The following is a 230,686-nucleotide window of genomic DNA, read 5'->3' as shown; positions in this document are numbered from 1 at the left end:
TCTTTGAGGTCGAGACGCTGAGGCCCTATGCAGCGCGCTGGTTCGACATTGTGGGCATGCCGGTCTATGCGAGCAGGACAGGCGCGACCGGCGAGCTCGGCTTTGAGCTCTGGCTCGATCCGGAAGATGCGCCCATGCTCTGGACGCGTCTCATCGACAAGGGCGCTGAATTCGGTATTGCGGCGACGGGATACGCCTTGCGTGAACTGGCGCGCATCGAGGCGGGCATTCCGCGCGCGGGCCGCGATTATCTGGGAGCCTTCTCGGCGGTGGACGCGGCCGACGCCTCAACGCCCTTCGAGCTTGGACTGGCGTCGCTCGTTGATCTGGAAAATGGGCATTTTACGGGGCGGGATGCGCTGCGCCGCTTGAAGCAGCAGGACCCTCGTCATCTGGTCGTCTCGCTGGCTCTGGACTTCCCCGAACCCGTGCAGTTCTGCGCCGTCGAGCGGCAAGGTGAAATCGACGGGACGGCCACGAGCGTCGTCTTCTCCCCCGCGTTGGGCATCAATCTTGCGCTGGTCCGGCTCAAATACCGGCCGGCACCGGTCGCCCTGAGTGTCGGCGTCGACTTGCGGGAGGGATTGAGCGTTCGCCGTCTGAAAATCCCTGCGCGCCTCCTGACCGAGCCGGTCATCGGCTCTCCCCTGCGCCACGCCGTCCCCGCGCCGCTCCTTGCGGAATATTAATTATTGTGTTCCCTTTCAGGACGTTTTCGGGCGACGGAATTCATTTTGACCGCCGTTTAGCATTGTGAGTGACAGGACGACGTTCCCACCGGTCTACCTTTCCCCTTCGGACCGGAGTTAACCCGTTACTCCTGGTCGGGAGTGGGCGCATCAACCCTCCCGACCGCCTTTTTTCAGGAGGTCGACTTGGGTGGATTCAGGGCGGAATTGATCGCCGGTTTTGCAGCCATTGCGCTGGGCGCCTTGTTGCCATTTGCGGTTCAGGCCGAAGACAGTGCCGCGCCCGCCACGGCCCGCGCCACGGCTCACGATGCCAGGTTCAAGGCTGCGGACACCAATAATGACGGGGTCGTCTCCCAGGCGGAGTTCACCGCCGCAGCGCAAAAGCGGGCGGCCGAACGCGCTCAAATCGCATTCAAGCGCATCGATGCCAATGGCGATGGCAAGGTCACGAAAGCCGAATACGACGCCGCTGGCGCCATGCGGCGTGAGCGTATGAAGGCGCGGCACCACGATGGGGGTGCCGCCAAACCCGATGCGACCGCGCCGAAAGCCGAGTAGGGTTGGCGGGTCCGCAATCATCCTGAGCGGTCTGAATTGACGAAGGGGGCGCGGTCGCTTGAACGACGCGTCAGACGACGAACTGGTAGCGCGCGTGGCGCTTGGCGACGAGGCGGCCTGCAGGCAGCTCGTCGACCGGCATCTCATGCGTATGCTTGCCTTGGCGCGGCGCATGCTCGGTAGCCATGCCGACGCGGAGGAAGTTGCTCAGGAAGTCTTTCTAAGGGTGTGGACTCACGCCTCGCGCTGGGAGCCGGGCAGGGCCCAATTCAGCACCTGGTTGCACAGGGTTGCGACCAATCTCTGCCTCGACCGTCTGCGACGCCACACCACCGACGACATCGATTCCATTCCCGAGCCGCAGAGCGAGGACCCGACGCCGCAAGAGGAACTCGAGCGGCAGGATCTGGCGCGGCGCGTCGATCAGGCGCTGCAGGCCTTGCCGGCGCGGCAAAGGGCGGCTGTCACGCTGACGCATTATCAGGGGCTCTCGAACATCGAGGCCGCTGAAATTCTCAATGTGAGTATCGAAGCGGTTGAATCTCTGTTGGGGAGAGCGCGGAGACAACTTCGTGTTGCTCTTGCGACGGAACGGGATGAGTGGCTACGTAAAAGTGTGGAACAAGGCTGATGAAGGCCGGGGTGAGGCTATGGCGAAACTCGAGATGACATTGGAGCGGTTGGCGGAGATCGCCGGGGCCTATGGCGCCTCGCCGAAGCTGTGGCCAGTGGACGAGCGCCACGCAGCCGAGGCATTGGTGGCGGGCTCTTCGGACGCACGCGCCCTTGTGGCGGAGGCGGGTGACCTCGACCGGCTGCTTGCCATGGCACCGGCTGTGGAGGCTCCTTCTACGGAGCTTCTGTCGCGCATCATGGCGGCCCGTCCCCGCGCGGTGACGGGGCTGATCGTTTCTCGCGAAGAGCGTCGTGCGGGCCTGTGGCGCTCCATCGCTCGCATCGTCTGGCCATACGGCCCGGCCGCCTTCCCGGCGGGTGCGCTCGCGGCTTCCATCATGCTCGGCATCAGCTTTGGTGCTGCCTTGCCGTCGAGCGTCACGGCGGAGGGGCTCACTTCGCTCGGCCTTACGTCAGCGGCGGTGTCCGCATCGGCCTCCGCGGGAACGACCGGAGAGCAGCTCGTTTCCTTCGCCTTGGCCGAAAATGAATATCCTGAGGACTGGAAGAAATGAATGAGTTGCCCGCGAACGAGGCCCAGGCGCGGCTTGCGGAGCGCCGCTGGGTAGGGCCGGCGCTCCTCGTTTCTCTCATCATCAACCTCTTCCTTGTGGGAATGATTGCGGCTGCCCTGATCTTCGGGACCCCGGTGCCGCCCGGTGTGGAACCGGGTCGCGTGCCGGCGCCATTTTTCAAGACGCTGCACAAGGGTGCCGACGGTCTGCCGCCGGGTGACCGCGCGGCCATGCGTAAGATCATGATCGACCAGTTTCCGCTCATCAAACCGCGCCTCGCGGCGCTTGAGACCGCCCGCAGGGAGTTGGCCGATGCGCTAGGCGCGCCGACCTACGATGCGGCCAGGGTTGCGGCCGCTTTCGCGAAGGTCGACACGGTCCAGGCCGAGATCAGTCAGGCGGCGCGCACGGCCATGATTCAGGGCTTTTCCAGACTGACACCCGAGCAGCGCGCCCGGGTTGCGGATTCGATGCGCAGGCGCGCGGAGCATCGTTTTGGCCCGGCAGCAGGCCCGGGCGCACCCGACGGTCCGGATGGCCCGGACGGCCCGAAGCCCTGATTCCGCGCCGCGTGATATGCTTCCGGCTCACCCCGAGTCGAGTATATCGCGCGCGCAAAAATGACCTGGTATCACGAAAGCCTCTATGACGCGTCTTCACCTGCCGGAAGTTTCTGGGAGGACGATACGCCTCCGCTGGCGGCCGGCGTCGATCTGGGGCCGCTGGCGGGCGACGCGCAATGTGACGTCGCGATCATTGGCGGCGGCTACACCGGCCTTTCGGCGGCGCTTCATCTCGCGCGAGATCATCATGTCGATGTGCGGCTCCTCGAGTCGGGGCCGCTCGGCTGGGGCGCGTCGGGCCGCAATGGGGGCTTCTGCTCGCTTCCGCCCAGCAGCCTTGGGTTGTCGGGCCTCATTCGCCGATACGGCGAGGCCGAAGCGCGGCGCTTCATTTCCTCGCAGGTCGATGCCATCGAACTCGTCCGTTCACTTGCCCACGATGAAGGCATAGATTTTCGCCCGCAGGGCGATGGCACGCTGCATGTTGCTCATTCACCCTCGCGTTTCGCGGCGCTTGAGGAAGAGCGCGATCTCCTCGGGGGTAAGTTCGGGGTGCCGGTGGCGCTGCTCTCTCGCGCGGAAGTCGCCGAGACGTCATATGATTCAACCGAGCAATTTGGAGCGCTGCTCAACAAGATCTCCTTCGGTCTTCATCCGCTGAGGTTTGCGCGCGGTCTTGCGGAGGCTGCGGCAAGGCGAGGCGCAAAGCTGCATGGCAACTCTCATGTCGAGCGATGGGAGAAACGGGGCAGCGAACATCACCTCGTGACAAGGGGCGGCACCTTGCGCGCGCGGCGCGTCATCGTTGCGACCAATGGCTTCACTCGCGCGCCCGTCAATCGCATGTTGGCGGATCGCCTCATGCCGGTGCTGTCGAATATCATTGTAACCCGTCCGCTGACGGATGATGAGCTTGCCGCACAGGGGTGGAAGACGGAACGTCCCTGCAGCAACACACGCAATCTCCTCTTCTATTATCGGCTGCTTCCCGATCGCCGGTTTCTCTTCGGCGCGCGCGGCGACCTCACCGGCAAGCCGCAGGACGGTCTGCGGATGCGTGCGCTCCTCGAGCGGCGTCTTGGTGAGGTCTTCACCGCATGGAGAAATATTCCGACGACGCATTACTGGCGCGGCTTTGTCTGCATGACCGGGAGATTGACGCCCGCTATCGGGCAAATGCCCGACGATCCGACCGTCTCTTTCGGTCTTGCCTATCATGGCGATGGGGTTTCCGCTGCGCCGTGGAGCGGGAAAATGCTCGCAGACATGATCGGCGCGGGAATGCCTCTTTCCGAAATTCCCGAGCCTTTCCGCGGAATTCCGCCGCGGATTCCCTTTCCTTCGCTCCGGCGCTGGTATCTCGGGGCCGCTCTCGGCTACTATTGGCTACAGGATAAATAGCCAACAGGTACATGATGAGCGAACGCGAAAAACCGCGCACAGACGGGCGTGCGACATTGGCCGAATTCAAGGCCTTTCTCGCCGAACAGGGTGACATCGATTATCTCGATGCTGTTTTCGTCGACATGTGTGGAACAGTGCGCGGCAAGCGCTTTCCCATCGAGGAAGCCGAGAAGGTGTTCACCTCCGGTGTGCACATGCCGAAGTCGCTCTATTTCTTCGACGTCACGGGTGTAAACGAAGACATTCTCGGCATGGGCTTTTCGGACGGCGATCCGGACGGTCAGGCCTATCCGATTTCCGGTTCCATCGTGCCGGTTCCCTGGGCGTCGATGAAGCAGGCGCAGGTTCTCATGACGATGGAGGAGCGCGACGGCACGCCGCTCAATCTCGAACCGCGCGTGGTGCTTTCCAATGTCGTGGCGAAGCTCGCCGAGATCGGCCTTCACGCGGTAACGGCCTGCGAATTCGAATTCTATGTGCTTGACCGCGAACGTGATCGAAAGGGATTGCCGCAGGCGCCGATCAATCCGGCAACAGGTCAGCGCGAAACCGCGAACGAAGTTTACGGCATCACCGAGCTCGACGGCTTCATGGGCCTGCTCAAGGACATAGATGAAGCTGCGGCGGAACAGGGCGTTCCTGCCTCGGGCGCCACGGCCGAATTCGCGCCCGGCCAGTACGAGATCAATCTCAACCACGAGCACGATGCCGTTCGCGCAGGCGACCATGCGATCATGCTGCGCCATCTCATCGGCGCCATTGCCCGCAAGCACAATTTCATCGCGAGCTTCATGGCGAAGCCTTTCGTGGGGCAGGCGGGCAACGGGCTTCACGTCCATTGCTCCCTTCTCGACGAGAAGGGCAACAACGTCTTCGATAACGGCACCAATGAGGGCAGCGTCAAGCTTCGCCACGCCATCGGCGGGCTGCAGGCGACGTTGGGCGAAGCCATGCCCTTCTTCGCGCCGAACCTCAATTCCTATCGCCGTTTCGAGCCCAACCTCTTCGTGCCGGTGAATCGCGCCTGGGGCTACAACAACCGTTCGGTCGCGTTCCGCGTGCCCGCAGGCTCCCACTCGGCCATGCGCGTCGAACACCGTGTCTCGGGCGCCGACGCCAATCCCTATCTGGTGCTTGCGGCGATCCTCGCAGGCATCCACTACGGTATCGTCAACGAGATTGATCCCGGCGAACCTGCCGAGGGCAATGCCTGCGACAGCATGGACGAGAGCATTCCCTTCTACCTGCCGAGCGCGCTGAAGCGCCTGCGCAACTCGACCATCATCCGCGAATATTTCGGCGACCAATATGTCGACGTCTACGCGGAAACCAAGATGCTCGAATTCGACAAGTTCCAGCGCGCGATCTCGCCGCTGGAATACGACTGGTACCTCTAGGCTTTCTTTCGAGGATTGAAGCCGGCTGCCCAAATCAAGGGCAGCCGGTTTTGTTTTGACCGGTTGATGCTTGCGAAACCCGCACGAATGCGCGGCCTTTCCTTTGGCATATTGCATGCAGTCCCATCGGGAAAACATTTCCTGCGAGGCTGCCAGTGACCCCCGACCATTACATTGTCGATATAGCCGGCGAACCCGTCCGGCTTCCGCTCGTTCCCATCAACGACACATTCGCCATTTCACTGCTCATGGTCATCGACATGGGCGTGCGCTTCGGTGAGCGCATCGGCAAGGCGATGGCGGAGAAAATCCGCGATCTCAAGCCCGACATCATCGTCGGCACGGCGACACTTGGCATTCCGGTGGCGATCGAGGTCTCGCGCGCGCTGGGGCTCGACCAATATGTGATCCTGCAGAAGTCGCCCAAGATTCACCTGAGGGACGCGATGCGGCGTGAGGTCGTGTCGGTCACATCATCCGGCTCGCAGCGCCTACTGCTCGACCGCGCAGCCATTCCCCTCGTCAAGGGCAAGCGTGTCGTGGTCGTGGACGATGTGGTCGCGACCGGCTCAAGCCTTGCCGCCAGCGTGGCGTTGGCGCGCGACGCTGGCGCGGAGATTGTCGGCATCGGCGTCATCCTCACCGAGGGGCACGACTGGAAGGCGCAGTTGGGCGCCGACGCGGCCCTCGTGCAGGGTCTCGGCCATATTCCGCAGTTCGACGTGAAGGACGGCGTCGCGACGCCGAAGCCCGAAACGCTTGCCTAGAGCGGCAGCGTAAAGGTCACCCGCGTGCCGACGCCTTCGGTGCTGTCGATGACGAGCGCGCCGCCATGAAGCTCGACAAGCGAGCGGGAGAGGGCGAGGCCGAGCCCGGTGCCCTTGTGTTTCTTCGAGTGCTGGTTCTCCACCTGCTCGAAGGGGCGGCCGATCTTCGGCAGGGCATGGGCCGGGATGCCGATGCCCGTGTCCTCGACGGCAAGGGCGATGAACTTGTCGTCTGCGCCGCCGCGCATGGTGATGGTGCCGCCCGCAGGCGTGAACTTGATCGCGTTGGACAGAAGGTTGAGCAGCACCTGCTTGATGGCGCGCTTGTCGGCCTCGACCTTCGGAAGCTCTCCGACTTCGTTGACGATTTTCACCGACGCAATTTCGGCGCGGCCGGAGACGAGGCGCATCGACTCCTCGATCACGACGCCAAGGTCGGTCGGCTGCTTTTCCAGCGTCATTCGGCCGGCCTCGATCTTCGACATGTCGAGAATGTCGTTGATGAGTTCGAGGAGGTGCTGGCCGCTTGAGCGGATATCGTGAGCGTATTCCTTGTATTTCGGCGACCCGAGTGCGCCGAACATCTCCGTTTCCATCATCTCCGAGAAGCCGATGATAGCGTTGAGCGGTGTCCGAAGCTCATGGCTCATATTGGCGAGAAATTCGGACTTGGACCGGTTGGCCGATTCCGCGCGCGTCTTTTCAGAGGCGTATTTCTCTGCCAGATCCACAAGCTGCCGCGCCTGATGCTGGAGCTTCAGGCGCGAGGCTTCGAGATCGCGCACCGTCTTTTCGAGGGCCGACTTGTTCTGCGTCAGCGAGGATTCCTGAACCTTGATCGCGGTGATGTCGGTGCCGACATTCACATGGCCGCCGCTATTGGTCGGCCGTTCGCTGATCTGGAGCCAACGCCCCGAGGGAAGAAGGATTTCCCATACCGCTTCCTCGAGCCCGCCGGCGCGCGGCCAGTCGGAGCCGATTCCAGCATCCGCCATCACCTGTTCCAGCGTCGTGCCCGGCGCAAAGCCATCTTCCGGCAGGTTGAGGAACTCGGCAAACTTGCTGTTTGCGGTGACGAGGCGATTGTCGTCATCCCACAGCGCGAAGGCTTCGCCGATGCTTTCGATGGCGTCGCGCAGCCGGTCGGTGGCGCGGCGCTCGCGTTCTTCGGCGAGCTTCTGCTCGGTGATGTCGATGGTGATGCCGACGAGGCGTTCGCCGGCGATGCGCCCGCCGCCCCAGACCTGTCCCTTGGCATGGACCCAGACCCAGCTTCCATCCACATGGCGAAGCCGGAACGTCGTGTCATAGGAACGCGAGGCGCGCGAGGCTGCGCCGATGATCTCGTCGATCGCCGGGCCATCGTCGGGATGCGAGAGAGATTTGATTTCGGCGGGCGAAAGGCGCTTCGAAGGCTGGCGCAGGCCCAGCATGTCGAACATGGCGGACGACCAGTAGACGCGGTTCGCCGTCAGGTCCCAGTCCCAGATGCCGCAGCGCGCGCCGGCAAAGGCCATGTCGAAGCGCAGCTGGTTCTCGACGAGAGCCGTTTCCGCCTCGATCTTCTTCTCGCGCAGCCGCACCAGCAGAAACGCCAGCAGGAAGCCGCCGAGAGAGAGCACGGCAGAAAGGCCGAGGGCGTCGGTATAGCCATCCCGCGCATAAAGCACAGCATTGGCGACGCCGAGCGCGATGCCGAGGATCGCGAGCGCGATGCGCGGCAGCCATCCCGAGGCCAGCGCCGGGCGGCTCCGGGCCATGTGCTGTTGCCAGGCCAGGACTTCCGTTCTCGACGAAGTCGCGTCGGGGATACTCATCTGAACCACGCCGGCGGCTTGCGCCTTCGGCCCCTCATTGCCCGTCGAAACGCCAAGGGGGCCGGGAACCGGGCGCCGAGATGCCCAATCCGATCCACCCGGGGTCGAATCATTCAGTCGATGATTCGGGAGGCCCCGGCCTTTGTCCAGAGATGGCGGCTCGCTTTTTGGCATCCGATGCATTTCAGACTCACTCGCTCTCTGTTCCGGTGCCTCAAGCAAGCGTCTTGCTGGCGATTTCGTAGACGTCGCGGGAAATGCCTTCGGCGCTCGCGATCCGTTCGAGCTGGCGCGACATCAGGCTGCGACGCTTTCGGTCGAACTGCCGCCAGGTCTTGAACGCACCGAGCAGCCGGGCCGCTACCTGCGGGTTGAGCGCGTCGAGTTCGAGCACCTTGTCGGCGACGAGAGCATAGCCTGCGCCGTCAGCCGCATGGAAGCGGACCTGATTGGCGGTGGCGAAGCTGGTGATCAGGGCGCGCACCTTGTTCGGGTTTCGTATGGTAAACACCGGATGGCGCAACAGGCTCCTGACGTCATCGAGAGCGCGGGGAAGCGAGGAGGTCGCCTGGATCGTGAGCCACTTGTCCATGACGAGGTGGTCGTCCTTCCACTGCCTGTAGAAGCTATCGAGAGCCCGTGCGCGATCCGGCACGTCGAGATTGGCGAGAATGCCGAGGGCGGCGATCTGGTCCGTCATGTTGTCGGCACTGTCGAAATGTGCCGAGGCGAGCGCCACGCCCGAACCGTCTGGCAGGCTGGCGAGATAGCCGAGGCACGCATTCCTGAGCGCTCGGCGGCCTGCATCCCCGGCGTCGGGGCTATAGGGCCCTTCGATCCTCATGCGGTCATAGGCGCGCCTCAGCTCATCGCGCACTTCCGATGCGATGGCAATGCGCAGCGTCTCGCGGGCTTCGTGAATGGCATCGACATCGACATCCTTGCCGATCATCTGGGCGATGGCCTGTTCGCTGGGCAGCAGGATCATCTGGGCCACGAAGTCGGGATCGAGCTTCCGGTCGCTCAGAACCTTGCGCATCATCTCCGCAAAGGCCGTTCCGCGCCGCCGTTTGCCGCCCGACCGGATCGCCTCGACATTGGCGATGAGGAGCCCGCTCGCATAGCGCTGCGCCGCTTCCCAGCGATTGAAGGGATCGTTGTCATGCGCCATCAGGAACACGTAGTCGCGTTCCTTGAGGTTGCTCGAAAGCGTCACCGGCGCGGTGAAGCCGCGCAACAGCGAGGGTATGGGCTTTTCCGCGACATTGCGGAAGCGGAAAGTCTGCGTGCGCTCGGTGAGGCTCAGCACGCGTGTCTTCGCGCCGGGCTTTTCCTCGCCGTCGAGCTGCAGCGGCATGTCCTTGCCGTCGGGGCCGACGAGCCCCACCGCGATCGGAATGTGATAGGGCTCTTTCACCGACTGGCCCGGGGTCGCGGCGCAGACCTGCGTCATTTTCAGCGTGTAGGTTTCTCGCGCGCTGTCGTAGCGGCCCGAGACGAGAACTTCCGGCGTGCCGGACTGCGCGTACCAGCGCTTGAACTGGGTGAGGTCGATCTTCGCACCGTCAGCGAGCGCGCCGAGGAAGTCCTCCACTGTCGCCGCTTGGCCATCATGACGTTCGAAATAGAGATCCATGCCCTTGCGGAAGCGCTTCGGCCCCACAAGCGTATGGATCATGCGGCAGAGTTCGGCGCCCTTCTCATAGACGGTCGCCGTGTAGAAGTTGTTGATCTCGATATAGCTGTCGGGCCGGACGGGGTGGGCGAGGGGGCCCTGGTCTTCCGGGAATTGATGGCTGCGAAGCAGGCGCACATCGGCGATCCGCTTCACGGCGCGGGAGCGCATGTCGCTGGTGAATTCCTGATCGCGGAAGACGGTGAGGCCCTCCTTCAGGCAGAGCTGGAACCAGTCGCGGCAGGTAATGCGGTTGCCGGTCCAATTGTGGAAATATTCATGCGCGATGATCGCTTCGATCGAGGCGTAGTCGGCGTCGGTCGCCGTGTCGGGTCGCGCGAGGATGTATTTGTCGTTGAAGACGTTGAGGCCCTTGTTCTCCATCGCGCCCATGTTGAAGCTGCTGACCGCGACGATCATGAAAATATCGAGGTCGTATTCGCGGCCAAAGGCCTCCTCGTCCCAGCGCATGGAGCGCTTCAGCGCTTCCATGGCATAGGCGCAGCGATCCTCGTTGCCCGGCTCGACGAATATGCGCAGCGTGACCTTGCGGCCCGACTTCGTGACGAACTTGTCCTCCACATGGCCGAGGCGGCCCGCGACCAGCGCGAAGAGATAGGCCGGCTTCGGGAAGGGATCGTGCCATTCCGCAAAGTGCCTGCCCCCGCCAAGCTTGCCCGCCTTCACGAGATTGCCATTGGACAGGAGAACCGGCGCTTCCTTTTCATTCGCGACGATGCGCGTCGTGAAGACGGCCATGGCGTCCGGCCGGTCGAGATAATAGGTGATGCGGCGGAAGCCCTGCGCCTCGCATTGCGTGCAATAGATGCCGCTCGAAAGGTAGAGCCCGGTCAGAGCCGTGTTCGCCTCCGGTCCGCAGGTCGTCACCGTTTCGAGGGTGAATTCGCCCGCAGGCAGCTCCGGGATCGTCAGATGGCGCCCGTCCACCTGATAGGCGTTCGGGCTCAGGGTTTCGCCGTTCAGGCGGACTTCGTGCAGCGTCAGCTTTTCGCCGTCGAGCACCAGCGGGCCACCGCCCGAGGCCGGGTTGGCCCTCATTTTCAGCCGCGAATGGACCCGGGTTGCCGCCGGATCGAGCTCGACTTCCAGCGAAACGGTGTCGATCAGATAGGCGGGCGGCGCATAATCCTTGAGGAGGACGGCGCGCGGTTCTTCGGTTCTCATTGGGGTATGGCTCGAATTTGAGGGCAGGGCCTGGCCGGGCCGCCCGGGACATTTGCGACAAGTCTAAAACAATAGCTTCAGATATGGCGAAATTTCGTCGCTTCGCCGGGAGTGGACGCGACGGCACTTGCGCTCAGGGGCGCTTTCCGCCATCAACGGGCACGGCCAATCAGGGATAAAACGATGGACAAAGCGGCTTTCAGGGCGCGCAAGCATCAGGTGCTCGGCGACGCGACCATTCCGGAGCTTCCGAACCATTACAAGGGCAAGGTCCGGGACAATTACGACCTGCCCGACGGCCGCCGCATCATCATCGCTTCGGACCGGCTGAGCGCCTTCGACCGTATTCTGGCTGCCATTCCCTACAAGGGCGAGGTGCTGACCCAGACGGCGCGCTTCTGGTTCGAGGCGACGAAGGATATCTGCCCCAACCACGTCATCGAATATCCCGATCCCAATGTGGTTGTCAGCCGCCGCCTCGACATTCTGCCGGTCGAGATCGTGGTGCGCGACTATCTCGCCGGTACCACGGGCACATCCATCCTGACGCTCTACAAGAAGGGCGAGCGGGAGATGTATGGCATCCGCCTGCCGGACGGGCTTCGCGACAATGAGCGCCTGCCGCACCCGATCATCACGCCGACCTCCAAGGCTGATTACGGCGGGCATGACGAACCGCTCTCCGCGCAGGAGATCGTCTCCAAGGGCATCCTCACGGCGGAGCAGTGGCGTATCCTCGAAACCTATGCGCTCTCGCTCTTTGCGCGTGGTCAGGAGATCGCGGCGACGCGCGGCCTCATCCTCGTCGATACGAAATATGAATTCGGCACGGATGCGCGCGGCCATATCGTGCTCGCCGACGAAATCCACACACCGGACAGCAGCCGTTACTGGCTCGCCTCGTCCTATCAGGAGCGTTTCGAAAAGGGCGAGAAGCCCGAAAGCTTCGACAAGGATTTCGTGCGCAACTGGGTCGCCTCGCGTTGCGATCCCTACAAGGACGAAATCCCGGAGATCCCCGAAGCGCTGATCCTCGACACGGCGGAAGTCTATATCCACGCCTTCGAGACGATCACGGGCCAGACCTTCAAGCTGCCGGAAACCGACGAGCCGGTTCTTGATCGTATCCGGCGGAATCTCGCATCCTATTTCTGAGTTCGCGTCTGTCGTTCAGCGGTCACAACACGCCGAATGCTCGCAGCAGCCACAGAATAACGGCAATGACGACGACGATATTCAGGATTTGTTTGATCTTGCCGTCCATGGGCACGTAGTTGTTGACGAGCCAGAGCAGGACACCGATCACGATCAGAACGACGACGAGCTGAATCAGCGGCATGGAGGTTCTCCTGTTGGAAGGCTCCCCGAGGGGTGGCCTTCTCTTACTGGGCGAGAGTGGCCCCGTCGCTATTTCTTTTCGATCGTAATGCCACCCGGTCCGGCATTGATCTGAACGCCCTCAGGCTGTTTTCGATCCTGATAAAGTTGATAACCGAACACTATGGCCGCAAGTGCGAGTGCGCCGATAATGAGATAGAGAGCGTTGTTGCGGTTCATTTTCTATCCTTCCGCCAACGGCAAACGTGAGCCCCGGCTGTCGACCGATCAGTAGAAAAGCCCGTAGACGACCTGCAGGATATCGCCCGAGTCGGCGTTGATCAGCAGAGCGTCGTCGCCGTAGCGGACCCATTGGCAGTCGTAGGGCGGAATGGTGAGCCCGAACATCCAGTAGTCGTCGATCCAGTAATTGCGGGACCAGAAGATCGACGGCAGCGTTTCGCCGTAGGACCAGCTGCGTTCATACCAGCCATGCGGGCGCTCATAGCGTCCCAGGTTGAAGCGGCGCTGCGCCTGATAGTTGTGGTGATAGTCGTTCGGGTCGTAGTCATGGGGCCGCCCGCTATACGGTCCCGGAGGGTGGCCGACCATGTAGTCGCTCGGGCCTGCATAGGGCTCCGTCGGGCCGAGCGGCTTGCCCTGCCACATGCCGCCGGATTGGCCGCGCGAAAGAACATCGTGTTCGCTGCCTTCCCAGGTCGGTTCTGCCGATTGAAGCTGCGGACCGGAGTTCTGCTGAACAGGATGCCATGGCTCAGTCTGCGTCGGCGTATTCTGACCTGGCCGCTTCTGCAGCATGCCGGGCTTCGTGGCGCCTTTCTGCAGCGGCCCGGTTCGGGCCGGGCCGGTCTGCATCAGCCCGTCGGGAACCATTCCGTTCTGCAGGATTCCGTTGGTCACGCCGCGCTTGCTGTGCTCGGGCTTACCGCGTTGATATTTGTCGCCCGGACGGGAGTCCCGGCGATGGTCCTGCAGAATGTCTGAACCGGCGCGCTTCTCCATGGACCGCTCCGCCTGGCTCTCTGCATCGTTCGGCGGGGCTGCGTGAGCGATCGTGCCCGACAGAGCAAGGCTCGCCAGCATCAGTGGAGCGAGCGCGGGAATGAAGAGCCGGTTCATCGCAGGTCTCCTGTCCGATCGTGCTGTCATAAATGAAAACGCGGTGCCCCGCGGTTACTCGTCCAGCCATGACAGGATCACGCGCCCGGAGACCCGGCGCAATCAAAAGCAGCACCGATGATCCATCCTGGCGCAAGAGGTTGTTCCACGATGAAACCATCTACCGCTCAAAGCACTTTCATGCTGCGCGTATTGGCATATCCTTCGCCGATTGGCTTCCACATGGAGACGTCGAATGGCCGTTGAACGCAAAGTCGCCGTGCTGGTCGGCAGCCTTCGCAAGGAGTCCTTCAACCGCAAGATGGCGGTGGCGCTCGAAAAGCTTGCGCCGCGAAATCTCAAGCTTGGCATTGTCGAGATCGATGGACTGACGCTCTACAATCAGGACCATGATGCCGGCCCGCCCGTGTGCTGGGTCGAGTTCCGCAATCAGATCCGTCCGGCGGATGCGGTGCTATTCGTCACCCCGGAATATAATCGCTCTGTACCCGGCGTTCTGAAGAATGCCATCGATGTCGGATCGCGGCCTTACGGGCACAGCGTGTGGGCGGGGAAGCCTGCGGCGATCGTCAGCGTGTCGCCGGGCGCGATGGGCGGCTTCGGCGCCAATCATCATTTGCGTCAATCGCTGACCTTCCTCGACATGCCAGTGCTGCAGCAGCCGGAAGCCTATATCGGCAACGCGTCGGCGCTTTTCGACGAGAGCGGCGATATCTCGAATGCCGGCACGCGCGATTTCATGACGAAGTTCATGGCCGCTTTCGCCGGCTGGATCGAGAAGACCAAGGGATAGGGCTTCCGGCTCAGGCCGCGTCGATCTTCTTCGTCTGCTCAATGACGGTCCGCGCGTCGCGCGCGAGTACGAGGACTTCTTCCGGCAGGTTTTCCGGATTGCTCGCGGCGTAGTCGACCAGGCGGTTGAGAAGCACCAGGAATTTGGGGCTCGCCGCCATGATCCGGGCCTGCAATTCGACGCGCTCGGGCGCAAAGTCGTATTCCATGCCGGGGACACGCCAGCCGCCGCCTTCTTCCGTATTGGTCATGATGACGGGAAAGGTGCCGGGGAAGGGGTGCGTCGCGCATTCTTCCGCCGAGCGCCACTTGTTCGGCTGGCGGACGACGCGCCATTCTTCCATTGTAGGGTCGATATCGGTCAGCGCGGCGGATTGCTCGGTCTGGAGTTCCGTTGCGGTGAAGTCGCGCCCCAGGCCAACGTCGTAAAAGACGCGGAGAGGCTCGTCGACGTCCTTCACCCATTGCGGTACGACGCGCTCGATCACCGCCCATGTTCCGACGGGCCTGACATAGACGCGCTGATTCTTGTGGAACTGTGCCTTCGCCATGGAATTTACCGATTCAGGGGGGTGGACCTCGTCCCCAGTATGAGGGGCCCCGGTTAGCGATTGCTTAATCTGTATGGCGCGCGGACCGGAGAGTCGATGCAACGGATCGGCACATGTGCAGCGCAACGGCGGACGGCCGGCCCAAGCGGACGCGGCGTCAAACCGGTGCCTCTTTTCACCGCGCCGAATTGCAGGAACAATGCGCGCAAATCGGATACGCGTCGTCACTTTTTGGCGGGGATCCATAAGCCTGACCCGGCCGTAAAACGGGCCCGATCGAGGCGGGGCGGCACCAGCCGCCAGCGCGCGACCGCAGCCTTGAAAAACATGCCAGGCCAAAGATTGCCAGAGGGAACGCCTATGAATTTTGATTTTTCCGACGACCAGAAAATGCTGAAGGAGCAGGTGCGCAAGTACCTGACGGACAAGTGCCCCTATTCGGTGCCGCGCCGCATCCTCGACAGCGACGAGCCCTATGCGAAGGAGGTCTGGAAGGGCCTCGTTGACATGGGCCTCACCGGCACCGCCATCCCGGAGGCTTACGGCGGCCTCGGCCTTGGCGCGCTTGAGCTTTGCGTCATCGCGGAAGAGCTGGGCCGCGCCGTTGCGCCGGTTCCTTTCTCGTCCTCCGTCTATCTCGCCTCCGAAGCGATCAAGCTTTTCGGCACCGAAAAGCAGAAGCAGACCTGGCTGCCCAGGCTCGCCGCCGGTGAGATCATCGGCACCTTCGCGATTTCCGAAGGGCTTCACGCACCGAGCGCCGCGAACATCAAGACGAGCTTCGCGGGCGGCAAGGTCAATGGCGTCAAGACGCCGGTTCCCGATGGCGACATCGCCGACGTCGCGGTCGTTGTGGTCAATGCGGCCGGCAAGGTCGCGCTTGCCATCGTCGATCTGAAGGGTGCGGGCGTTTCGCACGAGGTTCTTCGCACCTTCGACCCGACGCGCAGCCATGCCGAGATTACCTTCAAGGATGCGCCCGCCGAACTCATGGACGGTTCGGGCTGGGATCAGGTCAGCCGTATTCTCGACGGCGCGGCCGTGCTCTTCGCTTTCGAGCAGGTCGGCGGCGCGGAAGCGGCGCTTGAAATGGCGCGCGACTATTCGCTGGAGCGCTATGCCTTCGGTCGTCAGATCGGTTCCTATCAGGCGATCAAGCACAAGCTTGCCGACATGTATGTGAAGAAAGAGATCGCGAAGTCGAATGCCTATTTCGGCGCGATGATGCTCAACGACGAAGGCTCCGAATTGCCGGAAGCGGCCGCCGCCTCGCGCATCGCAGGCTGCGATGCCTATGTCTTCGCCGCGCAGGAGAACCTGCAGACCCATGGCGGCATTGGCTACACATGGGAAGCGAACACGCAGTTCCATTACCGCCGCGCGAAGCTTCTCGCGCTGACGGTGGGCGCCGCCATCCAGTGGAAGGAAAAGCTCGTCGCGCGTCTTGAAGCCAAGAACGCCGCCTGACGCTTTTTACAGACATTCGAAGATCGGAACAGAACCATGGATTTCAACGATACACCGGAAGAAGCCGCCTACCGCGCTCAGGTGCGGGGTTGGCTCGACAAGAACGCCGTTCGCAAGGCCGATGCGAAGGACTTGCCCCTTCCCAAGACCCTCGAAGAGGTGCTGAAGCAGTCGAAGGCCTGGCAGGCAAAGAAGGCCGATGCCGGCTATGCCTGCATCACCTGGCCGAAGGAGTGGGGCGGCGGTGGCGGCACCACGATCCAGAACGTGATCTACGGCCAGGAAGAGTCGAACTACGCTGTTCCCGGCGGCGTCTTCGCCATCGGCCTCGGCATGTGCATTCCGACCGTCATGGCCTGGGGTCCTGAAGACGCGAAGAAGCGCTATGTCGGCCCCGCCGTGCGTGGCGACGAGATCTGGTGCCAGCTCTTCTCCGAGCCCGCGGGTGGCTCCGACGTCGCGGGCCTTCGCACCCGCGCCGAAAAGGATGGCGACGAGTGGGTCATCAACGGCCAGAAGGTCTGGACCTCCGGCGCTCACTACTCCGACTTCGGCATCGTGCTGACGCGTACCGATCCCTCCGTGCCGAAGCACAAGGGCCTGACCATGTTCTATATCGACATGAAGAGCCCGGGCATCGAAGTGCGTCCGATCAAGCAGATGTCGGGCGGCTCGGACTTCAACGAAGTCTTCTTCACCAATGTCCGCGTCAAGGACAGCCAGCGTCTCGGCAATGTCGGCGATGGCTGGAAGGTCGCGTTGACCACGTTGATGAACGAACGTCTCGCCGTTGGTGGCAGCCAGGGCAATGCCGATACCGACGATCTCATTCAGCTTGCGCGCGAGACCGAGATTGCGGGCGAGCCCGCGATCCGCAACGGCGCCGTGCGTGAGCGCATCGCCAACTGGTATGTGCAGGCGCAGGGCCTCAAGTTCACGCGCTTCCGCACGCTCACCGCGCTTTCGCGCGGCGAGACGCCCGGACCGGAAAGCTCGATCTCCAAGATCGTCGCGGCGAACAAGATGCAGGAACTCGGTTCCTTCGGCATGGACCTTCAGGACATGGGCGGCGTCATCCGTGATCGGAGCGTTTCTCCGGCCGAGGGTGCCTATACCGAGCAGTGGATCGGCGCGGCGGGCTACCGCATCGCCGGTGGCACGGACGAAATCCTGCGCAACATCGTTGCCGAGCGCGTTCTCGGCATGCCGCAGGATGTCCGCGTCGACAAGGATCTGCCGTTCAATCAATCGCCCAAGGGCAAGTAATCCCGATCGGCTCCGGAGCAGGCTTCCCGCTTGCTCCGGTCGCCATTCCAACGACAAAAGCCCGCCGGCATCCCGCCAGCGGGCTTTTTTGTGACCTGTTTCGGGAGATAACCGACGAAATGGGCGGCAGCGTCACGGTCTTCAAGGGCTCGCAATTCTGGATGCACAGGCGTCTGTCTGTTGGGCTATAACTGTCGCCGAAAAACCACAGGCGGGCGAACGGTGCGGCGTATTCAGATCTGGCTCGAAACGGCGAAGAGCGATGTTCTCGCCTTGCTGCCGCCGTGGAGCGACCGCCGCGCGCCCTATCTCGTTTTTGCGGGCCTGCTGCTCTTTGCGGCGGCGCTCGCCTATTACCTCGTTTACCTTCAGCCGGTGTCGCAGGGACTTGGGACCATCCGCAGGAGCGGCACGCTTGTGGTCATTACGCGCGTGGCTCCGACGACCTATTACTCCGGCACGCTCGGCGAAACCGGCTACGAATACGATATGGCGCAGGCGCTCGGAAAGGCGCTGGGTGTCAGGGTCGAGTATCGAACCTATGACACCGAGCCTGAGGTGCTCGAGGCGCTTGCGGCAAGGCGCGGCCAGCTTGCCATAGGCCTCGTTGCCACCGAGGCGCGACGCAAGGCATTTGTCGCGGGACCGGATTATCAGACCGTTCGCGAAGTGATCGCCTGCCGCCGCGATATCGCATTGCCCAAAAGGCCGGAAGACCTCGTCGGGCTCAGGATCGCTGTAGCCGAGGGCACAGCCGGCAGCGATGCGATGAACGGTCTCGCCACAAAGACCAAGGGGCTCTCATTTGGCCTGAAGCGGGAGCCAGTCGAAAATATCCTCGCGGCCGTTGCCGATGGCGAACTCGATTGCACGGTCGCAAGTTCGCTCGAACTGCAGATCAACAATCCCTATTATCCGGAACTCGCCGAAGCCTTCGCGATCACGGGCGACCAACCGCTCGCGTGGCTTGCCGCGCCGGGTTCCGAGGATGTGGTCGACTATCTCGCTGACTGGATTGCCGACCTGAAGAAAGCGGGTGAACTCGCGGAGATCGGCCGCCGCTATTTCGGCTTCCTGCCGCCTTTTGACTATGTCGATGTGCGGGCGTTCCGCGACGCGATCAAGACCACCTTGCCCGAGTATGAAAAGGCGATGCGCGACGCGGCTGACAAGACCGGTCTGCCCTGGCAGCTGATTGCCGCGGTCGCCTACCAGGAATCACACTGGAAGTCCGACGCGCGCAGTCACACAGGCGTGCGCGGCATCATGATGCTGACCGAGGATACGGCGGATGCCCTGGGCGTTGCCGATCGGCTCGATCCGATCGCGAGCATTTATGCCGGCGCGCGCTACATAGCCGATATCGAGAAGCGAATTCCCGACTCGGTGCGTGAGCCGGATCGCATATGGTTTGCGCTCGCTGCCTACAATATGGGTTTTGCCCATCTGCAGGACGCGCGTTCGCTCGCGGAACGATTGGGTCTCGACCCTGATAGCTGGACAGGCGTGCGCCGCGCCCTGACGCTGATTCAAAAGCCCGCCTATGCGGAGCATCTGAAATATGGAACCGCGAGAGGCGGGCAGGCGTTACGTTTCGTGCAGCAGGTGCGTGCCTACCGGCACATACTCGAAGCGCCGCGCGGATAATCCGTAGTCTGAAACTGCTGATTTTTCTAGGCTTTTGGGTGCTGTGCGGTCACATACGTAGAATTCCCTATGCGACAACCTGCGCGTCATGTGCGACAGATTGCGCACAGTAAAGCTGCGTCATTTCTACGACACTGTGGCCAACGGGAACGCACCCCATGGTGCGCGGCAATGGAGAAGAAGATGCAAGGCAACAAGACTTCCAAAATCGCAGCCGTGGCAATTGCGGCGCTGCTCGGTACGACCGCTCTGTCGGTACCGGCTTTCGCTGCGGATACGTTTAACGGTAAATCGGCTGGCGACTTTGTTGTCCGTGCGCGCGGCCTCTGGGCGGCCCCGCAGGAAAGCGCCGATGTTTCGATCGGTGGTGACGTCAACGTGGGCAACGACTTCGTTCCCGAAGTCGACTTCAGCTATTTCGTCACCGACAACATCGCCCTCGAACTGATCGCGGGCACGACGAAGCATGATGTGAGCCACACCTCGGGCGCGAATCTCGGTTCGGTCAGGCTGCTGCCGCCGACCCTGACGGTGCAGTACCATCCGCTTCCGAAGGCGCAGCTCAGCCCCTATGTCGGCGCCGGCCTGAACTACACGTTCTTCTATGATGAGGACGCCGGCGATTTCTCCACGATCAAATACGACAACCACATTGGCTATGCGCTTCAGGCCGGTGTGGACTATCAGCTTGGCGGCAACTGGTCGCTCAACCTCGACGTGAAGAAGATCTTCCTCAACACCAACGTCTCCATCAATAACGGCGCCGTGCGCGCTGACGTTGACCTCGATCCGTGGCTTGTCGGTTTCGGCGTCGGCTACCGCTTCTGAAGTTTCAAGAGAGCACTCCTCCTGAACTTGATGGCCTCGCGAGGGAAACCTCGCGGGGCCTTTTCCCTTTCCGGGGGCAGCCGGTGAAACCGACGGGGCGAACAGACCGATTGTCTGCGGCGACCTGTCGCTATATAGAAGGTCTAGGGCGTACACCCTAAACGGACCGCAGAGGCCGCGTATGTGCGCCCAATCGCCAGTTTCAGGGAGCAGAGAAGCCGTGGACGACTTTTTGAGCCAGCCGGGACCCAGAGCAGCCACCGCGCAGAAGCCGCTTCAGATCGCCATTCTCGGCACGGGCATGGGCGGCCTCTGCATGGCCGTCCAGCTTCGCCGGGCCGGCATCGACTCTTTCGTCATGCTCGAAAAGGAAGACGACATCGGCGGCACCTGGCGCGACAACACCTATCCGGGCTCCGGCTGCGACGTGCCCTCGCACCTCTACTCCTTCTCCTTCGAGCCGAAGGTCAACTGGTCGCGCAAGTTCGCGCTCCAGCCGGAAATCCTCGATTACATGAAACATGTGGCGCGGAAGTACGGGTTGCGGCCTTTCATCCGCTTCAACACCGAGGTTGAAGAAGCACGTTTCGACGAAGCCGCTGGCCTGTGGCGCATCCGCACCAAAACGGGCGAGGAGATCACGGCCAATGTCGTCGTCTCGGGGACCGGCCAGCTCAACCGGCCGTTCACGCCACAACTACCGGGAATCGAGTCGTTCGCGGGAAAGGCGTTCCATTCCGCGCGTTGGGACCAGAGCGTCGACCTTCGGGGCAAGAACATCGCGGTCATCGGCAACGGCGCGAGCGCCATCCAGTTCGTGCCGCAGATCGCGCCCAAGGCGAAGAAGCTCACCATCTTCCAGCGCTCGGCGAACTGGATCGTGCCCAAGGCGGATCGTCCCTATACGGATTTCGAGCAGCGGATGTTCCGCCGCTTCCCATGGCTGGTGAAACTCCATCGCCTGCAGATATATCTGCGTCTGGAGCTCAATTATCTAGCCTTCGTTCGCGGTAGTTTCTTTGGCAAGCTTTTCGAGAAAGCGTCGCTGAAGGAGCTTGAAACGCACATCAAGGATCCAGAACTCCGCGCAAAGCTCACACCTGATTATCCTGCGGGCTGCAAACGCATTCTCCTGTCGAACGACTGGTTTCCGACCATGGCGAGGGAGAACGTGGATGTTTCAACCAGCGGCATCGAGAAGGTGACGCCGGACGCCATCGTGACCAAGGACGGCGTATCCCATCCGACCGACGTCATCATCTATTCGACGGGCTTCGTGACCACGACCTTCCTTTCGCCGATGAAGATCGTCGGGCGTAACAATGTCGATCTCAATGTGGCCTGGGCGAATGGTGCAGAGGCGCATCGCGGGGTCGCCATCGCCGGCTTCCCGAATTTCTTCATGCTTTATGGCCCGAACACCAATCTCGGTCACAACTCGATCATCTTCATGATCGAGTGCCAGGTGAACTACATCATGCAGTGCATCGGGGCGCTCCGGAATCCCAAGGTGCGCTATCTGGACGTGAAGAAGGAAGCGGAAGACGCCTTCAATCGCGATCTGCAGGAAGACATGCAGACCACCGTCTGGGCGGCGGGTTGTTCGAGCTGGTACAAGACGGCGGACGGCAAGGTCACCAACAACTGGTCGAGTTTCACGGCCAAATACTGGTGGCAGATGCGCCATCCGGATTTCGCGGAATACAGCTTTGTAGGCTGAACATTGCCGATGGCCGCGAGATGTCGCGGCCATGGACAGGCTTGCGAGAAATAGCGCTCATTGACGGCTGTCTTTTGCCGGGAGTTATGCAAAACTCCCGCGCAAGATGAGTAGCTGGTCCTTGCTTATTTCCCCGATCGTTCCCGACGCCCAAGGCAATGGCCTTGCGCGGCGCGCATGGATGTGGGCGCGCGAACTTTCGCAGGCGGGGGAACTTGTCACGCTCGTGATCGGGAATGCGTATGGCGTCGCCGCGCTCGATGATCCGCGGCTGTCTTTCGTGCCGCAGGCGCCCGGGCGCTCGAAATGGATGAAGACGATTGGCTGGTCCTCGCCGGACCTCGCCGCAGTCCGGAGCGCCTCCGACAGATTCCCGGCCACTCCGCCCGACAGGGTGGTCGTCTTTCGCCTCGGCATCTCGCCGGCGCTCGAAGGATTGCCGGCATCGTGGCTCGATCGCGTTGAGGTCGATCTGGACGATTGGGAGTCTGATCGCTGTTTCAGCCTTGCCGGGCTCGCGCTGCGGAGCGGTTCACTCTTTCGTGCGGCTCAGTTTGCCGCGGGCGGGTTGTTTTACCGAAATCGAGAGAGATGGGCCTTGAGCCGCTTTCCCGTTATGCATGTTTCGGCGGAAAGCGACGCCGCAGCGATGCAGGCGAAATTTGACCCACAAAGGGTGAGGGTAACGCCTAACCGGATTTCCGGCCCGCCCTGTCCGCTGCCAGATCGTCCCGCGAATGGCACTCCGTCGATCCTGTTCGTCGGGACTCTCGGTTATTTGCCCAATCGCGACGCCGTCGAATGGCTCATGAAAAGCATTCAGCCGCGGCTGGCGCGCGTTTTGCCCGGCCTTGCAGTCACCATCGCCGGCGATGCGCCGGAACGCACCGCGGCACGCCTCATCGCATCGGATCTGGACTGGCGAGGGTATGTCGCCGACCTGCGCGATCTCTACGAAGAGGCGACAATCGCCATCGCGCCGTTGCGCGGCGGCAGCGGAACGAAGATCAAGGTTCTGGAGGCGTGGCGCTATCGGCGGGCGGTCGTCGCAACGAGCCATGCCGTCCGGGGCCTTTGCGTCGTTCCGGGGCGGCACGTATTGGTGGCGGATACCACCGGAGAAATGGTCGATGCGTGCCGCCGCCTTATAGAAGATCATTCGTTGCGGGAGCGGATTGCCGCGGAAGGGCACAAGCTGTTCTTGTCGCACTACATGATCTAGCCGGAGAACACTTTTGATCCCCCGCATTATTCATCAGACCTGGAAGACGGATCTCGTTCCACAGGAGTTCCGAACGTGGTGCGATAGCTGGACCGCCTTCAATCCCGGCTGGGACAGGCAGATGTGGTCCGACCGCCGTCTGCTCGAATTCGTAGCCGGCCATTATCCGGAGTTTCTGGATCTCTATTGCTCGCTGCCATCGGGTGTCATGCGCGCCGATGCCGGCCGTTATATGTTGCTGCATCATTTCGGCGGTCTCTATGCCGATATCGATACGGAGTGCCTCGGTTCCCTTGACGCAATTGCGGAGGAGGGGCGCATCGTCCTCAGCCTTGAGCCCTCGACGCATTGGCATCCGATCGCCGCACAGCGAGGCCTGCCGCATCTCATTTTCAACGGGATCATGGCGAGTCCCGCCGGTCATCCGTTCTGGCTGCATGTGCTCGAGCTGATGCGGAAAAATCGCCACGCCCGCAATGTCATCGACGCCACGGGGCCATGCCTCCTCACGGCGGCGCGGCTTTCGTTTCCCGATCAATCCGCAATCCGCCTCGCGCCGTCACCGCTGTTCAACGGTCGCGACAGGCATGGCAACGAGCCGGACGATGACGAAGGAGGGCAACGCCTCGCGCGGCATCATTGGGCAGGAACATGGCTGCACAAGCCGCGCAAGCGGCCGGTCGCGAACTGGTTGAAGAAAGAAGCGCGCCGTGCGCGTCATGTGCTGGCGGGCGGTCCGCGCCTCGATCCGGTCCGCGCGCGGGCGGCGGTTGATCCGAAGGCTGTCGCAGCTGCGCCATCTGCCGGCGTAAATCTCGCTATCCTGATTCCGCTTCGCGATGCCGCGCAGCACATTGCGCCTTGTCTTGCGCAGATTGCGCGACTCGATATTCCGAGAGAGCGGATCAAGCTCGTCTTCTGCGAGGGCGACAGCACAGACGATAGTTGGGAGAGGCTCAACGCCCTGGTGGAGCCGATACGCGCGACCTACCGAGGCGTGGTCCTGCTCCGGAAAGAGGTGGGAACTCAACTCACGCATCGGTTGCGCTGGAAGAACCATGTGCAGAGGGCGCGCCGAGCCGGTCTCGCGAAGGTCCGCAATCACCTGATCGACCACGGGATCGACTCGTCGGACGATTGGGTGCTGTGGATCGACGCCGACGTATGGAGCTATCCCGCCGACATCGTGTCGACATTGAAGGCGACCGGCGCGCGGATCGCGGCGCCTCATTGCGTGACGCGCCATGGTGGACCCTGCTTCGACCAGAACACCTTCATCACAGCCGATGCGAAGCGCGACCATGCCTATTACCGGGATGTGAAGCACGGGCTTTACATGCCGCCGCTGAACCGCGGACGCAGGCTCTATCTAGACGATCTGAGGCATAGCGACATCGTGCCGCTCGACTCGGTGGGGGGCACGATGCTCCTTGTCGACGCAGCCCTCCACCGCGCTGGGCTTCGCTTTCCCGAAATTCCCTATGAGGATCTGATCGAGACGGAAGGTTTGGCCCGCCTTGCGAGAGACCTCGGAATTCCCATTGCCGGGCTGCCGAATGTCGAAATCCTCCATGTTCCCTGGTGAGGGAGGAGGCATCCTGTCCTTTTCCTTGCAATTGGGGCTTTGCGTCGAGGTCCAAATACCCTATTTAACAGCCAACTGGCCGAGTGGCCTGACTAATAACAAAATTTTATGTAAATAAGGCCCGGGCACCCGGGAAAAGCCAGATGCTCGACGACCTCATTGCCATAGCGCTCAAGGCTGGCGCCGCGATCATGCCGATCTACGAACGGTTCGACGCTGCCTCGGTTGCGACCAAGGGGGATGGCTCGCCCGTCACCGCCGCTGACGAGGCCGCAGAAGCTGTGATCCTCGCCGAGCTGGCGCGGGTTGCGCCCGGCATTCCGGTGGTTGCCGAGGAGTCGGTCGCCGCCGGCAAATGCCCTGCAACGGGCAGCCGCTTCTTTCTGGTCGATCCGCTCGATGGCACCAAGGAGTTCATCAGCCGCAACGGCGAGTTCACGGTCAATATCGCGCTGATCGAGAATGGCCGTCCGGTGCTCGGCGTCGTCTACGCGCCGGCCATCGGCGACATCTATGCAGGCGGCGAGGGCCAGGGCGCGCGCGCGGCGAAGGTGGCAAATGGCGTCGTCGGCACGTGGCGGAAGATTGCCGTGCGGGCCTGCACCGGCTCCGGCATCAGCGTACTCGCCAGCCGCTCGCATCTGACCGACGAAACGAAAGCCTTTGTCGAGAAATTCTCCGTCGCCGATTTCGTCTCGGCCGGTTCATCGCTGAAATTCTGCAAGCTTGCGGCGGGCGAAGCCGATCTCTATCCGCGGCTCGGCCGGACGATGGAATGGGACACGGCGGCGGGCGACGCCGTTCTTCGCGCGGCAGAGGGCGGGGTGATGACCATGGACGGCAAGCCGCTCGTCTATGGCAAGCGCAACCAGACGGAAGATGTCGATTTCGCCAACCCGTGGTTCGTCGCCGCGGGCAGCTTCGATCCCTTCGCGACCGTAACCGAATAATGCGTGTAGACGAGGTATCTGTAATGTCTCCCGATCGGAAGTCTCATCTGAAACGGCTGGAGGATGAGAGCATTCACATCATCCGCGAGGTTGCGTCCGAGTTTCGCAATCCGGTGATGCTCTATTCGATCGGCAAGGACAGCTCGGTCATGCTGCACCTCGCCGCGAAAGCATTTTATCCCGCGCCGCCGCCTTTCCCGCTGATGCATGTCGACACGACATGGAAGTTCCGCGAGATGATCCAGTTTCGCGACGAGACGGCGAAGCGTCTGGGGTTCAACCTCATCGTTCACACGAACCAGGAAGGGCTCGCGCAGAACATCAATCCGTTCGATCACGGATCGTCCTACTACACGAATGTGATGAAGACGGATGCGCTGAAGCAGGCACTCACGAAATACGGCTTCGACGCCGCTTTCGGTGGCGCACGCCGCGACGAGGAAAAATCGCGTGCGAAGGAGCGTATCTTTTCCTTCCGTACCGCCAATCATGGCTGGGACCCGAAGAAGCAGCGCCCCGAGCTCTGGAACATCTACAACACGCGCGTTGCGCCGGGTGAATCGATCCGCGTCTTTCCGATCTCGAACTGGACCGAGCTCGACATCTGGCAATACATCATGCTCGAGGACATTCCGATCGTTCCGCTCTATTACGCGGCGAAGCGTCCCGTGGTCGAGCGTGGCGGCCAGCTCATCATGGTCGATGACGAGCGCCTGCCGCTGGAGCCGGGCGAGGTTCCGCAGGAAAAGCTCGTTCGCTTCCGCACGCTGGGCTGCTACCCGCTGACGGCTGCCATCGAAAGCGATGCCGCGACGCTGCCGGAGATCGTGCGCGAAATGCTGATCGCGCGGACATCGGAGCGTTCGGGCCGCCTCATCGACCATGACGAGGCAGGGTCCATGGAGAAGAAGAAGCGCGAGGGGTATTTCTGATGAGTGAGGTCGCTGAAAATCTCTCCGCGCAGGATCTGATCGAATATCTCGCGCAGCAGGAAAACAAGACGCTGCTGCGTTTCCTCACTTGCGGTTCGGTGGATGACGGCAAATCGACGCTGATCGGTCGTCTGCTTTACGACACCAAGCTCCTCTTCGACGACCAGCTCGCGACGTTGGAGCGCGACAGCAAGAAGCACGGGACGGTGGGCGAGGATATCGACTTCGCGTTGCTGGTCGATGGGCTCGAGGCCGAGCGTGAACAGGGCATCACCATCGATGTCGCCTATCGCTTCTTCACGACCGACAAGCGCAAGTTCATCGTCGCCGACACGCCGGGGCATGAGCAATATACGCGCAACATGGCGACCGGCGCTTCGACCGCCGATCTCGCCATTCTGCTCGTCGACGCGCGCAAGGGCATCCTGACGCAGACGCGGCGTCATGCCTTCATCGCCTCGCTGCTCGGCATTCGTCATATCGTTGTTGCGGTGAACAAGATCGACCTTGTCGATTATTCGCAGGACATCTTCGAGAAGATCCGCGACGACTTCGCGGCGTTCGCGAGCAATTTCGGTTTCAAGCAGATTGTCGCGATCCCGCTTTCCGCGCGTTTTGGCGATAACGTCATTGCACGTTCGGACCGCACCCCCTGGTACAAGGGCCCAGCGCTTCTCGATCATCTCGAAACGGTCGAAGTGGAAGACGAGCAGCTTGCGAAGCCTTTCCGCATGGCGGTGCAGTGGGTCAACCGGCCCAATCTCGATTTCCGCGGTTTCTCGGGCACCATTGCGAGCGGCACGGTGCGTCCGGGCGACCGCATCGTGGTCGCGGCGTCCGGCCGGACGAGCACGGTCGCGCGCATCGTCACCGCCGATGGCGATCTCGATGCCGCGGGCGCGGGCGACGCGGTCACGCTGACGCTTGCCGACGAGGTCGACATTTCGCGCGGCGATCTTCTCGTCGCCGCCACCGACCAGCCTGAAGTCGCGGACCAGTTCGCGGCGCATGTGATCTGGATGCACGAGGATCATCTGCTGCCGGGCCGTCCCTATCTCGTCAAGATCGGCACGAAGACGGTGACGGCGCAGGTGACGGAGATCAAGCACAAGATCGACGTCAACACGCTCGATCATCTGGCGGCAAAGGAGCTTGGGCTCAACGAGGTTGCCGTCTGTAACTTTTCGCTGTCTCAGCCCGTCGGCTTCGACGCCTATACGGCCAATCGCGGGACCGGCGCCTTCATCATCGTCGACCGCCTGTCCAATGCGACAGTCGGCGCCGGCATGATCATGTTCGGCCTTCGTCGCGCGACGAATATCCACCTGCAGGCGCTCGACGTGAACAAGGCTGCGCGCGCGAACCTGAAGGGCCAGAAGCCGGTCATTCTCTGGTTCACCGGTCTTTCGGGTGCGGGCAAGTCGACCATCGCGAACATTGTCGAGAAATACCTGCTCGCGCAGGGTCGCCACACCTACATGCTCGACGGTGACAATGTGCGTCACGGTCTCAACCGCGACCTCGGTTTCACCGAAGGCGATCGCGTGGAGAATATCCGCCGCGTCGCGGAAGTCTCGAAGCTGATGATCGACGCGGGCCTGATCGTCCTCGTCTCCTTCATCTCGCCCTTCAGGGCGGAGCGCCGCATGGCGCGCGAACTGGTGGAGGAGGGCGAGTTCATCGAGGTCTTCTGCGATACGCCGCTCGAAGTCGCCGAAAGCCGCGACCCGAAGGGCCTCTACAAGAAGGCGCGCGCCGGGCAGATCAAGAATTTCACCGGCATCGACTCGCCTTACGAGCCGCCGGAGAATCCCGAGATCAGGCTCGAATCCGGCACAAAGTCGGTCGAGCTGCTGGCGGAAGAAGTGATCGCGCTGCTGCGGTCGCGTGGCATCATCGTCTGAGAAGATTTCGGCTCGCATTCGGTTTGAATGCGAGCCGAAATTTCATTTGCATCAGGCGTCGAGGAAACCTTCGAGACGCTTGCGGATGATCACGGTCGCCTCGCTCATGATCCGGTCGATCAGTTCCTTCACAGTCGGAATGTCGTGGATGAGACCCGCGACCATGCCGCAGCTCCAGGCACCTGCATCCATTTCACCCTTCTGCATGATGCGCGGATAGACGCCACCGACGAGTTCGCGAATATCCTCGATGCCGAGGCCTTCGCCCTTGGTGTGCTCGATCTCGACGATCTTCTCGACCGCCGCATTGGTGAGCACGCGCTCCGTGTTGCGGAGATTGCGCATGATGAGGCGCGTGTCGAGTTCCGAAGCAGCGACGATCGCCTTCTTCACATTCTCATGCACAGGGGCTTCCTTGGTGGCGATGAAGCGTGTGCCCATGTTCATGCCTTCCGCGCCGAGCGCCAGCGCCGCGACGAGGCTGCGGGCATCCGCCATGCCGCCCGAGGCGACGAAGGGGATCTTCAGCTCTTCCGCCGCACGGGGCAGAAGGATCATGTTCGGCACATCGTCTTCGCCCGGATGTCCGCCGCATTCGAAGCCGTCGACGCTTACCGCGTCGCAGCCGATCTTCTCGGCCTTCAGCGAATGGCGGACGGAGGTGCATTTGTGGATCACCTTCACGCCGCCGGCCTTCAGCGCGGGCATGTACTGCTCTGGGCTGCGGCCCGCCGTCTCGACCGCCCTCACGCCGCCCTGAATGATCGCGTCGATATATTCGGGATAGGGCGGATTGGCGAAGCCTGGCAGGAAGGTGAGGTTCACACCGAAGGGCTTGTCGGTCATCTCGCGGCAGCGGGCGATTTCCTTCGACAGCGCTTCCGGCGTCGGCTGCGTCAGGCCGGTGATGATGCCGAGGCCACCGGCATTGGAGACGGCGGCCGCCATCTCGGCGAGCCCGACGAAATGCATGCCGCCCTGAATGATCGGATGCTTGATCCCGAAAAGTTCGGTGATACGCGTCTTCATTTTTCTGTTCCTCGTCGTTTCCGTGGCGGCATGTCACCGCGTTCTGATTCATACCTTAAGTTCATTCCCTGAACCTACAAAAGGGTTTGGAATCCCGAGTCTGCGACGCAGCGTCAGGGCCATGTTTCGCGGTGGGTTGGGGCGCCATGCGGCGGGCCGGATGAATCGGCTGGCCCTGCGCCGCCGTCTGGCTAATCTATGCGCCAATCCGGCTGGGAGGCCGGTTCAGAACAAAATGCCTAAGGCATTTCGTCGCCGGTGTCCGGCGGCAGGAGGAGGGTTATATGAGCACTGCGGAAGCGAGCAATGCGTTCCCCGGCTACACGCGGGACAGCATCGACGACGAGGTCGTCAATCCGGAACTTTATGCCAATGAAGATGATATCCATGCGGTGTTCGCGAAGCTGCGCAAGGAAGATCCCGTTCGACTGATGAAGCCGCGCGGTTTCCGGCCTTTCTGGTCGATCACCAAGCATGCCGACATTCAGGAGATCGAGCGCCAGAGCGACAAGTTCGTGAACCGGATGCGCACCTACCTCTCGCCCGTCGAAGGCGAGGAATGGCTGAAAGCTACCGTGGGCGATACGCATCTTTTCCGTACGCTGGTCGATCTCGACGATCCCATTCACTACAAGCTGCGGAATCTCACGCAGAGTTGGTTCATGCCGCCGAACCTCAAGAAGCTCGAAGGGCGGATCGCGGGCCTCGCAAAGGATCATGTCGACCGAATGCAGGAGCTCGGCAGCGAATGCGACTTCGTGAAGGAAGTTGCGCTGTGGTATCCGCTGCGCGTCATCATGCAGCTTCTCGGCGTGCCGAAGGAAGACGAGCCCTTCATGCTGAAGATGACGCAGGAAATCTTCGGCCCCGGCGATCCGGATGTGACGGCCGCGACTGACCACAAGGGCGATGACGATACCGTCGTCTTCAGTGGCGAGCGCGGCCAGAGCGTCGATCTCGCGGCGACGGCCCAGGCGCTGTTCGACTATTTCGGCGCGATCACCGCGGACCGCCGCAAGAATCCGAAGGACGATGTCGCCAGCGTCATCGCCAATGGCATGATCGACGGCCAGCTCATCGGCGACCGCGAAGCGATGAGCTACTACGTCATCGTCGCGACGGCAGGCCACGACACGACAAGCTCGGTGACCTCGGGCGGGCTTCTCCAGCTCATCAAGAATCCGGATCAGATGGCGAAGCTCAAGGGCGATCTTTCCCTGTTGCCGGGTGCGGTCGAAGAATCGATCCGCTGGGTGACGCCGGTGAAACACTTCATGCGCACTGCGATGGAGGACTACACGCTGCGCGGAAAGACCATCAAGGCGGGCGACGGTATCTGTCTCCACTATCCGAGCGGAAACCGCGACGAGGAGGTCTTTGACGAGCCCTTCAAGTTCAAGGTGGATCGCACGCCGAACCGCCAGATCGCCTTTGGCTATGGCGCCCATCTCTGCCTCGGCATGCATCTCGCGCGCATGGAGATCAAGGCGCTCTACAACGAGCTTCTGCCGCGCCTGAAGGATATTGAACTGGCGGGCGAGCCGAAGAACACGCGGGCGAATTTCGTCAGCGGCCTCAAATCGATGCCGGTCCGCTACCGCTTCGCCTGAAAAAAGTCGACAAGGAGAGAGAAATGAAAATAACCGCAGCGGTTGCACGTGGCGCCGATGTCGATTTCAGCATCGAGGAAGTCGAGATCGACGATCCGCGCGCCGATGAGATTCTCGTTCGCGTCGTGGGCGTCGGGCTTTGCCACACTGACCTCGTCTTCAAGGCGGCGGGGCTTCTTGGCCTGCCCGCCGTGCTCGGTCATGAGGGCTCGGGCATTGTCGAAAAGGTCGGCTCCAGCGTCTCCAAGGTGAAGGCGGGCGACCGCGTTGCCATCACCTTCCGTTCCTGCGGCGAATGCGACCGCTGCGAGAAGGGCCAGCCCGCCTATTGCCGCACCATGCCGATGCTGAACTATATCGGCATGCGGCCGGACGGCACCAAGGCGCTGCACAAGGGCGGCGAGGATGTGTCGAGCAACTTCTTCGGTCAGTCCTCCTTTGCAACCTACTGCCTGACCTATGAGCGCAATGTCGTGAAGGTGCCGGAAGGCGTCCCGCTGGAACTTGTCGGCCCGCTCGGCTGCGGCGTTCAGACGGGTGCGGGCGGCATCATCCGTTCGCTCGCCTGCGAGAAGGGCTCCTCGGTGCTGATCCTTGGCGGCGGTGCCGTCGGCCTCAGTGCCGTCATGGGTGCGGTGATTCAGGGTTGCGGCACGATCATCGTGCTGGAGCCGCATGAGGCGCGGCGCAAGATCGCGCTCGAACTTGGCGCAACGCACACGATCGACCCGAAGGCTTCGCCCGATCTCGCCGCGGCGGTGAAGGAGATCCTGCCGTTCGGCGTCGACTATGCCTTCGACACGACGGGCATTCCTGCCGTGGTGAACGCGACGATGAACTGCCTCGGCTCGCATGGCGTCTTCGGCATTGTCGGCGTCTGCCCGCCCGGCACGCCGGTTCCGGGCGATCTCTCCACCGTCATCACCTTCGGCCATACGATCAAAGGCATCATCGAGGGTGACAGCGATCCGGATGTCTTCATCCCGGAGATGATCGAGTATTACAAACAGGGGCGTCTTCCCTTCGACAAACTCATCCGCACCTATCCGCTGTCCGAGATCAACAAGGCTATCGCGGAGCAGCATCATGGCGATTGCGTCAAGGTCGTGCTGCTGACCGGCGCCTGAGAAAGGGCGGGGGGCGCGGCCGTCGCGGCTGTGCCCCCCAACCCCTCGTCAGGTCTGCCTGCAGGGGCGGATACGCTTCGTCCCGCTGTCCGCCGGGGGCCAAAAATGGCGGTTCTCCGCCGGTCCGGCGGGTGCGACGCGATAGACCTTTCTTCCGCCATAAAAATCGGGCACTTGTTTCAGGTCGCGTTTCTGTTCCAGCACGATCCACATCGAATGGCGCATGCTTCCGACACTCGCGCAGGCAGAACTGCGCGGGGATTCGACACCTGTCGTCGGCTGTGTACCGCTCGACAATGCGCGCCATGGGGCGCGTGAACAGGAGATGCGACCATGACGGCGCAGGATGAACGCGCGGCCCCGCGCCTCGATGCGGGCCGCCTGGCGCGTCTGCTCAATCATTATCGTGATGCGAATACCGGGCGCGGAATCTTCGAACTTGCGGTGACGGCCGTACCCTTCGTCATCGCCTGGGGCTTGATGGCGCTCGCCTTCTATCGTGGCTATATCTGGCTCTACGCCCTGCTGATGCTGCCCGCAGCCGGGTTTCTGGTTCGCCTGTTCCTCATCCAGCATGATTGCGGCCATGGCGCCTTCCTGCCGAACCGGGCGGGTAACGACTGGGTCGGCCGTATCATCAGTGTGCTGACACTGACGCCCTATGACCACTGGAAGCGCAGCCACGCCATTCATCACGCAACGGCCGGCAATCTCGACCGGCGCGGCATTGGCGATGTGGATACGCTGACGGTTGAGGAGTACCTCGCACGCTCGCGCTGGGGGCGGCTTCGCTATCGCTTCTATCGGCACCCGATCGTGATGTTCGGAATCGGCCCGATGTATCTCTTTCTTGTGCAGAGCCGCGTGCCCACCGGCTTCATGAGCAAGGGCTGGCGGCCATGGGCGAGTGCCATGTCGACCAACATCGCTATCGCGGTGGCGGCGGGCCTGATGATCTGGGCGGTAGGCTTCTGGCCCTTCATCCTCATCCAACTCCCGGTCGTGCTTCTCGGTGCGACGGCGGGTGTCTGGCTCTTCTTCATTCAGCACCAGTTCGAAGAGACGCAATGGTCGAAGGGCGACAGCTGGCATATGCAGGATGCGGCGCTGCATGGCAGCTCCTACTATGTGCTTCCGCCTGTGCTTCGGTGGTTCTCCGCGAATATCGGCGTGCATCATGTGCATCACCTTTCGAGCCGCATTCCCTATTACCGTCTGCCGGAAGTTCTGCGCGACCATCCGGAACTGCGCGGCGTCGGTCGCGTGACGCTGCTGCAAAGCTTCAAATGCGTGAGCCTCGCCCTTTGGGACGAAAAGCGCCGCCAGCTCATTTCCTTCAGGGATTTGCGCCGGGAATACTCGGCCGCCTGAGTGCGGCGATGCGTTCGGCCTCCGCGAGGTCGGCAGGCGTGTTCACATTGAAGAAGGCCTGCGGATCGTCGATTGAGCGGTGAATTGCGCCGAAGGCCGCCAGGGTTTGCCACACGCTGCGGAAGCTTCCATCCTCGACGCCTTCGCGCAAACGGGACAGGCAGTCGAGCGGCCACAGGGCGCAAAGCCCCTCGATCCCCGCGGCGCTCGTTGCGACGACAGGCCTTGCCGCATGGGGCTCGCGGACGGCGGCGAGCCTTGCGACGAGATTGCGTGGAAGAAACGGCGCGTCGGCGGGAAAGGTTGCGAGCCATTGGGCCGAGCCAAGTTCCGCCGCCCATTCGAGGCCCGCGACGACGCCACCGAGCGGACCGGCATTTCCCGAGAAAGGATCGTGCAGGCAGGCAATGCCCCGGGCCCGCCAGTCTGCATAGGCGTCTGCTGCATCAGCGCGAATATTGATGGCGAGCGCCGAGACCTGCGGTCGGGCGAGGTCCATCACCGCATCGAGAAGCGTAGCCCCGCGAAAGGGCGCGAGCGGCTTTTCCGGGGCGCCTAATCGCGTCCCGCGGCCACCCGCTATGATGATGCCTGCGATATCCAGCTTATGAAGCTCCTGTTACCCATTCGGGTTGATGCAGGTCAATGTAACGCCTCTCCATTTCGGCTGCGATGCTTTTGAAGTGTCACTCAGCTCCGATGTGGTCGCCGCCCATGCCCACTCACAATCCCGATATCGCGCAGGCGCTGGATGATGTGGCCGATCTTCTCGAGCTTCAGAATGCCAATCCCTTCCGCGTGCGCGCCTATCGCAACGCCTCCCGCGTCATTCGCAGTCTCGACACGGAAGTTTCGGTCATGCTTCAGCGTGGCGACGATCTGGCCGAGCTTCCCGGCATAGGTGACGATCTGGCCGAGAAGATCGCAACGCTCGCGAAGTCCGGCCATCTTCCGCTGCTCGACCGCTTGCGGAAAGATATTCCCGCCGTTGCCACCGAATTGCTGAAGCTGCCGGGGCTGGGACCGAAGCGCGTGCGCGCTCTTTGCGAGGAACTCGATCTTCACAATGTCGAGCAGTTGCACCGCGCGCTTCTCGACGGGCGTGTCCGCGCATTGCCGGGATTTGGTGCTACCACGGAAACGAAGCTTCTTCATGCAGTGGAGGCGCGGAGCAAGGCCCCGGCGCGGCTGAAGCTTGCGCTGGCGGAGAGCTATGTCGAACCTCTGCTCGCCTGGCTGCGCGGCGCGCCCGGTATCGAGAAGCTCATCGTCGCGGGCAGCTACCGCCGTTGCCGCGAGACGGTCGGAGACATCGACATCCTTGCCACCGCGCCAAAAGGCGAGCCGGTGGTTGCGCGGTTCACGGCTTATGAAGAAGTCGGAAAGGTGATGGCGGCCGGCACCACCCGCGCGACCATTGCCTTGCAATCCGGTTTGCAGGTCGATCTGCGTGTCGTGCCGCCGCAGAGCTATGGCGCTGCGCTTCATTATTTTACAGGCAGCAAGGCTCACAACATCGCCATTCGCAAAATCGGCCAGAAGCGCGGCCTGAAGATAAATGAATATGGCGTCTTCCGGGGTGAGAAGCGCATCGCCGGCAAGACGGAGGAGGAGGTCTATCGCGCCGTCGATCTACCTTACATCGAGCCCGAGCTTCGCGAGGATCGCGGCGAGATCGAAGCGGCGGCAGCGGGAAAGCTTCCGCATCTGGTGGCGCTGAGCGATCTGCGCGGCGATCTTCATGCCCACACCAATGCGACGGACGGCCATGAGACGCTTGGCGAGATGGCCGAGGCGGCGCGTGCGCGAGGTCTCGAATATCTTGCCATTACCGATCACTCGCGCCATCTCGCCATGACGCATGGTCTCGATACGAAGAGGCTGATGCGGCAGGGCGACGCGATCGACCGCATCAATGCGGAGAAATCCGGGATCACGCTGCTGAAGGGCATCGAGGTCGATATTCTGGAAGACGGAAAGCTCGATCTGCCAGACGAAGTTCTTGGCCATCTCGATTTCGTGATCGGCGCGGTTCACAGCCAGTTCGGACTTTCGCGCGCGAAACAGACCGAACGTATTCTCCGCGCCATGGAGCGTCCGCATTTCACTGTGCTCGCGCATCCGACCGGCAGGCTCATCGAAGAGCGAGAGCCTTATGATGTCGACATGCCGAGGATCATCCGCGCCGCGAAGGAGCGTGGCTGCTTCCTCGAATTGAATGCCCATCCGGACCGGCTCGACCTCACCGACATCCACTGCCGTCTGGCGAAGGAGGAGGGGGTTCTCCTCAGCATCGGAACCGATGCGCACAGGGCGCAGGATCTCGCCTATCTGCGCTTCGGCGTTGCGCAGGCGCGCCGTGGCTGGCTCGAAAAGAGCGACGTGCTGAACACGCGCTCTCTCAAGACGTTGCGGCCGCTTCTTGCGCGCACGATGCGATAGCCTAGTCGCCGACAAAACTCGTCAGTACATCGCCAAGACCGTTATCGAAGCTCGCGACGATGTTGTCGCCTGCCTTGACGGGAAAGGCGCGGACGAATGACCCGGTGAGGATCACGTGACCCGGTTCGAAGGTGACGCCGAATTCGCCGAGCTTGTTCGCAAGCCACGCGACCGATGTCACCGGATTGCCGAGAACGGCCGAGGCAAACCCCTCCTGCTCGACCTTGCCATTGTTGATGATCGAACCCTTCACGCGGCGAACGTCGATGGAATCAAGCGGGCGCGGATTGGCGCCGAGCACGACCGCGCCGCAGGCGGCGAGGTCCGCCACTGTGTCGATCAGGTTCATTCCTGGTTCGCGCGCGAGGCGGAAATCGACGATCTCTATGGCGGGCAGCACGAAGTCCGTGGCGCGGATCACGTCCACGGGCAGGACGCCCGGGCCTTGCAGCGCATGTTTCATCACGAAGGCGATCTCGATCTCGATCATCGGCGAGAAAAAGCGCGAGGCGGGGATTGGCGTGTCTTCCGGGATGAAGAGATCGTCGGTCATCGCGCTGAAGTCGGGCTCCGTCGAGCCCGCCATTTCCTGCATCGGCTTCGATGTGAGACCGACCTTGTAGCCCTTTATGCGGGCGCCGGCCTTCACTTGCCGGGCGACGAACTCTTCCTGAATGCGATAGGAGTCCTCGACCGTGATACCCGGATAGGTCTTGGTGAGAAGACGGATCGGCTGGCGCGTCTCGTAAACCCGGAACAGATCGTCGACGATCTTGCTGCGCGTCGCTTTGTCGAGCATCTCAGTTTCCTTTCGCGGCAGTGCGGACCGTTTCGAGATCCATGCGGGTGGCCATGGTGAGCGCGGCAATATCCGTGGTCACGGAAATCATCTGGAAGCCCTGCGAAATACGCAGCGGTGCGACCTTGGAATTGGAAAGCACTGCGGTCGCGGCGCCGGCCTGTTTCGCGGCTGCGGCCACCTTGGCGATCGCGGCGTCGAAGGCGGGCTTGCCGTCATTGTCTCCCGGGGGAAGGCCAAGGGCGACCGAGAGGTCGAAGGGGCCGACGAAGAGCGCATCGACGCCAGGCACCGCGGCGATCTCCTCGACGGCGGCAAGCGCTTCCGCTGTCTCGATCATCGGGATGACGGCGACGCGGGAATTGGCCTCGCCGAAATAGCCGGGGCCGTCGCGCATACCGACGCGCACCGGGCCGAAGCTGCGGCGTCCCATGGGCGGATAGAGGCAGGCATCGACGGCCTTCCTTGCGTCTTCCACCGTCTGGATCATGGGGATGACGACGCCGAGCGCGCCAGCGTCGAGCACGCGGCCGATGATGCCCGGATCGTTCCAGGGCACACGGACGATCGGAATGGCGGAAGTGAGATCGATGGCGCGGATCATCGAGAGTGCAGTCTCGTAATCCATGCAGCCATGCTGCATGTCGATCAGCACCCAGTCGAAGCCGTTACGCGCCAGCGCCTCGGCCGAAAGCGCGCCCGGCATCATGCACCAGGCGCCAAGTGTTACTTCCCCCGCGCGCCAGCGGGCCTTCAAGGCAGCAGCCATGACAAACCTCCCCAGTCGTCCGCGTAAAATCGCGGAGCGTTATATAACTGAGTGTCATCATAAATGATGAAAGTCAATATGGGCGATGCGGCCCGCGCCTAGTGAGCGACGATGCCCTCGATGGCGAGTTCGAGTCGCGGGCGAAGTCGCTTTATGAATTGCGTCTTGGTGACAATGCCGCTGAGCCAGCCTACGAGGCCGATGTAGTAGATCGCGAAGAGGCTCTCGGCGACGAGAAGCGGGTCGATGTCGAGACGCAGCTTCCCCGCCTTCTGCCCCGCGATGATGAGATCGGCGATCCCGCCATAGATTACCGGCATCAACGCCATGAGGTCGTCATGGCGGGAAGATTTCTCCGGCGGGACGGTGATCTCTCTGATGAGCGCCTTGGCCAGGTCGATATCCCGGGCGTGATAGACGATCATCATGTCGAAGACATGCATGAGCTGGTTGATGAGGCTCGATCCGGCGGGCAGCGTCTTGAACGCTTCCTGCGAGGTCGCAATCATTTCGTCCTTGAAGACCATGACGAGCAGGTCTTCCTTCGACTTTGCATAGAGAAAGAGGGTGCCGGTTCCGATATCGGCCTTTTCGGCAATTTCCTGCGTGGTCGTCTCGGCAAAACCCTTGGTGCCGAAGAGTTCCTTCGCGGCCTCGACGATTCGAGCGAGCTTTTCCTGCTTGTTGCGTTCCCGCCTTCCGGCAGGAACGGCCTCGCGCCTTTCCTCTGCCCCCGCGCGCGCCTCCGAAACCTGCTTTTTCTTACGTTCGACCACCGCTCGCCGCCTCTCCGCACAGAAAGAACCTGAAGCACAACATGTCGGTTGAACCGGCAATGTCAATGCGCCCGACCGCAGCATGCCCCCTTCGACTTGACAGCCTCGGGCGAGTCTATAATCTGAGTGTAGTCATAATTGAGAACCGTCACAACAGCCGGGTCGCGGCGACGTCAGGGAGGCGTCGGCGCGGAAAAAGCGGCGAACGGTCAAAGACTGGAAACGCTCAGGGAGGGAAACATGCCGGCTCGTACCGGGAGGCAGTTCTTGCAGGGCCTCAAGGGGCCTCGCGAGATCTGGATCGGCGCGGATAAGGTTGAGGACATAACGGAGCATCCGGCCTTTGCCGGTGCGGCGCATGGGCTCGCGGGGGTCTTCGACCTTCAGCATCAATTTGCGGATGACTGCCTGATGGCCGACCCGGAAACGGGCGAGGCGATCAATGTCAGCCACATGATTCCGCGTTCGAAGGAAGACATTCTTCGCCGCCACAAGGGGTTGACGCGCATCGCCGAATACACGGTCGGCATCATGGGTCGCTCGCCGGACTACATGAATGTCACCTATGCGGGCTTCGCGGGCCGCGCCGACGAGTGGGGCGCGAATGGCAACGAGCAGGGCGCGGAGAACCTCGTCAACTACCAGAAGTTCCTGCGCCGCAACGACATCTCGCTGACCCATACGATCATCCAGCCGACCATCGACAAGGCGCAGGGCGATGCGCCGAAGCCCGGCAATGACGTCGCGCTGCACAAGGTCGGCGAAACGGAGCATGGCATCGTCGTGCGCGGCGCGCGCATCCTTGCGACGCTCGCGCCCTTTGCCGATGAACTAGCCGTCTATCCCGCCGCGCCGCTGCCGCCCGGTGCGGATGATTATGCGCTCGCCTTCTGCATCCCCATGTCGACGCCGGGGCTCAAGTTCATTTGTCGCGACAGCTGCGCCGGTTCGCGCAATCTGCACGACCACCCGCTGTCCTCGCGTTTCGATGAGCAGGACGCCTTTGTGATCTTCGACGATGTGGAAGTGCCTTGGGACCGGCTCCACATCAACTGCAACCTCCCGGTCTACAATCAGGTGATGACCACGGGCTGGTACCCGAACGTCATGCAGCAGACCATGATCCGGGCGCAGACCAAGCTGGAATTCGCATGGGGGCTCGGCACGCGCATGTGCGAGGCGATCAACGGCCTGCAGCCGCCCGCCATGCAGATGCTCGGCGAAATCTGGACTTTCTCGGAATTCGCCCGCGCCTGCATTCAGTCCGCCGAGGCAAATGCGCATGAATTCGGCAACGGCGTCTGGTTCCCGCAGGGCGCGCCGCTCGTCGCGCTTCGCGCGACGCTGCCGACCTGGTTTCCGCGTGTGAACGAGATCATCCGCCTCCTCGGTTCGCACAACCTGCTCGCTGCGCCGACGGAAGCGCAGCTTGCGGATCCGAATCTCCGTCCGCTCATCGACCAGTTCATGCGCGGAGCGGGTGCCGTTACCGCGCAAGAGCGCGCGCGCATCTTCCGCCTTGCATGGGATTTCGTCGGCAGCGCGCTGGCGAGCCGCGGCGAGCAGTATGAGCGTTTCTATCTCGCGTCCGGTGCACGCAATCAGCAGCTGGCGCAACTTTTGGCGGAGCGCACACGCGCGGACCGTCTCGTCGATCGCTTCCTGAATGAGGGAAGCGAAACCTCGAAGCAGAAGGCAAAGCCTGTGGTGGAGACTGTTTGATGAGTGGAAATATCGCGAAGGTCGCAGGCGTCGAGGTCTCGACCGATCATTATATCAACGGACGGCGCGTCTCCTCGAAGGAGCGGTTCTCGAATTTCTCGCCGGTCGACGGTTCGCATCTCGCGGACGTCGCAGCGGCGGGCAAGCCCGAGGTGGATGAAGCGGTGGCTGCCGCCCGCAAGGCGTTTCCGGCCTGGGCGGCGCTCGGACCGAAGGGACGCCTGCCATATCTCAAGCGCTTTGCCGATGGCATCAGGGCGCGTGCCGCCGAGCTTGCGGCCGTCGAAACGATGGATAACGGCTCGCTGCTTCTCGGCAATGTGCACAGGGGAGTGCCGCGGGCCGCGCAGAACATCGAGTTCTTTGCCGACTGGGCGCTGACGCTTGATGGGCACTCGATCGAGGGGCCGGAAGTCGTCAACCATGTGAAATACGATCCGTCGGGCGTCGCCGCGCTCATCACTCCATGGAACGCGCCGCTGATGCTGACCACGTGGAAGGTGGGCCCGGCACTTGCAGCGGGCAACACCGTTGTCGTCAAGCCGCCGGAGTGGGCGCCGCTCACCTGCTCGCTGATGGCTGACATCGCCCATGCGGCGGGTATTCCCGCGGGCGTCCTCAATGTGGTGCAAGGCATCGGCGAAGTCGCGGGCGATGCGCTGGTCAATCATCCGGATCTCGACCGCATCAGCTTCACCGGCTCGACCGACACCGCCAAGATCATCGGTCAGGCGGCGGCGCGTTCGATCACGCCGATGAGTTCGGAGCTTGGCGGCAAGTCGCCTTTCATTGTCTGCGCCGATGCCGATCTCGATGCGGCGGCCCAGACGGTCGCGGGCCAGTACATGAACGCCGGTCAGGTCTGCCTTGCGGGCACGCGCATTCTGGTCGAGAAATCGATCGAAGAGCCATTCCTCGAAAAGGTTCGCGCGGCCGCAAGTCATATGGTTGTGGGCGATCCGCGCGACAAGGACACGCGCGTCGGGCCCCTCATTCATCCCGAGCATTTCGAGCGCGTCGCGGGCTTCGTCGAACGCGCGAAGAAGGACGGTGCGGTTCCGCTCTGGGGCGGCAGCCGTGCGAATTTCGGCGAGCTCTATTTCCAGCCGACGCTCTTTGCCCATGTGAGCCCGGAACTTGAAATCGCGCAGCGCGAAGTCTTCGGTCCGGTGCTGACCTGGCAGAGCTTCTCCTCGGATGACGAGGCGATCGAGGTCGCGAACAATACGCGTTACGGCCTTGCCGGCACGCTCTTCAGCCGCAACGAGGCGCGTGCCATGAACATCGCCTCGAAGGTGGTTGCCGGTACGCTCTGGGTGAACTGCTTCTTCGTCCGCGATCTCGCGGCGCCATTCGGCGGTTCGCGCGACTCCGGCATCGGTCGCGAAGGCGGCAGCTGGAGCTTCGATTTCTACAGTGACATCAAAAACATTTCGGTCCGCAAGGGATCGTTTGCCTGAGGGGGGAATCATGACGGCAGAAGTCACAGAGCTGGGCTACGTCACGCTCGGCGTCAGCAATCTCGCTGCTTGGGAGCAGTATGCTTCGCAGATCCTGGCCCTTGAGGTGCGCCCGGGCGAGGATGAAAAGACCCGTTATCTCCGGATGGATTATTGGCACCACCGGATCAAGCTGGTCGAGAATCCGGCGGACGACCTGCTGGCCATGGGCCTCCGTCTCGCGGGCGTTCTGGAGTTCCGCGAAATGGCAAGCCGACTCAAGGGAGCGGGTGTCGATGTCAGGATAGGCACCACTGAGGAAGCCGAGGCCCGGCATGTGCTCGAAGTCATGTTCGTGACAGATCCGAACGGATTTGCGATCGAACTCTTTCACGGTCCGCTCGTGCAATATGACCTACCCTTCCATCCGGGCAGGGGGATGCATGGAGGTTTCAAGACCGCGGGTGGGGGGTTCGGTCACATGATGCTGAACCGTCGCGCCGGGTTCGAGGAGCTACATGCATTCTACACGCTGCTCGGGATGCGGGGTGGAGTCGAGTACAAGATCGCGATCCCGGGTATGCCGGAAAAGGTTGAGTTGCTGTTCCTTCACTGCAATACGCGGCAGCATACTCTCGCTTTCGGCGGACCTTCGGAGAAGACGATCAATCATCTGATGTTCGAGATGCAGCGGCTCGAAGATGTCGGGCTAACGCATGACTTCGTGCGCTTGGCGCAACTGCCGGTGATCATCGAACCGGGCAGTCATGCCAACGATCACAACTTCTCCTTCTACTTCAAGAACCCATCCGGCTTCATGAACGAAATCGGATGGGGCGGACGCGAACCGACGGGTCAGTCTGAATATTATCAGCGGGATGCCTACGGTCACGTACCGATTTTCGAGAACATGAAGGGATTCATGGTGCCGGCCTGAAGAGCCTCACCGGGAAAAAGACAGGGAGAAATCAATATGTCCGTTCTAGAAGGCCCGCGCGAGGAATGGCGCCGCATCCTGCATGAGGGCACGCCGAAATGGGTGCGGCCTGAAGGCGATCTGCTGCGGCTTGGCGACGGGCGCACCGTCGCCGATGCCGACGCGACCTATCTGCCGCCTTGCGATCCGACCAAGATCATCTGCATTCATCTGAACTACGACTCGCGTCGCGTCGAGTTCAAGGCGCCGCCGCTCGTCACGCCGACCTATTTCCAGAAGCCGCTCACCGCGCTCAATTCGCATCGCGGCTTTCTCAACCGCCCGGCCGATTGCCAGTATCTCAACTATGAAGGCGAGATCGCGGCCATCGTCGGCAAGCCGATGCGCAATGTCGCGCGCGAGGACGTGTGGGATCATCTGGCGGGCTTCGCCGCGGCAAACGATGTCGGCGCACAGGACTTCCGCGATACCGATGCGGGCTCCATGCTGCGCGTGAAGGGGCATGATGGTTTCTGTCCTGTGGGCCCCGGCATCGTGCGCGGCGTCGATATTCGGGAGCAGACGGTGCGTACCTATATCAACGGCAAGGTCGTGCAGGACGGTCCGGTCAGCGAGATGACCTTTCCGATCGACTACATCTTCGCCGATCTCTCGCGTCACATCACCTTCCTGCCGGGAGACATCGTGCTCACCGGCACGCCGGCCAATTCACGCCCGATGAATATCGGCGACGTGGTCGAGGTCGAGGTGACGAATATCGGCAAGGTAACGAATACGGTGCAGGAAGTGCCCGCGCCGCTGCACAAGGTCGGCCATCAGCCGACGGATACCGAGGCGGTACGTCGCGTCGCGCTCGGACAGTTCTGAAATAACGCTTCGCAAACAAAGAAGCCCGGCAATCTTTCGATTGCCGGGCTTTTCTCTTTTATGGATCGCCGATCAATCGACGCCAATGGCCTTGAGCATGGCGGGCACTTCCGTCCATTCGCGCTCCATCTGGGCGAACATGTGGTCCAGCGCGAAGTTGCGCGGGGCGCTCGCCAGATAGAAGCGCTCGTAGAGTTCGACGCGGCCGCCGAGCGCGGAGCCCGCGAAGTCCCAGGCCGTGCGGAAGAGCTTGGCCCGGTCGCGTGCGCTCATGCCGTTCGAGCCCGGCATATAGGTCTTGATGAGGTGACCGATTTCCGGATTGTCGATGGCGTCGAGCGATGGCGTGGCGAGCAGGTTGTGCGAGCCGATCGTCTTGATCGCGTCATTCGCCTTCACCATCCAGCCGGGCATCATGGCGCGCGTTGCACGGAAGGGGCGATCGTCCGGGAAGAAAGCGCCATTGCCCCAGTCATGGGCGCCCGCCTCTGCCGCCGTGATGGCAGAGCGCGTCAGCTGCGAATAGGCCCAGAGCTCGCCGAGGAGCGCGGCGGTTTCGGGGCGCTTGTCCGCATTGGTCGCCTGCGCCATGCGGGTGCAAAGCTCATAAGCGAATTCGAGCTTCACCGCGGCACGGATGCAGGTCTGCTGCATGATGTTCGCCGCCCAACCGTGGCGCATCAACCCGTTATAGATGTCGAGGTCGCCGTCGATGAAGACGCGCTCATTCGGGATCTCCACATCGTCGAAGATCATGAAGGCGTCCTGCTCGTCGAAGCGCGACGAGAAGGGATGGTCGCCCGCCGATGAGTTGACGCCGTAATGATCGCGGCAAAGCGTGATAAGGCCCTTGGTGTTCATCGGGATGGAGAAAGCGAGCAGCGTATCCGGATTGACGCTCGGCGGCTGCGGCACGCCGGGATAGACAAAGAGCTCATCGGCGAAGGGCCCAAGCGTCGCAAGAATCTTGGCGCCGCGCACCACGATGCTGTCCTTCGTGCGGCGCACGACCTTCAGCGCGCATTCGCCGTTGACGCCCTGCGTATCCGGGATCGACTTGTCGACGACGGGATGGATGATCGTGTGGGTGAGGGAAAGATCGCCTTCGACGACTTCGCGATAGAAGCGGCGCAGCCTGTCGGAATAGGTCTTGTCGCCCTTCGATTCGAAAATGTCGTTGCGAGCGACGAAGCCCGCCAGCGTCACATTCACATAGTCGGGCGTGCGGCCGAGCATACCGACCGAGTAGCGTGCGAAGCGCTCGAAGGCCTTGTGGCGGCGCTGAAGATCTTCGGCGTTGCGCGGCACGATGAGGCTCGCGCTCATCGGCTTGCCGGTTTCGGGGTCGGGGGTGAGGCAGTCTTCGGCATGGGTGTTCTGCCAGTCGAAATATCCGGCCATGCCCTTGAGCGATCCGGCGAAAGCCGGATGGCTCATGATGTCCACTTTCTCATTGCCGAGCCAGACGGTGCGGTCGTCGCGCAAGCCGTCGAGATACTGTTGACCAGTACGTGCCGTCATCGTTTCCTCCCAAGCCCTGTCGGGCGGGCTCCCTATGGTTCAGGCGGCCCTTGGGGCCTATTATGTGAAGCCAAATAATGTGACCTCACATGAATAATGACTGAGCGTAGTCAGTTTTGCAAGGAGGCGGTTCGGTGTTCACGCCGGAAGAATTCGAAATCCTGTTGAGAGAGCGCTTCCGGCAGGAGGGGCCCGGTGTCGACGTCGCCGCGAACAGTGTCATCGTGGGCATGGTGCTGGGGGCCATGCGGGCCGAAGTGGTGCTTGAACAGCAGGTCCATCGGCCGCAGGGACTGACCTGGGCAGGGTTCCGCATGCTCTTCTGCCTGTGGATATGCGGACCGATGAGCACGGGTGACTTGTCGCGCATGCTTTTCACCACTGCGCCAACGGTCTCCAGCGTGCTCAATACGATGGAGGGCAGGGGCTATGTCGAGCGGCGGCGCTCAAGCGAAGACCGCCGACAGGTCTCCGTGCATCTGACGTCCGTGGGTGAAAAGCTCATCGCCCGTGCCTTCCGCGCGCAGCACGTGCTCGAAAAGAAATGGGTGGCGGGTCTGCCGCCTTCCGATGTTGCCGCCTTCCTGCGCGTTATTCGCCATCTGACGGAGAAGGTGCAGGCATCGGCGTGAGTTTTCAGGATTTCTTGATTAAATGGATCGTTCCGGCGATGTTCCGGCCATGAATACGCCGAACCACCGTATTTCCGTTGCGCCCATGATGGACTGGACGGACCGGCACGACCGGTACTTCCTGCGCCTCATCACGCGCCGCGCGCTGCTCTATACGGAGATGGTGACGACGGGCGCCGTCATTCATGGCGACCGCGATCATCTTCTCGGCTTCGATACGAGCGAGCATCCGGTGGCCGTGCAGCTTGGCGGATCGGAGCCTGCCGATCTCGCGGAAGCGGCGAGGATTGCCGAGGGCTACGGCTATGACGAGGTGAACCTCAATGTCGGCTGCCCGTCGGACCGCGTGCAGTCCGGACGCTTCGGCGCCTGCCTCATGCGCGAACCTGCGCTCGTCGCAGAATGCGTCGCGGCGATGCGCAAGGTGGTCTCAATCCCGGTCACGGTCAAATGCCGCATCGGCGTCGACGATCAGGACCCGGCCGTGGCGCTGCCGACGCTTGCGCGGATGGTGAGTGACGAGGGATGCAAGACGTTGATCGTTCATGCGCGGAAAGCATGGCTCGAAGGGCTGAGCCCACGCGAGAACCGCGACATTCCTCCGCTCGAATATGACCGCGCCTATCGGTTGAAGCGCGATATGCCGGACATGGAAATCATCATCAATGGCGGCATCCAGACGCTCGATGAGGCAGCCGCGCATCTCGACCATGTCGATGGCGCGATGCTTGGCCGCGCCGCCTACCAGACGCCCTATGTGCTGGCCGATGTCGACCGGCGTTTCTATGGCGAGACGAAGCCGCCATTGAGTCCGCATGAGGTGCTGGAAGCATTCCTGCCCTACGTCGAAGCGCAGCTTGCTCGTGGCATTCATCTCCATGCCATGTCGCGCCACATTCTGGGAATCTTCCACGGGGCGCCCGGCGCGCGGGCCTTCCGCCGCTATATCTCGGAGAATGCGCCGCGGCACGGCGCGGGTGTGCAGGTTATCCGCGATGCGATGGCGCTGGTGCCTCGCGAGGCGCTTGTCTCAGCGTGAGCCGATGATGGCCCAGGCGCCGCTCGCATTGAGAATGAGCTTGTCGCCTATGCGCAGTTCCGATCTCAGGAAACAGACCGAGCGTCCCTGACGCAGCAATTCGGCGCGGCCTTCGATCCAGTCGCCTTCGCGACCGGCGCCGACGAAATCCATGGTGAGCGTGATGGTGGCGCATGGCGCACCCCCAATTGCGTGGAAGACGAGGCTTCCCATCAACGTGTCGGCGAAGGTCGTGAGCATGCCGCCATGCACCACGCCGAAGGGATTGCAATGCTTGCGTGCGGCACGAAAGCCCCACACGGCCACACCTTCGGGCGCGTCCTGACGCTGGTAGAAGGGACCTGCCAGAGTCTCGAAATTTTCCGTGCCTGAAAAAGCTCCCACGGGCACGAAGCCCGTGGGAATGTCGATGGCCATGTTTGCTCCCCCCGGAGACTGATCAGATCTTCTGGTCGTAGGCGCCCACTTCCGGATTGGCGGAAAGCCGCTTGTCGATCTCGCCGAAGATGCCGCGCATGTTCGCTTCGGAGACCGGGCTTTCAACCACGACGACGAGGCCGGGCTTGTTCGACGAGGCGCGCACGAGGCCCCAGGTGCCGTCTTCCAGCACGACGCGGACGCCGTTCACCGTCACGAGGTCGCGAATCTTCTGGCCGAGGATCGTCTCGCCTTTCGCCTTCATGTCGGTGAAGAGCTTCACCATGCGCTCGACGACTTCATATTTCACTTCGTCGGGGCAGAAGGGCGACATGGTGGGCGAACCCCAAGTCTTCGGCAGCGCCTCGCGCAGTTCCGACATCTTCTTTCCCGGATTGCGGTCGAGCATGTCGCAGATCGCGATGGCCGAGACGAGGCCGTCGTCATAGCCGCGACCGATCGGCGGATTGAAGAAGTAGTGGCCGGACTTCTCGAAGCCGACCAGCGCGTTCAGCTCATGCGCGCGGCGCTTGATATAGGAATGGCCGGTCTTCCAGTAATCGGTCTTTGCGCCATTGGCGATCAGCACCGGATCGGTGAGGAAGAGGCCGGTCGACTTCACGTCGACGACAAATTGCGCATTGGGAAAGCGCGCCGAAAGATCGCGGGCGAGCATGACGCCCACCTTGTCGGCGAAAATTTCCTCGCCCGTATTGTCCACGACGCCGCAGCGGTCGCCGTCGCCGTCGAAGCCGAGGCCGACATCGGCGCCTTCCGCCAGAACCTTGTCGCGAAGGGCATGGAGCATTTCCATATCCTCCGGGTTCGGATTGTAGTTCGGAAAGGTGTAATCGAGCGAGCAGTCGAGCGGGATCACTTCGGCGCCGATGCCTTCGAGAACCTTGGGCGCGAAATAGCCCGCCGTGCCGTTGCCGCAGGCGGCGACGACGCGGAGCTTGCGCGAGATCTTCGGGCGATTGGTCAGATCGGCGATATAGCGCTGGGCCATATCCGTCACCTGAATATATTTGCCGCCTTCGCGCTCCTTGAAGGCGCCGGAGAGAACGATTTCCTTCACGCGGCCCATCTCGTCGGGGCCGAAGGTTAGCGGACGCTGCGCGCCCATCTTCACGCCGGTCCAGCCGTTTTCATTATGGCTCGCCGTCACCATGGCGACGCAGGGCACGTCGAGCGCGAATTGCGAGAAATAGGCGACCGGCGAAAGCGCGAGGCCGATGTCGTGGACTTCGCAGCCGGCCCGCATCAGGCCGATGATGAGCGCCTGCTTGATCGAGACCGAATAGGACCGATAATCCTGCCCGACGGCGATGGCGGGCCGCACACCCATTTCGTGGATCAGCGTTCCGAGGCCGAGGCCGAGCGCCTGCACGCCATTGAGGTTGATCTGCTCGGGATAGAGCCAGCGCGCATCATATTCGCGGAAGCCGGACGGCGAGACGAGCGGCTGCGTCTCGAATTCATAGGTGTTGGGCTTCAGGTCGGCGCGCGGTTTGGGAAACATCCCTCTCTCCTTGATGTCGCATCATGCTCGACTCTTATAGCGGGTCGGCACACTTGTTTGGATGCGGATTTTGGTTTGTTTGTGGCAAAGTCGGGGGTGGTGCGGGCCGCCGCCCGATTTTATTCTTCTTCTCTGATTACTCACGCAGGATCAGGCGGTCGCCCTGAAATTCGAAGCCGCGAAGCGCGTCGAGGAAGCTCATGCCGAGCAGCGACTGGGTGAGCCCGTCGCGCGAAACCGACGCCCTGACATTGCGCATCCTGATACCGGCAATTTCGATCTCGTCGAGTGTCACAGGTGCGGCCATCGCGGTGCCGTTGGCGGTGCTGTAGGGAATGGTATAGGCGAGCTTCGCCGGATCGAATCCGAGCCGCCTTGCATCGTCCGCCGTCAGCGCCACGTCGCTCGCGCCCGTGTCCACCATGAAGCGGACATGGGTGCCGTTGACGAGAGCGTCCGCCACGAAATGTCCCGAAAGGTCGCGCGACAGATAGGCGATGCCGGGCGCGGATTCGATGGCCCGGCTGGGGACCAACTCGCCCATTGTGCGCTGGGCCAGCGTCTTGCCGACGCCCATGAAATCTTCGCGGTAGGAATAGGCGACAATCAGAATGAAGGCGACGGCGATCCAGGCCAATGCCTGCTTCAGCGCGAGGTTCGCGCGGCCGCGCCAGCCGAGGGCGACACTGCCCAGGATCAGCGTGAGCCAGGTGAGGCCGTAAACGAGCTGGATTTGCCGGTTGTCATCCGCAAGCGCGCCGGGAAACCGGCTGTTCAGGAAAAAGAGCAGGGCCACAACAGCCAGCAGAACCAGCGCTGCCCATGTCCATCTATTGTCTCTCATGGTGAGGAGCCTAGTTTGAAGGCGTGACCAATCGTTGAACGCTACACCAGAAACCTTGGCGCCGGGGGCCGTTCGCTCTTGATCGGGATGCATCTTCCCTATATTTACGTCAGAATTGGCAAGCGGTTTTTAAACCTCAGCGAAAAGTCGTAAAATGAGCGACAAGATCGTAAAGCTGGGCGGACGTGTGGCGGAGAATGTTTCCGCGCGCCTCGGCCTGCCTGCTTTCGAGCCCGGTTGGGTCTGGCTCGTCGGCGCGGGGCCGGGCGATCCGGGTCTGCTGACGCTTCATGCCGTGAACTCGCTCAATCAGGCAGATGTCATCGTTTATGACGCGCTGGTGGACGAGGCTGTGCTCGGCCTCGCGAACCCGCGCGCGAAGCTCGAATATTCCGGCAAGCGCGGCGGCAAGCCGAGCCCGAAGCAGCGCGACATCTCGGCACGCCTTGTCGAGCTTGCAAGGCAGGGCAAGCGTGTGCTCCGGCTCAAGGGCGGCGATCCTTTCGTCTTCGGGCGCGGCGGCGAAGAGGCGCTGGCGCTGGTCGATGCGGGCATTCCGTTCCGCGTCGTGCCGGGTGTCACCGCGGGCATCGGCGGCCTTGGCTATGCGGGCATACCGGTGACGCATCGCGATGTGAACCATGCCGTCACCTTCATCACGGGCCATATGGCCGACGGCGAGGTGCCGGAACATCTCGACTGGCCGTCGATCGCCAAGGGCTCGCCCGTCATCGTGCTTTACATGGCGTTGTCGCATCTGCCGCGCATCGCCGATCTTCTCATCGCCAATGGCCGGGCGGCGCATGAACCCGTCGCGCTTGTCCGCAATGCGACGCTGAAGGATCAGGAAGTGCTCGAGACGACGCTGGCGACCGCCGCCGCCGATGTCGAGCGCACGGGCTTCAAGGCGCCTGCGATCATCGTCATTGGCGAAGTTGTGCGGCTGCGCGAAGGTCTCGACTGGCTCGGCGCGCTCGAAGGCCGCATGCTGAAGCGCGATCCGCTGGAAACGCGCGCGACGCGCGACGCGGGCTGATCTTGCTTATCATTCTTGGTGGCCTTCCCGGCGCCGGCAAGACGACCATCGCCCGCGAACTCGCGCGGTCTCTCGAAGCCGTCCACATCCGCATCGACACAATCGAGCACGCTCTGGCGCAATCCGCGCACGGACACGTTACGGGTGAGGAGGGCTACCGAGTCGGTTATGCGCTGGCCGAAGACAACCTCCGTCTTGGTCGAACCGTCATCGCAGATTCCGTCAATCCTATAGAGATAACGCGGGCAGCCTGGCGCGGGGTTGCGGTGCGCGCTGGTGTGCCCTTTGCTGAAATCGAAGTGATCTGTTCTGGCGCCGCTGAACATCGCAGCCGCGTCGAAAGCCGGACGGCGGATATTGTGGGCTTCAAATTGCCGACATGGGCTGAAGTCGAAAAGCGGGACTACCATCCTTGGGAGAGCAAACACATCGTTGTCGATACCGCAGGTCGCAGCGCCGGCGAAGTCGTTGCTGAAATCACCTCGCAGATTGCGAAAGATGCGGGCTAGGCCGCCTGCTTCAAACCGCCCGCTTGCGATTCCAGCCCGCGCCGCCTAAAGAGGGGTTCCACCCTCCAGACGGAAGAACGCCATGACCCTCATCGTCAAAGACAGCAACGGCACGCAGCTCAGTGACGGCGATTCCGTCATGGTCATCAAGGACCTGAAGGTGAAGGGTACGTCCGTGACGCTGAAGCGCGGCACGCTTATCAAGAATATCCGCCTCACCGACGACGAAGACCTGATCGAGTGCAACGCCGAAAAGGTGAAGGGCCTCGTTCTTAGGACTGAATTCCTGAAAAAGGCCTGATCCGTAGTTCTGGATCGCAAGCCCGCCGCTCTGCTAGCTTCTCCGCCGACCATCGAAAGGACCAGCGGATGAGCGACGTGATGAGCGAGGCCCCGAAGCACCGCCGCCTTCTTGATGGCGTCGCGCTTTTTGCGAGCGCATGGCTGCTCGCCTTCGCCGCCGATGGTGTTTTCTCGGCGTTCGACGATCTGTTGACGGGCCTGGCGGCTTTTCATGGACTGACGCTCCTGCGCGGGTTCGTTGCGGTCGTCGTCCTCGCGTTGGCGGCGCTCGTCGCTCTGATCCTCGTCTTCGTGCCGCAGGTGCCGAAGCGCATTTTCGTTCTGCCGGTCGGCTATGCCTTCTGGGCCAATCTCTGGGGCTGGCCGCTCGCTGCAACGGCAGGGCAGCCGCTTTCGAGTCTGCCGCTCGATTTCATCCAGATCGGCCTTGCTGCATTGGCCCTTTATCAGGTCAGGAAGCTGAGCGGGCGCTTTCTGCTTCGCGCCAGCGATCTTCCGATGAAGACGCATCTCGTCCGTCGCACATTCATTGCGCTGGGCGTCATGTTTTTCGGGCTGGTGGTCGCGATGCCGATCATCGGCGCAAAGCTCGTCGCATCGGCAGTAGAAGAGCACACGGGCGGCTATATCGACTTCACGTCGAAGGGTATCGAGGCGCGAGAGTCGACTTTCATTAAAGATGGCAAGACCGTCCGTCTCATCGGCATGATCCATGTCGGCGAAGGGCGCTTCTATCGCGATCTTTTTGCGAGCTTCCCCGCCGACGCGCTGGTGCTGGTCGAGGGTGTCAGCGACGAGACGGGGCTGCTCAGGGGCAAGTTCTCCTACAATCACATCGCCGGCGCGCTTGGTCTTGCCGAACAGTCGGGCATTCAGGCCGAATGGATGGCGAAGAAGGCAGGCGAGGCGCTTCAAAAGCCTGCGCCGAACGCCGGCGCTGCTCCGCAGAGTTCGAACGTGATCCGTGCGGATATCGACATCTCGGACTTCTCCACCAAGACGGTCGATTTTCTCCGCGAGGTTGGCGAGCTCTATAACGCGCCGTCGATCTGGGAAGCTTATCGCCGCATTCAGGCGATGAGCGAACGCTACAGCGACAAGGATGTCGCGGCGATCTATGGCGAGTTGATCGACAAGCGCAATGCGAAGCTGATCGCGACTTTCGACAAGAATGCCCCGGCGAGTGCGACGGTCATCATCCCCTGGGGCGCCGAGCACATGCCTGGCGTCGAGAAGGCCTTGCGCGATCGGGGCTACGCCTTCCAGTCGCGCCGCGCGCTCAATGTCGTGAAGTATGGGGCGTTGCTGTAGCGGCGGGCAGCGTGACGGCAACGCGCAGGCCGCCGAGCGGACCCTTCTCCAACGCAAGCTGGCCGCCATAAGCCTCCACGATGTCACCGACGATCGCGAGGCCGAGGCCCGAGCCGGATTTGGTCTGGTCGAGACGAACGCCACGTTCAAGCACGGCAGTGCGTGACTTTTCAGGTATGCCCGGGCCGTCATCGTCGATCAACAAGGTCGTCGTTTCGCCTTGCGCGGCGGAGGAGAGGCGCACCTTGGTCGCCGCCCACTTGGCGGCATTCTCGACGATATTGCCCAGCAGCTCCGCAAGGTCGTCGGGGTCGATCGCTGCCAGGACATGTGGTGCGATTGCGTTTTCCCACTGCAATGCACTGCCGAGCGGCGTCTTGCGAATGGTCTGAATGAGGCGTTCCGCAAGCGGCGCGACCGGCGTCGCGATGCGCTGGCCGCTCCTGAGGCGGGCCTTTGTCAGCGCGCGTTCGATGTGTCGCCGCATCGTCTCGGCGATCTCCTCGATATTCCGCGCCGTCTCCGCCTCGCCGCGCTCGCGCAATATGCGTGCATCCGCGGCAAGGGCGGTAAGCGGCGTCTTGAGGCCATGGGCGAGGTCGCCCGCGCTGGCGCGCGCCTGCTCCATCGCCTTATCCTGCGCATCGAGCAGATTGTTCACTTCCTCCGTGAGCGGCGTCACCTCCTCGGGGAAGCCGCCGGGCAAGCGTCGCCGATGACCGGACCTGATCGCGCCGACGCCCCGGCGGATTTCTTCCAGCGGACGAAGGCCAAGCTGCACCTGCGCCCAGGCGGCAGCGAGGAGCACCGCGCCGAGAAGGACGAGCGAGGGGATGAGATCGCCCGCGAAGGCGCGCGCCGCCGTTCTCGCTTCCGATGCGTCGATGGCGACGGCGACGCGAAGTGTCCTGTTTTCGCCGGCGGTTCGGTAAGTGATAGAGCGCTCGCGAAGGATGAGCGGCACCTTTCCGGGCCCCTGCAACTCGTGCCGATGGACCGCGCCATTACCGAGCGTGTCGCGGGGAAGCGCGAGCGTCGCATCCCAGAGCGAGCGGGAGCGCAGCAGCGTGCCGCGCGCGTCCTCGCCGACCTGCCAGTAAAGGCCGCTCAGCGGCTGGTTGAAGCGCGGATCGGACAAAGGCGTCGAGATGGTCGCGGCGCCGTCTGGCGAAAAGGTCACGAGGCCTGCGAGCTGGTTCAGATAAGTCTCCAGTTCGCTGTCGATGCGCTGTTCGACATGGCGTTCGAAGAGGTAGACAAGCCCGACACCGGAAATCGCCAGCGCCAGCGCATTCGCGACGAGCGCCATGAAGAGGAGGCGCAGGCGCAGCGAGCGCAGCTTCATGGCGCAGCCTCCGGCACCATGTAGCCGAAGCCGCGCCGCGTCTCGATGAGGTCGACGCCGAGCTTCCGCCGCACGCGGCCCACCATCACCTCGATCGCGTTCGAGTCGCGTTCGAAATCCTGCGCGTAGAGATGCTCGGTCAGTTCGAGTTGCGAGACGACGCGGCCGGCATGATGCATGAGATAGGAGAGGAGGCGATATTCCTGCGGCGAAAGGCTCACCGGCACGCCATTCACGGTGACTTCCATGCGCCGCGTGTCGAGACGCACAGTGCCGTTGACGAGGATGGACGATGCCTGTCCCGCCGCGCGGCGGACGAGGGCGCGCAGGCGCGCGATCAGTTCCTCCATCTGGAAGGGCTTTGGCAGATAGTCGTCGGCGCCCGCGTCGATGCCCTCGACACGCTCGGCCCAGCGTCCCCGCGCGGTGAGGACGAGAACGGGAAAGCGCCGTCCGCCATCGCGCCAGCGCTTCAAAACCGCAAGCCCGTCCATGCCGGGAAGGCCGAGGTCGAGGACGACGGCGTCGAATTCTTCCGTGTCTCCGCGAAACCAGGCTTCCTCGCCATCGGCCTCGCGCTCGACTGTGAAGCCCGCCGCCGTCAGCGCGGTGGCGACGTCGGCCGCGATCCTGTCATCGTCCTCGACGAGAAGAATGCGCATCAGTCGTCCTCCCGCTCGATGATGCGGCCTGTCGCGGCATCGACCTTGATTTCCTCAAGGTGCCCCTTCGCGTCGATGATCCTGAATTCGTAGACCCAGAGCCCGTCGTCGCGCTCGAGCTCGATATGCGAAATCTCGCCCGGTGCTTCGCGGGAAACGGTCGGCATGATTTCTTCGAGCGACTTGATCTCGCCGCGCTCCCGTGCGCGGCGGGCCCGATCGTGGTCATGCTCCTCGATCTGCTGATGCGCGGGCTCGCCGGCGAAGGCCTGCGGCAAGACGGCGCAGAAGGGCGCCGCCACCGCAATCGCCCTCAGGAGTCCCCGCCATTTCGTTCGCTGTTTCATCATTCGTGCAGGATCGCATCCGCTAGCTGACAATTCGCTGACAGCCCCTCTCAGCCTTCTGTCAGCGCCACTCCGTTAGGGTCGCATTCGTCGGGGATCGGAGCGATCCCATCCAACAGGAGAGTTTCACAATGCGTAAGATGCTTCAATTGTCCGCCGTCGTCCTCGCCATGGGTGTGGCTGTTCCCGCCTTCGCCGAGGAAGAGGGCAAAGCGAGCTGTGGCAATGCGCCGCGCGAACAGTGGCTCAGCGAAGACGCCATCAAGGCGAAGGGCACCGCGCTCGGCTATGAGGTTCGCCGCGTGAAGGCCGAGGACGGCTGCTACGAACTCTATGTCATCGACAAGAACGGCGCCAAGGCCGAACTCTACTTCAATCCGGTCACCGGCGAGCGCGTCAACGGCAAGGAAGACGACTGATGTCTCGCGCGCTTGAGACCCTGGACGCCGGCCGCGACACGCGGCCGGCCACCGTCCGCGTCTGGGACCCGCTGGTGCGTATCTTCCACTGGTCGCTGGTGGCGGCCTTTGCGATCGCCTGGGCCACCGGCGACGAGTTGCAGAGCGTTCACGAGACCACGGGCTATGCCATCGCAGCGCTTGTCGCGATCCGCGTCGTCTGGGGCCTCGTCGGCAGCACGCATGCGCGGTTTTCGGACTTCATCTATCGTCCCTCGACGGTGATCCGTTACCTCGTCGACACGATGATGTTCCGCGCGAAGCGTTACATCGGGCACAACCCGGCAGGCGGCGCGATGGTGATGGCGCTCCTCGCCATGCTCGCCGCGCTTTGCGGCACGGGCATCCTGATGACGACCGATGCCTTCTGGGGCGTCGAGTGGGTCGAGGAAGTGCATGAAGCACTCGCGAACCTCGCCCTGATCCTTGTCGGCCTCCACATCGCCGGCGTTTTCGCCGCCAGCATCGAGCACCGGGAAAATCTGGTGCGCGCCATGTTCACCGGCCGCAAACGGGCGGAGTGATGCGAAACATGAAACGGACGCGGCATCGAAATGCCGCGTCCGTATTTGTTTGCGCCGTCCGGATTGCTTTCCCACCCCCTGCAGGACGCATCCACATCACTTGCTGTCATCCCGGCGAAAGCGGGGATCCAGGGGCCGCTTGATTGGGGATGCGAAGATGGACTTCGGATCAGGTCCGGGGTGACGGTTGGGGATGGGTGTTGTGCCTACAACGCCTGCCCGCTCGGATTTTGCTTCATCACCCGATCAAAAACGAAAATCGCCGCGCTCGCCGCGCCCGCAACACCCGCGATCATCAGGAAAAACGCGCCTTTATCCATCGTGCTCCAGAAACTGCCGAGCCAGCCGGCGAGGAAGTTGCCGGTGAAGTTTGTGAGGAACCAGAAGCCCATCAGCATCGAGATGAGGCGGGCAGGCGCGATTTTCGAGACGAAGGAAAGGCCGGTGGGCGAGAGGTAAAGCTCGCCCGTGGTCACGATGGCAAAATAGGCGACGAGCCAGAGGGCGCTCGCCTTGCCGGTTGCGCTCGCTTCCAGGGCGGCGGCGACCATGAGGAGATTGCCGAGCGCGACGCCGAGGCAGCCGAGCGACATCTTGGTGAGTGTCGACGGTTCCGTGCCGCGCCGCGACTGCCGCGCCCAGAGTGCGACGACGAAAGGCGTGAAGGCAAAGATCATGAAAGGGTTCAGCGACAGGAACCATGTCGTCGGAACGTCGCCTTGCCAGAAGAGAAGATTGACCGCGCGGTCGGTGTTTTCATCCGCCCAGAGAGCGATGGTGTTTCCCTGCTGCTCATAGGTCGCCCAGAAGAAGGTGACGAAGACGCAGAGAAGCGCCAGCACGCCGACGGCGCGCCATTCCTCGCTCGTAAGCGGGGTGCGCGGGCTCGACGTTGAGGCCTTTGCGCGCGGCCTCTCTTCGGGAAGATAGGGCGTGCCGAAATGGTAGATCGCAATGGCGATCAGCATGCCGACGCCAGCCGCGCCGAAGCCGTAATGCCAGGCGACGCGCTCGCCCAGCGTGCCGCAGACAAGCGGCGCGAGGAAGGCGCCGAGATTGATGCCGACATAGAAGATCGAATAGGCGCGGTCGCGCCGCGCGTCGCCGGGTGCGTAAAGTGCGCCGACCTGGCTGGAAATATTGGGCTTGAACGCGCCATTGCCGAGGATGAGCGCGAGCAGCGCGAAAAGGAACAGGTGCTCGAAGGCCATCATGAAATGGCCGAGCGCCATCAGCAGCGCGCCGATGATCACCGTGCGGCGATTGCCCAGCCAGCGGTCGGCGATCAAGCCGCCGAGAACGGGCGTGAGATAGACCAGCGCCGTGTAGGAGCCGTAGACCTGCGAGGCGAAAGGCTGCACGTCGAGCGGGCCGAATATCGCTTCGAGCGTGCGATGGAACGCATCGAGGCCGAGCACGCGGTCGCGGTTTTCCGGCAGCAGCAGATATTTGACCATGTAGAGGGTCAGCAGCGCCCGCATGCCGTAATAGGAGAAGCGTTCCCACATCTCCGTGCCGAAAAGGAAGGAGAGCCCCTTCGGGTGGCCGAAGAGTTCGGGACTGCGCGCCGTCATCTGGCGAGTACCGAGGCGATGCGGGCGCAGGCCTCGTCTGGCGCCTTGGCGCGGGGGCCGAGCGCGTCGAGGCGGGCGGGCAGGGTTTTCATGATCGCGCGGCGCTCATCTTCGCCGAGCCGCGACCATTGGGCGATCTCGTCGAGCGACCGGGCACAGCCGGCGCAGAGCCCGGAGGCGGCGTCGATCTCGCAGACATCGATGCAGGGGGAGGAGATGGCTGGCAGGGCGTTCACGTCATTTCCGGGTTCTATCGCGGTCCGGGGCAGGGTATAGGAAGGCACCTCCCAATTCCGAGACAAATATAATGACCCGTCCGCCCTCCGGCCTGCCTTTCGACGATATTCGCGACCTGATCGCGGGACTTCCCGCCGGGGATGATGTGGCGACGGTGACGGCCGCCGCCCATGCAGGCGACCTCGTCGATGCCGGCGGCCTTGGCCGGCTCGAGGAAATCGCCGTCTGGCTTGCCCGCTGGCAGGCGAACCCGAAGCCCGCCGTCGAGCGGCCGCTCGTTGCCATCTTTGCCGCCAATCATCGGGTCGCCTCGCGGGTCTCCGACCTGCCGCAGGCGCGGACGCGCCAGATGGTCGAGCTTTTCGCGGCAGGCGGCGCGGCGGTGAACCAGTTTGCGCTGGCGGCCAATGCTGGGCTGAAGGTCTTCGATCTGGCGCTGGACATGCCGGTGCCGGACATCACGGGCGCGGACGCGCTTTCCGAGCAGGCCTGCGCCGCGACCATGGCCTTTGGCATGGAAGCGATTGCGGGCGGGACCGATCTTCTCTGCGTGGGCGCGGCTGGTGTCGGCAATGGCGCCGTGGCCGCGGCCCTCGCGGCGGCGCTTTTCGGCGGCGAGGCATCGGACTGGACGTCCGATCCGCGCGAACAGGCTGTTGTGGAAGAGGCGCTCGCCTTCCACGGGAATGCGCTGCGCGATCCACTGGAGGCGCTTCGCCGCCTCGGCGGGCGCGAGCTTGCCGCCATTGCGGGCGCGATCCTCGCTGCCCGCTACCAGCGCATTCCGGTGCTGCTCGACGGCTTCGTCGCTTGCGCCGCAGCGGCCGTTCTCTACAGGCAGGACCAGGGCTCGCTCGACCATTGCCTTGCCGCGCATCGTTCCGGCTCGGTGCCGCACGACATATTGCTCGAAGCGCTGGGCAAGGAGCCGCTGCTCGATCTGGGCCTCACGCTGGAGGACGGCACTGGCGCGGCCCTGGCCGTGAACCTCGTCAGGTCAGCGGCGGGCGCGCTTTCCGGCATGGCGACACGGGAGCAGGCGGGTTTCGCCTGAGCGCGATTCGGCCTCTTCCGGCCCCCCTGCCGCAGCGGCGGGCGGGGAGTTTGCGCACAGGAGCCCGTTTCCCGGCGCACAGCCGCCGGCCTTGCAACGGCCCCGTGGGCCGTTAATATCACGGCCAAAATAAGCGGCCGGGCGGGCTGATCGCGCCGGCCCTTTCTCGCGTATAAATCGGCAGTTTTGCGGAAGCAGCGGCTCCGTTTGCCGCCGAACAGGAGGAAGTTTCGATGGATATGAGTTTCTCGCCGCAGGATCTCGCGTTTCGCGACGAAGTCCGCACGTTCATTGCCGAGAATTATCCGAAAGACCTGAAGTCGCGCCGGACGCGTGGCGAGATGACCAAGGAAGAAATCCTCACCTGGCATCGCATCCTCTACAAGAAGGGTTGGGTCGTTCCGCATTGGCCGGTGGAATATGGCGGCACGGGCTGGACGATTACGCAGCGCTATATCTGGAACGAAGAGAATGCGCGCGCCGAGACGCAGCCGCTTCTCCCCTTCGGCCTCTCCATGGTGGGCCCGGTCATCTACACCTTCGGCAATGAAGAGCAGAAGAAGCGCTTCCTGCCGGGCATTCTTTCCGCCGATGTCTGGTGGTGCCAGGGCTATTCGGAGCCGGGCGCCGGTTCGGACCTCGCCGGCCTCAAGACGCGCGCTGTGCGCGAGGGCGACCATTATGTCGTCAACGGCCACAAGATCTGGACGACGCTCGCGCAATATGCCGACTGGATGTTCTGCCTCGTTCGTACCGATCCGAACGCGAAGGCGCAGGAGGGCATCTCCTTCCTTTTGATCGACATGAAGACGCCGGGCATCACCGTTCGCCCCATCATCACGATGGATGGCGCGCATGAGGTCAACGAAGTCTTCCTCGAAGACGTGAAGGTGCCGGCCGAGAACCTCATCGGCGAGGAGAACAAGGGCTGGACCTATGCGAAGTTCCTGCTCGGCAACGAGCGTTCGGGCATCGCCGGCGTTTCGCGCTCCAAGAAGGCGATCGAGCGTCTGAAGTCCATCGCGACCGCCGAACTCGTGGACGGTGAACCGCTCATCAAGACCGACGAGTTCGCGCGCAAGATCGCCGAACTAGAGATCGACCTTGCGGCGCTCGAGGTGACGGAGCTGCGCACGCTGGCCGCCGAAAGCAAGGGCGCGGGACCGGGACCTGAAGCCTCCATCCTCAAGATCAAGGGCACAGAGATCCAGCAGCGCATTACGGAACTGACGCTCGAAGCCGTCGGCAATTACGGCCACGTCAACGTGCCGACCGGCGATCTTACCGGCAATGAATTCGTCGCCGGGCCGGATTACTCGAACGGCGCCGCGCAGAACTATTTCAACATGCGCAAGACCTCGATCTATGGCGGATCGAACGAAATTCAGCACAACATCATCGCAAAAATGGTGCTCGGCCTTTAAAGAGGTCGCAAGCGCCGCATAGAAACCAGACTTAACGGGAAGGGCAAGGACATGGATTTTTCGTTCACTGAGGAGCAGACCCTGCTCCGCAATACGGTGCAGAGCCTGCTGGCCGACAAGTACGACTTCGACACGCGTCGCAAGATCGTGAAGTCGCCCGAAGGCTGGAGCCAGGCGATGTGGCAGCAGTTCGCCGAGCTGGGCCTGCTCGCCGCGCCCTTTTCCGAAGAGCTGGGCGGCCTCGGCGGCGGCAGCATCGAAACCATGATCCTGATGGAAGAGTTCGGCCGTCATCTCGTGGTCGAGCCCTTCGTCGAGACGGTCGTGGTCGCTGGCGGGTTCCTCCGCGAAGGCGGCTCCAAGGAGCAGCAGGAAGCCCATATCCCCGGCATCATCGGCGGTGAGACGGTCTGGGCCTTCGCCTATGCCGAGCCGCAGGGCCGCTACAACCTCGCCGACCTCGTCACCACGGCGAAGAAGGACGGCGCGGGCTACACGATCAACGGCTACAAGGCCGTGGTTCTCGGCGCTCCCTGGGCGCAGAAGCTCATCGTCACCGCGCGCACCTCGGGTGGCCAGCGCGACCGTGACGGCGTTTCGGTCTTCATCGTCGACAAGAACGCCGCTGGCGTCTCGACCCGCGACTATCCGACTGTCGATGGCCGCCGCGCCTCGGAGATCACCTTCGAGAACGTCAAGGTCGGCGCCGACGCGCTGATCGGCGCGGAAGGGAAGGGCCTGCCGCTCGTCGAGAAGATCACCGATCAGGCGATTGCCGCTCTCTCCGCCGAAGCCGTCGGCTGCATGGGAGAGCTCAACAAGGCGACCGTCGAATACTGCAAGACGCGCAAGCAGTTCGGCGTGCCGATCGGCAAGTTCCAGGTTCTCCAGCACCGCATGGTCGACATGTTCATGGCCTATGAGCAGTCGGTTTCCATGACTTACATGGTCAACCTGAAGCTCGATGAGAGCGAAGCCGAGCGCACCAAGGCCGCCGCTGGCGCCAAGGTCCAGATCGGCAAGGCCGGTCGCTTCGTCGGCCAGCAGGCCGTGCAGCTCCATGGCGGCATGGGCATGACCGACGAACTGAATGTCGGCCACTACTTCAAGCGCCTCACCATGATCGACACGCAGTTCGGCAATGTCGACCACCAGCTGAAGCGCTACTCGACCGCTGCCTGAAGTATTCGAGTCTGACTCAAGGGAAAGGCCGTAACTCATGTTACGGCCTTTTCTTTTTGCCCCGAATCTGAGGATTTTGTTGAGAGTCTCGCGCTATCAGGCGGTGGCGCGGCATTCCGACGGCGCAAGCTGGCGGAGGCGGGCGAGGGGGAAAACGGCCTCGGCCTGAGTGCCCTGGCCTAGCGTGCTGCGGAGCTCGAAGCGTCCGCCGTGAGCTGCAAGCAGGCCCTTGACGATCGAGAGGCCGAGGCCCGTGCCCTTGCCGGGTTGGGCAATGCCTGCCGCGCCCTGGGCGAAGGCTTCCATGACCTTGTCGATCTCGGACCCGGCGATGCCCGGCCCTTCATCATGGACCCCGAAGCGAAGGTCACCCGTCGGGTCGAGCCGCGCGATCATCCTGACCGTGGTGTTGGGCGGCGAGAACTTGATCGCATTGGTCAGCAGGTTGATCCAGGTCTGACGCATGGCCCGCGCATCGGCCCGCAGGACAGGCAGGCCGGTATCGAACTCCTCGATCACGTTGACACGCTGGGCCTGCGCGCGGATGTCGAGCAGGCGCTTGCAGTCCCGCGCCAGATAAACGATGTCGACTTCTTCCTCGACGATCTCGAAGCGGCCCGCCTCGATGCGCGACAGGTCGAGAATGTCGTTGATGAGGCCGAGCAGGTGCTGGCCCGACTGGTTGATGTCGTTCGAATATTCCTTGTAGATCGGCTTGGAATGCGTGCCGAAGATCTCCGTCGCCATGACTTCCGAAAAGCCGATGATGGCATTGAGCGGCGTCCTGAGCTCATGACTCATATTGGCGAGGAAGCTCGACTTGGCGCGGTTCGCCTCCTCGGCGCGGGCACGCGCCGCATCCGACTCGCGTTTGGCGCGGAAAAGCTGCTCGATGAGCGCGTTCTTGTCCGACTGAAGATTGGCCGCGCGGAGCATCGTGTTGTTGACGATCCTGGCCAGATGGAAGAGCAGCGCGAGAAACAGGCCGAGCGCGACGAGGAAGGTCAGGTGGGTGGCTTTGCCATAGGCAAGAAAGCGCAGCCCGATTCCACCTGCAACCGGCATCACTGTACAGCAGAAGACCGGGAAGTAGACGATCGTGATGAGTGTCAGAGGCGCCAGCGCCACGGTCATCAGAGCCAGAAGAAAGGTCTGATGGTCGGCATGGTTATGCGGCCAGAGGAAGTAGAGGGCGGAGACGAAGGCCGTGCTGAAGGCGAGCGTCAGCAGTTCGAAGCGGCGGGCCCATCGTCCTGCATCATCGGGTTCAATGTGGCTTTGCAGAAATTCCCGGGCGTTGATGTAGCTCGCTGCCTGCAGCGCAAGCATGACGAGCAGCCATGCGCCGATCTTCCACCACGCCACGTCGTCGCCGAGGCTCAGGCCGAAAGTGGCGACCATGAGCGGGAAAACGAGAGGAATGCTGACCTGTGGCTCCGCCAGCGCGCGAAGCTGGGAAAGGCGGGCTTCCGGCGACATGCGGGAGGGGCGGTAATGGCGCGCGCGCACGAAGGACGCGATCAGCGTTTCCCAATGGAAACCGATCCCACCCCCGGAAGTGCTATCGCCTGCGTGCCGCCTTTTCCGGCCGACACCTTGCGGCGCGTCTTCCACTGCCATGCCCAAACGTCCCTCAATGACGGAAAGCCTGCGCGTTGCAAAAGCTCGCTCGCGGAATCTCCCGCTTTCCGTTTGTGCCAAGGGTCGGCTAAAATTGTTAACAAGCCTTTCCAGCCATTGGTTAACGCAGGCTTTCACGCGGTGTTTCCTGGGGAAGACCGTGGACCAGACAAGTTGCGGGGCAAAGCATCCCGCACCAGCGGAGGACGTCGGATGAGTGAAGCGTTGTTGTTCGAGAAAAAGGGTCATGTGGTCACGCTGACCATCAACCGGCCGGAGAGCCGCAATCCGCTGGGTGCGGCCGACGATCCGGAGAACTTCACGAATGCTGTCGCGCGCATCAATGCGGATCGCGACGTGCGCTGCGTGATCCTGACCGGTGCGGGCAAGGCGTTCTCCGCGGGCGGCAATGTCAAGGCGATGCGGGAGGGCGGCGAAGGCTTCGGCGGACCCGGCACGCATATCCGCGAACGCTACCGCAACGGCATCCACCGCATCGTTCGTGCGGTCTGGAACATCGAGGTGCCGGTCATCGCCGCCGTGAACGGTCCGGCCATTGGGCTCGGCAATGACGTCGCCTGTCTCTGCGACACGCGCATTGCCGCGGACTCGGCGATCTTCGGCGCGACTTTTCTGAAGATCGGCCTGATTCCGGGCGATGGCGGGGCATGGCTCCTGCCGCGCATCATCGGCATGGCGCGGGCGTCCGAGCTTCTTTACACGGGCGACACCATCGACGCGAAGACGGCGAAAGAGTGGGGCCTCGTCTCTGAAGTCGTCCCCGCAGCCGACCTGATGCAGCGTGCGCATGAGGTCGCGAACAAGATTTCGGTCCAGGCGCCCGACGTGCTCCGCATGACCAAGCAGCTGCTGCGCCACGGCATGACGACCAGCTTCGACGCCATCATGGAGCTTTCGGCCTCTATGCAGGCGATCGCCCATCACAGCGCGGACCACAAGGAAGCGCTGGACGCCTTTTTCGAAAAGCGGGCGCCCGTCTACAAGGGCGAATAGCTGTTCAGGAATGAACCGGGGGCCGTTCGTGTGATTTGACGCAGCGTATCAGAGGCGTTGAAGCGGCCCCCCAATGCCACTAAAGTCGCGCCCAATCAATAATTCAATCAGGGAGCTGTAAATGAGCGTCGTAGGCATTGTTGCCACCATCAAGGTGCAGGCGGGCAAGGAAGCGGAATTCGAGAAGATCTTCTCCGATCTGCGCGCCAAGGTCCGCGCCAATGAGGCGGGCAACCTTCAGTACGATTTCTTCAAGATGAAGGACGAGCCGACCTACGTCGTCATGGAGCAGTATGCCTCCGAGCAGGCGATGGCGGAGCACGGCCAGTCCGAGCATTTCAAGGCGGCCGGTCCGGCGCTGGGTACGGTTCTCGCGGGCCGTCCGGCGCTTCAGATCGTCTCCAAGGTCGAATAAGGACACTGCAATGGATCTGTCGTTCAGCAAGGAAGACGAAGCCTTCCGTCAGGAAGTCCGCGCCTTCATCGCGGAAGCCTATACGCCCGAGATGCGCGCCAAGCACGCGCGCTCGAAGCACGGCTACATGGACAAGGCGAGCCATGTGCAGTGGCAGAAGTCGCTCGCGAAGAAGGGCTGGCTCGCGCCGAACTGGCCCAAGGAATATGGCGGGCCGGGCTTCTCCGCCTCGCAGAAGTATATCTTCGACGTGGAGATGGGCGCCGCTGGCGTTCCGCACACCGTTCCCTTCGGCCCGACCATGGTGGCGCCCGTCATCATGAAGTTCGGCACGCCGGAGCAGAAGGCAAAGTATCTGCCGGACATTCTCGAAACGAATGTGCTCTGGTGCCAGGGTTATTCGGAGCCGGGCTCGGGCTCTGACCTCGCCTCGCTCCAGACCAAGGCCGAGAACAAGGGCGACCATTATCTCGTCAACGGTTCCAAGATCTGGACCTCGGTGGCGCAGTGGGCCGACTGGATCTTCTGCCTCGTGCGGACCTCGAAAGAGGGCAAGCCGCAGGAAGGCATTTCCTTCCTGCTCATCGACATGAAGACGCCGGGTGTGAAGGTCGAGCCGCTGGTGCTGCTCGACGGGACGCCCGCGCCGCATCAGGAAGTGAACCAGGTCTTCTTCACCGATGTGAAGGTCCCCATCGGGAACCGCATCGGCGAGGAGAACAAGGGCTGGACCTATGCGAAGTACCTGCTCGAATTCGAGCGCGGCAATCCTTATTCGGCGGGCCTTTATCGCGCGCTGAACAAGGTGCGCAAGCGTGCGAAGGAAACGATCGTCGATGGCCATGCGGTTGCCGACGAGCCTTCGTTCCAGGCGCGTGTCGCCGATCTCGAAGCGCAGATCACGGCGATGGAGTTCACCGAGCTTCGCATCTTCTCGGCGCTTTCGACCGGCGGCAATGTCGGCCCCGAATCCTCGCTTCTGAAGTGCCGTGGCACGGAGCTTCAGCAGGAAGTATCGCAGCTCGCGGTCGAGGTTCTCGGCAGCTACGCGATCCCCTTCGTCGAGGATGGCATGATCGAAACCAATGAGCCTTCGATCGGACCGGAAAACGCCTTCACGACGGCGCCGTACTACTTCTCGCTCCGCAAGGCTTCGATCTATGCGGGCTCGAACGAAGTGCAGCGCAACATCATGGCGAAGGCTGTGCTCGGGCTTTGAGCCAGGCCTCCGACAATGTGACTATAAGACTTGCGAGCGCCGGAGACATTCCGGCGCTCGCGCGCGTTTGGCACGATGCATGGCATTCGAGCCATGCTGCGATTGACCCTGACGTCGCCGCGCGCCGGCCGATCGGGTTCTTCAATGAGCGGATCGGAACGGCGCTGCCGAATTGCGCCGTGGCCGTCGTTGGAGGCGATGTCATCGGCTTTGCGAGCTGGCAGGGCGACAGTATCGGTCAGGTTTTTGTAATGCCCGCCTTTCATGGACGCGGTATCGCGGCGCTGGTGATAGGCGCCGCGGAGGATGCGCTGCGGGATGAGGGCTTCGAGCGCATCACGCTTTTCTGCCGCACGGGAAACGACCGCGCGCGGGCTTTCTACGAAAAGCAGGGCTGGGAAGTCGTCGGCGAGGTGCCGCACGATCTTGGCCACATGGAAGGTCGAAAGCCGGTTACCGTCTGGCGGCTGGAGAAGTCGCTGGACCAGGAATCCCGCTAGCCTTTCGTCATGCCGGACTTGATCCGGCATTCATCGTCCTTCGCGTCGTGGCGCAAAGATGGCCCCCCCGGTCGAGCCCGGGGTGACGGATCTTGTTGGGACGAGGCGCAACAAAAAAGGGAGCCCGGAGGCTCCCCTTAATTCGTCCGTAGACGGCGTTTCTTACTTGCCGCCGGAGGCGAGCTTGAAGAACTTGCCGGTCTGCTCGCCACCCATGAAGTAGGGCGCGGCGTTCGAGAAGTCGGAGATCTTCTCCCAGTTCGCGGCAACCTTCTCGGCGGAGAGGTCGGCACCGCCAAGGAACACGCCTTCGGACTCTTCCATGCGGGCCGCGGCAAAGACGCCGGCGCCGGCGCAGAGGATCATGCCCGTCGGGGCATCTTCCGAAACGAGGAACATCACGCCCGGTGTGACCGATTCCGGCGAGAGCATCTTTTCAGCTTCCGGCGGCATCAGGTCCGAGGTCATGCGCGTATAGGCGACCGGCGCCAGCGCGTTGCAGCGGATATTGTCCTTCTGGCCTTCGAGCTTCAGCGTGTTGATGAAGCCGACGACGCCGAGCTTCGCCGCGCCGTAGTTGGTCTGGCCGAAGTTGCCATAGAGACCGGTCGACGAGGTCGTGACCATGATGCGGCCATAGCCCTGATCGCGCATGATCTGCCAGACGGCCTTGGTCGGCTTCACGGTGCCCATGAGGTGCACGTCGACGACGAGCTGGAAGTCGGCGATTTCCATCTTCGAGAACGACTTGTCGCGAAGAATGCCGGCATTGTTGATGAGGATGTCGATGCGGCCATAGGCGTCCATGGTCTGCTTGACCATGTGGGCGACGCCCGCGTCGTCGGTGACGCTGGAGCCGTTGGCGATGGCTTCGCCGCCGAACGCCTTGATTTCCTCGACGACCTTGTTCGCCGCATCCGACGAACCGCCGGAACCGTCGCGCGAGCCGCCGAGGTCGTTCACGACGACCTTCGCGCCGCGGCGGGCGAGTTCCAGGGCGTGGCTGCGGCCGAGGCCACCGCCGGCGCCGGTGACGATGGCGACCTTGCCGTCAAAACGAATGCTCATGGGTCTAGTCTCCCGTTAGGTGTGTCGCGCCTGAGGCGGCCTTTGGTGCCCTTGGGGTAGGGCCAGTTTCGGGGTGACTTTGTGCATGATGGCCGGTAGGGGGTCAAGGGAGGGCATTGTTGCGCGGATGAACAGGCGTCAGACAGACTTATCCCCGGCCCCCCTGCAGGCCATTATGTTCCGGCCAGCCTGACCGATTCCCGCGAGGGACAACGTTATTGGAGTGAATATGCATCTTCTGTCCCTGCAAAGCGCTTTCGGGCTGGTCGTCATCGTCTGCGCGGCCTGGGCGCTCAGCGAACGCAGGGGCGCCTTTTCGGTTACTCAGGTTGCCGTCGGCGTGGGGCTCCAAATCGCCATTGCGCTCCTGCTGCTCAAGGTACCTGCGACGCGGGGCGCGCTGCTTGCGCTTAACGGGGCGGTGGACGCGCTGACCGAGGCGACGCGCGCAGGCACCGGCTTCGTCTTCGGGTATCTGGGCGGCGGACCGGCCCCCTATGAGGTCAAGAACCCGGCCAATGTCTTTGTGCTCGGATTTCAGGCCCTGCCGCTGGTCGTCGTCATGTCGGCTCTTTCGGCGCTGCTCTGGCACTGGCGCATACTTGGATGGGTGACGCGCGGTTTCGCCTTCCTGCTGCAACGGAGCATGGGACTCGGCGGGGCGGTCGGTCTCGCTTCGGCGTCGACGATGTTTCTCGGCATGGCGGAAGCGCCGCTGCTCATCCGGCCCTATCTCGAACGGCTGACGCGGGCGGAACTCTTCATCATGATGACGGTGGGGCTCGCCAGCGTTTCCGGCACGGTGCTCGTTCTCTATGCGAGCGTTCTCGAGCCGGTGGTGCCGGGCGCGCTGGGGCAGATTCTCGTCGCGTCGCTCATCTCGCTGCCGGCGGGCATTACGATCGCGCGGGTGATGGTGCCGGAGGAGGCGGGCTTCGTGGGCACGGGCGTTGCCGGAGAGGAGCCGCTCGTCGACTACGAGAGCAGCATGGACGCGGTGACGCGGGGCACCGTGGACGGCCTCCACCTGCTGCTCAACATTCTCGCCATGCTTGTCGTGATGGTGGCGCTGGTCGCGCTCATCAACATCATCCTTGGCGCATTTCCCGACGCCGGCGGCGCGCCGCTCACCTTGCAGCGCATGCTGGGCTGGGCCTTCTCGCCGCTCGTATGGCTGATGGGCGTGCCCGCAAGCGAAATGCAGACGGCAGGGCAGCTCATGGGCACAAAGACGATTCTCAACGAGTTCATCGCCTATATCGATCTGGCGCATCTGCCCCAGGGGGCGCTCAGCCCACGCTCCGCGCTGATCATGATCTATGGGCTTTGCGGCTTCGCCAATCTCGGCAGCGTCGGCATTCTGATCGGTGGGCTGACGGCCCTGGTGCCGTCGCGTCGCTCTGACATTGTGACGCTGGGAACGCGGGCCATCGTGTCCGGAACGCTCGCGACGTCGATGACGGGCGCGGTGATCGGTCTCATTACCTGAAGCGAGCCTTGCGAAATACGTTGCCGTGGTTTCCGGGAGGATAGTAACGTCCGTTTACTAACCTTTGGGGAGGCGGGAACAATGAACAAGGGCCAGCACAAGCCCGGCGTGCCGAAGCTCGGCAAATGGGAGCTATTCGCTTATGGGCAACTCGTCGTGCCCATGGCGGTCATCGGGCTTCCGCTCGCGATCTACATTCCGCCTTTCTATTCCGGAACGCTTGGCCTCGATCTCGGCGCCATCGGCGTCATTCTGATGCTCGCGCGGCTGAGCGACGTTTTCGTCGATCCCTTCATCGGCCGCTGGAGCGACCGCACGCATACGCGCTGGGGCAGGCGGCGGCCCTGGGTCATCGTCGGCGTCGGCATCATGATGATCTCGGCGATCATGCTCTTCGTGCCGCAGGGGCAAGTGACGAACCTCTATCTGCTCGGATGGATCTGCGCGATCTATCTCGGCTACACGCTGATCGAGATTCCCTATGGCGCATGGGGTGCGGAGATTTCCGACGACTATCACGAACGCAACCGCATCACCGGCAGCCGCCAGATATTCATGCTGGTCGGGTTGCTGATCGCCATTTCGGTGCCCATCGTTGCAAGCCAGACAGGCAACGGCGCCTCGGCGGCAAGCGCGGCGTCGCGCGGGGCCATGGCGGCGCTTGGGTGGCTCACGGCGGGGTTGTTGCCGGTCTGCCTCGTCATTCTTCTTGTGTCGGTACGGGAGCCTGCGCGAGGGCACAGCACGCCGATTTCGTTTGGCGCTGGCGTGCGCGTGGCAATGCGGAACGGGCCACTGCGCATGATACTTGCGACGGTCATTCTCGGCGCGCTGGCGGGCTCGATCAATGCAGGCGTGGCCGTGCTTTTCTTCGAGCATGTGGCGCAGATGGGCAGCAGCAGCTCCGTGCTGATTTTCGCGCTCTTCGCGGCGGGCGTGGTCGGTTCGCCCTTCTGGGTCGGGATTGGCGGGCGCATCGGCAAGCACAAGGGGATCGGCGTGGCGGGTTTCGTAAGCCTCGCGGCCTTCGCGTTGGTGCCCGTCATCATTTACTGGGTGAAGCCGAATTATCCCGACGCGGTGTTCCCCGCCATGCTCGGCATCACGGTGATACAGGGCTTCACGATTGGCGCGGCACCCATTCTCGGCCAATCGATCCTCGCCGATGTCGTCGATCTCGACACGCTCAAGAGCGGCGAGCAACGCACGGCATTTCTCTTCGCCTTTCTGGCGATGGTCAGGAAGATATTCGAGGCGGCCGGCGTGGGCATTGCGCTGCCCGTGCTTTCCTGGATCGGGTTCGATCCGCAGTCGCACACGAACAGCGCGACGGCGAATTTTGCCCTTACCGCCATGTATTGCCTCGTTCCGCTGGCGCTATGGATCGTCTCGACGACGATCATCTGGAACTATCCGATCACGCATGAACGGCAGGTGCGGCTGCGCGCTGCGCTCGACCGGCGGACGGAGCGGCGGGCCCGGATGCAGGCGGCGGACTAGATACCGAAGGCTTCCGCCAGAAGTTCATAGGAGCGGATGCGGTCTTTCTGGTCGTAGGTGATGGTGAGGATGACGAAATCATCCACGCCATATTCCTCGCCCATGGCAAGGAGCCGCCCGCGCACCTGTGCGGGCGTGCCGACGATGCCGCGGCGTTCGACGGCGCGAAGCATGACCTTTTCATCGTCGGAATACTGATAGGCGAGAGCCTCTTCAACCGAGGGGAAGGCGCCTGCGCGGTTCTGCAGGAGATGCAGCACCCATAGATTTCGCGGCGCGGCGATGCGGCGGGCGTCCTCTTCCGTCTCGGCGACAGTGACCGACACGGCGATGGAGCCATGCGGCGACGACAGATGGCGCGATGGCTTGAACTGGCTGCGATAGAGATCGAGAGGCCCCGTGCCCGCGTCCTGATTGATGAAATGGGCGAAGCAATAATGCATGCCGAAGGAGGCGGCATAGGCCGCGCCGTCGCCGCCGGAACCGAGCATCCAGAGTTCCGGCATTCCGGGCCCGCGCGGCGTCGCGTGGATGCCGCGCCAGGGGTGTGTTTCGGGGAAGCCGCCTGCGTCCCCTGACAGCCCATTCGAGTCTTCGAGGAACTGGATCAGCAACTCGACCTGTTGCGGGAAGACGTCGATCGGATAGGCATTGGGGCCGGGCTGAAGGGCGCGGGCGGTGCGCTGGTCGGAGCCGGGCGCGCGGCCGACGCCGAGATCGATGCGGCCGGGATGGAGCGTCTCGAGAACGCGGAAAAGCTCCGCCACTTTCAGCGAGCTGTAATGCGGCAGCATGACGCCCGCCGAGCCGACACGGATGTGGGCGGTCGCCGCGGCGATGGCGGCGATCATGATCTCCGGCGCGGAGCCCGCGAAGGAGTTGGTGTTGTGGTGCTCGGCAACCCAGTAGCGGCTGTAGCCCAGACGCTCCGCATGGCGCGCAAGGTCGAGCGTGTTCGCCATGGCCTCGGCGGCGGTGCCGCCCTGACGGATCGGGGACTGGTCGAGGACGCTCAATGTGACCATGGCTTTGGCTCCGGCCGCTGCTGCGCGCTAGTGGGATTCAGGCTTCTGCCGGACCCGCTTCACGATGCCGCTGAAATTCAAGAGGACGCGTTCGCCCTCGGCGCTTGCCGTGTAGACGCGGCCGCGAAGGAAAACCATGCTGCCCGTATTCTTCATGACTTCGCCGCGCGCTTCGACAATGTCGCCGGGGAGTCCGGCGGCGGTGAATTCCGCATTGAAGGATACGGTGACTGCGTGGCCGCCGATCACGTCGCGGCCGATGGCGAAGAGCGAGAAATCGGCGAAGGTCATCAGGAGGCCGCCGTGAAGGAAGCCGCCGCCATTGCAATGGGCAGGCGTGGCCTCGAAGGCGCAGCGCACTTCGCCCGTTTCGAGCCTGCGGAAGAAGAACGGACCGGCGCGATCCTCGAAGGGGTCGGTGCCGTCCCAGCTTTCATAACCGGCGAGACGGGGGGGAGGAGTTTTCATGGCAGGCCCTCAAAGCAGCTAGATAGGTCAAGTCTCCGGTTCATAGCAGGCGGAAGGGTTGCGCCGAAGGGGAGAATTGAGGGCGGAACGGGCGATTTTTCCCTATTTTCCGAGGGGCTTTGATCTTTCGGCACCAGCGGCTAAATTCCGCCCCTGCATACCCCCAGAAGAGCGGAGCGAACATGGCCCTCGATGCCGAAACACGCGAACAACTGATCTCCTCCGTCCGTCGCTTCGTCGACGAGCGGCTGCGCCCGATCGAGGACCAGGTGGCGGAGAACGACGCCGTTCCCGCCGGGATCGTCGAGGAAATGAAGGAGCTCGGTCTCTTCGGCATCTCCGTGCCGGTCGAGTATGGCGGGCTGGGGCTCAACATGGAGGAGGAATGCCTTCTCATGTTCGAACTGGGCCGCACCTCGCCAGCCTTCCGCTCCGTCATCGGCACCAATGTCGGTATCGGCAGTCAGGGCATCGTCATGCATGGGCGGCAGGACCAGAAGGAATACTGGCTGCCGAAGATCGCCAGCGGCGAGGTCATCATCAGCTTCGCGCTGACGGAGCCGGAAGCGGGTTCGGACGCGGCCTCGCTCAAGACGACCGCGATCCGCGACGGCGACCATTATGTGGTCAACGGCACGAAGCGCTTCATCACCAATGCCAACAAGGCGCATGCCTTCACGCTGATGGCGCGTACCGACCCCAAGACGCCGGGCGCGAAGGGCGTTTCGGCCTTCGTCATTCCGCGCGACATTCCGGGCATCAGCATCGGCAAGCCCGAGAAGAAGATGGGCCAACAGGGCGCGCATATCTGTGACGTCATCTTCGACAATGCCCGCATTCCGGCGGATTGCCTTCTCGGCGAGACGGAGGGCAAGGGCTTCGTCACCGCGATGCAGGTGCTGGAGCGCGGACGCCTTCACATTTCCGCCGTCTGCATGGGCGTGGCCTCGCGGCTCGTCGAGGACTCGACGAAATACGCCGCCGAGCGCCATCAGTTCGGCGCGCCCATCGGCAATCTGCAACTCGTGCAGGCGATGCTGGCGGATTCGAAGATGGAGCTTTATGCGGGCCGCTGCATGGTCATTGACGCCGCGAAGCGCCGCGACGCGGGCGAGGAAGTTGGAACGGAAAGTTCCTGCACCAAGCTCTTCTGCTCGGAGGCTGTGGGCCGCATCGCCGACCGCGCGGTGCAGATCCATGGCGGCGCGGGCTATGTCGCCGATTACGGCATCGAGCGCTTCTATCGCGACGTTCGCATCTTCCGCATCTATGAAGGCACGAGCCAGGTGCAGCAGGTCATCATCGCACGCAACATGCTGAAGGAAGTTCAGTAGGGCAAATGGGCCGGAGCGCGCTCGACAAGCTCGCAAAGGAAATCCGTGCCTGCCGACTCTGCATTGAAGAGCCGGCAGGCAAAACGCTTCCGCATGAGCCGCGCCCGGTCTTGCGCGTGTCGCAAACGGCGCGGCTTTGCATTGTGGGGCAGGCTCCCGGCACAAGGGTTCACGCATCCGGTACGCCCTTCACCGATCCGAGCGGCGACCGCTTGCGCGACTGGATGGGGGTGAGTTCGGAAGAGTTCTATGACGTCTCCCGCGTCGCCATCGTGCCCATGGGTTTCTGCTTTCCGGGGCTCGACGCCAAGGGTGGCGACCTGCCGCCGCGGCGCGAATGCGCGGGCCATTGGCGGGCGCGGCTTTTCGAACTCATGCCGCAGATAGAATTGACGCTGCTTGTCGGGCAATATGCGCAAAGCTGGCACCTTGGGCCGAGGCGCAAGGCGAGCCTGACTGAAACCGTTGTGGCGTGGCGCGATTATCTTCCTTCCGCCATACCTCTGCCACATCCCTCCTGGCGTAATAATGCCTGGATCAGGAAGCATCCATGGTTCGAAACGGACGTTCTTCCGGCGCTGCGACGAGACGTGCGCCGGCTGATTGGATAAGGCAAATGCGCAAAGCACTGCGGGTGGCGCTCGGATCGGCGCTTGTTCTGGGCGTGACCTTCGGCTGCGCCCCGCGCCTCATGGCGACGGGCGACCCGGTCTATACGCCTCGGATCGAGAGTCAGAATGTCGTGACCTCGGATGGCGCGCGGCTGCCCTTGCGCGTCTGGCCGGCGGCGAGTCCGAAGGCCGTCATCATCGGCGTTCACGGCTTCAACGATTATTCCAATGCCTTCGACATGCCGGGCCAATGGTTTCCGGAGCATGGGATCAGCGTCTATGCCTATGACCAGCGCGGCTTCGGGCGCGCGCCGGGACGCGGGCTCTGGGCGGGCGATGCGCGAATGGCCGACGACCTCAATGCCGTGGTCGCACTGGTCAGGAAAGAGCATCCCGGGGTGCCGGTCTTTCTGCTCGGCGAGAGCATGGGCGGCGGCGTGGTGATGCGCTCTTTCACTTTGCCCAATCCTCCCAAGGTCGATGGCGTCATCCTCGCGGCGCCCGCCGTTTGGGGCTGGCGTGAGATGAACACCTTCTACGACGTCGTGCTCTGGTCGAGCGCACATATGCTGCCGGAAATGACGGTGACCGGGCAGGGGCTCAAGATCAGGCCGTCGGACAATATCGAGATGCTCCGGGCGCTCGGCCGCGATCCACTGGTCATCAAGGAAACGCAGGTTGGAACGATCTATGGCCTCGTCAACCTGATGGACGAGGCGGCTGCGGCCGCGCCGCGCATCAACGTGCCGGTGTTGTTGCTCTATGGCGCGCATGACCAGATCGTGCCGGAACTGCCGGTGGCGCATTCGCTCGCCGAAATGAAGGCGGCGCATGTCGATGTGAATGCCGCCTGCTACGCAAACGGCTATCACATGCTGCTGCGCGATCTGGAGCGGCAGGTCGTGTGGACGGACATCGCCAACTGGATCGACGATCACGATGCGCCGCTCGCCTCGGGCGCGGGCGATCTCAAACCATGTGGCGATATTGCGTCTGCCAGCGAAACGCGTCAGGCGCGGTCGGGCGCGAGTTCCGTCATTCCCTGAGCAGGTTCCTGCGCCGGTTCGTCCTGCCGTTCGCCGATATCGATGTTGAAGCGCGTGGCGATCTCGTGTTCGAGGTCGCGGACGAGATCCGGCACCGCGTTGAGATGCGGCTTCTCTGCCGCGAGAATGGCGCGGAAAAGGCGGCCCTTGAGCTTCGCAAGGTCGATGCCGGAGGCCGCGACATTCGGCGCCGCCGCGCTCGCTACGATGTCGACCAGCCGGTCGGCTGTGTGGAGGCGGCCCCAGAGATAATCGTTTTCACGCGCCCGGCGGCTGAAGAAAGCCGCGAAGTGGCCGAGATCGCGACCCATCAGCGTGGCGCGCGCGCCGCCGGAACGAATGGCCTTGGCGTCTTCGGGGCTGATGCGGTCGATCTGCACCGTATCGACGTCGTCGAGATCGTTCCACTTGTTGAGCGGCAGCGTCAGCACGTCGAAGAAGGGGAAGCCGACAAAGGCGTGGATGAGTTCGAGCCGGACCGCATAAGGCAGATAGCTGCCTGACATGACGGAGATGGTCTGGTCGATCACATGATCCGCGCCGACGAGATCGAGCATCGGGCCGATCTTCCCGAGGAGCTCATCGATGGCGTCCGGCGTTGGCGCACCGTCGCCCAGCATCTGCGAGCAGAGCGCGATGATCTCCGGCGTACGGATGCGGGAGGCCGGGCGCCTGTTCAGCAATTCAAGACATTCATAGAGGTTTGCCTTGAAGGCATCGAGCGCTTCGGTGTGATCGGGTGCGCTGGCCTGCTCTTCATAAAGCTCGTTGAGGCGGCGAATGACGAAGCGCAGACGCCGGATACGGAAACTCAGATCGAAGTCGCGAAGGAAGCGGACCCAAGACGTGGCGGCGGTCGGCGTCTCCATGTGCCCGTCGACGCGTGTCCAGCGGACCGGGAAGATATCGCGCTGATGCGCCCATTCCTCGATTGCGCGCGAAAGCTTCTGGCGGTCGCGCGGCTGGACCACGGTGCCGCTCGCCTCGACGATGAAGTTCGTGAGGCGATCGAGGACCGACATGACCTTCAGCTGAATATAGCCGTCATAGGCGTAGCCCGCCTCAAGCGCGGATTGCGTGTTGGCGAGGTCGCGCCACCGGGCCAGAGCGTGGGGGCTCGGCGAAATCTGGGGGCCGCTCTCGATCACCTCGCGGATGCGCGCGGCGACATGCGGACGCGTCGCGGTGACGATCCGGCGATACTGGCGGACACGTTCGGAAAACTCGTGAACGGACTCCAATTCGTCGCGTACCGGCTGATTGCGCGGAATGTCGGAGAGCGCACCACGGATCGTGTGGAAGAAGCCGGGCGGCATGCCGCCCGCCTCGAGATGGCCGCCTTCCGGATCGGGATCGATATAGACGATGCGGCGGTCGACCTCGCGATAGGCGGGGCGGCCGCGCAACGAGGCGATGGCTTCACCGAAGGGCTTGTTGTTGAGCACGCTGCCATCGATGAAGGACGTATTCACCGGGTCGGCGCCCGAGGCGATCAGGGGCTTGAAATTGCCGCTCAGGAACTCGGCGCGCGTCGGCCAGGAGTCGCCGCGGCGTTCGAGCGCAAGATCGATTTCGCCGATCTCCGCGGGCGGAAATGCACCGGGGAAAGACGATGTCGCGCGCGCGGCGAAGACGAGGCCGGGAACATGGTCGCTGTCGAAATCGGTATCCATCTGTCCGCCGGGGTGCTGGAGATAATCGAACTTCAGCACATGGCGATGCTCGCGCTCACGGATCGAGGAGGGATCGTGCAGCGGAATGTTCTGTGTGTATCCGTAGAAATCGGTAACGGAAACGATGAGCTCGAGCTTGTGGCCGATGGGGAGCAGCGAACCGCCGGGCTGCGCATCCTTCTCCATTGCGCGGCAGGCATCGAGCAGCATGTTCGTCAGCAGCATGCCGGAGAAGGGCGGGTTGAACCAGCGCGAGCGCGTGAAGAGCAGAAGCTTCTGACGCATCTCGGCGTCGGGCGCGAATCGCGTCAGCCAACGGCTGTTGATCGCCCAGAAGACCGGCTTCATGAAGAGCTTGCTCCACTTGCCGGCGATATGTTCCTCGTCCATCAGGGAGAGGATATCCGCCTGTTCGAGCCACATCTTCCTGTGGCCGTCGAGCGAGAGATCGTGGGCAAGCGCGCGGGCGAGAAGGACGCCGTTGATGCCGCCGGCGGAGGCGCCGGCAATCGTGTCGACGAAGACGCGGAGCTCAAGCGTTTCGCCGATGGCGCGAAGCAGCTCGAAATAGATCTCTTCCGTATCGCATTCACGGCCGTTGCCCGGCTCGAGATCGGTGAAGTTCGCCGACTGGCGGCGCTGGCGATCATGTTCACCGTGATAGACGCGGGAGGCGCGCACCAGCTTCAGGATCTCGCGCGAGACGCCATACATGTAGACGGCCAAGGACACTCCGCCGTAGCAGACGAGAGCGAGCCTGAGTTCCTTTTCCTTCATGCGTCGGACCGCGCTGCCCGCAGGTGAGATTGCCTGCGTTGGTTCATCCTGACCGACATTGGTAAAGGAACATTAAGGATGTTGGGAAGGATTTTGTCTCTTTCTGACACCAGCCGAGGCGATTGCCTCCGTCCCGAAGCACAGGCTTGTGACACTTTTAGCGACTTCAGCAAGGTCCTCTTAAATCCCCGCGTGAAATAATGGCTTTTGACCGTGCCAAATTGCTTGGGCGGTGGCTGAGGGCGCATTCGAGTAGCAGCAGGCATGACCTCGGAAGAGCATATTCGTCGCAAGGTGCTTCTTTACTGGATATCGCTGGAGGACAGGCTTTATCTGTTCCGGTGCTCCTTTCCGCTTGCCCTTGCGGTGACGACCATGGCGGCCAGCGGCCTCACCAGCGGCGTCGGCTGGTTCATTGCCGCCATTGCGCTCGACACGGGCACGCTGATCTGGCGCCGCAAGGTGAAGCAGAGCATCGTCGATATCGATACGGAGCGATGCTGGCGCGATGCCGGTCTCTTTCATGTCGCCTCCGTCGCGACCTACACGATAGCGGGTTACAATTGGGTCCTGGCGGAGCCGCATAACTTCGTCGTGACAGCGATCGTCTTTGGCGCAAGCGTGATGACGCATTGCTCATGGACGCCGACGATGCGGCAATGGCCCAATTTCATCGCGCTCGTCATGCCTTTCACGCTCATCGTCTATGCGGCGGACCGGGCGGGCCTGCTGACGGTGCTGTCGGGCGTGCTCTGCCTTGTCCTGCTGGGCACGACCGTCGTCATCATGCATTTCAACAGGCAGAAATATTTCGAGACCTTCGCCCAGCTTCAGGCTGAGGAGGATCTGGCGCACAAGCTCGACGCGGCCTTCGAAACGGCAGTATTCGAGAAGGCTCGGGCCGAGGAAGCAAACCGGATCAAGTCGGATTTCCTTGCCACGATGAGCCATGAAATCCGCACCCCGATGAACGCGATCATGGGGTTTTCGGATCTCATCACGCACATGAGCAAGGAACCGAAAACGCGCGAATATGGCCAATATATTCATGACGCGTCCGTGGGGCTTCTCACCGTGCTCAACGACGTGCTGTTGTTCTCGAAGATAGAAGCCGACAAGATCGATCTCGACGAGCGGCCCACGGAGCTGTCGGCCATCTTCGAGTCGTTGCTCTATTGGCAGGCAATGGCGCGAGAGAAGAACATCAAGCTCAACGTGGACTGCAGCGCCTTGCCGCAGGAGAGCGTGCTTGCTGACGAAGGCAAGCTGCGTCAGGTGCTCACCAATCTCATCTCGAACGCGATCAAGTTCACGCCCTCGGGCGGGCGGGTCGATCTGCGCTGCATGGTGCTGAACCGGCAGCGCGACGCCCTGCGTGTCCGCTTCGAGGTGGAAGATACCGGCATCGGCTTTACCGATGACGTGGCTGCCCGTCTCTTCAAGCCATTCGTGCAGGCCGATGGCGATATCGCAAAGACATATGGCGGCACCGGCCTTGGACTTGCCATCAGCGCCAAGCTGGTGAGCCTGATGCGCGGCGATATCGGGGCGGAGGCAATGCCCGACAAGGGCGCGCGTTTCTGGTTCGAAGTTCCCTTTGCCTTGACGGTGATACCGCTTTCGCGGAGCGCCTGAGACAGGTCACCGGTCGAACCACGGGCCCTCGGGCAATGCGGGAGCCTCGTTCCAGCGCGGCTCCGCGCCTGCGTCCGCGCTGATGAAGACCGCCGTCGCCAGGGTGAACCTGCCGGGCGCATGTCTGCCCTCGAGCAGTGGCAGCAGGGTTTGCGGCCAGACAAGGCTCGTTTGTTGCGCGGGCACACCAATGCCGCCTCTGCGCTCCCCCTGCAGATCGCGAATGCCGCTGAGGCCTGCCCTGCTGCGCACCAGCGTCTGCCATGCGCTCGCCTGGGGCGGAGCCTCGCCACCCGTGCGATCGATTGAAAAGCCGCCTTCGCGCGATATCAGAGGCACGGGGGAGTTGATGCGATGTATGCGGAGGAGCCAGGGTAGATCCGTCGCGATGAGCCATGTCTCGATGGTGACGTCGCCAAGGCGGGCGGACTTCGCGCTCTTCCAGGGTTGCCATATGGAATGAACGAGGCCCGGCTCTATCGCGACAACCCTTGCGTCGCGGCGGATTGCGAACTGGCCCGGTTGATCGGCAAGGGCGAGGGCGAGCATGTTGTCGGGCAGAATGCCGCTCCCGTTTGACGTTGCAGGCGAGACGCTGAAGCCAAAGCGCGAGGAATAGGCGAATTTCCCGTATTTCGCGGCCGCCGAGCGATGCAATGGCGCGGTCTGTCCGCCGGAGAGCGCGACGACGTGAGCGCTGTCCTCGACAATGACCATGCCGGGGTGACGCTGTGCCGACGCGGCGTGGAGCGACGGCGGCGCTTCTTCGGTGGCCCAGAAGGGATGCGTCGCGGGCAGGGCGAGCGGCAGAAAGGCCTTCATCGCCCAGTAGGGCGACTGCGGCGAATTATATTCCTCTCCCATGGCGGGATTTTCATAGGCGTAGCCGATGGTGAGCGCGCCGTGCCCGTTCGCGATGTCGCGCCGCGACCACCAGCGCATGTGACGCAGATAGACTCCCTTGATCTCGCTCCAGGGCAGCGCTTCGACGTCCGCGAAAGCGAGTGCGCCCCAGAAGCCGGCCGGCGCGAAGCGGTAGGTGAGGCTGCGTCCGAAGGGAAGGGCGGCGCCGTCAGCCGCGAACCAGCGCCGGTAATCGGGGGCGAAGAGGCGCGCGCGCGAGCGGAATATCTCGGCGCGCTCAGGGTCGCCGCAGAGACGCGCATGGATCAGCCCATAGAAGTGGAAGGCGAAGGCGATGTAGTGGTCGACCTGATTTCTGGCGCCGTCGCTGTACCAGCCATCTCCGAGATAGAAGCTGTCGAGACGCGTGAGCGCGGCATCCACCGCAGGCTGACTGTATGCTGCGCCGACATGCTTCAGGCCGAGGTTCACCATGACTCGGAAGAAGAGCCAGTTGTTGTCGACGATGCCGACTTCGTTGATGTAGTGGAGCCAGCGCGCGACATTGCGCTTGGCGGCCTCCGGCAGCGGGATCCAGATATGTTCGGGCACGAGGGCCAGAGCGAAGCCGATCGCCGCCATTTCGACCAGCCGTTGATCGCGATTGCGAGGTGGGCCCCAATATTCGCGATGGGATGGGTCGGTGCCGTTGGCGAGGCCTTCGCGGATCATCTCCCAGTAGGGAAATTCATAGCCGCCCGCCGCCAGCGGCGCGATGCCCCAGAGCGGGCGCGCGAAACCTTCGAGTTGCGATGGCACCTCGCCGAAAATGGCATGAGACCGCGCGAGGCGGACGCGCGCGTGGCCGGGGCTGTAGAAGGGCAACAGCGGCCTGAAGAGATCGAGCGCGGCGCGGGCGACGTCGTCGCGTGTCGCCAGCGGATTGCCGGCGAGGGGATTGGGGGACTCCGGGCTCATTCAGACTCGGCCTCTTCGGCAAGCCAGTTGCGGAGGGTTGCCGCGTCGCGCCGCAGCGTTTCCGGATCGTCGCCAGCGACAAATTCGAGCAGGGCATAGCGAGGGCGGCCAGGTGGGGCTGCGAGCGCGCTTACCCGGCGCAGGAGCGGGCGCCAGAAATCGGCGCCTTCCGCGAGAGGGCGCCGTTCGCCGGAGGCACTCCAGCAAAAGACGTGGAGATGAGTGAGATGAGGCGCGATGGCGTCGAGTTCCGCCGCGGCTTCCTCGAGAGTGATACCGGGGCGCGGTTGCCAGTAGGTATGGAGGTTCGGGTGCCGTGCGGCCGCGAGGAGGGCGCGCGATGCCTCTGCGCCATCGTTCAACGTCTGCGGATGAAATTCGAGGGAGAGCGAAATACCCAGACTAGCCGCCTTCGCGGCCATGCCCCGCAGCGCATGGGCCGCGCCGTTCCGGTCTTCCAGACTGGCTTCCGCAGAGGGGATCCCTCTGCGCCCCGCCCATATGCGGATGTTGGGCGCGCCGAGCGCCTGCGCCGCTTCCAGCACATCGGCGAAGTTCTGACCTGTAATATGGCTGCCCGCTTCGACATAGGAGCCGTAGGACACGATTGCGAGGCCTGCATCGCGGCACCGTGCGGCGACGGCGCGGGCGATTGCGCGATCATGCGGTCTCACATGGACATCGGCTCCCCATTCGATGCCCTTCAAGCCGCATTCGGCCGCGAGCGCGATGATGGCGTCCGGCGGCAGGGCGCGAAACGTTACCGAACACAGACCCGGTGTCAGAGCGCTCATGCCTGATGCTCCAGCTCGGAGAGCGCCACGCGGTGTTGCAGCGGCTTGCCCTGAATATAGCGCTCGATCTCGTCGAGGATCATGTCGGTCATGCGCCGGGTTTCGGTTCCCAGCGAGCCGGCGATATGGGGGGTCAGGAACACGTTGGGCAGATCGAACAGTGGCGAGCCGGCAGGCAGTATATCCGGCTCGGTCACGTCGATGATGGCGTCGATGCGGCCGCTCGATGTTTGCTCGATGAGAGCGTCCTGATCGACGATGGCGCCGCGCGCCGTGTTGATGAGCGTCGCGCCGGATCTCATCAGGGCAAGCCGGCGCCGGTCGATCATGCCTGTGCTCTCCGGCAGCAGCGGGGCGTGGATGCTCACCACGTTGGCCGTCTTCATCAGCGTGTCGAGTTCGACGAGCCTGGCGCCGAGCTGCAACGCTTCGGCGGCATCAACCAGGGGATCGAACAGAAGCACTTCGAAGTCGAATGGCTTCAGCAGGGCGATGACGCGCCGCCCGACGCGCGAGGCGCCGACGATGCCGATCGTCTTGCGATAATTGCCGAGACCGGGCGCAAGCTCGGCCCATGCCGAGGCGTGCCGCGCCTCGCGATAGGCGTTCCGTAGCGCAAAGACCTTTTTGTTGGCGAAGAGGATAGCCGCGAGCGTGTATTCGGCGACGGGGAGCGCGTTAGCATCGGCAGCCGAAGTCACGGCAATGTCGCGAGCCCCGATCGCGGAATCGAGAAACGGCTTCACCGAACCCGCCAGATGGGCGACGAGGCGGAGATGCGGCGATGCGGCGAGTTCTGCGGCGCCGAGATGCGGAGCACCCCAGCCGGTGATGAGGATTTCCGTCTGGCTGAGCAGGACACGCGCCGCCGTATCTTCAAATGAAGCGAGAGGATTGGGGGCGAGCAGCGTGACGAGATCGCGCAGCCGGGCGGTGTGCTCCGCGGAAAATGAATCGGCGTGAGCCTTGGGGTCGAAAGCCAGCAATGTCAGGGGCTTGTGCGGCATCGTTGGCTCCGGCGCGGAAGTATCAAGGCTAGGTCTCGGCATTATGCCTTGGAAACGCGCGAGAGGGAGCCTGATTGGATCGAGCTTCCCTTCCGTTGAGCCAGGAGCCCGCGGGCCGGTGTTATTTACTGCGCCTTTATGGTCACGGCCCTTCCGATAATGAGAGCAGATCGCCGCACCTGACGCGGCATATCTTGACTGACCTCATAAATTAGGTGGAATGCACCTAACGATAGATCACATAAGCGAATCAAAAATAGGTGCATGTGGTCTTAGTTGTGCGGATGCCTGTCCGCGCCGAGGAGGAGACGCAAAATCACAAACGGCATCGCAACCGCGCCCGAAAGGGCGTGAGCGCAACCGCGCGCCCTGGACATTGCTTCGTGCGATGGCGTCAGGGGGCTGCGCAAGAGGCCGCCGTTTCAAAGAAAACAAAAATTTGAAATCGCCTCTCGTGTGAGGCGGTCAATAGGGAGAGGAGTAATGAGTAAGGTGAAACGCTTACAACTTCTGGTCATGGCCGGAACGATCGGCTTCGCGGCCGCCGGCGCGCCGGCATTCGCCGAAGGATTCAAGTTCGGCGAGATGGATCTTTCCGTCGACACCACGGTTTCGCTGGGCGTCGGCGTCCGCACGAGCAAGCAGAGCTGCACGAAGATCAGCGGAGAAAATGGCGGCTGCCCGGTCAACCCGAGCGCGCCGGCACCCGCCCATGTCTATAACGACGTGAACCTCGATGATGGCAACGTCAATTTTGGCCAGTGGGATGCCTATTCGGAACGTGTCAAGTTTGTCACTGACGTGCAGGCGAAGTGGCAGAACTACGGCGCCTTCGTCCGTGTGAAGGGCTTCTACGACTATATCGGCGATCAGGTCGCGGGTCAGAGCAGCACCGATTACGGCAAGCGTCCGCTGAGCGATGCGCTGCGCGGCAATGACGCGCATAACGCCGCCGCCTGGGACCTCAGCGTTCTCGACGCCTTCGTCTACGGCAATTTCGACGTCGCCAACGGCCTTCCGCTCAACCTCCGTCTCGGCAAGCAGGTTGTGAACTGGGGTGAGAGCCTCTTCATTCCGGGCGGCATCAACCAGTTCATGTCGGTCGACCTTGGCGCGCTGCGCACGCCGGGCGCGGAGATCAAGGAAGCCCTTCTACCGCAGGAAATGCTCTATGCGTCGCTCGGTCTGCCCAACGACATGAGCCTCGAAGCCTGGGCCGGCTTCAAATGGCGTCAGACGCAGCTCGATCCCGTTGGCACCTATTTCGGTAACGACATCTTCGGACCGGGGGCGCCTATCTGAACATCGCCATCGACGGTCCGGCCAATACCTACTACCAGTTGCCGGTGAAGCCGTCCAAGAAGCCCGGCGATTTCGGTCAGTTCGGCCTGAAGCTCGGCTACAATGCTGACTGGCTGAATGACGGCACGGAGCTCGGCCTCTACTACGTCAATTACGACTCCAATGTTCCGTTCCTCGAATATTCGAACGGAGTGCCCGGTGTGTTGTCGGGCTCAGCGGACACGGCCCAGTATTACCGCGCTCACTATGCCGAAAACATTCAGGTGATCGGCGCGAGCTTCTCGACGGTGCTGGCCGACTTCATCTATGGCACGGCCTTCTCGGGCGAACTGGTGTATCAGCCCAATCTGCCGTTCCAGATCTCGTCGGGCGAAATGCTGCTCGGTCATTGGGGCACGAATACCGGTGGCGCGATTCCCTATGACTCGACGCTTCCTTATGACATGACGCCGGGCGCGTTCCCGGACGGTTTCATCCGGACGGACTCGGTCACGGGTCAGATCGGCACCGTCTCGACGCTTCCGACTTCGGACTCGATCACGAGCGGCCTCGGCGCCGATCTGGTCATCCTGGTCGCGAACTGGGGCTTCCAGTGGATGCCGGGCATTTCGGACGTCAAGCTCAATGCGCTCGCCGCATCGATGTCTGAATTCGTCACGCCGGCGCTCGCCACGCGCAACCCCTACTTCCAGCTATACCATCCGGACCGCTTCTCGCATGGCTACCGCCTGAGCGCGAGCGTCCAGTACAACAACGCTTTCGGTACGGCCATCACGCTCACGCCGCTGGTCCAGTTCGCGCAGGATTTCGGCACCTCGGCCGGCCCGGTCGGACCGGGCTTCCTCGACAACAAGAAGACGCTGTCGCTTGGCGTTCGCGGAACCTACCAGAGCAACTGGAGCGCCGGCGTTCAGTGGACCGCCACGCGCGGCAACGCTGTGCAGAACGCATTCGAAGATCGCGACTTCATGACCTTCGACATCAGCTACGCCTTCTAAGCGAAAGCTGAACAGGAGTTCTACCGCGATCCTCTCATCCGCTAACTGGTCGCGGCAGAAAAAGAAGACCCCGGAAAGAAATTTCCGGGGTCGTTTCTTTGTAATGAGGGATGCCGTTCAATCCGCCCTCAACCGATAGCCAACCCCGGTCTCAGTCAGAATGAGTTGCGGACGGGTGGGGTCAGCTTCGAGTTTTTCACGCAATTGTCTGATGTAGACCCGAAGGTATTGAACGTCCTCGGCGTGTGCCGGTCCCCAGACTTCCTTCAGCAGGAAGCCATGTGTCAGCACTCTGCCTGAATGAGCGACGAGGAGCCTGAGAAGATCATATTCCTTGGCGGAGAGTTTCACCTCGTTGTCGGCAACCGTCACGATCCGACGCACGAGGTCGACCGACAAGGCGCCACTTCGGAAGATCGGAGTCTCGCCCTGGATCTGAAGGCGATGGCGGAGCGCGGTCCTGAGCCTCGCCATGAGCTCTTCCATCCCGAAAGGCTTGGTTATGTAATCGTCGGCGCCGAGATCGAGAGCCCGAACTTTTCCCTGCTCGTCATTGCGGACCGATAGCACGACGATGGGAACCTGGGAGGAAAGACGCAGTCTTTCGATGACGTCGAAGCCTTCGCCGTCCGGCAGCCCCAGATCGAGGATGACGAGGTCCGGCCTTTCCTTTGCGGCGAGCGCTACAGCTTCAACCGCGCTTCCTGTTTCGGAAATGCGATAGCCCTGAGCATTGAGGCTGGTGCGCAAGAAGCGACGGATCTGTGGCTCGTCATCAACGACCAGGATATGCATAGGCACGGTCAAGATTTAGCTTCCATAGATTGACGAACGATTGGAAGGGTAGGAAGGCGAACCGTAAATATTGAGCCGTGGCCATCGGTCCTGTTTGCGGCGCTGATGGTGCCACGAAATGCTTCCACGAAGCCCCTGCAAACTGCAAGGCCAAGTCCTGTGCCTGCGGGACGATTGTCACCTGATCCCGACCGGCGAAACTTGTCGAAGATCGCTTCGATCTCATCGGAAGGAATACCTTCGCCCTCGTCTGTGATGCTGATCGAAATTTCTCCCGTCGCGGCCCGCGCTTCCATGCGAATGGTGCTCCCTGGCGGGGAATATTTTGCAGCATTGTCGAGGAGGTTGAAGAGGACTTGTTCGAGAAGAATGGGATCGGCGGATACCGGCGGCAAATCTCTGGGGATGTCTACCTGGACTTTGTGCCCCGAAAGCATCCGGCCCGCACGCCGAAGTGCTGTCTCGGCGAGTTCGGCAATATCGACTTCGGTCAGCCGGATGTTGAGCGCACCAGATTCGAGCCGCGTGATGTCGAGAAGGTTTCCGACGAAGCGGTTGAGACGTTCCGCCTCGTCCTCAATGGTCGACATGAGGTCATTCCGCTGTGCAGCATCGAAGCGATCGAAATAGGTCCTGAGGCTGGTCACCGCACCGATGATGGAGGCAAGTGGCGTCCTCAGATCGTGCGAGATGGACGTTAGAAGCGTGCTTCGCAGGCGTTCTGTCTCACTCAGCACGCGCGCATTGTCGACATCCTCGGCTAGCTGAATACGTTCGATCGAAACGGCTATCTGATCGAGGAGCGCATCGAGTAGCCGGCGTTCCTCTGCGCTGAAAAGCGGACCTGGCGCTTCCCGATCGAGACCAACGACGGCAAAGGCACCGGCCGTTGTCTTGAGCGGCAGGAAGAGGCGTCTGGCGCCGGGAAGCGTATCCGATGCGCGCCCAGCGGCGCGTTGATGATCGAAGGCCCATCGTGCTGCGGCGAGGTCCGCTTCGTCGGCAACGTCGTCGGGAGGATAGGCCGCCGCCAGAACCATGTGGTTCTCAGCCGGAAAAAGAAACACGACACGCAATTTCAACATTGAAGCGATCTGGAAGGCGGCCGCCCAAAGCAGATCATCAAGGTCGCTGATGCCGGCCAGTTTGCGGCTGAACGCATTCAGGTCAGCCGTTGTTCTTACTTGAGACTGGGCGACGATCACCTGCCGTCTCGTGCGCGCCGTCAGGTTGCTCGTCAGGATTGCTACAATGGTGAAGAACACCAGCGCCAGAATGTTCGCGGGATCTACGATCGTGAACGTATAGAGCGGCGGCAGGAAAAAGAAGTTGTAGACGAGTGTGCTGAGAAGAGATGCATAGAGAGACGGCCAAAGACCGAAATTGACCGCCGAAAACAGAATGGCAGCGAGAAAGACAAGTGAGATGTTCGGCAAGGGTACGAACAGAAGAATAAACCGACCGATACCCAATGCAGCGGCGACCGCAGCACTGCTGACGGCATAGGGATAGAGGTCGAGCGCCTCATCGGTCCTGCGCGTGATGATCTGAGGCTTTTCCCGTTTGCCGGTGACCGGGATTACGTGAATGCCGATGTCATTGGCTTTCGCGATCAAATCACTGACGGTGGATCTACGCCAATACCCTGACAACCTCATCCGCTTTGGTCGCCCCACCACAATCTGGGTCACGTTTGCGTCGCGTGCGTAATCAAGTATCGCGTCGGCTGCGTTCTCTCCAGTCAACGTAACCGTTTCCCCTCCCAGCGATGTAGCCAGGTTATAGGCTTCGGCAATATGAGCGCGCTCCGTCTCGGTCGGCTGATCGCCGCTGGTCGCTTCGACGTGGAGCACCGCCCATGAGGTTTTTAGCCGGTCGGCCGCCCGGCGCGCGTAACGGATAAGTCCGGCGGCGTTCTCGCTGCCGTCGATGCACACAAGAAGACGTTCGTCGGTCGGCCAAGGTCCCGTGATCGCATGAGCTCGCATGTAGCTCAGCATCTGCTCGTCGACGCGCTGCGCGGTGCGCCTGAGCGCCAGCTCCCGCAGGGCGGTGAGGTTGCCGGGAGAGAAATAATGCTTCAGCGCGCGCTGCGCCGCATCGCGCACATAGACTTTGCCTTCATGAAGCCGCTGAATGAGCTCCTGAGGCGTAATGTCGACGACCTCGATTTCGTCCGCGCGGTCTATGATCGAGTCCGGGACGGTTTCACGCACACGTATGCGGGTGATTTGCGCCACCACATCGTTGAGGCTTTCGACATGCTGGACATTGAGCGTTGTATAGACATCGACGCCCGCCGCCAGCAGCTCCTCAACATCCTGATATCGCTTGGGGTGGCGGGAGCCCGGCGCGTTGGTATGCGCCAGCTCATCGACAAGCACCAGCGCGGGTCGGCGCGCGAGCACTGAATCGATATCCATCTCTTCGAGAATGCGACCCTTGTAAGGGATGTGCGCTCGCGGCAGCGTTTCGAGAGCGAGTGCCAGGCGTTCCGTCTCGGCTCGCCCATGGGTCTCGACAATCCCGATCACGACGTCGACGCCCTCGCTCTTTCGCTGAGCGCCGGACGAGAGCATCTCATAGGTCTTGCCGACGCCCGGTGCTGCGCCGAGGAATATCTTGAGCTTGCCGCGACCCTCGAGCGCTGCCTGCTCCAGCAAGGCCTCAGGAGTCGGTCGTCGTGCCTCCTGATCGATGCTGGCCATTCGTCTGTCTGTCCATCATTTTGCAGCCATCTCGTCCAGAGCCAGATTGAGATTCAGGACATTGACGGTCGGTTCGCCGATGATACCGAGCATTCGCGGTTTGGTGAACTGTGCCACGAGGCTCTCGATCCGCTCCTGATCGAGGTGGCGCGCTTTCGCGACACGGGGTACCTGAAAGAGAGCGGCGGCCGGCGTTATGTCGGGATCGAAGCCGCTGGCGGAGGTCGTGACGAGATCGACGGGGACCGGCACAGCAGGGTTTTCGGCTGCGAGTCTGGCCGTCTCTGCCTTGATCCGCTCGATCAAGGCTTTGCTCGTCGGTCCCAGATTGGAGCCCATGGAGTTCGCAGCGTTGTAAGGTTGGGAAATGGTGTTGCCCTTGTCGTCAGTTCCGGTCGTTGCGGACGGCCTTCCGTGGAAATAGCCGGCGCCCACGAAATTCTGACCGATAAGTGTCGAGCCTATCACTTTGCCATCCCGGCTGATCAGGCTCCCCTCGGCCTGATGAGAAAAGAGGAGACCTCCCAGCCTGGTCATGCCCAGCGGATAGGCGAGGCCGGTAAGCAGTGTAAGGAGCAGGAGAAGGACGATTGCGGGGCGAATTTCATTCGACATGACACTTATCCTCAAATGAGGCCGATGGCGGAAATGACGATATCTATGAGCTTGATGCCGACGAAGGGAACGATGACGCCACCTGCGCCATAGACGGCAAGATTGCGCATGAGGAAGGCAGCGGCGCTTCGCGGCGAGTACTGCACGCCGCGGAGCGCGAGCGGGATCAAGGCGATGATGATCAAGGCGTTGAATATGATCGCCGACAGAATGGCGCTTTCCGGCGAGTGCAACCTCATGATGTTGAGGACGCCGAGTGGGGGATAGAAGGCTGCGAACATTGCCGGAATGATAGCGAAGTATTTGGCGACATCATTGGCGATCGAGAAGGTCGTCAGCGTGCCGCGCGTCATCAGAAGCTGTTTCCCGATGGCGACGATTTCGATGAGCTTCGTCGGATCGCTGTCGAGGTCGACCATGTTTCCGGCTTCCCGCGCGGCTTGCGTTCCGGTCTGCATGGCGACCCCCACGTCTGCCTGCGCAAGTGCCGGTGCATCGTTTGTGCCATCGCCGCACATGGCGACGAGCTTTCCCTTCGCCTGTTCTTCGCGAATGAGACGAAGCTTGTCTTCCGGCGTCGCCTGAGCCAGGAAATCGTCGACGCCAGCCTCCGCCGCGATGGCGGCAGCGGTCAACGGGTTGTCGCCCGTGATCATGACGGTGCGGATGCCCATGCGGCGCAGCGCTTCAAATCGCTCCCTGATGCCGCCCTTGATAATGTCCTTGAGATGGATGACGCCGAGAATCCGGTCATCTATCGAGACGGCAAGCGGCGTACCGCCGGAACGCGCCACCCGATCGACAATCTGCTGAAATTCCTTCGAGGGTGCAGCTTTGCCTTGCGGGAGCTTACCGGCGATGAACGCGAGAACGGCATCGGCGGCTCCCTTCCTTATCTGATGGCCGTCGACGTCGACGCCGCTCATTCTGGTCTGCGCGGAGAAGGGTACGAAGTTTGCGCCATGCCCGGCGAGTTCTCTGCCGCGCAGGCCGTATCTCTCCTTGGCAAGGACCACGATAGACCGGCCTTCCGGCGTTTCGTCGCTGAGCGAGGAAAGTTGCGCAGCGTCGGCGAGCTCGGATTCCGCCACGCCGGGAAGCGGGATGAATTCGCTGGCGACGCGGTTTCCGAGCGTGATCGTTCCCGTCTTGTCGAGGAGAAGCGTATCGACGTCCCCCGCGGCCTCGACGGCGCGACCGGACATGGCCAGCACATTGAATTTGACGAGCCGGTCCATGCCCGCGATCCCGATGGCGGACAGAAGTGCGCCGATGGTCGTTGGAATGAGGGTCACGAAGAGCGCGACGAGAACCACGACCGGGATGTGGCCGCCTGCATAGGCCGCAAAGCTTGGAATGCTGGCCGTCGCAAATACGAAGATGATCGTCAACCCGACGAGCAGAATATTCAACGCGATTTCATTCGGCGTCTTCTGCCGCGCGGCTCCTTCGACGAGGTGAATCATACGGTCGAGAAAGGTTGAGCCCTGAGCAGCGGTGATGCGTACCTTGATATGGTCGGAGAGCACGCGCGTACCGCCGGTCACCGCCGAGCGATCGCCGCCGCTTTCGCGGATGACCGGTGCGGATTCGCCCGTGATGGCGGATTCGTCGACCGAGGCGACGCCTTCGATGACCTCGCCGTCGCTTGGGATGAGGTCGCCTGTTTCGACCAGGGTAACGTCGCCGACCTTGAGTTCGGCCGCGGCGACGACCTCGTAGTCACCGCTATCAAGGAGACGTTTTGCGGTCGCGTCGGAGCGTGTCCGACGAAGCGCATCGGCCTGCGCCTTGCCGCGGCCTTCGGCAATCGCTTCCGCGAAGTTGGCGAAGAGAACCGTAAACCAGAGCCAGCCGACAATCTGCGCCGTGAAGTCGATATGACCGGCTCCGATGGCGATGTCCCGGACGAGGATGACGCTGGTGAGCGCGGCCACCGTCTCGACTACGAACATGATCGGGTTCTTGATCAGCGTCCGTGGGTCGAGCTTGACGAAAGAGTCGATGATCGCCTGCTGGACGAGCTCGCCTTCAAACAGGGAGCGGGTGCCGATCTTGTGCGTACCGGGACGATCCGGCGTGTGTAGGAGAGACATGATGAAGCCTCAATAAAGCGTGCCGTTGAGCATGGAGAAATGTTCGACGATCGGTCCCAGGGAGAGCGCCGGGAAGAAGGTGAGGCCGCCGACGACAAGGATGACCGCTACCAGAATGCTGACCCAAAGAGCGCCGTCCGTCGGAAAGGTGCCCGCAGAGGCGGCGATTTTGCGCTTGCGTGCCAGAGACCCGGCGACGGCGAGCATGGGGACGATCATGGCGAAGCGGCCAATCGTCATCGCAAGGCCCAGGGTTACGTTATAGAAGGGTGTGTTGCCCGTGAGGCCGCCGAAAGCGCTTCCATTGTTGCCTGTCGCCGAACTGAAGGCATAAAGGATCTCGCTGAAGCCATGCGGCCCCTGATTGGCGATGCTTGCGACCGCATTCGGAAGCGCGGTGGCGAGCGCCGTGAAACCCAGGATCGAAAATGGCAGGCATATGATCGCGAGCGCCGTCATCTTGACGTCGAAGGCTTCGATCTTCTTGCCGATATATTCCGGTGTGCGACCGACCATCAGGCCGCATATGAAGATGCCGACGATGGCAAAGAGCAGCATGCCGTAGAGGCCTGAACCGGCACCGCCGAAAATGATTTCGCCGAGCTGCATGTTGAGCAGGGGGACCAGTCCACCCAGCGGCGTGAAGCTGTCATGCCAGGCATTTATGGCGCCACAAGATGCATCGGTCGTGACGGTTGCGAAAAGCGCCGAATTGGCGATTCCGAAGCGGACTTCCTTGCCCTCCATGTTGCCGCCGGCCTGAAGTGCGCTTGCAGCCTGATCGACGCCGAGGCTCGTCACGTTCGGATTGCCGACCGCCTCGAAGTGATAGGCGATGAGCGCACCGGCAAGGAAAAGGACACTCATTGCGGTGAACAGGGTCCAGCCCTGGCGTTCGTTGCCTACCATGCGGCCGAAAACATTCGTCAGCGCGGCGCCGATCGAGAAGATCAGGACGAGCTGCACAAGGTTGGTCAGGGCATTCGGATTCTCGAAAGGATGAGCGGAGTTCGCGTTGAAGAAGCCGCCTCCATTGGTGCCCAGCATCTTGATGACCTCCTGGGAGGCCACCGGACCGACGGCGATCGATTGATGCGCACCCTCCAGTGTCGTCGCGTCCACATAGGCGCCGAGCGTCTGCGGCATACCCTGCCAGATGAAGAAGAGGCCGACGACGATGGAAAGCGGCAAAAGGACGTAGAGTGTCGTGCGTGTGAGATCGACCCAGAAGTTGCCGATCCCGTTCGCCGAAACGCGCGCGAAGCCGCGAATGAAGGCGACCGAAAGCGCGATGCCGGTGGCTGCCGAGACGAAATTGTGAACCGTGAGCCCGGCCATCTGAGTGAAATAGCTCAGCGTGGTCTCGCCGCCGTAGTTCTGCCAGTTGGTATTGGTGACGAAGGAGATCGCGGTATTGAAAGCCAGCAGCGGATCAACATTGCCGAAGCCCTGCGGATTGAAAGGCAGATAGGCTTGGAACCGCAGCATTGCGTAGAGGAGAGAGAAGCCCGCAAGACTGAAGAAAAGCATGGCTGCGCCGTAACGGAGCCAATGCTGATCGGATTTCTCGTCGACGCCGGCAAGGCGATAGAAGAGAAGCTCCACGGGACGCAGGACTGGCGTCAGCCATACGGGATCGCCGTTCAGGACGCGCGTCATGTATCCGCCGAGCGGCCGGGTGATAAGGAGGATGATCGCGCAAAAGAGCGCGATCTGAAGAAGACCATTCGCTGTCATGACATGCCTCAGAATTTGTCGGGTCGCGCGAGGACCACGAACAAGTAGCCAAGTATGAAAAGGGCGACGGCTGCCCCAAGGACGAGATCGAAGCTCATGTCGCCCTCACAGCCGATCGCAGAGATGGAGATAGGCGTAGAGCGCTGCAAAAGAGATGAGCGCGATCGCCAGCATGCCGATGTCGAGCATGGTCAATCCTCAAAAGCGTTTTGGTGCGCTGAGCTGACCTCGGATCGGGGTAAAAATTCGAGAGGGATTGATAAGTGTGAAAATAAGAGCGGTATAAATTAATTGGTCGGCGGACAGCGGCTGCAACGGTTTTGAGGCTGTCGGGGACGCCTTTCCGGCGAATGGTGGCCACGTCGCACTCCCGCTGTGATCAAAATGCGATCAGAGGGCTTCGCGGTGCTTCTCGGCGGGGAGCTCGATGCTAGCTATTTGATTTTTATAGCTTATTCAATGGTGGGCGGTACTGGACTCGAACCAGTGACCCCTGCGATGTGAACACAGTGCTCTACCAACTGAGCTAACCGCCCGCGCGGGATTCGGGGTGCCTGGAGGCTGCGCCCGAGCCGGGCCTGTCTATAGGCTTTGGGCGAACCCGAAGTCAAGACGTCTCGGGGTGATGTATCCGCTGCTCGCGGGCTAAGCTGTGTGCCTGGCGGCATCGGGAGCGCGAGAGGGAGGGAATATGGCAGGAGCAGGCATTCGAACAGTGGCAACGCTGGCAAGGCTCGCGGGGCGGGGGCTTCTTCGCGCATTGCGTCCGGAGCCCGCCGGCCCGGAAGGCGGCGCCGGATTTGAGACGGTGTTGAGGGCGCTGGTCGCCGCACCTTCGGTTGCGGCGGAGGTGAGAGAGGTGCGCTTCGTCACGCTTTCCGCGGATGAGAGCGGCTGGCTTGCGGCTGCTTGCGACGTTGCGCCGGGCGATGAGGTGACCGTCATTGCGGCGGGCAATTTCTGGGCCTCGAAGGCGCTCGACATGCGCTTCGGCGCGCGCATCGGCATTTGGCTCCGCGCGGGCGAACATGGTCGCATCCGAAAGACGCGGGGCGCCGCGTCAAGTCTTCGGATGGAGGAAGGCGGGCCGCTCTATCTGGTCGCGAAGCCGCCGGGCGAATGGGCCGATGAGCGGGGCGCCTTCGATCCGGCTTTTCCGCGCGGCGGATTGCCCGGCGCGATCAGCGTGTGCGTCATCACCTGGAAGAGTGGCGCTGCCAAAGGGCTCGAAGCGCTGGCGCAGGCGGGCGACTATGCGGGGCTCGTTGCCGAAGCGCTTGAGGATGCGCGCCATCCCATCGAAGCGCCGGAAGGCTGGAACTATCTCTGGCGTCTGGGCGAGGGCCGCATCTATCGCGCGGCAGAAGGGGACGGCGCGCGCCGCATCTGCTGCCATACGCATGAGGATGTCGGCATCCTCCAGTTTCCCGTCAACTTCCCGCTGACGGAAAGCACGCGCCTCAGGTGGCGCTGGAAGGTCGACAGGCTGCCCTGCGATCTGCCGGAAGATATCCAGCCGACGCATGACTATCTCTCGATCGCGGCCGAATTCGAGAACGGTCAGGACCTCACTTACATGTGGTCGAGTACGCTCGGCGAGGGCACGATCTTCCGCTGTCCGCTTCCCTATTGGGACAAGGTGGAAACGCATTGGGTGTTGCGTTCGGATGCGAGCCGGCTCGGCCAGTGGCTTTCCGAGGAACGGCCGGTAAGGGCCGATTACGCGAAGGCGGTTGGCGTGCCGCCGCAGCGTATCGTGCGCGTCTGGCTTATCGCCGTCAGCGTCTTCCAGCGCGGAACGGGCATTTGCGAATATGCCGATATCGAACTGGTCGACGGCGACCGCGTACTGAAAGTGCTCTAGCGCCAGCCGCTGAAGTGATCGGGCAGCAGCGTTGCGATGGCGCGGGGGAATTCGTCGAAGTGGTCGATGATGACGTCCGCGCCGAGCTCGGTCACGGGCTGGCGCGTGTAGCCGAAGCTGACGCAGATCGAGGGCAGGCCGGCATTCTTCGCCGCGTCGATGTCGGTCTCGCTGTCGCCGACCATGATCGTGGCCTTTCGGTCGCCGCCAAGCAGGCGGATCGCCTCGAAGAGATGTTCGGGATCTGGCTTCTTCACCGAGAGCGTGTCGCCGCCGATGACGACCGGGAAATATTTGTCGATGCCCAGATGCTCGAGAAGCTGACGCGAGAGGCGCTCGACCTTGTTGGTGCAGACTGCGAGCAACACGTCCGCCTCTTCCAGCCGCTGCAGCAGCGAGGCGACGCCGGGCCATAGCTCGGTGTGGTCCGCGATGTGCTCGCTGTAATAGGCGATGAATTCCTCGAAGGTCCGGTCGAGCAGCTCCTCGCTCGCGGCGGGCCCCGTTTCCTTGAAGCCGCGTTCCATCAGCAGCCGCGCGCCGCCGCCGACGAGGTGCCGCACGCGGGATGAAGGTATGCGTGCGCGGCCGTGGCGGGCGAGGATGACATTCATGGTCTCGCAAAGATCGCCGGCCGTGTCGGCAAGCGTTCCGTCGAGATCGAAAAGGAGGGTGGGGCGGGGCATGGTCGACCGGATCGTGTTGTGTCCGGCCTGTCTCGCACGCGCACCGGGCGCTGGCAAGTCTCTCCTTGAAATGCGGCAGGGGGCAACCTGCTTTCAAAGTGGTCCATTCTCCAATCGGCGATAGCAGGGCTTTCCGCCATTATTTTTGCATGACGGTACTTACGCGCTACCAGATGCGGATGGCATGGCCGGATCAGGATGAAGAACTGATCGCGCGGCTGAAGATCGTCTGCTGGCGCGAGGCATATCCGGGCATTCTTCCGCAGCCCATTCTCGATGGTCTCGACCTCGGCCGCTCAGTGGCGGAGTGGGAGCGCGCCTTGCACAGCGGTATTGCGTGGATCGCCGAGCAGGCGGGCGTGCCGATCGGGTTCGGCCATGCGCGAAGAGACGAGGTAACGACGCTTTATGTGCGCAAGGCTGATCATGGTCAGGGCGTCGGCATGGCGCTGCTGCTGCATTGCTTCGACGAAATAGCCTGCCTCGGACATGACCGCGCCCATCTCTGGGTTCTCGAGGAGAACGTCAAGGCGCGCCGCTTCTATGAATGCATGGGCGGGCGGATGGTGGCGCGACGGGCGGTCGGCTACCGTCAGTATCCGGACATCATGGAAGTTCGCTACGAGTTCACTCTCGCCTGACACACAGGCGACGGGCAGACAGGGTGCTAATCCGCTGCCCGGACGCATTCATGCGACCAATCAGCCAGGCCGGAAATCGTTTCGCGATAGCAGGCGAGCGCATTGCGGATGACATTGTCGCGCCAGCTCCTGCGGCGGGGCGCATAATCGTCGCGGATCTCTTCGAGATAGGCCTTTGCTTCCGGCGCGTCGAGGCCGCCTTCGAAACGCAGCCAGCGTTCGAGGATCGACGCGCGGATGGTCTTGGTCGGGCTCGGCTTCTGGCGGGCGGAGCGGAACTCGATGACGGCGCCGGCGAGCCGCGCATGCGGCGCGAGTTGTTCTTCGAGCCCCCAGAACATGATGCCGCGCCGTGTCGGGCGTTTCGATCCCCACATGGAGTTGACCGTTGCGGGGTCGAGAGCGTCTTCACCCCACCAATGCGCGGCGCGCGCGAAATCCGGACCTTGCGGATTCGAGAAGCAGAGATAGATCAGGTCCCCGTCGCCAGCCGGTCCCGAATGCCAGTCGATGTAGGCCACGCGGCGCGCGGTGGCAAGGTCGATCGAGACAATGTGGCGAAGCGTCGTGTTCGACCATTCCGGCTTGAGGCCGCCATAGTGATAGCCGTCGGGATGCGTGTATTGGCCGCGGCTGATCGCATCTTCCAGCGCCCATTGCCCATGTTTCTGGACGAAGCGCGCGCCCGCGCCGACGAGCTTGCTCATCGATTGATCGTCCAGACGCTTCGGACAGAGAAATTTGTGCAACTCGTCGTAGAGCGGATTTTCGGGGTGGGGTGCGCTGTGGTCGAGGAAGTTGCGGTTGAGATCGACGTTGTTTTCCGTGCCCCGGAGGCCCCAGGCGAAGCCGAAGGGGTTGACCGCATGAACGAGCAGCGCGGCCGTGCGCGGCGGGAGGTCGCGGGGGCCGCATGTCGTCATCCAGGCCAGCTGGGCCGCCGACCCCGCGAAGCCCTCGGTTCCATGGGTGCCGGAGATGTTGAGAAGAACGGCTTCGGCGTCTTGGGGGCCGAACCAGGCGGTGTCGAGACAAAGAGCGGAGCCTTTCGGTCCGCGCGCCAGCGGATTCTCGTAGGTCTTGAGCCTGCCGCCAACCTGAATCGCTGTTTCCATGAAGCGCGTGCGGGCTTCTTCATAGGTTTCCGAGAAAAACAGGCCTGCTTCCATGGGCTTTTTCTGTTCCTCTTTCCGGCCTTGGCGCCGGATGGTAACTAAGAGGGCCTTGGAGGTCCGCTCGACGCATCAGTTTGAGCCCGACCCCGTTCAATAAGCAAGCCGCTCCCGAGGAGTTCACCATGAAGCTCGCCGCGCGTCTCAAAGACCAGAGCCTGTTGAAGACACTTTGCTATATCGACGGAAAATGGGTCGGTGAAGGGGCGGCGCAAATCAAGGTTACAGACCCCGCGACCGACGAGGTTATTGCCACGGTCCCGTCGCTGGGCGCGGCCGAGACCCGCGAGGCGCTGAAGGCCGCGGAAAGGGCGCAGAAGGCATGGGGCAGGCGCCCGGCCAAGGAACGCGCCGCGATCCTGCGCCGCTGGTTCGACCTGATGATGGCCAATCAGGACGATCTCGGCGCGATCCTCACGGCAGAACAGGGCAAACCGCTCGCCGAAGGGAAGGGCGAAATCGCCTATGCGGCCTCGTTCATCGAATTCTACAGCGAGGAAGCGAAGCGCGTTTATGGCTCCATCGTGCCGTCGCCTTCGACGGATCGGCAGATCGTCGTGCTGAAGCAGCCGATCGGCGTTTGCGCGGCGATCACGCCGTGGAACTTTCCTTCCGCGATGATCACGCGCAAGGCAGGCCCCGCACTCGCCGCCGGTTGCGCCATGGTGGTGAAGCCCGCTTCGCAGACGCCGCTCTCGGCGCTGGCGCTTGCCGAGCTGGCACACCGCGCGGGCATTCCCGCCGGCGTCTTCAGCGTCGTCACCGGCAAGGCCGGCGAGATCGGCACGGAAATGACGACGAGCGAAATCGTGCGCAAGGTCACGTTCACGGGCTCGACGGAAGTCGGCAAGAAGCTGATGGAACAGTCGGCATCGACCGTAAAGAAAGTGTCGCTGGAACTCGGCGGCAACGCGCCCTTCATCGTGTTCGACGATGCCGATATCGATGCCGCCGTCGAGGGCGCGCTCGGATCGAAATATCGCAATACCGGCCAGACCTGCATCTGCACCAATCGCTTCCTCGTGCAGGACAAGGTCTATGACGCCTTCGTCGAGAAGCTCGCCGCGAAGGTGAGGGCGATGAAGCAGGGCAGCGGCTTCGAAGAGGGCGTGGCGCAGGGCCCGCTCATCGACATGGCTGCCGTCGAGAAGGCTGAGGAGCATGTGGCGGACGCGGTTGCCAAGGGCGGCCGTGTGGTCGTCGGCGGCAAGCGCAGCGCGCTCGGCCACTCCTTCTACGAGCCGACGGTGATCGCCGATGCGAACTCGTCGATGAAGCTCGCGCAGGAGGAAACCTTCGGCCCCGTTGCGCCCGTCTTCCGCTTCAAGACGGAGGACGAGGCGATCGCGCTCGCGAACGATACGCCTTTCGGCCTTGCCTCCTATTTCTACGCCCGCGACATTGGTCGCGTGTGGCGCGTCGCTCAGGCGCTGGAGGCGGGACTTGTCGGCGTCAATGCCGGTCTCATCTCGACCGAGGTGGCGCCTTTCGGCGGATACAAGGAATCGGGCATCGGCCGCGAGGGCGGGCCCTGGGGCATCGAGGAATTCCTCGAAGTGAAATATGTGGCGATGGCGGGGCTGTGAGTAGATGACACCGGCTGAACAGAAGAAGGCGGCGGCGGCCAAGGCAGCCGAATATGTCGAGGACGGCATGAAGCTCGGCATCGGCACGGGCTCGACGGCGGAGGAATTCGTCCGTGTGCTGGCAGAGCGCGTGAAGGGCGGCTTGCGCGTCATTGGCGTACCGACGTCGGAGCGCACGGCGAAGCTCTGCACCGAGCTTGGCGTGCCGCTGACCAATCTCGACGACACGCCGCATCTCGATCTGACCATTGACGGCGCGGACGAGTTCGATCCGGCGCTCCGGCTCATCAAGGGCGGCGGCGGCGCGCTGCTGCGCGAGAAGATCGTGGCAACGGCGTCGGATCGGATGATCGTCATTACGGATGCGACGAAGAAGGTTGCGATGCTCGGCGCCTTTCCGCTGCCGATCGAGGTCATTCCCTTCGGATCGCTCGCCACGGTGCGCCGCGTCGCGGAAGTGGCCCGGGCCCATGGCTGCGAGGGCAAGATCGTTCGCCGCGCGGACAGCTATGGCGAGCCCTTCTTCACGGATTCGAACAATTTCATCTTCGATTGCAGATTCGGCCGCATTCCCGATCCGGATGGCCTCGCGCGTGAGCTGAACCTCATTCCCGGTGTCGTCGAAACCGGATTGTTCATCGGTATCGCCACATTGGCCCTTGTCGGCACGAGTGCGGGTGTCGATATCATAGAGCCGAAATAATTTCAGAGCGCGGCCGGCCATGACCAAATACGACTACGACCTCTTTGTCATCGGCGCGGGCTCGGGTGGTGTGCGGGCGAGCCGCATCGCCGCGAGCCATGGCGCGAAGGTGGCCGTTGCCGAGGAATATCGCGTTGGCGGCACATGCGTCATTCGCGGCTGCGTACCGAAGAAGCTTTTCGTCTATGCGAGCCAGTTCTCCGAGGAATTCGAGGACGCGGAGGGCTTCGGCTGGACGGTCGGCGAGACGCGCTTTTCCTGGGCGAAGCTCATTGCGAACAAGGACAAGGAGATCGACCGGCTCAACGGCATCTATATCCGCAACCTGGAACGCTCCGGCGTCGCCATCATCCAGTCGCGCGCGATCCTGAAGGACGCGCACACGGTACATCTCGTCGGCGAAGGCCGCGACGTGACGGCGGACAAGATACTGATTGCGACCGGTGCGACGCCATTTCTGCCGCATGACGTGAAGGGCATCGAACACGCCATCACGTCGAACGAGGCCTTTCACCTCGAGGAATTGCCGGATCATATCATCGTGGTCGGCGGCGGTTATATCGCGGTGGAATTTACCGGCATCTTCAACGGCCTCGGCGTGAAGACGGCGCTGCTCTATCGCGCCGACAGGATTTTGCGCGGTTTCGACGAAGATCTTCGCGTCGGGCTGATGGACGAGATGCGCAAGAAGGGCGTCGACCTTCGCACGCACGCGCATATCACCGAGATCGAGCGCAAGGGCGGCAAGCTCCATGTGACGCTGAAGGATGGCACGGTGATCGAGACGGGCGCGGTTCACTATGCGACAGGCCGCAAGCCGAATTCGCGCGGGCTGGGGCTTGAGGAGATCGGTGTCAGCATCAGGAAGAACGACGCCATCGAGGTCGATGCCTATTCGCAGACGAGCGTGCCGAACATCTATGCCGTGGGTGACGTGACCGACCGCGCGGCGCTGACGCCAATCGCCATTCGCGAAGGGCAGGCCTTTGCCGAGACGGTCTTCAACAACAATCCGATTGCCGTCGATCACTCGGTCATTCCGACCGCCGTCTTCTCGCAGCCGGAACTCGGCACAGTGGGTCTTACCGAGCACGAGGCGCGGGAGAAGTTCGGCGAGATCGACATCTACAAGACGAGCTTCCGGCCCATGAAGCACACCATGACGGGCCGCGAGGAAAAGACCTTCATGAAGCTCGTGGTCGACCAGAAGTCCGAGCGGGTGCTGGGCGTCCATCTGATGGGGCCTAGCTCCGGCGAGATCATCCAGGCCGTCGGCATCGCCGTCACCATGGGGGCGACCAAGAAGCAGTTCGACCAGACAGTCGCCGTTCACCCCTCGGCGGCGGAGGAACTCGTCACTCTCAAGGAAAAATGGGCGCCGCCGGTCCAAAAGGCCGCCGATTAACCGGTTGTTCCGCTATATCCAGCCGATTCAAGGGCTTAGACTTCCCTTTGGAGGGGTTGTGGCCTATAAAGCCGCCCTCCATATGGAGAGCGAGCGGCGCAGGGCCGGGCGAAGGCGTCCGGATGCGCCTATTCGTGTTTCGGAGTGACGATCATGGCGGAGACCTGGACACCGGATAGCTGGCGGGCAAAGCCCTCCAAGCATCTGCCCATTTACCCGGACGCGGCGGCCCTGCAGGCTGTCGAGGCCCGTTTGCGCTCCTATCCGCCGCTGGTTTTTGCAGGCGAGGCCCGCAACCTGAAGCGTGAACTGGCGGCTGTCTGCGAAGGCCGCGCTTTTCTGCTCCAGGGCGGCGACTGCGCCGAGAGCTTTGCCGAATTCTCTGCCGACAATATTCGCGACACGTTCCGCGTGCTGCTGCAGATGGCGGTCGTGCTGACCTTCGCTGCCGGCTCGCCCATTGTGAAGGTGGGCCGCATCGCCGGTCAGTTCGCGAAGCCGCGTTCGGCGCCCGAGGAGACGATCGGCGGCGTGACGCTGCCGTCCTATCTCGGCGACAACATCAACGGCATCGAGTTCACGGCGGAATCCCGCATCCCCGATCCGGAGCGGCTGCTGCGCGCCTATTCGCAGTCGGCCTCGACGCTGAACCTCATCCGCGCTTTCGCGACCGGCGGCTATGCCGATCTCGATTTCGTGCATCGCTGGAATCTGGGCTTCGTTTCCGACAGCCCGGAAGGCGCGCGCTATGAAGAACTCGCGAACCGCATCACGGAAGCGCTCGACTTCATGCGCGCCTGTGGCGTCAATTCCCAGACGCTGCCACAGCTCCACACGACGGAGTTCTACACGAGCCACGAGGCGCTGCTGCTCGGCTTCGAGCAGGCGATGACGCGCGTCGACTCGACCACGGGCGATTGGTACGACACCTCCGCCCACATGCTCTGGATCGGCGACCGCACGCGTCAGCCCGATCATGGCCATGTCGAGTTCCTGCGCGGCGTGAAGAACCCGATCGGCATGAAGTGCGGTCCGTCGCTGGACCCCGAAGAGCTTCTGCGTCTGACCGACATCCTCAACCCGAAGAACGAGCCGGGGCGCCTGACGCTCATCTGCCGTTTCGGCGCGGAGAATGTCGAGAAGCACCTGCCGGCGCTCATCCATGCGATCAAGCGCGAGGGCAAGAAGGTCGTGTGGTCCTGCGATCCGATGCATGGCAACACGATCAAGGCGTCGAACGGTTACAAGACGCGTCCTGTCGACCGCGTTCTCGCCGAAGTGCAGTCCTTCATGGCTGTGCACCGCGCCGAGGGCACGCATGCCGGCGGCGTCCATTTCGAGATGACCGGCCAGAACGTCACCGAATGCCTCGGCGGCGCGCAGGCCATCACCGAGACGGATCTCGGCGACCGCTACCACACGCATTGCGACCCGCGCCTCAATGCGAGCCAGTCGCTCGAACTCGCCTTCATGATTGCCGAAGGGCTGAAGACCGAACGCGTCAATGCGCAGAAGCTGGCCGTCGGCGCGAAGTGATCTTCGCGTACAGATGAATTGAAAAGGCCCGGTGGAAACGCCGGGCCTTTTTTCTTCTCGTCATGCCGGACCTGATCCGGCATCCATCTTCTTCACGTCGCGGCGCAAAGATGGCCCCCGGGTCAAGCCCGGGGTGACGAATGGTGGTCAACTCACCTTGATGAGCCTGCGCCCATGGTTCTCGCCCTCGAAGAGGCCGATGAAGGCCTTGGCGGAGTTTTCGAGGCCTTCGGAAATATCTTCGGTGTAGACGAGCTTGCCTTCGTGAATCCAGCCGGCCATTTCGGTCTGCGCGGCGCGGAAGTCCTTGAAGTAGTCGAAGACGACGAGGCCTTCCATGCGCAGGCGATGGGTGATGAAACGCGTGACGTTGCGGATGCCATGAAGCTCGTTGTCGGCGCGGTTATATTCGCTGACCTGGCCGGAGACGACGATGCGGCCATGTTCCTTCATGTTGAGGATCGCCGCGTCGAGCATTTCGGCGCCAACATTGTCGAAATAGATGTCGACACCGCCGGGGCAGGTTTCTGCGATGGCAGCGCGGAGATTGCTCGCCTCGCGGTAGTTGATCGTGCGGTCGAAGCCAAGGCTTCGCACATAGTCGCACTTGTCCTTCGAGCCCGCGATGCCGATAACGGTGCAGCCCTTCATCTTCGCGATCTGGCCCGCCGTCGCGCCGACGGGACCGGCGGCTGACGAGATCAGCACCGTGTCGCCTTCTTGCGGGCGTCCAAGATCGAGAAGGCCGAAATAGGAGGTGAGGCCCGGAATGCCGAGAACGCCGATGGCGGCGGTGGGGCGGAGCTTGCCGTGGTAGAGCGCGGGATCGAGCTTCTGGATGCCGCGGCCATTCGACAGCGCGTGGCTCACCCAGCCGAAGCCGCCCGTTACGCGGTCGCCCGGCTTGAACTTCTCGTTGTTCGACACTTCAACAATGCCGACCATGGCGCTGTCGATGGTCTCGCCGAGCGGCAGCGCGGCGGCGTAGCTCGCGCTTGAAAGCCGCGAGCGCATGCCGGGATCGACGGAGTGATATTCGGTGCGGATCAGAAGTTCATGCTCGCCGGGATCGGGCAGGGTGATCTCTTCCAGCCGGAAATTATCGAGCTTCGGTTTGCCCTCCGGGCGCGACGCAAGCACCCAGCGTTTTGCCTTTGTCGGCATGGTTCTCTCCCCCCGTTTGGTCTTCCCCCCGTCATCCTGGCCCGGACAAGCCGGGCCAGGACGTATCGGGAAAACTAGATCGCCTTGTCCGGCCCGATCTTCACGAGCATCTTGCCGACATTGGCGCCCGAGAAGAGGTTGAGGAAGGCCTTGGGCGCGTTCTCGATGCCGTTCTCGACCGTTTCCTGCCAGTGCATCTTGCCGGCTTTTTTGAGCTTGGCCATCTCGGCATAGAAGGCGGGGATGATGTCGAAATGGTTCGAGACGATGAAGCCCTGGAGCTTCAGGCTCTTGCCGACGGCCATGATGAGGTTGGATGGGCCGGGGCGCGGGGCCGTGTCGTTATATTGTTCGATCATGCCGCAGAGTGCGAGGCGGCCGAAGGGGCGCATGTGGTTGATCGCAACTTCCAGATGCTTGCCGCCGACATTCTCGAAATAGACGTCGATGCCCTTCGGGAATGCCGCGCCGACTGCCTTGTCGAGATCGCCGCAGGTCTTGTAGTTGATGGCCTTGTCGATGCCGGCGACCTTTTCGAGCCATTCGCATTTCTCGTCGGAACCCGCCGAGCCCACGACATAGCAGCCATGCGCCTTGGCGAGCTGGCAGACGACCGTGCCGACGGCGCCCGAGGCGGCGGAGACGAAGACCGTCTCGCCATCCTTCAGCTCACCGATCTTCATGAGTCCGGCATAGGCCGTCATGCCCGGCATGCCGAGCGTGCCGAGATAGGCTTCGATGGGCCCGAGCGCGGGATCGACTTTCTGGAAGGCCTCCGCTTTCGCGAGCGCATATTCGCGCCAGCCGAACATGCTCTGCACATAATCGCCGACTGCGAGCTTCGGCGATTTCGAGGCGATCACCTGTCCGATGGCGCCGCCCTGAAGCGCTTCGCCGATCTGGAAAGGGGGGACGTAGCTTTCGCGGTCCATCATGCGGCCGCGCATATAGGGATCGACCGACATCCAGATATTCCGGACGAGGACTTCACCTTCGCCGGGCTGTCCGACTTCAGTGGTTGCGAGTTCGAAATCCGAAGGCTTGGGCGCGCCGACGGGGCGCGACTTCAGACGGATTTCCTTCGAGACGAGGTTGGACATGTTTCTCTCCCAGAATTGTTGTTCCGGGGAGTAAACACGCTTTCCGTGACGTCAGGAAGCCCGCAACGGCAAACAGGGCCTGTTCAGGACTTCCAGCCGCCGCCGAGCGCCACAAAGAGATTGACCGCCGCCGTGTACTGGTTGAGCCGCGCCTGCGCCTCGCTGTCGCGCGCGGTGAGCCAGGCCCGCTGCGCTTCGAGAACCGAAAGGAGGTCGCTCGCGCCGGCCTTGTAGCTTGCCTGCGAAAGGTCGTAGGAGCGCCGCGCCTCGACGGTGGCGACGGTCAGCGAAGACTGGCGGCGGCTATAGGCGTCCGCGCTGGCAAGCGCGTCCTCGACTTCGCCGAAGGCCGTCAGCACCGTCTTGCGATAGGTCGCGGCGAGTTCCGCGTCGCGTGCCTTGGCGGTCTGGAGATTTCCCTCGAGTTCGCCGCCGGAGAAGATCGGCGCGAGGATCGATGCTGCGATGGAACTGCCGTTGGTCGTGCCCAGATTGGCGATCCAGTCTACGCTCTTGCCTGCCGAGAGATCGATGGACGGGAAGAAGGCCGCGCGGGCCGCGCCGATATCGGCGTTGGCAGACTGGAGGTTCGCTTCCGCTTCACGAATGTCGGGGCGGCGTTCGAGCAGCGCCGAGGGCTGGCCGACCGCGACCGCAGGAAGTGTCAGGCCGGTGCCGCTCGCCGTCTTCACGTCGAAACCTTCGGGCGCCTTTCCGAGCAGGATCGCCAGCGCATGCAGATTTGCCGCAAGCTCGGACTCGAGCGGCGGAATGGTCGCCTCGATACCTGCGAGCGCTGTGCGCTGCTGGGACACCTCGAGGCCGGAGGCGGTGCCGAACTGGAAACGTGACTCGACGAGCTTCAGCGTTTCGCGCGCCGCGTCGAGGGACTCGCGCGCAACGGCGAGCCGATCCCTGAGGTTGAGGACATTGAAATAGGTGGTCGCCACCGAAGACTGCACGACGAGGACCGACGCTTCCCTGGCGTAGATGCTGGAACGGAGGCTCGCCTCGGAAGCCTCACTCTGGGCGCGATAAAGGCCCCATAGGTCGAGGGCATAACTCACATTGAGCGCGCCGCTGGCGCCGCGCGTCGATCCCGACTTGTCGCTGGACGTGGTGCGCGAGGCGCTGCCGCTCGCATCCAATGTCGGGAGGAGCGAGGAATTGGTGCTGCGCAGCTGGCCCTGCGCCTGCTCGACGCGGTGAAGCGCGGCAATGATGTCGAGATTTTCCTTCAGCGCCTCGTCCATCAGGCCTTGAAGCTCGGGATCGTTGAAAGAGGACCACCATGTCGAGGAAACCTCGACCGTTCCGGTCTTCGCCGCGGGGCCCGTGAAGGATGCAGGCACGGCCACCGCGGGGCGTTGGTAATCCGGCACCATGGAGCAGGCGGCAAGCGCGGATGAGAGCATCAGAAGCGCGGTGAATGTGGCGAGCGGGCGCCGGGCGGTCAGCATTCGGGAAGTCCTTATTCAGACGAGAGCGCGACCACGGGGTCAAGGCTCGCGGCTTTGCGTGCGGGTAAATAGCCAAATAGGAGGCCGGTGGCAAAGGCGCAAGAGAAGGCGAGCAATGGCGGCGTGATCGAATAGACAACGGAAACGCCGAATGCCTCGCAGAGCATCGCCGTGCCAAGCCCGCCAAGCACCCCGATGATGCCGCCGACGCCGCAGACGACGAGGGCCTCGGTGTTGAATTGCAGCATGATGTCGAGCTGGCGCGCGCCCGTCGCCATGCGTATGCCGATCTCCCGCGTTCGTTCCGTGACGCTGACGAGCATGATGTTCATGACGCCGATGCCGCCGACGATGAGCGAAATCGCAGCGACCGAGCCGAGCAGGATTGTCAGCGTATTCTGAGTGGCTTCCGCCGTTTCGAGGATCGACGCCGTATTGCGGACCTGAAAGTCCTGCGTCTTGTGCCGTGCCGTCAGCAGCGCCGTGATCTTCGCTTCGGTTTCGTCGATGGCAGCGGCGTCCTGCGCTTTCACTGAAATGGTGCTCACATAGCGCTTGCCGAAAAGGCGCATGTAACCGGTGGAGAGCGGCACAAAGGCGATGTCGTCCTGATCGCTGCCGAAGCTCGATGCACCTTTCGCTTCCATGACGCCGACAATCTCGAAGGGCACGTTCTGCACGAGAATATATTTGCCGATCGGGCTTCCGCCGTCGGGGAAGAGACTTTTGACGATGGTCTGTCCGACGACAATGACCGGCGCGTAGCCGTCGAGATCGCTCTTCGTGAAGAAGCCTCCGCTCGCGATATTCCAGTTGCGGACGAGCGGATAGGCGGACCAGGTGCCGGTCACCTGTGTGCGGTAGTCGATATTGCCATAGCGGACGGTGACGGCGGTGGAGCGCTCCGGGGCGGCCGCCTCGACATTGGGGAGCGCGGTGATCGCCGACGCGTCGTCGGGGATGAGCGTTGCTATGTCGCCTGTGGGCCGCATGCCCGGCGCGCCGGGGCGGATCATCAGCAGGTTCGTTCCCATGGCCGAGATGCGATCGAGCACATCCTGCTTCGAGCCGTTGCCGATGGCGAGCATGGCGACCACCGCGCCGACGCCGATGACGACGCCGAGCAGCGTGAGCGCGGTGCGGAAAATATTGGTCCGGAGAGAGCGAAGCGCCATCTTGATCGCCTCACCGAGATCGCCGCGCAGGAATGTCGTCGCCGCGCTCGGGTGCTCCGCCGGTTCATCGAGTTTCAGCGTAACGGTCCGCGAGGGTTCGCGTTCCGTGTCCTCGATCACCCGCCCGTCGGATAGGCGAATGAGGCGGCGGGCATGGGCGGCCACGTTCGCGTCATGGGTGATGAGGATGACGGTCTTGCCTTCGGCATTGAGCGCGGCGAGCAGCGCCAGAACCTCGACGCCACTTTGCGAGTCGAGCGCGCCGGTGGGCTCGTCGGCGAGGACCACGTCGGGATCGTTCATCAGCGCGCGGGCGATGGAGACGCGCTGCTGCTGGCCGCCTGAAAGCTCGTTCGGACGGTGGGCGGCGCGGTCGCCGATGCCGAGCCGCGTGAGCAGGGACTCGGCCCGGCTGACGCGCGCGCCATGCGCCATGCCCGCATAGATCGAGGGAAGCTCGACATTTTCCGTCGCCGTCATCGCGGGGAGCAGATTGTAGCGCTGAAAGACAAAGCCGAATGTGTCGCGGCGCAGCGTCGCCATGTCGTCCGACGAGAGCGTCGCGACATCGACGCCATTGACGAGATAGGTGCCGCTCGACGGCCGGTCGAGACAGCCGAGAATATTCATCAGCGTCGACTTGCCGGAGCCGGATTGGCCCATGATGGCGACGAACTCGCCCCTGCGGATCGTCAGCGACACATCGTCGAGGGCGCGCACTTCCGTTTCGCCCGTCTGGTAGGTCCTGCTGACGTTGCGAATATCGACCAGCGCGGGCGCGGAGCCTTGTGTCATAGCGTGGGCGCCCTGCCGCCGCCGGAACCCGCCTTCCTTGTGCCGCTCGCGCTTTCGGTGCCAGTGACGACAATGTCGCCTTCTTTGAGGCCCGAGACGACTTCCGCCGTGATGCGGTTCATCAGGCCGATCTTCACGTCGCGAGGCGTGGGCCTTCCGCCATCCATCACCATCACGCGATAGGCGCCTGCCTCGCCACTCTTCGCGGGCCTGAGTGCCGCAACGGGAACGATGGGAACATTCTTCGCTTCGCCGAGCAGGAAGAAAACCTGCGCCGTCATGCTCGTCATCAGCGCGTGATCGGCGTTCGCGACGTCGATGAGCGCGTTATAGAGAATGACGTCATTCACCGTTTCGGGCGTCGGCAAAATTTGGCGAACGGTGGAGCGCCATTTGCGGTCGGGCATGCCGAGTGTGGTGAAATAAACGGGCATGCCGACCTTGAGCTTGCCCACATCGGCTTCCGCGACCTGCGCCTTCACCGTCATGGTGGAGAGATCGGCGATCTGGAGGATGGTCGGCGCGGTCTGCCTGTTGTTCAGCGTCTGGCCTTGCAGCGTCGTCTGCGAGGTCACGGTGCCGCTCATGGGCGCGTAGATTTTTGTATAACTCAGATTGGCTTCGTCGCCCTGAAGGGTCGAGTTCGCCTGATCGAGCTGCGCTTTCAGCGAGTCGAGCGAGGCCTGATCCTGCTTGACCGTTGCGGCGCTTGTGTCGGCCGCGTCCTTGCTGATGGCGTTGATTTTCAGCAGGCCCTGATTGCGGCGGTTCTGGATGCTGGAGAGTGCGAGCTGCGCTTCCTGCCGTTTGATCTGCGCTTCGAGGTCGCGGACCTTCGCCTTGTCGGCGGCCACAGTGGACTCATAGACGGTGGGGTCGATCTCGGCGAGAAGGTCGCCCTTGTTCACGTGGTCGCCGATCTGGACATGAACGATCTTCAATTCGCCGGACGCCTGCGCGCCGACATCGACATAGTCCTTGGGTTGGAGCGAACCAAGGGCGGTGACGGTCTGCTCTATGTCGCCGCGGGTGACAGCTTCCGTCTTGAATCGCGTCGCGCCGGTTTCGACCGAGCGGGCATACCAGACAAGCGTCGCCACGATGAGGATGAATAGCGCAGCGAGAACCCATTGCGTCCTTGGGGTCAAATTGCGCCATATGCCGGGCAGGGTGGCAAGCCGCTGCCTTAGTCCTTCGAAATTCATGTGGTCGCATTCCGTCCGGGGAAACTCGACAGGTTATATGCAGTTCAACGTGACAGGCGCATTTCTCCGTCGAGTGGTTCACATCAAAAAGAAGCGGCGGAGGGGACCCCTCCGCCGCATTTCGTTCAGCTCACCCTCACCATGCGCTTGCCGATATTCTCGCCGGCAAGGAGGCCGATAAGCGCTGCGGGCGTATTTTCAAGGCCGGTCAAAATATCTTCACGCACCTTGATCTTGCCTTGCGCGACCCATGACTGGAGGTCGGCCATTGCCTGTTCGCGCTTGTCGTTGAAGTCCGTCAGGATGAAGCCCTGCATGGTGAGGCGTTTCACGACGATGAGGCCGGGAATGCCGCGCGGTCCATGGGCGGGCGGAGCGCCGTCATATTGGGAAACGGCGCCGCAGCAGGCGATGCGTCCGTAAAGGTTCATGTTGAAGAGGCAGGCTTCGAGAATGTCGCCGCCCACATTGTCGAAATAGACGTCGATGCCTTTGGGCGCGGCGGCGCGGAGCGCCTTGCCGACGGCTTCCGTCTTGTAGTTGATGGCGTGGTCGAAGCCGAGTTCGTTCTTCAGCAGCGCGCATTTGTCGTCGCCGCCCGCGATGCCGATAACGGTGCAGCCCTTGAGCTTCGCGATCTGGCCCACGATGGAGCCGACAGACCCGGCGGCAGCCGACACGACCACCGTATCGCCTGCCTTCGGCTTACCCACGTCGAGGAGCCCGTGATAGGCGGTGAGGCCCGCAATGCCATAGACGCTGAGGAGATGACTCAGCGGCTCGATGGCGGGAACCCTCTCAGCGGTGTTCGCGGGAATCGCGGCATATTCCTGCCAGCCCGTATCGGCGAAGACGAGGTCGCCGGTCGAAAAGCCGGGAGCCTTCGACTCGATCACTTCCGAGATGGAGCCGCCCGCCATGACGGTGCCGGACTCGACCGCCGAGCGGTAGGTCGCACCCTGCATCCAGGCGCGGTTTGCGGCGTCGAGCGAGATGAGTTTCACCCGGACGAGCAGTTCGCCCTCCTTCGGGCTCGGAATCTTGCCCTCCACCAGGCTGAAATTCTGCGGGGCAAGCTTGCCCCTGGGCGTTTCGACCAGAAGTATCTGGCGGTTGGTACCCGTTGCCATTCGTCCTCCCAAGGCCCGTTCAGGGCGCGTTAAATGTCGATGGGCGAGCTTACCGGGATTGCGGGAAAGCCGCACCTGTCCAGAGGGTTCCCGCCCGCCTATTGTTCGGCGGGGCCGCAAAGGCTAGAAACGCCTGCCAAGACACGGATTCACGGGACTTATGACCGACAAGCTCCGCATAGCGCTCGCCCAGCTCAATCCCATTGTGGGCGATATTGCCGGGAACCTCGAAAAGGCTGTCGAAGCGCGCCGCACGGCTGCGCTCAAGGACGCCGACGTCGTGATGTTCCCGGAACTCTTCCTTGTTGGCTATCCGCCGGAGGACCTGGTCCTGAAGCCGGCTTTCCAGCGGGCGGCCATGGCCGCGGTCGCAGAGCTGGCCTTGCAGACGGCGGATGGCGGCCCGGCGGTGCTGATCGGCGCGCCCTGGGTGGATGACGGCAAGCTCTACAATGCCTTCCTGCTGCTCGATCATGGCGAGATCAGGGGGCATAGCTTCAAGGTCGATCTGCCGAATTACGGACCCTTCGACGAAAAGCGCGTTTTCACGCCGGGGCCTGCGCCTGGGCCGCTTTCGGTGCGTGGCGTCCGCATCGGCGTTCCGATCTGCGAGGACATCTGGACGCCGGACGTCGTCGAATGCGTTTCCGAGACCGGCGGTGAAATCCTGCTCGTCCCGAACGGATCGCCCTATTGGGCCGACAAGGTGGATGAGCGGCAGAACATCGTCGTCTCGCGCATTCGCGAAAGCGGGCTCCCGCTTGTTTACCTCAACCAGATCGGCGGTCAGGACGAACTTGTCTTCGACGGCGGTTCCTTCGTCGTCAACGCGGATTACTCAGTCGCGGTGCAGATGCCCGCCTGGGAAGAAGCCATCGCCATCACCGACTGGACGCGCACCGATCTCGGCTGGGTCTGCGCGCCCGGCGAAAGGGTGCTGGTCGAGGAGGATCTCGAGTCCGTCTATCTCGCGGTCGTGCAGGGACTTCGCGACTATGTGCGCAAGAACCGCTTTCCGGGCGTCGTGCTCGGCCTTTCGGGCGGTATCGACTCCGCGCTCGTCGCCGCTGTCGCAGTGGATGCGCTGGGCGCCGACAAGGTTCACTGCGTCATGCTGCCTTATCGCTATACGTCGGATGAGAGCATCAAGGACGCGGCGGAATGCGCGAAGCTTCTTGGCGTGCGCTACGACGTCGTGCCGATCGAAGGGCCGGTCGCGGGCTTCACCGATGCATTGGGGCCGCTTTTCGAGGGTACGCAGTCGGGCATCACCGAAGAAAATCTTCAGTCGCGCTCGCGCGGCGTGATCCTGATGGCGATTTCGAACAAGTTCGGTTCGATGCTGCTGACGACGGGCAACAAGTCGGAAGTGTCGGTTGGCTATGCCACGCTTTATGGCGACATGAATGGCGGCTTCAATCCGATCAAGGATCTTTACAAGATGAAGGTCTTTGCGCTGTCTCGCTGGCGCAATGAGCGCAGGCCGAAGAACTGCCTCGGGCCCACAGGCCGCGTGATCCCCGAAAACATCATCACGCGTCCGCCGTCCGCCGAACTTCGCCCGGACCAGAAGGACGAGGACTCGCTGCCGCCATACGAGGTTCTCGACGCGGTTCTCGAATGTCTGGTCGAGAAGGAAATGGCGATCCGCGACATCGTTGCGCTGGGTTATGACCGCGCAGTTGTGAAGCGGGTGGAGCATCTGCTCTATATTTCCGAGTACAAGCGCCGTCAGGCGGCGCCGGGCGTCAAGATCACGCAGCGCAATTTCGGCCGCGATCGCCGCTATCCGATCGTCAACGGTTTCCGCGATGCGGATTGAACGAGCGTAATCATGACCGTCATCGCCCGCTTTGCGCCCAGCCCGACCGGCAAGCTTCATGTCGGCAATATCCGCGCGGCGCTGTTCAGCTGGCTCTATGCGAAGAAGGCCGGCGGAAAATATCTGCTGCGTCTCGACGATACGGACACGGAGCGGTCGACGGAGGAATTTGCCAAGGCGATCGAGACCGATCTCGAATGGCTTGGCCTGAAGCACGATATTTTTGCGAGGCAGTCTGACCGGATCGCCGAGTATGAGTCTGCTGCGGCGGCCTTGAAGGAAGCGGGGCGCCTCTACCCCTGCTACGAAACCGAGGCCGAACTCGATCGCAAGCGCAAGCTTCAGCTCTCACAGAAGAAGCCGCCGGTCTATGACCGCGCTGCGCTGAAGCTGACCGAAGATGAGAGGCGCGCGCTCGAAGCGGAGGGGCGTCGCCCACATTGGCGTTTCAAGCTCGACAGCGAGAAAACGGGCTTCGACGATCTCGTTCAGGGGCATGTGGCGGTCGACGCGGCTTCGCTATCTGACCCGGTGCTGGTGCGCGAGGATGGAAGCTTCCTCTACACGCTGCCCAGTGTCGTCGACGATATCGAGTTCCGGATCACTCATGTCGTTCGCGGCGCCGACCACATCACGAATACCGGCGTGCAGATTCAGATCGCCCGCGCGCTGGGCGCCGAGCCGCCGGTCTATGCGCATTTCTCGCTTCTGCAGGGGCCCGAGGGGCGGCCGCTTTCAAAGCGCGAAGATGCCGCCTTTTCGATAGAGGCGCTGCGCGAAGCGGGTTACGAGCCCATGGCAATCAATTCGCTGCTCGCGCGACTGGGCACTTCGGACGCGCATGAGGCGCTGTTGTCGCTCGATGAGCTTGCTGCGGGTTTCGACATCTCGCATCTCGGCCGCGCCGACATCCGCTTTGAGCCCGCCGAACTCGACAGGATGAATGCGTCGATCCTGCACCTCACGCCATACGAGGCGGCACAGCCACGGCTTGCTGACTCCGGCTGCGATCTCGGCCCCGCGTTCTGGGACGCGGTGAAGCCGAACCTCGCGCGGTTTGCAGATGTGAAGGAGTGGGCGCGGGTCGTCCGGGGACCGATCACGCCGGTGATCGAGGATGCCGACTTTGCCGCGGAAGCCGCCGCCGAACTTCCGGCCGAGCCTTGGGATATCGCGACATGGGGCCTCTGGACCGAGGCGGTGAAGGGGAAGACCGGCCGCAAAGGCAAGGCACTCTTCATGCCGCTCAGGCTCGCGCTTACAGGGCTCGACCATGGACCGGAGCTCAAAAATCTGCTACCTCTCATCGGACGCGAGAGGGCGGAAGCCCGACTTCGTGGCGTAAGTCACTGATAAGGCTTATGTTTTTGTAACGGCGAGACGATGGCACCGAACATGGCGATGAAACGCCCGGCCATTATTGGGATTCTCATTATTCGCGGCTGACAACAGTCTGCCGCCGCCGTACAAGCTCGCTTAAATTCCATGTGAGATAACGGGTCCGGTCGCGGCAGGGTGATGCTGTGCGCGTGATACGGAATATGACCATGAGCAGAGAACGCCTCTATCTCTTCGACACGACGCTCCGCGACGGAGCGCAGACGCAGGGCGTCGACTTCAGCGTCGAGGACAAGCGGCTTATTGCGGGCCTGCTGGATGAGTTGGGCGTCGATTACATTGAAGGCGGCTATCCCGGCGCCAATCCCACCGACACGAGCTTTTTCAGCGAGCGGCCGGCGCTGAAGCGCGCGAAGTTCACGGCTTTCGGCATGACGAAGCGCGCAGGGCGCAGCGCCTCGAACGATCCCGGCCTCGCCGCGATCCTCGATGCGGATACGGACGCCGTCTGCCTCGTTGCCAAGAGCTGGGACTTCCAGGTGAGGGTCGCGCTCGGCATCACCAATGAGGAAAACCTCGAGTCGATCGCGGATAGCGTGAAGGCCATCGCCGCCAGGGGCCGCGAGCCGATGATCGACTGCGAGCATTTCTTCGACGGGTACAAGGCGAACCGCGCCTATGCGCTCTCCTGCATCAGGACGGCGCTGGACGCGGGCGCGCGCTGGGCGGTTCTTTGCGACACCAATGGCGGCACGCTGCCGGACGAGATCGAGCGCATTGTCGGCGAGGTGATTGCTTCCGGCGTCTCCGGCGACCGGCTCGGCATCCATGCGCATAACGACACGGAGAACGCGGTCGCGAATTCGCTCGCCGCGATCCGCGCGGGCGTGCGTCAGGTGCAGGGAACGCTCAACGGGTTGGGCGAGCGTTGCGGGAACGCGAACATGGTATCGCTGATCCCGACGCTGCTTCTGAAGAAGGAATATGCCGACCGCTTCGAAATCGCCGTCAGCCTCGAAAGGCTGAAGACGCTGACGCATGTGTCGCGCACGCTGGAGGAAATCCTCAACCGCGCGCCGAACCGTTATGCGCCTTATGTCGGCGAGAACGCCTTTGCCTCGAAGGCGGGCATCCATGTCTCGGCGATCCTGAAGGACCCCGCGACCTATGAGCATGTGCCGCCGGAAACCGTCGGCAACCAGCGCAAGATCGCGGTTTCCGATCAGGCGGGCCGTTCGAACATCCTTGCCGCGCTTGAAGAGGCCGGCATCAAGATCGATCCAAAGGATTCCCGCGTACAGCGCCTTCTCGACGAGGTGAAGGAGCGCGAGTTCCTCGGCTATTCCTATGACGGCGCTGGCGCGTCCTTCGAACTTCTGGCGCGGCGTCTTCTCGGCGAAGTGCCGGAATACTTCGTGATCGAATCCTTCCGTGTGCTGGTTGAACGTCGTTACAACGCAGTCGGCGAATTCGTCACCGTTTCGGAAGCGACGGTGAAGGTGAATGTGGACGGCGATGTGCTGATTTCTGTGGGCGAGGGCAACGGCCCGGTCAACGCGCTCGATCAGGCGCTGCGCAAGGATCTCGGCAAATATTCGCCCTATATCGAAGACCTGCGCCTTGCTGACTTCAAGGTCCGTATCCTGACGAGCGGCACCGAAGCCATCACCCGCGTCATGATCGAGAGCGCCGATGGCAAGGGCAACCGATGGTTCACCGTCGGCGTCTCGCCCAACATCGTCGACGCCTCGTTCCAGGCGCTTGTCGATTCCATCACCTACAAGCTGCTGCGCGACGGTGCGCCCGCGCCCGTCAAACCGGCCAAAAAGATGGAAGTGCGAGTCTAGTTTTCCGCAGAGCGCAACCTCGCCCGCGCTCCGGTCGGAGCGTCTGGGCGAGGAGGCGAAACAAGGCTCTGCATCATGACGACGACACAAAACGAAACCCTGTCACGCGAGGCCAATCTTGGCGGCCTTGCCGCCGGCGCCGGATATATGTTCTGGGGCCTTTCGGTCATTTTCTACCGGCAGCTCGCGCATGTCGTGCCCTTCGAAATTCTGGCGCACCGCACGCTCTGGAGCATTCTGCTCATTACAGCGTTGATCTTCGGCTTGAGGCGCAGCACGCATCTTCGGGAATTGCTGAGCGACCGCCGGAAGCTGGCGACGCTCGCTCTGAGTGCGCTGTTTCTTGCCTCGAATTGGGGAATCTTCATCTGGGCCATCAATTCGGGCCGTATTCTTGAAACGAGCCTCGGCTATTTCATCAATCCGCTGGTGAGCGTTCTCGCGGGCGTCGTGCTGCTGAGCGAACGTCTGTCGCGCCCACAGGCCGCTGCCATCGCTCTCGCCGCCGCGGCTGTCGGATGGTTCACTTTCTCGCTCGGGTTCCTGCCGTGGATTGCGCTGTTTCTGGCTGCGACCTTCGCGGCCTATGGCTATTTGCGGAAGATCACCCGGGTCGACGCCCTATCGGGGCTACTCATCGAGGTCTTGGTGATGTCGCCCTTCGCGATTGCCTATCTCGCTTATGCCTCGGCACATGGCGGAACGGGCTTTGCGAAGGACGGTTGGCTCACCGATGCATTGCTCGTTGCGACGGGGCCGATGACGACGCTGCCGCTTGTGCTTTTCACTTATGGCGCGCAGCGCGTTCGGCTGACGACGCTTGGGCTACTGCAATATCTCGTGCCGACCATGTCCTTCGTGATTGCCATCTGGGTCTATGGCGAGCCGCTTGGACACGGCCAGATGGTGACCTTCGGCCTCATCTGGATCGGTCTTGCGATCTTCACGATGGACGCGTGGCGGAAGGAGCGGGAGCTTCGCCGCGCTGCGACGATGACAGCGCGTTGAGTCTCAGGGCGTGATGCCGAGTTCGTATTCCCACATACGGGCGGCGTTCTGCCAGTTTAGCGTAACGCGTTCGCACAACGCGCCCTGATGGAGCATCACCCACAGTTCGTCATCGTTGAAAAGACGGATGGCGGCAGCGGCTACTTCTTCATCCGTCCGAGCGATGATGCCATTCACGCCATGCCTTACCCGTTCGCTCAGCGCCCCGATTCCACGCGTTACGACCGGCAGGCCGACGCATTGCGCCTCGGCCGCCGCCAGGCAAAAGGTTTCATCACGTGCACCGGGAAAGATCATCATCCGCGCCGTCCGGTAGAAGGTCGCGAGTTCGGCCATGGACGCGCGCTTGTGGAAGACAACGCCAAATTCTCCAAATCTGGCCATGTCTGGCCCAAGGTGGTCCTCGACATGGCCGAAGATATGGAATTCAGCATCCGGAACCTTGGGAAATATGTGTGTGGTCCAGATATCGAGTGTCTCTTTGAGCCCGCGCTGAGGTTGCGAAACCCACACGGCGATCCTCTTCTGGCCGGAACTCGGCTCGGCGTTTCGAAACACATCCGACACACCGTGATAAATCGTGGATCGTCGGCTGAAGGGCAGCAGGCCGCTTGTTCTCCGCCGTGACACCTCTCCCGCAAACACTGCATGCGGTCGGTATTGGAACAAGGGCCGGATTTGCTTCCTCCGAAACAGGCGCTCGATGATAAGTGGATTGTGAACCCACAACACCTTCTTGGCCTGTTGGGGGGCAACGTCAAAGGCGTGCAGGTCGTTGCTTGAGATGAAGATGTCGGCCGTTTCGCCTTGGATGTTGCCCAACGGAATGTTTTTGAAGCCATTGTGAAAGGTAACGGAGGTCGTTGGTGTGCCCAAGATGACCTCGTGGCCTCGCTCCGCGAGCCTGGAAGCGAGTTCGATGTTTGTGGTTTCGATCCCACCGAGCAGCGACGTATGCAGATCTCGGGCTCTGAAGGCCCTTCGAGTGGCGCTGACCAGAAGGATTTTGGCCATCACATGACGGCCTCGATGCGGGGAAGAATGTCATCCACCTTGTCGACGACGGAATAGATGCTCCTGATCTGCGAGCGTGCGAAGCCCTGCTTGATCATGTGATCGAGCAGCGCGATCAGCGGATCCCAGAAGCCGTTGAGGTTGAGGAACACGATGGGCCGGTTGTGACGGCCGAGCTGCGCCCAGGTCATCATTTCGATGACTTCTTCCAGCGTCCCCACGCCGCCCGGCAGCGCCACGAAGGCGTCGGACCGCTCGAACATCAGCCATTTGCGGGCATGCATGCTGTCGGTGACGATGAACTCGGTAATCTCCTTCAGCTGCACCTCCTTGGTGCAGAGGAAGTCGGGGATGATGCCGGTGACCCGTCCGCCCTCGGCCATGACCGACCGGGCAATGGCGCCCATGACCCCGACACCGCCGCCGCCATAGACGAGGCCGACGCCGGAGCGGGCGAGGATACGGCCGAACTCCTGCCCGGCTTCGACATAGGCAGGCTCATTGCCATTGCTCGAGCCGCAATAAACGCAAACATTCGAAATTGTCATGGGACGAAACCTGAAGGGGGTACGCGGGAACCGGGGAGGTGAGCCGTCATGCTATTCGCGACAAGCCCCGGTTTAAAGCGGTACGTGCCGAAGGACGGTCATGCTGGTGTCGTCCTTGCAGGCTAGAGGGTTGAAAATGTCTGGGCCGGCCGGTTGTGCCGGAATGGGACAGAGCCTTACCATCGGGGATATACGCCCGGGGCAGGAGCCCATTGAGGGCGGATGAATAGGGGATTGAGCAGGATGCGTAACACGGGTTTGGTTGCCGGGGGCGTGGCAGTCGTCCTGGCCCTTCTGGTCGGGGCCTATTTCCTCTTCTTCCGCCATGGCGGCGAAACGACTGCGCCGGCCACTCAGGCGCAGGTCGAGACCAAGGCTCCTGCCGCGGTCGAGGACAAGAGCATTCCGACATTCGATGTCGTGCGCGTGGAACGCGACGGCTCGACGGTCGCCGCAGGCCGCGCCCTGCCGGGGGCCAAGGTCGACCTCAAGGCCAATGGCGAGGTGATCGCCACGGTGGAGGCTGACGGCAATGGCGAATGGGTCATCGCGCTCGACAAGCCGCTGAAGCCCGGCAACATCGTCATCACGCTGACGGCTCACAATCCCGACGGCTCGGTGAAGGACAGCCTCCAGTCGGTTGCCGTCAACGTGCCGGAGCAGAAGGACAAGGTCGCTCTCGTCGTCATGAGCGAACCGGGCAAGGCCAGCCGCGTGCTGCAGGGCCCCGGCGTCGCGTCCGATGCGGGCAGCCTCGTCCTCGAAGCGGTCGACTACGACAAGGACGGCAATCTCATCATTTCCGGCAAGGCGACGCCGCTCTCCACCGTTCGCGTCTATGTCGGCGGCAAGCCGGTGGGAGACGCGACCGCCGATGCGAAGGGCCACTGGGAGCTGCGTCCCACGGTCGAGATCGCGCCGGGCCGCTACGCCCTGCGCGTCGATCAGCTCGACAAGGCGGGCAAGGTCGTCGCCCGGGTGGAACTGCCCTTTGAACGCGGTGCGCCGGACCAGATCGCCGAGGCGCTTCGCAAGGGGCAGGTCATCATCCAGCCGGGCAACAATCTCTGGACCATTGCCCAGCGGCTTTACGGCTCGGGTTTCCGCTACACGGTCATCTACGAGGCTAACAAGGACCAGATTCGCGACCCGAATCTCATCTATCCGGGCCAGGTCTTCGCGACGCCTGCGAAATAGCGGCGTCCGGCCCCGGGACGAAATGTCCCGCCGGGCTTGCCCCGGGGGCAGGAATCCTTATTTAAGGGCGAAGTTTGGCGCCCCGCTTCGGCAGATGGCCGGGGCGGGGCGTTTCCCTGCTGGCAGGATGGCTTGCGTCCCGCCGTCAAACCGAGGACCCTCGCCGCCATGAGGCATTTGAAGTCATCCGGCCCCGAGGGCGGCGCCCATCCGGTTACCGGCGGCGCCGCGCCGGCACAGCACCGGCGCATCGAGACGCTGAGGTCCTTTGCGCCCTATATGTGGCCGAAGGGCAGGCCGGACCTGCGCATGCGCGTCGTCTGGGCGCTTCTGCTGCTTGTTGCCGCGAAGGCGATCACGGTCTATGTGCCGTTCCTCTACCGCGACGCCACAAACGTGCTGGCGCCGAAGGTGGGCACCGGCGCTGTGCTTGCGGTCCCGCTGGGGCTGCTCGTCGCCTATGGCCTCGGCCGCATCATGATGGTGGCGCTCGCCCAGTTGCGCGACGGCGTTTTTGCCAAGGTAAGCCAGAACGCCGTGCGCGAATTGGCGCTGCGTACCTTCCGGCATCTTCACGCGCTATCGCTGCGCTTCCATCTCGAGCGGCGGACGGGCGGCCTCTCGCGCGTCATCGAGCGCGGCACGAAGGCGATCGACCTGCTGCTGCGCTTCTCGATCTTCAATATCATCCCGACCATCATCGAGCTGGCGCTTGTCGGCGTCATCTTCGTCTGGGCCTTCAACGTCTGGTTCGCCGTCGTCACCGGCGTGATGATCGTTCTCTATATCTGGTTCACCTTCGCGGTGACGGAATGGCGCACGCGCTTCCACCGCCAGATGAACTCTCTCGACAGCGAGGCGAACACCAAGGCGATCGATAGCCTGCTGAATTTCGAGACGGTAAAATATTTCAACAATGAGGAGCATGAAGCGTCGCGCTTCGACCGCTCGATGCGCGGTTACGAGGTGGCAGCCGTCAAGACGACGACGTCGCTCTCGATCCTCAATGCCGGTCAGACGGCGATCTTCACCGTTGGCCTTACCATTCTCATGGTGATGGCAGCGCAAGGCGTGGTGAAGGGCACGATGACTATCGGCGATTTCGTCATGGTCAATGCCTATCTCATTCAGCTCTACCAGCCGCTCAACCTGCTCGGCATGGTCTATCGCGAAATCCGTCAGGCCCTGATCGACATGGAGACCATGTTCGATCTGCTCGAAATTCCGACCGAAGTCGCCGACGCGCCCGGCGCCAGGCCACTTGCGGTCCGCGGCGGCGAAATCGTCTTCGAGAACGTCTCCTTTCACTACGACAAGGAGCGCACCATTCTCGATGGCGTTTCATTCCGCGTGCCCGCCGGGCGAACGCTCGCCATCGTCGGCCCTTCGGGCGCGGGCAAGTCCACCATCTCGCGCATCCTTTTCCGCTTCTATGACATTGCCGAGGGCAGGGTGCTGATCGACGGGCAGGACCTGCGCGAGGTTACGCAGGCATCGCTCCGCGCCGCCGTCGGCATGGTTCCGCAGGACACGGTGCTGTTCAACGACAGCATCCGCTACAACATCCGCTATGGACGCCCCGATGCGAGTGACGGCGAGGTCTTCGAGGCCGCGGCGCAGGCGCAGATCGCGGATTTCGTCGCGCGTCTTCCCAAGGGTTTCGACACCATGGTCGGCGAGCGCGGGCTCAAACTTTCGGGCGGCGAGAAGCAGCGCGTGGCCATTGCCCGCACGATCTTGAAGAACCCGCCCATTCTCATTCTCGACGAGGCGACTTCGGCCCTCGACACGCATACCGAGAAGGAGATCCAGGCGGCGCTGAAACGCGTCTCGCAGGACCGCACGACGCTCATCATTGCACATCGTCTTTCCACGGTGGTCGATGCCGATGAGATCATTGTGCTCGATCATGGCCGGATCGCGGAACGCGGGCGGCACGAAGAGCTTCTAGCCCGTGGCGGCAAATATGCCGCCATGTGGAACCGCCAGCGCGAGGCGGATGCGGCCCGCGAGAAGCTCAAGGAAACCGAGGACGAAGGCTCGCCCGAACCCGACGCCGCCATTGATGCGCTTGTCGGCGAAGCGGGTTAGACTGCTCATTCGAGATTGAACCCGAAAGCCGGAAAGAACCTATGGACAGCCTGACCTCAATCCTGGTCCCCATCCATCGCGAAGGCCACCGCTTCGTCATCATCTTCGCGGCGGTGACGGTCGTGCTTTTCCTGATCTGGTATCCGCTGGGCTGGGTGGGCGTCTTTCTTACGCTCTGGTGTCTTTATTTCTTCCGCGATCCGGATCGGGTAACGCCGAAGCGCGAGGGCCTCGTCATCAGCCCTGCCGACGGCGTCGTCAACATGATCACGGAAGCCTCGCCGCCGCCCGAGCTTGGCCTCGGAGACATGCGCCGCACGCGCGTCAGTATCTTCATGAACGTGTTCAACTGTCATGTGAACCGTTCGCCGATGGCGGGCAAGGTGGTGCGTGTCGCCTATCGGCCGGGGCAGTTCCTCAATGCGAGCCTCGACAAGGCAAGCGAGGACAATGAGCGGAACTCGCTGGTCATCGAACGCGCGGATGGACAGCAGATCGTCGTCGTGCAGGTCGCGGGTCTCGTCGCGCGCCGCATCGTATGCGACGTGGCGGAAGGCAAGGCACTCGAAGCCGGCGAGCGCTATGGCATCATCCGTTTCGGCAGCCGCCTCGATGTCTATCTGCCGGAAGGCGCGATCCCGCTCGTGGCCGTCGGCCAGACCGCCATTTCCGGCGAAACCGTGCTTGCGGATTCGATCTCGGTCGAGCCGCACCACATTTGAATAGGCCACCTTTGAACAGGCCACATTTGAACAGGCAAGAGGACGAGCCCATGGCCAATCCCATTCCGCCCTTCGGTCAGCGCCCCGAAAGGGGTCGCGGATTCCGCAGCCGGCGTCCGGGCGGCCACTTCGGGCATATGCCGATCCGCACGATCATTCCGAACGCGCTGACCGTGCTTGCGCTCTGCGCGGGCCTCACGGCGATCCGCTTTGCGCTTGAAGCGAAGTTCGAGGCGGCTGTGGCCGCAATCATCGTCGCCTCGGTGTTCGACGGTCTCGACGGCCGCGTGGCGCGGCTTCTCAACGGTTCGTCGAAATTCGGCGCCGAGCTCGACTCGCTGACCGATTTCGTGAATTTCGGTGTGGCGCCGGTGCTCGTTCTCTATCTCTGGTCGCTGAACGAAATCGGCGGTATCGGCTGGATCGCGGTGCTGGGGTATGCCGTTTGCTGCGCGCTGCGTCTCGCGCGCTTCAATGTGGCGCTGGAAGATCCGGATAAGCCCGCCTGGGCCGGCAATTACTTTGTCGGCGTGCCGGCGCCCGCAGGTGCGCTGCTCGTCATGCTGCCGCTCTATCTGAGTTTCATTGGATGGGAGGGGCTCAATACGTTGCCGCTGCTCATCGCGCTGCATTGTTTCTTCGTCGCCTTTCTGCTGATCAGCCGCATCCCGACCTTTTCAGGCAAGCGGATGGGCATTCGCATCAAGCGCGACATGGTTCTGCCGATTTTGTTGCTGGTCGGTTTTTCCGCAGCGGTGATCCTGAACTATCCCTGGATCGCATTCACTGCGATTGGCGTCGGCTATCTGGCCATGATCCCTGTCAGCGTCATGCGCTACCGCTACCATCAGGCACGCATGGCGAGCACGAATATGCAGGAGGCCGATAACCTTCCCATCGGCTGATTGCCGATGGCGTATCAGTCCCGGTCGGACCGGGGCTGACGCGACGTTTCCTTCTGCGCGGGGCGCAGGGGCGACTGGCGGCGCAGTGCGCCGGACGCGTCGAAGATAGGTTCGATGCGGCGAGGTTGGGCAGCTACTTTGGTCGTCGGGCCTTGCATTTTGTTCTCCGTGGCGTCCTGTGCATCCGAACCGGCTTCCGCGCCTGTCTCCACCCGCTACATCGGTCAGTCGATGGTCATCGGGTCATTGAGTGCGCGTTTAGGGACTCGGTGCATTCGCGCATGGATGAAGATCAGTTTCAGTTTTCGGCTTTCCAGCGCACGGCTCCGCGCCATCCAAAGGTCAGCCTCATCCATTAACATGGCGGCCTTTTCGGGCTGAATTTTGGCATTTTTAAGGTGGCCGTGTAGCGCCTTCCAGGCGGACTGGATGAGCGCGACGTAGGCATCGGTTACATCCTCCATGCCTTTGACCTCGTAGCGCAGGTGGCGGAGCAGCTCGGAGTACTCCTCCATCGTGCAGGGCGAGGGCTTCAGGGGTTCGGCGGTTCGCCAGCTGTCCAGGACGTCGCTCTTTTGGCGGTCGGCCAGAACGAAATCCGTGATCAGCAGCGCTCCGCCATCGACAAGAGCGCGCATTGCCGAGGCGAGGAACTTCTTCCTGTCACGGAAGGAGAAGAGCGCCTCGCGCGCAAAGATGGCGCCATAGCGCTTGTCTCCCAGCGGCTCTGTCTCCGGATTGCCGTTGCGTATCGGTGTCTGCGCCAGCATGCCGAGGCGATCGGAGATCATGCCGCCGGCGATGGCAAAGAGCGGATCGGCCTCAAGCCCCTCGATGGAGAGGCCATAGGCCTTGGCGACCGCCCGCATGCTGCCGCCGAGGCCGGGCGCCACGTCGAGACAGGGGCAGCCTTGGGGAAACGATATGTCGCCGAGCAGGCCTGGAAAGAAGCCTTCGCCGCCGGGCAGGCTGAAGCCATCTCCCCAGATGTTCTGAATGACCTCGATGCGTTCCTCGACCGGCGAAGGCGCTTGTGGTGCCGGCTGAGGGGCCGCCATCAGCGGGGCACTGGGGAGCGAAGAAGCGGTGGGCTCGATCTTCGCCGGCCTTTTTCCGTTCGCACGCGCCGCTTCTAGGCGCGGAAGGTCGTCGACGGCGACGCCCTCCCACCAGGCGCGGAGCCGATGCCTGAAGCTGATCGAGCGGGCGGATTTCGTCGATTTGGGCGCCGCTGCGGCCGGGTTTGGCGCTTTTCGGGCCTTTCCGGCCTTTCTCGCCTTTCCGGCCGGCGCGGGGCGCGCCTCTTCGCCGCCGAGGCGCTTTTCGGGATGTTCGACCAGATATTTCTCGAGCGTCTGGCGGTGGTCCTTGCTCAGCTTGCGCATCTTGCGGAACCGCTCGATAGCCTCGCCTGACATCTGTTCGAGGCTCGCCCGGAAGACGGGAACGGACATGGCCTTGAGTTCGGCGGTGCCGACCGTCGCCAGATTGATTCCTGTTTCCGCGCCCATAGCCTTCCTGCCGGTATGCGTCTTCGGCGTGTCGCCTCGATGGTCACGCCGCCCATTCTGGACGACGCCTCGCTCTTCTTACGCTCGATGTCGTTAAGAACGGGTTGGCGCCGGCGCCATGAGCGAGGCGGGTTGTGCCGTCACGGGACAAACGCTTAAACTCGCGCGACCACGGGCCCGGTATCGGATAGCGGGCCGGGCGGGAGGTGGTTTCCAAGAGGCGGCGGGGCGGCGCCAATCCAATGTTGAGACTTGTCGAACCGGTGCTTCGCGCGCCGCGCATCGTTATGGCGCTATGCTTCCTTCTCTGCATGATCGCGGAAGCCGGGTTGCCGCGCCTCAGCCTTTCATCGGACACGCGGGTTTTCTTCGATCCAAAGAACCCCGAGCTGCACGAGCTTCAGAAGTTCGAGCGCAAATACGGCCAGAACAATAGCGTGCTCATGGTTGTCTGGGCTGGCGGGCAGAAAGTGACGACGCCCGCGGCGCTCGCGGCGATCGGCGACCTGACCGCCAGGGCCTGGAAGCTGCCGCATTCGACGCGCGTGGAGTCGCTCACCAATTTTCCGCATGTCACCGCCGACGCGGACAGCTTCGCCGTCGACGAACTCGTGCCGCATCCCGATCGAGTGACGCCGGAACAGGCGGCGGAGGTCGAGCGTGAGGCTGTATCTGACAGTCTCGTGCGGAACCGCCTCATTTCCGCCGATGCGCGGGCTGCCGGCGTGATCGTCAATTTCAATCTGCCGGTCGAGGGCTCGAAAGAGGTGCGCGAGATCATCGCCGCCAGCCGTGCGTTGGCCGAGGCCACCGAGGCGGCGCATCCCGGCGTCGAGGTGAAGGTCACCGGCAACGTGATCCTGATGGGCACCTTCTCCGAGGCGGCGGTGCGTGACGCCAGGTTCCTGATCCCGGTGAGCCTCGCGGTGACCGCCCTCATCATGGTCATCTTTGTTCGGTCACTGAAGCCGAGCCTCGCCATTCTGACGCTGCTGATCCTGTCCAGCGCCTCGGCCATGGGCATCGCAGGCTGGTTCAACTACGTCATCAATCTGTCGACCATCGCCGCGCCCATCATCATCATGACGGTGAACATGGCCGCGGCTGTGCGCATCGTCACGACGACAATGGCCGAGCTTGGCGCCGGACGGTCGAAGGTGGACGCGATCCGGGAATCGCTGCGCATCCATATCCGCCCGGTGAGCATGACCAATGCGACAAGCGCGCTAGGCTTCCTGTCGATGAACCTCGCCGACGCGCCGCCCTTTGTCGATCTTGGCAACATTGTCGCGATGGGCATCGGCATCGCCTATGTCATGACCTTCACCTGGCTGCCCGCCATGCTGCTGCTCACGCCGCTCACGCCCGCCGTGAGCCGTTCGGAGCGGATCATGATCGGGCTCGGCCATTTCGTGAACCGGCATTACGCCGCGCTCTTTGCCGTAACCGGGCTGCTCGTCGTGGCGTCCTGCTTCTGGCTCGGCAAGATAACTCTCGACGACGACTTCCAGCGCTACTTCGACAAGCGGTTCGCGTACCGCCAGGCGTCGGACTTCGCCGAGGATCATCTGACAGGCCTCAACCTCATCGAGTTCGACGTCGGCTCGGGGCGTGACAATGGCGTATACGATCCGGCGTACCAGCAAAAGGTCGCGGATTTCGCCGCGTGGCTGCGCGCGCAGCCGAAGGTCGTCAGCGTGCTGTCGCTGCCCGACATTACCCGGCGCATCAACAAGACGATCAATTTCGGGAAGCCCGGCAATCAGGACATGATTCCGGATGATTCCAACCGGATCGCCCAATATTTCCTGCTCTATGAAATGTCGTTGCCCTATGGCGCGTCCATCACGGACCAGATCAACGTCAACCGTTCGGCGAGCCGCGTGACGGCAATCCTCGCGCATGCGACGGCGAGCGAGATACGGGCGACCAACGGGGCAGCGCAGGCATGGCTCGCGGCCAATGCCCCACCTGCAATGCAGGCAAAGGGCATCAGCATCAATGTGCTCTTCTCCCATCTCTCCTGGGACAACATCCGGTCGATGATCGGAAGCACCATCGTATCCATGCTGCTGATCGCGGTCGTGGTGGGTGTCGTCCTGCGCAGCGTGACCTACGGCTTGCTCAGCATCGTTATGAATGTCCTGCCCAGTGTTGTCGGGTTCGGTCTCTGGGGCCTGTTCATCGGCCAGCTGGGATTGTCGGCTGCGGTCATCACCGCGATGACGATCGGTCTCGTCGTCGACGACACCATCTATTTTCTGCTGATGTATCAGGCCGCGCGGAAGAGGGGGCTCAGCGCCGAGGAAGCGAACAACGACGTTTTCGTGAATGTCGGCGTCGCCATGCTTGTGATCACATCGTCTCTCGCCGTGGGTTTCGGCGTGCTGATGTTCTCGGGCTTCGAGGTCAATTATACGCTCGGCGCGCAGACATCGATCATCATTCTCGCCAACCTTTTCATCGACTGGATGATGCTTCCGCCGCTGCTTCGACTCATCGACCGCCCGCGGGCGCCATCAGTCGAGGCGAGCGAGGCGCATGTATAAGATGCGCATACGGAAATTATGGTTAAGATTTGGCTAAAATTTGCATTTTCTTAAGCTTTATGATTGCCTAACGAAAGTTTTCTAGAGTGGGCTGGGGGCTAAGTAATGCGGACTTATGAGCAGCTGACCGGGGCTGAAGGCCGGCGCATGTTTTTTCGTGCCGAGCGATACAAGCCGGAAGATATCTTCAAGGAAGTTATTCCTGCGGTGTATCTGGGCAACGAGAAGGCCGCCATCAAGAACATCAGCATGACGGGCATTGCCGCGCAGAGCAGCGATCTCGATACATGGGACGGGCGGCTTGGCTCCGAGATCCCCTTCGAGCTGAAAGTGGGCGACGAGAAGCTCTATCACGGCTCGGGGCTCATCCGCCGGGTGGAGCCGCATGGTGCGCGCGCGACCGTGGCGCTGGAGTTCACCTCCGGCTATCTCGACATTCCTGCGATCGTCACCAAGCATGACAATCTTCTCCTGTCGCGCGCGCTGGCGGACCCGACTTTCGGTACTTCCGAAGGAATCCTCCCGGAATTCGCGCAGCTCTGCATGGAGATCGTGAATCTTTTCCGCTCCTACAAGCAGGTGCTCGAGGCCTATGAGGCACGGCTGACGGCAACCGGCGACGAACGCGACATGAAGCTGCTTGCTGCGTTGATCGCCTGCGAAGAGCGGATCGTTCCGCAGTGGAAGGACCTTTGGTATCGCGGCAGCGACATTCTCGAGCCGGTCTGGGCGGACCCTGCGGTTCTCGCGCGCCACAAGCGCTATGCCGAGCGCGTCCTGACGCCGGACTTCATGCCGGGTGCGGTCATGCGCCGTTGCTACGAGAAGCCGCTCGGCTATCCGGGCGACTACCAGATCATGAACTATGTCTATGAGTGGCAGCGGATCGGCAATACGCCTTACGAAAAGCTGCTTCATCGCATCGGCATCGAGACGGGCGCCTGCGTCGGAACGCGCCTGCGCATGACCCAGAAGATCATTGCCGACGCGGTCGCTGAAAATCCCGGCGACAAGTCGATGAATATCGCCAATCTGGGCTGCGGTTCGGCCTATGAGGTTTACGACTATCTGCGCATTGAGCGCCTGCCGCGGCCGGTCAACTTCACCTTGATCGATCAGGATCAGCGCGCGCTGAGCCATGCCTATGAGCACGGCTTCCGCGAGGTGACGCGCCATCGCGGCCGCGCCAAGATCCAGTGCCTGCAGGCCTCCTTTGCGCAGTTGCTCAAGGCCGGTGCTCTTTTCCGCACCCTGCCGCCGCAGGACATTCTTTATAGCCTCGGCCTCTTCGACTACCTGTCGCACCGACGCGCCAAGGCGCTCGCGCATGATCTCTATGAGCAGGTTGCTCCGGGCGGAAAGCTCATCATCGCGAATGTGAAACAGGGGCGCGAGACTTGTCAGTGGCCGCTGGAATTCGTCACCGACTGGAGCCTGATCTATCGCACCGAGGACGACATGCGGGCGATGGTCGAAGGGCTCGATGTCACCAACGTGACTGTCACTGAAGACGCGACGAAGTGCGTCTATCTCATGGTCGCGGACAAGCCGGCCTGATCTCTCGAGGGCTTCGGTGGGGCTGCGTCAGCGCACGTTCCATCGAAGCTCGCCCGCCGGGTCCGGAGCGACGAAGCGGCTCTTCGGGAAAGTTGCGGTGACGATCGTTCCCTGACCGGGCTCGCTTTCGAGTTCCACCGTGCCGCCGTGAAGGCTCATGATCTTGCGCACCAGCGGCAGGCCGAGGCCCGTCCCCTGATGGGTGCGCGACATGGCATTTTCGACCTGCACGAAAGGTTCGAAGATGCGGACGATATCGGCCTTCTTCACGCCGATGCCGGTGTCGCGGACCGTGAGCGCGAGGTTGCGAGTGGCGTCGAGGCCGATCTCGATCCAGACATGACCGCCTTCCGGCGTGAATTTCAGCGCGTTCGAGGTCAGGTTGATTGCCACCTGATTGAAGAGGCGCGGATCGGCGATGATCCAGGGAATATCGTCGCGGACGCGGAACGAGAGTTCGACGCCCAGTTCCGACGCGCGCTGTCTGAACATGCGCATGGCGCGGTTGAGCGACTCGACGGGATCGATCGGTTCTTCTTCGAGAAGAAGCTTGCCCGCCTCGGCTTTCGAAATGTCCAGAATGTCGTTGATGATGCTCAGCAGATGTGTGCCGCTCGAGCGGATGTCGCCGGCATAGTCGGCGTATTTCGGCTGGCCGACCGGCCCGAACATCTGGTTCGCGATGATTTCCGAGAAGCCGATAATGGCGTTGAGCGGCGTCCGAAGCTCATGGCTCATGATGGCAAGGAAGTCGTTCTTCGCGCGGTTGGCCGCTTCCGACTGGCTGAGCAACCGTTCGGAGCGCGTACGCTCGCGGCGCAGGCGCTCATTGTCGATGAAGCTGCGGCGAAGCTGATATTCCTGGATGTAGTTGACGAAGACGCTGACGCCGATCGCGAAGGCGAGAAAGGCATTGTTGTTGAAGAGGATCATGCTCGGCATCGGATTGACGTAGAACACAACCACTTCATACAGGATGAAGGTCGCCACCGAGATCGCGGTCGAATAGATGTAGCTCAGCCGCCAGAGGCAGTTGCTGTAACCGATGATGATGATGAGGCCGCCATAATAGAGCTGGCTGCCGGGTGCCTGGGCGAGTGCGATCATGACCACGACGCTGACGCCAGGTATGGCCATGGAGGTCGACAAAATCGCCTGATGCTTGTAGTTGAACCAGGGCGCATAGCTGGTGGCCGCCAGCATGAGCAGGAGTGGGCAGGCGATGCCGAAGCGGATGAGCCAGGCTTCGTAGAAGATGTCCGGAACGATGTAGGGATCGAGCAGGGCATAGGCCGCGAAGATCACGGCGCCCATCACGATCGAAAAACGGGTCAGCCCAAGCTGCTGGCGGTAGTTGCGCCGGCTGTAGGAGTCCTCGAGTTCCGGCTCGCGGAAACGGAGCGTGATCGGGTTAATGGCATAGTCAGCTGCATTGCGGCCGATCGCGTCGGCAGCACCAGCGAGGCTATCCATGGTCCGGCCGGATGGCTGGTCATGTACGCCTGAAGCTCGATCGATCGAATCCGTCATCTTCGCTCGGGCAAAACACACACTCTCCTGTTGGATAAACCAAAAGGGCTAATGGAGAATTAAGCGGGCGAACTTGGTAAGGATTGATAAAGGTTAACGAAAGCTGACGCGCTCAGAGCGCCCAGAAATAGCCGGCGAGAGCGGCGCCGAAGAGGATCCGGTACCAGCCGAAGGCCACGAAACTGTGGCGGCTGACGAAGGCGACGAGCCAGCGCACGACGAAAATGGCAGAGACGAAGGCGGCAACGAAGCCGACGGCGATTACCGCGCTGTCGTCTGCATCGAGCAGATGGCGGCTTTTCCAGAGATCGAGAACGGTCGCCCCGAGCATGGTCGGAATGGCGAGGAAGAAGGAGAATTCCGCGGCCGTCTTGCGCTCGACGCCGAGCAGGAGAGCGCCCAGAATGGTGGCGCCCGATCGCGACACGCCGGGCACCATGGCAAGGCACTGAAAAAGGCCGATCTTGAGGGATGTTGCGGGCGTCAGTTCTTCGATGGCTGCGTAGCGCGGCTGCGGCCGCCACCGTTCAATGGCAAGAATGGCGACGCCGCCGAGGATCAATGAGGCGCAGACGACGGCCGGGTTGAACAATACGGACTTGATGAAGTCGTGGAGGAGGAAGCCGAAGAAGGCCGCGGGCAGGAAGGCGATAATGATCGCAATCGCGAAATGCCTTGCCGCCGGATCGCTGGCGAGGCCGAAAGCGACGCCCAGCAGCTTGCGGGCGTAAAGGACGCAAATTGCCAGGATTGCGCCCAGCTGGATCACAACCTCGAAGACGGTGGCCAGAGGTCCCGAAAAGCCGATGAAATCGCCGGCGATGATGAGGTGACCGGTCGAAGAGACCGGCAGGAACTCGGTCACACCCTCGACGATGCCAAGGAAGACGGCCTGTAACAGAAGCAGCATATTCATTTATGGGAGCTCTTGGCGGTGCGGAATCTGGCGATCTGGCCCAACCTACCCGGGTCCGGCATCGCCTGGCTACCATCGACACTGGACGGCAAGATTAAAAATTGGTTCATCCTGCGTTCAGCCGCCACATGGAAATATGGCGATCATGGCAGTTACCCTGCCTGGCGTTAAATCGGGAGGCACCTCATGGTGCGCATTGGAAAAACATCCGTTCGAATCGTGCTCGCGACCATGGTCAGCATTGCGGCCTTGAGCGCCTATGGAGGCTTGGCCCAGGCGGAAGACTGGCGGCATCGCGGCAACCAGAGTGACGATCAGCAGCAGGACCAGGGCCGCCAGCAGCGGGAGCAGCGCCAGCGCGACCAGCGTGATGAGCAGGACCAGCGGCGTCAGCAGTATGAGCAGCAACGCCGGGAACAGGACCAGCAGCGGCAGATTGAGCAGCAGCAGAGGCAGCAGCAGCAACAGGACCAGCAGCGCGAACGGCAGCGTCAGCAGCAGTTCGACCAGCAGCGCCAGCAGCAGTTCGAGCGCCAGCGCCGCGACCAGGACCAGCAGCGCCAGATCGATCAGCAGCGCCAGCAGCAGTTCGAGCGCCAGCGCCGAGACCAGGACCAGCAGCGCCAGATCGACCAGCAGCGTCAGCAGCAATTCGATCGCCAGCGTCGCGACCAGGATCAGCAACGCCAGATCGACCAGCAGCGCCAGCAGCAGTTCGAACGCCAGCGCCGCGACCAGGATCAGCAGCGCCCGCAGCAATTCGATCGCCAGCGTCGCGACCAGGATCAGAAACGCCAGTTCGACCAGCAGCGTCAACAGCAGTTCGATCGCGAGCGTCGGGAACAAGACCTGCAGAGGCAGATGGATCAGCAGCGTCCGCGGCAGGATCGCGACCGCATCGAGCAGGGGCGGCCGGATCAGCCTCGTCCCGGCGAACGTCCGCGGCGGGACGACCGCGACCGGTTTGACGGCCGGCAGGAGGGCCGCGACTGGCGCTCGCAGCAATATTCGCGCTTCGAGCATGATCGCGACCGGCGGCGTATCGAGGCGCGCCGCGAGCAGGAGCGCCGGTGGGGCGACCTGCGTGAACGCAACTGGTCGCGTGTCCGCGACTGGGGCCCGGGATTCCAGCACCGCGAATATTATCGCGGGCCCGATTGGGACGACTGGCGTCGCCGGCATTATGGGCCGCGTCCGCGCTACTACTGGCATGACGACCACTATTCGCGTCCGTGGTTCGACTATGGATCGGTCACCTATGTCTCGATCTTCATGCCGACCTATGTCATTCCCTACGACGCCTATGACACCTACGGCTCCAGCTATTACGGGCCGGTCGGCTGCAACCGGGATGTGGTCGGCGCGGTGCTTGGCGGCACGGCGGGTGCTCTGATCGGGGCGAGCAATCATGGCGGCGCGGGTGCCACCATCGGTGGCGCCATCGTCGGTGCGATCCTGGGCGGCGCGCTCGGTCAGGCAATCGATATGAGCGATCAGGCCTGCTACGGGCAGGTGCTGGAATATGTGCCGAACAATCAGCCCGTCTATTGGGAAAACAACGGCGCGCAATATCAGGTGACGCCGCTTCGGACCTATCGCGACGATGAAGGCCTCTATTGCCGCGAGTATCAGACCGAGATCTATATCGATGGCTATCCGCAGCAGGCCTATGGCAATGCCTGCCGCCAGCCGGACGGCTCCTGGCAGCTATCGGATTGATCTGAATACCAACAAAAAGGCCGGCGCTGCGAAAGCAACGCCGGCCTTTTCCGTCTGCGCGAGCGATCAGTCCTCGCGCTTGCCCGTGATGCGCGTCACGTCGCGAACGGCACCGCGGGCCGCGCTGGTGGTCATCGCGGCATAGGCCTGAAGCGCGGGCGACACGCGGCGTTTGCGCTTTTCCTTCGGGTGCCAGCCGTTGTTCTCGGCAAGTTCCCGGCGCGCGGCGAGTTCCGCGTCGTCGACGGCCAGATGGATCGAGCGCTTCGGAATGTCGATCTCGATGCGGTCGCCGGTTTCGACGAGGCCGATCGTGCCGCCTTCCGCCGCTTCCGGCGAGACGTGGCCGATGGAGAGGCCCGAGGTGCCGCCCGAGAAACGTCCGTCGGTGACCAGCGCGCAGGCTTTGCCGAGGCCCTTCGACTTGATGTAGCTCGTCGGGTAAAGCATTTCCTGCATGCCGGGTCCGCCGCGCGGGCCTTCATAGCGGATGACGACGACTTCGCCCGCCTTCACCTCGCCGGTGAGAATGCCGGAGACGGCCGAGTCCTGGCTTTCATAGACGCGCGCCGTGCCGGAGAAGACGAGGATCGACTCGTCGACGCCTGCCGTCTTCACGATGCAGCCATGCTCCGCGAGATTGCCGTAGAGGACTGCGAGACCGCCATCCTTGCTATAGGCATGAGCCGCGTTGCGGATGACGCCATTTTCGCGGTCGAGATCGAGATCGGCGAAGCGGCGCGACGTCGAGAAGGCTTCCGTGGTGCGGACGCCGCCGGGCGCCGCGCGGAAGAATTCATGCGCGTGGTTGTTCTTCGAGATGCCGATGTCCCAATGGTCGATCGCTTCGCCAAGGCTCGGGCTGTGGACCGTCGAGACGTTGCGATGGATGAGACCGGCGCGGTCGAGCTCGCCGAGAATGGCGAAAATGCCGCCGGCCCGGTGCACGTCTTCCATATGGATGTCGTTGCGCGCAGGCGCGACCTTGCAAAGGTTCGGCACCTTGCGGGACAGGTGGTCGATGTCGCGCATGGTGAAATCGACTTCGCCTTCATGCGCGGCGGCGAGAAGGTGAAGCACGGTGTTGGTCGAGCCGCCCATGGCGATGTCGAGCGACATGGCGTTCTGGAAGGCTTCGAAGGTCGCGATGTTGCGCGGCAGAACGCTTGCGTCGTCCGTCTCGTAATAGCGGCGCGTGATCTCGACGATGAGGCGGCCCGCTTCGAGGAAGAGGCCCTTGCGGTCGGCATGCGTCGCCAGCGTCGAGCCGTTGCCGGGCAGCGAAAGGCCGAGCGCCTCCGTCAGGCAGTTCATGGAATTGGCCGTGAACATGCCCGAGCAGGAGCCGCAGGTCGGGCAGGCCGAACGCTCGATCACGGCGACCTGCTCGTCCGAAACCTTGTCGTCGGCGGCGGCGACCATGGCGTCGATGAGGTCGATGGCGCGTTCCTCGTCGTCCCACTTCACCTTGCCGGCCTCCATCGGACCGCCGGAGACGAAGACAACCGGGATGTTGAGGCGCATGGCAGCCATCAGCATTCCGGGCGTGATCTTGTCGCAATTGGAGATGCAGACCAGCGCGTCGGCGCAATGGGCGTTGACCATGTATTCGACGCTGTCGGCGATGAGGTCGCGCGAGGGCAGGCTGTAAAGCATGCCGTCATGGCCCATGGCAATGCCGTCATCGACCGCGATGGTGTTGAATTCCTTGGCGACGCCGCCCGCCTTCTCGATTTCGCGGGCGACCAGCTGGCCGAGATCCTTCAGATGCACGTGACCCGGCACGAACTGCGTAAACGAGTTCGCGATCGCGATGATCGGCTTTCCGAAATCGCTGTCCTGCATGCCGGTGGCGCGCCAAAGGCCGCGGGCGCCGGCCATGTTGCGGCCATGGGTCGATGTGCGTGAACGATAGGGGGGCACTGCCTTGTCCTTTCGAGTAGGAACGGGTCGGTGGGAGCGGGGGCCTGTGACCTTATATGGGGATGGCCGGGGCTCTCGTCGCCGGGATTTGGGCGTCTTTTTATCCGCCGAAGCCGGAGGACACAAATAGCACGAAATAAGGGGTGTAACCCGATGTAATGTGCCGAAATATCCATGTTTCCCGCGAGGTTTTTCAGGGGCGGCCCGAGTCGAAGCTGCGAGGCGGTCGTATCGCCTGTGGCGGCGTCGGCGGAGCGGTGGAGGCCGGCGAATCATCGTCGCCGCCTGCGGTCACCCCAAGGTGGCGGCCGCGCGAGGACGATCATTACATGTGCGTAATGATCGGCGCGTCGTCCCACCCGCATGTTGCGCGCCCACAAAATTTGCAGCTTAGAGAAGTGCGGCGGACAAAATCTCCCGACCTTCTCCGCGTTGGATCGAGCGGGCTCTGCGTCTGCCTCCGCCGCGAGCGGCCGTGACCATTCGATGTGCACACCGCAGCCAGGCGCCGAACCGCGTGACTTCGCGTCAACATTGCGGGATTGGCAATTTGAGGGATGAAGCGCGCCCGGAATGGCGCTAGCATTATTTTTGCGGCTGCGATGTGGCGGGGGGCTTCTGCCGCTATTGCGCCGCTCCTTTATCGGGCATGCAATGCCCCAAGCTTCAAAACGAAGCCAACAGGAGCTTCTTCATGATCGGAAAAATCGGGACAGGGCTTGCCGCGCTGGCCATTGCCGGGATGATCTCGGTCGGTGCGCATGCCGAAGAAAAAGTCCTCAACATCTACAACTGGTCCGACTACATCGCAAAGGACACGGTTGCGAAGTTTGAAAAGCAAACCGGTATCAAGGTTCGTTACGACGTCTATGACGGTAACGAAACCCTGGAAGCGAAGCTTCTCGCTGGACATTCCGGTTATGACATCGTCGTGCCGACGGCTTTCCCGTTCCTGGACCGGCAGGTCAAGGCCGGCGTCTATCTGAAGCTCGATAAGAGCAAGATTCCGAACTACAAGAATCTCGATCCCGCGCTCATGAAGCAGGTTGCCGCGGCCGACCCGGGCAACGAGCATGCGGTCATCTGGCTCTGGGGCACCACCGGCCTCGGCTACAACGTGAAGGCGATCGAGAAGCGCATTCCGAACGCGCCCGTCAACTCGCTCGATCTGATCTTCAAGCCGGAGAACGCGCAGAAGCTCAAGGACTGCGGCGTCACCATGCTGGACAGCCCGACGGATATCATTCCGATTGCGCTGAACTACCTGCACATCGATCCGAACTCGCAGAAGCCCGAGGACCTCGAAAAGGCCAAGGCGCTGCTGCTGAGCATCCGGCCTTACGTGAAGTACTTCCACTCGTCGCAATACATCAACGACCTCGCCAATGGCGACATCTGCCTGTCGCTCGGCTGGTCGGGGGACATTCTGCAGGCGGCTGCCCGCGCCGCGGAAGCCAAGAACGGCGTCGAGGTGAAGTACTCGATCCCGAAGGAAGGCACGATGGTGTGGTTCGACAACATGGCGATCCCCGCCGATGCGCCCCATCCTGAATATGCCCTCCAGTGGATCAATTTCATCCTGCAGCCCGAAATCGAGGCTGCGAATTCGAACTACGTCTCCTACGCCAACCCGGTTCCGGCGTCGAAGGCATTGATCGACGATGCTATCAAGAACGATGCGAACATCTATCCGCCGGAAGACGTGATGAAGAAGCTCTTCGCCGTGCCGACGAAGTCGGAGAAGTTCAACAGGCTGCAGACGCGAGCCTGGACGACGATCCGCACGGGTCAGTAACAATACCAGAGACCCCGGCCTTCACGGCCGGGGTCTTCTCTTTCCAGTAGATATCCAGCTAGCGTACTGCTTCGGGGGTGATATGGCAGACGGGCGAACTTACAGCTTGTCGGAGCGGATGTGGGCCGCGCTCGGCCGCGTCGGTATTACGGGCAAGCGTGTCGTGATCGGCGTTCCGCTGGTCTGGCTCACCATCTTCTTCATCCTGCCGTTCCTGATCGTCCTGAAGATCAGCTTCGCGACACAGATCGTCGGCATTCCGCCGTTCACCGGTCTCTTCGACTGGAGCGAGGGCGGTGCATTCCCGAAGCTGCAAATCGACTGGTCGAACTACAGTTACCTCTTCGAAGACCAGCTCTACATCATCGCCTATCTGAACTCGGTCAAGATCGCCTTCGTTTCGACCTGCATCTGCACGCTGATCGCCTATCCGATCGCTTATGGCGTCGCGCGGGTGCCCGAGACGTGGCGCAATCCGCTGCTCCTGCTGATCGTGCTGCCGTTCTGGACGTCGCTGCTGCTGCGCGTCTATGCCTGGATCGGCCTCCTCAAGAACAATGGCGTCATCAACAATTTCCTCATCTCGCTCGGCGTCATCAGCGAGCCGCTGCCGATGATGAACAATGCCTTCTCCGTCTATGTCGGCATCGTCTATTCCTATCTGCCTTTCATGCTGCTGCCGCTCTACGCCACGCTGTCGCGCCTCGACTTCACGTTGCTCGAAGCCGCCGCCGACCTTGGAGCGTCGCGGACGCGCGCCTTCCTCAGCGTGACCCTGCCGCTCTCGATCCCGGGCGTCATTGCCGGCGCGATGCTTGTCTTCATCCCGGCCATTGGCGAATTCGTCATCCCCTCGCTGCTGGGCGGCCCGGCGACCACCATGATCGGCCGTGTCATCTGGGACGAATTCTTTGAAAATCAGGCCTGGCCCGTTGCCTCGGCGGTGGCCATCGCGCTCATGCTGTTCCTCGTCGTGCCCATCATGATCTTCCAGTACTACCAGACGCGTTCGGAGGCCCAGCCATGAAGATCACCGGCCTTTCGCCCTTCGTGCTCGTTTGCATGGTTCTCGGCTTCATCTTTCTCTATGCGCCGATCGTCATGCTCATCATCTTTTCTTTCAACGCTTCGCGTCTCGTGACCGTTTGGGCGGGTTTCTCGACCCATTGGTATGGCGAACTGCTGCATGACGATCAGATATTGAGCGCCGCCTATCTGAGCTTCCGCATCGCCTTCATGAACGGCCTGCTCTCGGTCGTCATCGGCACCATGGCGGCATTCGCGCTGGTGCGCTTCGGCCGCTTCTGGGGACGGGGCGTCATGATCCAGTCCATCTCCTCGCGGCTCGTTCTGCCGGATGTGATCCTCGGCCTGTCGATCCTGCTGCTCTTCGTCTCCACGCGCAGCGTCATCGGCTGGCCGGAGCAGCGCGGCGTGCTGACGATCCTCATCGCGCATGTGACCTTCTCGTCGGCCTATGTCGCCATCGTCGTGCAGTCCCGCCTCGCCGGGCTCGACCGCAGCTTCGAAGAGGCGGCCTTCGATCTTGGTGCGCCGCCCTTCGCCGTGTTCCGCACGATCACGCTGCCGCTCATTGCGCCGTCGCTGGTTGCCGGCTTCCTGCTGGCGTTCATCCTTTCCTTCGACGATCTCGTCATCGCGAGCTTTGCGTCGGGGCCCAGTGCGACGACGCTGCCGATGGTGGTCTTTTCCAAGGTCAGGCTCGGTATTTCTCCCGAGATCAATGCCCTGGCCACGATCATCGTCGTCGTCGTCGCGCTCGGAGTCGCCTTCGCCGGCAACCTGCTTCAGCGGCAGAATGCGCAGCGCCAGAACGAAGCGGGGCGGGGCTAGTCGCCCATTTTCGTCGCAAGATCGAGCGATTGCAGGGCGGTTGCTACAACCGCTCTGTTGTCCTGCTCCCAGGGATGGAAGCCGCGGCGGAAGTAGGTGCGCCATGGGCGCCACAGGCCGTAGAGCGGGCTTTGCCGGCTGCGGAGGAATCTGAATCCGCCGATCCAGAGCCTGAGCTTCGAACCCTCGTAGCTCTTGAGCATCAGCCGCATGTGCCGGAAGGCGTCGAGGAAGAAGTGGATGGTGATGACGAGCATCAGCCTGCGGCGCAGATATTCCGAACCTCCGACCGCGCGATAGACGTCGAAAGCGACGGCTTTGTGCTCGCTCTCTTCGATGGCATGCCACCGCCAAAGTCTCGCCATCTCAGGCGTTGCGCCCTCGAAGGTCTCGGGCCGCCGTAACACGGAATCTGCGAGCATGGCCGTCCAGTGCTCATAGGCGACTGTTGCGCCGAGATGGACGATGGGAGGCATGTGCTTCTGGATGAGCGAGATCCTCCTGCGCAGGGGCGCTTCGAGCTGCTCCAGCGAGTAGCTGCGGCTCGCGCAGAGCACCTCATTGTATTTCTGATGCTCGCGGCGATGAATGGATTCCTGCGCGGTGAACCTGCGCACCTGTTCTGCGAGCGCGGGATCCGCGATCCTGTCGCGATAGTGCTTCACGCTGTCGATGAAGTGCTGTTCGCCAAGCGGAAACATGATCGACAGCGCGTTGTAGAAAGCCGTGCGGAACGGATCGCCGCCGTGCCAGTCGGTTGCCAGCGCATGCTCAACATCAAAGCTGATATTTCGCACTTCGATCGATATGTCGTTGGGTGTACTCAAAAGATTTTCGTTACTCATGGCACGTCTCCACGGCGGTGTCTTGAATGATCTGTGTGTAGAGGAGTGATGGCGATGCTTGGAGGGCATTTCCGGCCAAGGAGGGAGGCTAAAGCGGTCATCATTCCGTGACGAATGGACACGGAGAAACATAAAAAGACGTAGGCGGAGCAAAATGAAGGCAGCGCATAAAAATGCCCGGCTGGTGAGGAGACCAGCCGGGCTGAGGGACGACTTACGCTTCAGTCAGCGGGTTAGAAAGCGTAGGACGCCGTCAAGGAAACAAAATCCTTGTCGTAATTCGCATTGCGATACGGATTGCCCATGAAGGTCGTGTAGGCGAGGCCGACCTTGTAGCGCGCCTGGTAGTCCGCATCCACGCCCACCGTGAGCGACTTCGTGCCATCCACAAAGCCGGGTCCAATGGGGCCGGCCGAGTAGCCGGAAACGTCGTGATACCAGATGACCTTCGGCGTCAGGTTCCAGGCCGTTCCGAAGGATGACGCATATTGCTGCATAGCCATCAGGCGATACCCCCAGGAGAAGGCCGAGGCATATTCCGCCGCGATGTGGCAGGTTCCGGCTGCGATGCAGGGATCGCCGAAGGCGGCAGCCATGCCCGGATTTGCATGCGTCTTGAACGACATGGGAATGGCGAAGCGGTTGCCGTCGGCATCCGGTAGATATTGAAAGCCTGCATTTGACACGAGGATCAGCAGATCGCCGCCCGTCGCTTTCACGAACCAGTTCGAAGGTGTCAGGGTCGACAACGTGTAGAACTGACCAACCATGGCCTTGGTACGCCGATAGCCCGGAATGACCTGGCCTTCTCCGACCATCTCGCCTGTATAGAGAGGGGCCTCGCCCGGCGCGGGTGTGAAGCCCGCGTTGATCGCATCAACGCCCTGCAGTTCGGTGATGTCGACCTGGAAAGGCATGTTCGAATAATACGCGAGTTCGCCCGACAGCGCGGTGCCGCCCAGAACCGGGATCGTTGTGTTGAAGCTGCCACCCAGCATGTGGATATCGGTCGGATACTGGGCGAGCAGATTCTTGTTCTTGAACGTGGGGTCGAAGCCGAACTTGCCGTATTGCGCAAGCATGCCCATCAACGCCTGACAATTGGTGATCTCGTATCCTGCATCATCGAAGAGATAGATGCTTCCCATCATGCAGTCCGCGTCCGACATGTGCGGCGTAAAGGGGGGGAAGGGGGTCTCGCCGGGGAAGGTAAACGTGTCGGACGTGAAGGTGGCGATGGGCAGCTTGCTGTGAAAATTCACGAAATAGAGGCCCATGTCCGTGCCGTCGTTCAGCCAGTCCGCGTAATAACGCATCGCGACGCCCCATTGCCCCTGCTCGCGCGCATTCTGCGACTGGGTACGATGAACGACGACGGGCACGAGCATGGCCAGACTGTTCGGGTCGTTGCCGTCGCGCGTCGTGCCGTCGGCGTTCATGTACATTTCGCCCGACAGCATTCCGTAGGCGCATCCGTCGCCGAGCGCGTCGCTGACCCCGAAAAAGCTGCCGCAAGCCGGCAGGGTCGACTTGTCCCATTCGGCGATATACATGCCCTCGATTGAAAAGTTGTTGGGGAGACCGAGGCTGGCATAGAGGGTGTTCTGCGGCAGGAACACTTCCTTGAGTTCCGTGCCGGGCTGGTAAAGCGCGCTTACATCCATCGGCAGGAATGATGAGATACCACCCTGAATGAAGGCGCTTTCGCCCCAATTGACGACTTGTCGGCCAGCGCGGACGTTCAGAGGCTGACCGTCAATATCGAAATTGCCATAGGCGTAGGCGTCCAGAAGCTTCAGGCCACGCAGTTGCCGCCGATAGGCGTCGCTGCCTTTGTAGTAATCCTGCAGCGAACGCCGCTGCGCAGGCGCGCCGTTCGCGAGCGCGGCGACGGGGCCATAATTGCCGCTGCTATCGCCCAGGTCTCTCGCAGCAGCATCGTAAAATGCCTTGCCGCTGATAAAGACGCCATAGTTCTGGTATTTGAGGCTCAGCTCCGAGAGAACTTTGACAGGCGCTGAAAATATCTCTCCGCGTTGGACGTTGACGTTGCCGTCGTCATTGTTGACGTCCCAGGTGCGTCCAGCCTTGTCGGCGCAACCGCCGTTGTAAACCGAAATATGTGTGCAGTTCTGCGCTGCAACCCGCATACCTGCCGATGCGGAGACGATCGTATCGAGATGAGCGTCGATCTCTCCAAACTTCATTTCAAGCGCGAGCGCAGGCGTAGACGCCAGAAGAGCCGTCGCGGCGGCTAGTATCAAGCTCCGATACCGGCGTATCGGAGAAACCATTTGGAAAGACATTATCCCCCTCTTTCACCTGACGGCGTTTCTGACTAGTTTTGCATTTCCTCACGCAGATTCAGCAAAGCGCTGGCCCTCCCTGATGCGGTGGCCTCCCTGCTCAAAAGCGCTCTGGTCTTTTCGAATAGCGTTGCGTCCATATAAAGGTCACAAGCGGTCAACCAGAGGGTCACTTTCGGTCACAAAATGCGTATTGAACCTGCTTATGTTTCGGCCTTTGCCAATGCGATACGCGAATGCGGCTATGACCCGGCGCGTTTCGGGCTGAAGCGGGAGGCCATTGTCGACGAGGACGAACTTTTCGATCTGTTTGTGCGCGTTCTGGCGGTTGTGGATGATCCGACGCTGGCGCTCCGTCTTGGCATGGCGCTTCACATAGGGACGCATGGCGTTCTGGGGCATGCCCTTATGAGTTGCCGGACGTTGAGACAGGCAGCGGAGATTCTCGTTCGCCATAACCCGTTGCGGAGCCGTCGCGGAAGCGTCAGCCTGGCGCTCACTCCAGAGCAGGCAATCCTGACCTTCACCCCGCCATTTCATGTTCCGGGCGCGCCGTGGTTTCTGCCCGAGGTGTTTCTGGCGGCGGGCACGGCTGTGATTCGACAATTGTCGGGATCTGACATATCGGCCTGCAGCCTCGAATTCGCGCATGCCGCGCATATGGATGAAAGGAACTATCAGGCCATTCTCGGCCTGCCGGTTTTCTTCGGCTGCGCGCAGAACCGGTTCATCGGGCCGCGTCCCGCGGTCGATTTTCCGCTGCCGACAGCGAACGATACGGTGGCGGAGATGTATCTCCGCCAATGCGACAAGCTGCTGCGAGAGATGAATGCAGTGAGCGGCTGCGCTTCAGACGTGCGGCATGCCCTGTTGAGTTCGCGCGGGCGGTTTCCCTCGGCGAAGGAGGTCGCCTCGTCGCTCAATATGAGCGAGCGGACATTGCGGCGCCGGCTTGACGAGGAGACGACGTCGTTCATGCAGATCGTCGACGACGTGCGCAACCATCTCGCCAGGCAATATCTCAGTGAAACAAAGCTGACGATTGCGGAGGTCGGCGAGCTTCTGGGCTTTGACGATGTGGCCAATTTCCGTCGCGCCTTCAAGCGCTGGAATGGATATCCGCCGCGAAGCATGCGAGAAGCTGATTTGCCGGATGTGCCTGATGTGGGCGCCGCGAAGGCAGCCGATTGACGACTGGTGCTCCTTTGTCAGAAGCCTCACCGCTTGAAATTTATGTCGATGCCGACGCATGCCCCGTGAAGGATGAGGTATTGCGCGTTGCCGAGCGCCACGGATTGCCGGTCTATATTGTGAGCAACAGCGGAATGCGTCCAACCGGACATCCGCTCGTGCGGCCTGTGGTTGTGACCGAGGGGCCGGACGCGGCGGATGACTGGATCGTGGAACACATCGCTCCCGGCGACATCTGCGTTACGTCCGATATTCCGCTTGCCTCCCGCTGTCTCAAGCAATCGGCACGCGCCATACGGCCGGATGGAACTCCGTTCACGGAGCAGAGTATCGGCATGGCGCTCGCCATGCGCGATCTGATGAAAAATCTGCGCGAGACAGGCGACGTGCGGGGCGGAAATGTGGCTTTCGGAAAGGCCGATCGCTCGCGTTTCCTGCGGGAACTCGAACAACTTATTCAGACGTCGCAACGCCGCTGATCGGTAGTCATTCGCCGGGGCTTGTGTATCAGGGTTCGGATCGCGCAAGTATGAAGTGCCAGCCGGAAATTTCCGACGTCTCGAACAGGGCCTTTCTGCGCTTGCCGCGGAATTCGTAGGCAACGACACCACGCGGCGTTTTCAGGATCGTGTTGACCGCTGCCCGGAGCGACGGGTCACCTATGTCGGCGGGATGCTCGAACATGCGATCCGGATCCTTGTGAATGGCGGTGCGGCCTTCACCATCCAGCGCGTAGAAGATGAAATTGTCAGGCATGCGTGCCTTTTGCACGATCATGGATGCAAGTAGACGGGCGCGAACCGAAACACCGACGGCGCCGACGATTTTTCCATCCTTCGTCACCGGCGCGGCGACGATGATCGAGCGATGGCCGGTCGATTTGCTGATGACGAGCACGCCTTCTACTGCCTTGCCTGCGAGCAGATCGGGGAAATAGGTGCGGTCCTTCAGGCTCTCCTTGCTGAGGTCGCCGTCTGCGGTGTAGTAGCGCCCATCTGGCAGTGCATACCAGACGGCGGCTTCGGTCGTGATGCCTTTGGCGAGCGAGGACAGGGCAGGCTTGATCCTCGCCCAGTCGGCGCTTCGAGCGTCGGAGGTGGCGGCAAGCGCACGCTCGGCGGCGAGAATCCCCGCGAGATGATCCTCGGCCAATGCGCGATAGGCGCCGAGCGCCATGCGTCCGTCGGTGCTGAAATCGTCCGATGCGGCCACGGCTTTCGATGCGGCGGAGGCCGTCGCGGTGAAAGCCATGAAGGCGAGGGCGATCATTAGCGCTCGGATCATACTCAGTCTCTCCTGTTACCGGTCCGGTTGGCATGTCGAGAACGTGGACGAAACATCGTCCGCCAGCCTTGACCCCGTCAAGCCGGTTACCCCCGAGTGGTTGAAGGCTCCTAACCTGATGGCAAAGGCCCTCGATGCCCTCCCTGGCTGTGCGGGTCTCGAATGCCAATCCCTGCGGTACGAGATTTTTGAGATTGCCATGGAGGATGATCCGGACGTTTGCCATCGATGACTACGGCGCCCTTCCGCACTACGTAGCAGGTAACCCCATCATTACCGATGATGTAGTGCTTGAGATGCGACCACATCAGGAATCCCTCGAAGTCATCGAACGAGAGCTGAGACGACGCGCCCGGGTGAGTATGCCATGAGGCTGTGATTTCATCCTTATACAGAATGAGGCTTTTGTCGGGGATTTCGAATTCCTCAAGGGATCAACCGTGACATTGTTTGTCTCGATGACTTTTCCATCGGACAGGATTGATCCACACCGCTCGGGGCCTTCATCGCTATAAAATTGTTGAAGAATTTCTATCTGCTTTTTATGGCCGAAGGGACTTCGGAAAATATCTTGACAATCCAATGCCGGATTCTTCAGATGAAAATTCACTGCTAGTAGTTGGATATGATGAAAAAGATCACCACCCTGACAATCCTCTTCAGCCTCACGGCTTGTGTAGCTGCTCACGTTGAGGCGCAGAACGATCGTGATGGTTTCCCTACCCCCACGGTGGTTACGATGGGGGAGGACCAGTGGGGTGTTACCCACAAGGGGCAAGAGGTCCGCGTCTATAGGCAGTGCTCGGTATGTAAGCCCGACAGTCTCACCTACCATGATCAGGCGCGTGAGGCCGTTCGGCGCGTGACGGGGTGTGAGATCGCAGAGTTTACCCCTGTACCTATCAGTTCGGCGTATTTCGGGCGGCTTCAATGCGCTCCCGCAGCCGCGCAGGGAGCAGCTCCATCAGGTCGACCTGACCAATCTGGGCATCAATCTTGACGTCCGGGTGGCGATAAACGGCCATCTTACGGTTGAGCCACATCCCCCGGCTGCATCTCGCGCTCGACCGGCCAGAAACCATCCCGCTTAATGTGCTCGATGTAGAGGTCCATACCCTTATCCAACCAATTGTCCAGGCGGGCATAGTTGGAATGAAGATCGGTCGCTTCTCCGGCCTTGTCACGGCATCAGGTCAGGGCATCATATTGCACAGGCGAGTCGGGAGAAATCATGCCGCGCAAGGGCGATGCGACACGGGGCGGGAATAAGCAGGTGCCGCCGAAAGAGACCCGGCTGACGCTTCGGCTCGACTTCGAGGGAGCGGGGCGCCTGGGGCCCGGCAAGATGCGGCTGCTGGAACTGCTCGAAGCCAATGGGTCGATCAGCGCGGCGGGGCGCGCCATGGGCATGTCCTATCGCCGCGCCTGGCAGCTTATCGATGAACTCAATCGCACTTTTTCCGAGGACGTCGTGAAGACGCAGCAGGGGGGCGTTCGCGGCGGCGGAGCCGTTCTGACCCAGACGGGAAGAGATATTCTCAACGCCTATCGCGGCATCGAGAAGAAGGCGCAGAAGGTCGCCGCCGCCGAAATCGCGCTCATCGCGCGAGCACTCTCCAAGTCCTGATCAAAGCACCATCTGAGTCTGGGTGACGATGGCGGCGAGCTTTCCGTCGCCCCGCGAGATGTGTGTCTGCCAGACCATGAGCTTTCTCCCGCGATGGACCGGCGTGCATTTCGCCGATGCGGTGTCGCCGAGGGGAACCGCGCTCAGGAAGTTCGTTTTGCTTTCAACCGTCGTGGTCGACGAACCCTTGTCGAGATTGAGAAAGGTCGCCATGCCGCCCAACGTGTCGGCCAGCGCCATGATGGCGCCGCCATGAAGAATGTCGGGGATGGTGCAATGCTCCTTGCGGACGGTGAGCTTCGCCTCCACGCAATCCGGCGAGGCTGAAACGAGTTCAACGCCCATGAGATTGGCAAAGGGAAGGGCGTTCTGTTTCAGGAGTTCCAGTGCGTCGGACATTGCAACCTCGTTTGTGCGTGAAGGCCGGTGCAAGGCTAGTGGCACTGGTTCGCGCTGGAACAGGGCCGCTTCCCCAATTGTGAGGGAGCCAATTTTCAGGTGGCGGAGTCCCTGGCGGGATTTGACGAAGCGGGTGGAACGCTTTCGATCCGTTCGCGTTAACTCACATAGGGCAAGGCGGGGACGCTGACATTTTATCAACAAGATAGGGCGCGCCTCACATGGAACAAATGCCTTCGTCGTTAGCGTTTCGAGAGGTCTCCAAGGGGGGATTTGGCGGCCGGCCTACCCTCGGTGAAATTCTGAAATCGGACGAACTCAGCCGCTCGCTGCTCGAGGCCGTGCGCTGGCCGCAGGGCCCGGTTTGTCCCAGCTGTCACGCGGTCGACGCCGCCTGCAAGTTGAAAACGAGACCCGGCCTCTGGACCTGCAAGGCCTGCCGCCATTGCCAGTACAGCGTGACATCGGGCACGCCATTGCACGGGACGCGCGTCAACATGATGGCGTGGGTCGTCCTCTTCCATACGCAGGAAGTGCGCGGGCAGCGGCTCAGCATTTCGCAGGTGAGCCATAAGCTCGGCGTGTCGTACCTGACCGCCAAGAGCATGCTGCAGCGGCTCGATCAGCTCCGGGCGGAGATGCCCGACATGGTGGAGCGCTTCCGCGGCCAACTCAGCGAGCTCGCCGCGGCGCGCATGATTGCCTCGCCGTGACCGCCAGCGCTTGACAGGGTTCTTTTTTGGAACTTACATGCTCCCCATATGCAAGGTGAGGGAGCGAGCATGGCTGCGAAGCGGAATGCGACGGCGGCGATCGTCGGTGCGGGCGATTACATCGGCGGCGCGATCGCGAAGAAATTTTCAGCCGAGGGCTACACGGTCTTTGCCGGGCGACGGACGGCGGACAAGCTCCAGCCGTTGAAGGCGGAGATTGAAGCGGCGGGCGGCGCTTGCGTCGCGCGCGGCCTCGACGCGCGCAAGGAAGAAGAAGTGGCGGCCTTCATTGCGGATGCCGACGCCCACGCGCCTCTGGAGGTTGTGATCTTCAACGTCGGCGCCAATGTGAATTTCCCGATTCTCGATACGACCGAGCGCGTATTCCGCAAGGTGTGGGAGATGGCCTGCTATTCGGGCTTCCTCGTCGGGCGCGAGGCGGCACGGCGCATGCTTCCGCGCGGGCAGGGGTCCATCTTCTTCACGGGTGCGACGGCTTCATTGCGCGGCGGATCTGGCTATGCGGCTTTTGCTTCGGCGAAATTCGGCCTGCGTGCGGTGGCGCAGAGCATGGCGCGGGAACTCGGGCCGAAGAACATTCACGTCGCCCATCTCGTCATCGATGCTGGCGTCGACACGGCCTTCGTCCGGGACCGCATCAAGGCAGCAGGCGGCGAGGAAGCGCTTGACCGGCTTGCTCCCGACCAGCTCATGAACCCCGCTTCGATCGCGGAAACCTATTGGCTGTTGCACAACCAGACGCGGGACGCCTGGACGCATGAGCTGGATATTCGTCCTTATGGGGAGCGTTGGTAATGGTAAAAGTTGAGCATCATTTCGATTTCGGCAGTCCGAATTCATATCTGGCGTGGAAGATCATCCCCGATATCGAAGCGCGCACGGGCGTCACCTTCGTCAATGTTCCGATCCTGCTCGGCGGCGTCTTCAAGCTCACCGGCAATCAGCCGCCGATGGTCGCCTTCGGTAATATCAAGAACAAGCCGCAATACGAGAACCTTGAGATGCAGCGCTTCATAGCGCGGCACAAGCTCACCAGGTTCAAGTTCAATGCTCATTTTCCGGTGAACACGGTGCAGATCATGCGCGGCGCCGTGGCGGCAGAAATGGACGGTGTTCTGGCGAAGTACATGGATGTCGTTTTCCGTGCCATGTGGGAAGACTCGAAGAAGATGGACGACGCTGACGTCATCCGCGAAGTGCTCGACGCGGGCGGACTCGACGGCGCGCGCATCCTTGCCCGCGTTCAGGATCAGGATGTGAAGGACAAGCTGCTCGCAAATACGAGCGCTTCCGTCGAGCGCGGCACGTTCGGCGCGCCGACCTTCTATGTCGGTGACGAGATTTTCTTCGGCAAGGACCGCCTCCGGGATGTCGAGGAGGAGATCATCCGCGCGAAGGCCTAGTTCTTTCATTCCCTCCTTCGTCCGGTATAGGCTTGGCCGAGGATCAAGGGAGGGAAGAATGAAAAATCAGGAAATCATTGCCATACGCGAGTTTCTCGCCTCGATGCCGGAACCGGCGGATACGGCCGAGCTGCGCCAGACCTATGACAATCTCGGCTCGGTCTTTCCGACGGCGGCCGATGTCACGCTGGAAAGCGTCAGCGCCAATGGCGTTCCCGCGGAATGGGGCTCGACGCCGGGCGCGGCGCAGGATCGTGTCGTCATGTATGTGCATGGCGGCGGCTATGTCATCGGTTCGGTCAAGAGCCACCGTCATCTGGTCACGGAGCTTGGACGGGCGGCGGGGACGCGAACGCTGTCGGTCGATTATCGATTGGCGCCGGAACATCCCTTCCCGGCTGCCGTGGACGATGCTCTCGCGGCCTATCGCTATCTCCTCGCGCAAGGCTTTGCGCCCGGTAACATCGCCGTCGCTGGCGACAGCGCGGGCGGCGGCCTGACGGTGGCGACGCTGCTCGCGATACGCGATGCGGGACTGGAGCAGCCTGCCTGTGGATTTTGCATTTCCCCCTGGATCGATCTCGAAGCGACCGGCAATTCGATGACGGAGCTTGCCTCCATCGATCCGATGGTGAGCCGCGAGGAGCTCGATGGCATGGCGGCCGCCTATCTTGCCGGCGCTTCCGCCAGGACGCCGCTTGCCTCGCCGCTCCATGCGGATTATCGCGGTCTCGCGCCTCTGCTCATCCATGTAGGTGCGGCGGAGACTTTGCTGGACGACGCGGTCCGTCTCGCCGGAAAGGCCGGCGCCGCCGACGTCGATGTGAGACTTCAGGTGTGGCCCGAGATGATCCATGTCTGGCATTTTTTCCATCCCATGCTCGGAGCGGGCCGCAGCGCTATCGCGGAAGGGGGAGCATTCATTGCGAATGCCATGGATGAAGCCGGAAAGCTGAAGGCGATCGCCTGACGGTCGGTGCCTGCCGCCTCATGCAAAATGAGCGGCGGCGCATTCCGTTCAATCGAAGATCATGCCGACCGAACCGACGATGGCGCGGGGCGGTCGCGGCCTTGCGGATGAGTTCCTGGCGGCTTCCGCGAACAGGCTCTTTTCCAGCGGCGCTTCGAGCATCACCACGATCGTTTGAACGAGATGCGGAAGCGTGTTCTTCGAGCTCCATGTCGGGTGAGGGCGCGTGCGGTCGGTCAGTGCGGCTTCGCGCATGGCAAGCACGCTGCCGAGATATGCGCCCATGAAGACGAAGCGCTGGTTCTTCGCCGTGGCTGGCATTTCAGGCATCAGCCGGCGGAGATGTTCGAGCGCGCGGAGATAGCCGGAGTTCCAGCGTTTTTCCAGCGCGTCCATGAAGAGTTCCCGGTGACTCATGCCGAGATGCACGATGAAGCGCGTATAGGTATCTTCCTCGTTCTCGTTGTCGCCCGCGAGGCCGATCGAGGGATAGACCAGCGCCTCGACGACGTCGCGCACGGATGTCGGTCCGCCCTTCGCCTCGAGCGCATCGAGAAATGCGTTGCGGCGTTCGTCGATGAGCTTCGCGCCATCGGCGACGAGCTCGCGAACAAGCGCTTCTTTCGTGCCGAAATAATAGCTCAGTGAGCCGTGATTTTTCTGCGCCGCCGCCTCGACGATTTCGCGAACGCTGACGCCGTCGATTCCCCGCAATGCGAAGAGACGGCGCGCCGCGAGTTTGATCTGTTCTCGCGCGTTTGCCCTTGCGTTCGCCACGGCTTTGGGCGGCTTGGATCTGGCGGGAAGCTTCGTCATCTTGACATGATGGACGAGGTCGTCATTATAGGTCAAATAAATTATCCAAACGACCTAATTCAAGGCGTCGTGGCAGGGAGGTACTCGTGGCGGAACTCGATTTTTCGGGCAAGACTGTGCTCGTCGTCGGCGGATCGAGCGGCATCGGCAATGGTATCGCGCAGGCATTTCGCGCGAAGGGAGCTGCGGTTCACGTCTGGGGCACGCGCGCCAATGCGTCGGACTATTCGGCGGCTGAAGGCTCCGACCTGACCGGGCTGCATTATGATCGAATGGACGTTTCCGATTTCGACGCCATCGAAAACTACAAGGCCCCCTTCGCATCGCTCGATGTGCTGGTTCTGAGTCAGGGAACCGTCATCTATCAGCGCGGCGAGTTCAAGATGGACGGCTTCCAGAAGGTGATGGACGTCAACGTCAACAGCCTGATGGCCTGCGCGATCAAGTTCCACGACATGCTCGCGGCGTCCAAGGGCTCGCTTATCACCGTGAGCTCGACGGCAGCCTTCCATTCGACCAGGGGCAATCCGGCCTATAACGCGTCGAAGACCGGCGCGGTGGGTCTCACGCGCACGCTCGCCGAAGCATGGGCGAAAGACGGCATTCGCGTGAACGGCATCGCGCCGGGTCTCGTCGACACGAAGCTGACCAAGGTCACAACGGACGATCCGGACCGGCTCGCGGCTTCGCTTCAGGGCATTCCGATGCGTCGCCTCGGCACGCCTGAAGACATGGCAGGCGTCGCGCTTTTCCTTGCATCGCCGCTCGCGGCTTATGTCCTCGGCCAGACCATTCCGGTCGATGGCGGTCTCATTCTCTAATTTGCAGTGAGCGGAGCAATCCAATGAATTTCGAACATACCGACAAGGTCAAGACTCTGATCGCGAAGCTCCAGGGCTTCATGGACGAGCATATCTATCCGAATGAGCAGGCCCATTTCGACTGGGCGTCGAACCACGCCAATCTCTGGAAGCATTGGCCGGGTCTCGATGTGCTGAAGGAAAAGGCGAAGGAGGAGGGGCTCTGGAATCTCTTCCTGCCGCATGAATATGGCGAATGGAGCCCGGGGCTAACCAACCTCGAATATGCGCCGCTGGCGGAGATCATGGGCCGGGTGCCGTGGTCTTCCGAAGTCTTCAACTGCGCGGCGCCCGATACCGGCAATATGGAAGTGCTGGCGAAATATGGCTCGCCCGCGCAGCAGAAGCAGTGGCTGCGACCGCTGCTCGATGGCGAAATCCGTTCGGCCTATGTGATGACCGAGCCGCAGGTCGCATCGTCGGACGCAACCAACATCGAGACGTCAATCCGCGCCGATGGCGATGACTACGTCATCAACGGCCGCAAATGGTGGATCTCCGGCATCATGGATCCGCGCTGCAAGGTTCTGCTCATCATGGGAAAGACCAATCCGGACGCGGCGCGCCATGTCCAGCAGTCGACCATCATCGTTCCGCGCGATACGCCGGGCATCCACATCGTCCGTAATCAGTCGGTCTTCAACAGCCATAATTCGCCGGGCGGCGAAGCGGAACTGCGCCTTGAGAATGTGCGCGTGCCGAAATCCAATCTCATCCTCGGCGAAGGCCGTGGCTTCGAGATCGCGCAAGGCCGGCTTGGACCTGGCCGTATCCATCACTGCATGCGCTCGATCGGCCAGGCGCAGCGCGCGCTTGAGATCATGGCGCGTCGGGTCGAGAACCGCGTCGCCTTCGGCAAGAAGCTCTCGGATCAGAGCAGCATCCGCCAGGATGTCGCGCGCTCCTATTGCGAGATCGAACAGGCGCGCCTTCTGACGCTGAAGGCTGCCGATGCGATGGATCGCTATGGCAACAAGGTGGCGCGCGATCTGATCGCCGCGATCAAGGTCATCGCACCCCAGATGGCTCAGACCGTATGCGACCGGGCCATTCAGGCGCATGGCGGCATGGGCGTCAGCGCCGATACGCCGATTGCCTCCTTCTTCACGCTGAACCGCTTCCTGCGCATCGCCGACGGTCCGGATGAGGTGCACATGTCGCAGCTCGGCAAGCTCAAGATTGCGGAATACAACGCGAATAAATAAGCGCTGTCGTTCAGCGCGCCTGGGAGGACGCCATGACGGAATCGAGTCGCTCGGTCAAAGGCCTGACCGTGCTTGTAACGGGTGCGGCCAGTGGCATGGGCCGAGCGACGGCGGAGGTCTTCGCCGCCGAAGGCGCCAATGTCGCGGTGACGGATTACACGCTGGAAGGCGCGGAAGCTGTGGCCGAGGGCATTCGCGCTTCCGGCGGAAACGCCCGGGCGTGGAAGCTCAATGTTGCGGACAAGGTTGAGATCGATGCGGTCGTGGCTGCCGTCGCCCAGCATTTCGGCGGGCTCGACAATGTCGTCAATAATGCCGGCATTTCCGGCTTCTCGCCCATCGACGCGCCGGGTTACGACGAGCTTTGGGACCGGCTCGTCTCCGTTCTGCTTACGGCGCAGCAGCGTGTGATCCGGGCTGCGCTGCCGCATCTGCGCAAGTCGAAAAGTCCGCGCATCGTCAACATTGCCTCGACGGAAGCGCTTGGCGCGACCGCCATGGACAGTGCCTATGCGGCGGCGAAGGCCGGCGTCACCGGATTGACGCGCGCCCTTGCCGTCGAGCTTGGGCGTGAAGGCATCACGGTCAATTGCGTTTGCCCGGGGCCGATCAACACCGGCATGACGCAGGCGATCCCCGACGAGCAGAAGCAGATCTATGCGAAGCGGCGTACCGCACTCGGCCGGTATGGGCGACCGGAAGAGGTTGCCCACATCACGCTGAGCCTTTGCCTGCCGGCGGCGTCCTACATCACGGGCGTTACCATTCCCGTCGATGGCGGCCTGATGGCGCGCAACGCCTGAAATTCAAGAAAAGGGAACACGGCAAATGAAGGCGCTTTGCTATCACGGTCCGCGCGATATCCGCTACGAGAGCTTCGCCGACGCCTCGCTTCAGAGCGACACGGACGTTCTGGTGAAGATGGAGAAATGCGGCATATGCGGCAGCGATCTCCACATCTATCACGGCGAGGGCTTCAGCCCTGATATGGGTTTCTGCGTTGGCCATGAAGCCGTGGGCGAAGTGGTTGAAGTGGGGCGTAGCGTCAAACGCTTTCGCTCGGGCGACAAGGTGATGCTCTCGGCTGCGGTCGGTTGCGGCGCCTGCGCGCAGTGCCTTGCTGGCCATATCGCGCTTTGCCTCAACAATGCTGCCGGTTGCTACGGCCTCAGCCATCATCTCGAGGGCTGTCAGGCGGAAGCGATCCGCGTACCGCAAGGCGACTTCAATCTTGCCCGCGTGCCCGAAGGGCTCAGCATGGATCAGGCGCTGATGCTCACCGATGCGATGCCGACTGCCTATTTCGGCTGCCGCAACGCCGACATCGCACCGGGAAAGAATGTCGCGGTGGTCGGGCTCGGCCCCATCGGCCTGATGGCGGTGGAGGCCGCCTTCGTGCTTGGGGCCGCCCGCGTCTTCGCAATCGACCTCGTGCCGGAGCGGCGCGCGCATGCGGCGGCGCTTGGCGCCGTCGCGCTCGATCCGGCGGATGCGCCTGCCATCATCCGGGATCAGACGCATGGACGGGGTGTCGAGAGCGTCGTCGAGGCGGTCGGCCATGACGCGACGATCTCGCTCGCGCTGAAGCTTGCGGCGCGCGAGGGAACGGTGTCCGTCATCGGCGTCAACCAGACGAAGAAGTTCGACTTCCCCATGGGTGTCGCCTTTGCGAAGGGCCTCACCTTCCGCATCGGCACCTGCTCGGTACAGAACGAATGGGCCGAACTCGTGCCGCTCATTCAGAGCGGCAGACTCCATCCCGAGAAATACATCACGCATGAACTGCCGTTGTCGGATGGCGCGGAGGCCTATCGGCTCTTCGACGCGCGGACGGCGGGCGCATTGAAGATGATCCTGGTCCCCTGAGGCGAAGAAAATGGCACTTGAAAGCTGGACCGAACTAGTCGATCTCGACAGGCTCCGCGACTGGATGGATACGCAGGGGCTGGAGCGCGGGCCGCTGGAAGAGGTGACACCCCTTGCGGGCGGCACGCAGAACATCCTGCTGCGTTTCAAGCGCGGTGGGCGAACATTCGTGCTGCGCCGCCCGCCGCATCGCCCGCATATGAACGGCAGCGAGACCATGCGGCGCGAGGCGAGGGTGCTTGCGGCTCTCAAGGGCAGCGATGTGCCGCATCCGGGGTTGATCGCCGCCTGTCCGAGCGAAGACGTGCTTGGCGCAGCTTTCTATCTGATGGAGCCGGTGGAAGGGTTCAACGCGACTGTGGGCTTGCCGCCGCTGCACGCGGGCGATCCGAAAATCCGCCACGGCATGGGGTTGGCGATTGCCGACGGCGCGGCAGCGCTGGGGCGGGTCGATTATCTCGCCGCCGGTCTCAGTGATCTCGGCAAGGTCGAGAATTATCTTGAGCGGCAGGTGAAGCGCTGGCGTTCGCAGCTCGAGTCCTATGCCGAATATGAAGGCTGGGCAGGCCCCGGCGACATCCCCGGCGTCGACAGGGTTGCCGACTGGCTCGATGCGAACCGTCCCGCGTCCTTCAAGCCTGGCATCATTCATGGCGACTATCATCTCGCCAATGTGATGTACCGCTTCGATGGCCCGGAGCTTGCCGCCATCGTCGATTGGGAACTCACGACCATCGGCGATCCGCTGCTCGATCTCGGCTGGCTCATGGCGACATGGCCGGATGCGGAGGGCCGGGGCAGCACGGGCTCCGTTGGCGTTCAGCCCTGGGATGGCTTCCCGACCGCTCGGGAACTTGTCGCGCGTTATGCCGAAGGTTCTTCCCGCGACCTCTCCGCCATCGAATGGTATGGCGTGCTTGCCTGCTACAAGCTCGGCATCATTCTGGAAGGGACCAACGCGCGGGCAGCGGCCGGAAAGGCGCCGAAGGAAACCGGCGACATGCTGCATGCCTCGACCATCGGCCTGTTCCGGCGTGCGCTCGGCTGGATCGGCGGATAGCTGGCCTAAAGCGTTTCCGCCCGGCAGCGCGCTGACAAATTGTCTCCACCGGACGTTGATTGACGCGGCCTATCTCTGACAGACTTTCTTCAACAAGAAATCTGACAGGGAGGGAACCATGGCGCTCAAGACAAAGGCCCAGTATGTCGAGAGTTTGATGGACGGACGCGAAAACTTCTGGAACGGCGAGCGGATCGACGACATCACTACGCATCCGCGCTTCCGCGTGCCGATCGAAGTGGCCGCCGGCGATTACGACTACGACAACCTCCAGCGACGCGACATTATCACCTATCGGACTGAAGAGGGCGACCTCGCCCACCGCGTCTATCAGGTGCCGCGCTCGGCCGAGGATTTGACGAAGCGCATGGAGCTTCTGCGCAACATGTCGATCGTCGGTGGTGTTACCGGCGTATTCATGGCGCTTCTCCAGATCGTCGATCCGTTGCGAAAGGTCAATCCGCAATTTGCCGAGAACATAGAGCGGATGTATCGCTTCGCACGTGACAATGATCTGCGTGCTGCTGAAGTCATTACGGACGCAAAGGGAGATCGTTCGCGCAAGGCGCATGAACAGGATGACCCGGACCTCTATCTGCGCATTGTCGAGCGGAACAAGGATGGAATTGTCGTTCGCGGTGCGAAGCTTCATATCTCCGCCGCGGCTCTTGTTCACGAACTCGTGGTCATGCCGACCAAGGCGATGGGCGAGGACGAAAGGGACTATGCGGTAGCCTTCTCGATCCCGGTGAACAGCAAGGGCGTCAAGATCATCAACCGGTCATTCGCCGCACCGGAACTGAACCCGTTCGATTATCCCGCCTCCGCACATCATTCCATGCCGGAGGGCTTCATCGTCTTCGACGATGTCTTCGTCCCGTGGGAGCGGGTCTTCCTTGCCGGCGAGTGGCAACTTTCAGGAGCCTTTGCGGGCGCGCTCGGCCTCTGGGAGCGGACGGGCGGCCTCGTCGACGCGGTGGAGAGTTCGCAGGTCATGGTGGGTCTCGCCCAGCTGGTTTCCGAGCAGCAAGGCAAGGGCAAGAAGCCGGAGGCGCAGAACGGCATTGCCGAGCTGATCTGCTATGCGGAAATGCTTCGCATGGGACTGGACGACGCTTGCCGGAATTTCGAGCGCACGCCTTCGGGCATGGTTCATCCGAACACGCTTGCGATCAATGTTGCCAAGTATCACTACGCGAACAACTTCCATTCCATGGTGAAGATACTCCACGATCTGGCCGGCGGCTTGACGCTGACTTTGCCGGAGGAGGGCGACCTGCGCTCGAACGAGGTCGGGCCCTATCTTCGCAAATATCTCCACACCACGAAGGATGCCGATGTCGAGACGCGGATGCGGGTCTACAACCTCATCCGCGATATTTCGGCAGACAGCTTTGGAGGCTGGAAGCAGGTCGTTGCGCTTCAGGCGGGTGGAGGGTTGCTCGCGCAGCGGGTCATGATGCATCGCTCCTACGATATGGATGCCGCCCGCGCCAAGGCGCTGGCGCTTGCGGGCGTGAGGCCGACCTCCGGCGAGTGAGGGGCGTTTTCCGTATCACTCCGGGGCAGGCTCCGGAGTGATACCTCCTTGGTACATTCATCCGTCTACCCGACTTATTCCCGGCCCAAGTCGATCGTTTATCCTGGAAGAGTGCATAGGCGGCCACGGACCGTCTGTCACGGACTTGTCCGCGTGCTATGCTCCTATGGATCCGTCAGGACTCTCGCGAAGGCCAATTCCATGCAAGCTCTCTCCCGATCCTCCATGTCAGCCTACGGCATTCTGATCCTTGCATTGCTCTGCCTGATGTCCGGTATGAGTGCACAGGCCGCCGATGGGACACTGTCGGTTGCCCGGATCACCCCCGCCGGCGAGGATGTTCCGGCGGAACGGCAGATCGTGATCGAGTTCGACCGCGCGGTGGTGCCGCTTGGGCGGATGGAGCGGAAGGCATCGGAGATACCGGTCGAGATTTCACCGAAGCTCGATTGCGAATGGCGTTGGCTCAACGAAGGTGCGCTTGCCTGCCAGTTGAAAGAGGCGGATGCGCTGAAGCCTTCGACGCGCTATTCGGTGACGGTCAATCCGGGACTGAAGGCGGCGGACGGAACGACGCTTGCGGGGCCCTTCCATCACCAGTTCATAACCTCGCGCGTTGCGCTCGATCGGGCCGAGTTCTCGGAGTGGGGCGGCCCGGGCGAGCCTGCGATGCTCGTCACCTTCAATCAGCCGGTACGGCGGGATTCCGTCGCCAATCGTCTGGCCTTCGTCTGGAAGGGGGAGGCGTCCGGTGAAGCCGGCGTTCATGTCGCCGCGGGCCCCGACTGGTCCAAGGGACCGGACGATGCGCTTGTCCCGGTCGCGCGCGAGCCTGGCTTGCGGGGATTCTTCCGTCGCCTGCTTGCATATTTTCCGTGGTTCCGCCCGGAGACGGTTCCCGGAACGGAGGAGTGGGCCCGGCGCACATGGCTCGTCACTGCAGCAAAGCCCTTACCGCTCGATATGGAGGCGGAACTGGTCATGCGCCCGGGGCTGATCTCCGGCATGGGACCCGAGGAGGGCATTGTCGATCAGTCGGTGCAGAAATTCGCGACCTTTGGCGCATTTCGATTCACGGGACTTCGCTGCACGGCGAATGACGGCACGGAGATCACCATTCGCCCGGGCGATGCCGGGAAGCCCAAGGCCGATTGCGGGCCGTGGAATGTCGTGCGCCTTGTGTTCAGCGCTCCGGTGAAGCTCAAGGAAATTCGCGATCATGTCGCGCTTTCGCCCGAACTCGGCAAGGCGGGGCCCAATGACGATCCCTGGGCCAATGTCGATGTCGATCAGACAGAAGGCTATTACAGCTGGAAGGGGCGGCAGAAGGGCGACGAATACACGGCGCGCTTTCCTGTCTATCTGCGCTCCGACCGCGATTACGAAGCGACCTTGAAGAAAGGCGACAAGGTTCAGATCGTCGACATGTTCGGCCGTGAGCTCGAAGGCGACATCGACGTGCGCTGGCACATGGACAACCGCCCGCCGAATTTCGAATTGCCGAACAGCATTGCGGTGCTCGAAAAGAATGTCGACAGCGAGGTGCCGCTTTATGTCAACAATCTGACGGGCCGTGATTTCATATTTTCGCGGATGACGCCGCGCGGCGTCGAAAGAGGGCTGTCGGTGCATGAAGCGCTCGATCCGATCCGCAACATCCAATATGCGATTCAATTCGGCGTGCGCGGCATGCTCGGAGGGAAATCGGGCGCGTTGCTCGGTGCGATGACCACGACGCCGGAATTGCCGAACAGGAAGTCGGGGCTGCTCTTCGCGCAGGTAACGCCTTTCGGCCTTCATGTGAAGATCGCGCATTACAACACGCTGGTCTGGGTGTCGGACCTTGCGACCGCGGAGCCCGTGGCGGGTGTAAAGGTGGAGCGCTATCGCGACCCGGTATTGAGCACCGCCGTTTGCGAGAACACGGCGCCGGGAGACTGGTCGGAGCCCGATCATATCGAAGCCTCCGCGATCACGGATGAAGGCGGCCTTGCCATACTTCCCGGCGTTGCGCCGCAGGCAGGCGTTTATGAGTCCGATTGCGACAAGGCGTTGACCATTCGCGCGACAAAGGGCGACGACATGGCGCTCCTGCCGGTCGCCTACCAGTTCGAGGTGGATACGTTCCGCGCCTCGGGCGAACAGATCTGGCCGCAGTCGCAAAGCGAGCAGGAGCATATGCGCGTCTGGGGAACGACCGCGCAGGGCGTTTATCGCGCCGGCGATACGATCCAGTACAAGATTTATGTGCGTGGCCAGTCGAATGAGGGGCTCACCGCCGCGCCGCCGTCCGAATATCGCCTGCAGCTCGTGGACCCGACGGGGAAGCTCGTCGCCGATATCAAGAAAGTGGCGCTCAACGAATTCGGCGCGACGGACGGTTCCGTCACTGTGCCGAAGACGGGCGCAGTCGGTTGGTACAAGTTCCGTCTTCTGCAAAAGCTGCGGGGCGATGCGGGTGAGCCGCAGAACGAGGAACAGGGCGAAAGTGCAGATGCAGCGGGCGCATTGTCGAACGGCTGGTTTGCCTGGATGCCGACGCAGGTGCTGGTCAGCGATTTCACGCCCGCGCCCTTCCGCGTAACCGCGAGCGTGAACGGCAAGGTCTTCGGTCCGTCCAAGGCGGTTGAAGTCGAAGGGAAGGCGGAGCTGCATTCCGGCGGACCTTATACAAACGCCAAGGCGCGCATCACTGCGATGTTCACGCCGAGGCCCATGTCGTCGACGCATCCGGTGGCGGCCGGTTTCGATTTCTCCCGTGGCGATCTCGAACATGAGAGCTACGACAAGATGCTCGCGCAGATGGAGCAGCCGCTCGACGCGCAGGGCATCGCGAGGGTTAATGTTGCGATTCCCGATCAGGGCAACGACACCTATGGCGATCTCAATTTTGAAGTCGCGGTGATGGACGACAGGGGCAAGAACATCGCGAACTCGGTTGCGGCGACATTCGCTGCGACGGATCGCTTTGTCGGTCTCAAGGCGAAGGAATGGATCTATCAGGTCGGAAAGCCTGCCGCCTACAGCTACATCGTCGTCGATCCGGAAGGCGTTCCGGCCAGGGGGGCGAAGGTCGATCTCAAGATCGAAATGAAGAAGGTGACGGCGGCACGGGTCAAGTCCGCTGGCAACGCCTATCAGACCGTCTACAACACGAGCTGGGAACAGGCCGCGACCTGCGAGGGAACGCCGGAGGCCCAGCCCGCCGATTGCAGCTTCGTGCCGAAGGTGGCCGGCGAATATCGCATCTCGGCGACGGTCAAGGGGACGTCCGGCAAGGCGCATGTCGCAACCAGCGACTTCTGGGTGGCGGGCCGCGACATCGTGCTCTGGGACAGCTCGCCGGATACGGCGCTGCAGATGTTCCCGGAAAAGCCGAGCTATCAGGTCGGAGAGACTGCGCGTTATCTCATCAAGAATCCCTATCCCAATGCCAAAGCACTCATCACAATCGAGCGTTACGGAGTGCTCGACCATTTCGTGCAGACATTCACGACATCGACGCCAATCGTCGAATTTCCGGTGAAGCCGAATTATGCGCCCGGATTCTACGTCTCCGTGGTGCTGATGAGCCCGCGCGTCGACAAGCCGCTGGACGCAAATCAGGTCGATCTCGGCAAACCTGCTTTCCGCATGGGCTATGTCTCGGTGCCGGTGACCGATCCCTATAATGAGCTTTCGATCACGGCCAAAGCGGAACGGGAGGAATATCGCCCGGGCGACATCGTCAAGGTGGCGCTGCATGCGGAGCCGCGCCACGCGGAAAAGAAGGAGCAGGTCGAGCTCGCCGTGGCGGTTCTCGATCAGGCGGTCTTCGATCTCATCGCGGGCGGCAAGGCATATTTCGATCTCTACAAGGGCTTCTATCGCCTCGATGGGCTCGACGTTCACAACTACAATCTGCTTCTGAAACTGGTTGGCCGGCAGAAGTTCGAGAAGAAGGGCGCCAATCCGGGCGGCGACGGCGGGGCCGACTTCAAGTTCCGCGACGATTCAAAATATGTCGCCTATTGGAACCCGAGCCTGCGCGTGGATGCGAGCGGCAATGCGTCTGTTGAATTTGCCGCGCCCGACAATCTGACCGGATGGCGCATTCTCGTCATCGGCACGACGCCGACCGACAAGGCGGGGCTGGGCGATGGCGGCTTCAAGGTCAACCGTCCTACCGAGATAAGGCCCGTCATGCCGAACCAGGCGATGGAGGGCGACCGCTTCGAGGCCGGTTTCAGCGTGATGAACCGTACCGACAAGAAGCGGCATATCAAGGTCGATATCGAGGTGGCGGGGACGCTGGATCCCAGGACGCAGACATCGCTCATGACGGAAGTCGATCTCGATCCCTATCAGCGCACGACGATATTCATGCCGCTCGTCGCCGGTCGCGTTGCTGCGAAGCCGGGCGCCGATCAGGGCGAGATCGCCTTCAAGGTTGTTGCGGGCGATGCCACCGACCGGGACGGCTATCTCGCGAAGCTGCCCATCAACAAGCGCGTCGATCTCGTCACCGCAGCGATTTACGGAACGACGGAAGGGGCGGATGCCTCCACGCCCGTCTCCTTCCCGAAGGATGTGAGGCCCGACGCCGGCGCGCTCGACGTCGTGCTGAGTCCGACGGTTGTGACGGATGTGGCGGGCGCCTTCCGCTTCATTGCCGATTATCCGTTCCTGTGCTGGGAGCAGCGGATCACCAAGGGTGTGATGGCGGCGAATTTTGCGACGCTCGGGAGGTACCTGCCGGCCGACCTCACATGGAAGGGGGCGGCCGACACCTTGAAGGCCATGGTCGCGAGCGCGGCCGACTTTCAGGCGCCGAATGGCGGCATGGCCTATTGGGTTGCCGCCAACGACCGCGTCGACCCCTATCTCTCGGCCTATACGGCGCTGGCCTTCGGCTGGCTGCATGAGAGAGGCGTCGATGTGCCTGCCCCCGTCGAGGAGAAGCTTCTCGGCTATCTGAAGGATTTTCTGAGAAAGGATACCGCGCCCGATTACTACACGGCCGATATGGCGGCGTCCGCCCGCGCGACGGCGCTGGCGGCACTGGCACAGCGGGGGCAGGTGACCTTGCGTGACATCGAGCGGCTGCGGCCCCGTTACAAGACGGTGGGTCTCTTTGGCGATGCGATGCTGATGCAGGCGGCGCTATCGCTGAAGGACGCGAGCGGCGACAAGCTCGCCGACGAGCTTGCCGAAATCATCATGGCGCATTCGAACCAGACCTCCGGCAAGTTCCTTTTCAGCGAGGAAAGGGGAGAAGGCTTCGGACGGATGCTCGCGACGCCGCTGCGCGACAATTGCGCGATCCTGTCCAGTCTCGTCGCCTATGGCCGCGAACCGCGGAACAGGACGCGCATGGAGGATGTGACCTTCAAGCTCGTCCGGGCCATTTCCCAAAGCCAGCGCAAGGCAGGCTATTGGGGCAATACGCAGGAGAACATGTTCTGTACCTCCGCGCTCGCCGACTATGCGGCGGTGTATGAAAGAAGCGAGCCGAACCTTCGGGCGACCGTGGCGCTGGGCAGCGAGCCGCTTGGCAGCGCAGATCTGAAGGGCGTGCAGGCTCAGCCTGTTACCTTGACGCGGCCGATCGGAGCGGACGACGCGGGCAGAAGCGCCGAGATCTCCATCAAGCGCGAAGGCGAGGGAAGGCTCTATTACGCAACGAGGCTTTCCTATGCGCCGACCGATGCCAATGCCTATGCGGTCAACAGCGGCATTGAGGTGCGGCGCGAATATAGCGTGGAGCGAAATGGCAAATGGGTGCTGCTTGGCGACAAGGCCGAGGTGACGCGGGGCGAGATCGTGCGCGTCGACCTCTACCTGTCCCTGCCATCGGCGCGGAGCTTCGTTGTCGTCAACGATCCGGTGCCGGGCGGGCTTGAGCCCGTCAATCGCGACCTCGCCACGGCTTCCTCCGTCGATGCGGGCAAGGCGGATTATGTCGCGCCCGAAGGAAGCTGGTGGAGTCACGCCAGGGACTGGATCGAGTATGAGGCAGGCTTCTGGAGTTTCTATCACCGGGAATTGCGCTTCGACAGCGCGCGGTTCTATTCCGACTATCTCGACGCGGGCAATTATCACCTGACCTATATGGCGCAGGCGATTGCGACCGGCGAGTTCCAGCGGCGCGCGACCAAGGCCGAAGAGATGTACGATCCCGACGTCTTCGGGCTCGGCAGGCCGGGGACATTGACGGTGAAAGAGAAGCCGTGACATGAGCTGGCTGCGCTGGAGCTGGTCTCAACTCGACCGGACACCGATGCGTCCGAACGAATGGGGCTATGCGCGTTGGGCGTCGCTTTCTGCGGCGGCCTTCACGCTCTGGCTCGGCGTCGCGACATGGACCGGTCTCACGCCGGAGGCTGCACTCGATCTGAAGCCGAAGGCGACGAGTCACATTCTGCTCGACCGGCAGGGCCGCCCGCTCGTGGAGGAAACGGGCGCATGGAACATTCAGAACCAGGTGCCCCTCTATCGCGTGCCGCAAAGGCTCAAGGACGCCGTTCTGACGGCCGAAGACCGGCGCTTCTTCGCGCATCGCGGTGTCGACTGGTTTGCGCGGGCGCATGGGCTTTGGCAGGGCATCGCGGCGGGGCGCAACGTGCGCGGATCGAGCACGATCACCGAGCAGGTGGTCCGCATGCTCAATCCGCGTCCGCGCTCGCTCTGGTCGAAATGGCTGGAAGGCTTCGATGCGAAGCGGCTGGAGCTGCGCTATACGAAATCCGACATTCTCGAATTCTATCTCAATCAGGTTCCCTACGCGTCGAACCGGCGTGGCGTCGCGGAGGCGGCCAGGTTCTATTTCGACCGCGATCTCGACACGCTGGATACGCGCGAGATGCTTGCGCTGGCGATCCTGCCGCGCGCGCCTTCAGGCCTCAATCCCTATCGCGGCGGCGTGAAGGTGCTGGACCGGCGCAGCGCAAGGCTTGCGACCGCGATGCGGCATGCGGGCATGTTGCCGGCGGCGGAGTGGCAAAGCGTCATCGAGACGCCGCTCGATCTGCAGCCGCCGCCGAGGCGCGCGGCCATCGGCCATTTCCGCAATTATGTCGAGCGCCAGATCGCGGATGCGAGGAACGGCAACGTGCCGCTCAGGGTCGCGACGACGCTCGACAGCGGCCTTGTCGATTTCGCGCAAGACCTGCTTGACGAGCGGCTGGCGAACCTTGCGCCGAGACAGGTTCACAATGGCGCGCTTCTGGTGGTTGACCGGCGGAGCGGCGACATCCGCGCCTGGGTGGTGGCGGGCGCCGATGACAGCGCGGGCATGCCGGGCCGTTTTCTCGATGCGGTGCTGATCCCGCGCCAGCCGGGCTCGGCTTTGAAGCCGTTTCTTTATGCCGCCGCCTTCGATGCAGGCTGGTCGCCCGCCGAACGCATCGAGGATGCGCCCTATTCGGAAGCAGTGGGAACCGGCCTTCACCGCTTCAACAATTACAGCAGGCAGTTTTACGGCGAGGTGAGCGCCCGGCAGGCGCTGGGCAATTCGCTGAACATTCCGGCGATCCACGCGGTCAACTTCGTCGGGCCGGACCGTTATCTCGACATTCTGCATCAGCTCGGTTTCGAGAGCCTGAAGAAGAGCGCCGGATTTTATGGCGACGGTCTGGCGCTCGGAAATGGCGAGGTGTCGCTGCTCGAACTCGTGCGCGGTTTCACGGCATTGGCCAATGGCGGCACGGTGATGCCGCTGCGCGCCGTGATGGATGCCAATGCGCGGGCCGTTCCCGGGGCGCGGGTGTTCAGCCGCGATGCGGCGTTGCTCATCGGCAATGTGCTTTCCGATCCCTGGGCGCGGGCCATGGAGTTCGGACGCTATTCGACGCTCAACCTCCCGGTCCAGACGGCGGTGAAGACCGGGACCTCGTCCGACTATCGCGATGCTTGGGCCGTCGGCTTCGATAGCCGCTATGTGGTCGGCATATGGATGGGCAATCTCGACCGGACGCCGACGGACGGCATTACGGGTTCGACGGGCCCTGCGCTCGTGCTGCGCGGCGTCTTCGCCTATCTGAACCGCGACCAGAACACGGCGAAGCTGCCGCTGCCGGACGGTCTGCCGCTGACCGACAGTTGCGCGTTCGGCCAGACGGGTTGCGAGCAGATTTACGATTACAGGACGGCTGCGACCACGCGTGCACCCGCCGCGACGCAGACGGCGGGACCGTCGATCCTGTCGCCGACGCCGAACTTGCGCCTTGCCTATGATCCGCGCCTGCCTGCGGACAGGCAGATGTTTCGCTTCGCTCTGGGCGATGTCGGGCCGGAGGCCCGCGTGACATGGATGCTCAATGGCGCGCCGGTGGCGGAAACGCGGGGGGCGGAGTTCATGTGGCCGGTGGCCCGGGGTGTCTATGCGGTCGAGGCGCGCGTGGAGGACGAGGACGGCGCGCGCGTACTGGGGCCCGTCGCCTTCTCGGTGCGCTAAAGCCACGCATCGCGGAAAATTTTTGCCGCCATCTTGACGGTAAGGGGGTGACGCCCATATTAGCTGCCCAGGCAGTCATTGCTGAGGCAGAGATATGGGAAAGCCCTATTACTACGCAGAGAATTACAGGGCCAAGACGGCGATCTCCTATCTGGTGCGCCGGGCGCACAACCTCATCATGCCGAGAGTGGAAACGCTCTTTGCCGAGAACGATCTGACCTTCACGCAATGGGCGGTGCTCATGTATCTGCGGGACGGGATGGGCGAGAGCTGCGCGGATATCGCGCGTGACATGCACCACGACAGCGGCGCGCTGACCCGCATTCTCGATCAGCTTGAGGAGCGCGGCCTTGTGGAGCGTCAGCGCAGCGGCGTCGACCGTCGCGTGGTGAAGCTGTCGCTCACGAAGGACGGGATGACGATGGTCGAATCCCTTATCCCGCTCGTGGCTGGCTATCTCAACGATCTTATGGGCGATTTCAACAAGGCGGAGGCGGATCAGTTGATCTCGCTGATGACGCGGCTCGTTGCGCGAGCCGAGCAGGTGAACGAGGCGAAGCCATGAGAAGTGCAATCGCATTCGCCGCGCTGACCAGCCTTCTGCTCGGCGGCTGCGTGCTGCCGCCTTCGGTGGAGCCGCAGGAGAAGGCGCTGTCGAGCGACGCATTGGGACTCGGCAGCGTGAACGCGCCCAGTGCTTCCACCGCGTGGTGGAAGACCGTCGGCGATCCGCAGCTCGACGATCTCGTGACGCGCGGCCTCGCGCAGAATCCGACATTGGCGCAAGCGCTCGCCCGCGTGCGCGCGGCACAGGCGCAAGGCGCGGTGGCGCAATCGCAGCTTCTGCCGCAGGTGACGGTTGACGGCGAAGAACAGCGCCAGCGCTTCAGCGGCACTTATGTCTACCCGCCGCCCTATGCCGGGAACTGGAACTGGATCGGCAGCCTCAATACCAACCTTTCATGGAACCTCGACTTCTGGGGCAAGCAGGCGGCGCTGGTCGCGCAGGCGGGCTCGGAAGAAGAGGCCGCGCGTCTCGACGCCGAAGGCGCGCGGCTCGCGATTTCCGGTGCGCTGGTGCAGGCCTATATCGCGCTCGACCATGCCTATGCGCTCGACGATATCGCGAAGGAAACCGAAAGGCAGCGCCAGCACATTCTCGATCTGTCGCGCCAGCGCGTGACTTCGGGCCTAGACACCAATGCGGAAGTGAAGCAGGCCGAGGCGCTGCTGGCCGCGGCCCGCGTTGCGCGGGAACAGGCGGCGAGCGGACGCGAATTGGCGCTTCATCAACTGGTGGCTCTGACCGGCGAGGGGGCGAACGCCTATGCAGCCGTCAAGCGGCCTCAGCTCCGGCTCGACGGTGCTCTGCCGCTGCCGGGCGAACTGCCAGCCGACCTTCTGAGCCGGCGGCCGGATGTGCTGGCCGCGCGCATGCGGGTCGAGGCAGCGCTTTCCGGCCGCAAGGCGGTGAAGGCTTCCTTCTATCCCGACATCAACCTGATGGCCTTTGCAGGCTGGGCGGCGATCGGCCTCGACACCATGCTTCAGGGCCAATCGCAGAACTATGGCGTCGGACCGGCGATCCATCTGCCGATTTTCGACGGAGACAAGCTCAAGTCGGAATATGTCGGCGCGACGGCGCAGATCGACGGCGCCGTTGCGGGCTACAACGCGACCGTTGTCGAGGCTGTACGAAACGTCGCCGACCGACTGACCGAGACGGGCTCTCTCGCCCGGCAGTCCGATCAGCAGCGGCAATCTCTCGATGCCGCGAAGGAAGCCTACCGTCTTGCCGAGCGGCGCTACGCGGCGGGGCTCAATACCTATCTCTCTGTACTGAGCGCCGAGACGCTGCTGCTGGACGCGCGCCGGCAGGAGGCATCCATCGCCGCGGCGCAGGCGACGAACCGGGTGCAATTGCTGCTTGCGGTCGGAGGCGACTTCGTGCCGCCCGCGCAAGAAATGGCGCGCAACGACACCATCCCATCTTCCAATCATCAGCCTGTGCGGTGACGAGCATGAGTTACGATTCGAGCATTCTTGGCCGAGGAACGCCGCGCCAGCGCGGGCTCGCCATACTGGGCATTGTCGTCGTCGCGGGATTTCTGATCTGGGGCGGCTATTGGTTCATCTTCGGCGGGAACTATCAGTCGACGGATGATGCCTATGTCGCGGGCGACATCGTGCAGATCACGGCGGAGCAGGCGGGCACGGTGCAGGTCTTGAGCGCCGACGACACGCAGGCCGTGAAGCGCGGGCAGGCGCTGGTCACGCTCGATCCGTCGAGCGTCGAGATCGCGTCGCGCGCGGCCGAGGCGGATCTTGCCCGGACGGTGCGTCAGGTGCGGGCGCAGTTCGCCAAGGCGGACGCATTGCGAGCCGATATTGCTCAGCGCGCGGTTTCGGTGCGGCAGGCGGAGAGCGACCTGAAGCGGCGTCAGGCGCTTGCCGGCGACGGCGCCGTGTCGGGCGAGGAACTCGCCCATGCGCGCGACGCCGTTCAGGCGCAGGAAGCGGCGCTGTCTTCCACCAGGGAGCAGCTCAACGCGACGCTGGCGGCCATCGACGGAACGACGATTGCCACCAATCCCGATGTTCTCGCCGCGGCGGCGAAGGTGCGGGATGCCGCGCTGGGCGTTCGCCGGACGCACATCATTTCTCCCGTCAATGGGCTCGTCGCGCGCCGCACCGTTCAGCTCGGCCAGCATGTCGCGGCAGGCGCACCGCTGATGGCGGTCGTGCCGCTCGAAGACGTATGGGTCGACGCGAATTTCAAGGAGGGGCAACTCGCCGATCTCAGGATCGGTCAGCCCGTGACGCTGGAGGCCGACATCTATGGTGGCGACGTCACCTATCATGGCCGCGTCGTCGGCGTCTCCGCAGGCAGCGGCAGCGCCTTCGCGCTTCTGCCGCCGCAGAATGCCTCGGGCAACTGGATCAAGATCGTGCAGCGTCTGCCCGTCCGTATCGAACTCGATCCGGTGGAGGTGAAGGCGCATCCGCTGCGCATCGGTCTCTCGATGACGGCGAAGGTCGACGTGCGCGACAAGTCGGGGGCGCTGGTGGCAGGTCAGGTCCGCTCGGTGCCTCTGCCGGAGCGCCCGCGTGACGATGGCGACGCGGCAATCGACCAGACGATAGGACGCATCGTGGCCGAGAATGGCGGCAGCGACGCAGCGGCCGCAACTGCGGCACGGGTGCCATGAGCAGCGCGCCGGAGAAAGCTCCGGCGGCGCTCGAGGGCGGCTCCCTCGCGCTGATCTCGCTGGCGCTGGCGCTCGGCACCTTCATGCAGGTGCTCGACACCACGATTGCCAATGTGTCGATCCCGACCATCGCGGGCGATCTCGGCGTCAGCGCCAATCAGGGAACCTGGGTCATTACCTCGTTCGCTGTGTCGAACGGCATTGCCGTGCCGCTGACCGGCTGGGTGATGCGGCGCTACGGGGCGGTGCGGACCTTCGTGGTCTCCGTTCTGCTCTTTACGCTCGCCTCGTTCCTGTGCGGAATGGCGTGGAGCCTTCCGACGCTTATCTTCTTTCGTATCCTTCAGGGCGCTGCGTCGGGGCCGATGATCCCCGGCTCGCAGGCGCTTCTGATTGCAATCTTCCCGCCCGCCAGACGCGGCACGGCATTGACCATCTGGTCGATGACCACGCTTGTGGCGCCGATCTGCGGGCCGATCCTCGGCGGCTATATCTCGGACAATTTTCACTGGGCATGGATATTCCTGATCAACGTGCCCGTCGGCCTTCTCTGCGCGGCGGTCTGCTGGCGGGGCCTCAAGACACGAGAGACGCCGACGCAGAAGATCCCGATCGATTCAATTGGCCTTGCGCTGCTCGTCGTATGGGTCGGCGCATTGCAGATCATGCTCGACACGGGCAAGGATGCCGACTGGTTCGCCTCGACGGAGATTGTCGTGCTGGCGCTCGTTTCCGGCATCGGCTGCATCGCCTGGGTCATCTGGGAGGTGACGGAGAAGCACCCGATCGTCGATCTGTCGCTTTTTACCAACCGCAATTTCGCGATCGGCGTTTTTGCGTCGGCTCTCGCCTACGCCATTTTCTTCGGCAATGTCGTCATTCTGCCGCTGTGGTTGCAGCAGCATCTTGGCTACACGGCGACATGGGCCGGTCTCGTCGCCGCACCAAGCGGGCTCGTGGCGGTCGTTCTGTCACCGCTGGCGGCGCGGATCATGTCGCGCCTTGACGCGCGCTGGACCGCGAGCTTTTCATTTCTGGCCTTCGCCGCGTCCTATTTCATGCGGGCGGGACTGACGGCGAATGCGGGCTTCCTCGATTTCGTCGCGCCGCTGCTGGTGCAGGGCGTCGCCATGAGCTTCTTCTTCGTGGCGCTGCTCACGATTGCGCTCAACGGCGTCGATCATCAGCGCATACCGCTCGCCTCGGGCCTCAACAACTTCATCCGCATCACGGCGGGCAGCTTCGCGGCCTCGCTGACGACGACGCTTTGGGACAGGCGTGAAGCCCTGCACCAGAGCCGGCTCGCGGAGGCGTCGAGCCTTTACGATCCGACGATGCAAAACACACTGGCGACCCTGCATGCCCTGGGTGTGCCGGACGCGCAGGCGATGGCCATGCTGACGCGCAACCTGCAGGGGCAGGCCTATCTTCTTGCCTCCATCGACTACTTCTGGCTGTCGGGGTGGCTCGTGCTCCTGCTGATCGTCACTGTCTGGTTCGCAAAGCGCTCGCTGTCTGGCGGCGGTGTGGCGGCAGGCGGCGACTAGCTGCGCAGCGCGCCGCGAAGCAGGAAGCCGTAGAGCCTGTCGGAAAGGCTTCGCGGCCGGTCGAGCGCCATACGTTCGAGGCATTCCCGCTCGACATCGTTGGCGGCCGGCGGCAGCCCGCGTAGAGCGAGGGCCATAAGCCTGACGGGAAATTTCGACGCGGCCTGCACGAGTTGCAGCGCCGGGAGAAGGCGCAGTTCAGTTTCCGTGAAATCGGTGCCGAAGGGGAATGGGTCCAGAAGCCCGCTTTTGCGCAATGTCGTGAGCGCGGATTCGATCCGCGCGGGCGTGTTGTTGCGGAAGGCCTCGGGAATTTCGTAATCCGCCTCGATCTTGCCCGCCTTTTTCGCAGTCGCGAGCAGTTCGGCCTGAAAGCGCGAATCTGCAATCGAGAGCATGGCTGCGATGCAATCCCGGTCCGACTTCCCGCGCAGATCGGCGATGCCATATTCGGTCACGACAATGTCGCGCAGGTGGCGCGGAATGGTCGTGTGCCCGTAGCTCCAGCGAATGTTCGAGAGTGTCTTGCCGCCGCCTTGCCGCGTCGCGCGAAGCGTGATGATGGAGCGTGCATCTTCGAGCGCGAAGGCCTGGGCGACAAAATTATACTGGCCGCCGACGCCGCTGACGACGCGTCCATCCTCGAGCGCATCGGAGACGACGGCACCGAGCAGCGTGACCATCATGGCGCTGTTGACGAAGCGTGCGCCGACCCTTGCCCTGCGCTTCGCCTCTTCGTCGCCGTAAAGCTCGTTGACGTAAGAGATGGGTTTCATGCGTATCCGGTCGCGTTCCGCATCGGACATTTCGCGAAGGCGTCTGTAGAAGCTCCGGGGCCCGAGAAAGAATCCGCCATGGAGGACGGCGCCATCCACCTCTCGCTTGATGATGCCGGTGTCCATCAGTTCGAGGAATGTGTCGACCAGCATTTCGCTCGACCCGAACAGGCCCTTGTCGAAAGGAGCGAGATGCGTCTGGTCGGCGGGCAGGTTGTCTCCCTCCAGTTGCCGTGTCGTCGCGAGGAAGGTCTCGTTGTCGTCATCCCGGAGGATGAGCCCCCGCGCAACGGCGTCGCCCATGGACCCGATGCCGATCTGCAGCGTGCCGCCGTCTGGAACCAGGCGCGCGACGTGAAGGCCGACGGCATAATCCTGAATGCTCACGGGCTCCTTGGGCGGAGCGAACAGGGGGAAGTCGGTTGCGGTACCATCGAGCATATGACTGAACGCCGATGCGGGAAGCTCGGCGTCGTGAGCAAAATAGGGAAGTTCGCTGTTCACCTCGCCGACCAGAATGAAATCCGCCTGTCCCGCAGCGCGGGCGGCCAGCATGTCGACGGTGAGGTCGGGATTGCTGCTGATGCTGTAGCGCGTCCCGTCAGGGTGTCTGGCGACAAGCTGAGCGATGACGTTCGGGCGGCGGGCGAGAATGTAGCGCTGCGCATGCGTGTAGTTCGTCGAGATGTAGTTCTGCTGCGCCCGCGCGACGCCGAGCCAGCGCCCGGCGAGGAAGAAGAATTCGCTCACATCTACGTTCGGCGGCAGCGTTCCCGCGCGGAGCGCCTTCGCATAGGAAAGCGCGGGATAGCCTTCGAACAGCCGTTCGACGATGGGGTTCGAAAAGCGCCCTTCGAGTCCCTTGGCAGCTTGCGGCTTTTCGAGGGTAAGCGCCGTGATGATCTGAAGGGAGACGGAAGGGTCGGCAACCGCGCGTGCGAACAGCGCATTGACGATGTGGTTCGCCTTACCGAGGCCGAGGGGCAGCGCGAGAACGACCTCTTTTCCGACCTGCGCGATAATGGCATCCGCGATGGCGTCAGGATCGGTGAAGGGAAGGGGAGCGTCGCTCATGCGAGGATCGCCAGGGAAATATTGCGGTCGTCCATTTCAGTCGAATCCGGTCGTCGTCCTGTCTCGTTTCGCATCATGGTCTGTCCTGGGCAACTATGCCAGCATTGAGCGAAGTCATAGACCCGGCGAGGCGAATCTCGTCGAATTGTCATATCTTCGTCTCCTCGTCGACGGAGAAGCGTAATCGAAAAGGGAATGTCATGACCGCGACCTTGACCGTCCACGGTGCCGCCCGCACCGTCACGGGCTCCTGCTATCTGATCGAGACCGACGACTGCAAGTTTCTGGTCGATTGCGGCATGTTCCAGGGACCAAAGACCCTGAAGGAACTCAACTATGGAGAATTCCCCTTCGATCCGCGGCAGATCGACTTCGTTCTTCTGACGCATGCCCATATCGACCATTCCGGCCTGCTGCCGAAGTTGTCGAAACATGGGTTCAAGGGCCCGATCTACGCGACGCATACCACGATGGACCTTGCCGGGTGCATGCTGCCGGATTCGGCGCATATCCAGGAGGTCGAAGTGGAGGAGCTGAACCGGCGCAATGCGCGCCGCGGGCGGACCAATGTGACGCCGACCTATACCGTCGAAGATGCGGAAGAGTGCCTGAAGCTTTTCAAGCCGGTGCAGTACGACACCTGGGCGCGACCCGCACAGGGAATTCGGGCGCGCTTCTGGAATGCAGGCCATATTCTGGGCTCGGCATCGATCGAAATCGAGATCGATACGGACGTCCCCACCGCACGCGTGCTGCGCATGCTCTTTTCCGGCGACATCGGTCCCGATGCGCAGACCTTTCATCCCGCGCCGGCATCGCCCGAAAATCTCGATTACGTCATATGTGAATCGACCTATGGCAACCGGACGCGTCCGAAGCTCACCCATAACCAGCGCCTCGATGTTCTCGAACGGGAAGTGAAGGACGCCTTCAAGGATGGCGGCGCGCTGCTCATTCCGTCCTTTGCGGTCGAGCGCACGCAGGAACTTCTGGCCGACATCATCGAACTCGTGGATACCGGCCGTATTGCCAGGGTGCCGATCTTTCTCGACTCGCCGCTCGCCATCAAGGCGACGGAAGTATTCCTCGAACATGCGGACGAACTGGAAAATGGTTCGGAGTTCCGCAAGGCGATGGCGACACCGCTGCTGCAGACGACCGAGTCCGCGGCAGAGAGCATGCGCATTGAACAGGTCGAGGGAAATCACATCGTCGTCGCCGCAAGCGGCATGTGCGATGCGGGACGCATTCGCCATCATCTTAAGAACCATCTGTGGCGGGAAAACACGACCGTGATGCTGGTCGGCTTTCAGGCAAAGGGAACGCTGGGGCGCATTCTCGCGGAGGGCGCGAAGGCGGTGCGAATTCAGGGCGAAGAGATCAAGGTCCGCGCCAAGATTCGTCAGCTCGACGTCTACTCCGGCCATGCGGATGGTCCGGCGCTTGCGAACTGGATCAAGGATCGTGCGCCGGTGAAGCGCGCATTGTTTCTTGTTCATGGTGAAGAAGAGGAGATGGCGGCGCTGCACAAGCGGCTCGATGAAATGGGCATCGATGGAGAGCGCGTCATCGAGCCGACGCTCGACGATGTCTTCGACCTCATCACCGAAGCGCCCGGCGCGCGCTCGCGGCCCGGGCCCCGCCGCTTGCAGCCCGAGGAAGTGGGGCACTTCGACTGGCACAACGATCTTTCCCGCCTCTGGCTCGATATCAGCGACCAACTGGATCACGCTGCGGATGACAAGGCGCGCAATGTCATTCTTCGGCGTCTGCGCCGCTCGCTTGAGACTCCGAACGGCAGGGAACGGGAGCACGCATGACGGCGAAGATCGTAACGCTGACCATGAACCCCTCGATCGATGTTTCAACATCGGTCGGGGAGGTGAAGCCGATCCACAAGCTGCGTTGCGCGGCGGGGCACCGCGATCCCGGCGGCGGAGGCATCAATGTCGCGCGCGTTGTGAGGCGCTTCGGCCTGCCGCTGACAGCGGTTTATGTCATAGGCGGCATTTCAGGAAAGCTCCTGCAGCGGCTTGTCGAGGATGCGGGCATCGACAGTCAAGTCATCGAAACGCCCGACGAGACGCGCGAGGATTTCACCGTTTACGAGGAAAAGAGCGGCAATCAGTTTCGCTTCGTGATGCCGGGGCCAGAGCTGCCGGAGGCGGTGTGGAAAGCGGCGCTCGAGGCGGTGACGGCGTTCGATCCCGCGCCCGGCTTCATCGTGGCGAGCGGAAGTCTGCCGCATGGCGTGCCGGAAGATTTTTATGCCCGCGTGGTCGAGGCAGGACGCAAGGCGGGGGCGAGAGTCGTCGTCGATACATCAGGCGCGGCGCTTGCGGGCGCGCTGTCTGCCCGACCTTTCATGATCAAGCCGAGCCTGCGCGAATTGCGGGAGCTTACCGGCGCGCCGCTGACCGATGAGGCTTCCATGATCGGCGCGGCACGCGGCCTCGTCGCGGAGGGCAAGGTCGAGACGGTAGCACTGACTCTTGGCGAGGATGGCGCCTTGCTCGTTACCGGGGATGCGGTGTGGAGAGCCAATGCGCCCAAGGTGAAGGTATTGAGCGCGGTCGGCGCGGGCGACAGCTTCGTCGGCGCTATGGTCTGCGCCTTGTCGGAAGGTATGGCGATCTCGGAAGCATTCCGTCGCGGTGTTGCGGCGGGTTCGGCGGCACTTCTTGCCGCCGGCACCGAGCTTTGCCAGCCGAAGGATATGGAGCGCCTTCTCCCGGAGGTGAAGGCGTCAAAGATCGTCTAGAGCCAGACGAAGGCGCCGAGCAGCATGCTGATGCGTCCGTCGCCCCACATGGGAAGAAGCAGGCGCGCGACGTTGCCCTGGCGCTGGTAGGTCGGGGCGCGGCCTTCGACGGTGGCACTCGCCTGCGCGCGGAAGAATTCCAGCGGCGCGTGCGGCTCAAGCTCATCGGCGAAACCGCCGGTGAAATCCTTGCCGTATCGGGCGACGACGTCCTTGCCCACGATGTCGAAGCGGAAACGCTCCGGCTTGTCGAAGACTTCGATGAGGGCCAGACGGTCGACAAGTTCGGGCAGGTCCGAGAGCTTCACATCGTCCCAATAGGGCATGTCGCTCGCCTTGCCGCGAATGAGCCCGTGCCAATAGGCGCGCGCCTTCCCGAGATCGGCTTCGAGCGTTGCGGGAAGGGCGTAGGGGGACGTGGTCATTGTCTCTCGATCTCCGTTGACTCTCGACGTGGAAACTAGCCTGCCTCGATCATGCGGGCAACATGAGCGGCTACCGGAGCCTGCGGATCATGTCGCGATAGGCAAAATACGAGGATTTCGGCGTGCGCTTGAGGGTTTCGAAATTGACATAGGCGAGGCCGAAGCGATTGCCGAAACCGGCCCCCCACTCGAAATTGTCGAGCAGCGACCAGACGAAATAGCCGCGAACATCGGCGCCCTGCTTTGCCGCTTCGCCCATGGCGTGAATATAGGCCCGCAGATAGTTGACGCGACGCTCGTCGACGACCTCGCCTGCGGCGTTCGGCGCGTCGGGATCGCCGCAACCATTCTCGGTGACATAGACAGGGAGCCTGTAGCGCGTCCAGGTGTCCATCAGCGTTTCGCGAAAGGCGTCCGGGTGGATGGGCCAGAGGAAATCCGGATGGTCGGTGCGATCCGGCGATTTGCCCCAGGCAAAGCCGAGTTCCGAATTGGGTTCTGCCCGCGCATAGATCGGCGAATAGTGATTGAGGCCGATCCAGTCGATCGGACGGCAGATCTTCGCCATGTCGCCAGCCTGGACATATGGTTCCATGTCGGCGGCGGCGAGCGGCGGATAGGCGGCGAGGCACTGCGGATCCGTGAAGATCAGGTTCCAATGCGTGTCGAGCAGGGCCGTGGCGTGAAGGTTTTCCGGAGTCTCGCTCTCGGGATAGACGGGCTGGCGGTTATGCACGATGCCGATGGAGGCACCGGGCACGAGATCGCGGATCACGTCGACCGCGCCGCCATGGGCGAGATTGAGATGATGGACGGCCTTCAGATAGGAACTGCGGTCGGAGACGCCCGGCGCGTTCCAGCTCATGGCATAGCCGAAGAGAATGGCGACACAGGGCTCGTTGAAGGTGGCGAAGCGCTTGACGCGGTCGCCATATCGCCGCGAGATCAGCGCGGCATAGTCGGCAAACCAGCCGGCGATATCGCGGTTCGTCCAGCCGCCGAGATCGCCGAGCGCTTGCGGCAGATCCCAGTGGTAAAGGCAAAGCCAGGGCTCGATGCCCGCTTCCAGCACGCCGTCGATCACGCGGTCATAGAAGTCGAGGCCCTTTTCATTGATGGCGCCGCGCCCGCGCGGCAGCACGCGCGGCCATGCGACGGAGAAACGATAGGCGCCGATGCCGAGCCCTTTCATGAGGGCGATGTCTTCCGGATAGCGATGATAATGATCGCAGGCGACATCGGCCGTGTCGCCATGTTCGATACGGCCTTTCTGGCGAGCATAGGTGTCCCAGATGCTGAGGCCGCGGCCATCCTCTTTCGTCGCGCCTTCGATCTGGTAGCTTGACGTCGATACGCCCCAGACGAAGTCCTTGCGCAGGACGCCGGGCTGCAGATCGACACTCACGGTCTTGGCATCGATGACGACGGGCTTCTTCATGATGGATCCGGTCATATCAGAAAATCTTCTCGTCTTCCGCGAGAAGAAGGGAGGCGGCATGTTTCACGGGAGGTCCGCCGAACAGGAACTGCCCATCGGCTGCGCGGCTGAGGCTCAGCTTGCGGGTATAGAAATGGTCATGGTCCGCGTTGAAGCTTATTCCGATCACGGTGATTTTCGGAAACTCGCAGATAACGGCATCGAGAAGCTTTGCCTCGGCCGCGGCGTCGAAGGCATCTGTCGCTTCTTCCATGAAAATCCAGTTGGGCTTATGGAGGAAGAGGCGTGCAAAGCCGATGCGCTGCTGACCGCGGAAGGTGAGCACACGCTCCCAGGATGACACCTCGTCTAGACGTTCGCGCAGATAGCCGAGGCCGGAATTATCCAGCGCGGAATGGAAGGCATTGTCGTCATAGGCGTCGGGTTCATTCGGATAGGCGAGCACCGCGCGCAGGCTGTCGTTTGGAATGTAGGGCCGCTGAGGCATGAAAAGGATCGTGCGATCCCTCGGCAGCAGCACCTCGCCACGGCCCCAGGGCCAGAGCCCGGCCACAACCTTGAAGAGATTGACGGCCGCGCCGGAATCGCCGTCGATCAACACGCGTTCGCCTTCCTTCACCTCCAGATTGAAGCCGTCAAGAACGAGCTGACCGTCCGGATTGACGATCTGGAGCTTGTTGATGGCGAGCGTCGGCGTATTGGCATGGCCGACGGCGATGCGGTTCTCGTCCGGGGCCGCCTTGGCATCGGCGAGTTTCTGGAGATCGTCGGCGAGGGAAATCACGCGATTGGCCGAAGCGCGCCACTTCGCCATGTCCGAGAGATTGTCCACCGGCCAGGAAAGTGCGGAGGTGAGCTTCTGGAATGCTTGTGCCGTCTGCATCAGGACGCCGAGCGTCATGGTGCCTGCGATGTATTGCGGCGCGGCGACGAGGATGGGGAAGACGGGGAGCAGGGCGCCGTATCCCGATGTGAAGAACATGATGCCCGTCAGTGCGAACGTCTGGCGGAGCCATGACTCACGGATGCCGACAAAGAGATCGACGAAACGATGCCGCTCGACCCTCTCGCCGCCTACGAGCGCAATTTCCTCGGCCTTTTCCCGTGCGCGGGCGAGCCCGTAGCGGAAATTGGCCTCCGCCGTTTGCAGGCTGTTGGTTGCGCGGACCAGCGGGCGGCCCAGGAGAAGGCCGAGCGCCGTGCCGACGCCTGCATAGCCAAATGCGAGGAACACCATGTAGCCGGGAACGTGATAGCTGGCGCCGCTGACGCTGACGGTTGTGCCGCCGGCGACGTTCAGCAGAATGTCGATGAAGGTGCCGAGGACGAGGAATGAATAGACGAGCGTGTGGGTAAGGGCGATCGCCTGTTCCGTTGAATTGTTGATGTCATCGGCGATGCGTCCATCCGGATTGTCATGCTCGCCGGGTGTGAAGATGAGCTGATAGTGATGCTTCTCTGACATCCAGCGGTCGACGACGCGACGTGTCAGCCAGCGACGCCAGTTCACTTGCAGGCGCTTTTTCACCTGCAGATGCGTGGCGGTGACAGCCATGGTGAGGATGAAGATGACGACAAATATTCCGATCTGGGTGAGGAACTTCGGCACAGAGCGTTCGCCGAGCGCGTCGAACAGGGCGCCGTTCCAGTAATTGGTCCAGATGGCGAGCACGACCTGAGCGACGGTCAGCACGAAGAGCGCGACCGTCATCGAGATGGCGCGCCATTTATCAGGCCCCGTCCAGAAGGGACCGGCGAAGCGAACGAAGCGCACGATAAAATGCAGGCGCTGGAAGAAGGTCTCGTTCTTTCCCGCCGCTGTGGCTTCGGCGCTCATGGGTCTATCCCGCCTTCTTCTCGGCTTCCGCCACGACCTTCATCGTGCGGATGAGGCTGGCGGGGTTGACGCTGATCGAGTCGATGCCAAGGCGCGCAAGATAAACGGCGATCTCCGGATCATTGGCGGGTGCTTCGCCGCAAATGCCGATATGCCGGTGGTTGCGCTTGGCGCCGGTGATCGCGAGCCGAAGCATTTCCAGCATTCCCGGATCGTTTTCCGCGAAGTCGAACGCGACGATCTCCGAGTCCCGGTCCACGCCGAGCGTCAACTGGGTCAGGTCGTTGGAACCGATGGAGAAGCCGTCGAAAAGTTCGGAGAAGGCGTCGATGCGAATGACGTTGTTCGGGATTTCGCACATGACGAAGATCTCAAGTCCCTTCTCGCCGCGCTTTAGCCCATGTTCGGCCATCGTTGCAATGACCTTGCGCGCCTCGTCCTCGCGGCGGCAGAAGGGCACCATGATGCGGAGATTGTCGAGACCCATTTCGTTGCGGACGCGGGCAAGCGCCTTGCATTCCAGCGCGAAGCCCGCGGCATAGGCGGGATGGGCGTAACGCGAAGCGCCGCGGAAGCCGATCATCGGGTTTTCTTCCTTGGGCTCAAAGCCCGCGCCCGCGATCAGGCTGGCATATTCGTTCGACTTGAAGTCGGACAGGCGAATGATGACGGGCTTCGGATAGAAGGCGGCGGCGATCGTGCCCACACCTTCCGACAGTTTCTCGACGAAGAAATCGGCAGGCTTCTTGTAGCCGCGCGTCAGTTTTTCGATCTTCCTGCGGTCGGCGGCGGAGGCGACCTTCTTCGGCTGCGCCAGCGCCATGGGGTGGACGCCGATATATTCGTTGATGATGAATTCCATGCGGGCGAGGCCAACGCCGTCATTGGGCAGCATGGCCGTACGGAAGGCGAGGTCGGGATTGCCGAGATTGGCCATGATGGCCGTCTTCGGCTTCCCGATCTTGTCCGCCGATGACTTGGCGACGTCAAACGGGATTGCGCCCTGATAGACATGGCCCGCCTCACCCTCGGCGCAGGAGACGGTGACCATCTGGCCCGTCTTGATCGTCGCGGTCGCGCTCTCCGCGCCGACGACAGCAGGCACGCCGAGTTCACGCGCGACGATGGCCGCATGGCAGGTGCGCCCGCCGCGATCGGTGACGATGGCTGCCGCCTTTTTCATGATCGGCTGCCAGTCGGGGCTCGTCGTGCGGGCGATGAGCACTTCGCCCTGACGGAACTTCGAAAGATCCTTCGTGCTGGTGATGACGCGGGCCTTGCCGGTGGCGATCTTTTCGCCCACGGCGCGGCCGGTGGCGACGGCGCGCCCCTTGCCCTTGAGCGTGTAGGTTTCAAACGTGCCGGCGGCACGCTGGGAGGCGACCGTCTCGGGGCGCGCCTGAATGATGTAGAGCTTGCCGTCCGCGCCGTCCTTCGCCCATTCGATATCCATGGGGCGCGGCATGCCTGCGGCCTTCGAGTAATGCTCCTCGATGGCGATGGCGTGGCCGGCGAGATCGAGGACTTCGCGGTCGTTCAGGCAGTAACGCGCGCGATCGGCGACGGGCGTGGACTTCAGCACGGTGGTCGCGGCGCCCTTGCCCTTCGCATAGGTCATCTTGATCAGCTTCGAGCCAAGCGTGTGACTGAGAACGGCGCGGTGTCCGGCGCGATAGGTTGGCTTGTGGACATAGAACTCGTCCGGGTCCACTTCGCCCTGAACGATTGTTTCGCCGAGGCCATAGGCGCCTGTAATGAAGACGACATCGCGAAAGCCTGATTCCGTGTCGAGCGTGAACATGACGCCGCTCGACGCGAGGTCCGAGCGGACCATCTTCATCACGGCGACGGAGAGATAGACCTTGAGCTGGTCGAAGCCGTTGTTCTTTCGATAGACGATGGCGCGGTCGGTGAAGATCGAGGCGAAGCAGCGGCGGCAGGCTTCTATCACATGCTCAAGACCGGAGATGTTGAGGTAGCTCTCATGCTGCCCGGCGAAGCTCGCATTCGGTAGGTCTTCGGCGGTGGCGGAGCTGCGAACGGCGACCGCTACGTTCTTGCCATATTCCTTCTGGAGCTTCGCATAGGAGGTTTCGATAGCCTGCCGGACTTCCTTCGTGCCGGTTGCCGCATAGACGATGGCGCGGGCGGATTTCGCGGCGCGTGCGAGGGCCTTGGTGTCGGTGACGTCGAGCTTCGCGAAGAGGTCGCGGAGCTTCTCCCACGCGCCGGCCTTTGTCAGGCAATCGCGATAAGTCTCGGCCGTCAGCGCGAAGCCATTGGGAACGCGGACGCCTTCGCCGGAAAGCGCGTTGTAGAGCTCGCCGAGGGACGAGGTCTTGCCGCCAACCAGCGGAACATCGGCGACGCCAAGATCGCGAAACCAGCGGACATATTCGGCCATGACAATTACCTCTGCGAGTCGGCCCGAAGCGGCCAGACCTCTTATCGGCAATAGGATGGAGGGGAACATTGATCGCCGTCAAACGGGTGAACCCCGCAAACGAACTCGGCCCCGCTTTTGGCGGGGCCGAGACAGGCAGAGTTCTGAAGGCGATGGTCTCAGGACGGGCCGGAATGGGCATGCCCGCCCGCGCGGAAGTGCTCGCCGGCTTCACCGGCGCGGCCCGGCTTCACCTTGACCTCGGGCTTCTTCACGCCGGCAATGTTGAGCAGCGGGAAGACATGCTCGGCGAAGCGATAGGCCTCTTCGAGATGCGGGTAGCCAGAGAGCACGAAATATTCGATGCCAAGGGCGCGATATTCGCGGATGCGCGCCGCGACGTTCTCTCCCGAGCCGACAAGCGCCGTGCCGGCGCCGCCACGGACAAGGCCGATGCCCGCCCAGAGGTTGGGGCTGATGAGGAGCTTGTCGCGCCGGCCGCCATGGAGGGCGACGATGCGCTGCTGGGCGACCGACTCGCTGGCGGCCAGGCGCTTCTGGATCGCGGCGATCACATTGTCGTCGAGATCCTCGATCAGCTTTTCAGCGTCGCGCCAGGCCTCTTCTTCCGTTTCGCGGACGAGGACCTGAAGGCGGATGCCGAAGCGGACCTTGCGGCCCTGCGCTGCAGCCTTCGCGCGAACTTCGGCGACCTTCTCGGCAACCTGCGCCGGGGGCTCGCCCCAGGTCAGCCAGGTGTCGATGTGCTTGGCCGTGACGTCGATGGCGGCATCGGACGAGCCGCCGATGAAGAGGCGGGGGCCGCCCTCCTGCACGGGCGGGAAAAGGAGCTGCGCGCCTTCGGCCCGGATGTACTTGCCTTCGAAGTTGACCTTCTCGCCGTTCATCAGCCGCTGCCAGACGGTGAGATATTCGTCGGTGAGGGCGTAGCGCTGGTCGTGATCGAGGAAGACGCCGTCTCCGGCGAGGTCGGTCGAGTCGCCGCCCGCCACCACGTTGAGGAGCAGACGGCCTTCGCTGATACGGTCCAGCGTCGCGGCCTGCCGCGCGGTTGCAAGCGGTGACGAGACGCCCGGGCGCAGGGCTACGAGGAATTTCAGCCGGCGGGTCAGCGTGGCGAGGGACGAGGCCACGACCCATGCATCTTCACAATTGCGGCCCGTCGGGATCAGCACGCCTTCATAGCCGAGCCGGTCCGCCGCCTGAGCCACCTGCGCGAGATAGCTGAACTCGGTCGGGCGGGCGCCTTCGGCGACGCCGAGCTTCCGTCCGTCTCCATGGGTCGGGATGAACCAGAAGGGGTGGACGGCATCGTCCGCCTGGTCGCGCGCATCCGCGAAGTCTGAAATTTCCGCCATACCTGCTCTCCATCGGTGGGAATATCGTGTTTTCATACTAATACTATCAAACCGATAGACAAGGTATAAAGTGACGCAGCCGAGATAGTCCGCAGCCCAGGTAGGCCAACGAGAGGGCGGCCGGCCGAGCCCTGCGCGTTGATCTGGAACAATTCGGCGCGGCGATCCTCCGTTAGCATTGAGCCGTGTCGGAGGTGCCGGATGCAGGAACCAAGCCTGAGCAATTTTCGATCTGCCATGGTGGAGCGCCAGATTGCGGGCCGTGGCGTGCGCGACGCAGGCGTGCTCGCCGCGATGAGGGAGATTCCAAGGGAAGAATTCCTGCCGCCCGAACTGCGCGAATTCGCCTATGACGATGCCCCGCTGCCCATCGAAGGGCAGCAGACCATCTCGCAGCCCTACATCGTTGCGGTGATGGTTGAGGCACTTCTCCTGAAAGGCAGCGAAAAGGTCCTCGAGATCGGCGCCGGTTCGGGCTATGGCGCGGCTGTTCTGTCGCGCATTGCCGGTGAGGTCTACACCGTCGAGCGGATCGCACAACTCGCGGAGAAGGCGGCGGGTGTGCTGCGGACCCTGGGCTATCTCAACGTGCATGTGCGTCACGGCGACGGCACGGGCGGCTGGGCGGAGCAGAGGCCTTACGACGCCATCGTCGTGACGGCGGGCGCGCCGAATGTTCCGGATGCTCTGAAGTCGCAGTTGAAGATCGGCGGCAGGCTCGTCATCCCCGTCGGCAAGACGCCCGGCTTGCAGGAGCTTTTGCGCGTAACGCGCCTTGCGGCCGATGAATACCGGACCGAGGAATTGCTCGACGTGCGCTTCGTGCCGTTGGTCGGCGCCGAGGGATGGGCGGCGGGGGAAGCCGCCGAGCAGGTAGCGCCCCGTGTGCGGAAGGATCTTTCGCCGGATGTGGCATTGGCGAAGCGCATCGGGCAAGTCGGGGAGCGCTTCGATGATATCGACAGTGTCGATCTCGAACCGCTGATGCAGCGCATCGGCGACGCGCGGATCGTGCTCATCGGCGAGGCGTCGCATGGAACGTCGGAATTCTATCGGCTGCGCGAAAGGATCACGCGGGCGCTGATCGCATGGAAAGGATTTTCATTCGTCTCCATCGAGGGCGATTGGCCGGATGCCGCGCGCATCGACCATTATGTGCGCCACCTCGAATATGCGCCCTCCGAATGGACCGCCTTTGCGCGCTTTCCGACATGGATGTGGCGTAACCGGGAGGTGGGGGCCTTCGTCGACTGGCTGCGCGAATATAATGGCGAGCAGGAGGCGGCGCGACGCGTGGCCTTCTACGGCCTCGACCTTTATAGCCTCTATAATTCCATCCGCGCCGTGCTCGATTATCTCGACGATGTGGACCCGGAGGCGGCGCGGATTGCGCGGCTGCGCTATGGCTGCCTCACGCCCTGGCAATCGGACCCCGCGACCTATGGGCGGGCGGCGCTTTCCGGTTCCTACCGGAGCTGCGAGGAGCATGTGGCGCATATGCTCTCGGACCTGATGGAGAAGAGGCACGCCTATGCACGGCATGATGGCGAGCGGTTTCTCGACGCCGTGCAGAATGCAAAGCTCGTCGCAGGCGCCGAGCAATATTATAGGATCATGTATTACGGCTCGCGGGCATCGTGGAACCTGCGCGACACGCATATGTTCGAAACGCTGAAGACGCTGCTCGATCATCACGGACCGGCGAGCAAGGCGATTGTCTGGGCGCATAACTCACATATCGGCAATGCGGCCGCGACCGAAATGGGCATGCGGGGCGAGATCAATATCGGCCAGCTTTGCAGGGATGCTTTCGGCGATCAGGCCTATTCCATCGGCTTCGGAACCGACCACGGCACGGTAGCTGCCGCGACCGACTGGGACGGGGAGATGGAAGTCAAGCACGTGCGTCCCGCATTGGCGGGGAGCTATGAAAGGCTTTGCCATGAAAGCGGCGCGGCGCGTTTCCTGCTGCCGCTGCGCGGGGCTGATGCAGACTTGATCGCGGGGTTGATGAAGCCTCGCCTCGAACGGGCGATCGGCGTTATCTATCGTCCGCAGACGGAGTTGCAGAGCCACTATTTCGAGGCGACGCTGCCGCGCCAGTTCGACGAATATGTCTGGTTTGACGAGACAAAGGCGGTAACACCGCTGACGACCGCGGAATTGAGCGGCGCCGCGGAGACCTATCCCTTCGGGCTTTGAGCTTCAGGCGTGCTCGTCGAAATCCGAGCAGCTTTCGCCGAATGCGTCGAGGCCGGCTTCGAGATAGTCGGCAAGGAGCGGCAGGCCGGTGAGGTACTCGGCCGTCCGCGCATTGTGTTCGAGAGAGGCGGTTTCCACGGCTTCGTCCCAGTCGGCGGCATCGAAGGTGCCGCGTCCGACCCAGGCGAGGGCAACAAGTTCGATCTGCTCGTCCTCGTCGAGCGCGCGAATGAACTCCACCAGCTCCTGATAGGTTGGGTCGTCGGCAAAATCCTCGAGAATGTCGCGCATGTCCTCGTCGGATGCGTTGGAGCCCGAGCGGGGGTTCGTCACCTCTTCCTTGACGTCGAACATGCGCGCCCGGGAAATGACGTAGCAGACCTTGTCTGTGTTGATGTCGGGCATGTCTTCGTTCCTGCTCAGGTCTTCAGGCGCTCGCGCTCGCGGCGGGCCTCAATGCCGGGAAATCATCCGGCGTTATCGTCTCTTTCGCAAGGAGGAGCTTCGCACCTGCCGCGAGATCGTCGTGACGGGTCTTCAGGATGTCGATCGCGCGGGCATAGGCTTCCTCGATGAGCTTGCGGACGGCAAGGTCGATTTCGCGCGAGGTCGCTTCGGAATAATCCTTGTCGCGGACGCTCAGCATGTTGTCGCCGAGATAGGCGGAATGCTGCGCTTCGAGGACGGCCTGGCCGACTTCCGGCGCCATGCCGAAACGGGTCACGATCTGGCGGGCGACGTCCGTGACCTTGGCGAGGTCGTCGGCAGCGCCGGTGGAAATCTCTCCGAAGGTTACCTGTTCCGCAGCGCGGCCCGCGAGGAGCACGACCATGCGCGATTTCAATTCGCCGAGCGTGATGAGGAAGCGATCTTCCGTCGGACGCTGAAGCGTGTAGCCGAGCGCGCCGATGGAGCGCGGTATGATGGAAACCTTGTGCACCGGGTCGGAGCCGGGGATCGTGGCGGCGACCAGAGCGTGGCCCATCTCGTGATAGGCAACGCGTTCGCGCTCCGCGGGCTTGAGCAGGCGGCTTTTCACCTCGGAGCCTGCAACGATCCGCTCCACCGCGCCGGTGAAATCGTCGAGCGTGACGCTCTCGCCGCCGCGCCGCGTGGCGAGGATCGCCGCTTCGTTGACGAGGTTGGCGAGATCGGCGCCGGTGAAGCCGGGTGTGAGGCCCGCGATGGCATCCGGGTCGGCGTCCGGTGCAGCGGTGATTTTCCGCATATGGACCTTGAGGATCGCCGCGCGGCCGCTGCGCTCCGGCCGGTCGACGACGATCTGGCGGTCGAAGCGGCCAGCACGCATCAGCGCGGGATCGAGAATTTCGGGCCGGTTGGTGGCAGCCAGCAGCACGATGCCTGCGCGCGGGTCGAAACCGTCGAGTTCGGCGAGAAGCTGGTTCAGCGTCTGCTCCTTCTCGTCCTGTCCGCCGAGGCCGCCCATGGCTGAACGCGCACGGCCGAGCGCGTCGAGCTCGTCGATGAAGATGATGCAGGGCGCCGCCTTGCTCGCCTGCTCGAAGAGGTCGCGCACACGCGCGGCGCCGACACCGACGAAGAGTTCGACGAATTCGGAGCCCGAGATCGAGAAAAAGGGCACGCCTGCTTCGCCGGCGACCGCGCGGGCAAGCAGCGTCTTGCCCGTGCCGGGCGGGCCGACGAGAAGGATGCCCTTCGGCACATGGGCGCCGAGGCGGCCATATTTTTCCTTGTTCTTCAGGAATGCGACGACTTCCTGAAGCTCCATCTTCGCTTCCTCGACGCCTGCGACGTCGGCGAAGGTGACGCCGGTCTGCGTCTCGACATAGACCTTGGCCTTGGACTTGCCGACATTCATCAAGCCGCCCACGCCCTGCCGGTCGGCAAAGCCGCGGAAGAGGTAGAACCAGACGCCGAGGAAAACGAGCGTCGGCAGAACCCAGGACATGAGCGTCGTCAGCCAGTTCTGGTCCGAGCCGCCCGTGAATTTCACGCCTGACGTAGCGAGTTGCCGGGCAAAATCCGGTTCGACACGGGTTGTCGCGAAGAGAGTCTTGCCGTCACGCGGGCTTGTGAATTTGCCCTGGATCTGCGTCTCGGTGACAGTGACTTCGCTGATCGCCTTCTGATCGAGCAGCGTGAGAAATTCGCTGTAGTCGATCTGCGCGACCTGCTTCGACCCGAGCCAGAGCTGGAAGGCGGTGATCAGCAGAAAGGCGACGATGAAGTAGCCGGCATTGAACTGGAATTTCTTGTCCATCTGCGAACGACGGCCTTCTTCGGTTTACGCTTCGATGATGACCTTCAGCGCATGCGTGCTGGCCGCCTTGCCGAAGGTCTCATAGGCATCGAGGATATTCGCGAGCTTGAAGCGATGCGTGATGAGCTTCGTCGGATCGATCTTCTTCGATTGAACGGTCTTGAGCAACATGGGCGTCGTCACCGTGTCGACCAGGCGCGTCGTGATCGTGATGTTATGAGACCAGAGGCGTTCCAGATGGAGATCGGCCTTGACGCCGTGGACGCCGACATTGGCGATGGTGCCTCCGGGCGCGACTATGTCTTCGCAGAGAAGAAAGGTCGCCGGAATGCCGACGGCCTCGATGGCTGTATCGACGCCGCGCCCGCCGGTCAGCGCCTTGACGGCGGCAGCCGCCTTGCCGTCGGAGCTGTTGATTGTCTGCGTCGCGCCGAAGGTCTTCGCCACGGCGAGACGGTTGTCATCGAGATCGATCATGATGATCTCGGACGGTGAGTAGAACTGCGCGGTGAGGAGCGCGGCAAGACCGATAGGGCCGGTGCCGACAATGGCCACGGTCGAGCCGGGTTCGACCTTGCCATTGAGCACGCCGCATTCGAAGCCGGTGGGCAGAATGTCACTCAACATGACGAGGGCTTCTTCGTCCGCGCCTGCGGGGATGTGATAGAGGCTCGTTTCCGCATGGGGGATGCGGACATATTCAGCCTGCGTACCGTCGATGCTGTTGCCGAGAATCCAGCCGCCGCTCGTGCAGTGGGAGTACATGCCTCTCCGGCAATATTCGCATTTGCCGCAGGAGGAGATGCAGGAAATGAGCACGTGGTCGCCGGGCTTGAAGGTGGAGACGGCCGCGCCCACCTTTTCGATCACGCCGACGCCTTCATGGCCGAGAATGCGGCCGGGCGCGCAGGTCGGAACGTCGCCCTTGAGGATGTGAAGATCGGTGCCGCAGATGGTGGTGCGGGTGACGCGAACAACTGCGTCGGTCGGCGCCGCGATCTCGGGCATGGGGCGATCTTCCAGCGCTTTCCTGCCGGGGCCTTGATAGACGAGGGCTTTCATGGCGGTGCTCCATCGGCGATGAACTGATCCGCCTATAGGCGTGCCGACGCCGACGCGACGCATTGACCTCGATCAACGGGATGCCGCGACGTAAGCGTTCTTTCAATGGGGGCGCTTGTTTTGTATAAGGCAAAGGTTCGCTGTCAGCTCACGAGGCCCCTCGCGCCATTATGTCGGAATTGTGAAAGATGCCTCTCCATTCAAAGCCTATCGAGTTTCGCGGCCGTATCGTCATGGTTGGCTTTGGCAGTATCGGACGAGGCGTCCTGCCGCTGATCCTGCGCCACATCGGCGTAACGCCGGACCGGATGGTCATCGTCACGGCGGAGGAGGAGGGGCGGCGCGAGGCACAGCTTCAAGGCATTCGCTTCATCCTTCAGCCGCTGACGCGTGAAAACTACGCTGCCGTTCTGGGGCCGCTGATCGGCGAAGGCGACTTCCTGCTCAACCTGTCGGTCGATGTGTCCAGCCTCGCGCTGATCAAGCTCTGTCACGAGAAGGGCGCGCTCTATCTCGACACCTGCAACGAGCCCTGGCCGGGGCGCTATACGGATGTCACTCTCACTCCGTCCATGCGCTCCAATTATACGCTGCGTGAAGAGGCGCTGGAGCTGAGGGAGCGGCTTGGGGCGGGCCCCACGGCGGTGATGACCCACGGCGCCAATCCCGGTCTCGTGTCGCATTTCGTCAAGCAGGCGTTGCTCAATCTCGCGCAGGATCAGGAGGTCGAAGTCGTCAGACCTGCGAACCGCGCGGAATGGGGCGCGCTGGCGGAGCGGCTCGGCGTCAAGGCCATCCACATTGCGGAACGCGATACGCAGGTTTCGCCCATTCCGAAGCGCGTCGGCGAGTTCGTCAACACATGGTCCGTCGACGGATTTATCGGCGAGGGCTGTCAGCCCGCGGAGCTCGGTTGGGGAAGCCATGAGCGGCATTTCCCGGCGGATGGATTTCGCCACGAGTTCGGCTCCGGCGCGGCGATCTATCTTGGGCGTCCCGGCGCTTCGACCCGGATGCGGAGCTGGACGCCGCTTGAAGGGCCGTACCACGGTTTTCTCATCACGCATGGCGAGTCGATTTCGATTGCCGATTACCTGTCGCAGAAAGATGGCGACGCGCTGCGCTACCGGCCGACTGTCCACTACACCTATCATCCCTGCGACGCCGCGGTGCTCTCCGTTCATGAGCTTGCGGGGAAGAACTGGAAGGAGCAGTCCGAGAAGCGGATCATCGTCGACGAGATCACGAGCGGTATTGACGAACTTGGCGTTCTACTGATGGGGCATGAGCGGGGCGCGTACTGGTACGGCTCGCAGCTTTCGATCGGCGAGGCGCGGAGCCTCGCACCCTATAACAACGCGACCGGATTGCAGGTGACGGCTGCGGTTCTCGGTGGCGTGGTCTGGGCGATCGAGAACCCGGCGCGCGGCATGGTCGAGCCCGAGGAGATGGATTACCAGCGCGTGCTCGAAGTGGCCGAGCCCTATCTCGGCAATGTCGTCGGCGTCTATAGCGACTGGACGCCGCTGCTCGATCGCGGACAGCTTTTCGCTGAAGACCTCGATACCGAAGACCCCTGGCAGTTCAAGAATTTCCGCGTCGTCTGAACGGGCGCATATCGAGCCGATTCAGACCGTCATCGGGCCGTAATGTACGGATTGCGCCGCACGGACCCATGGCGCTCGCCGGGCGGCTCTCCGGCGACGCCGCGTGACGCTGCGTCAATTTCGGCGTCTTGCGAGCGATGCGGGGCATTGATTGACGCCGTGCCCATGGGGGCGGAAACTCCCCGCAAATCCGAACACAAAGGGAGATCCCAGTGAAAGAAGCATGGATTATTGACGCGGCGCGCACGCCGCGCGGCGTCGGCAAGGTCGGCAAGGGCGCTCTTACCGAAGTTCATCCGCAGCGCATTCTCTCGACGGTGCTCAAGGCGCTCGGCGAGCGGAACAATCTCGACAGCGACGACATCGACGACGTGATCGCCGGTTGCGGCACGCAGACGGGCAAGCAGGGGGCGTGCATCGCGCGCATGGCGGCTCTCGATGCGGGCTGGAAGAACACCGCGCCGGGCTTCTCGCTCGACCGTTTCTGCGGTTCGGGCCTCACCGCCGTCAATCTCGCTGCCATGGGCATCATGTCGGGCATGCAGGATCTCGTCGTCGCGGGCGGCGTCGAGTCCATGTCGTATGGCTCGACCCTGCCGCGCACGGGCGGCGCCACGCTCGACAGCCACAATCTGCATCTGCGCGAAATCCATCCGCAGCCGCATCAGGGCGTTTGCGCCGATCTTATCGCGACGCTCGAGGGCATCACTCGCGAGGATACGGACAAGCTCGCCTATGAGAGCCAGCAGCGCGCCGATCACGCGATCCGCAACGGCCACTTTGCGAAGAGCCTCATCCCCGTCTATCACGACGATGGCCGCCTCGCGCTGGACCATGAAGAATTCCCCCGGCCGAGCACGACGCTGGAAAGCCTCGCGACGCTGAAGCCCGCCTTCGCCGCGATGTATGACTTCCCACTCGACGAGGAAGGCCTGACCTACAGGAAGCTCGTCGAGAAGAACTATCCGGATGTGAAGATCGAACACATCCATCATGCCGGCAACTCGTCGGGCGTCGTGGACGGCGCTGGCGCCGTCGTCATCTGCTCGCCGGAATATGCCAAGGCTCACGGCCTGAAGCCGCGCGCCCGCATCCTTTCGGTTGCGACCGCAGGCGACAGCCCCGAGCTGATGCTCAACGCGCCGGTGCCTGCGACGAAGAAGGCGCTTCAGATCGCCGGCATGACGATGAAGGACATCGACCTCATCGAGATCAACGAAGCTTTCGCGGTCGTGCCGCTGAAGTTCATGCGCGATCTCAACGTCGATCCGTCGATCGTGAACGTCAATGGCGGCGCGATGGCGCTCGGCCATCCGATCGGTGCGACCGGCGCGATCATCGTCGGCATGCTGCTCGATGAGCTCGAACGCCGTGACCTCAATGTCGGCCTTGCCACGCTTTGCGCGGCGGGCGGCATGGCGCCGGCGACCATCATCGAACGCATGTAATTCGTTCGGAATGACGAAGCCCGCAAGGTTCCGGCCTTGCGGGCTTTTTCATTTGCGGAAGTGCTCGAAATAGAGCGCGAACATCCAGGCGAGTTCGTCCACGAGTTCGTCCGCATGCTCAGGCTCATCCACCGCCATTTCGCCTGCGGCATATCCAAGTTCGGTGGTGAGCCGCGCGGCGACGAGCAATCGGTGCGGCGACACGCTGGGGAAGATGCTGGCAAGCGCTTCGCCAATGCGGGCGGCAACCAGTTCCCGCGAGGCAATGCGGACTTCGCGCAATGTCGGTACGGCGCGGAGGGCGCGCATGATCCATCTGCCGCCGGGCTCCTTCATCGTGATCTCGTTCACGCGCGCCTGTATGACGAAAATGCTCTGACGAATTTTCTCGACACTGCCCGATTTCAACTCGCCATTTTTCAGCCACTCGAAAACGGCTTCGTCCTGCCGCTCCATCAGCCGCGCGCCCAGTTCGCGCAGCAGCGCATATTTGTTCGGGAAGTACCGGTAAAGCGCAGGCGGCGAGAGCTTGGCGCGCTTGCAGACGAGATTGGTGGAGAGCTGCTCGATGCCGACTTCCTCGAGCAGTGCGCCGGCTGCGGCGAGAATGGCGTCGTAGGTCTTGCGCGACCGCTTCTGAAGCGGCTGCGTCTTGACTTCCATGTCGACCGCTTGCGCCTTGCCGCGGCGCACCGGGCGAACCGGTTTGCCGCCTCCCGCGGATGATGCCTTCGTCGTGCGCTTGCCGGTGCCGGTCACTATGGATCGCCAGGAGTCATTGCCACTGGATCGAGCTTGTCGCGTGATGCGCGGCCGGTCAACGGTTCTGACCATAACCCCCGAAGCGGAGGAATATGTCTTTCATCTGCTGGTCGCTCAGGACATGGGGCGATCCGAGAATCTGCGCGCCGTAATAGACGGCGGCCTGTTCCTCGACCTCCTCGGCAACAGCCAATGCGTGATCGAGCGTGTGTCCCAATGCGATCTGGCCATGGTTTGCCATCAGGCAGGCGAGGCCCTCGCCGATAGTGGCGACGACCGCATCGGCGAGCTCCGGTGTGCCGAATATCCGATAGGGCGCGACGGGAACTTCTGCACCGCCGGTGACACTGACCATGTAATGCACCGGCTCGATCGGCCGGTGGCAACAGGCAAGGATCGTCGCATGGCGGGAGTGGCAATGCACCACGGCATCAACGTCGCTGCGCTGCTGGAGGATGCGCCAATGCATTTCCCACTCGCTGGAAGGCCGCAGGGCACCGGGCTCGGTTGACCCGTCGGCAGCGACATGGACGATGCCTTGCTCGTCCATGAGATCGGGCGCGAGGCCGCTCGGCGTGATGAGCATGCCGCCACCGAAGCGAACCGAAGCATTACCCGACGCGCCCTTGTTCAGTCCGTTCGCGGCCATCTTGCGCATGACGCGCACAAGGTCCGCGCGCAGCTTGCTTTCCTGGGTATCAGGCGCGCTCATGGTCTCGTCCTTCCTTTCCGAACCGGGTTCTGGTGGCGGTTCGGTTAGCATAGACGGGGCCGGGCGGTTAAGTCTCGGTGGGCCTCAGCGTGGCTCGCCGAGAGCTTCGAGCACTTCGGCTTTCAGGTGGGTGAAGCCACCATCTGTGCGGTCGCGCGGGCGCGGCAGATCGACGTCGACAATTTTGGCGATGCGGCCCGGACGGGGCGCCATGACGACGACGCGGTCGCCGAGGTAAAGCGCTTCGTCGACGTCATGTGTCACCAGAACCATGGTGATGCCTTCGGCCTGCCAGATCTGCTGCAACTCCTCCTGCATATGGGCGCGGGTCAGCGCATCGAGGGCGCCGAAGGGCTCGTCGAGAAGCAGGAGGGCGGGCCGGTTGACGAGGCCGCGCGCGATGGCGGCGCGCTGCGCCATGCCGCCCGAGAGCTGGCGGGGATAGGCTTTTTCGAAGCCGTTGAGGCCGACGAGTGCAATATGCTCGGCAATGCTCGCGCGCTTTTCAGACGCGCTCAGATGAGAGTTCTCGAGCGCCAGCGCGATATTTTCCTCGACCGTGAGCCAGGGGAAGAGCCGGTGTTCCTGAAAGATCAGCCCGCGCGTAAGGCTGGTGCCGGAAATGCGGGTGCCGCCGAGCTGGATCTCGCCGCCATAATCGCCGTCGAGGCCGGAGATGAGGCGGAGCAGCGTGGACTTGCCGCAACCGCTCGGACCGACCAGCGAGAGGAATTCGCCGGGCTCCACGGTGAGGCTCAAATCGTCGATGGCGGCGAAGCCATCGCCCGCGACCTGGAAGCGCTTGTTGACATTTCGAATGTCGAGTGTGCCGAGGTTCGTCATTTCTGGAGTGCGATCCGATATGGGTTATTGGGGGGCTTGCCAGCGCAATACGCGGGCTTGCAGCCGGTTTGCGACGACGTTGAGAAGGAAGCCGACGCCGCCGATGATCGCCATGCCGAGAATGACGAGATCCATGCGGAACTGTTCGCGGCCTTCCATGATGCTGCTGCCGATGCCCGGCGCGACGGCGAAGAGATATTCGGCGCCGATGGTCGCGAGCCAGCCATAGATCAGGGCGAGGTGAATGCCCGTCGCAATCGACGGAGCAGCGGAGGGAAGGATCACTTTGCGGAGCGTCTGCGTCCGCGTGAGCTTCAGCACGCGCGCGACGTCGAGCAAGCGGGGGTCGACGCTGCGGACACCCTGATAGGTGTTGAGCAGAACGGGCAGGAAAACCGCAAAGCCGATGAAGGTGACCTTCGCCAGTTCTCCATTTCCGAGCCAGATCGACATCAGCGGTATCCAGGTGAACAGCGCGATATGCTTCACGCCATTGAGCAGGGGGCTCAGCAACTCGTCGAGGAGGCGCACGGTGCCGAGCCCTACGCCGAGGGCGAGGCCGACCAGCGTGCCGCCGAGAACGCCAAGCAGGTCGCGCTTGAGGCTTGCGCCGAGCGCTTCGTAGAGCGAGCCGTCCGTGAGCTGTTCCCGCGCGGTTGCTATGACGCCTTCGGGCGAGGCCCAGATGCGGGGATCGAGAAATCCGTCATGCACACCGAGGTACCACGCGGCCAGAATGAGGAGCGGGAGAGTGACGCCGGAGCCCAGATATTTTTCGAACCTGTTCATGCGGCGGCTCCATAGCGGCGCCTGAGCGAGGTTTCCGCCTGGGCGAGAATCTTGTCGAGTGTGAAGCCGATGACCCCGATGACGATCATGGTCGCGATCATCACGTCGAGCTGAAAGAGCTGCCGCGCCATGACCATCTGGTAGCCGAGGCCCTCCGTCGAGGCGAGCAGCTCCACCACGACCAGCGAGTGCCAGGCATGGGTGAGGCCGTAGCGCAGGCCGGTAAAGACCGGCAGCAGCGCGCCCGGCAGCATGATGCTGCGGAGTATCTGCAGATTGTTGAACCTGTAGATGCGCCCGACCTCGAGATAGGCGCGGGGAACATTGCGGAAGCCATCCAGCGTGTTGAGTGTCACCGGGATCAGCGCGGCCTTGGCGATGATGACGATCTTCAATGCCTCGCCAATGCCGAAGAGGATCATCAGGAAGGGAATCCAGGCGAGCACGGGAATTTGCGCGACGGTGAGGAACGTCGGACGAAGGAAACGCTCAAGACGCGGCGAAAGGCCCATGCCTGCGCCGAGGAGGAGGCCCAACCCCGCGCCGGCCGCGAAGCCCAGGGCCACGCGCTGAACGCTGATGGAAAGATTGGCGAAAAGCTCGCCGGACTGCACCAGCGCGATGAAGGCGTCATAGACCGTTGCGGGAGCGGGCAGGATGAGTTGCGGAACGAGCCCGGCACGCGACGACAGAGCCCAGAGCGCGAGCAGCGCCAATGGCGTCAGTGCGCCGAGAAGGACAGGGCGCCGAAGGAACTTGCGTGTCTTCGGCGTCGCCTGCTGGCGTGGCGTGACATTCGCCCCGGGCGCGGACGCCGCGGTCGTCGGCAAGGCGATGACCGCAGCGCTATGGGTGGGTTCCGGCTCGACGATCGCCGCACGCGATGCCCGCCGCAAACTCGACGTGCTCATTGGGCGACCACCGGCTTTCCGTCCTTGTCGAACTGCGGCCAGTAGTTTTCGAGGCCGAGGGACTTGAGGGCGGCGTTGAGCGGCTCGCGGTCGATCCAGCTATCGACGTCGGCGGGCGAACGGATGAGCTTGAAGTGCAGCGAATTTTCGGCGGAGCGCTTGAACTGCGCCGTAATGAACGGATCGAAGAGGGGGCTGTTCAGCACCTTGGGGTCTTCGCCTTTCTGCGCTTCTGCAAAGAAGGCAGCCGGAATGCCGACCTTGGCCCAGATGTCGTAGAGCGCGGGCTGGTTCGCCGGTTCCGACGCCCAGCGGGCCTCGCCGACGAGAACCTTCACGACGCGGTTCACGACGGAGGGATGGGTCTTCGCGAAATCATCGGTGACGAGGAAGCCTGCCTGCGAGGTGAGCTTCGGATCCTGCCCCTTGGTCGTATAGAGATATTTGATGAGGCCCTTTTCGCGCAGGCCGAAGGAATAATAGGAGGTGAAGGCGGCATCGACCTGATGGGCCGAAAGCGCCGAAAGCGCCGTTGCGTTGTCGAGATTGACGATCTTCAGATCGCGATAGGTGAGGCCGACGGTCGAAAGAATGTTCGCGGCGGTGAGCTGGTATAGCGTGCCGTTAAAGTTCGAGACCGTGTGTCCCTTGATGTCGGCGAGCGTCTTCAGCGGTGAGTCGGCGGGCACGGCGATATAGGTATTGAAACGCGTGCCGGTCGCGAGCAGCAGCCGCGTCTTGAGGCCGAGCGAGCGGCCGACAAGCGCGGGCAGGTCGCCCTGCCAGGCGAAATCGACCTTGCCGCTGGCAAGTGCCTCGTTCACGGCTGGGCCCGCTCCGCCGAAGAAGTTCCACTCGACCTTGGTGCCGTCGGCGGCGAATTCCTTTTCGAGCAGGCCTTTCACATGCACCGCCGAAATATAGGTGCCTGCCGAAAAGGGGCGGCCGCCGACGCCAGCCATGGCGACGCCGATACGGATCACCGCCGGCTTGTCTTCCGCATGAGAGGGGAGCGCGCCGCCAATGAGGCTGGCGGCGAGGATCAGAGCGAGTCCGAGAATACGCCTTACCAAGGTGGACATCCTTTCGAAATAACGAGCAAGGAGTGTGAATAAACAAACGCCTTGCATTGCTGTTGTGATTATATAACCCTATTAATTCCATAGGGACAAGGAAGTTATTTCGAAATCCCAGGTTCATGGCAGTGCATTCAGGAGGCGTAAATGACGGCAAACGACAAACAGACCCTCGCCGAGCTCGGCTTTGAGGTTGTCCCCGTGGCGGGGCGCATCGGCGCGGAAGTGCGCGGATTGAAGCTTGGGGCGGATCTGAGCCCGGCGACGCTCGCAGCGTTTCGTCAGTCGCTGCTGCGCCACAAGGTGCTTTTCTTCCGCGATCAGGCACATCTCGACGACGCCTCGCAGGAAGCCTTCGCTGAGGCCATCGGCACGCCGGTCGCGCATCCGACCGTGCCGGTCCGGCCGGGGAGTTCGTACCTTCTCGAACTCAACTCGGAAGTCGGCGGTCGCGCCAATTCCTGGCACACCGATGTCACCTTCCTCGACGCCTATCCCTGGGCTTCGATCCTGCGCGCAGTCGTGGTTCCGGCGGCGGGCGGCGACACGGTATGGTCGAACACGGCGGCGGCCTACGAAGACCTTTCGCCGGAATTCAAGGCCTTTGCCGATCAGCTCTGGGCGCTGCACACCAACGATTATGACTATGCCGCCGTGCGTCGGGTCATTACCGACGAGCAGATCAAACGGCATAGGGAAGTCTTTGCCTCGACAGTTTACGAGACCGAACACCCGATCGTGCATGTCCATCCCGAAACCGGCGAAAAGCACCTGCTGACGGGCCATTTCGTGAAGCGGATTCTCGGCGTGTCGACGGCGGATTCGGCGCGGCTCTTCTCCATCTTCCAGGACCATGTGACCCGTCTTGAAAATACGGTCCGCTGGCGCTGGGCAGCCGGCGATGTTGCCATCTGGGACAACCGGGCGACGCAGCATTATGCGGTGAATGACTATGGCGACGCCCATCGCGTCATGCGCCGGGTCACACTGGCGGGCGAGGTGCCGGTGAGCGTCGACGGTCGCCGCAGCCGGAGCATCAAGCCCGGCCCGGTCGCCATCGCGGCCGAGTGACGCAGAGACGATGGCTCGCGGGCGCCCGTTCAACGGAGCGCCCGCGAGCTTCCTGCCTGGAAAGCCCCAATCCGCCGCCGATTTAATCGCGCGTTTTTGCCTGCGCCGTGCTATGACGCGCGCTTCCCAGATGAACAGGTCTCGATGCGCGGCGAAACCGCCCGCCGGACCCAGCAGGATTTGGTTTCAGCTTTGGCTTTTTTACCGACAAATCCGTCGCTCGCGCGAGCGCTGGCGGAACGCGATTACAATGACCCAACGCCCGTGCAGAACGCCGTGCTCGAGCCGGAAGCGGTCGGCCGCGATCTGCTCGTCTCTGCACAGACAGGCTCGGGGAAGACCGTCGCCTATGGTCTCGCAATGGGCGAGACGCTGCTCGGCGACGCGGAGTTTCTGGGTGAGGCGGGCGAACCGCTCGCTCTCATCATCGCGCCGACCCGCGAGCTCGCCTTGCAGGTGCAGCGCGAACTCGCATGGCTTTATGCCAAGACGAAGGCGCGCGTCGTCTCCTGCGTCGGCGGCATGGATCCGCGCGCCGAAGCGCGGCAACTGGCGCTGGGCGCCCATATCGTCGTCGGAACGCCGGGCCGGTTGCGCGACCATCTGGAGCGCGGACGGCTGAAGATCGCAGCCCTGAAGGCTGTGGTTCTCGACGAAGCCGACGAAATGCTCGACCTCGGATTCCGCGAAGATCTCGAATTCATCCTCGAAGCAACGCCGAAGGAGCGACGCACGCTGCTGTTCTCGGCGACGCTGCCGAAGGAGATCGTGACGCTCGCGAAGACCTATCAGCACGATGCGCTGCGCATTCAGGCGGCAGGCGGCGAGCGCGGCCATGCCGACATCACTTATCGCGCGATCCGCGTCGTACCGAACGAAGTCGGACACACCGTGGTCAATGTGTTGCGCCATGCCGAAGCGCCGACCGCTATCGTCTTCTGTAACACGCGCGAGGCCGTTCGCCATTTGCAGGCCATCCTCTCCGAGCGTGGTTTCTCGGTCGTTTCGCTTTCGGGCGAGTTGAGCCAGAACGAGCGCAACCATGCGCTGCAGGCGCTGCGCGACAGCCGCGCGCGGGTCTGCGTGGCCACGGACGTTGCCGCGCGCGGAATCGATTTGCCGAACCTCGACCTCGTCATCCACGCGGACCTGCCGCATGACGCGGAAGTGTTGCAGCACAGGAGCGGCCGCACCGGCCGCGCGGGCCGCAAGGGCGTCAGCGTTCTGCTGGTGCCGCAGTCGCGCCGCCGCAAGGCCGAGCGAATGCTCAACGACGCGCATATCCGGCCCGAATGGGTTGCGCCTCCCTCCGCCGAGGAGATCCGGAAGCTCGATCAGGAGCGTCTGATCGCGAGCGACATCTTCGCAGACACTGCGGATGAGGACGACCTGACCATGGCCAGGGCGCTGCTCGCGTCGCGCTCCGCCGAAGAGATCGCCGTGGCGCTGGCGCGCCTCTACAGCTCGCATCTTCCCGCGCCGGAAGAGGTGCTGGATGCCGGCCCGCTGCGCGAGGCTGGCGACGAGCGGGGGCCGAAACAGAAGCGCGAGCGCGGCAACGATCGCGAGCCGCGCGAGCCCCGTGCCGCCGCGCCGCGCCGCAAGACCGGCGTTTCGAGCCTGCCGGAAGGCGTCTGGTTCCGCCTCAATGTCGGCCGCCAGAAGAACGCCGATCCGCGCTGGCTTCTGCCGATGATCTGCCGTCAGGGTGGCGTCACACGCCGCGAGATCGGCACCATCGACATCTACGATCAGGAAACGCGCTTCGAGGTCCAAGCGGATGTCGCCGATCAGTTCGAGGCCTCGATCCGAAACGTGCCGAAAGGCGAGGCCCGCATCGAGCGTGTGCGTGGCGACGCTCCCGCGCCGGAAGGCACCGCCGGGTCCGAACCGTCGGAACGGCCCCGCCGCGAACCGCGCGAGGCCCGTGAACCCCGCGAAGTTCGTGAAACTCGGGCAAAGTGGAGCCCCCGCGAGCAGACAGAGCGTCCTGATGGACCCAGGCCGGAACGCGCGAAGGGGCCCAAGCGCGAATACGCGCGCGATCGCGGCGAAGAGGCGGCAAAGCCCGAGCGCCCTCGGCATGAGCCCAGGGAGTGGACGCCGAAGGCGGAGCGGGCCGACAGGCCGGCGGGCAAACCCGACAAGGGCAAGCATTCGTCGGACAAGCCCTACAAGGGGAAGGCCGGTGGCCCCAAGGCAGGCGGGCCGAAGCCGGGCGGCAAAGGGAAGCCCGAATGGGCAGGCAAGAAGCCTGGCAAGGCAGGTGGCAAGCCCGGCGGCAAGGCTGGCGGCGGCTTCGACAAGCCCAAGCGCAAGGCGCCGAAGCGCGGCTAGGCATCTTGCCGCGACCTGCATCGGCGTTCAGACTGTCCGATGACGGAGGTGGCCATGAAGCTCGCGACGATCGGCTATGAACGCCGAACCCTTGCGGAACTGCTTGAGCGCCTGAAGGCGGCGAAGGTCGACACGTTGATTGACGTGCGTGCCGTCGCCGCTTCACGCCGCGCGGGCTTCTCGAAAACCATACTCGCGGCTTCGCTCAAGGAAGCCGGCATCGACTATGTGCATCTGCGCGCGCTCGGCACACCCAAGGACGGGCGCATCGCCGTGCGGGCAGGGCGCTTCGACGAGATGCGCGAGATCTACGAAAAGCATCTCGAAGAACCTGCGGCGCAGCTTGAGCTGCTGCGCGCGACAGAGATCGTGCAGACGCACAAGGCCGCGCTTCTCTGTTTCGAGGCCGATTTTGCGCATTGCCACCGCGCGATCGTCGCCGATCGCATACGCGACGCCATCGGCTGCAAGATCGAGAACCTCTAGCGCGATCCGCCTGGCGGACAGCCGCCCCGGTCCGTCGATGATTTTTCAGCATAATACGATTTTGTAATCTCTCCGGCCGCGCCAGTGGGGCGCTTGCCGTGCTAAAGCTGCGGCATCCGAATTTCGAATCCAGTTGAGGAATGCCGATCATGACCGACCTCTTCGAGCCCCTTTCCTTTGCCCATGGCGCGCCCATGAAGAACCGCTTCATGCTGGCGCCGCTCACCAATTGTCAGAGCCATGTGGATGGCACCTTGTCCGATGAAGAATTCAGCTGGCTGACCTACCGTGCGACGGGCGGCTTCGGGCTCGTCATGAGTTGCGCGGCGCATGTGCAGAAGTCGGGACAGGCCTTCCCCGGCCAGCTTGGCTCGTTCTCCGACGAGCTTCTGCCGGGGCTTTCGCGTCTCGCCGCGAAGATCAAGGCGGAAGGTGCTCTCTCGTCCGTCCAGCTTCACCATGGCGGGATTCGTTGCCCCTCCGATCTCATCGGCGAAGCGCCGCGCGGCCCCTCCGAGGATGCCGACACGGGCGCGCGGGCGCTCGCCACGGAGGAGGTCGAGGAGTTGGTCGAGGATTTCATTGCCGCCGCCGTCCGTTGCGAAAAGGCGGGCTTCGATGGCGTCGAGATTCACGGAGCGCATGGCTATATTCTCTGCGCCTTCCTCAGCCCCGAGCTCAATCGCCGGACGGATCGCTATGGCGGTTCGCTGGAGAACCGTACCCGGATCATCCACGAGATCGTGGACGGCATTCGCGCCAGGACGGGCGCCAATTTTCAGCTTGGCCTGCGCCTCTCACCCGAACGCTTCGGTCTTCGCATGACGGAACAGATCGAGGTCGCGCGGCAGGTTCTCGCGCGTGGCGATCTCGACTATCTCGACATGTCGCTCTGGGATGTGTTCAAGGCGCCGGCCGAAGCGGAATTCGCGCACAAGCCGCTGATCGACTGGTTCATGGATATTCCGCGCGGCGAGACGCGGCTGGGCGTCGCGGGCAAGCTGATGAGCGGCGCGGATTGCCGGCGCGTTCTCGAGCACGGCGCGGACTTCGCGCTGATCGGCCGGGGCGCGATTCTTCATCACGACTTCCCCAAGCGGATCGCCGCTGATGCCGATTTCCGCTCGACGGCGCTGCCCGTTACGCGGGCCTATCTCGCCAATGAACGGCTGAGCCCGACTTTCATCAACTACATGAATAACTGGAAGGGCTTCGTGGCGCAGGACGAGGCGGAGGAGGCTGCCGTCTGACGGCGGCCTCACAAGTCCTCAGCTCGCGGGCGAGTATCGCGCCCGCAGCATGTTGATCTTCTTGTATTCCGGTTCGCCGGTTACCTCGCGTCCGATCCATGCGGGCAGGGGAACGTCGACGTCTGCGTGCTTGAGTTCGACCTCGGCCAATATGATGCCGCTCAGGACTCCCTCGTAGACGTCCACCTCCCAGGTGAAGCCGCGATAGGGGACGTAATAGCGGGTCTTTGCCAGCTTCGTGTCGCCGCAATAGAGCGCGAGAAGCTGCTCGGCCTCCTCCATAGGTATTTCATACTCATATTCTGCCCGCGTGAATCCGACCTGCTTCGTCTTCACCGCGAGCGTGGCGCGATTTTCATAGAGCCTGACGCGGACCTTGAGCCCGTCGGTCGAGGCGAGCAGCCCATCCCTCAGTCTTTCGCGAGATGTATAGAGGTTTTGCCAGGCAGGGTCGGCTACAAGGAACTTTCGTTCGATCTCGATCAGCATCAGGCAGGCTTTCGATCGCGGGAGGGCATCGACTTGATTGCGCGATCCTATCGTATTTGCGAGGGGAAAATCACTTGTGTCAAACCGGCGCAACGGAGATTTGGACGAGAACCGCCGAACTTCCTTAAACGCCTCGGAAATTCATGCTAAGTCTCTTGGCAGCGCGAGCGCCTGGGGGGCTTCTGCGCTGCGTGATGCGTTGCCGACGCTGGCGAAGGCCAGCCAGCAGAGTTCGGCCGCTGGATATCCAGTAAAATATTCGTACAAGGATTGTATGCGTCAGGAGTGATTTCTGCGTCCATAACATGACCGTTCCCGCATGCATGGGGATGGCAGGGGGAGCGAAGCATCATGATCAGGCGTCTTGAGAACCTCGTATTCGGCGCGCGCCGCCTCATACTCATTCTGCTCGCGATAGTCACGCTCTTTGCGCTCTATTTTGCGGCGCATCTGCGGCTTTCCACGGGCTACGACAAGGCCCTGCCCATGGGCCACGAATATATCGACACGTTCCAGAAATATCGCGACCAGTTGTTCGGCTCGAACAGCGTCATCATTGTTCTTGAGCCACGGACCGGCACGATATGGAACAAGGAATTCTTCAAGGTCTACAAGAACCTCACCGACGACATCTTCTATCTGCCGGGCGTCTCGCGAGAGTCCGTCACTTCGCTCTGGACGCCGAACGTTCACTACATCGAGATCACCGAAGATGGCGCGACCGCGCAGGACGTGATCCAGAACGGCGTTCAGGTCGATGCATTGACGCAAGAGGACATCGCTGCGATCCGCGACAAGGTGATCAGCGGCGGCTTTGTCGGGCGCGTCGTCGCCAATGATTTCACAGGCGCGATGGTCTGGGCCGACATGCAGGATTTCGATCCTTCGACGGGCAAGAAGATCGACATCTTCGACGTCGCCGACAAGCTCGAGAAGCAGATCAGACATAAATACGAGAACGACAAGTACTCCGTCCGCATCATCGGCTTTGCGAAGGCGATTGGCGATGTGGCGGACGGCGCGAGAAGCGTATTCATCTTCTTTACCATTGCCTTCGCGCTGACCGCCTTGTCGCTCTATCTCTATTCCCGATCGTGGATGCTCACCGGGGCCACGCTGCTGGCCTCGCTCACCTCCGTCATCTGGCAGTTCGCGGCGCTCGAGCTGTTGGGCTTCGGCCTCGATCCGCTCGCCATTCTCGTACCCTTTCTCGTCTTCGCCATCGGCGTGAGCCATGGTGTGCAGCAGATCAACCGAGTGACTGCGGCGGTCAGTGCCGGCGCTTCGAGCGAACAGGCCGCACGGGCGAGCTTCGATGCGTTGCTGGGGCCGGGCGCCATGGCGCTGATGACCACCTTCATCGGCTTTGCCACGCTCTATCTCATCCCGATCCAGATGATCCGGGAGCTGGCCATCGCTGCGGCCATCGGCGTTGCCTTCAAGATGGTGACGAACCTCGTCATGCTGCCGCTGCTCGTCAGCTATATGCGCTTCGACGAAGGATTCGCGCATCGCGCGGCGCGGGCCCGCCGCTTTCGGCTCGATGTCATGCACTGGCTTGGCGACAAGGTGTCGAGCCCGCGCAATTCCATCATCATTCTCTGCGTTGCGGCGGTGCTGTTCACGCTTGCCGCCTATGCGAGCCGCAACCGCCATGTCGGCGCGCTTTACGCCGGCGTCCCGGAGCTTCAGGAGAACTCGCGCTACAATATCGACTCGCGCGACATCGCCTCGAAGTTCTCGCTGGGCCTCAATATCCTGACCGTGGTCGTCGAAACGCCGCCGGATTCATGCGTCGACTACGATACGCTCAACTATCTGAACAAGTTCTCGTGGCATATGCGGAACGTGCCCGGCGTAAATCTGGTCGTCTCGCTGCCGTTCTCCCTCAGCGCGCTCAACGTGCCGTTCAACGAGGGCAACCTCAAGTGGCACACGATTCCGAAGGCGCGCGAAGCCTTGGCGCAGGAAGAGGCCGTGCTGCCGGGGAGCGGGGCGGTGATGAACGGGAACTGCACGCTGTTGCCCCACATGATCTTTCTGGAAGACGCGCGTGCGACGACGATTGCCACGGCGGTGGCAGCGGTCAAATCCTACCGTGACGAACACCCCATGAAGGGTGTCAATCCGCGGCTGGCCGCCGGCAACATGGGCGTTCAGGCAGCCGTGAACGAGGAGGTCTCGAAGGCCGAACTGCCGATGATGCTGTGGGTCTATGCGGTCGTCATCGCGCTGGTCGCAGCCGTCTATCGCGACCTGCGGGCGATCATTACGTGCTGCGTGCCGCTGACCTTCGCGACCTTCCTCGGCTATTGGTTCATGGACATGCTGCAGATAGGTCTGACGGTGGCGACGCTGGCCGTCATGGTGCTGGCGGTGGGCATCGGCATCGACTACGCCTTCTACATCTACAATCGGATCCAGTATCACTTCCATTCGGAGCGCGACGCGACCGAGAGCGTCAAGCATGCGATGCTCGAAACCGGCATGGCGACCTTCTTCACGGCGGTGACCCTGGCCATCGGCGTTTCGACCTGGGCCTTCTCGCCGCTGAAGTTCCAAGCCGATATGGGGCTCCTCCTCACCTTCATGTTCCTGATCAACATGGTCGTGGCGATCACGGTACTTCCCGCCATCGTCGTGGTGCTCGACCTTCTGTTCCCGAGGGCCTGGTCGACGAGGCGCCGCAAGGATGCGATGGCGCATTAGCAAATGGGAGGCAGGCCAAGACGCCGCGGCCTTTGCAGGGCAGCTGGGGCGAGTTCCGAAAATTGGCGGGGGCAGGAACACAAGAGCTTGAATTTCGTATGGCATTCGATTAGACAAGCCCAGCAAACGTGACAAGCGGCGGGCGCAAGCCTTGAATGCCGAGTAGTCATTGATCCTGTTGGGGGATCGTCTAACGGTAGGACAGCGGACTCTGACTCCGCCAGTCTAGGTTCGAATCCTAGTCCCCCAGCCAGCCCCCCTTATCTATTTGAAATCACTGTGCTTTCGCGCCAAGACCCGAAAGGCACAGGATGTACTCGCCCACATCTCACCCACAAGCCGCACACATTGCGCTAAAGCCGGGGGGCATTTTCTACTTCAGAAGGCGGCTTCCAAAGGCCATTGGAGGCGAGGTAAGTCTTTCCCTCCACACTGGCGATTACCGAAAAGCCCGCCTCCTTGCGAAGCTCCTCAATCGCGCCCTCAAGTCTCTGCTATCGTCCAAATTGCCGATGTCCGCCGATCTTCAGTCGATTCTCCGCCAATACCTCCAGCAACTCATTGACGACGATCTGAGACGGTACAACTCCGCCGCCCCGGGGGAGCCGATATACGCGAAGGGCAAACCGAGCGTTCACGACGAGATGGATGTCGTGGACTACGACTTGGAGACCATCAGTTTTCTTCAGATGGACCTCAGGGAGTGGATTGCTAAGCGGGAGATCAAACACGTCCAGCAGGACATGGACGAACTGATGGCGAAGCATGGCCTGACCGAGGAGCAGCGCATTCCGCTGGGGCGAGGCCTTCTGCAAGCGCAGCTTCAGGCGCTCGACGTTGCCAAGAAGCGGCTGCTGAAACACGAACACATCGAGCTTGCCTCCTTATCCCCTTTTGCAGGCCCAACAGCGACCACGGCGACTGCGGCCCCCATTCTGGTCGGCCCCTTGATGTCTGAAGCCCTGCCAGCCTTCATCGAACACCAGATGCAGGAAGAGGGGTGGACAGGTCAAACGCTCCTCCAGAACAGAATGACCTATCGCATCTTCCAAGAAGTATGTGGTGACAGGCCCGTCTCTGATTACAAGCGGCGCGACTGTACTGCCTTCTATGACACATTGAAGGGCTTGCCTGCACTCTGGTCGAAGGACACTCGCTGGAAGGGAATGGGTATCCGCGAGATCGTCGAGCAGTCCAAGGGCGAAGACATCAATCGTCTCGCAATAAAGACCGTGAAGCGTCACTTCAGTGCGCTGGGCAAGTTCTTCGACTATCTGAAGCGTCGTGGCGAATACGAGGGGGAGAACCCTGCCCACGAACACAACTTCCCCACCAACAAGAAGGGTCGCAGCAACCGAATGCGCGACCAATGGAAGGGAGAGAAGCTCTCGAAGCTCTTCAGCTCACCTGTCTGGACCGGCTGTGTCTCGGCAGGCAGAAGAACGGCAGTAGGCAAAGTGATCGTCAGGGACGAAAAGTTCTGGCTGCCTATCTTGGGTCTCTATCACGGCAACCGGCTGGAAGAGTTCGCGCAGCTCGTGCGATCAGACATTCGTCTAGAGGGCTCGATCTGGTACTTCGACATCAACGACGAGGATGGGAAACAGGTCAAGAACGAGCAATCAAAGAGGCGTGTTCCAATCCACCCTGAAGTCCTCAAGCTTGGCTTCCTCGTATACCTTAACGAGGTCACCTCCAATCCTAATGATCAGGTGTTCCCTGAGCTGACTCCCGGCGGGGCAGATGGGAAGTTGGGCCACAACTTCTCGAAATGGTTCACCCGCTACCGAAAAGACATCGGCGTCTATGAACGGGGCCTCGACTATCACTCTTTCCGCCATGGTGTAACGACGAAGCTCTACGAGGCGAATATCAGTCCTGTGATTGTTGACGAACTTACGGGCCACGAAGGCGTCGGCACAGGCCAGACTGTTTACAAGAAGGAAATGTCTCTCTCAGTGCTCCACGATGCGATCAGCAAAGTGGATTGGCCTGAAGTGGACCTCTCCCGCCTCTACATCACCGCCTAACGCCATTAACCAGTCGTGCAGCGTCTCACGCTTAGCAGCGTGTGCGAACTATTGCGCCCGCGTTCACCCAGCGCACTCAAAACATCAGCAGATCAGAGGAGAACTCTATGTACATCGATCTCGCTCAGCACACCCGGAGCAAAGCCGTCCGCGTCCTCGACCACCCGATTAATCCCGATCTCTGCCTAAGCGTGGAACTGCTGCCAAGCGGCTTCGTGAAATCAGCCACTCTCCTCAGGTACAGCGCCGAGAATGACGCGTGGTGTGCCGAGGAGGCCATCAGCGAGCCCGAGAAACTCGCATTCACCGCCTTGGAGTTCGGGGTGCTCTGCCTTGCGCCTCAGTACGACCACTGATCTGCAGCCTCTTGATGGACACATGAAGATGAACAATCGCTTCCTTGCATTCGCCACCCTCATTGCTCTTGCGGCCTGCCAGAGCCCGAATACGTCGACGACAAACCGGGCTCAGCTTTCAATGATTGGTATGAACCGCGAGCAGGTTCTGGCTTGCGCCGGAGTTCCATCCAGCTCGATGAAGGTCGGTAATACGGAGGTGTGGCGCTATGTTGCTTTGGGCGCAACCGAGGGTGATGTCAGCGCCTCAAGCTCAAGCCTTGGCGGTTTCTCCAGCACTCGCGGTTCAATCGAAGCAAACGTAATCTCTTGTGAGGTGTCGGTTCGTTTCACTGATGGTCGTGCGTCGGAGCTGAACTACGCGCGGTCCGGAGATCATAGAGTTGTGCAAGGTGGACTCCTCAACGTGCTAGCCGGGGAGAAATATCCTGAGTGTGCTTGGATTGTCTCCAGATGTGTCATCCATTGACGTTGTCGGCCCGTTCCGGAGCATTGATAGAGGTGCGAACCACAGATGAGTAAACTACCAGTGCATTCGACTTTCAAAACCACAGGGGAACTAGCCTATTGATACAGGGGTGACGTCGCGAACTTTGATCACTTGAGCAAGCCTGTGACATCACCGGTTTGGCTCCGATACTCATAATATTTAGAAGGCCTGACTAATGCTTGGATAGCGGGCCGCGAGCTAAAGCAGCCGGAGATACTCTAGCTAGGAGGGAAAAAGAAGGTCGAAGACCGACACTCTCCCTTCTGATCACTTTGTGCTGTTTCGTAGGTGATGAAATCTGTGAGCTGGTGAAAATAGCATCATAATCAATTAAGAGGGCTATCCAAAAGCATTGCCTTTACCTTCTCAAAGCTCAACGCAGCTTCGTCCACGTTTTCATCCACGCTAATCCACCATTTAAAAAAGTCAGCCATAAGTTGTTCATAGGAGCGGTTAAGGATTTTCGCCAACCCATCAAACCAATCATGATCTTCATGCGCATTCAGAGCAAACAAGGTCTTTTTGATATCGGACTTGCCAAGAATCTCTTCGAATGCGGAAACATCGCCATTGGTCATCTGCCGAAATTTTTGTTCCATGCGAATATTGCCGGGCAGAAAGAGCGCTTTTTTCTGGACGTCTTTCGGCACCTTATCTCTTACGTCGCCGTCGTAGAGTCCGAACATCCGGAGACCTGCTCTGGTGTCCGGAAGATTGCGCAATGCCAATGTAATTGCGCTTTCTCCGGCCAAAGCTACGAGTTCAGTTCTCCTTGCCAAGCTCGCATCAAAGTGATCCAACCAAAGCTTTCCAAACAGTGCAGCTCCGCGGTCCTCCACGAGAAATAAAAACTCGGTCCCTTTTGTCAGGCCAATGGTTTGCAGCAAGCTGTCGAGGTCACCTTTTGCGAGAACGGAATTCTGGCCATCACGGTAGAAGAAACGAATTGACTCCTCGGGTAGCATTCCAATGATTTCAGGTGAGTGGGAGGTTAGGACGCTGAAGAGCTTATTCCTAACCACTTTAGACGCGAGGTGATTCAAAAATGCGACTTGAGAGCTTGGAGTCAGAAAAGACTCGGGCTCCTCAATGAGTAGAAATGTGCCGCGCTCACTTCTGCGAAGAACCCACCAGAGATACAGCGCCGAAAGTTCGCCGAGTCCCATTGTGCGAACATCGTAACTGAGTCCGCTTGAGTTCACCGTGAAGAGCGGTATGACGTCAGCGCCGTCGTCCACCTCATATATCCGCACATAATTATAGTCCTTAGCTGTGAGGTACCGGACTTCTTCGAGTTCTCCGGATGTAAGTTCAAACGCTGCTTCGCCGTTTGTAGTGTCCTCGATATTGGGGAAGTCGCAAAAAAAATTCTGCACGTAGCAAGCGCATGAAGAAGTATCGACGTGCTCAACCAAAATTTGTTCTGGTACGGTCGATGTCACGTTTCCGTCGGCGAACGAGGCAACCACCTCAATTTGCTCGTCGCCCAAGCTGCCCTGCAGTGTGACACTTCCTGTCTTAAGCCGTAGCTTCGTGGAAACTAACGACTGAGCCGGTTGAGGAGCTAAGGTTGCCCAAAGTGCTCGCAGTAGAGTGGTTTTGCCGATGCCATTTGGCCCACAAAATGCTGTCAAGGATAACTGAAATGTAATTTCACCGGCGGCAACACCGAGTAGGCCGCTGTGCTTCATTGAGAGAATGGGTGCCGCTGCCGCAGGGGCCTTTTTTAATGCCCGCCAGAAATCATCTGCTTTATGCACTTTCATTGAGTGAGCGCCCCCCAGGCCTCTACGTTGATCTCGGAGCCAAACATCTCCTCGAGTTCGCGGTGAGCGCCTTCTTCTGTGTTCAGCAAGGTTGGTAAGATTTTTGCGCCAACTAACGGTCGATGTCCGCAATGCGAATATGCAGCCCAAAGAGCCACATCACGATAGACAACAGACGTGACATCCGAAACGCGCAGGCTTGCGCGGTCGCTGAACAACCTCAGAAGATCAACAGGGAACTGATCATCGTTGATCTGGCGAGCCGTTTCGAAACGACCGAGAAAGTTGATGTCGGGCCGGCTTTCTCCGAATCTTAGAAAGAATAAGAGCCACGAGAGAAGGGTTGCCTTGTTGAAGCGAAGGCGCACAGATGGAGAGTTCAGCGCGGCGGCAGCTCGTGAATCCGAGAACCATCTGATTGATTGCTCGGCGCGTCGTATCACATCTTCAGCGAAAAACTTAGGTATCTTAAATCTCTCAGAAATCAGCGCCTCCTTAGCCTTTACCGAGAAGGAGCCGCTTTCAATGAAATACAATAGCTTTGCCAAGACGTCGTCGTAAGCCATTCGTACATTCGAAAAGCCCAACGAGCTTTGGTCATTGAGTTGGTCGGAAAAGAATTGCACGAGCGCTTTAAGTTGCTGCCGAGCAGGTCCGTACAAAGCATTTCGTTGCTCGCCTGCCGTAAGACTGGATGGTTGGTTGAGGCGATAAAACAATTCGCCCGGCTCGGACGGTTTGAAATCGGTGATTCGGAATATGCGAAGTACATATTGATCAAACTTTCGACGCACCAGCGGCGGGAGTTCGTCATATCGCAAGCCACCGAGCGCCTCGATATAGGGGTCTCTGGGTTCAATTTGCCCATCAATTGAAAATTCACCCGCAACAAAATCACGGATGGCAGTTAGGCGCTGCTGCCCGTCAAGCACCTCCAACCTGCCTTCAGAATTCACGACTACGTGAAGGGGCGGTATCGACCACTCTCGCAAGATCGTGTCGATTAATCTGCGCTTCTTTGTGTAAGGCCAAATGTCACCCCGCTGAAAATCGGGCTGGAGATCAATTTCACCATTCTCAACCCAATTTACAGCAGTCCGGATATCCGGCTCCCACGACGCTAATTTCATCGAAATCCCAATCTAGTTCCGAGGGCGCACCAATATCAGAGATCGCCTTCTTTTATTGTCTAACCAAAGTGACCAAGACACAACTCAAGCACAGCCGTAACCCAGAAGAGCTTTTTGCAACTTGTCGCGCACAATAGTGTGGGTAATGAATATTGCATCCGGAGCCAGCATTACCCGAGCTTCGCTTCTCCACCTAGTTGGTCCGATGATAGGGACGCATCATGTTCCCGCCCGTCTTTGCAGGTGCGTTTGGTCGTTTATAGGCTCCGTTCTACCGATTGCTTCGAATCGCCTGAGAATTTACCCGAATCCGGTCGGAGGGTTCGCAACGCCCGCCTGACCGGCAGCTTTTTTTCGCGCCACTCCTCTAGAAGGTTCATGAAGGCTCGTTCTCTTCGAGCATTTGAAGTGGAGGGGCCTAGCGGCCCTCGTGGTCCCTTTTATTATCTACATAATATCTATGTATAATGTAATATGCTTGCGTTGCCCCCTTGGCATAGTACGATGTGATATTACGTTTCAGACAACGTCCATAGTCTGAAATGAGATAGTGCATGACCAAGGCTTATGTGGGATACGCCCGAGTCTCCACCGACAAGCAGGGTCGTTCAGGTCTCGGCCTCGAGGCGCAGGAAGCTGCGATCCAGTCCTACGTGGACCGGCAGCTGGGGGCGTTGGTCCTGCCACTCTTCGTCGAGGTCGAGAGCGGTCGAAAAACGAACCGGGCCGAATTGAACAAGGCACTGGACCGAGCAAAGCTCCTCGGTGCCACCTTAGTTGTCGCCAAGCTCGACCGACTGAGCCGGGATGCCTCCTTCCTCATGGAGTTGGTGAAGGCTGGAGTGGAGGTTGTGTTCTGCGACATGCCCGAGCTGCCCGAGGGAGCCATGGGTAGCTTCATGCTTCGGCTCATGGCGTCGATTGCGGAGTTGGAGGTGGGGCTAATCAGCCAACGCACTAAGGCCGCTCTGAAGGCGGCTAAAGCCCGTGGGAAGGCGCTGGGAGGCTACCGTGGAGGACCGAAGGTTGATTATCGCCTCGGGCTCAAGGCCCGTCAGGAACGCTCTCAGGCCTTCAGGGAGCGCGTTATTGCCGTGATCTCCGACCTCGACCCCAGCGGGATGCAGTCAGCGACCTCGCTTGCCAAGCAGCTTACAGAGTTGGGCGTTAAGACATCGAGGGGTGGCTCAAAGTGGACTGCAGGTCAGGTCCTTCGTCTGGTCGAACATCGCTGAGCTGCGCTTCTGCGCGTCGCCACCAAAAATCGACGAAGTGAATTTTGACACCCCCACGGGGTCTGAAGGGCATCTCTTCCAAAAAGCCGCTAAAGGGTCGCGTTGTTATTGTTGTTCTCACCTTTAAAAGCGGAGCCTCTGCGCCAGAGTTTCACCTGTCGCAATGCTATTTGCACTCAGGGGAGGGCATCGGGTGGGTCGGCAGAACACTCCCCCTCATTCCGCGTCGATTTGCGGGAACGGGGACGACGGTTTGACACCCCTTGGATTCACGCCCCAGAGCCGGGGTACCCAGGCATTCGAAAGTGGTCAAAAAGCTAGGATTTCCGCCAAAAATGACGCGCAACGGGTTCCAAAACCCCGAATATAACAGGAAGACTCCCCCCCCGGTTCACATACCAACTGAAGAAGGAACCTTAGGTGAGACCTAGGGTGTACCTAAGGTGAACTGAGGTGGAACCTCAGTGATCTGAGGATGATCTCTTTCTTTCTATCTCTTATCCCTTACTGAAGATAATCGCAGGGTTCACCTGAGCAGCGTTAGTTCGATCAACCACAGGATCGTCCCTGCGCTCTTAGGGAAGATGATCGCAATTAAATGATTGAAGTTCAGGTTCCTCTTCATTGCGTTCATCTAGTAGGTGGTACTTCGACGAACATCGAGGTTCTCCAAAGTCGGATTTTAATATTCCTTCTCTCAATCTCGCCATCTGGCCTTGGTGTCCCCCATGTGGGCAACCACGACACTAGCGTTGCACACCTAAGCATCAGCCGATGCTCAGCGTTCCGCTAAACAGGTTCTCTTCAGCTCGACGGAGCGAGGAGAGCCCCATGAAACTCCACACTCAGATTTCCGGAAATCATCTTGGGTGATCTCATATCAACTTTGTTCGGTGGTGGAAGCGAGCAGAGAAAAGAAACAACGCAGTCCGGTCCTTGGAGCGAGCAACAGCCCTACTTGAAGCTTGGCTTCCAGAATGCTCAGGACCTATTCAAGTCCGCTCAGGGCTCTCCGTTCTACACGGGCAATCTCTATGCCGGGATGAACGATCAGCAGAAGCGCGGATATGGTCTGCTCTCCACCTTTGGTTCCACTCAAGGGTCAGGTCTCGCGGATGCTGCCACAGCCGCCGCGAATACGAGCCTTGGTGTTGGAAGCGCAGCTTCGATTACTGCCACAAATCTTGCGAACGGCAACTTCGACCGAGGCGGCTCCACTCCCTACGATACCTCTGCCGTGAACACGGGGCTCGATCTGCTCAGCACAGGAGCGAGGACCCTCGGTGCGACCCTAGGTGATCCCACGGGGCAGAACGTCGGCACCGCCAATCGCTACATCAACAGCGATGTGCTGAACGGTCAGATTGATGCGATCGGGAAGGACATCTCTCGGAACCTCAATGAGAATGTGCTTCCCGGCCTTAACAGGGCTGCGTCAATTGGTGGAAACCTGAACAGCTCTAGGGCTGGCGCTGCAGAAGCCATCGCAAAACGTGCTGCTGCCGATACTCTCGCATCTACAGCAGCGAACATGCGTGGCGCTGCCTACGCGAACGGACTGAACCTTGCCGAGCAGTCCCGACAGGCGAATTTGGATGGTGGCCTTAATGCAGTGGGAGCTGGCGCGTCCATCGCTGACAACTCCCTCAATCGCAGCGAGAGCCAACGTCAGTTCAACCTCGGCACCATGCTTGGCGCGAATGGTCAGCTCGTGGAACAACTGGGGCTTGGCTTCAATGGAGCGAACTCAGCGATGAACCTAGGTGGTTCTGCAGCAGGCATGGTGACTGATGCCGGAACGGCGGCGCAGGCCGACGCCCAGAACGAGATGAACGAGCAGTACAGGAAATGGCAAGGCAACGATCAACGTCCTTGGGACTTACTCAGTCGCTATTGGAGCATCGTGTCCCCGGCGATTCAAACTCAGCAGGGGCAATCCACTCAAAGCGGCAGCACTAGCAAGGGCATCTTCCAGAGCATCCCATTATTCTGATTGGCATCGCCTCCATCTTTGATTGTGAATTCTAAGGAGGACCTTCAGTGGTCCTCCTTTTTATTTTAATTGCCCATTCGGCGGCGTACTGTCGATCTGGCCAGTGAATCGGAGAGAAGCCGATGGAAGAAGACAGTGACGATGAAGCGTCCGCTACGTTTGAACGCGAGGAGACGGCGCCGACGAGTATTCCAGTATCCATTAGGGGCGCACCAGACGACGACAGGGCAAGGGCAGAGAAGTTCGCCCATCGACTGGCGGCCATAGTCCGCGTCATTAGCAAGTATCTAAACCTGCAAACACTGGACGGAATTACCGTGGCGACGGATTACGCAACCGCTTTACGTGAATTGGATCGGGGTTATGAGACCTCCTACGTTCTGACGCCGAGCGAAGATTTTGGATCTGGTGTCGCCATGACACCGAGTGTAATCCGCGATGGGCTACTGAGGAGCCATATCGTCTTGAGCGCGGATTTAATGTGGCCTCTGGGGGACGAAACGCATGAGGGGTTCGAACTCGCAATTCACTTGCTCTTCCACGAATGTGCTCATGTCCATATAACAGCCGCATACGACAAGGCATTTCCAAATGTTCTGCTGAGAAAGGCGCTTCACGTTCACGAGAACCTTAGGTCTCAAGTCATTCTTGCTTGTTGGGATGAATATGCGGCTACCTGTCTAAGCGCCGGGTGCGGCAAAGAACTCACTAAAGACTATGAAGAGATTTTCCTGAAGGCGCTCGCGGAATGCCGCAATCAGGCTGATGCGTGTATCGCGAGTTTTCGCTTGCATCGCAATCACAGCCAAGTGTTGCATGAGGTATATGGCTTATATGGATGCCTCATGAAATACGCCTGCTATCACGCAGGCAACATGAGGGGATTAGGCTTAGGCCTCGACGACCTACCTCAAACTAAGGCCGCACTCACCAATCATTGGTTCTCTCCTTGGTTCAAAGCGCTGTCAGAAGCGTGTGAAGACTTAGCCGAGCAATTCGGAAGCTGGACGGATCACACGCTATTTGAACGGATTGGGGGCCTCGCTGACCAAATTGTGGCTGAAGGTGGAATAACAATAACCGATCTGTCTGATGGCGGGGCGAATATTAAAGTCCGCCTCTGGTGATAGGCGATGATGGCCGCACCTTCATATCTTAGCTCAAATTGTCGCGAGAAGGTCCCATGCCACCGCTCAGCTCGTCATTTGGATTCTATCCAGCTCCTCTCACAATTGTGGGCGAGGTATCAATCAAGCCTCTCCCGAACTTTGAGGACACCACTCGAGGATATGAGGCGTGGGCTGACGTCGAAGCTGGCTGGATTTATGCACCCATGATGGAACGGCGGTCTTTTGATGGCTATGTCCACCCTCTGCCGTATCCTTCTCGTGTCTTTGGGTTGCCGAAGACCCATGAGATTTCTATCGCTTCTTCAGAAGACCGGGAGCAACTTGAGTTTCATGTCTGGGTGCTCTCGTTCTTTGTCGGAATGAGGCTAACAACGACAGAGGCCGGCTTCGTCGACGCCACGCCTGCTGTCCCGAACAAACTGTTCGACTTCATTGTTGGTCATTCAGACATCGAGCGAAGCATCGAACTTGCAGAAAGATTCTGGCGGAAACACCGCAACAAACCGGTGCTTGCAAAACGTCTCACTGCCGCAATTCATGCGTTGCTTCTTGCTCAGTACCCGCAGGCGCTTCAGTACGAGCAATTTATTCATTTGTACGCGGCGTTGGATGCCTGCTACGCAATCGTAGAATCGGTGTTTGGTCCCACGCAGAGAATAATTCACGCCAAGCGCACTCAGTGGATGTGCGAACAGTTGAAGTTAGACACTCCTGAGTGGGCCAAAGGTCTGGAGGCTCCCTCGGCAAATGCCGAGGTGGCAGCGTTGAGAAACGCCGCCATCCATGAAGCGCTATTCGTTGGAGAGCCCCTAGGCTTCGCCATTCGTAGGACTGAAAGCGCTTCGGACATCACTCTGGAGATGACTGCTTTGGTGTGCCGCATTCTGGTTTCCATCCTCGACGGTGGGCCTTCTCAGTATTTGGCCTCTCCGGTGAATACGAGGCAAAGATACTTTCTGAGTTTGCCTCGATGATCTAAAGGTGCAGGGCCACCTTGACGCCTCACCCACAAATCACCGAGACTCGCCCACATAGTCGACCACACGCGTCGAAAAGCTCAATGATTTCAATGAGCGGTGTGTGCGGGTAGGGTTCCTAGTCCCCCAGCCATTGAGCGGTCTACTAGGCTACTTTTGAGGTAGTCTCTCTACTTTCCATTCGAAATCGAAATGGCACTTCGAACCAGAACAGTGCCCCTTCGCCGGGTTGGCCTTTGGCGCCAATCTCGCCGCCCATGAGCGCTACCAGCTTTGCGCAGATGGCGAGGCCGAGCCCAGTCCCGCCAAAATGTTTGGCGATTTTCCCGTTCGCTTGAACAAAGGGCTGAAACAGCTTTTCGGCGGCTTCGTCTGTGAAGCCTATCCCGGTGTCCCTGACTTCAAAGCGCACACGCAGAGTCTCCGCATCGCTCGCGATGGGAAAGGCTTCGATGGAAACGGAGCCGTTTTCGGGCGTGAATTTCAAAGCGTTGGATATCAGGTTCGAGATGACCTGACGAAGTCGCCCTTCGTCAGCCATTACGGGGGCGGCCGGCAAGTCCTGATAGACCGCGCGAAACTCGATATTCTTCTCGCAAGCCTTCCCTCGCCAAAACAGCAACGACTCCATCAACTCTGGAAGTCCGACCTCATCCAAATCCAGTTCGGTCTTGTCGGCTTCCATTTTCGAAAAGTCGAGAACGTCGTTCAAAATCGTGAGCAGGCTTTGAGAGGCGGAGTGAATGTAGCCGCCATATTCCTGCGTCTTTGGCTCCCTTGAAATCTTGGTCAGGAAGTCCGAAAAGCCCATTACCGCATTCATCGGGGTGCGGATTTCATGGCTCATCATCGCAAGGAAGGCAGACTTTATTCGATTGGCTTCCTCTGCACGGTTGCGTTCCACCTCAGCGATTTGTTTGGCGCGTTTGACCTCGCCCAGGAGTTCAATTTGCCTTTTGAGCAGAAATTCTCTTTCCAGCTCCGCGCCGAAACGCTTCTTACTTCCCTCTTGCTGAACATAAGCCATGCAAAGAACGCTTGCGGCGAGAGTTCCCGCCATAGTGAAATCGGAGACGGTCCAAACGTAGGGAAATGCCAACATCGGAAATATGAATCCGAACATAGAGATGGCAACCGGTAGAAATATGTTTGAGAGCCGGGGCGTCGGCGCAGCGGTCATATGAGCCAAGAGTGATGCTGCCGAACACAGCACCAGAAATGTGTCATCAAAGCCGGGCGCATAGAGAGCAATGATAAGCGGAGCCAAATAGGCCAAGAAGACGATAGGGACATAGTAGGCCAACTGGTTCGTATATCGGCCCACATCAATCGTGTCGATCTGCCGTCCAACGCGAAGCCGCCACTCCGCCGCATATAAATCTGCGGCGGTGGGGATCGCGAAGTAGATCAATGTGCCCCAGATCGAACCCCAGGCAACCCACCCTACATAACCTGTAACGATTGAGTAGAACGGAAACCGGGTTTTCAGAAACCAGTTCTGCGTCCTGATCCACTCGGCCAGATACCGGCGTTCGACGTCCTCGTTCGAGACGCTCATTGAGAAGCTCCGCCCCAGGTCAATAAGGGCGATGATGCGCGGGAACCTTTAAAAGCCCCTCTGGTGGAATCCTAAAATTTTAATGGTTGTGATGTGGCGGACGACTTGAAGAGCGTTGCAGCTTTTCGGGTTGATTGAGTGCGACACACAGGTGTGCTACACAGAAAAATCCAGCCGTTAAGCTTTTGTTATCGTTGATAAAAATTTCTGTCGCTGGGGTCCTAGTCCCCCAGCCAATCTTTCCTGAAATGATTCAGCATATTACGACGTTGCGAGCCGGGCGGCTTTACCCATCGGGCCGACCTGTTACACTCCTCCCCAACTGAAAGAACAGGAGCCCGGCTGGCAGCGCGGTCCGCAGATGGACATTCGCAGCTCCCCGGGTCAGGTCGACCGTGCACCCAGAAGGTGACCGGGGCGGCGAGGGTCATGTCCCTCCAGCGCCCCAGGCCGGTCAGGCGGAACATGTTGTGGCGTCATCCGACGCCCGAAATGCGGTTTCGTCTCCGGCTAACGATAGCGCTGCCACCGAGCGCGCCCCTCGCAAGGGGCGCAGGCGTCGGCGTGCGCGCCGTGGGAAGGGGGGGCAAAATGCTGCTCCGAGCCCGGATTCCGCGAAGTCCTCAACGCCGCTCCAGCGTCCCTCCGCTCCATCGCCCAAGAGCCTCGAACGGCCGGCCCAACAGGTCAAATCTCCGCGCGCCAATCGCCGTGCGGAAGGGCAGCGGCCGCAGAGAGGCGGCGATGAGCAGGTCTATGGCGCCCTCGATCTCGGTACGAACAATTGCCGGCTGCTGATCGCGCGGCGCTCGCGCGAGGGCTTCAAGGTGGTCGACGCCTTTTCGCGCATCGTGCGCCTCGGCGAGGGGCTGACGGCGAGCGGACGCCTGAGCGACGACGCCATGAATCGCGCTGCCGAGGCGCTGCGCGTCTGTGCGGAGAAGATGAAGCGGCGGGGCGTTACCCGGGCGCGGCTCATCGCGACCGAGGCATGTCGGCGGGCTGCAAACGGCGCGGAGTTCATCGACCGGGTGAAGCGCGACACGGGGCTCGACCTCGAAATCGTCTCCAATGAAGATGAGGCGAAGCTTGCTGTCGCGGGGTGCGCGCCGCTGCTCGATCGCGAATGCTCGTCCGCGCTGGTCTTCGATATCGGCGGCGGTTCGACCGAACTCATCTGGGTCCGGCAGCAGGGGGGAAAGAACGGCCGTCCCCATATCGAGGACTGGACCTCGCTTCCCTGCGGCGTCGTCACGCTGGCGGAGGGGCATGGCGGGATCGACATTTCGCCCGAACTCTACGACCGCATGGTCGATGAGGTGAGCGGGCGCATTGCGCCTTTCATCGAAAGGCTGACGGCATCGCGCGGCGCGGACGGGGAGCGGAGCTTCCACCTTCTGGGCACTTCGGGCACGGTGACGACCATCGCGGGCGTTCATCTCGGCCTTGAGCGCTACGACCGAACGAGGGTTGACGGTATCTGGATCACGCCGGAGGACGTTCACCGGGTGACGCGCGATCTTCTCGCCCTCGACTATCAGGCGCGCGCCGCGCATCCTTGCGTGGGACGCGAGCGGGCCGATCTGGTGCTTGCGGGCTGCGCCATTTTCGAGGCCATCGCGCTCGCCTGGCCCGCCGAAAGGCTCCGCGTTGCCGACAGGGGTTTGCGCGAAGGCATTCTTCTGTCACTCATGGAAGCAGATATGGCGCGCGCGCGCCGCCGTCGCCGCCGTCGTCGCGGCGCCCGTCGCGCCGCCGCAGGAGAACGGTCCGCATGACAGGCAAGAAGCCCACAAAGGGTCTGACGAAAGGCAACGCGCCGCGCGCCCTCAAGGTTCGGGTCAAGACGGCGAAGAAGCGCACGCTGTCCTCGACGCTCTGGCTCCAGCGCCAGCTCAACGACCCTTACGTCCATGCCGCCAAGAAGGAAGGCTTTCGCTCGCGCGCGGCCTACAAGCTTGCGGAGATGGACGACAAGTTTCATTTCCTGAAGCCGGGTGGCCGGGTGGTCGATCTGGGCGCCGCGCCGGGCGGCTGGTGCCAGATCGCGGTTCAGCGCGTGAAGGCGCTCGAAGGGCGCGGCGAGAAGCAGGGGCGGGTGATCGGCGTCGATATTCTCGACATGGAGCCCATGCCCGGCGCCACCATCATGAAGCTCGACTTCCTGTCCGATGGCGCCGACGAACAGGTGAAGGACGTATTGGGTGGCGAGGCCGACGTGGTTCTCTCCGACATGGCCGCTCATGCGACCGGCCATCGCCAGACCGATCATCTGAAGATCATGGCGCTTTGCGAGGCGGCAGCCCAGTTCGCCACGGAAGTGCTGACCGAGGGCGGCACCTATTGCGCCAAGGTGTTGCGCGGTGGAACGGAGAGCGAGCTTCTGACGATGCTCAAGCAGCACTTCAGGAACGTGCGCCATGTGAAGCCGGCCGCGAGTCGCGCCGATTCGGCAGAAATGTATGTGTTGGCTCAAGGCTTTCGGAAGCAAAGCGTAGACTCTGAGTGAACGGTCTTTAATTTCCGATGAGCGGCGCGGGGCCGGGATCGAGACGCGTCAAAACGCGCCGAAATCGCTTGTCGCCCAATCTTCCTTTGCATTCTTGAGCAACGATGGTAGAAGCCACCGCCAACACATGATCTGGATTTAGCCCGCAATTGCAGGGCAGGAGGTTGGCGAATGATCCGCGAAGCACTGACGTTTGATGACGTTCTCTTGCTGCCTGCGGCCTCTTCTATCCTTCCAAGTCAGGCCAACACAAAGACGCGACTGACGCGTTCGATCGCGCTTGGCATTCCGCTCATTTCCGCCGCCATGGACACTGTTACCGAAGGGCGTCTCGCCATCGCGATGGCGCAGGCGGGCGGCATCGGCGTTCTCCATCGCAACATGTCGGCCGAAGAGCAGGCCGAGAATGTCCGCATGGTCAAGAAGTTCGAATCGGGCATGGTCGTGAACCCGGTGACGATCGAGCCGGATGCGACGCTGGCCGACGCCTTCGCGCTGATGCAGCGCCACGGCATCACCGGCATTCCGGTGGTCGAAGGCTCGGGCAAGCTCGCCGGCATCCTCACCAACCGCGACGTGCGCTTTGCAACCAATCTGCAAGAGCCGGTCCGTAACCTGATGACGAAAGAGAACCTCATCACGGTGAAGGACGGCGTGAAGCAGGATGAGGCCAAGCGCCTTCTCCACAAGCACCGCATCGAAAAGCTCCTCGTCGTGGACGATGCCTATCACTGCATCGGCCTCATCACGGTGAAGGACATCGAGAAGGCGCAGCTGCACCCCAATGCTGCGAAGGACGATCAGGGCCGCCTGCGCGTCGCCGCTGCCACGACGGTGGGCGACGAGGGCTATGCCCGCACCGAGGCGCTGATCGACGCCGGCGTCGACGTTATCGTGGTCGATACGGCGCATGGTCATTCGGCGCGCGTCGCCGAGGCCGTTCAGCGGATCAAGAAGCTTTCCAACGTCACGCAGGTCATTGCGGGCAATGTCGCCACGGGCGACGGCGCCAAGTCGCTGATCGATGCGGGCGCCGACGCGGTCAAGGTCGGTATCGGACCGGGCTCTATCTGCACCACGCGCATCGTGGCCGGCATCGGCGTGCCGCAGCTCACCGCCATTCTCGATGCGGTCGAGGTAGCGCGGAAGGCCGATGTTCCGGTGATTGCCGATGGCGGCATCAAGTTCTCCGGCGATCTCGCCAAGGCAATCGCGGCGGGCGCCGAATGCGCCATGATCGGCTCGCTCTTCGCCGGCACGGAAGAAAGCCCGGGCGAGGTCTTCCTCTATCAGGGCCGCAGCTACAAGGCCTATCGCGGTATGGGCTCGGTGGGCGCCATGGCGCTCGGTTCGGCGGATCGCTACTTCCAGCAGGATGTGAAGGATTCGCTGAAGCTCGTCCCCGAAGGCATTGAAGGACAAGTGCCCTACAAGGGCCCGGTCGGCAATGTGATCCATCAGCTCGTCGGCGGCCTGCGCGCTGCCATGGGCTATACGGGCTCGGCGACGGTGAAGGACTTCCAGGAGCGTGCCCAGTTCGTGCGCATCTCCGCCGCGTCGCTGCGCGAAAGCCACGTCCACGACGTCACGATCACGCGCGAGGCGCCGAACTATCCCGGCGTCAGCAGCTAACTTCAGTCAGGCGGAAACATGACCCCCGGGGCCCGTCTTCAGGCGGCGATCGATATTCTTTCAACCATCGCCGAGACGAGGCACCCCGCCGATCGCGTGTTCGATGGCTGGGCTCGGGCGAGCCGCTTCGCGGGATCGAAGGATCGCGCTGCGGTGAGCGAACTCGTCTATGGCGTGCTGCGTCACCGCGCGCAGCTTGCTGCCGCCCTTGGGTCCGAGGCGCCGCGCCTTCTGGTGCTAGGCGCCGTCGCGCTGATCGACGGGGCGGGGCACGCTGGCGCCATGGCGCTTGCCGACGGAGCGCGGCATGCGCCCGCGGCGCTGGCGCCCGATGAAGCGGCCGCGCTCCGCGCCGCGTCGCTCCCGGCAGCCGATGCACCGGCCTTCGTGCGGCTCAATTATCCCGAATGGCTGCATCCCGAATTCGAGCGCGCCTTCGGCGCCAAACTCGAGTCCGAAATGGCCGCGCTGATGGAGCGCGCCCCGACCGATCTCCGCGTCAACCTGCTGAAGGGCACGCGCGAGGCCGCGATGGAGGCCCTTGCCGCAGAGAATGTCGAGACGGAGCCTTGCCCGCTCTCGCCCTGGGGGCTCCGGCTGAAGAGCCGCGCCAACATCGCGGGCCTCACGGCCTTCCGCGACGGGCTCGTCGAGGTGCAGGACGAGGGCTCGCAACTCGCATGCCTCGTTGCGGGCGCGGCACCCGGCGCGCAGGTCGTCGATCTCTGCGCGGGCGGCGGCGGCAAGTCGCTGGCGCTTGCGGCGCTCATGGGTAATCGCGGTCAGATCCATGCCTGCGACACCGATCGACGCCGCCTCGCCAAGCTGATGCCCCGCGCGCAGCGGGCGGGCACACGCAACATTCAGACGCGTTTCATCAAGCCGCATATCCTGCCCGGAGGTCCCGACACGGATTTCCCCGATCTCGAGGGTAAGGCCGACAACGTGCTGGTCGACGCGCCTTGCAGCGGCACCGGCGCCTGGCGCCGCAGCCCCGATGCACGGTGGCGGCTGACGTCCGAAATGCTCGAAAGTTACAGGGTGACCCAGGCCGAAGTGCTGGCGCGTGGGGCGCGGCTCGTGCGGCCCGGTGGACGGCTCGTCTATGTCACCTGTTCGCTGCTGCCCTCCGAGAATGAGGACCGGGTGGCTGCCTTCCTTGGCGCGCGCGACGATTTCGTGCAGCTGCCCTGGCAATCCAGCTGGCCAGCCGATCTGCCGGCGCCCGATGCGCCGTCCGGCCTCGGCCTCCGGCTCTCGCCCGCGAGCAACGGAACGGACGGTTTTTTCGTCGCCGTCATGCAGCGAAAGACATGAAATCATGGCGGCATGGACGGCTCTTGACGCAATCGGGCAGGGATGGTCTACCGGATCACATTCCCCTTCGAGGCCCCCACGGATGACGGCCGCCTTCCTCCGCTCGCTCTGCATTCTGGCTCCGCTTCTGGCGGTCTCCATGCCTGCTGCCGCGCAGGTTAACGCTGCCTCGCAGCAGGCTTCGCGCGTCCTTGCCGACAAGGGGATCACGGCGCTTGCCGATGGCGATGGCCCCCGCGCCAGGCGCCTGCTCGAGGAAGCGATCGTCGCCGACCCGGCCAATGCCCGTGCGCTGGCCCAGCTCGGCCGCTATTACCAGTCGCATAACCAGCGCGACGTCGCCCGCAAATATTACCAGTTCGCGCTGGCGGTCGAGCCGACCGAGCCCGACGCCCTGCTGGGCGCGGCAAAGATCGATCTTGCCGACGGCAAGGCCGACGGTGCGAAAGACAAGCTCCGCATCCTCCGCCTGTCCTGTCCGACATGCACGCAGACGGCCGACCTTGCCGCCGCGCTCAATTCCACATCCCCCGCAAATAATCCCTAGGCTGATTATGACCGACCGTATTCTCATCATCGATTTTGGCAGCCAGGTCACGCAGCTCATCGCGCGGCGTGTTCGCGAAAGCGGCGTCTATTGCGAGATCGTCCCCTTCAACCGGACACAAGGCCTGCTCGAAAGCTTTAAGCCCAAGGGCATCATTCTCTCCGGCAGCCCGGCCAGTACGACGGGCATCGGCTCGCCCCGTGCGGACGACTGGGTGTTCACCTGCGGGCTCCCCGTTCTCGGCATCTGCTACGGCGAGCAGACCATGTGCGCCCAGCTCGGCGGCAAGGTCGAAAGCTCGGAAGAGCGCGAGTTCGGCCGCGCCGTCATCACGGTCACCGAGGATTGCAAGCTCTTCGAAGGGCTGCTCACTATCGACGAACAGGAACCCGTCTGGATGAGCCACGGCGACCGCGTCGTCGCGATTCCGGAGGGCTTCAAGGTCGTGGCGGTGAGCCGCAACGCGCCCTTCGCCGCCATCGCCGACGAGACGCGCCATTTCTATGGCATCCAGTTCCATGCCGAAGTCGCGCACACGCCGCGCGGCCGCGACATGCTGCGCAACTTCACGCATGTTATTTGCGGCTGCAAGGGCGACTGGACGATGGCCGCCTTCCGCGAGAACGAGATCGCGAAGGTGCGGGCGCAGGTCGGTTCCGGCAAGGTCATCTGCGGTCTTTCTGGCGGTGTCGACTCCTCGGTCGTTGCTGTGCTGCTGCATGAGGCGATCGGCGAGCAGCTGCAATGCGTCTTCGTCGACACCGGCCTCCTGCGCGCGGGCGAAGCGGAGCAGGTGGTGAACCTGTTCCGTCATCACTACAATATTCCGCTCGTGCATGTGGATGCGGGCGAACTCTTCCTCGGCAAGCTCGAAGGCGTCAGCGACCCGGAGCAGAAGCGCAAGATCATCGGCGCAACCTTCATCGATGTTTTCGAGACGGAAGCGAAGAAGATCGGCGGCGCAGGATTCCTCGCGCAGGGCACGCTCTATCCGGATGTGATCGAAAGCGTCTCCTTCACGGGTGGCCCTTCGGTCACCATCAAGAGCCACCACAACGTCGGCGGTCTGCCTGAGCGCATGAACATGAAGCTCGTGGAGCCGTTGCGCGAACTCTTCAAGGACGAAGTTCGCGTGCTCGGCAAGGAGCTTGGCCTTCCGGAAGAATTCGTCGGGCGTCACCCCTTCCCGGGGCCGGGCCTGGCGATCCGCGTGCCTGGTGAGATCACGCGCGAGAAGCTCGAACTTCTGCGCAAGGCCGACACGATCTATCTCGAAGAGATCCGGCACGCCGGGCTCTACAACGAGATCTGGCAGGCCTTCGCCGTGCTGCTGCCCGTCCGCACGGTGGGCGTGATGGGCGACGAGCGCACCTACGATTATGTCTGCGCGCTCCGCGCCGTGACTTCGACGGATGGCATGACGGCGGATTACTACCCGTTCAGCCACGACTTCCTGAGTCACGTCTCCACGCGGATCATCAACGAAGTCCGCGGCATCAACCGCGTCGTCTACGACGTGACCTCGAAGCCGCCGGGAACGATCGAGTGGGAGTGAGAGAACGGCCTGGAGTGTTAGCCGTTCTCCGCGATAGCGGGGCGAACTGAGCGCGTCGCGAGTGCGGCTGCGAGCGCAACGACGATTAGGGCGCCCGCAACCGCGAAGGTGATCTGCATGCCTTTCGCGACGGCTTCAGGCGGCGCCATCGTGATGTCGGTCGTCGCCGAAGCGGCAGTAAACACCGCGCCCATGACTGATGCGCCCGTGATGAGCCCCAGATTGCGCGAGAGGCTGAGCATGCCGGAAACGACTCCGCGCTGATCCGGGCGGATATTCGTCATGATGGACGTGTTGTTGGCTGCCTGGAACAGTGCGTAATTGGCGGTGACCACGACAATGGCAGCGATGTAACCGGCGGCGCCGGATATGCCTGATGCCATGGAGAGCGCCAGCAGGCCAGCAACCATTCCGACCAGCCCGACAGCGGTCATGCGCGGTGCGCCGAATTGATCCACGATACGGCCCGCCGGTATGCCGGTCAGCGCTGCGACGAGTGGGCCAGCCGACATCGTGAGGCCGACAAGAGCCGCGTCGAGGCCGAGTGCGCGAGAAAGATAGAACGGCCCGACAACCAACGTCGCCATCATCACCGTCGAGACGAGCGCGCTCATGGCAAGGCTCGCGCACAGCGTCTTGTTGCCGAACATCTCCAGACGGAGCAAAGGCGATGGCGTCCTCGTCTGCGAGTATGCAAACAACCCAATCCCGAAAGCGGCAGCCGACAGCAGGGCCATATTGAGCAGGCCGAACTGGCCGCGACCCATCGTCATGGAAAGGGCATAGGCCGCGAGTGTCAGTGCGAGCAGCAATGTGCCGATACCGTCGAAGTCTGCCCGGCCAGCTTTCGGCCCCCGGCGGTCAACGGGCAAGTAGCGATGAGCGAGGAAAAAATTCAGGAGGCCCAGCGGCAGGTTGACGAGAAAGATAACCGGCCAGCCGAGTCCCGCGATCAGGACGCCGCCGAGCGATGGGCCGAGGGTGGTGCCGATCGCGGACATTGTGCCTAGCAGACCCATGGCGCTGCCGGTCTTCGCCTTGGGAACAGTCTCGCCGACCATGGCCACGGTAAGAGCCATCATGAGGGCCGCGCCAAGTCCCTGCGCAACGCGAGCGGCGATCAGCAGCCAGAGTGTTGGCGCAACGCCGCACAGGACCGAGGCCGCCGTGAACAGCGCGATTCCGAGGAGCAACAGCCGGCGGCGGCCGAAGATATCGCCGAGCCGCCCCGCACTGACGATCAGGGTCGTGATGGCGAGCAGATAGGACAGCACGACCCATTGAACGTCCTGAAAAGAGGCGTCGAAGGCTCGAGCCAATGTCGGCAGGCCGACATTGGCTATGCTGGTATCGAGCGAAGGCATCAGCATGGACAGCGAAAGGCTGGCCAGGGCCCAGCGGACCGGTGTCGCCATAGGCATGCTTCCGGCCTCCGCCTCATTGCGTTCTTCAGTCATTGTCATCGATAGGTACTCCGCTTCCCGGCAATGCCCCGAACGGGCTGCCGCGAAGGTAGTCCGGCACCCGAGATGGCGGAACTGGCAACAATTGCACTTTATTCGTGCGTTTGACGCTATATCAGGGCCGAGCTGTGCTATGGTCGGCATATGTCGAAGCCTGATCTCAACCTGCTCGTCACCCTTGATGTGCTGCTCGCGGAGGGCAGCGTTGCGCGCGCCGCCCGACGGCTGCGGCTGAGTCCTTCAGCCATGAGCCGGGCCCTGGCGCGGCTACGAGAGGCGATGGGCGATCCGCTGCTGGTCAGGGCTGGTCGCGGCCTGGTTCCCACACCACGGGCAGTAGAACTCCGCGAGCGCGTCAGTCAGCTTGTGCAGGAGGCCGAAGCGGTGCTTCGTCCTGCCGAGAAGCTCAACCTCAAGCAACTCGTCCGGACGTTTGCGCTGCGGACCAGTGAAGGTTTCGTGGAGAATTTCGGGCCGGATCTCATTGCTCGCGTCGGCGAGGAGGCTCCGGGCGTGCAACTTCGCTTCGTAGCCAAGCTGGACCGGGATAGCGCGTCCCTGCGCGATGGGACCGTCGATCTGGAAACAGGTGTCGTGGGGGAGGCCACAGGGCCGGAGGTGCGCGTACAGGCGCTTTTCCGCGACCGCTTCATCGGTGTCGTGCGCAAGGGGCATGCGTTGAGCCGGGGGAAGATTACACCCGCCCGCTATGCGGCCGGCAGGCACATTCTCGTCTCGCGACGAGGCCTCGATCGGGGGCCGATCGACGACGCTTTGACCATGCTCGGGCTGGAGCGCGACATCGCGACAGTCGTCGGCGGCTTTTCGTCTGCCTTGTCTCTCGCCCGCGCGACTGACCTGATCGCCAGCGTTCCGGAACGACATACAGGAAACCTGCGCGAGGGAATGCATAGCTTTCCACTCCCGGTCTCCGTTCCGGATATCTCGGTTTCACTGCTCTGGCACCCGAGGCTCGATGCCGATCCGGCGCATCGCTGGTTGCGAGCCTGTGTGCGGGAGATTTGCACAAGGTGAGGCGCCGGGAACGATCGCGTGAGAGTGGGGTGCGAGTTGATCCGGCTCGGCCAAGCCATCAAATTGCTTCGGGAAACAGGACCACTTCTCCATGACAGCCAGCAACCGCATCGTCCTCTCCAGCGACCACGCTGCCATTCAGCTCCGGCAGGTCATTGCCGCCCATATCACGGCGCAGGGCTGGACGGCGGTCGACATCGGACCGACGACACCGGAGAGCACGCACTATCCTGAACACGGCGAAGCGGCGGCGCGGCTCGTCGCTTCGGGCGATTGCCGGTTTGGCATCATCCTGTGCGGCACCGGCCAGGGCATCATGATGGCGGCGAACAAGGTAAAGGGCATCCGTTGCGGCGTCTGCGCAGACACCTTTTCAGCCCGCATGATCCGCCAGCACAACGATGCCAACATGCTGTCGATTGGCGTGCGCGTGGTGGGCGAAGGGCTGGCGCTCGATATCGTGGATGCGTTCCTGACCGCCCGGTTCGAAGGCGGCCGGCATGCGACGCGCGTAGAGATGATCGGGGCGCTGGAGCGGTAGCGCCGTCGTTGAACGACGGTCCAGGGCTGCCCTCGCGCGACGCTCTGGATCGCCTCCTTGGGATCGGTGGCCAAGCTTGGGTATCGAAGTCGATCATGTCGTTCTCCGCAAGCTTGGCACACACTATTCGAGGGAGAGTAGTCGGCGTGACGCAGCGGCCGAGACCTTGCTCAAGGATATGGCTGCTGCTTCTGATGTCTTGGACGGGCCCGCGCAGTTCGCGGTCCGAGGCCTTCCATAGTCCGCTGAGTACGCGTGGGTGCTCCCGGCACGAAAGTGCCGGGAGCAGTATCGTCAATTGACGAGCGTGGCCTTTTCAATGGCCTCAGCGACTTCCTTCGCATGAACGACGAGCGAGGCATGGCTGCCCGCGACCTCCGTCGTCTGGGCATGCATCATGGTAGCGAACATCTTCTGGACCTCGGGCGCGACAACCTTGTCCTTTGTGCTGATCACGTAGAGCGTCGGCTTGTCGCGCCAGGCGGCTGTATCGACCGGGGCTTCGAACGCTGTGTGGTTCAATGGAAGCTGATGGCTTGCCAAAGCTTCGGCGATTTCCGGCGGAAGGTCAGCCGCAACGGCTGAAGGAAACACTTTGGGATCGATGTAGAGGTTGCCCTTTTCGTCGGGATGAATCGCCGCCGTGCCTTCAGTCGCCGGACCGCTCTTGGCTAAGGTCGCCAGAGATTGTCCCACGTCGGGCGCGAATGCGGATACGTAGACGAGCGCCGAGACCTTGGGATCATCACCTGCCTGCGTGATGACCACGCCGCCCCAGGAGTGGCCAACGAGCACGGTCTTGCCGTTCTGCTTCGCGAGCGCCTGTTTGGTGGCATCGACATCCGCTGCGAGGGAGGTGAGCGGATTTTCGACAAGCGTTACGTTGTAGCCCTTTTTCGTGAGGATATCGGCAACGGGCTTCCAGCTCGTCTGGTCGACGAAAGCGCCATGGACGAGCACGACATTGCGAGCCGCCCCCTTGGGCAATTGGGCCGCTTGGGCGGGTGCGGCGCCTGTTGCTCCGGCCATGAGGATAGTGGCGACTGAGAGTAGAAGATTTCGCATTGATTGCTCCTGTTAGACGAGGACCGTGAGGGGCGCGGAATGGGCGTGATTTTCGGCAACGTCGCGGCTCTTCCATCTGCCGCTATGTCAAATTGCCTGCCGCAACCTGTTGGGTCGCCTTGAGAGGAGTAATACGAACAAGGGCTCGGACGTTAGAGACCAATCGTCCAAATATTGTGTCTGACCGTCCACCGTGTCATGTTGAGGGGATGGACATTCTCGCCCAAGTGCTTGATCGCATCCGCCTCGGTGGGACTTTGCTATTCCACTTCGAGCTCGGCCATCCATGGAGCCTGGCATTGCCAGAGCGCCCTTACGCCCTGTTCCATTATCTCAGTCGTGGTTCAGCTACCCTCGTGCTCGAAGAGGGACAAGAAATCCACATGACTGAGGGCGACTTTGTTGTCGTCACACGTGGCGAGCCGCATTTGATTTATTCGGATAGCCAGACGGAGCCGTTACCGGTGCTCGACCTTGATCGGCCGACCGGACGTCTTGGCGTCGTCCGTCACGGCGGAAGCGCGCAGCCGCAGTCGATAATGATTTGCGGCAATTTCACCGTGGCGCGGCCCTCACGAGGCAGCGTACTGGAATTACTTCCGCCCGTGCTTCTCCTGAAGCCGATGGAGGACGGGGGGTGGCTCGATGCGATTCTGCAGCGAATGGTAAGCGAGGCGGCGCTTGAGCGCCCCGGCCAAGGCGTCGCGCTCTCACGTCTGACGGAAGTGCTCTTCGTCGAGGTGCTGCGAAGCTGGATCAAGTCTCTCGGTCCCGGAGAAGGCGGGTGGCTGGGGGCGATGGCGGACCCTCACATAGGACCAGCTCTCAAGTTGATCCACGAACGACCGGATCGGCCGTGGACCCTTGGCGACCTCGGGCAAAGAGTGGGGCTTGGTCGTTCGGCATTTTCGGCACGCTTCACCCAGCTCGTTGGCGAGTCAATGTACCGCTACCTGATCGCACGCCGGATGTCGGAGGCTGCGTTTCTGCTCGAAACAAGCGACGAAGGGATTGCACGGATTGCGACCCGTGTCGGCTATGAGACCGCGCCCGCGTTTTCGAAGCTCTTCCGCCGACATCATGGCCTATCGCCTGGGCGTTACAGAGCCGCTCGCCGGTTTGACGGCGGCCGGCATGCGACGCGGGTGGACATGATTGGAGCGCCGGAGGGGTAAGGTCGCTTTTTAAAGGCCAGTCTGAGTTCGATCAGTATACCCACCCATTCGGACATCTCAGCGCGCTGGCAGATATGCCTTCCACGCGCTGAGTGTCCTTTGACGTTCGACGTCCCGGGCTAGGGCCGCACGCCTCCGACCTTGATGTATTCCACCATTTGGGTGAGCACGGTGCCCCAGCCATCGTGGAAGCCCATTTGTTCGTGTTTCTTTCGGGCTTCGCCGTCACCGTGAATGGCCATGGCCTTGTAGCGGGTCCCCGCCCCGTTCCTGGCGAACTCCAGGACCGCTGTGAAGAACGGCTCGGCCGACGGCCTATAGCCGCCCTGCAATGTGTCTGTGAGGATCAGCCGTTCAAACGGCGTGACTTCGAGATAGCATTGCGTGTTCGGGTACTCTTGCCCCTCCGGCGACCGCATGACGAAGTTGAGCGCGCCGCCTGGACGCAGATCCAGATCGCAGGAGGTGATCGACCAGGGCTTCGGCGCGAACCACTGGCGCAGATGTTCCGGGGTCGTCCAGGCTTTCCAGACGAGCTCGACCGGTACGTCGATCTCGCGCTCAAGCACCAAATCCCGGTCAGGGTCGATCTTGATGATAGGCGATGTCATTCGGATTCCTCCTGCTTCATTTTCAACAAGTAGCTGTCGAGTTGGTCGAGGCGTCGTTCCCAGAGCTTGCGTTGATGCCCGAGCCAGTCCTCGGCGACTTTCATCTGCTCAGGGGCGAGTTCATATGTGCGTACACGGCCGATCTTGCGCGACCGGACGAGCCCGCTTCCTTCGAGCACCCTGAGATGCTCCACAAACGAGGGCAGGGCCATGTCGTAGGACGCCGCAAGCTCGCTCACGGATGCTGACCGCGAGGTGAGCCGTTCCAGAACATCGCGCCGGGTCGGGTCCGATAGCGCGCGAAAGACGCGATCCACGACGGCCGGTTTGGGCACCCCGCCGCTGCGCCGTCCCGCGCTGCCCTCCATCTTTGGTGTCACTGCGATCTCCCCAGGCATTGCGCCTTCGAGCGGCCATTCGGTGAGCCTTTATAGGCGCAGCTAACACTTAGGGCAATACCTAAGTATTATGCGGAGGGTCGCAACCTGGTCGAATCCGAATGGCGCGAATTGTCCTTGAAAATCGGCAGCGGAAACTTCTGTCGCAACGGACAATCGCGTTTGACGGCGGCGCCAAAAATTCGCGCTGAAAAATCAGCGCGCTATCATGATCCAAACCCATTGAGTGGGAGTAGGATAAGCGGGTATCTCTCTCTTCGTTCCCTCCGGCCTTGAACAAGGCTACGGTCGGTCCGTTCCATGTGGAGGAAACGGATGAAGCGTTTTCTGGTTGCCAGTTTTCTTATTGCCGGGTTGTCACCGGCGGTCGCCCATGCCGATGCCGTTGACGACAACACGCTTTGCTACGAGCAGTTTCGCAGCGGCAATGACAAATCCGCGATCGGCTACTGCACCAAGGCGATCGAGTCCGGGCAGCTGGCCAGGGAAGACCTCGCCGCGGCGTTCATCAATCGCGGCGTCGCCTATCGCAATCTCGGGGATTCCAAGCGTTCCGTCGTCGACTACACCGAAGCGCTCAAATATGCGCCGAATGACGGGATGATCTACGCCAATCGGTCGAACGCCTTGCGCGATATCGGCGAGTATCAGCGCGCGCTTGAAGATGCCGACAAG

194 protein-coding genes and 2 tRNA genes (1 of these 196 cut by a window edge) are annotated in these 230,686 nt (G+C 62.1%); 118 read left to right on the top strand and 78 right to left on the bottom strand.

Features of this window, described 5'->3' with window-relative positions; all coding sequences use genetic code 11:
• The 8 genes from ABFC66_RS05055 to ABFC66_RS05020 form a co-directional block, all read left to right on the top strand.
• Positions 1–689, top strand: the 3' portion of a protein-coding gene (locus ABFC66_RS05055) for an aminomethyltransferase family protein (RefSeq protein ID WP_346739875.1). The gene continues 634 nt to the left of window position 1, outside the view; the window shows 689 of its 1,323 coding nt (coding positions 635–1,323); its start codon lies beyond the left edge, outside the window; its stop codon occupies positions 687–689.
• A 186-nt stretch (positions 690–875) separates the two neighbouring features.
• Complete coding sequence (locus ABFC66_RS05050; protein WP_346739874.1) at positions 876–1,250, top strand: EF-hand domain-containing protein; 375 nt, start codon at positions 876–878, stop codon at positions 1,248–1,250.
• A 58-nt stretch (positions 1,251–1,308) separates the two neighbouring features.
• The gene (locus ABFC66_RS05045) at positions 1,309–1,881 is read left to right on the top strand and encodes an RNA polymerase sigma factor (RefSeq protein WP_346739873.1); all 573 of its coding nucleotides are present in this window, start codon (positions 1,309–1,311) and stop codon (positions 1,879–1,881) included.
• 19 nt (positions 1,882–1,900) lie between these two features.
• Positions 1,901–2,440, top strand: coding sequence for a hypothetical protein (locus ABFC66_RS05040; protein WP_346739872.1), 540 nt, complete (start codon positions 1,901–1,903; stop codon positions 2,438–2,440).
• Positions 2,437–3,000 carry a periplasmic heavy metal sensor gene (locus ABFC66_RS05035; RefSeq protein ID WP_346739871.1) on the top strand — a complete coding sequence of 188 codons (564 nt, stop codon included), beginning with the start codon at positions 2,437–2,439 and terminating at the stop codon, positions 2,998–3,000. The genes ABFC66_RS05040 and ABFC66_RS05035 overlap by 4 nt, the downstream gene beginning before the upstream one ends.
• Positions 3,001–3,060: 60 nt before the next feature.
• Positions 3,061–4,404 carry an FAD-dependent oxidoreductase gene (locus ABFC66_RS05030; RefSeq protein ID WP_346739870.1) on the top strand — a complete coding sequence of 448 codons (1,344 nt, stop codon included), beginning with the start codon at positions 3,061–3,063 and terminating at the stop codon, positions 4,402–4,404.
• 14 nt (positions 4,405–4,418) lie between these two features.
• Complete coding sequence (locus tag ABFC66_RS05025) at positions 4,419–5,804, top strand: glutamine synthetase family protein (protein ID WP_346739869.1); 1,386 nt, start codon at positions 4,419–4,421, stop codon at positions 5,802–5,804.
• A gap of 155 nt (positions 5,805–5,959) precedes the next feature.
• Positions 5,960–6,571 carry a phosphoribosyltransferase family protein gene (locus tag ABFC66_RS05020; RefSeq protein ID WP_346739868.1) on the top strand — a complete coding sequence of 204 codons (612 nt, stop codon included), beginning with the start codon at positions 5,960–5,962 and terminating at the stop codon, positions 6,569–6,571.
• Here ABFC66_RS05020 and ABFC66_RS05015 read toward each other — a convergent pair.
• Positions 6,568–8,388, bottom strand: coding sequence for an ATP-binding protein (locus tag ABFC66_RS05015; protein ID WP_346739867.1), 1,821 nt, complete (start codon positions 8,386–8,388; stop codon positions 6,568–6,570). The two genes, ABFC66_RS05020 and ABFC66_RS05015, sit on opposite strands and share 4 nt — an antisense overlap.
• Before the next feature lie 214 nt (positions 8,389–8,602).
• Entirely contained in the window at positions 8,603–11,248 is a 2,646-nt protein-coding gene (pepN, locus tag ABFC66_RS05010; RefSeq protein WP_346739866.1) for an aminopeptidase N, read from the bottom strand.
• 183 nt (positions 11,249–11,431) lie between these two features.
• Here pepN and ABFC66_RS05005 point away from each other — a divergent pair, with 183 nt between their 5' ends.
• On the top strand, positions 11,432–12,403 hold the full coding sequence (locus ABFC66_RS05005) for a phosphoribosylaminoimidazolesuccinocarboxamide synthase (protein ID WP_346739865.1): 972 nt from the start codon (positions 11,432–11,434) through the stop codon (positions 12,401–12,403).
• Between the two features lie 22 nt (positions 12,404–12,425).
• On the opposite strand, the gene ABFC66_RS05000 is transcribed toward ABFC66_RS05005, so the two are convergent.
• The 3 genes from ABFC66_RS05000 to ABFC66_RS04990 all read right to left on the bottom strand — a co-directional run bounded on the left by ABFC66_RS05000 (position 12,426) and on the right by ABFC66_RS04990 (position 13,705).
• Positions 12,426–12,587, bottom strand: coding sequence for a Thivi_2564 family membrane protein (locus ABFC66_RS05000; RefSeq protein WP_185680933.1), 162 nt, complete (start codon positions 12,585–12,587; stop codon positions 12,426–12,428).
• Positions 12,588–12,655: 68 nt separating this feature from the next.
• Positions 12,656–12,805: a hypothetical protein gene (locus tag ABFC66_RS04995; protein ID WP_346739864.1), complete on the bottom strand. Its 150-nt coding sequence runs from the start codon at positions 12,803–12,805 to the stop codon at positions 12,656–12,658.
• Between the two features lie 48 nt (positions 12,806–12,853).
• The gene (locus tag ABFC66_RS04990; protein ID WP_346739863.1) at positions 12,854–13,705 is read right to left on the bottom strand and encodes an RcnB family protein; all 852 of its coding nucleotides are present in this window, start codon (positions 13,703–13,705) and stop codon (positions 12,854–12,856) included.
• 235 nt (positions 13,706–13,940) lie between these two features.
• Between ABFC66_RS04990 and ABFC66_RS04985 the strand changes: the two genes are divergently transcribed.
• Positions 13,941–14,498, top strand: coding sequence for an NAD(P)H-dependent oxidoreductase (locus ABFC66_RS04985; protein ID WP_346739862.1), 558 nt, complete (start codon positions 13,941–13,943; stop codon positions 14,496–14,498).
• A 10-nt stretch (positions 14,499–14,508) separates the two neighbouring features.
• Here ABFC66_RS04985 and ABFC66_RS04980 read toward each other — a convergent pair whose 3' ends face one another.
• Positions 14,509–15,048 (bottom strand): hypothetical protein, encoded by a 540-nt coding sequence (locus ABFC66_RS04980; protein ID WP_346739861.1) that lies wholly within the window; start codon positions 15,046–15,048, stop codon positions 14,509–14,511.
• A gap of 360 nt (positions 15,049–15,408) precedes the next feature.
• On the opposite strand from ABFC66_RS04980, the gene ABFC66_RS04975 reads away from it, so the two are divergent.
• From ABFC66_RS04975 to cysN, 10 genes are all read left to right on the top strand, one after another.
• Complete coding sequence (locus ABFC66_RS04975; RefSeq protein ID WP_346739860.1) at positions 15,409–16,515, top strand: acyl-CoA dehydrogenase family protein; 1,107 nt, start codon at positions 15,409–15,411, stop codon at positions 16,513–16,515.
• A gap of 36 nt (positions 16,516–16,551) precedes the next feature.
• Complete coding sequence (locus ABFC66_RS04970) at positions 16,552–17,781, top strand: acyl-CoA dehydrogenase family protein (RefSeq protein ID WP_346739859.1); 1,230 nt, start codon at positions 16,552–16,554, stop codon at positions 17,779–17,781.
• A gap of 222 nt (positions 17,782–18,003) precedes the next feature.
• On the top strand, positions 18,004–19,428 hold the full coding sequence (gene mltF / locus ABFC66_RS04965) for a membrane-bound lytic murein transglycosylase MltF (RefSeq protein ID WP_346739858.1): 1,425 nt from the start codon (positions 18,004–18,006) through the stop codon (positions 19,426–19,428).
• Between the two features lie 183 nt (positions 19,429–19,611).
• Positions 19,612–20,256, top strand: a complete 645-nt coding sequence (locus ABFC66_RS04960) for an OmpW family outer membrane protein (RefSeq protein ID WP_346739857.1) — start codon at positions 19,612–19,614, stop codon at positions 20,254–20,256.
• Positions 20,257–20,476: 220 nt separating this feature from the next.
• Positions 20,477–21,976 carry an NAD(P)/FAD-dependent oxidoreductase gene (locus ABFC66_RS04955; RefSeq protein ID WP_346739856.1) on the top strand — a complete coding sequence of 500 codons (1,500 nt, stop codon included), beginning with the start codon at positions 20,477–20,479 and terminating at the stop codon, positions 21,974–21,976.
• A gap of 181 nt (positions 21,977–22,157) precedes the next feature.
• The gene (locus ABFC66_RS04950) at positions 22,158–23,198 is read left to right on the top strand and encodes a glycosyltransferase family 4 protein (protein ID WP_346739855.1); all 1,041 of its coding nucleotides are present in this window, start codon (positions 22,158–22,160) and stop codon (positions 23,196–23,198) included.
• Between the two features lie 13 nt (positions 23,199–23,211).
• The gene (locus ABFC66_RS04945) at positions 23,212–24,783 is read left to right on the top strand and encodes a glycosyltransferase (RefSeq protein ID WP_346739854.1); all 1,572 of its coding nucleotides are present in this window, start codon (positions 23,212–23,214) and stop codon (positions 24,781–24,783) included.
• A 143-nt stretch (positions 24,784–24,926) separates the two neighbouring features.
• Complete coding sequence (gene cysQ, locus ABFC66_RS04940; RefSeq protein ID WP_346739853.1) at positions 24,927–25,733, top strand: 3'(2'),5'-bisphosphate nucleotidase CysQ; 807 nt, start codon at positions 24,927–24,929, stop codon at positions 25,731–25,733.
• Positions 25,733–26,665 carry a sulfate adenylyltransferase subunit CysD gene (cysD, locus tag ABFC66_RS04935; RefSeq protein ID WP_346739852.1) on the top strand — a complete coding sequence of 311 codons (933 nt, stop codon included), beginning with the start codon at positions 25,733–25,735 and terminating at the stop codon, positions 26,663–26,665. Before cysQ ends, cysD begins: the two co-directional genes overlap by 1 nt.
• Positions 26,665–28,569: a sulfate adenylyltransferase subunit CysN gene (gene cysN, locus ABFC66_RS04930; RefSeq protein ID WP_346739851.1), complete on the top strand. Its 1,905-nt coding sequence runs from the start codon at positions 26,665–26,667 to the stop codon at positions 28,567–28,569. Before cysD ends, cysN begins: the two co-directional genes overlap by 1 nt.
• A 51-nt stretch (positions 28,570–28,620) precedes the next feature.
• Here cysN and ABFC66_RS04925 read toward each other — a convergent pair whose 3' ends face one another.
• A complete protein-coding gene (locus tag ABFC66_RS04925; protein WP_346739850.1) occupies positions 28,621–29,598 on the bottom strand; it encodes a nitronate monooxygenase family protein in 978 nt (325 codons plus the stop codon).
• A 284-nt stretch (positions 29,599–29,882) separates the two neighbouring features.
• Between ABFC66_RS04925 and ABFC66_RS04920 the strand changes: the two genes are divergently transcribed.
• The 3 genes from ABFC66_RS04920 to ABFC66_RS04910 all read left to right on the top strand — a co-directional run bounded on the left by ABFC66_RS04920 (position 29,883) and on the right by ABFC66_RS04910 (position 33,706).
• A complete protein-coding gene (locus ABFC66_RS04920; protein ID WP_346739849.1) occupies positions 29,883–31,208 on the top strand; it encodes a cytochrome P450 in 1,326 nt (441 codons plus the stop codon).
• 23 nt (positions 31,209–31,231) lie between these two features.
• Positions 31,232–32,335 (top strand): NAD(P)-dependent alcohol dehydrogenase, encoded by a 1,104-nt coding sequence (locus ABFC66_RS04915; RefSeq protein WP_346739848.1) that lies wholly within the window; start codon positions 31,232–31,234, stop codon positions 32,333–32,335.
• A 333-nt stretch (positions 32,336–32,668) separates the two neighbouring features.
• Positions 32,669–33,706, top strand: coding sequence for a fatty acid desaturase (locus ABFC66_RS04910; RefSeq protein ID WP_346739847.1), 1,038 nt, complete (start codon positions 32,669–32,671; stop codon positions 33,704–33,706).
• Here the strand turns inward: ABFC66_RS04910 and ABFC66_RS04905 are convergent.
• A complete protein-coding gene (locus ABFC66_RS04905) occupies positions 33,672–34,289 on the bottom strand; it encodes an NTP transferase domain-containing protein (protein WP_346739925.1) in 618 nt (205 codons plus the stop codon). The two genes, ABFC66_RS04910 and ABFC66_RS04905, sit on opposite strands and share 35 nt — an antisense overlap.
• A gap of 131 nt (positions 34,290–34,420) precedes the next feature.
• Between ABFC66_RS04905 and polX the strand changes: the two genes are divergently transcribed.
• On the top strand, positions 34,421–36,148 hold the full coding sequence (gene polX / locus ABFC66_RS04900) for a DNA polymerase/3'-5' exonuclease PolX (protein WP_346739846.1): 1,728 nt from the start codon (positions 34,421–34,423) through the stop codon (positions 36,146–36,148).
• Position 36,149: 1 nt separating this feature from the next.
• Here the strand turns inward: polX and ABFC66_RS04895 are convergent, their stop codons facing one another.
• The 3 genes from ABFC66_RS04895 to ABFC66_RS04885 all read right to left on the bottom strand — a co-directional run bounded on the left by ABFC66_RS04895 (position 36,150) and on the right by ABFC66_RS04885 (position 38,492).
• Entirely contained in the window at positions 36,150–36,947 is a 798-nt protein-coding gene (locus ABFC66_RS04895) for a fumarylacetoacetate hydrolase family protein (protein WP_346739845.1), read from the bottom strand.
• 1 nt (position 36,948) lies between these two features.
• Positions 36,949–37,716 carry an aldolase/citrate lyase family protein gene (locus tag ABFC66_RS04890; protein ID WP_346739844.1) on the bottom strand — a complete coding sequence of 256 codons (768 nt, stop codon included), beginning with the start codon at positions 37,714–37,716 and terminating at the stop codon, positions 36,949–36,951.
• Positions 37,717–37,814: 98 nt separating this feature from the next.
• Positions 37,815–38,492 carry a TetR/AcrR family transcriptional regulator gene (locus ABFC66_RS04885; protein ID WP_346739843.1) on the bottom strand — a complete coding sequence of 226 codons (678 nt, stop codon included), beginning with the start codon at positions 38,490–38,492 and terminating at the stop codon, positions 37,815–37,817.
• Positions 38,493–38,732: 240 nt separating this feature from the next.
• Here ABFC66_RS04885 and ABFC66_RS04880 point away from each other — a divergent pair, with 240 nt between their 5' ends.
• The 4 genes from ABFC66_RS04880 to ABFC66_RS04865 are packed head-to-tail and all read left to right on the top strand — an operon-like array spanning position 38,733 to position 43,457.
• Complete coding sequence (locus ABFC66_RS04880; protein WP_346739842.1) at positions 38,733–40,214, top strand: 4-hydroxyphenylacetate 3-hydroxylase N-terminal domain-containing protein; 1,482 nt, start codon at positions 38,733–38,735, stop codon at positions 40,212–40,214.
• Positions 40,214–41,674, top strand: coding sequence for an aldehyde dehydrogenase (locus ABFC66_RS04875; RefSeq protein WP_346739841.1), 1,461 nt, complete (start codon positions 40,214–40,216; stop codon positions 41,672–41,674). Before ABFC66_RS04880 ends, ABFC66_RS04875 begins: the two co-directional genes overlap by 1 nt.
• Before the next feature lie 10 nt (positions 41,675–41,684).
• Positions 41,685–42,590 (top strand): VOC family protein, encoded by a 906-nt coding sequence (locus tag ABFC66_RS04870; protein ID WP_346739840.1) that lies wholly within the window; start codon positions 41,685–41,687, stop codon positions 42,588–42,590.
• Positions 42,591–42,626: 36 nt separating this feature from the next.
• Positions 42,627–43,457, top strand: coding sequence for a fumarylacetoacetate hydrolase family protein (locus ABFC66_RS04865; protein WP_346739839.1), 831 nt, complete (start codon positions 42,627–42,629; stop codon positions 43,455–43,457).
• A 72-nt stretch (positions 43,458–43,529) separates the two neighbouring features.
• Here ABFC66_RS04865 and ABFC66_RS04860 read toward each other — a convergent pair whose 3' ends face one another.
• On the bottom strand, positions 43,530–44,978 hold the full coding sequence (locus ABFC66_RS04860) for a 4-hydroxyphenylacetate 3-hydroxylase N-terminal domain-containing protein (RefSeq protein ID WP_346739838.1): 1,449 nt from the start codon (positions 44,976–44,978) through the stop codon (positions 43,530–43,532).
• Between the two features lie 134 nt (positions 44,979–45,112).
• Between ABFC66_RS04860 and ABFC66_RS04855 the strand changes: the two genes are divergently transcribed.
• On the top strand, positions 45,113–45,610 hold the full coding sequence (locus ABFC66_RS04855; RefSeq protein ID WP_346739837.1) for a MarR family winged helix-turn-helix transcriptional regulator: 498 nt from the start codon (positions 45,113–45,115) through the stop codon (positions 45,608–45,610).
• A 49-nt stretch (positions 45,611–45,659) separates the two neighbouring features.
• Positions 45,660–46,649 (top strand): tRNA dihydrouridine(20/20a) synthase DusA, encoded by a 990-nt coding sequence (gene dusA, locus ABFC66_RS04850; RefSeq protein ID WP_346739924.1) that lies wholly within the window; start codon positions 45,660–45,662, stop codon positions 46,647–46,649.
• On the opposite strand, the gene ABFC66_RS04845 is transcribed toward dusA, so the two are convergent.
• The 3 genes from ABFC66_RS04845 to ABFC66_RS04835 form a co-directional block, all read right to left on the bottom strand.
• Positions 46,641–47,066 carry a PaaI family thioesterase gene (locus ABFC66_RS04845; protein WP_346739836.1) on the bottom strand — a complete coding sequence of 142 codons (426 nt, stop codon included), beginning with the start codon at positions 47,064–47,066 and terminating at the stop codon, positions 46,641–46,643. The genes dusA and ABFC66_RS04845 overlap by 9 nt on opposite strands.
• Positions 47,067–47,088: 22 nt before the next feature.
• Positions 47,089–48,588, bottom strand: coding sequence for a phosphomannomutase/phosphoglucomutase (locus tag ABFC66_RS04840; protein ID WP_346739835.1), 1,500 nt, complete (start codon positions 48,586–48,588; stop codon positions 47,089–47,091).
• A gap of 136 nt (positions 48,589–48,724) precedes the next feature.
• A complete protein-coding gene (locus ABFC66_RS04835) occupies positions 48,725–49,432 on the bottom strand; it encodes a TIGR02281 family clan AA aspartic protease (RefSeq protein ID WP_346739834.1) in 708 nt (235 codons plus the stop codon).
• Positions 49,433–49,586: 154 nt separating this feature from the next.
• Between ABFC66_RS04835 and cobA the strand changes: the two genes are divergently transcribed.
• The 4 genes from cobA to ABFC66_RS04815 all read left to right on the top strand — a co-directional run bounded on the left by cobA (position 49,587) and on the right by ABFC66_RS04815 (position 52,591).
• A complete protein-coding gene (gene cobA, locus ABFC66_RS04830) occupies positions 49,587–50,468 on the top strand; it encodes a uroporphyrinogen-III C-methyltransferase (RefSeq protein ID WP_346739833.1) in 882 nt (293 codons plus the stop codon).
• A 2-nt stretch (positions 50,469–50,470) separates the two neighbouring features.
• Positions 50,471–50,977 (top strand): AAA family ATPase, encoded by a 507-nt coding sequence (locus ABFC66_RS04825; RefSeq protein ID WP_346739832.1) that lies wholly within the window; start codon positions 50,471–50,473, stop codon positions 50,975–50,977.
• A gap of 82 nt (positions 50,978–51,059) precedes the next feature.
• On the top strand, positions 51,060–51,278 hold the full coding sequence (locus ABFC66_RS04820) for an alkylphosphonate utilization protein (protein WP_346739831.1): 219 nt from the start codon (positions 51,060–51,062) through the stop codon (positions 51,276–51,278).
• Positions 51,279–51,346: 68 nt separating this feature from the next.
• Positions 51,347–52,591 (top strand): hypothetical protein, encoded by a 1,245-nt coding sequence (locus ABFC66_RS04815; protein ID WP_346739830.1) that lies wholly within the window; start codon positions 51,347–51,349, stop codon positions 52,589–52,591.
• Here ABFC66_RS04815 and ABFC66_RS04810 read toward each other — a convergent pair.
• From ABFC66_RS04810 to ABFC66_RS04800, 3 genes are read right to left on the bottom strand one after another with little or no spacing between them, the layout of a single operon-like run.
• Positions 52,560–53,936, bottom strand: a complete 1,377-nt coding sequence (locus ABFC66_RS04810; protein WP_346739829.1) for a HAMP domain-containing sensor histidine kinase — start codon at positions 53,934–53,936, stop codon at positions 52,560–52,562. The two genes, ABFC66_RS04815 and ABFC66_RS04810, sit on opposite strands and share 32 nt — an antisense overlap.
• Positions 53,933–54,598: a response regulator transcription factor gene (locus ABFC66_RS04805; RefSeq protein WP_346739828.1), complete on the bottom strand. Its 666-nt coding sequence runs from the start codon at positions 54,596–54,598 to the stop codon at positions 53,933–53,935. Before ABFC66_RS04805 ends, ABFC66_RS04810 begins: the two co-directional genes overlap by 4 nt.
• Positions 54,598–54,948 (bottom strand): PepSY domain-containing protein, encoded by a 351-nt coding sequence (locus ABFC66_RS04800; RefSeq protein WP_346739827.1) that lies wholly within the window; start codon positions 54,946–54,948, stop codon positions 54,598–54,600. Before ABFC66_RS04800 ends, ABFC66_RS04805 begins: the two co-directional genes overlap by 1 nt.
• Before the next feature lie 128 nt (positions 54,949–55,076).
• On the opposite strand from ABFC66_RS04800, the gene ABFC66_RS04795 reads away from it, so the two are divergent.
• Both ABFC66_RS04795 and ABFC66_RS04790 read left to right on the top strand, forming a co-directional pair.
• On the top strand, positions 55,077–55,364 hold the full coding sequence (locus ABFC66_RS04795; RefSeq protein ID WP_346739826.1) for a PepSY domain-containing protein: 288 nt from the start codon (positions 55,077–55,079) through the stop codon (positions 55,362–55,364).
• Positions 55,364–55,927, top strand: a complete 564-nt coding sequence (locus ABFC66_RS04790; RefSeq protein WP_346739825.1) for a cytochrome b/b6 domain-containing protein — start codon at positions 55,364–55,366, stop codon at positions 55,925–55,927. Before ABFC66_RS04795 ends, ABFC66_RS04790 begins: the two co-directional genes overlap by 1 nt.
• Positions 55,928–56,133: 206 nt before the next feature.
• On the opposite strand, the gene ABFC66_RS04785 is transcribed toward ABFC66_RS04790, so the two are convergent.
• On the bottom strand, positions 56,134–57,501 hold the full coding sequence (locus tag ABFC66_RS04785) for a peptide MFS transporter (protein ID WP_346739824.1): 1,368 nt from the start codon (positions 57,499–57,501) through the stop codon (positions 56,134–56,136).
• On the bottom strand, positions 57,498–57,719 hold the full coding sequence (locus tag ABFC66_RS04780; RefSeq protein ID WP_346739923.1) for a DUF1289 domain-containing protein: 222 nt from the start codon (positions 57,717–57,719) through the stop codon (positions 57,498–57,500). The genes ABFC66_RS04785 and ABFC66_RS04780 overlap by 4 nt, the downstream gene beginning before the upstream one ends.
• 89 nt (positions 57,720–57,808) lie before the next feature.
• Here ABFC66_RS04780 and ABFC66_RS04775 point away from each other — a divergent pair, with 89 nt between their 5' ends.
• The 3 genes from ABFC66_RS04775 (at position 57,809) to ABFC66_RS04765 (ending at position 61,398) form a co-directional block, all read left to right on the top strand.
• Positions 57,809–58,792: a nicotinate-nucleotide--dimethylbenzimidazole phosphoribosyltransferase gene (locus ABFC66_RS04775; RefSeq protein ID WP_346739823.1), complete on the top strand. Its 984-nt coding sequence runs from the start codon at positions 57,809–57,811 to the stop codon at positions 58,790–58,792.
• A gap of 233 nt (positions 58,793–59,025) precedes the next feature.
• The gene (locus ABFC66_RS04770) at positions 59,026–60,216 is read left to right on the top strand and encodes an acyl-CoA dehydrogenase family protein (RefSeq protein ID WP_346739822.1); all 1,191 of its coding nucleotides are present in this window, start codon (positions 59,026–59,028) and stop codon (positions 60,214–60,216) included.
• A 51-nt stretch (positions 60,217–60,267) separates the two neighbouring features.
• Positions 60,268–61,398 carry an acyl-CoA dehydrogenase family protein gene (locus tag ABFC66_RS04765; RefSeq protein ID WP_346739821.1) on the top strand — a complete coding sequence of 377 codons (1,131 nt, stop codon included), beginning with the start codon at positions 60,268–60,270 and terminating at the stop codon, positions 61,396–61,398.
• A 96-nt stretch (positions 61,399–61,494) separates the two neighbouring features.
• On the opposite strand, the gene ABFC66_RS04760 is transcribed toward ABFC66_RS04765, so the two are convergent.
• Positions 61,495–63,018: a HAMP domain-containing sensor histidine kinase gene (locus ABFC66_RS04760; RefSeq protein WP_346739820.1), complete on the bottom strand. Its 1,524-nt coding sequence runs from the start codon at positions 63,016–63,018 to the stop codon at positions 61,495–61,497.
• A gap of 213 nt (positions 63,019–63,231) precedes the next feature.
• On the opposite strand from ABFC66_RS04760, the gene ABFC66_RS04755 reads away from it, so the two are divergent.
• The 4 genes from ABFC66_RS04755 to ABFC66_RS04740 all read left to right on the top strand — a co-directional run bounded on the left by ABFC66_RS04755 (position 63,232) and on the right by ABFC66_RS04740 (position 66,166).
• Positions 63,232–64,032 carry a crotonase/enoyl-CoA hydratase family protein gene (locus ABFC66_RS04755; protein WP_346739819.1) on the top strand — a complete coding sequence of 267 codons (801 nt, stop codon included), beginning with the start codon at positions 63,232–63,234 and terminating at the stop codon, positions 64,030–64,032.
• Between the two features lie 121 nt (positions 64,033–64,153).
• Positions 64,154–64,447: a putative quinol monooxygenase gene (locus ABFC66_RS04750; protein ID WP_346739818.1), complete on the top strand. Its 294-nt coding sequence runs from the start codon at positions 64,154–64,156 to the stop codon at positions 64,445–64,447.
• 10 nt (positions 64,448–64,457) lie between these two features.
• Positions 64,458–65,666 (top strand): acyl-CoA dehydrogenase family protein, encoded by a 1,209-nt coding sequence (locus ABFC66_RS04745; protein WP_346739817.1) that lies wholly within the window; start codon positions 64,458–64,460, stop codon positions 65,664–65,666.
• Positions 65,663–66,166, top strand: coding sequence for a GNAT family N-acetyltransferase (locus ABFC66_RS04740; protein WP_346739816.1), 504 nt, complete (start codon positions 65,663–65,665; stop codon positions 66,164–66,166). Before ABFC66_RS04745 ends, ABFC66_RS04740 begins: the two co-directional genes overlap by 4 nt.
• 162 nt (positions 66,167–66,328) lie before the next feature.
• Here the strand turns inward: ABFC66_RS04740 and ABFC66_RS04735 are convergent, their stop codons facing one another.
• Positions 66,329–67,234 (bottom strand): SDR family NAD(P)-dependent oxidoreductase, encoded by a 906-nt coding sequence (locus tag ABFC66_RS04735; protein WP_346739815.1) that lies wholly within the window; start codon positions 67,232–67,234, stop codon positions 66,329–66,331.
• Positions 67,235–67,463: 229 nt separating this feature from the next.
• Between ABFC66_RS04735 and ABFC66_RS04730 the strand changes: the two genes are divergently transcribed.
• Both ABFC66_RS04730 and ABFC66_RS04725 read left to right on the top strand, forming a co-directional pair.
• Entirely contained in the window at positions 67,464–68,723 is a 1,260-nt protein-coding gene (locus ABFC66_RS04730) for a nucleoside transporter C-terminal domain-containing protein (protein ID WP_346739814.1), read from the top strand.
• 81 nt (positions 68,724–68,804) lie between these two features.
• Positions 68,805–70,223 (top strand): MFS transporter, encoded by a 1,419-nt coding sequence (locus tag ABFC66_RS04725; RefSeq protein WP_346739812.1) that lies wholly within the window; start codon positions 68,805–68,807, stop codon positions 70,221–70,223.
• Here ABFC66_RS04725 and ABFC66_RS04720 read toward each other — a convergent pair.
• Positions 70,220–71,248, bottom strand: a complete 1,029-nt coding sequence (locus ABFC66_RS04720) for an LLM class flavin-dependent oxidoreductase (RefSeq protein ID WP_346739810.1) — start codon at positions 71,246–71,248, stop codon at positions 70,220–70,222. The genes ABFC66_RS04725 and ABFC66_RS04720 overlap by 4 nt on opposite strands.
• Before the next feature lie 27 nt (positions 71,249–71,275).
• Positions 71,276–71,716, bottom strand: a complete 441-nt coding sequence (locus tag ABFC66_RS04715) for a PaaI family thioesterase (protein ID WP_346739809.1) — start codon at positions 71,714–71,716, stop codon at positions 71,276–71,278.
• Positions 71,717–71,898: 182 nt separating this feature from the next.
• On the opposite strand from ABFC66_RS04715, the gene ABFC66_RS04710 reads away from it, so the two are divergent.
• From ABFC66_RS04710 to ABFC66_RS04700, 3 genes are read left to right on the top strand one after another with little or no spacing between them, the layout of a single operon-like run.
• Entirely contained in the window at positions 71,899–73,050 is a 1,152-nt protein-coding gene (locus ABFC66_RS04710; protein WP_346739808.1) for an acyl-CoA dehydrogenase family protein, read from the top strand.
• Positions 73,051–73,055: 5 nt separating this feature from the next.
• A complete protein-coding gene (locus ABFC66_RS04705; protein ID WP_346739807.1) occupies positions 73,056–73,661 on the top strand; it encodes a uracil-DNA glycosylase family protein in 606 nt (201 codons plus the stop codon).
• 5 nt (positions 73,662–73,666) lie between these two features.
• Positions 73,667–74,707 (top strand): lysophospholipase, encoded by a 1,041-nt coding sequence (locus ABFC66_RS04700; RefSeq protein ID WP_346739806.1) that lies wholly within the window; start codon positions 73,667–73,669, stop codon positions 74,705–74,707.
• Here ABFC66_RS04700 and ABFC66_RS04695 read toward each other — a convergent pair.
• Positions 74,671–77,157, bottom strand: coding sequence for a patatin-like protein (locus ABFC66_RS04695; protein ID WP_346739805.1), 2,487 nt, complete (start codon positions 77,155–77,157; stop codon positions 74,671–74,673). The two genes, ABFC66_RS04700 and ABFC66_RS04695, sit on opposite strands and share 37 nt — an antisense overlap.
• A 264-nt stretch (positions 77,158–77,421) precedes the next feature.
• Between ABFC66_RS04695 and ABFC66_RS04690 the strand changes: the two genes are divergently transcribed.
• Positions 77,422–78,792: an ATP-binding protein gene (locus ABFC66_RS04690; RefSeq protein WP_346739804.1), complete on the top strand. Its 1,371-nt coding sequence runs from the start codon at positions 77,422–77,424 to the stop codon at positions 78,790–78,792.
• Between the two features lie 6 nt (positions 78,793–78,798).
• Here the strand turns inward: ABFC66_RS04690 and ABFC66_RS04685 are convergent, their stop codons facing one another.
• From ABFC66_RS04685 to ABFC66_RS04675, 3 genes are read right to left on the bottom strand one after another with little or no spacing between them, the layout of a single operon-like run.
• Positions 78,799–80,613, bottom strand: a complete 1,815-nt coding sequence (locus ABFC66_RS04685; protein WP_346739803.1) for a DUF2264 domain-containing protein — start codon at positions 80,611–80,613, stop codon at positions 78,799–78,801.
• The gene (locus ABFC66_RS04680) at positions 80,610–81,407 is read right to left on the bottom strand and encodes a TIM barrel protein (protein ID WP_346739802.1); all 798 of its coding nucleotides are present in this window, start codon (positions 81,405–81,407) and stop codon (positions 80,610–80,612) included. Before ABFC66_RS04680 ends, ABFC66_RS04685 begins: the two co-directional genes overlap by 4 nt.
• Positions 81,404–82,414, bottom strand: coding sequence for a hydroxyacid dehydrogenase (locus ABFC66_RS04675; RefSeq protein WP_346739801.1), 1,011 nt, complete (start codon positions 82,412–82,414; stop codon positions 81,404–81,406). Before ABFC66_RS04675 ends, ABFC66_RS04680 begins: the two co-directional genes overlap by 4 nt.
• 483 nt (positions 82,415–82,897) lie before the next feature.
• On the opposite strand from ABFC66_RS04675, the gene ABFC66_RS04670 reads away from it, so the two are divergent.
• Together ABFC66_RS04670 and ABFC66_RS04665 are read left to right on the top strand one after the other, a co-directional pair.
• The gene (locus ABFC66_RS04670; RefSeq protein WP_346739800.1) at positions 82,898–83,716 is read left to right on the top strand and encodes a DUF1302 family protein; all 819 of its coding nucleotides are present in this window, start codon (positions 82,898–82,900) and stop codon (positions 83,714–83,716) included.
• Positions 83,717–83,760: 44 nt separating this feature from the next.
• On the top strand, positions 83,761–84,714 hold the full coding sequence (locus ABFC66_RS04665; RefSeq protein ID WP_346739799.1) for a DUF1302 family protein: 954 nt from the start codon (positions 83,761–83,763) through the stop codon (positions 84,712–84,714).
• Positions 84,715–84,831: 117 nt separating this feature from the next.
• On the opposite strand, the gene ABFC66_RS04660 is transcribed toward ABFC66_RS04665, so the two are convergent.
• From ABFC66_RS04660 to ABFC66_RS04635, 6 genes are all read right to left on the bottom strand, one after another.
• Positions 84,832–85,524 (bottom strand): response regulator, encoded by a 693-nt coding sequence (locus ABFC66_RS04660; protein WP_346739922.1) that lies wholly within the window; start codon positions 85,522–85,524, stop codon positions 84,832–84,834.
• The gene (locus ABFC66_RS04655) at positions 85,518–88,217 is read right to left on the bottom strand and encodes a sensor histidine kinase KdpD (RefSeq protein WP_346739798.1); all 2,700 of its coding nucleotides are present in this window, start codon (positions 88,215–88,217) and stop codon (positions 85,518–85,520) included. The genes ABFC66_RS04660 and ABFC66_RS04655 overlap by 7 nt, the downstream gene beginning before the upstream one ends.
• Before the next feature lie 15 nt (positions 88,218–88,232).
• Positions 88,233–88,832: a potassium-transporting ATPase subunit KdpC gene (gene kdpC / locus ABFC66_RS04650; RefSeq protein WP_346739797.1), complete on the bottom strand. Its 600-nt coding sequence runs from the start codon at positions 88,830–88,832 to the stop codon at positions 88,233–88,235.
• An 11-nt stretch (positions 88,833–88,843) separates the two neighbouring features.
• On the bottom strand, positions 88,844–90,928 hold the full coding sequence (kdpB, locus tag ABFC66_RS04645) for a potassium-transporting ATPase subunit KdpB (RefSeq protein WP_346739796.1): 2,085 nt from the start codon (positions 90,926–90,928) through the stop codon (positions 88,844–88,846).
• Positions 90,929–90,937: 9 nt separating this feature from the next.
• Positions 90,938–92,665, bottom strand: a complete 1,728-nt coding sequence (gene kdpA, locus ABFC66_RS04640) for a potassium-transporting ATPase subunit KdpA (RefSeq protein ID WP_346739795.1) — start codon at positions 92,663–92,665, stop codon at positions 90,938–90,940.
• 460 nt (positions 92,666–93,125) lie between these two features.
• Positions 93,126–93,201, bottom strand: a tRNA-Val gene (locus ABFC66_RS04635).
• A 155-nt stretch (positions 93,202–93,356) separates the two neighbouring features.
• Here ABFC66_RS04635 and ABFC66_RS04630 point away from each other — a divergent pair.
• A complete protein-coding gene (locus tag ABFC66_RS04630) occupies positions 93,357–94,529 on the top strand; it encodes a DUF3047 domain-containing protein (protein WP_346739794.1) in 1,173 nt (390 codons plus the stop codon).
• On the opposite strand, the gene gph is transcribed toward ABFC66_RS04630, so the two are convergent.
• The gene (gene gph, locus ABFC66_RS04625; protein WP_346739793.1) at positions 94,526–95,272 is read right to left on the bottom strand and encodes a phosphoglycolate phosphatase; all 747 of its coding nucleotides are present in this window, start codon (positions 95,270–95,272) and stop codon (positions 94,526–94,528) included. The two genes, ABFC66_RS04630 and gph, sit on opposite strands and share 4 nt — an antisense overlap.
• Positions 95,273–95,364: 92 nt before the next feature.
• On the opposite strand from gph, the gene ABFC66_RS04620 reads away from it, so the two are divergent.
• The gene (locus tag ABFC66_RS04620; RefSeq protein WP_346739792.1) at positions 95,365–95,856 is read left to right on the top strand and encodes a GNAT family N-acetyltransferase; all 492 of its coding nucleotides are present in this window, start codon (positions 95,365–95,367) and stop codon (positions 95,854–95,856) included.
• A 26-nt stretch (positions 95,857–95,882) separates the two neighbouring features.
• On the opposite strand, the gene ABFC66_RS04615 is transcribed toward ABFC66_RS04620, so the two are convergent.
• Entirely contained in the window at positions 95,883–97,025 is a 1,143-nt protein-coding gene (locus tag ABFC66_RS04615; protein WP_346739791.1) for a M14 family metallopeptidase, read from the bottom strand.
• Between the two features lie 128 nt (positions 97,026–97,153).
• Here ABFC66_RS04615 and ABFC66_RS04610 point away from each other — a divergent pair, with 128 nt between their 5' ends.
• From ABFC66_RS04610 to ABFC66_RS04595, 4 genes are all read left to right on the top strand, one after another.
• Complete coding sequence (locus tag ABFC66_RS04610) at positions 97,154–98,614, top strand: NAD-dependent succinate-semialdehyde dehydrogenase (protein WP_346739790.1); 1,461 nt, start codon at positions 97,154–97,156, stop codon at positions 98,612–98,614.
• Positions 98,615–98,618: 4 nt separating this feature from the next.
• On the top strand, positions 98,619–99,317 hold the full coding sequence (rpiA, locus tag ABFC66_RS04605) for a ribose-5-phosphate isomerase RpiA (RefSeq protein WP_346739789.1): 699 nt from the start codon (positions 98,619–98,621) through the stop codon (positions 99,315–99,317).
• 19 nt (positions 99,318–99,336) lie between these two features.
• On the top strand, positions 99,337–100,722 hold the full coding sequence (gene gor, locus ABFC66_RS04600; RefSeq protein ID WP_346739788.1) for a glutathione-disulfide reductase: 1,386 nt from the start codon (positions 99,337–99,339) through the stop codon (positions 100,720–100,722).
• 153 nt (positions 100,723–100,875) lie between these two features.
• Positions 100,876–102,258, top strand: a complete 1,383-nt coding sequence (locus tag ABFC66_RS04595; RefSeq protein WP_346739787.1) for a 3-deoxy-7-phosphoheptulonate synthase class II — start codon at positions 100,876–100,878, stop codon at positions 102,256–102,258.
• Positions 102,259–102,405: 147 nt separating this feature from the next.
• Here ABFC66_RS04595 and ABFC66_RS04590 read toward each other — a convergent pair whose 3' ends face one another.
• The 6 genes from ABFC66_RS04590 to ABFC66_RS04565 form a co-directional block, all read right to left on the bottom strand.
• A complete protein-coding gene (locus tag ABFC66_RS04590; protein ID WP_346739786.1) occupies positions 102,406–103,422 on the bottom strand; it encodes an NADP-dependent oxidoreductase in 1,017 nt (338 codons plus the stop codon).
• 74 nt (positions 103,423–103,496) lie between these two features.
• The gene (locus ABFC66_RS04585) at positions 103,497–104,522 is read right to left on the bottom strand and encodes an NADP-dependent oxidoreductase (protein ID WP_346739785.1); all 1,026 of its coding nucleotides are present in this window, start codon (positions 104,520–104,522) and stop codon (positions 103,497–103,499) included.
• Between the two features lie 83 nt (positions 104,523–104,605).
• Positions 104,606–105,982, bottom strand: a complete 1,377-nt coding sequence (locus ABFC66_RS04580; RefSeq protein ID WP_346739784.1) for an efflux transporter outer membrane subunit — start codon at positions 105,980–105,982, stop codon at positions 104,606–104,608.
• An 11-nt stretch (positions 105,983–105,993) separates the two neighbouring features.
• Positions 105,994–107,952, bottom strand: a complete 1,959-nt coding sequence (locus tag ABFC66_RS04575; RefSeq protein WP_346739783.1) for a MacB family efflux pump subunit — start codon at positions 107,950–107,952, stop codon at positions 105,994–105,996.
• The gene (locus tag ABFC66_RS04570; RefSeq protein WP_346739782.1) at positions 107,949–109,157 is read right to left on the bottom strand and encodes an efflux RND transporter periplasmic adaptor subunit; all 1,209 of its coding nucleotides are present in this window, start codon (positions 109,155–109,157) and stop codon (positions 107,949–107,951) included. Before ABFC66_RS04570 ends, ABFC66_RS04575 begins: the two co-directional genes overlap by 4 nt.
• 125 nt (positions 109,158–109,282) lie before the next feature.
• Positions 109,283–110,287, bottom strand: a complete 1,005-nt coding sequence (locus ABFC66_RS04565; RefSeq protein WP_346739781.1) for an NADP-dependent oxidoreductase — start codon at positions 110,285–110,287, stop codon at positions 109,283–109,285.
• 160 nt (positions 110,288–110,447) lie between these two features.
• Between ABFC66_RS04565 and ABFC66_RS04560 the strand changes: the two genes are divergently transcribed.
• From ABFC66_RS04560 to rarD, 4 genes are all read left to right on the top strand, one after another.
• Positions 110,448–112,109: an NAD+ synthase gene (locus tag ABFC66_RS04560; RefSeq protein WP_346739780.1), complete on the top strand. Its 1,662-nt coding sequence runs from the start codon at positions 110,448–110,450 to the stop codon at positions 112,107–112,109.
• Positions 112,110–112,121: 12 nt separating this feature from the next.
• Complete coding sequence (gene gltX, locus ABFC66_RS04555; RefSeq protein WP_346739779.1) at positions 112,122–113,462, top strand: glutamate--tRNA ligase; 1,341 nt, start codon at positions 112,122–112,124, stop codon at positions 113,460–113,462.
• 194 nt (positions 113,463–113,656) lie between these two features.
• Entirely contained in the window at positions 113,657–115,294 is a 1,638-nt protein-coding gene (gene cimA / locus ABFC66_RS04550) for a citramalate synthase (protein WP_346739778.1), read from the top strand.
• Positions 115,295–115,369: 75 nt separating this feature from the next.
• Positions 115,370–116,302 (top strand): EamA family transporter RarD, encoded by a 933-nt coding sequence (gene rarD, locus ABFC66_RS04545; protein ID WP_346739777.1) that lies wholly within the window; start codon positions 115,370–115,372, stop codon positions 116,300–116,302.
• Between the two features lie 3 nt (positions 116,303–116,305).
• Here rarD and ABFC66_RS04540 read toward each other — a convergent pair whose 3' ends face one another.
• Both ABFC66_RS04540 and ABFC66_RS04535 read right to left on the bottom strand, forming a co-directional pair.
• On the bottom strand, positions 116,306–117,316 hold the full coding sequence (locus tag ABFC66_RS04540; RefSeq protein WP_346739776.1) for a glycosyltransferase family 4 protein: 1,011 nt from the start codon (positions 117,314–117,316) through the stop codon (positions 116,306–116,308).
• On the bottom strand, positions 117,316–117,864 hold the full coding sequence (locus tag ABFC66_RS04535) for a TIGR00730 family Rossman fold protein (RefSeq protein WP_346739775.1): 549 nt from the start codon (positions 117,862–117,864) through the stop codon (positions 117,316–117,318). The genes ABFC66_RS04540 and ABFC66_RS04535 overlap by 1 nt, the downstream gene beginning before the upstream one ends.
• A 243-nt stretch (positions 117,865–118,107) precedes the next feature.
• Between ABFC66_RS04535 and ABFC66_RS04530 the strand changes: the two genes are divergently transcribed.
• From ABFC66_RS04530 to pssA, 4 genes are all read left to right on the top strand, one after another.
• Positions 118,108–119,061, top strand: a complete 954-nt coding sequence (locus ABFC66_RS04530; protein WP_346739774.1) for an Ig-like domain-containing protein — start codon at positions 118,108–118,110, stop codon at positions 119,059–119,061.
• Between the two features lie 168 nt (positions 119,062–119,229).
• On the top strand, positions 119,230–121,152 hold the full coding sequence (locus ABFC66_RS04525; protein WP_346739773.1) for an ABC transporter ATP-binding protein/permease: 1,923 nt from the start codon (positions 119,230–119,232) through the stop codon (positions 121,150–121,152).
• Positions 121,153–121,166: 14 nt separating this feature from the next.
• Positions 121,167–121,874 (top strand): phosphatidylserine decarboxylase, encoded by a 708-nt coding sequence (locus ABFC66_RS04520; protein ID WP_346739921.1) that lies wholly within the window; start codon positions 121,167–121,169, stop codon positions 121,872–121,874.
• A gap of 50 nt (positions 121,875–121,924) precedes the next feature.
• Complete coding sequence (pssA, locus tag ABFC66_RS04515; RefSeq protein ID WP_346739772.1) at positions 121,925–122,779, top strand: CDP-diacylglycerol--serine O-phosphatidyltransferase; 855 nt, start codon at positions 121,925–121,927, stop codon at positions 122,777–122,779.
• Between the two features lie 224 nt (positions 122,780–123,003).
• Here the strand turns inward: pssA and ABFC66_RS04510 are convergent, their stop codons facing one another.
• Complete coding sequence (locus ABFC66_RS04510) at positions 123,004–124,290, bottom strand: methyltransferase domain-containing protein (protein ID WP_346739771.1); 1,287 nt, start codon at positions 124,288–124,290, stop codon at positions 123,004–123,006.
• A gap of 242 nt (positions 124,291–124,532) precedes the next feature.
• Here ABFC66_RS04510 and ABFC66_RS04505 point away from each other — a divergent pair, with 242 nt between their 5' ends.
• The gene (locus ABFC66_RS04505; protein WP_346739770.1) at positions 124,533–126,839 is read left to right on the top strand and encodes an MMPL family transporter; all 2,307 of its coding nucleotides are present in this window, start codon (positions 124,533–124,535) and stop codon (positions 126,837–126,839) included.
• A gap of 147 nt (positions 126,840–126,986) precedes the next feature.
• A complete protein-coding gene (locus ABFC66_RS04500) occupies positions 126,987–128,396 on the top strand; it encodes a hypothetical protein (RefSeq protein WP_346739769.1) in 1,410 nt (469 codons plus the stop codon).
• Between the two features lie 27 nt (positions 128,397–128,423).
• Here the strand turns inward: ABFC66_RS04500 and ABFC66_RS04495 are convergent, their stop codons facing one another.
• From ABFC66_RS04495 to ABFC66_RS04485, 3 genes are all read right to left on the bottom strand, one after another.
• Entirely contained in the window at positions 128,424–129,869 is a 1,446-nt protein-coding gene (locus ABFC66_RS04495) for an ATP-binding protein (protein ID WP_346739768.1), read from the bottom strand.
• Positions 129,870–130,038: 169 nt separating this feature from the next.
• A complete protein-coding gene (locus ABFC66_RS04490) occupies positions 130,039–130,842 on the bottom strand; it encodes an undecaprenyl-diphosphate phosphatase (protein ID WP_346739767.1) in 804 nt (267 codons plus the stop codon).
• A gap of 117 nt (positions 130,843–130,959) precedes the next feature.
• Entirely contained in the window at positions 130,960–131,688 is a 729-nt protein-coding gene (locus ABFC66_RS04485; protein ID WP_346739766.1) for a hypothetical protein, read from the bottom strand.
• A 15-nt stretch (positions 131,689–131,703) separates the two neighbouring features.
• Here ABFC66_RS04485 and ABFC66_RS04480 point away from each other — a divergent pair, with 15 nt between their 5' ends.
• Positions 131,704–132,561 (top strand): glycine zipper domain-containing protein, encoded by an 858-nt coding sequence (locus ABFC66_RS04480; protein WP_346739765.1) that lies wholly within the window; start codon positions 131,704–131,706, stop codon positions 132,559–132,561.
• A gap of 66 nt (positions 132,562–132,627) precedes the next feature.
• On the opposite strand, the gene ilvD is transcribed toward ABFC66_RS04480, so the two are convergent.
• Positions 132,628–134,484 (bottom strand): dihydroxy-acid dehydratase, encoded by a 1,857-nt coding sequence (gene ilvD, locus ABFC66_RS04475; RefSeq protein WP_346739764.1) that lies wholly within the window; start codon positions 134,482–134,484, stop codon positions 132,628–132,630.
• Between the two features lie 694 nt (positions 134,485–135,178).
• Between ilvD and ABFC66_RS04470 the strand changes: the two genes are divergently transcribed.
• The 3 genes from ABFC66_RS04470 (at position 135,179) to ABFC66_RS04460 (ending at position 138,133) form a co-directional block, all read left to right on the top strand.
• Positions 135,179–136,279, top strand: coding sequence for a polyamine ABC transporter substrate-binding protein (locus ABFC66_RS04470; protein ID WP_346739763.1), 1,101 nt, complete (start codon positions 135,179–135,181; stop codon positions 136,277–136,279).
• An 82-nt stretch (positions 136,280–136,361) separates the two neighbouring features.
• On the top strand, positions 136,362–137,306 hold the full coding sequence (locus tag ABFC66_RS04465; protein ID WP_346739762.1) for an ABC transporter permease subunit: 945 nt from the start codon (positions 136,362–136,364) through the stop codon (positions 137,304–137,306).
• Positions 137,303–138,133 carry an ABC transporter permease subunit gene (locus tag ABFC66_RS04460; RefSeq protein WP_346739761.1) on the top strand — a complete coding sequence of 277 codons (831 nt, stop codon included), beginning with the start codon at positions 137,303–137,305 and terminating at the stop codon, positions 138,131–138,133. Before ABFC66_RS04465 ends, ABFC66_RS04460 begins: the two co-directional genes overlap by 4 nt.
• Here ABFC66_RS04460 and ABFC66_RS04455 read toward each other — a convergent pair.
• A complete protein-coding gene (locus ABFC66_RS04455; protein ID WP_346739760.1) occupies positions 138,130–138,978 on the bottom strand; it encodes a metal-dependent hydrolase in 849 nt (282 codons plus the stop codon). The two genes, ABFC66_RS04460 and ABFC66_RS04455, sit on opposite strands and share 4 nt — an antisense overlap.
• 233 nt (positions 138,979–139,211) lie before the next feature.
• Entirely contained in the window at positions 139,212–141,242 is a 2,031-nt protein-coding gene (locus tag ABFC66_RS04450; RefSeq protein WP_346739759.1) for a DUF1302 domain-containing protein, read from the bottom strand.
• Positions 141,243–141,470: 228 nt separating this feature from the next.
• On the opposite strand from ABFC66_RS04450, the gene ABFC66_RS04445 reads away from it, so the two are divergent.
• Together ABFC66_RS04445 and ABFC66_RS04440 are read left to right on the top strand one after the other, a co-directional pair.
• Positions 141,471–142,475, top strand: a complete 1,005-nt coding sequence (locus tag ABFC66_RS04445) for an AraC family transcriptional regulator ligand-binding domain-containing protein (RefSeq protein ID WP_346739758.1) — start codon at positions 141,471–141,473, stop codon at positions 142,473–142,475.
• Between the two features lie 14 nt (positions 142,476–142,489).
• Positions 142,490–142,954 carry a YaiI/YqxD family protein gene (locus ABFC66_RS04440; protein WP_346739757.1) on the top strand — a complete coding sequence of 155 codons (465 nt, stop codon included), beginning with the start codon at positions 142,490–142,492 and terminating at the stop codon, positions 142,952–142,954.
• 28 nt (positions 142,955–142,982) lie between these two features.
• On the opposite strand, the gene ABFC66_RS04435 is transcribed toward ABFC66_RS04440, so the two are convergent.
• Entirely contained in the window at positions 142,983–143,759 is a 777-nt protein-coding gene (locus ABFC66_RS04435; protein ID WP_346739756.1) for a cache domain-containing protein, read from the bottom strand.
• A 902-nt stretch (positions 143,760–144,661) separates the two neighbouring features.
• Positions 144,662–144,802, bottom strand: coding sequence for a hypothetical protein (locus ABFC66_RS04430; RefSeq protein WP_346739755.1), 141 nt, complete (start codon positions 144,800–144,802; stop codon positions 144,662–144,664).
• 188 nt (positions 144,803–144,990) lie between these two features.
• On the opposite strand from ABFC66_RS04430, the gene ABFC66_RS04425 reads away from it, so the two are divergent.
• Complete coding sequence (locus tag ABFC66_RS04425) at positions 144,991–145,386, top strand: LysR family transcriptional regulator (RefSeq protein WP_346739754.1); 396 nt, start codon at positions 144,991–144,993, stop codon at positions 145,384–145,386.
• Here the strand turns inward: ABFC66_RS04425 and ABFC66_RS04420 are convergent, their stop codons facing one another.
• Positions 145,387–145,785, bottom strand: a complete 399-nt coding sequence (locus tag ABFC66_RS04420) for a PaaI family thioesterase (RefSeq protein ID WP_346739753.1) — start codon at positions 145,783–145,785, stop codon at positions 145,387–145,389.
• A 221-nt stretch (positions 145,786–146,006) separates the two neighbouring features.
• On the opposite strand from ABFC66_RS04420, the gene ABFC66_RS04415 reads away from it, so the two are divergent.
• The 4 genes from ABFC66_RS04415 (at position 146,007) to ABFC66_RS04400 (ending at position 148,892) form a co-directional block, all read left to right on the top strand.
• The gene (locus tag ABFC66_RS04415) at positions 146,007–146,498 is read left to right on the top strand and encodes a transposase (RefSeq protein ID WP_346739752.1); all 492 of its coding nucleotides are present in this window, start codon (positions 146,007–146,009) and stop codon (positions 146,496–146,498) included.
• Positions 146,499–146,567: 69 nt separating this feature from the next.
• Positions 146,568–147,314, top strand: coding sequence for an SDR family oxidoreductase (locus tag ABFC66_RS04410; protein WP_346739751.1), 747 nt, complete (start codon positions 146,568–146,570; stop codon positions 147,312–147,314).
• Positions 147,314–147,922: a 2-hydroxychromene-2-carboxylate isomerase gene (locus tag ABFC66_RS04405; RefSeq protein ID WP_346739750.1), complete on the top strand. Its 609-nt coding sequence runs from the start codon at positions 147,314–147,316 to the stop codon at positions 147,920–147,922. Before ABFC66_RS04410 ends, ABFC66_RS04405 begins: the two co-directional genes overlap by 1 nt.
• 58 nt (positions 147,923–147,980) lie before the next feature.
• Positions 147,981–148,892, top strand: a complete 912-nt coding sequence (locus ABFC66_RS04400; protein ID WP_346739749.1) for an alpha/beta hydrolase — start codon at positions 147,981–147,983, stop codon at positions 148,890–148,892.
• A gap of 48 nt (positions 148,893–148,940) precedes the next feature.
• On the opposite strand, the gene ABFC66_RS04395 is transcribed toward ABFC66_RS04400, so the two are convergent.
• Positions 148,941–149,744, bottom strand: a complete 804-nt coding sequence (locus ABFC66_RS04395) for a helix-turn-helix domain-containing protein (protein WP_346739748.1) — start codon at positions 149,742–149,744, stop codon at positions 148,941–148,943.
• A 50-nt stretch (positions 149,745–149,794) separates the two neighbouring features.
• Between ABFC66_RS04395 and ABFC66_RS04390 the strand changes: the two genes are divergently transcribed.
• From ABFC66_RS04390 to ABFC66_RS04335, 12 genes are all read left to right on the top strand, one after another.
• Positions 149,795–150,529, top strand: coding sequence for an SDR family oxidoreductase (locus ABFC66_RS04390; RefSeq protein WP_346739747.1), 735 nt, complete (start codon positions 149,795–149,797; stop codon positions 150,527–150,529).
• A 23-nt stretch (positions 150,530–150,552) separates the two neighbouring features.
• Positions 150,553–151,773: an acyl-CoA dehydrogenase family protein gene (locus ABFC66_RS04385; RefSeq protein ID WP_346739746.1), complete on the top strand. Its 1,221-nt coding sequence runs from the start codon at positions 150,553–150,555 to the stop codon at positions 151,771–151,773.
• Between the two features lie 32 nt (positions 151,774–151,805).
• On the top strand, positions 151,806–152,576 hold the full coding sequence (locus ABFC66_RS04380; protein ID WP_346739745.1) for an SDR family NAD(P)-dependent oxidoreductase: 771 nt from the start codon (positions 151,806–151,808) through the stop codon (positions 152,574–152,576).
• A 25-nt stretch (positions 152,577–152,601) separates the two neighbouring features.
• Positions 152,602–153,639 (top strand): alcohol dehydrogenase family protein, encoded by a 1,038-nt coding sequence (locus ABFC66_RS04375; RefSeq protein ID WP_346739744.1) that lies wholly within the window; start codon positions 152,602–152,604, stop codon positions 153,637–153,639.
• A 10-nt stretch (positions 153,640–153,649) separates the two neighbouring features.
• Positions 153,650–154,699, top strand: coding sequence for a phosphotransferase family protein (locus ABFC66_RS04370; protein ID WP_346739743.1), 1,050 nt, complete (start codon positions 153,650–153,652; stop codon positions 154,697–154,699).
• A 118-nt stretch (positions 154,700–154,817) separates the two neighbouring features.
• Entirely contained in the window at positions 154,818–156,239 is a 1,422-nt protein-coding gene (locus ABFC66_RS04365) for a 4-hydroxyphenylacetate 3-hydroxylase N-terminal domain-containing protein (protein WP_346739742.1), read from the top strand.
• Positions 156,240–156,440: 201 nt separating this feature from the next.
• The gene (locus ABFC66_RS04360; RefSeq protein WP_346739741.1) at positions 156,441–162,452 is read left to right on the top strand and encodes an alpha-2-macroglobulin family protein; all 6,012 of its coding nucleotides are present in this window, start codon (positions 156,441–156,443) and stop codon (positions 162,450–162,452) included.
• Between the two features lies 1 nt (position 162,453).
• Positions 162,454–164,673 carry a transglycosylase domain-containing protein gene (locus tag ABFC66_RS04355; protein ID WP_346739740.1) on the top strand — a complete coding sequence of 740 codons (2,220 nt, stop codon included), beginning with the start codon at positions 162,454–162,456 and terminating at the stop codon, positions 164,671–164,673.
• Positions 164,674–164,767: 94 nt separating this feature from the next.
• Entirely contained in the window at positions 164,768–165,238 is a 471-nt protein-coding gene (locus ABFC66_RS04350; RefSeq protein WP_346739739.1) for a MarR family transcriptional regulator, read from the top strand.
• Entirely contained in the window at positions 165,235–166,689 is a 1,455-nt protein-coding gene (locus tag ABFC66_RS04345; RefSeq protein WP_346739738.1) for an efflux transporter outer membrane subunit, read from the top strand. Before ABFC66_RS04350 ends, ABFC66_RS04345 begins: the two co-directional genes overlap by 4 nt.
• Before the next feature lie 5 nt (positions 166,690–166,694).
• A complete protein-coding gene (locus tag ABFC66_RS04340) occupies positions 166,695–167,882 on the top strand; it encodes an HlyD family efflux transporter periplasmic adaptor subunit (RefSeq protein ID WP_346739737.1) in 1,188 nt (395 codons plus the stop codon).
• Positions 167,879–169,429: a DHA2 family efflux MFS transporter permease subunit gene (locus tag ABFC66_RS04335; RefSeq protein ID WP_346739736.1), complete on the top strand. Its 1,551-nt coding sequence runs from the start codon at positions 167,879–167,881 to the stop codon at positions 169,427–169,429. The genes ABFC66_RS04340 and ABFC66_RS04335 overlap by 4 nt, the downstream gene beginning before the upstream one ends.
• On the opposite strand, the gene ABFC66_RS04330 is transcribed toward ABFC66_RS04335, so the two are convergent.
• Positions 169,426–171,279, bottom strand: a complete 1,854-nt coding sequence (locus ABFC66_RS04330; RefSeq protein WP_346739735.1) for an acetyl-CoA hydrolase/transferase C-terminal domain-containing protein — start codon at positions 171,277–171,279, stop codon at positions 169,426–169,428. The genes ABFC66_RS04335 and ABFC66_RS04330 overlap by 4 nt on opposite strands.
• Before the next feature lie 200 nt (positions 171,280–171,479).
• Here ABFC66_RS04330 and ABFC66_RS04325 point away from each other — a divergent pair, with 200 nt between their 5' ends.
• Together ABFC66_RS04325 and ABFC66_RS04320 are read left to right on the top strand one after the other, a co-directional pair.
• Positions 171,480–173,099: an MBL fold metallo-hydrolase gene (locus tag ABFC66_RS04325; RefSeq protein WP_346739734.1), complete on the top strand. Its 1,620-nt coding sequence runs from the start codon at positions 171,480–171,482 to the stop codon at positions 173,097–173,099.
• Positions 173,096–174,040 (top strand): 1-phosphofructokinase family hexose kinase, encoded by a 945-nt coding sequence (locus ABFC66_RS04320; protein WP_346739733.1) that lies wholly within the window; start codon positions 173,096–173,098, stop codon positions 174,038–174,040. The genes ABFC66_RS04325 and ABFC66_RS04320 overlap by 4 nt, the downstream gene beginning before the upstream one ends.
• On the opposite strand, the gene ABFC66_RS04315 is transcribed toward ABFC66_RS04320, so the two are convergent.
• The 5 genes from ABFC66_RS04315 to ssuD form a co-directional block, all read right to left on the bottom strand.
• A complete protein-coding gene (locus ABFC66_RS04315) occupies positions 174,037–174,465 on the bottom strand; it encodes a hypothetical protein (protein WP_346739732.1) in 429 nt (142 codons plus the stop codon). The genes ABFC66_RS04320 and ABFC66_RS04315 overlap by 4 nt on opposite strands.
• A gap of 70 nt (positions 174,466–174,535) precedes the next feature.
• A complete protein-coding gene (locus ABFC66_RS04310) occupies positions 174,536–175,918 on the bottom strand; it encodes a GH1 family beta-glucosidase (protein ID WP_346739731.1) in 1,383 nt (460 codons plus the stop codon).
• Position 175,919: 1 nt separating this feature from the next.
• Positions 175,920–177,740: an ABC transporter ATP-binding protein/permease gene (locus tag ABFC66_RS04305; RefSeq protein ID WP_346739730.1), complete on the bottom strand. Its 1,821-nt coding sequence runs from the start codon at positions 177,738–177,740 to the stop codon at positions 175,920–175,922.
• Positions 177,741–177,744: 4 nt separating this feature from the next.
• On the bottom strand, positions 177,745–180,144 hold the full coding sequence (gene ppsA, locus ABFC66_RS04300) for a phosphoenolpyruvate synthase (protein WP_346739729.1): 2,400 nt from the start codon (positions 180,142–180,144) through the stop codon (positions 177,745–177,747).
• Positions 180,145–180,302: 158 nt separating this feature from the next.
• Positions 180,303–181,502, bottom strand: coding sequence for an FMNH2-dependent alkanesulfonate monooxygenase (gene ssuD / locus ABFC66_RS04295; protein ID WP_346739728.1), 1,200 nt, complete (start codon positions 181,500–181,502; stop codon positions 180,303–180,305).
• A 201-nt stretch (positions 181,503–181,703) separates the two neighbouring features.
• Between ssuD and ABFC66_RS04290 the strand changes: the two genes are divergently transcribed.
• The gene (locus ABFC66_RS04290) at positions 181,704–183,704 is read left to right on the top strand and encodes a protein-L-isoaspartate(D-aspartate) O-methyltransferase (RefSeq protein ID WP_346739727.1); all 2,001 of its coding nucleotides are present in this window, start codon (positions 181,704–181,706) and stop codon (positions 183,702–183,704) included.
• A gap of 3 nt (positions 183,705–183,707) precedes the next feature.
• Here the strand turns inward: ABFC66_RS04290 and ABFC66_RS04285 are convergent, their stop codons facing one another.
• From ABFC66_RS04285 to ABFC66_RS04275, 3 genes are read right to left on the bottom strand one after another with little or no spacing between them, the layout of a single operon-like run.
• Complete coding sequence (locus tag ABFC66_RS04285) at positions 183,708–184,109, bottom strand: DUF3775 domain-containing protein (protein ID WP_346739726.1); 402 nt, start codon at positions 184,107–184,109, stop codon at positions 183,708–183,710.
• A gap of 22 nt (positions 184,110–184,131) precedes the next feature.
• Positions 184,132–185,946 carry an ATP-dependent zinc metalloprotease FtsH gene (gene ftsH, locus ABFC66_RS04280; RefSeq protein WP_346739725.1) on the bottom strand — a complete coding sequence of 605 codons (1,815 nt, stop codon included), beginning with the start codon at positions 185,944–185,946 and terminating at the stop codon, positions 184,132–184,134.
• 24 nt (positions 185,947–185,970) lie between these two features.
• A complete protein-coding gene (locus tag ABFC66_RS04275; protein WP_346739724.1) occupies positions 185,971–187,008 on the bottom strand; it encodes a zinc-dependent alcohol dehydrogenase family protein in 1,038 nt (345 codons plus the stop codon).
• 188 nt (positions 187,009–187,196) lie between these two features.
• Here ABFC66_RS04275 and ABFC66_RS04270 point away from each other — a divergent pair, with 188 nt between their 5' ends.
• Both ABFC66_RS04270 and ABFC66_RS04265 read left to right on the top strand, forming a co-directional pair.
• Positions 187,197–188,615 carry a saccharopine dehydrogenase NADP-binding domain-containing protein gene (locus tag ABFC66_RS04270; RefSeq protein WP_346739723.1) on the top strand — a complete coding sequence of 473 codons (1,419 nt, stop codon included), beginning with the start codon at positions 187,197–187,199 and terminating at the stop codon, positions 188,613–188,615.
• A 212-nt stretch (positions 188,616–188,827) separates the two neighbouring features.
• Positions 188,828–190,063 carry an acetyl-CoA C-acetyltransferase gene (locus ABFC66_RS04265; RefSeq protein WP_346739722.1) on the top strand — a complete coding sequence of 412 codons (1,236 nt, stop codon included), beginning with the start codon at positions 188,828–188,830 and terminating at the stop codon, positions 190,061–190,063.
• A 48-nt stretch (positions 190,064–190,111) separates the two neighbouring features.
• On the opposite strand, the gene ABFC66_RS04260 is transcribed toward ABFC66_RS04265, so the two are convergent.
• The 6 genes from ABFC66_RS04260 to ABFC66_RS04235 form a co-directional block, all read right to left on the bottom strand.
• Entirely contained in the window at positions 190,112–190,822 is a 711-nt protein-coding gene (locus ABFC66_RS04260; protein ID WP_346739721.1) for a TetR/AcrR family transcriptional regulator, read from the bottom strand.
• A gap of 58 nt (positions 190,823–190,880) precedes the next feature.
• Positions 190,881–191,537: a class II aldolase/adducin family protein gene (locus ABFC66_RS04255; protein ID WP_346739720.1), complete on the bottom strand. Its 657-nt coding sequence runs from the start codon at positions 191,535–191,537 to the stop codon at positions 190,881–190,883.
• An 84-nt stretch (positions 191,538–191,621) separates the two neighbouring features.
• Positions 191,622–192,380, bottom strand: a complete 759-nt coding sequence (locus ABFC66_RS04250; RefSeq protein WP_346739719.1) for an ABC transporter ATP-binding protein — start codon at positions 192,378–192,380, stop codon at positions 191,622–191,624.
• Positions 192,381–192,404: 24 nt separating this feature from the next.
• Positions 192,405–193,169, bottom strand: a complete 765-nt coding sequence (locus ABFC66_RS04245; RefSeq protein WP_346739718.1) for an ABC transporter permease — start codon at positions 193,167–193,169, stop codon at positions 192,405–192,407.
• On the bottom strand, positions 193,166–194,080 hold the full coding sequence (locus ABFC66_RS04240; protein WP_346739717.1) for an ABC transporter permease: 915 nt from the start codon (positions 194,078–194,080) through the stop codon (positions 193,166–193,168). Before ABFC66_RS04240 ends, ABFC66_RS04245 begins: the two co-directional genes overlap by 4 nt.
• Positions 194,077–195,153, bottom strand: a complete 1,077-nt coding sequence (locus tag ABFC66_RS04235; protein WP_346739716.1) for an ABC transporter substrate-binding protein — start codon at positions 195,151–195,153, stop codon at positions 194,077–194,079. Before ABFC66_RS04235 ends, ABFC66_RS04240 begins: the two co-directional genes overlap by 4 nt.
• A 150-nt stretch (positions 195,154–195,303) precedes the next feature.
• Between ABFC66_RS04235 and ABFC66_RS04230 the strand changes: the two genes are divergently transcribed.
• From ABFC66_RS04230 to ABFC66_RS04215, 4 genes are all read left to right on the top strand, one after another.
• The gene (locus ABFC66_RS04230; RefSeq protein ID WP_346739715.1) at positions 195,304–196,227 is read left to right on the top strand and encodes a TauD/TfdA family dioxygenase; all 924 of its coding nucleotides are present in this window, start codon (positions 195,304–195,306) and stop codon (positions 196,225–196,227) included.
• Positions 196,228–196,419: 192 nt separating this feature from the next.
• Positions 196,420–198,564 carry a DEAD/DEAH box helicase gene (locus ABFC66_RS04225; RefSeq protein WP_346739714.1) on the top strand — a complete coding sequence of 715 codons (2,145 nt, stop codon included), beginning with the start codon at positions 196,420–196,422 and terminating at the stop codon, positions 198,562–198,564.
• A gap of 54 nt (positions 198,565–198,618) precedes the next feature.
• Positions 198,619–199,050, top strand: a complete 432-nt coding sequence (locus tag ABFC66_RS04220; protein ID WP_346739713.1) for a DUF488 domain-containing protein — start codon at positions 198,619–198,621, stop codon at positions 199,048–199,050.
• Positions 199,051–199,199: 149 nt separating this feature from the next.
• Positions 199,200–200,300 (top strand): NADH:flavin oxidoreductase, encoded by a 1,101-nt coding sequence (locus tag ABFC66_RS04215; RefSeq protein ID WP_346739712.1) that lies wholly within the window; start codon positions 199,200–199,202, stop codon positions 200,298–200,300.
• A gap of 18 nt (positions 200,301–200,318) precedes the next feature.
• Here ABFC66_RS04215 and ABFC66_RS04210 read toward each other — a convergent pair whose 3' ends face one another.
• Complete coding sequence (locus ABFC66_RS04210) at positions 200,319–200,789, bottom strand: CYTH domain-containing protein (RefSeq protein WP_346739711.1); 471 nt, start codon at positions 200,787–200,789, stop codon at positions 200,319–200,321.
• A 351-nt stretch (positions 200,790–201,140) separates the two neighbouring features.
• On the opposite strand from ABFC66_RS04210, the gene ABFC66_RS04205 reads away from it, so the two are divergent.
• The 5 genes from ABFC66_RS04205 (at position 201,141) to ABFC66_RS04185 (ending at position 206,353) form a co-directional block, all read left to right on the top strand.
• On the top strand, positions 201,141–203,498 hold the full coding sequence (locus ABFC66_RS04205; RefSeq protein WP_346739710.1) for an MMPL family transporter: 2,358 nt from the start codon (positions 201,141–201,143) through the stop codon (positions 203,496–203,498).
• A gap of 179 nt (positions 203,499–203,677) precedes the next feature.
• Positions 203,678–203,751: transfer RNA gene (locus tag ABFC66_RS04200), tRNA-Gln, on the top strand.
• Between the two features lie 259 nt (positions 203,752–204,010).
• Positions 204,011–205,528, top strand: coding sequence for a site-specific integrase (locus ABFC66_RS04195; protein WP_346739709.1), 1,518 nt, complete (start codon positions 204,011–204,013; stop codon positions 205,526–205,528).
• A 107-nt stretch (positions 205,529–205,635) separates the two neighbouring features.
• Positions 205,636–205,884, top strand: coding sequence for a hypothetical protein (locus ABFC66_RS04190; RefSeq protein WP_346739708.1), 249 nt, complete (start codon positions 205,636–205,638; stop codon positions 205,882–205,884).
• Positions 205,885–205,906: 22 nt separating this feature from the next.
• A complete protein-coding gene (locus tag ABFC66_RS04185) occupies positions 205,907–206,353 on the top strand; it encodes a hypothetical protein (RefSeq protein WP_346739707.1) in 447 nt (148 codons plus the stop codon).
• A 347-nt stretch (positions 206,354–206,700) separates the two neighbouring features.
• On the opposite strand, the gene ABFC66_RS04180 is transcribed toward ABFC66_RS04185, so the two are convergent.
• Both ABFC66_RS04180 and ABFC66_RS04175 read right to left on the bottom strand, forming a co-directional pair.
• Positions 206,701–208,140, bottom strand: a complete 1,440-nt coding sequence (locus ABFC66_RS04180) for an AAA family ATPase (RefSeq protein WP_346739706.1) — start codon at positions 208,138–208,140, stop codon at positions 206,701–206,703.
• On the bottom strand, positions 208,137–209,270 hold the full coding sequence (locus tag ABFC66_RS04175; protein WP_346739705.1) for a DUF262 domain-containing protein: 1,134 nt from the start codon (positions 209,268–209,270) through the stop codon (positions 208,137–208,139). Before ABFC66_RS04175 ends, ABFC66_RS04180 begins: the two co-directional genes overlap by 4 nt.
• Before the next feature lie 554 nt (positions 209,271–209,824).
• On the opposite strand from ABFC66_RS04175, the gene ABFC66_RS04170 reads away from it, so the two are divergent.
• From ABFC66_RS04170 to ABFC66_RS04155, 4 genes are all read left to right on the top strand, one after another.
• On the top strand, positions 209,825–210,505 hold the full coding sequence (locus ABFC66_RS04170; RefSeq protein WP_346739704.1) for a recombinase family protein: 681 nt from the start codon (positions 209,825–209,827) through the stop codon (positions 210,503–210,505).
• 865 nt (positions 210,506–211,370) lie between these two features.
• Complete coding sequence (locus tag ABFC66_RS04165; RefSeq protein ID WP_346739703.1) at positions 211,371–212,498, top strand: hypothetical protein; 1,128 nt, start codon at positions 211,371–211,373, stop codon at positions 212,496–212,498.
• 122 nt (positions 212,499–212,620) lie between these two features.
• Positions 212,621–213,625, top strand: a complete 1,005-nt coding sequence (locus ABFC66_RS04160; RefSeq protein WP_346739702.1) for a hypothetical protein — start codon at positions 212,621–212,623, stop codon at positions 213,623–213,625.
• A 56-nt stretch (positions 213,626–213,681) separates the two neighbouring features.
• A complete protein-coding gene (locus ABFC66_RS04155) occupies positions 213,682–214,602 on the top strand; it encodes a hypothetical protein (RefSeq protein WP_346739701.1) in 921 nt (306 codons plus the stop codon).
• 148 nt (positions 214,603–214,750) lie between these two features.
• On the opposite strand, the gene ABFC66_RS04150 is transcribed toward ABFC66_RS04155, so the two are convergent.
• A complete protein-coding gene (locus ABFC66_RS04150; RefSeq protein WP_346739700.1) occupies positions 214,751–216,163 on the bottom strand; it encodes an ATP-binding protein in 1,413 nt (470 codons plus the stop codon).
• Between the two features lie 470 nt (positions 216,164–216,633).
• Here ABFC66_RS04150 and ABFC66_RS04145 point away from each other — a divergent pair, with 470 nt between their 5' ends.
• From ABFC66_RS04145 to guaA, 6 genes are all read left to right on the top strand, one after another.
• Positions 216,634–217,941 carry a Ppx/GppA phosphatase family protein gene (locus ABFC66_RS04145; protein ID WP_346739699.1) on the top strand — a complete coding sequence of 436 codons (1,308 nt, stop codon included), beginning with the start codon at positions 216,634–216,636 and terminating at the stop codon, positions 217,939–217,941.
• Positions 217,938–218,672: an RlmE family RNA methyltransferase gene (locus tag ABFC66_RS04140; RefSeq protein ID WP_346739698.1), complete on the top strand. Its 735-nt coding sequence runs from the start codon at positions 217,938–217,940 to the stop codon at positions 218,670–218,672. Before ABFC66_RS04145 ends, ABFC66_RS04140 begins: the two co-directional genes overlap by 4 nt.
• Positions 218,673–218,843: 171 nt before the next feature.
• The gene (gene guaB / locus ABFC66_RS04135; RefSeq protein ID WP_346739697.1) at positions 218,844–220,304 is read left to right on the top strand and encodes an IMP dehydrogenase; all 1,461 of its coding nucleotides are present in this window, start codon (positions 218,844–218,846) and stop codon (positions 220,302–220,304) included.
• 18 nt (positions 220,305–220,322) lie between these two features.
• Complete coding sequence (locus ABFC66_RS04130) at positions 220,323–221,621, top strand: RsmB/NOP family class I SAM-dependent RNA methyltransferase (protein WP_346739696.1); 1,299 nt, start codon at positions 220,323–220,325, stop codon at positions 221,619–221,621.
• Positions 221,622–221,703: 82 nt separating this feature from the next.
• Positions 221,704–222,168, top strand: coding sequence for a hypothetical protein (locus ABFC66_RS04125; RefSeq protein ID WP_346739695.1), 465 nt, complete (start codon positions 221,704–221,706; stop codon positions 222,166–222,168).
• A 7-nt stretch (positions 222,169–222,175) separates the two neighbouring features.
• Positions 222,176–223,723: a glutamine-hydrolyzing GMP synthase gene (guaA, locus tag ABFC66_RS04120; RefSeq protein ID WP_346739694.1), complete on the top strand. Its 1,548-nt coding sequence runs from the start codon at positions 222,176–222,178 to the stop codon at positions 223,721–223,723.
• A gap of 17 nt (positions 223,724–223,740) precedes the next feature.
• Here guaA and ABFC66_RS04115 read toward each other — a convergent pair whose 3' ends face one another.
• A complete protein-coding gene (locus ABFC66_RS04115; protein WP_346739920.1) occupies positions 223,741–225,180 on the bottom strand; it encodes an MFS transporter in 1,440 nt (479 codons plus the stop codon).
• Between the two features lie 150 nt (positions 225,181–225,330).
• Here ABFC66_RS04115 and ABFC66_RS04110 point away from each other — a divergent pair, with 150 nt between their 5' ends.
• Together ABFC66_RS04110 and rpiB are read left to right on the top strand one after the other, a co-directional pair.
• On the top strand, positions 225,331–226,221 hold the full coding sequence (locus tag ABFC66_RS04110; protein ID WP_346739693.1) for a LysR family transcriptional regulator: 891 nt from the start codon (positions 225,331–225,333) through the stop codon (positions 226,219–226,221).
• A gap of 91 nt (positions 226,222–226,312) precedes the next feature.
• Complete coding sequence (gene rpiB / locus ABFC66_RS04105) at positions 226,313–226,762, top strand: ribose 5-phosphate isomerase B (RefSeq protein ID WP_346739692.1); 450 nt, start codon at positions 226,313–226,315, stop codon at positions 226,760–226,762.
• 294 nt (positions 226,763–227,056) lie between these two features.
• On the opposite strand, the gene ABFC66_RS04100 is transcribed toward rpiB, so the two are convergent.
• A complete protein-coding gene (locus ABFC66_RS04100; protein WP_346739691.1) occupies positions 227,057–227,827 on the bottom strand; it encodes an alpha/beta hydrolase in 771 nt (256 codons plus the stop codon).
• Between the two features lie 209 nt (positions 227,828–228,036).
• On the opposite strand from ABFC66_RS04100, the gene ABFC66_RS04095 reads away from it, so the two are divergent.
• Positions 228,037–229,002, top strand: a complete 966-nt coding sequence (locus tag ABFC66_RS04095; RefSeq protein ID WP_346739690.1) for an AraC family transcriptional regulator — start codon at positions 228,037–228,039, stop codon at positions 229,000–229,002.
• A 119-nt stretch (positions 229,003–229,121) separates the two neighbouring features.
• On the opposite strand, the gene ABFC66_RS04090 is transcribed toward ABFC66_RS04095, so the two are convergent.
• Both ABFC66_RS04090 and ABFC66_RS04085 read right to left on the bottom strand, forming a co-directional pair.
• A complete protein-coding gene (locus ABFC66_RS04090) occupies positions 229,122–229,613 on the bottom strand; it encodes an SRPBCC family protein (protein ID WP_346739689.1) in 492 nt (163 codons plus the stop codon).
• Positions 229,610–229,981: a metalloregulator ArsR/SmtB family transcription factor gene (locus tag ABFC66_RS04085; protein WP_346739919.1), complete on the bottom strand. Its 372-nt coding sequence runs from the start codon at positions 229,979–229,981 to the stop codon at positions 229,610–229,612. The genes ABFC66_RS04090 and ABFC66_RS04085 overlap by 4 nt, the downstream gene beginning before the upstream one ends.
• Positions 229,982–230,326: 345 nt before the next feature.
• Here ABFC66_RS04085 and ABFC66_RS04080 point away from each other — a divergent pair.
• A partial coding sequence (locus ABFC66_RS04080; protein WP_346739688.1) for a tetratricopeptide repeat protein occupies positions 230,327–230,686 on the top strand: 360 nt, incomplete at its 3' end.

It is taken from the genome of Parvibaculum sp., assembly GCF_039680535.1.
Classification (GTDB): domain Bacteria; phylum Pseudomonadota; class Alphaproteobacteria; order Parvibaculales; family Parvibaculaceae; genus Parvibaculum.
This window is presented reverse-complemented; position numbering and strand designations above follow the sequence as displayed.

Coding starts and splice junctions, on each gene's coding strand:
- ABFC66_RS05040 (WP_346739872.1), top strand. CDS start 1,901: ATGGCGAAACTCGAGATGACATTGGAGCGGTTGGCGGAGATCGCCGGG.
- ABFC66_RS05035 (WP_346739871.1), top strand. CDS start 2,437: ATGAATGAGTTGCCCGCGAACGAGGCCCAGGCGCGGCTTGCGGAGCGC.
- ABFC66_RS05030 (WP_346739870.1), top strand. CDS start 3,061: ATGACCTGGTATCACGAAAGCCTCTATGACGCGTCTTCACCTGCCGGA.
- ABFC66_RS05025 (WP_346739869.1), top strand. CDS start 4,419: ATGAGCGAACGCGAAAAACCGCGCACAGACGGGCGTGCGACATTGGCC.
- ABFC66_RS05015 (WP_346739867.1), bottom strand. CDS start 8,388: ATGAGTATCCCCGACGCGACTTCGTCGAGAACGGAAGTCCTGGCCTGG.
- pepN (WP_346739866.1), bottom strand. CDS start 11,248: ATGAGAACCGAAGAACCGCGCGCCGTCCTCCTCAAGGATTATGCGCCG.
- ABFC66_RS05005 (WP_346739865.1), top strand. CDS start 11,432: ATGGACAAAGCGGCTTTCAGGGCGCGCAAGCATCAGGTGCTCGGCGAC.
- ABFC66_RS05000 (WP_185680933.1), bottom strand. CDS start 12,587: ATGCCGCTGATTCAGCTCGTCGTCGTTCTGATCGTGATCGGTGTCCTG.
- ABFC66_RS04995 (WP_346739864.1), bottom strand. CDS start 12,805: ATGAACCGCAACAACGCTCTCTATCTCATTATCGGCGCACTCGCACTT.
- ABFC66_RS04990 (WP_346739863.1), bottom strand. CDS start 13,705: ATGAACCGGCTCTTCATTCCCGCGCTCGCTCCACTGATGCTGGCGAGC.
- ABFC66_RS04985 (WP_346739862.1), top strand. CDS start 13,941: ATGGCCGTTGAACGCAAAGTCGCCGTGCTGGTCGGCAGCCTTCGCAAG.
- ABFC66_RS04980 (WP_346739861.1), bottom strand. CDS start 15,048: ATGGCGAAGGCACAGTTCCACAAGAATCAGCGCGTCTATGTCAGGCCC.
- ABFC66_RS04975 (WP_346739860.1), top strand. CDS start 15,409: ATGAATTTTGATTTTTCCGACGACCAGAAAATGCTGAAGGAGCAGGTG.
- ABFC66_RS04970 (WP_346739859.1), top strand. CDS start 16,552: ATGGATTTCAACGATACACCGGAAGAAGCCGCCTACCGCGCTCAGGTG.
- ABFC66_RS04960 (WP_346739857.1), top strand. CDS start 19,612: ATGCAAGGCAACAAGACTTCCAAAATCGCAGCCGTGGCAATTGCGGCG.
- ABFC66_RS04950 (WP_346739855.1), top strand. CDS start 22,158: ATGTGGGCGCGCGAACTTTCGCAGGCGGGGGAACTTGTCACGCTCGTG.
- cysQ (WP_346739853.1), top strand. CDS start 24,927: ATGCTCGACGACCTCATTGCCATAGCGCTCAAGGCTGGCGCCGCGATC.
- cysD (WP_346739852.1), top strand. CDS start 25,733: ATGCGTGTAGACGAGGTATCTGTAATGTCTCCCGATCGGAAGTCTCAT.
- cysN (WP_346739851.1), top strand. CDS start 26,665: ATGAGTGAGGTCGCTGAAAATCTCTCCGCGCAGGATCTGATCGAATAT.
- ABFC66_RS04925 (WP_346739850.1), bottom strand. CDS start 29,598: ATGAAGACGCGTATCACCGAACTTTTCGGGATCAAGCATCCGATCATT.
- ABFC66_RS04920 (WP_346739849.1), top strand. CDS start 29,883: ATGAGCACTGCGGAAGCGAGCAATGCGTTCCCCGGCTACACGCGGGAC.
- ABFC66_RS04915 (WP_346739848.1), top strand. CDS start 31,232: ATGAAAATAACCGCAGCGGTTGCACGTGGCGCCGATGTCGATTTCAGC.
- ABFC66_RS04910 (WP_346739847.1), top strand. CDS start 32,669: ATGACGGCGCAGGATGAACGCGCGGCCCCGCGCCTCGATGCGGGCCGC.
- polX (WP_346739846.1), top strand. CDS start 34,421: ATGCCCACTCACAATCCCGATATCGCGCAGGCGCTGGATGATGTGGCC.
- ABFC66_RS04895 (WP_346739845.1), bottom strand. CDS start 36,947: ATGCTCGACAAAGCGACGCGCAGCAAGATCGTCGACGATCTGTTCCGG.
- ABFC66_RS04890 (WP_346739844.1), bottom strand. CDS start 37,716: ATGGCTGCTGCCTTGAAGGCCCGCTGGCGCGCGGGGGAAGTAACACTT.
- ABFC66_RS04880 (WP_346739842.1), top strand. CDS start 38,733: ATGCCGGCTCGTACCGGGAGGCAGTTCTTGCAGGGCCTCAAGGGGCCT.
- ABFC66_RS04875 (WP_346739841.1), top strand. CDS start 40,214: ATGAGTGGAAATATCGCGAAGGTCGCAGGCGTCGAGGTCTCGACCGAT.
- ABFC66_RS04870 (WP_346739840.1), top strand. CDS start 41,685: ATGACGGCAGAAGTCACAGAGCTGGGCTACGTCACGCTCGGCGTCAGC.
- ABFC66_RS04865 (WP_346739839.1), top strand. CDS start 42,627: ATGTCCGTTCTAGAAGGCCCGCGCGAGGAATGGCGCCGCATCCTGCAT.
- ABFC66_RS04860 (WP_346739838.1), bottom strand. CDS start 44,978: ATGACGGCACGTACTGGTCAACAGTATCTCGACGGCTTGCGCGACGAC.
- dusA (WP_346739924.1), top strand. CDS start 45,660: ATGAATACGCCGAACCACCGTATTTCCGTTGCGCCCATGATGGACTGG.
- ABFC66_RS04845 (WP_346739836.1), bottom strand. CDS start 47,066: ATGGCCATCGACATTCCCACGGGCTTCGTGCCCGTGGGAGCTTTTTCA.
- ABFC66_RS04840 (WP_346739835.1), bottom strand. CDS start 48,588: ATGTTTCCCAAACCGCGCGCCGACCTGAAGCCCAACACCTATGAATTC.
- ABFC66_RS04835 (WP_346739834.1), bottom strand. CDS start 49,432: ATGAGAGACAATAGATGGACATGGGCAGCGCTGGTTCTGCTGGCTGTT.
- cobA (WP_346739833.1), top strand. CDS start 49,587: ATGAGCGACAAGATCGTAAAGCTGGGCGGACGTGTGGCGGAGAATGTT.
- ABFC66_RS04820 (WP_346739831.1), top strand. CDS start 51,060: ATGACCCTCATCGTCAAAGACAGCAACGGCACGCAGCTCAGTGACGGC.
- ABFC66_RS04815 (WP_346739830.1), top strand. CDS start 51,347: ATGAGCGACGTGATGAGCGAGGCCCCGAAGCACCGCCGCCTTCTTGAT.
- ABFC66_RS04810 (WP_346739829.1), bottom strand. CDS start 53,936: ATGAAGCTGCGCTCGCTGCGCCTGCGCCTCCTCTTCATGGCGCTCGTC.
- ABFC66_RS04805 (WP_346739828.1), bottom strand. CDS start 54,598: ATGCGCATTCTTCTCGTCGAGGACGATGACAGGATCGCGGCCGACGTC.
- ABFC66_RS04800 (WP_346739827.1), bottom strand. CDS start 54,948: ATGATGAAACAGCGAACGAAATGGCGGGGACTCCTGAGGGCGATTGCG.
- ABFC66_RS04795 (WP_346739826.1), top strand. CDS start 55,077: ATGCGTAAGATGCTTCAATTGTCCGCCGTCGTCCTCGCCATGGGTGTG.
- ABFC66_RS04790 (WP_346739825.1), top strand. CDS start 55,364: ATGTCTCGCGCGCTTGAGACCCTGGACGCCGGCCGCGACACGCGGCCG.
- ABFC66_RS04785 (WP_346739824.1), bottom strand. CDS start 57,501: ATGACGGCGCGCAGTCCCGAACTCTTCGGCCACCCGAAGGGGCTCTCC.
- ABFC66_RS04775 (WP_346739823.1), top strand. CDS start 57,809: ATGACCCGTCCGCCCTCCGGCCTGCCTTTCGACGATATTCGCGACCTG.
- ABFC66_RS04770 (WP_346739822.1), top strand. CDS start 59,026: ATGGATATGAGTTTCTCGCCGCAGGATCTCGCGTTTCGCGACGAAGTC.
- ABFC66_RS04765 (WP_346739821.1), top strand. CDS start 60,268: ATGGATTTTTCGTTCACTGAGGAGCAGACCCTGCTCCGCAATACGGTG.
- ABFC66_RS04760 (WP_346739820.1), bottom strand. CDS start 63,018: ATGGCAGTGGAAGACGCGCCGCAAGGTGTCGGCCGGAAAAGGCGGCAC.
- ABFC66_RS04755 (WP_346739819.1), top strand. CDS start 63,232: ATGAGTGAAGCGTTGTTGTTCGAGAAAAAGGGTCATGTGGTCACGCTG.
- ABFC66_RS04750 (WP_346739818.1), top strand. CDS start 64,154: ATGAGCGTCGTAGGCATTGTTGCCACCATCAAGGTGCAGGCGGGCAAG.
- ABFC66_RS04745 (WP_346739817.1), top strand. CDS start 64,458: ATGGATCTGTCGTTCAGCAAGGAAGACGAAGCCTTCCGTCAGGAAGTC.
- ABFC66_RS04735 (WP_346739815.1), bottom strand. CDS start 67,234: ATGAGCATTCGTTTTGACGGCAAGGTCGCCATCGTCACCGGCGCCGGC.
- ABFC66_RS04730 (WP_346739814.1), top strand. CDS start 67,464: ATGCATCTTCTGTCCCTGCAAAGCGCTTTCGGGCTGGTCGTCATCGTC.
- ABFC66_RS04725 (WP_346739812.1), top strand. CDS start 68,805: ATGAACAAGGGCCAGCACAAGCCCGGCGTGCCGAAGCTCGGCAAATGG.
- ABFC66_RS04720 (WP_346739810.1), bottom strand. CDS start 71,248: ATGGTCACATTGAGCGTCCTCGACCAGTCCCCGATCCGTCAGGGCGGC.
- ABFC66_RS04715 (WP_346739809.1), bottom strand. CDS start 71,716: ATGAAAACTCCTCCCCCCCGTCTCGCCGGTTATGAAAGCTGGGACGGC.
- ABFC66_RS04710 (WP_346739808.1), top strand. CDS start 71,899: ATGGCCCTCGATGCCGAAACACGCGAACAACTGATCTCCTCCGTCCGT.
- ABFC66_RS04705 (WP_346739807.1), top strand. CDS start 73,056: ATGGGCCGGAGCGCGCTCGACAAGCTCGCAAAGGAAATCCGTGCCTGC.
- ABFC66_RS04700 (WP_346739806.1), top strand. CDS start 73,667: ATGCGCAAAGCACTGCGGGTGGCGCTCGGATCGGCGCTTGTTCTGGGC.
- ABFC66_RS04695 (WP_346739805.1), bottom strand. CDS start 77,157: ATGAAGGAAAAGGAACTCAGGCTCGCTCTCGTCTGCTACGGCGGAGTG.
- ABFC66_RS04690 (WP_346739804.1), top strand. CDS start 77,422: ATGACCTCGGAAGAGCATATTCGTCGCAAGGTGCTTCTTTACTGGATA.
- ABFC66_RS04685 (WP_346739803.1), bottom strand. CDS start 80,613: ATGAGCCCGGAGTCCCCCAATCCCCTCGCCGGCAATCCGCTGGCGACA.
- ABFC66_RS04680 (WP_346739802.1), bottom strand. CDS start 81,407: ATGAGCGCTCTGACACCGGGTCTGTGTTCGGTAACGTTTCGCGCCCTG.
- ABFC66_RS04675 (WP_346739801.1), bottom strand. CDS start 82,414: ATGCCGCACAAGCCCCTGACATTGCTGGCTTTCGACCCCAAGGCTCAC.
- ABFC66_RS04670 (WP_346739800.1), top strand. CDS start 82,898: ATGAGTAAGGTGAAACGCTTACAACTTCTGGTCATGGCCGGAACGATC.
- ABFC66_RS04655 (WP_346739798.1), bottom strand. CDS start 88,217: ATGGCCAGCATCGATCAGGAGGCACGACGACCGACTCCTGAGGCCTTG.
- kdpC (WP_346739797.1), bottom strand. CDS start 88,832: ATGTCGAATGAAATTCGCCCCGCAATCGTCCTTCTCCTGCTCCTTACA.
- kdpB (WP_346739796.1), bottom strand. CDS start 90,928: ATGTCTCTCCTACACACGCCGGATCGTCCCGGTACGCACAAGATCGGC.
- kdpA (WP_346739795.1), bottom strand. CDS start 92,665: ATGACAGCGAATGGTCTTCTTCAGATCGCGCTCTTTTGCGCGATCATC.
- ABFC66_RS04630 (WP_346739794.1), top strand. CDS start 93,357: ATGGCAGGAGCAGGCATTCGAACAGTGGCAACGCTGGCAAGGCTCGCG.
- ABFC66_RS04620 (WP_346739792.1), top strand. CDS start 95,365: ATGACGGTACTTACGCGCTACCAGATGCGGATGGCATGGCCGGATCAG.
- ABFC66_RS04615 (WP_346739791.1), bottom strand. CDS start 97,025: ATGGAAGCAGGCCTGTTTTTCTCGGAAACCTATGAAGAAGCCCGCACG.
- ABFC66_RS04610 (WP_346739790.1), top strand. CDS start 97,154: ATGAAGCTCGCCGCGCGTCTCAAAGACCAGAGCCTGTTGAAGACACTT.
- rpiA (WP_346739789.1), top strand. CDS start 98,619: ATGACACCGGCTGAACAGAAGAAGGCGGCGGCGGCCAAGGCAGCCGAA.
- gor (WP_346739788.1), top strand. CDS start 99,337: ATGACCAAATACGACTACGACCTCTTTGTCATCGGCGCGGGCTCGGGT.
- ABFC66_RS04595 (WP_346739787.1), top strand. CDS start 100,876: ATGGCGGAGACCTGGACACCGGATAGCTGGCGGGCAAAGCCCTCCAAG.
- ABFC66_RS04590 (WP_346739786.1), bottom strand. CDS start 103,422: ATGCCGACAAAGGCAAAACGCTGGGTGCTTGCGTCGCGCCCGGAGGGC.
- ABFC66_RS04585 (WP_346739785.1), bottom strand. CDS start 104,522: ATGTCCAACCTCGTCTCGAAGGAAATCCGTCTGAAGTCGCGCCCCGTC.
- ABFC66_RS04580 (WP_346739784.1), bottom strand. CDS start 105,982: ATGCTGACCGCCCGGCGCCCGCTCGCCACATTCACCGCGCTTCTGATG.
- ABFC66_RS04575 (WP_346739783.1), bottom strand. CDS start 107,952: ATGACACAAGGCTCCGCGCCCGCGCTGGTCGATATTCGCAACGTCAGC.
- ABFC66_RS04570 (WP_346739782.1), bottom strand. CDS start 109,157: ATGAATTTCGAAGGACTAAGGCAGCGGCTTGCCACCCTGCCCGGCATA.
- ABFC66_RS04565 (WP_346739781.1), bottom strand. CDS start 110,287: ATGGCAACGGGTACCAACCGCCAGATACTTCTGGTCGAAACGCCCAGG.
- ABFC66_RS04560 (WP_346739780.1), top strand. CDS start 110,448: ATGACCGACAAGCTCCGCATAGCGCTCGCCCAGCTCAATCCCATTGTG.
- gltX (WP_346739779.1), top strand. CDS start 112,122: ATGACCGTCATCGCCCGCTTTGCGCCCAGCCCGACCGGCAAGCTTCAT.
- cimA (WP_346739778.1), top strand. CDS start 113,657: ATGAGCAGAGAACGCCTCTATCTCTTCGACACGACGCTCCGCGACGGA.
- rarD (WP_346739777.1), top strand. CDS start 115,370: ATGACGACGACACAAAACGAAACCCTGTCACGCGAGGCCAATCTTGGC.
- ABFC66_RS04540 (WP_346739776.1), bottom strand. CDS start 117,316: ATGGCCAAAATCCTTCTGGTCAGCGCCACTCGAAGGGCCTTCAGAGCC.
- ABFC66_RS04535 (WP_346739775.1), bottom strand. CDS start 117,864: ATGACAATTTCGAATGTTTGCGTTTATTGCGGCTCGAGCAATGGCAAT.
- ABFC66_RS04530 (WP_346739774.1), top strand. CDS start 118,108: ATGCGTAACACGGGTTTGGTTGCCGGGGGCGTGGCAGTCGTCCTGGCC.
- ABFC66_RS04525 (WP_346739773.1), top strand. CDS start 119,230: ATGAGGCATTTGAAGTCATCCGGCCCCGAGGGCGGCGCCCATCCGGTT.
- pssA (WP_346739772.1), top strand. CDS start 121,925: ATGGCCAATCCCATTCCGCCCTTCGGTCAGCGCCCCGAAAGGGGTCGC.
- ABFC66_RS04510 (WP_346739771.1), bottom strand. CDS start 124,290: ATGGGCGCGGAAACAGGAATCAATCTGGCGACGGTCGGCACCGCCGAA.
- ABFC66_RS04505 (WP_346739770.1), top strand. CDS start 124,533: ATGTTGAGACTTGTCGAACCGGTGCTTCGCGCGCCGCGCATCGTTATG.
- ABFC66_RS04500 (WP_346739769.1), top strand. CDS start 126,987: ATGTTTTTTCGTGCCGAGCGATACAAGCCGGAAGATATCTTCAAGGAA.
- ABFC66_RS04495 (WP_346739768.1), bottom strand. CDS start 129,869: ATGGATAGCCTCGCTGGTGCTGCCGACGCGATCGGCCGCAATGCAGCT.
- ABFC66_RS04490 (WP_346739767.1), bottom strand. CDS start 130,842: ATGAATATGCTGCTTCTGTTACAGGCCGTCTTCCTTGGCATCGTCGAG.
- ABFC66_RS04480 (WP_346739765.1), top strand. CDS start 131,704: ATGGATCAGCAGCGTCCGCGGCAGGATCGCGACCGCATCGAGCAGGGG.
- ABFC66_RS04470 (WP_346739763.1), top strand. CDS start 135,179: ATGATCGGAAAAATCGGGACAGGGCTTGCCGCGCTGGCCATTGCCGGG.
- ABFC66_RS04465 (WP_346739762.1), top strand. CDS start 136,362: ATGGCAGACGGGCGAACTTACAGCTTGTCGGAGCGGATGTGGGCCGCG.
- ABFC66_RS04460 (WP_346739761.1), top strand. CDS start 137,303: ATGAAGATCACCGGCCTTTCGCCCTTCGTGCTCGTTTGCATGGTTCTC.
- ABFC66_RS04455 (WP_346739760.1), bottom strand. CDS start 138,978: ATGAGTAACGAAAATCTTTTGAGTACACCCAACGACATATCGATCGAA.
- ABFC66_RS04445 (WP_346739758.1), top strand. CDS start 141,471: ATGCGTATTGAACCTGCTTATGTTTCGGCCTTTGCCAATGCGATACGC.
- ABFC66_RS04435 (WP_346739756.1), bottom strand. CDS start 143,759: ATGATCCGAGCGCTAATGATCGCCCTCGCCTTCATGGCTTTCACCGCG.
- ABFC66_RS04430 (WP_346739755.1), bottom strand. CDS start 144,802: ATGTGGCTCAACCGTAAGATGGCCGTTTATCGCCACCCGGACGTCAAG.
- ABFC66_RS04425 (WP_346739754.1), top strand. CDS start 144,991: ATGCCGCGCAAGGGCGATGCGACACGGGGCGGGAATAAGCAGGTGCCG.
- ABFC66_RS04420 (WP_346739753.1), bottom strand. CDS start 145,785: ATGTCCGACGCACTGGAACTCCTGAAACAGAACGCCCTTCCCTTTGCC.
- ABFC66_RS04415 (WP_346739752.1), top strand. CDS start 146,007: ATGGAACAAATGCCTTCGTCGTTAGCGTTTCGAGAGGTCTCCAAGGGG.
- ABFC66_RS04410 (WP_346739751.1), top strand. CDS start 146,568: ATGGCTGCGAAGCGGAATGCGACGGCGGCGATCGTCGGTGCGGGCGAT.
- ABFC66_RS04405 (WP_346739750.1), top strand. CDS start 147,314: ATGGTAAAAGTTGAGCATCATTTCGATTTCGGCAGTCCGAATTCATAT.
- ABFC66_RS04400 (WP_346739749.1), top strand. CDS start 147,981: ATGAAAAATCAGGAAATCATTGCCATACGCGAGTTTCTCGCCTCGATG.
- ABFC66_RS04385 (WP_346739746.1), top strand. CDS start 150,553: ATGAATTTCGAACATACCGACAAGGTCAAGACTCTGATCGCGAAGCTC.
- ABFC66_RS04380 (WP_346739745.1), top strand. CDS start 151,806: ATGACGGAATCGAGTCGCTCGGTCAAAGGCCTGACCGTGCTTGTAACG.
- ABFC66_RS04375 (WP_346739744.1), top strand. CDS start 152,602: ATGAAGGCGCTTTGCTATCACGGTCCGCGCGATATCCGCTACGAGAGC.
- ABFC66_RS04370 (WP_346739743.1), top strand. CDS start 153,650: ATGGCACTTGAAAGCTGGACCGAACTAGTCGATCTCGACAGGCTCCGC.
- ABFC66_RS04365 (WP_346739742.1), top strand. CDS start 154,818: ATGGCGCTCAAGACAAAGGCCCAGTATGTCGAGAGTTTGATGGACGGA.
- ABFC66_RS04360 (WP_346739741.1), top strand. CDS start 156,441: ATGCAAGCTCTCTCCCGATCCTCCATGTCAGCCTACGGCATTCTGATC.
- ABFC66_RS04355 (WP_346739740.1), top strand. CDS start 162,454: ATGAGCTGGCTGCGCTGGAGCTGGTCTCAACTCGACCGGACACCGATG.
- ABFC66_RS04350 (WP_346739739.1), top strand. CDS start 164,768: ATGGGAAAGCCCTATTACTACGCAGAGAATTACAGGGCCAAGACGGCG.
- ABFC66_RS04345 (WP_346739738.1), top strand. CDS start 165,235: ATGAGAAGTGCAATCGCATTCGCCGCGCTGACCAGCCTTCTGCTCGGC.
- ABFC66_RS04340 (WP_346739737.1), top strand. CDS start 166,695: ATGAGTTACGATTCGAGCATTCTTGGCCGAGGAACGCCGCGCCAGCGC.
- ABFC66_RS04335 (WP_346739736.1), top strand. CDS start 167,879: ATGAGCAGCGCGCCGGAGAAAGCTCCGGCGGCGCTCGAGGGCGGCTCC.
- ABFC66_RS04330 (WP_346739735.1), bottom strand. CDS start 171,279: ATGAGCGACGCTCCCCTTCCCTTCACCGATCCTGACGCCATCGCGGAT.
- ABFC66_RS04325 (WP_346739734.1), top strand. CDS start 171,480: ATGACCGCGACCTTGACCGTCCACGGTGCCGCCCGCACCGTCACGGGC.
- ABFC66_RS04320 (WP_346739733.1), top strand. CDS start 173,096: ATGACGGCGAAGATCGTAACGCTGACCATGAACCCCTCGATCGATGTT.
- ABFC66_RS04315 (WP_346739732.1), bottom strand. CDS start 174,465: ATGACCACGTCCCCCTACGCCCTTCCCGCAACGCTCGAAGCCGATCTC.
- ABFC66_RS04310 (WP_346739731.1), bottom strand. CDS start 175,918: ATGACCGGATCCATCATGAAGAAGCCCGTCGTCATCGATGCCAAGACC.
- ABFC66_RS04305 (WP_346739730.1), bottom strand. CDS start 177,740: ATGAGCGCCGAAGCCACAGCGGCGGGAAAGAACGAGACCTTCTTCCAG.
- ppsA (WP_346739729.1), bottom strand. CDS start 180,144: ATGGCCGAATATGTCCGCTGGTTTCGCGATCTTGGCGTCGCCGATGTT.
- ssuD (WP_346739728.1), bottom strand. CDS start 181,502: ATGGCGGAAATTTCAGACTTCGCGGATGCGCGCGACCAGGCGGACGAT.
- ABFC66_RS04290 (WP_346739727.1), top strand. CDS start 181,704: ATGCAGGAACCAAGCCTGAGCAATTTTCGATCTGCCATGGTGGAGCGC.
- ABFC66_RS04285 (WP_346739726.1), bottom strand. CDS start 184,109: ATGCCCGACATCAACACAGACAAGGTCTGCTACGTCATTTCCCGGGCG.
- ftsH (WP_346739725.1), bottom strand. CDS start 185,946: ATGGACAAGAAATTCCAGTTCAATGCCGGCTACTTCATCGTCGCCTTT.
- ABFC66_RS04275 (WP_346739724.1), bottom strand. CDS start 187,008: ATGAAAGCCCTCGTCTATCAAGGCCCCGGCAGGAAAGCGCTGGAAGAT.
- ABFC66_RS04270 (WP_346739723.1), top strand. CDS start 187,197: ATGCCTCTCCATTCAAAGCCTATCGAGTTTCGCGGCCGTATCGTCATG.
- ABFC66_RS04255 (WP_346739720.1), bottom strand. CDS start 191,537: ATGAGCGCGCCTGATACCCAGGAAAGCAAGCTGCGCGCGGACCTTGTG.
- ABFC66_RS04250 (WP_346739719.1), bottom strand. CDS start 192,380: ATGACGAACCTCGGCACACTCGACATTCGAAATGTCAACAAGCGCTTC.
- ABFC66_RS04245 (WP_346739718.1), bottom strand. CDS start 193,169: ATGAACAGGTTCGAAAAATATCTGGGCTCCGGCGTCACTCTCCCGCTC.
- ABFC66_RS04240 (WP_346739717.1), bottom strand. CDS start 194,080: ATGAGCACGTCGAGTTTGCGGCGGGCATCGCGTGCGGCGATCGTCGAG.
- ABFC66_RS04230 (WP_346739715.1), top strand. CDS start 195,304: ATGACGGCAAACGACAAACAGACCCTCGCCGAGCTCGGCTTTGAGGTT.
- ABFC66_RS04220 (WP_346739713.1), top strand. CDS start 198,619: ATGAAGCTCGCGACGATCGGCTATGAACGCCGAACCCTTGCGGAACTG.
- ABFC66_RS04215 (WP_346739712.1), top strand. CDS start 199,200: ATGACCGACCTCTTCGAGCCCCTTTCCTTTGCCCATGGCGCGCCCATG.
- ABFC66_RS04210 (WP_346739711.1), bottom strand. CDS start 200,789: ATGCTGATCGAGATCGAACGAAAGTTCCTTGTAGCCGACCCTGCCTGG.
- ABFC66_RS04205 (WP_346739710.1), top strand. CDS start 201,141: ATGATCAGGCGTCTTGAGAACCTCGTATTCGGCGCGCGCCGCCTCATA.
- ABFC66_RS04195 (WP_346739709.1), top strand. CDS start 204,011: ATGTCCGCCGATCTTCAGTCGATTCTCCGCCAATACCTCCAGCAACTC.
- ABFC66_RS04190 (WP_346739708.1), top strand. CDS start 205,636: ATGTACATCGATCTCGCTCAGCACACCCGGAGCAAAGCCGTCCGCGTC.
- ABFC66_RS04185 (WP_346739707.1), top strand. CDS start 205,907: ATGAAGATGAACAATCGCTTCCTTGCATTCGCCACCCTCATTGCTCTT.
- ABFC66_RS04180 (WP_346739706.1), bottom strand. CDS start 208,140: ATGAAAGTGCATAAAGCAGATGATTTCTGGCGGGCATTAAAAAAGGCC.
- ABFC66_RS04175 (WP_346739705.1), bottom strand. CDS start 209,270: ATGAAATTAGCGTCGTGGGAGCCGGATATCCGGACTGCTGTAAATTGG.
- ABFC66_RS04170 (WP_346739704.1), top strand. CDS start 209,825: ATGACCAAGGCTTATGTGGGATACGCCCGAGTCTCCACCGACAAGCAG.
- ABFC66_RS04160 (WP_346739702.1), top strand. CDS start 212,621: ATGGAAGAAGACAGTGACGATGAAGCGTCCGCTACGTTTGAACGCGAG.
- ABFC66_RS04155 (WP_346739701.1), top strand. CDS start 213,682: ATGCCACCGCTCAGCTCGTCATTTGGATTCTATCCAGCTCCTCTCACA.
- ABFC66_RS04150 (WP_346739700.1), bottom strand. CDS start 216,163: ATGAGCGTCTCGAACGAGGACGTCGAACGCCGGTATCTGGCCGAGTGG.
- ABFC66_RS04140 (WP_346739698.1), top strand. CDS start 217,938: ATGACAGGCAAGAAGCCCACAAAGGGTCTGACGAAAGGCAACGCGCCG.
- guaB (WP_346739697.1), top strand. CDS start 218,844: ATGATCCGCGAAGCACTGACGTTTGATGACGTTCTCTTGCTGCCTGCG.
- ABFC66_RS04130 (WP_346739696.1), top strand. CDS start 220,323: ATGACCCCCGGGGCCCGTCTTCAGGCGGCGATCGATATTCTTTCAACC.
- ABFC66_RS04125 (WP_346739695.1), top strand. CDS start 221,704: ATGACGGCCGCCTTCCTCCGCTCGCTCTGCATTCTGGCTCCGCTTCTG.
- guaA (WP_346739694.1), top strand. CDS start 222,176: ATGACCGACCGTATTCTCATCATCGATTTTGGCAGCCAGGTCACGCAG.
- ABFC66_RS04115 (WP_346739920.1), bottom strand. CDS start 225,180: ATGACTGAAGAACGCAATGAGGCGGAGGCCGGAAGCATGCCTATGGCG.
- ABFC66_RS04110 (WP_346739693.1), top strand. CDS start 225,331: ATGTCGAAGCCTGATCTCAACCTGCTCGTCACCCTTGATGTGCTGCTC.
- rpiB (WP_346739692.1), top strand. CDS start 226,313: ATGACAGCCAGCAACCGCATCGTCCTCTCCAGCGACCACGCTGCCATT.
- ABFC66_RS04100 (WP_346739691.1), bottom strand. CDS start 227,827: ATGCGAAATCTTCTACTCTCAGTCGCCACTATCCTCATGGCCGGAGCA.
- ABFC66_RS04095 (WP_346739690.1), top strand. CDS start 228,037: ATGGACATTCTCGCCCAAGTGCTTGATCGCATCCGCCTCGGTGGGACT.
- ABFC66_RS04090 (WP_346739689.1), bottom strand. CDS start 229,613: ATGACATCGCCTATCATCAAGATCGACCCTGACCGGGATTTGGTGCTT.
- ABFC66_RS04085 (WP_346739919.1), bottom strand. CDS start 229,981: ATGGAGGGCAGCGCGGGACGGCGCAGCGGCGGGGTGCCCAAACCGGCC.